Annotated in this window: 197 protein-coding genes, 5 tRNA genes and 1 pseudogene (2 of these 203 running past the window's edge); 76 read left to right on the top strand and 127 right to left on the bottom strand. The window is 57.2% G+C overall.

What is annotated here, in order from left to right; all coding sequences use genetic code 11:
* The 5 genes from V3C20_RS01150 to V3C20_RS01170 all read right to left on the bottom strand — a co-directional run.
* Positions 1–51: the beginning of an MFS transporter gene (locus tag V3C20_RS01150; protein ID WP_130082938.1), read on the bottom strand. The gene continues 1,110 nt to the left of window position 1, outside the view; only the first 51 of its 1,161 coding nucleotides appear in the window; its start codon is at positions 49–51; its stop codon lies off the left edge, out of view.
* 234 nt (positions 52–285) lie between these two features.
* A complete protein-coding gene (locus V3C20_RS01155; protein WP_067571508.1) occupies positions 286–666 on the bottom strand; it encodes an NADH-quinone oxidoreductase subunit A in 381 nt (126 codons plus the stop codon).
* Between the two features lie 176 nt (positions 667–842).
* Entirely contained in the window at positions 843–1,031 is a 189-nt protein-coding gene (locus V3C20_RS01160) for a hypothetical protein (RefSeq protein ID WP_149873324.1), read from the bottom strand.
* Positions 1,032–1,114: 83 nt separating this feature from the next.
* Positions 1,115–1,930: a Cof-type HAD-IIB family hydrolase gene (locus V3C20_RS01165; protein ID WP_204798849.1), complete on the bottom strand. Its 816-nt coding sequence runs from the start codon at positions 1,928–1,930 to the stop codon at positions 1,115–1,117.
* Positions 1,930–2,466: a hypothetical protein gene (locus V3C20_RS01170; protein ID WP_161981189.1), complete on the bottom strand. Its 537-nt coding sequence runs from the start codon at positions 2,464–2,466 to the stop codon at positions 1,930–1,932. Before V3C20_RS01170 ends, V3C20_RS01165 begins: the two co-directional genes overlap by 1 nt.
* A gap of 28 nt (positions 2,467–2,494) precedes the next feature.
* Between V3C20_RS01170 and V3C20_RS01175 the strand changes: the two genes are divergently transcribed.
* Positions 2,495–3,847 carry an ankyrin repeat domain-containing protein gene (locus tag V3C20_RS01175; protein WP_161981190.1) on the top strand — a complete coding sequence of 451 codons (1,353 nt, stop codon included), beginning with the start codon at positions 2,495–2,497 and terminating at the stop codon, positions 3,845–3,847.
* Positions 3,848–4,032: 185 nt separating this feature from the next.
* Here the strand turns inward: V3C20_RS01175 and V3C20_RS01180 are convergent, their stop codons facing one another.
* Positions 4,033–5,820, bottom strand: a complete 1,788-nt coding sequence (locus tag V3C20_RS01180; RefSeq protein ID WP_130082941.1) for a sialidase family protein — start codon at positions 5,818–5,820, stop codon at positions 4,033–4,035.
* Positions 5,821–5,924: 104 nt separating this feature from the next.
* A complete protein-coding gene (locus tag V3C20_RS01185) occupies positions 5,925–6,710 on the bottom strand; it encodes a GDSL-type esterase/lipase family protein (protein WP_130082942.1) in 786 nt (261 codons plus the stop codon).
* A gap of 404 nt (positions 6,711–7,114) precedes the next feature.
* Between V3C20_RS01185 and pflB the strand changes: the two genes are divergently transcribed.
* Both pflB and pflA read left to right on the top strand, forming a co-directional pair.
* Positions 7,115–9,382 carry a formate C-acetyltransferase gene (pflB, locus tag V3C20_RS01190; protein ID WP_130082943.1) on the top strand — a complete coding sequence of 756 codons (2,268 nt, stop codon included), beginning with the start codon at positions 7,115–7,117 and terminating at the stop codon, positions 9,380–9,382.
* 16 nt (positions 9,383–9,398) lie between these two features.
* A complete protein-coding gene (gene pflA, locus V3C20_RS01195; protein ID WP_130082944.1) occupies positions 9,399–10,178 on the top strand; it encodes a pyruvate formate-lyase-activating protein in 780 nt (259 codons plus the stop codon).
* A gap of 248 nt (positions 10,179–10,426) precedes the next feature.
* Here pflA and V3C20_RS01200 read toward each other — a convergent pair whose 3' ends face one another.
* From V3C20_RS01200 to V3C20_RS01215, 4 genes are all read right to left on the bottom strand, one after another.
* On the bottom strand, positions 10,427–11,095 hold the full coding sequence (locus V3C20_RS01200; protein WP_130082945.1) for a hypothetical protein: 669 nt from the start codon (positions 11,093–11,095) through the stop codon (positions 10,427–10,429).
* A gap of 41 nt (positions 11,096–11,136) precedes the next feature.
* Entirely contained in the window at positions 11,137–13,128 is a 1,992-nt protein-coding gene (locus tag V3C20_RS01205) for a prolipoprotein diacylglyceryl transferase family protein (RefSeq protein ID WP_161981448.1), read from the bottom strand.
* Positions 13,119–13,943: a hypothetical protein gene (locus V3C20_RS01210; protein WP_130082947.1), complete on the bottom strand. Its 825-nt coding sequence runs from the start codon at positions 13,941–13,943 to the stop codon at positions 13,119–13,121. Before V3C20_RS01210 ends, V3C20_RS01205 begins: the two co-directional genes overlap by 10 nt.
* Before the next feature lie 74 nt (positions 13,944–14,017).
* Positions 14,018–15,943 (bottom strand): glycosyltransferase family 9 protein, encoded by a 1,926-nt coding sequence (locus tag V3C20_RS01215; protein ID WP_130082948.1) that lies wholly within the window; start codon positions 15,941–15,943, stop codon positions 14,018–14,020.
* 317 nt (positions 15,944–16,260) lie between these two features.
* Here V3C20_RS01215 and ykgO point away from each other — a divergent pair, with 317 nt between their 5' ends.
* The 3 genes from ykgO (at position 16,261) to V3C20_RS01230 (ending at position 18,472) form a co-directional block, all read left to right on the top strand.
* Positions 16,261–16,425 carry a type B 50S ribosomal protein L36 gene (gene ykgO / locus V3C20_RS01220; RefSeq protein ID WP_065529996.1) on the top strand — a complete coding sequence of 55 codons (165 nt, stop codon included), beginning with the start codon at positions 16,261–16,263 and terminating at the stop codon, positions 16,423–16,425.
* Between the two features lie 86 nt (positions 16,426–16,511).
* On the top strand, positions 16,512–17,651 hold the full coding sequence (gene metX, locus V3C20_RS01225; protein ID WP_161981192.1) for a homoserine O-acetyltransferase: 1,140 nt from the start codon (positions 16,512–16,514) through the stop codon (positions 17,649–17,651).
* 407 nt (positions 17,652–18,058) lie between these two features.
* Positions 18,059–18,472 (top strand): OsmC family protein, encoded by a 414-nt coding sequence (locus V3C20_RS01230; protein WP_067571486.1) that lies wholly within the window; start codon positions 18,059–18,061, stop codon positions 18,470–18,472.
* Between the two features lie 129 nt (positions 18,473–18,601).
* Here the strand turns inward: V3C20_RS01230 and V3C20_RS01235 are convergent, their stop codons facing one another.
* From V3C20_RS01235 to V3C20_RS01315, 17 genes are all read right to left on the bottom strand, one after another.
* Positions 18,602–26,887 (bottom strand): autotransporter-associated beta strand repeat-containing protein, encoded by an 8,286-nt coding sequence (locus tag V3C20_RS01235; protein WP_295971395.1) that lies wholly within the window; start codon positions 26,885–26,887, stop codon positions 18,602–18,604.
* A 16-nt stretch (positions 26,888–26,903) separates the two neighbouring features.
* Complete coding sequence (locus tag V3C20_RS01240; protein WP_330019357.1) at positions 26,904–28,085, bottom strand: hypothetical protein; 1,182 nt, start codon at positions 28,083–28,085, stop codon at positions 26,904–26,906.
* A 324-nt stretch (positions 28,086–28,409) separates the two neighbouring features.
* Entirely contained in the window at positions 28,410–29,195 is a 786-nt protein-coding gene (gene trpA / locus V3C20_RS01245) for a tryptophan synthase subunit alpha (RefSeq protein ID WP_130082951.1), read from the bottom strand.
* A gap of 13 nt (positions 29,196–29,208) precedes the next feature.
* Positions 29,209–30,384, bottom strand: a complete 1,176-nt coding sequence (trpB, locus tag V3C20_RS01250; RefSeq protein WP_130082952.1) for a tryptophan synthase subunit beta — start codon at positions 30,382–30,384, stop codon at positions 29,209–29,211.
* Complete coding sequence (locus V3C20_RS01255) at positions 30,381–31,028, bottom strand: phosphoribosylanthranilate isomerase (protein WP_130082953.1); 648 nt, start codon at positions 31,026–31,028, stop codon at positions 30,381–30,383. The genes trpB and V3C20_RS01255 overlap by 4 nt, the downstream gene beginning before the upstream one ends.
* Positions 31,025–31,810 (bottom strand): indole-3-glycerol-phosphate synthase, encoded by a 786-nt coding sequence (locus V3C20_RS01260; protein ID WP_130082954.1) that lies wholly within the window; start codon positions 31,808–31,810, stop codon positions 31,025–31,027. Before V3C20_RS01260 ends, V3C20_RS01255 begins: the two co-directional genes overlap by 4 nt.
* Entirely contained in the window at positions 31,800–33,392 is a 1,593-nt protein-coding gene (gene trpD / locus V3C20_RS01265) for an anthranilate phosphoribosyltransferase (protein WP_130082955.1), read from the bottom strand. The genes V3C20_RS01260 and trpD overlap by 11 nt, the downstream gene beginning before the upstream one ends.
* Entirely contained in the window at positions 33,376–34,782 is a 1,407-nt protein-coding gene (locus V3C20_RS01270; protein WP_161981193.1) for an anthranilate synthase component I family protein, read from the bottom strand. The genes trpD and V3C20_RS01270 overlap by 17 nt, the downstream gene beginning before the upstream one ends.
* 406 nt (positions 34,783–35,188) lie before the next feature.
* Positions 35,189–35,593 (bottom strand): hypothetical protein, encoded by a 405-nt coding sequence (locus tag V3C20_RS01275; RefSeq protein ID WP_130082956.1) that lies wholly within the window; start codon positions 35,591–35,593, stop codon positions 35,189–35,191.
* Positions 35,594–35,738: 145 nt separating this feature from the next.
* Positions 35,739–37,967: a sodium-translocating pyrophosphatase gene (locus V3C20_RS01280; RefSeq protein WP_149876186.1), complete on the bottom strand. Its 2,229-nt coding sequence runs from the start codon at positions 37,965–37,967 to the stop codon at positions 35,739–35,741.
* A 50-nt stretch (positions 37,968–38,017) separates the two neighbouring features.
* Positions 38,018–38,287, bottom strand: coding sequence for a hypothetical protein (locus V3C20_RS01285; RefSeq protein ID WP_130082957.1), 270 nt, complete (start codon positions 38,285–38,287; stop codon positions 38,018–38,020).
* Between the two features lie 93 nt (positions 38,288–38,380).
* A complete protein-coding gene (locus V3C20_RS01290) occupies positions 38,381–39,367 on the bottom strand; it encodes an aldo/keto reductase (RefSeq protein WP_130082958.1) in 987 nt (328 codons plus the stop codon).
* A 25-nt stretch (positions 39,368–39,392) separates the two neighbouring features.
* Positions 39,393–40,130: a hypothetical protein gene (locus tag V3C20_RS01295; protein ID WP_130082959.1), complete on the bottom strand. Its 738-nt coding sequence runs from the start codon at positions 40,128–40,130 to the stop codon at positions 39,393–39,395.
* A gap of 98 nt (positions 40,131–40,228) precedes the next feature.
* A complete protein-coding gene (locus V3C20_RS01300; protein WP_130082960.1) occupies positions 40,229–41,299 on the bottom strand; it encodes a prepilin-type N-terminal cleavage/methylation domain-containing protein in 1,071 nt (356 codons plus the stop codon).
* A gap of 27 nt (positions 41,300–41,326) precedes the next feature.
* Positions 41,327–42,130, bottom strand: coding sequence for a prepilin-type N-terminal cleavage/methylation domain-containing protein (locus V3C20_RS01305; protein WP_130082961.1), 804 nt, complete (start codon positions 42,128–42,130; stop codon positions 41,327–41,329).
* A 20-nt stretch (positions 42,131–42,150) separates the two neighbouring features.
* Positions 42,151–42,858 (bottom strand): prepilin-type N-terminal cleavage/methylation domain-containing protein, encoded by a 708-nt coding sequence (locus V3C20_RS01310; RefSeq protein WP_161981771.1) that lies wholly within the window; start codon positions 42,856–42,858, stop codon positions 42,151–42,153.
* Positions 42,859–43,260: 402 nt separating this feature from the next.
* The gene (locus tag V3C20_RS01315; protein WP_130082963.1) at positions 43,261–44,274 is read right to left on the bottom strand and encodes an endonuclease/exonuclease/phosphatase family protein; all 1,014 of its coding nucleotides are present in this window, start codon (positions 44,272–44,274) and stop codon (positions 43,261–43,263) included.
* A gap of 120 nt (positions 44,275–44,394) precedes the next feature.
* Between V3C20_RS01315 and V3C20_RS01320 the strand changes: the two genes are divergently transcribed.
* Both V3C20_RS01320 and V3C20_RS01325 read left to right on the top strand, forming a co-directional pair.
* The gene (locus V3C20_RS01320; RefSeq protein ID WP_067571446.1) at positions 44,395–45,081 is read left to right on the top strand and encodes a sigma-70 family RNA polymerase sigma factor; all 687 of its coding nucleotides are present in this window, start codon (positions 44,395–44,397) and stop codon (positions 45,079–45,081) included.
* Positions 45,082–45,249: 168 nt separating this feature from the next.
* Entirely contained in the window at positions 45,250–46,887 is a 1,638-nt protein-coding gene (locus tag V3C20_RS01325; protein ID WP_130082964.1) for a SpoIIE family protein phosphatase, read from the top strand.
* On the opposite strand, the gene V3C20_RS01330 is transcribed toward V3C20_RS01325, so the two are convergent.
* The 6 genes from V3C20_RS01330 to V3C20_RS01355 all read right to left on the bottom strand — a co-directional run bounded on the left by V3C20_RS01330 (position 46,884) and on the right by V3C20_RS01355 (position 55,182).
* Positions 46,884–48,233 (bottom strand): WD40 repeat domain-containing protein, encoded by a 1,350-nt coding sequence (locus tag V3C20_RS01330; protein ID WP_130082965.1) that lies wholly within the window; start codon positions 48,231–48,233, stop codon positions 46,884–46,886. The genes V3C20_RS01325 and V3C20_RS01330 overlap by 4 nt on opposite strands.
* 86 nt (positions 48,234–48,319) lie before the next feature.
* On the bottom strand, positions 48,320–49,570 hold the full coding sequence (locus V3C20_RS01335) for an MFS transporter (protein WP_130082966.1): 1,251 nt from the start codon (positions 49,568–49,570) through the stop codon (positions 48,320–48,322).
* 92 nt (positions 49,571–49,662) lie between these two features.
* On the bottom strand, positions 49,663–51,603 hold the full coding sequence (locus V3C20_RS01340; RefSeq protein ID WP_130082967.1) for a M60 family metallopeptidase: 1,941 nt from the start codon (positions 51,601–51,603) through the stop codon (positions 49,663–49,665).
* 115 nt (positions 51,604–51,718) lie between these two features.
* Positions 51,719–52,627 (bottom strand): HAD hydrolase family protein, encoded by a 909-nt coding sequence (locus tag V3C20_RS01345; RefSeq protein ID WP_130082968.1) that lies wholly within the window; start codon positions 52,625–52,627, stop codon positions 51,719–51,721.
* A gap of 1 nt (position 52,628) precedes the next feature.
* A complete protein-coding gene (locus V3C20_RS01350; RefSeq protein ID WP_161981196.1) occupies positions 52,629–54,029 on the bottom strand; it encodes an OmpA family protein in 1,401 nt (466 codons plus the stop codon).
* Positions 54,030–54,075: 46 nt separating this feature from the next.
* Positions 54,076–55,182 (bottom strand): alpha/beta hydrolase, encoded by a 1,107-nt coding sequence (locus tag V3C20_RS01355; RefSeq protein WP_130082970.1) that lies wholly within the window; start codon positions 55,180–55,182, stop codon positions 54,076–54,078.
* 268 nt (positions 55,183–55,450) lie between these two features.
* On the opposite strand from V3C20_RS01355, the gene V3C20_RS01360 reads away from it, so the two are divergent.
* Both V3C20_RS01360 and V3C20_RS01365 read left to right on the top strand, forming a co-directional pair.
* Positions 55,451–56,842 carry an LptF/LptG family permease gene (locus V3C20_RS01360; protein ID WP_130082971.1) on the top strand — a complete coding sequence of 464 codons (1,392 nt, stop codon included), beginning with the start codon at positions 55,451–55,453 and terminating at the stop codon, positions 56,840–56,842.
* A complete protein-coding gene (locus V3C20_RS01365) occupies positions 56,829–57,524 on the top strand; it encodes an HAD-IA family hydrolase (RefSeq protein ID WP_130082972.1) in 696 nt (231 codons plus the stop codon). The genes V3C20_RS01360 and V3C20_RS01365 overlap by 14 nt, the downstream gene beginning before the upstream one ends.
* A gap of 78 nt (positions 57,525–57,602) precedes the next feature.
* Here the strand turns inward: V3C20_RS01365 and V3C20_RS01370 are convergent, their stop codons facing one another.
* The gene (locus V3C20_RS01370) at positions 57,603–58,094 is read right to left on the bottom strand and encodes a hypothetical protein (protein WP_130082973.1); all 492 of its coding nucleotides are present in this window, start codon (positions 58,092–58,094) and stop codon (positions 57,603–57,605) included.
* 246 nt (positions 58,095–58,340) lie between these two features.
* Complete coding sequence (locus V3C20_RS01375) at positions 58,341–58,931, bottom strand: hypothetical protein (RefSeq protein WP_130082974.1); 591 nt, start codon at positions 58,929–58,931, stop codon at positions 58,341–58,343.
* A gap of 137 nt (positions 58,932–59,068) precedes the next feature.
* On the opposite strand from V3C20_RS01375, the gene V3C20_RS01380 reads away from it, so the two are divergent.
* Entirely contained in the window at positions 59,069–59,500 is a 432-nt protein-coding gene (locus V3C20_RS01380) for a DUF4339 domain-containing protein (protein ID WP_161981197.1), read from the top strand.
* Between the two features lie 469 nt (positions 59,501–59,969).
* Here V3C20_RS01380 and fabD read toward each other — a convergent pair whose 3' ends face one another.
* The 3 genes from fabD to V3C20_RS01395 all read right to left on the bottom strand — a co-directional run bounded on the left by fabD (position 59,970) and on the right by V3C20_RS01395 (position 63,260).
* Positions 59,970–60,896 (bottom strand): ACP S-malonyltransferase, encoded by a 927-nt coding sequence (gene fabD, locus V3C20_RS01385; protein WP_130082976.1) that lies wholly within the window; start codon positions 60,894–60,896, stop codon positions 59,970–59,972.
* A 792-nt stretch (positions 60,897–61,688) separates the two neighbouring features.
* Positions 61,689–62,099 (bottom strand): 50S ribosomal protein L17, encoded by a 411-nt coding sequence (rplQ, locus tag V3C20_RS01390; protein WP_130082977.1) that lies wholly within the window; start codon positions 62,097–62,099, stop codon positions 61,689–61,691.
* Between the two features lie 36 nt (positions 62,100–62,135).
* Entirely contained in the window at positions 62,136–63,260 is a 1,125-nt protein-coding gene (locus V3C20_RS01395; protein ID WP_067571418.1) for a DNA-directed RNA polymerase subunit alpha, read from the bottom strand.
* Between the two features lie 212 nt (positions 63,261–63,472).
* On the opposite strand from V3C20_RS01395, the gene V3C20_RS01400 reads away from it, so the two are divergent.
* The 3 genes from V3C20_RS01400 (at position 63,473) to V3C20_RS01410 (ending at position 67,010) form a co-directional block, all read left to right on the top strand.
* Positions 63,473–64,597 carry a TIGR00730 family Rossman fold protein gene (locus tag V3C20_RS01400; protein WP_130082978.1) on the top strand — a complete coding sequence of 375 codons (1,125 nt, stop codon included), beginning with the start codon at positions 63,473–63,475 and terminating at the stop codon, positions 64,595–64,597.
* The gene (locus tag V3C20_RS01405) at positions 64,590–65,705 is read left to right on the top strand and encodes an A24 family peptidase (protein ID WP_130082979.1); all 1,116 of its coding nucleotides are present in this window, start codon (positions 64,590–64,592) and stop codon (positions 65,703–65,705) included. The genes V3C20_RS01400 and V3C20_RS01405 overlap by 8 nt, the downstream gene beginning before the upstream one ends.
* Positions 65,706–65,990: 285 nt before the next feature.
* The gene (locus V3C20_RS01410; protein ID WP_161981639.1) at positions 65,991–67,010 is read left to right on the top strand and encodes an EF-hand domain-containing protein; all 1,020 of its coding nucleotides are present in this window, start codon (positions 65,991–65,993) and stop codon (positions 67,008–67,010) included.
* 282 nt (positions 67,011–67,292) lie between these two features.
* Here V3C20_RS01410 and secD read toward each other — a convergent pair whose 3' ends face one another.
* The 3 genes from secD to V3C20_RS01425 all read right to left on the bottom strand — a co-directional run bounded on the left by secD (position 67,293) and on the right by V3C20_RS01425 (position 71,747).
* Entirely contained in the window at positions 67,293–69,725 is a 2,433-nt protein-coding gene (gene secD, locus V3C20_RS01415) for a protein translocase subunit SecD (protein ID WP_130082981.1), read from the bottom strand.
* Positions 69,726–69,918: 193 nt separating this feature from the next.
* Positions 69,919–70,902, bottom strand: coding sequence for a polysaccharide deacetylase family protein (locus tag V3C20_RS01420; protein WP_161981199.1), 984 nt, complete (start codon positions 70,900–70,902; stop codon positions 69,919–69,921).
* A gap of 116 nt (positions 70,903–71,018) precedes the next feature.
* Positions 71,019–71,747, bottom strand: a complete 729-nt coding sequence (locus V3C20_RS01425; protein ID WP_130082983.1) for an outer membrane lipoprotein-sorting protein — start codon at positions 71,745–71,747, stop codon at positions 71,019–71,021.
* A gap of 140 nt (positions 71,748–71,887) precedes the next feature.
* On the opposite strand from V3C20_RS01425, the gene V3C20_RS01430 reads away from it, so the two are divergent.
* The 7 genes from V3C20_RS01430 to V3C20_RS01460 all read left to right on the top strand — a co-directional run bounded on the left by V3C20_RS01430 (position 71,888) and on the right by V3C20_RS01460 (position 77,557).
* On the top strand, positions 71,888–72,580 hold the full coding sequence (locus V3C20_RS01430) for a polyphenol oxidase family protein (RefSeq protein ID WP_130082984.1): 693 nt from the start codon (positions 71,888–71,890) through the stop codon (positions 72,578–72,580).
* A 227-nt stretch (positions 72,581–72,807) separates the two neighbouring features.
* The gene (locus V3C20_RS01435) at positions 72,808–73,728 is read left to right on the top strand and encodes a phage capsid protein (RefSeq protein WP_130082985.1); all 921 of its coding nucleotides are present in this window, start codon (positions 72,808–72,810) and stop codon (positions 73,726–73,728) included.
* A 130-nt stretch (positions 73,729–73,858) separates the two neighbouring features.
* Positions 73,859–74,782, top strand: coding sequence for a ThuA domain-containing protein (locus tag V3C20_RS01440; protein WP_130082986.1), 924 nt, complete (start codon positions 73,859–73,861; stop codon positions 74,780–74,782).
* A gap of 185 nt (positions 74,783–74,967) precedes the next feature.
* On the top strand, positions 74,968–75,675 hold the full coding sequence (locus V3C20_RS01445) for a type I 3-dehydroquinate dehydratase (protein WP_130082987.1): 708 nt from the start codon (positions 74,968–74,970) through the stop codon (positions 75,673–75,675).
* A 27-nt stretch (positions 75,676–75,702) separates the two neighbouring features.
* Positions 75,703–76,629 (top strand): 1,4-dihydroxy-2-naphthoate octaprenyltransferase, encoded by a 927-nt coding sequence (gene menA / locus V3C20_RS01450; RefSeq protein WP_130082988.1) that lies wholly within the window; start codon positions 75,703–75,705, stop codon positions 76,627–76,629.
* Between the two features lie 38 nt (positions 76,630–76,667).
* The gene (locus tag V3C20_RS01455; protein WP_130082989.1) at positions 76,668–77,099 is read left to right on the top strand and encodes a hypothetical protein; all 432 of its coding nucleotides are present in this window, start codon (positions 76,668–76,670) and stop codon (positions 77,097–77,099) included.
* Between the two features lie 98 nt (positions 77,100–77,197).
* On the top strand, positions 77,198–77,557 hold the full coding sequence (locus tag V3C20_RS01460; protein ID WP_130082990.1) for a hypothetical protein: 360 nt from the start codon (positions 77,198–77,200) through the stop codon (positions 77,555–77,557).
* A gap of 7 nt (positions 77,558–77,564) precedes the next feature.
* On the opposite strand, the gene gluQRS is transcribed toward V3C20_RS01460, so the two are convergent.
* Positions 77,565–78,413, bottom strand: a complete 849-nt coding sequence (gene gluQRS / locus V3C20_RS01465; RefSeq protein ID WP_130082991.1) for a tRNA glutamyl-Q(34) synthetase GluQRS — start codon at positions 78,411–78,413, stop codon at positions 77,565–77,567.
* A gap of 131 nt (positions 78,414–78,544) precedes the next feature.
* Here gluQRS and V3C20_RS01470 point away from each other — a divergent pair, with 131 nt between their 5' ends.
* Together V3C20_RS01470 and V3C20_RS01475 are read left to right on the top strand one after the other, a co-directional pair.
* Positions 78,545–80,416, top strand: a complete 1,872-nt coding sequence (locus V3C20_RS01470; protein ID WP_130082992.1) for an SLC13 family permease — start codon at positions 78,545–78,547, stop codon at positions 80,414–80,416.
* A gap of 335 nt (positions 80,417–80,751) precedes the next feature.
* Complete coding sequence (locus tag V3C20_RS01475) at positions 80,752–82,326, top strand: SEL1-like repeat protein (RefSeq protein WP_130082993.1); 1,575 nt, start codon at positions 80,752–80,754, stop codon at positions 82,324–82,326.
* A 100-nt stretch (positions 82,327–82,426) separates the two neighbouring features.
* Here V3C20_RS01475 and gmk read toward each other — a convergent pair whose 3' ends face one another.
* From gmk to V3C20_RS01490, 3 genes are read right to left on the bottom strand one after another with little or no spacing between them, the layout of a single operon-like run.
* Positions 82,427–83,023 carry a guanylate kinase gene (gene gmk / locus V3C20_RS01480; protein ID WP_238623765.1) on the bottom strand — a complete coding sequence of 199 codons (597 nt, stop codon included), beginning with the start codon at positions 83,021–83,023 and terminating at the stop codon, positions 82,427–82,429.
* 5 nt (positions 83,024–83,028) lie between these two features.
* On the bottom strand, positions 83,029–83,904 hold the full coding sequence (locus tag V3C20_RS01485) for a YicC/YloC family endoribonuclease (RefSeq protein WP_130082994.1): 876 nt from the start codon (positions 83,902–83,904) through the stop codon (positions 83,029–83,031).
* Between the two features lie 21 nt (positions 83,905–83,925).
* Positions 83,926–85,200: a valine--pyruvate transaminase gene (locus V3C20_RS01490; RefSeq protein WP_161981200.1), complete on the bottom strand. Its 1,275-nt coding sequence runs from the start codon at positions 85,198–85,200 to the stop codon at positions 83,926–83,928.
* 107 nt (positions 85,201–85,307) lie between these two features.
* Between V3C20_RS01490 and V3C20_RS01495 the strand changes: the two genes are divergently transcribed.
* The 5 genes from V3C20_RS01495 (at position 85,308) to V3C20_RS01515 (ending at position 89,911) form a co-directional block, all read left to right on the top strand.
* Positions 85,308–85,769, top strand: coding sequence for a hypothetical protein (locus tag V3C20_RS01495; RefSeq protein ID WP_130082996.1), 462 nt, complete (start codon positions 85,308–85,310; stop codon positions 85,767–85,769).
* Positions 85,770–85,789: 20 nt separating this feature from the next.
* A complete protein-coding gene (locus tag V3C20_RS01500) occupies positions 85,790–86,797 on the top strand; it encodes a hypothetical protein (RefSeq protein ID WP_130082997.1) in 1,008 nt (335 codons plus the stop codon).
* Positions 86,798–86,812: 15 nt separating this feature from the next.
* Positions 86,813–87,832, top strand: coding sequence for a thioredoxin family protein (locus tag V3C20_RS01505; protein WP_130082998.1), 1,020 nt, complete (start codon positions 86,813–86,815; stop codon positions 87,830–87,832).
* A 52-nt stretch (positions 87,833–87,884) separates the two neighbouring features.
* Complete coding sequence (zupT, locus tag V3C20_RS01510) at positions 87,885–88,697, top strand: zinc transporter ZupT (protein WP_130082999.1); 813 nt, start codon at positions 87,885–87,887, stop codon at positions 88,695–88,697.
* A gap of 98 nt (positions 88,698–88,795) precedes the next feature.
* Entirely contained in the window at positions 88,796–89,911 is a 1,116-nt protein-coding gene (locus V3C20_RS01515; RefSeq protein WP_130083000.1) for a DUF805 domain-containing protein, read from the top strand.
* A gap of 49 nt (positions 89,912–89,960) precedes the next feature.
* Here V3C20_RS01515 and V3C20_RS01520 read toward each other — a convergent pair whose 3' ends face one another.
* Together V3C20_RS01520 and V3C20_RS01525 are read right to left on the bottom strand one after the other, a co-directional pair.
* Positions 89,961–91,040, bottom strand: a complete 1,080-nt coding sequence (locus V3C20_RS01520; RefSeq protein ID WP_130083001.1) for an ATP-dependent 6-phosphofructokinase — start codon at positions 91,038–91,040, stop codon at positions 89,961–89,963.
* 44 nt (positions 91,041–91,084) lie between these two features.
* The gene (locus V3C20_RS01525) at positions 91,085–92,056 is read right to left on the bottom strand and encodes a serine hydrolase (protein ID WP_161981201.1); all 972 of its coding nucleotides are present in this window, start codon (positions 92,054–92,056) and stop codon (positions 91,085–91,087) included.
* A 176-nt stretch (positions 92,057–92,232) separates the two neighbouring features.
* On the opposite strand from V3C20_RS01525, the gene V3C20_RS01530 reads away from it, so the two are divergent.
* The 3 genes from V3C20_RS01530 to pdxA all read left to right on the top strand — a co-directional run bounded on the left by V3C20_RS01530 (position 92,233) and on the right by pdxA (position 93,991).
* Positions 92,233–92,631: a hypothetical protein gene (locus tag V3C20_RS01530; protein WP_130083003.1), complete on the top strand. Its 399-nt coding sequence runs from the start codon at positions 92,233–92,235 to the stop codon at positions 92,629–92,631.
* Positions 92,632–92,846: 215 nt separating this feature from the next.
* On the top strand, positions 92,847–93,098 hold the full coding sequence (locus V3C20_RS01535) for a hypothetical protein (RefSeq protein WP_130083004.1): 252 nt from the start codon (positions 92,847–92,849) through the stop codon (positions 93,096–93,098).
* Positions 93,099–93,121: 23 nt separating this feature from the next.
* A complete protein-coding gene (gene pdxA, locus V3C20_RS01540; protein WP_130083005.1) occupies positions 93,122–93,991 on the top strand; it encodes a 4-hydroxythreonine-4-phosphate dehydrogenase PdxA in 870 nt (289 codons plus the stop codon).
* Here pdxA and V3C20_RS01545 read toward each other — a convergent pair.
* Positions 93,988–94,839: a hypothetical protein gene (locus V3C20_RS01545; protein WP_149873325.1), complete on the bottom strand. Its 852-nt coding sequence runs from the start codon at positions 94,837–94,839 to the stop codon at positions 93,988–93,990. The two genes, pdxA and V3C20_RS01545, sit on opposite strands and share 4 nt — an antisense overlap.
* A gap of 371 nt (positions 94,840–95,210) precedes the next feature.
* On the opposite strand from V3C20_RS01545, the gene rpsF reads away from it, so the two are divergent.
* Positions 95,211–95,495, top strand: coding sequence for a 30S ribosomal protein S6 (gene rpsF, locus V3C20_RS01550; protein ID WP_161981202.1), 285 nt, complete (start codon positions 95,211–95,213; stop codon positions 95,493–95,495).
* A 117-nt stretch (positions 95,496–95,612) separates the two neighbouring features.
* Here the strand turns inward: rpsF and V3C20_RS01555 are convergent, their stop codons facing one another.
* From V3C20_RS01555 to V3C20_RS01580, 6 genes are all read right to left on the bottom strand, one after another.
* Complete coding sequence (locus tag V3C20_RS01555) at positions 95,613–97,160, bottom strand: serine hydrolase (protein ID WP_130083008.1); 1,548 nt, start codon at positions 97,158–97,160, stop codon at positions 95,613–95,615.
* A 208-nt stretch (positions 97,161–97,368) separates the two neighbouring features.
* The gene (hisH, locus tag V3C20_RS01560; RefSeq protein ID WP_130083009.1) at positions 97,369–97,977 is read right to left on the bottom strand and encodes an imidazole glycerol phosphate synthase subunit HisH; all 609 of its coding nucleotides are present in this window, start codon (positions 97,975–97,977) and stop codon (positions 97,369–97,371) included.
* A gap of 3 nt (positions 97,978–97,980) precedes the next feature.
* Positions 97,981–98,571: an imidazoleglycerol-phosphate dehydratase HisB gene (gene hisB, locus V3C20_RS01565; protein ID WP_130083010.1), complete on the bottom strand. Its 591-nt coding sequence runs from the start codon at positions 98,569–98,571 to the stop codon at positions 97,981–97,983.
* A gap of 159 nt (positions 98,572–98,730) precedes the next feature.
* A complete protein-coding gene (locus V3C20_RS01570; protein ID WP_130083011.1) occupies positions 98,731–99,960 on the bottom strand; it encodes a hypothetical protein in 1,230 nt (409 codons plus the stop codon).
* Positions 99,961–100,094: 134 nt separating this feature from the next.
* Complete coding sequence (locus tag V3C20_RS01575) at positions 100,095–100,697, bottom strand: 50S ribosomal protein L25 (protein WP_130083012.1); 603 nt, start codon at positions 100,695–100,697, stop codon at positions 100,095–100,097.
* Between the two features lie 133 nt (positions 100,698–100,830).
* On the bottom strand, positions 100,831–101,760 hold the full coding sequence (locus V3C20_RS01580) for a ribose-phosphate pyrophosphokinase (RefSeq protein ID WP_067571348.1): 930 nt from the start codon (positions 101,758–101,760) through the stop codon (positions 100,831–100,833).
* Positions 101,761–101,842: 82 nt separating this feature from the next.
* Here V3C20_RS01580 and V3C20_RS01585 point away from each other — a divergent pair, with 82 nt between their 5' ends.
* Both V3C20_RS01585 and V3C20_RS01590 read left to right on the top strand, forming a co-directional pair.
* Complete coding sequence (locus V3C20_RS01585) at positions 101,843–102,793, top strand: exosortase/archaeosortase family protein (protein WP_130083013.1); 951 nt, start codon at positions 101,843–101,845, stop codon at positions 102,791–102,793.
* Between the two features lie 16 nt (positions 102,794–102,809).
* Positions 102,810–103,532, top strand: coding sequence for an exosortase-associated EpsI family protein (locus V3C20_RS01590; protein WP_130083014.1), 723 nt, complete (start codon positions 102,810–102,812; stop codon positions 103,530–103,532).
* 19 nt (positions 103,533–103,551) lie between these two features.
* Here V3C20_RS01590 and V3C20_RS01595 read toward each other — a convergent pair whose 3' ends face one another.
* Positions 103,552–104,187, bottom strand: coding sequence for a hypothetical protein (locus V3C20_RS01595; RefSeq protein WP_130083015.1), 636 nt, complete (start codon positions 104,185–104,187; stop codon positions 103,552–103,554).
* A gap of 110 nt (positions 104,188–104,297) precedes the next feature.
* Between V3C20_RS01595 and V3C20_RS01600 the strand changes: the two genes are divergently transcribed.
* From V3C20_RS01600 to V3C20_RS01615, 4 genes are read left to right on the top strand one after another with little or no spacing between them, the layout of a single operon-like run.
* Entirely contained in the window at positions 104,298–104,882 is a 585-nt protein-coding gene (locus V3C20_RS01600; RefSeq protein ID WP_130083016.1) for a DOMON-like domain-containing protein, read from the top strand.
* Positions 104,883–104,885: 3 nt separating this feature from the next.
* A complete protein-coding gene (locus V3C20_RS01605; RefSeq protein WP_130083017.1) occupies positions 104,886–106,262 on the top strand; it encodes an FAD-linked oxidase C-terminal domain-containing protein in 1,377 nt (458 codons plus the stop codon).
* 16 nt (positions 106,263–106,278) lie between these two features.
* Complete coding sequence (gene lepB / locus V3C20_RS01610) at positions 106,279–107,601, top strand: signal peptidase I (protein ID WP_130083018.1); 1,323 nt, start codon at positions 106,279–106,281, stop codon at positions 107,599–107,601.
* Positions 107,602–107,641: 40 nt separating this feature from the next.
* The gene (locus V3C20_RS01615) at positions 107,642–108,562 is read left to right on the top strand and encodes a phytoene/squalene synthase family protein (RefSeq protein WP_130083019.1); all 921 of its coding nucleotides are present in this window, start codon (positions 107,642–107,644) and stop codon (positions 108,560–108,562) included.
* A gap of 270 nt (positions 108,563–108,832) precedes the next feature.
* Here the strand turns inward: V3C20_RS01615 and V3C20_RS01620 are convergent, their stop codons facing one another.
* The 6 genes from V3C20_RS01620 to hisA form a co-directional block, all read right to left on the bottom strand.
* Complete coding sequence (locus V3C20_RS01620; protein WP_130083020.1) at positions 108,833–109,825, bottom strand: HAD hydrolase-like protein; 993 nt, start codon at positions 109,823–109,825, stop codon at positions 108,833–108,835.
* Between the two features lie 22 nt (positions 109,826–109,847).
* Positions 109,848–110,585, bottom strand: coding sequence for a 16S rRNA (uracil(1498)-N(3))-methyltransferase (locus V3C20_RS01625; protein ID WP_130083021.1), 738 nt, complete (start codon positions 110,583–110,585; stop codon positions 109,848–109,850).
* 24 nt (positions 110,586–110,609) lie between these two features.
* Complete coding sequence (gene dnaJ / locus V3C20_RS01630) at positions 110,610–111,767, bottom strand: molecular chaperone DnaJ (RefSeq protein WP_067571328.1); 1,158 nt, start codon at positions 111,765–111,767, stop codon at positions 110,610–110,612.
* Positions 111,768–111,790: 23 nt separating this feature from the next.
* The gene (locus V3C20_RS01635) at positions 111,791–112,345 is read right to left on the bottom strand and encodes a nucleotide exchange factor GrpE (RefSeq protein WP_067571326.1); all 555 of its coding nucleotides are present in this window, start codon (positions 112,343–112,345) and stop codon (positions 111,791–111,793) included.
* Between the two features lie 156 nt (positions 112,346–112,501).
* Complete coding sequence (locus V3C20_RS01640; RefSeq protein WP_130083022.1) at positions 112,502–112,771, bottom strand: DUF167 domain-containing protein; 270 nt, start codon at positions 112,769–112,771, stop codon at positions 112,502–112,504.
* Entirely contained in the window at positions 112,768–113,553 is a 786-nt protein-coding gene (gene hisA, locus V3C20_RS01645) for a phosphoribosylformimino-5-aminoimidazole carboxamide ribotide isomerase (protein WP_130083023.1), read from the bottom strand. Before hisA ends, V3C20_RS01640 begins: the two co-directional genes overlap by 4 nt.
* A 138-nt stretch (positions 113,554–113,691) precedes the next feature.
* Here hisA and V3C20_RS01650 point away from each other — a divergent pair, with 138 nt between their 5' ends.
* From V3C20_RS01650 to V3C20_RS01660, 3 genes are all read left to right on the top strand, one after another.
* Entirely contained in the window at positions 113,692–114,150 is a 459-nt protein-coding gene (locus tag V3C20_RS01650) for a hypothetical protein (RefSeq protein ID WP_130083024.1), read from the top strand.
* A 167-nt stretch (positions 114,151–114,317) separates the two neighbouring features.
* Positions 114,318–114,746, top strand: coding sequence for a hypothetical protein (locus V3C20_RS01655; protein WP_130083025.1), 429 nt, complete (start codon positions 114,318–114,320; stop codon positions 114,744–114,746).
* Between the two features lie 113 nt (positions 114,747–114,859).
* Positions 114,860–115,252: a hypothetical protein gene (locus V3C20_RS01660; RefSeq protein WP_130083026.1), complete on the top strand. Its 393-nt coding sequence runs from the start codon at positions 114,860–114,862 to the stop codon at positions 115,250–115,252.
* Between the two features lie 58 nt (positions 115,253–115,310).
* Here the strand turns inward: V3C20_RS01660 and V3C20_RS01665 are convergent, their stop codons facing one another.
* Complete coding sequence (locus tag V3C20_RS01665; protein ID WP_330935411.1) at positions 115,311–116,324, bottom strand: hypothetical protein; 1,014 nt, start codon at positions 116,322–116,324, stop codon at positions 115,311–115,313.
* A 205-nt stretch (positions 116,325–116,529) separates the two neighbouring features.
* On the opposite strand from V3C20_RS01665, the gene V3C20_RS01670 reads away from it, so the two are divergent.
* The 5 genes from V3C20_RS01670 to V3C20_RS01690 all read left to right on the top strand — a co-directional run bounded on the left by V3C20_RS01670 (position 116,530) and on the right by V3C20_RS01690 (position 122,684).
* Entirely contained in the window at positions 116,530–117,114 is a 585-nt protein-coding gene (locus V3C20_RS01670) for a polymer-forming cytoskeletal protein (protein WP_238623766.1), read from the top strand.
* A gap of 71 nt (positions 117,115–117,185) precedes the next feature.
* Positions 117,186–117,824 carry a polymer-forming cytoskeletal protein gene (locus V3C20_RS01675; protein WP_130083027.1) on the top strand — a complete coding sequence of 213 codons (639 nt, stop codon included), beginning with the start codon at positions 117,186–117,188 and terminating at the stop codon, positions 117,822–117,824.
* Position 117,825: 1 nt separating this feature from the next.
* Positions 117,826–120,327 (top strand): excinuclease ABC subunit UvrA, encoded by a 2,502-nt coding sequence (locus V3C20_RS01680; protein WP_130083028.1) that lies wholly within the window; start codon positions 117,826–117,828, stop codon positions 120,325–120,327.
* A 74-nt stretch (positions 120,328–120,401) separates the two neighbouring features.
* Positions 120,402–121,409: a hypothetical protein gene (locus tag V3C20_RS01685; protein WP_130083029.1), complete on the top strand. Its 1,008-nt coding sequence runs from the start codon at positions 120,402–120,404 to the stop codon at positions 121,407–121,409.
* A 132-nt stretch (positions 121,410–121,541) separates the two neighbouring features.
* Positions 121,542–122,684, top strand: a complete 1,143-nt coding sequence (locus V3C20_RS01690; protein ID WP_130083030.1) for a tetratricopeptide repeat protein — start codon at positions 121,542–121,544, stop codon at positions 122,682–122,684.
* 173 nt (positions 122,685–122,857) lie between these two features.
* Here the strand turns inward: V3C20_RS01690 and V3C20_RS01695 are convergent, their stop codons facing one another.
* The 3 genes from V3C20_RS01695 to argC are packed head-to-tail and all read right to left on the bottom strand — an operon-like array spanning position 122,858 to position 125,699.
* Positions 122,858–123,358 (bottom strand): YkgJ family cysteine cluster protein, encoded by a 501-nt coding sequence (locus V3C20_RS01695; protein WP_130083031.1) that lies wholly within the window; start codon positions 123,356–123,358, stop codon positions 122,858–122,860.
* Between the two features lie 12 nt (positions 123,359–123,370).
* Complete coding sequence (argJ, locus tag V3C20_RS01700) at positions 123,371–124,624, bottom strand: bifunctional glutamate N-acetyltransferase/amino-acid acetyltransferase ArgJ (RefSeq protein ID WP_130083032.1); 1,254 nt, start codon at positions 124,622–124,624, stop codon at positions 123,371–123,373.
* A 31-nt stretch (positions 124,625–124,655) separates the two neighbouring features.
* On the bottom strand, positions 124,656–125,699 hold the full coding sequence (gene argC, locus V3C20_RS01705; RefSeq protein WP_130083033.1) for an N-acetyl-gamma-glutamyl-phosphate reductase: 1,044 nt from the start codon (positions 125,697–125,699) through the stop codon (positions 124,656–124,658).
* 102 nt (positions 125,700–125,801) lie between these two features.
* On the opposite strand from argC, the gene V3C20_RS01710 reads away from it, so the two are divergent.
* The 6 genes and pseudogenes from V3C20_RS01710 (at position 125,802) to V3C20_RS01730 (ending at position 130,441) form a co-directional block, all read left to right on the top strand.
* Positions 125,802–125,878, top strand: a tRNA-Pro gene (locus tag V3C20_RS01710).
* Between the two features lie 315 nt (positions 125,879–126,193).
* Complete coding sequence (locus V3C20_RS01715) at positions 126,194–127,099, top strand: phage tail protein (protein WP_130083034.1); 906 nt, start codon at positions 126,194–126,196, stop codon at positions 127,097–127,099.
* Positions 127,100–127,618: 519 nt separating this feature from the next.
* Entirely contained in the window at positions 127,619–127,993 is a 375-nt protein-coding gene (gene crcB / locus V3C20_RS01720; protein WP_130083035.1) for a fluoride efflux transporter CrcB, read from the top strand.
* Positions 127,994–128,307: 314 nt separating this feature from the next.
* Positions 128,308–128,922 (top strand): annotated as a pseudogene (locus V3C20_RS13410) (transporter substrate-binding domain-containing protein); the annotation flags it as partial.
* Between the two features lie 87 nt (positions 128,923–129,009).
* Positions 129,010–129,693 (top strand): amino acid ABC transporter permease, encoded by a 684-nt coding sequence (locus V3C20_RS13415; RefSeq protein ID WP_342778974.1) that lies wholly within the window; start codon positions 129,010–129,012, stop codon positions 129,691–129,693.
* 25 nt (positions 129,694–129,718) lie between these two features.
* Positions 129,719–130,441, top strand: a complete 723-nt coding sequence (locus V3C20_RS01730; RefSeq protein WP_130083134.1) for an amino acid ABC transporter ATP-binding protein — start codon at positions 129,719–129,721, stop codon at positions 130,439–130,441.
* Between the two features lie 150 nt (positions 130,442–130,591).
* Here V3C20_RS01730 and V3C20_RS01735 read toward each other — a convergent pair whose 3' ends face one another.
* From V3C20_RS01735 to V3C20_RS01795, 13 genes are all read right to left on the bottom strand, one after another.
* Positions 130,592–131,452, bottom strand: coding sequence for a hypothetical protein (locus tag V3C20_RS01735; RefSeq protein ID WP_130083037.1), 861 nt, complete (start codon positions 131,450–131,452; stop codon positions 130,592–130,594).
* Positions 131,449–132,327, bottom strand: a complete 879-nt coding sequence (locus V3C20_RS01740) for a hypothetical protein (protein WP_130083038.1) — start codon at positions 132,325–132,327, stop codon at positions 131,449–131,451. Before V3C20_RS01740 ends, V3C20_RS01735 begins: the two co-directional genes overlap by 4 nt.
* A 107-nt stretch (positions 132,328–132,434) precedes the next feature.
* Positions 132,435–133,316 (bottom strand): hypothetical protein, encoded by an 882-nt coding sequence (locus V3C20_RS01745; protein ID WP_130083039.1) that lies wholly within the window; start codon positions 133,314–133,316, stop codon positions 132,435–132,437.
* A 1-nt stretch (position 133,317) separates the two neighbouring features.
* The gene (locus V3C20_RS01750; protein WP_130083040.1) at positions 133,318–134,157 is read right to left on the bottom strand and encodes a hypothetical protein; all 840 of its coding nucleotides are present in this window, start codon (positions 134,155–134,157) and stop codon (positions 133,318–133,320) included.
* 109 nt (positions 134,158–134,266) lie between these two features.
* On the bottom strand, positions 134,267–135,166 hold the full coding sequence (locus V3C20_RS01755) for a hypothetical protein (protein WP_130083041.1): 900 nt from the start codon (positions 135,164–135,166) through the stop codon (positions 134,267–134,269).
* Complete coding sequence (locus V3C20_RS01760; RefSeq protein WP_130083042.1) at positions 135,156–135,926, bottom strand: hypothetical protein; 771 nt, start codon at positions 135,924–135,926, stop codon at positions 135,156–135,158. The genes V3C20_RS01755 and V3C20_RS01760 overlap by 11 nt, the downstream gene beginning before the upstream one ends.
* Before the next feature lie 234 nt (positions 135,927–136,160).
* Entirely contained in the window at positions 136,161–137,123 is a 963-nt protein-coding gene (locus V3C20_RS01765; RefSeq protein WP_130083043.1) for a hypothetical protein, read from the bottom strand.
* Complete coding sequence (locus V3C20_RS01770; protein ID WP_130083044.1) at positions 137,120–137,836, bottom strand: hypothetical protein; 717 nt, start codon at positions 137,834–137,836, stop codon at positions 137,120–137,122. The genes V3C20_RS01765 and V3C20_RS01770 overlap by 4 nt, the downstream gene beginning before the upstream one ends.
* A 582-nt stretch (positions 137,837–138,418) precedes the next feature.
* Positions 138,419–139,339 (bottom strand): hypothetical protein, encoded by a 921-nt coding sequence (locus tag V3C20_RS01775; protein ID WP_130083045.1) that lies wholly within the window; start codon positions 139,337–139,339, stop codon positions 138,419–138,421.
* Positions 139,332–140,222: a hypothetical protein gene (locus V3C20_RS01780; protein WP_130083046.1), complete on the bottom strand. Its 891-nt coding sequence runs from the start codon at positions 140,220–140,222 to the stop codon at positions 139,332–139,334. Before V3C20_RS01780 ends, V3C20_RS01775 begins: the two co-directional genes overlap by 8 nt.
* A gap of 111 nt (positions 140,223–140,333) precedes the next feature.
* The gene (locus V3C20_RS01785; protein ID WP_149873327.1) at positions 140,334–141,251 is read right to left on the bottom strand and encodes a hypothetical protein; all 918 of its coding nucleotides are present in this window, start codon (positions 141,249–141,251) and stop codon (positions 140,334–140,336) included.
* Position 141,252: 1 nt separating this feature from the next.
* A complete protein-coding gene (locus tag V3C20_RS01790) occupies positions 141,253–142,110 on the bottom strand; it encodes a hypothetical protein (protein WP_130083048.1) in 858 nt (285 codons plus the stop codon).
* 184 nt (positions 142,111–142,294) lie between these two features.
* Positions 142,295–143,677: a tetratricopeptide repeat protein gene (locus V3C20_RS01795; protein WP_161981203.1), complete on the bottom strand. Its 1,383-nt coding sequence runs from the start codon at positions 143,675–143,677 to the stop codon at positions 142,295–142,297.
* Positions 143,678–143,814: 137 nt separating this feature from the next.
* On the opposite strand from V3C20_RS01795, the gene V3C20_RS01800 reads away from it, so the two are divergent.
* Positions 143,815–144,507, top strand: a complete 693-nt coding sequence (locus tag V3C20_RS01800) for a pseudouridine synthase (protein ID WP_130083050.1) — start codon at positions 143,815–143,817, stop codon at positions 144,505–144,507.
* An 11-nt stretch (positions 144,508–144,518) separates the two neighbouring features.
* On the top strand, positions 144,519–145,289 hold the full coding sequence (locus tag V3C20_RS01805; RefSeq protein ID WP_130083051.1) for an RluA family pseudouridine synthase: 771 nt from the start codon (positions 144,519–144,521) through the stop codon (positions 145,287–145,289).
* An 11-nt stretch (positions 145,290–145,300) separates the two neighbouring features.
* Here V3C20_RS01805 and V3C20_RS01810 read toward each other — a convergent pair whose 3' ends face one another.
* The 5 genes from V3C20_RS01810 to V3C20_RS01830 all read right to left on the bottom strand — a co-directional run bounded on the left by V3C20_RS01810 (position 145,301) and on the right by V3C20_RS01830 (position 153,914).
* Positions 145,301–145,942: an NAD(P)H-dependent oxidoreductase gene (locus V3C20_RS01810; RefSeq protein WP_130083052.1), complete on the bottom strand. Its 642-nt coding sequence runs from the start codon at positions 145,940–145,942 to the stop codon at positions 145,301–145,303.
* Between the two features lie 288 nt (positions 145,943–146,230).
* Positions 146,231–148,621 (bottom strand): LPS-assembly protein LptD, encoded by a 2,391-nt coding sequence (locus V3C20_RS01815; RefSeq protein ID WP_130083053.1) that lies wholly within the window; start codon positions 148,619–148,621, stop codon positions 146,231–146,233.
* Between the two features lie 87 nt (positions 148,622–148,708).
* Positions 148,709–150,610, bottom strand: a complete 1,902-nt coding sequence (locus V3C20_RS01820; protein WP_161981204.1) for an NPCBM/NEW2 domain-containing protein — start codon at positions 150,608–150,610, stop codon at positions 148,709–148,711.
* Positions 150,611–150,626: 16 nt separating this feature from the next.
* Positions 150,627–152,777 carry a hypothetical protein gene (locus tag V3C20_RS01825; RefSeq protein ID WP_130083055.1) on the bottom strand — a complete coding sequence of 717 codons (2,151 nt, stop codon included), beginning with the start codon at positions 152,775–152,777 and terminating at the stop codon, positions 150,627–150,629.
* A gap of 147 nt (positions 152,778–152,924) precedes the next feature.
* Entirely contained in the window at positions 152,925–153,914 is a 990-nt protein-coding gene (locus tag V3C20_RS01830; protein ID WP_130083056.1) for a malate dehydrogenase, read from the bottom strand.
* A 171-nt stretch (positions 153,915–154,085) separates the two neighbouring features.
* On the opposite strand from V3C20_RS01830, the gene V3C20_RS01835 reads away from it, so the two are divergent.
* On the top strand, positions 154,086–155,408 hold the full coding sequence (locus V3C20_RS01835; RefSeq protein ID WP_330935412.1) for a UDP-glucose/GDP-mannose dehydrogenase family protein: 1,323 nt from the start codon (positions 154,086–154,088) through the stop codon (positions 155,406–155,408).
* Between the two features lie 107 nt (positions 155,409–155,515).
* Here V3C20_RS01835 and V3C20_RS01840 read toward each other — a convergent pair whose 3' ends face one another.
* From V3C20_RS01840 to V3C20_RS01865, 6 genes are all read right to left on the bottom strand, one after another.
* Positions 155,516–156,499, bottom strand: coding sequence for an Amuc_1434 family mucin 2-degrading aspartic protease (locus V3C20_RS01840; protein WP_149874165.1), 984 nt, complete (start codon positions 156,497–156,499; stop codon positions 155,516–155,518).
* Positions 156,500–156,553: 54 nt separating this feature from the next.
* A complete protein-coding gene (locus tag V3C20_RS01845) occupies positions 156,554–156,841 on the bottom strand; it encodes a hypothetical protein (protein WP_130083059.1) in 288 nt (95 codons plus the stop codon).
* A 124-nt stretch (positions 156,842–156,965) separates the two neighbouring features.
* Positions 156,966–157,730, bottom strand: coding sequence for a hypothetical protein (locus tag V3C20_RS01850; protein ID WP_130083060.1), 765 nt, complete (start codon positions 157,728–157,730; stop codon positions 156,966–156,968).
* Positions 157,731–158,954: 1,224 nt separating this feature from the next.
* A tRNA-Pro gene (locus V3C20_RS01855) sits at positions 158,955–159,031 on the bottom strand.
* 37 nt (positions 159,032–159,068) lie between these two features.
* Positions 159,069–159,144 (bottom strand) — tRNA-Phe (locus tag V3C20_RS01860).
* Positions 159,145–159,309: 165 nt separating this feature from the next.
* Positions 159,310–160,176 (bottom strand): hypothetical protein, encoded by an 867-nt coding sequence (locus V3C20_RS01865; RefSeq protein WP_130083062.1) that lies wholly within the window; start codon positions 160,174–160,176, stop codon positions 159,310–159,312.
* A gap of 160 nt (positions 160,177–160,336) precedes the next feature.
* Between V3C20_RS01865 and V3C20_RS01870 the strand changes: the two genes are divergently transcribed.
* Both V3C20_RS01870 and tilS read left to right on the top strand, forming a co-directional pair.
* Positions 160,337–160,612 carry a type B 50S ribosomal protein L31 gene (locus V3C20_RS01870; RefSeq protein WP_130083063.1) on the top strand — a complete coding sequence of 92 codons (276 nt, stop codon included), beginning with the start codon at positions 160,337–160,339 and terminating at the stop codon, positions 160,610–160,612.
* Positions 160,613–160,717: 105 nt separating this feature from the next.
* Positions 160,718–161,725, top strand: coding sequence for a tRNA lysidine(34) synthetase TilS (tilS, locus tag V3C20_RS01875; protein ID WP_130083064.1), 1,008 nt, complete (start codon positions 160,718–160,720; stop codon positions 161,723–161,725).
* Here tilS and V3C20_RS01880 read toward each other — a convergent pair.
* On the bottom strand, positions 161,679–162,770 hold the full coding sequence (locus V3C20_RS01880) for a phosphate acyltransferase (RefSeq protein WP_130083065.1): 1,092 nt from the start codon (positions 162,768–162,770) through the stop codon (positions 161,679–161,681). The two genes, tilS and V3C20_RS01880, sit on opposite strands and share 47 nt — an antisense overlap.
* Before the next feature lie 121 nt (positions 162,771–162,891).
* On the opposite strand from V3C20_RS01880, the gene V3C20_RS01885 reads away from it, so the two are divergent.
* Positions 162,892–163,719, top strand: coding sequence for a histidinol-phosphatase (locus V3C20_RS01885; RefSeq protein WP_238623767.1), 828 nt, complete (start codon positions 162,892–162,894; stop codon positions 163,717–163,719).
* Between the two features lie 51 nt (positions 163,720–163,770).
* On the opposite strand, the gene V3C20_RS01890 is transcribed toward V3C20_RS01885, so the two are convergent.
* Entirely contained in the window at positions 163,771–164,553 is a 783-nt protein-coding gene (locus V3C20_RS01890) for a hypothetical protein (protein WP_130083066.1), read from the bottom strand.
* A 258-nt stretch (positions 164,554–164,811) separates the two neighbouring features.
* Between V3C20_RS01890 and V3C20_RS01895 the strand changes: the two genes are divergently transcribed.
* The 4 genes from V3C20_RS01895 (at position 164,812) to mfd (ending at position 172,821) form a co-directional block, all read left to right on the top strand.
* The gene (locus tag V3C20_RS01895) at positions 164,812–165,729 is read left to right on the top strand and encodes a hypothetical protein (protein WP_130083067.1); all 918 of its coding nucleotides are present in this window, start codon (positions 164,812–164,814) and stop codon (positions 165,727–165,729) included.
* A gap of 26 nt (positions 165,730–165,755) precedes the next feature.
* Positions 165,756–168,308: an MFS transporter gene (locus tag V3C20_RS01900; RefSeq protein ID WP_130083068.1), complete on the top strand. Its 2,553-nt coding sequence runs from the start codon at positions 165,756–165,758 to the stop codon at positions 168,306–168,308.
* Positions 168,309–168,338: 30 nt separating this feature from the next.
* Positions 168,339–169,520 carry an SHD1 domain-containing protein gene (locus V3C20_RS01905; RefSeq protein ID WP_130083069.1) on the top strand — a complete coding sequence of 394 codons (1,182 nt, stop codon included), beginning with the start codon at positions 168,339–168,341 and terminating at the stop codon, positions 169,518–169,520.
* Between the two features lie 124 nt (positions 169,521–169,644).
* On the top strand, positions 169,645–172,821 hold the full coding sequence (gene mfd, locus V3C20_RS01910; RefSeq protein WP_130083070.1) for a transcription-repair coupling factor: 3,177 nt from the start codon (positions 169,645–169,647) through the stop codon (positions 172,819–172,821).
* Here mfd and V3C20_RS01915 read toward each other — a convergent pair.
* The 10 genes from V3C20_RS01915 to V3C20_RS01960 all read right to left on the bottom strand — a co-directional run bounded on the left by V3C20_RS01915 (position 172,818) and on the right by V3C20_RS01960 (position 183,361).
* Positions 172,818–173,771: a TraB/GumN family protein gene (locus V3C20_RS01915; protein WP_161981641.1), complete on the bottom strand. Its 954-nt coding sequence runs from the start codon at positions 173,769–173,771 to the stop codon at positions 172,818–172,820. The genes mfd and V3C20_RS01915 overlap by 4 nt on opposite strands.
* Before the next feature lie 234 nt (positions 173,772–174,005).
* Positions 174,006–175,220, bottom strand: a complete 1,215-nt coding sequence (locus V3C20_RS01920) for a phosphoglycerate kinase (protein WP_130083072.1) — start codon at positions 175,218–175,220, stop codon at positions 174,006–174,008.
* 170 nt (positions 175,221–175,390) lie between these two features.
* Complete coding sequence (gap, locus tag V3C20_RS01925; protein ID WP_067571221.1) at positions 175,391–176,419, bottom strand: type I glyceraldehyde-3-phosphate dehydrogenase; 1,029 nt, start codon at positions 176,417–176,419, stop codon at positions 175,391–175,393.
* A 223-nt stretch (positions 176,420–176,642) separates the two neighbouring features.
* Positions 176,643–177,236 carry a Holliday junction branch migration protein RuvA gene (ruvA, locus tag V3C20_RS01930; RefSeq protein ID WP_130083073.1) on the bottom strand — a complete coding sequence of 198 codons (594 nt, stop codon included), beginning with the start codon at positions 177,234–177,236 and terminating at the stop codon, positions 176,643–176,645.
* A 66-nt stretch (positions 177,237–177,302) separates the two neighbouring features.
* Positions 177,303–177,836, bottom strand: a complete 534-nt coding sequence (locus tag V3C20_RS01935; RefSeq protein ID WP_130083074.1) for a helix-turn-helix domain-containing protein — start codon at positions 177,834–177,836, stop codon at positions 177,303–177,305.
* Positions 177,837–178,419: 583 nt separating this feature from the next.
* The gene (locus tag V3C20_RS01940; protein WP_130083075.1) at positions 178,420–179,025 is read right to left on the bottom strand and encodes an SLBB domain-containing protein; all 606 of its coding nucleotides are present in this window, start codon (positions 179,023–179,025) and stop codon (positions 178,420–178,422) included.
* 11 nt (positions 179,026–179,036) lie between these two features.
* A complete protein-coding gene (locus V3C20_RS01945) occupies positions 179,037–181,244 on the bottom strand; it encodes a polysaccharide biosynthesis tyrosine autokinase (RefSeq protein ID WP_330935413.1) in 2,208 nt (735 codons plus the stop codon).
* Positions 181,245–181,335: 91 nt separating this feature from the next.
* Positions 181,336–182,547: an outer membrane beta-barrel protein gene (locus V3C20_RS01950; RefSeq protein WP_130083077.1), complete on the bottom strand. Its 1,212-nt coding sequence runs from the start codon at positions 182,545–182,547 to the stop codon at positions 181,336–181,338.
* Between the two features lie 34 nt (positions 182,548–182,581).
* Positions 182,582–182,992, bottom strand: coding sequence for a hypothetical protein (locus tag V3C20_RS01955; RefSeq protein WP_130083078.1), 411 nt, complete (start codon positions 182,990–182,992; stop codon positions 182,582–182,584).
* 295 nt (positions 182,993–183,287) lie between these two features.
* A tRNA-Gly gene (locus tag V3C20_RS01960) sits at positions 183,288–183,361 on the bottom strand.
* Between the two features lie 144 nt (positions 183,362–183,505).
* Between V3C20_RS01960 and V3C20_RS01965 the strand changes: the two genes are divergently transcribed.
* Positions 183,506–183,579: transfer RNA gene (locus V3C20_RS01965), tRNA-Gly, on the top strand.
* Between the two features lie 155 nt (positions 183,580–183,734).
* Here V3C20_RS01965 and V3C20_RS01970 read toward each other — a convergent pair.
* The gene (locus V3C20_RS01970; RefSeq protein WP_130083079.1) at positions 183,735–185,966 is read right to left on the bottom strand and encodes an inorganic phosphate transporter; all 2,232 of its coding nucleotides are present in this window, start codon (positions 185,964–185,966) and stop codon (positions 183,735–183,737) included.
* A 107-nt stretch (positions 185,967–186,073) separates the two neighbouring features.
* Between V3C20_RS01970 and V3C20_RS01975 the strand changes: the two genes are divergently transcribed.
* Positions 186,074–186,310, top strand: coding sequence for a hypothetical protein (locus tag V3C20_RS01975; RefSeq protein ID WP_130083080.1), 237 nt, complete (start codon positions 186,074–186,076; stop codon positions 186,308–186,310).
* A gap of 184 nt (positions 186,311–186,494) precedes the next feature.
* Here the strand turns inward: V3C20_RS01975 and groL are convergent, their stop codons facing one another.
* The 4 genes from groL to V3C20_RS01995 form a co-directional block, all read right to left on the bottom strand.
* Positions 186,495–188,150 carry a chaperonin GroEL gene (groL, locus tag V3C20_RS01980; RefSeq protein ID WP_130083081.1) on the bottom strand — a complete coding sequence of 552 codons (1,656 nt, stop codon included), beginning with the start codon at positions 188,148–188,150 and terminating at the stop codon, positions 186,495–186,497.
* Positions 188,151–188,190: 40 nt separating this feature from the next.
* Positions 188,191–188,481: a co-chaperone GroES gene (gene groES, locus V3C20_RS01985; RefSeq protein ID WP_012420445.1), complete on the bottom strand. Its 291-nt coding sequence runs from the start codon at positions 188,479–188,481 to the stop codon at positions 188,191–188,193.
* A 93-nt stretch (positions 188,482–188,574) separates the two neighbouring features.
* Positions 188,575–190,503 (bottom strand): molecular chaperone DnaK, encoded by a 1,929-nt coding sequence (dnaK, locus tag V3C20_RS01990; protein ID WP_130083082.1) that lies wholly within the window; start codon positions 190,501–190,503, stop codon positions 188,575–188,577.
* 257 nt (positions 190,504–190,760) lie between these two features.
* Entirely contained in the window at positions 190,761–192,746 is a 1,986-nt protein-coding gene (locus V3C20_RS01995) for a glycosyltransferase (RefSeq protein ID WP_161981206.1), read from the bottom strand.
* An 845-nt stretch (positions 192,747–193,591) separates the two neighbouring features.
* Here V3C20_RS01995 and V3C20_RS02000 point away from each other — a divergent pair.
* Entirely contained in the window at positions 193,592–194,713 is a 1,122-nt protein-coding gene (locus tag V3C20_RS02000) for a tetratricopeptide repeat protein (RefSeq protein ID WP_130083084.1), read from the top strand.
* A gap of 181 nt (positions 194,714–194,894) precedes the next feature.
* On the opposite strand, the gene hypE is transcribed toward V3C20_RS02000, so the two are convergent.
* The 6 genes from hypE to V3C20_RS02030 all read right to left on the bottom strand — a co-directional run bounded on the left by hypE (position 194,895) and on the right by V3C20_RS02030 (position 201,537).
* Positions 194,895–195,929: a hydrogenase expression/formation protein HypE gene (gene hypE, locus V3C20_RS02005; protein WP_130083085.1), complete on the bottom strand. Its 1,035-nt coding sequence runs from the start codon at positions 195,927–195,929 to the stop codon at positions 194,895–194,897.
* 11 nt (positions 195,930–195,940) lie between these two features.
* A complete protein-coding gene (hypD, locus tag V3C20_RS02010; protein ID WP_238623768.1) occupies positions 195,941–197,023 on the bottom strand; it encodes a hydrogenase formation protein HypD in 1,083 nt (360 codons plus the stop codon).
* A gap of 29 nt (positions 197,024–197,052) precedes the next feature.
* Positions 197,053–197,295, bottom strand: a complete 243-nt coding sequence (locus V3C20_RS02015; protein WP_067571190.1) for a HypC/HybG/HupF family hydrogenase formation chaperone — start codon at positions 197,293–197,295, stop codon at positions 197,053–197,055.
* A 3-nt stretch (positions 197,296–197,298) separates the two neighbouring features.
* Positions 197,299–199,626 carry a carbamoyltransferase HypF gene (hypF, locus tag V3C20_RS02020; protein WP_130083086.1) on the bottom strand — a complete coding sequence of 776 codons (2,328 nt, stop codon included), beginning with the start codon at positions 199,624–199,626 and terminating at the stop codon, positions 197,299–197,301.
* Complete coding sequence (hypB, locus tag V3C20_RS02025) at positions 199,607–200,290, bottom strand: hydrogenase nickel incorporation protein HypB (protein WP_240042229.1); 684 nt, start codon at positions 200,288–200,290, stop codon at positions 199,607–199,609. The genes hypF and hypB overlap by 20 nt, the downstream gene beginning before the upstream one ends.
* Positions 200,291–200,457: 167 nt before the next feature.
* Positions 200,458–201,537: a hypothetical protein gene (locus tag V3C20_RS02030; RefSeq protein ID WP_130083088.1), complete on the bottom strand. Its 1,080-nt coding sequence runs from the start codon at positions 201,535–201,537 to the stop codon at positions 200,458–200,460.
* A 15-nt stretch (positions 201,538–201,552) separates the two neighbouring features.
* Here V3C20_RS02030 and hisS point away from each other — a divergent pair, with 15 nt between their 5' ends.
* Positions 201,553–202,827: a histidine--tRNA ligase gene (gene hisS, locus V3C20_RS02035; RefSeq protein WP_130083089.1), complete on the top strand. Its 1,275-nt coding sequence runs from the start codon at positions 201,553–201,555 to the stop codon at positions 202,825–202,827.
* A gap of 34 nt (positions 202,828–202,861) precedes the next feature.
* Positions 202,862–204,655, top strand: coding sequence for an aspartate--tRNA ligase (gene aspS / locus V3C20_RS02040; protein ID WP_130083090.1), 1,794 nt, complete (start codon positions 202,862–202,864; stop codon positions 204,653–204,655).
* Between the two features lie 245 nt (positions 204,656–204,900).
* Here aspS and V3C20_RS02045 read toward each other — a convergent pair whose 3' ends face one another.
* Positions 204,901–205,113, bottom strand: coding sequence for a hypothetical protein (locus tag V3C20_RS02045; RefSeq protein WP_130083091.1), 213 nt, complete (start codon positions 205,111–205,113; stop codon positions 204,901–204,903).
* Between the two features lie 913 nt (positions 205,114–206,026).
* Entirely contained in the window at positions 206,027–206,377 is a 351-nt protein-coding gene (locus V3C20_RS02050) for a hypothetical protein (protein ID WP_130083092.1), read from the bottom strand.
* A gap of 20 nt (positions 206,378–206,397) precedes the next feature.
* On the opposite strand from V3C20_RS02050, the gene V3C20_RS02055 reads away from it, so the two are divergent.
* Positions 206,398–206,706 (top strand): hypothetical protein, encoded by a 309-nt coding sequence (locus V3C20_RS02055; protein ID WP_130083093.1) that lies wholly within the window; start codon positions 206,398–206,400, stop codon positions 206,704–206,706.
* A gap of 917 nt (positions 206,707–207,623) precedes the next feature.
* On the opposite strand, the gene V3C20_RS02060 is transcribed toward V3C20_RS02055, so the two are convergent.
* From V3C20_RS02060 to V3C20_RS02115, 12 genes are all read right to left on the bottom strand, one after another.
* On the bottom strand, positions 207,624–209,027 hold the full coding sequence (locus tag V3C20_RS02060) for a sulfatase-like hydrolase/transferase (protein WP_161981207.1): 1,404 nt from the start codon (positions 209,025–209,027) through the stop codon (positions 207,624–207,626).
* A 45-nt stretch (positions 209,028–209,072) separates the two neighbouring features.
* A complete protein-coding gene (locus tag V3C20_RS02065) occupies positions 209,073–209,747 on the bottom strand; it encodes a hypothetical protein (RefSeq protein ID WP_130083095.1) in 675 nt (224 codons plus the stop codon).
* A gap of 56 nt (positions 209,748–209,803) precedes the next feature.
* Entirely contained in the window at positions 209,804–210,466 is a 663-nt protein-coding gene (locus tag V3C20_RS02070) for a hypothetical protein (RefSeq protein ID WP_130083096.1), read from the bottom strand.
* A gap of 157 nt (positions 210,467–210,623) precedes the next feature.
* Positions 210,624–211,316 (bottom strand): hypothetical protein, encoded by a 693-nt coding sequence (locus V3C20_RS02075; RefSeq protein ID WP_130083097.1) that lies wholly within the window; start codon positions 211,314–211,316, stop codon positions 210,624–210,626.
* Between the two features lie 18 nt (positions 211,317–211,334).
* Entirely contained in the window at positions 211,335–212,030 is a 696-nt protein-coding gene (locus tag V3C20_RS02080; protein ID WP_130083098.1) for a FadR/GntR family transcriptional regulator, read from the bottom strand.
* A 7-nt stretch (positions 212,031–212,037) separates the two neighbouring features.
* Positions 212,038–212,835, bottom strand: coding sequence for an ATP-binding cassette domain-containing protein (locus V3C20_RS02085; RefSeq protein WP_130083099.1), 798 nt, complete (start codon positions 212,833–212,835; stop codon positions 212,038–212,040).
* Positions 212,836–212,934: 99 nt separating this feature from the next.
* Positions 212,935–213,915, bottom strand: coding sequence for a ketol-acid reductoisomerase (gene ilvC / locus V3C20_RS02090; RefSeq protein WP_130083100.1), 981 nt, complete (start codon positions 213,913–213,915; stop codon positions 212,935–212,937).
* Between the two features lie 583 nt (positions 213,916–214,498).
* Positions 214,499–215,026, bottom strand: coding sequence for a lipocalin family protein (locus tag V3C20_RS02095; protein ID WP_130083101.1), 528 nt, complete (start codon positions 215,024–215,026; stop codon positions 214,499–214,501).
* A complete protein-coding gene (locus V3C20_RS02100; RefSeq protein ID WP_130083102.1) occupies positions 215,023–215,889 on the bottom strand; it encodes a TIGR01777 family oxidoreductase in 867 nt (288 codons plus the stop codon). The genes V3C20_RS02095 and V3C20_RS02100 overlap by 4 nt, the downstream gene beginning before the upstream one ends.
* A gap of 863 nt (positions 215,890–216,752) precedes the next feature.
* Complete coding sequence (locus V3C20_RS02105) at positions 216,753–217,049, bottom strand: DUF1330 domain-containing protein (RefSeq protein ID WP_130083103.1); 297 nt, start codon at positions 217,047–217,049, stop codon at positions 216,753–216,755.
* Between the two features lie 207 nt (positions 217,050–217,256).
* Positions 217,257–217,934, bottom strand: a complete 678-nt coding sequence (locus V3C20_RS02110) for a hypothetical protein (RefSeq protein WP_130083104.1) — start codon at positions 217,932–217,934, stop codon at positions 217,257–217,259.
* Between the two features lie 77 nt (positions 217,935–218,011).
* Positions 218,012–218,992, bottom strand: coding sequence for a hypothetical protein (locus tag V3C20_RS02115; RefSeq protein WP_130083105.1), 981 nt, complete (start codon positions 218,990–218,992; stop codon positions 218,012–218,014).
* Positions 218,993–220,081: 1,089 nt separating this feature from the next.
* On the opposite strand from V3C20_RS02115, the gene V3C20_RS02120 reads away from it, so the two are divergent.
* The 8 genes from V3C20_RS02120 to V3C20_RS02155 all read left to right on the top strand — a co-directional run.
* Positions 220,082–220,576 (top strand): YbhB/YbcL family Raf kinase inhibitor-like protein, encoded by a 495-nt coding sequence (locus V3C20_RS02120; protein WP_130083106.1) that lies wholly within the window; start codon positions 220,082–220,084, stop codon positions 220,574–220,576.
* 820 nt (positions 220,577–221,396) lie between these two features.
* Complete coding sequence (locus V3C20_RS02125) at positions 221,397–222,422, top strand: AAA family ATPase (protein ID WP_130083107.1); 1,026 nt, start codon at positions 221,397–221,399, stop codon at positions 222,420–222,422.
* Positions 222,423–222,441: 19 nt separating this feature from the next.
* A complete protein-coding gene (locus V3C20_RS02130; RefSeq protein WP_153812531.1) occupies positions 222,442–224,082 on the top strand; it encodes a hypothetical protein in 1,641 nt (546 codons plus the stop codon).
* A complete protein-coding gene (locus tag V3C20_RS02135; protein ID WP_130083108.1) occupies positions 224,079–225,077 on the top strand; it encodes an ABC transporter ATP-binding protein in 999 nt (332 codons plus the stop codon). Before V3C20_RS02130 ends, V3C20_RS02135 begins: the two co-directional genes overlap by 4 nt.
* A complete protein-coding gene (locus tag V3C20_RS02140) occupies positions 225,074–226,561 on the top strand; it encodes a hypothetical protein (protein WP_130083109.1) in 1,488 nt (495 codons plus the stop codon). The genes V3C20_RS02135 and V3C20_RS02140 overlap by 4 nt, the downstream gene beginning before the upstream one ends.
* Positions 226,562–226,605: 44 nt before the next feature.
* Positions 226,606–227,484, top strand: coding sequence for a DUF58 domain-containing protein (locus V3C20_RS02145; RefSeq protein ID WP_130083110.1), 879 nt, complete (start codon positions 226,606–226,608; stop codon positions 227,482–227,484).
* 27 nt (positions 227,485–227,511) lie between these two features.
* Positions 227,512–229,242, top strand: a complete 1,731-nt coding sequence (locus V3C20_RS02150) for a BatA domain-containing protein (RefSeq protein ID WP_130083111.1) — start codon at positions 227,512–227,514, stop codon at positions 229,240–229,242.
* A protein-coding gene (locus tag V3C20_RS02155; protein WP_130083112.1) for a VWA domain-containing protein crosses the window boundary here: on the top strand, positions 229,239–230,686 show its 5' portion. 1,102 nt of this gene lie beyond the right edge of the window; the window shows 1,448 of its 2,550 coding nt (coding positions 1–1,448); it begins with the start codon at positions 229,239–229,241; its stop codon lies beyond the right edge, outside the window. Before V3C20_RS02150 ends, V3C20_RS02155 begins: the two co-directional genes overlap by 4 nt.

Below are 230,686 nucleotides of genomic sequence, written 5' to 3' on the forward strand. Positions count from 1 at the left end.
GACCGACAACCGGTAAACGCCCTGAGGCGTTCTGGGAAGAGAGAGATTCATTCTGGATTTTCCGGATCGCGCAAAAAGCTATCTTCATTTGCCGCCCCTGGCAAGAGAAATCATATCTTATACAAGAAGATTTGACCATCCAGAACCGACAAAGGAGCAAGGATCTGCCATTTCCAGGAGGCCCTTCATGATTCTCACCCTTTATCGTAAAAACTCCTCTCTGCAAACAAAAAACGCCGTCCTCACAGACAGGACGGCGTTTCTTCAAACAAAACGGTAATTTTTTCAGCGCGGATCGCGGTGCCAGTTCAGGGCGCCCTTGCCCAAGGCATAGAGGTAGGCTACCAGCAGAATGCCGATGAAAATACACATGGCCGTGAACGATTCCGGATTCAGCATCACGTAATCCCGGAAGTTGACGGCCCAGGGATAGAGGAAAACCACTTCCAGGTCAAAAATCACGAAAAGCATGGCCACCATGTAGAACTTAACGGAAAACATGGGAGCCCCTTCACCCACGGGAATCATGCCGCATTCGTAAGGAATGTCCGCAGGCTTGCGAACGGAAGAACGCTTGCCCATCAAGATACTGAGCAACAAAATAATGCCGGCCAGCCCCAAGGCTGCCACCACCTGCACAAGCACTGAAAAGAATTCCTGATTCATGACGTCTGGCACGGGTGTACCACACCCATCCCGGAAAAGCAAAACTAAAAAGGGCCCGCGGTTCCCATGCTGACATGGACGCCCATTTCCCTGAAAAGGAGGAAAGAGCGCCATTTACGGAACCTCTCCCTCTACTTCCCTGCTTCATCCGGTCACGGTTCCGGCATACGGCGAATTCACGCTCCCAGCCAACCGGCCGCCCAGCTCCATAACCAGGAGCATAAATACCATCCTCCCATCAGCACGAAAACAAGAAGCCCCAGCAATTTCAGCAGCACAACGCCTCCGGCCAAGGCTAACCCGGCTGCACAGGCCACAACCAGGCCGGCGAGCATGGAAAAGAAATCGTACATAAACGCCAACATGACTCCTGCAGGCAGTACACCGACTGGCTGCCTCTACGGCAAGAATAAACCGTGGCCATTTCTACAAAAACGGCCCCACTCTCCTAATTCCGGCCAGCCAGCACCTTCCTGAGCACCTGAATCACTCCATTGTCCTCATTGGACGGAGCCGTAAACGCAGCTATTTTCCGGATTTCCGGAACGGCATTGGCTACCGCATAGCTGAATCCGGCCTGCCGCATCATCTCGGCGTCATTCATCTGATCGCCGAAGACCATGGTCTCCTCCGCAGAAATCCCCAATCTCCGCTGAATCAGCTCCAGGGCATTTCCCTTGTTGGCTCCCTTCCGGCTGATATCCATCCACCGTTCACCGGAAACGGCCACCTGGAAACGGTCCGCCAAATGCTTCAAATATGGATAGCTGTTATTTACGGCTCCCTTGAAATCGTAAATGGCTATCTTCAACAGCCTGTCGCCTTTGACGGAAAGCAGGTCATCCACCTGTTCGCAGCGCGTGTAGTACCTGCGGGCTTCCCGGACAAACTCGGGAAGAGAATCCTCTATATAGGCGGAATCCCGGCCCGCCAGCACGATGCAGGCCCCTTCAACATCCCGTATCTGCACAATCAGCCGCGCTGCGGTTTTCCTGTCCATGTCCTCCACCAGCCATTCATTCCGGCCGTCAGCCACATAAGCCCCGTTTTCCGCGATGAACAGCATCCTGTCCGCCACAGGAGAAAAAGTTTTCCTCAACCCGTCATATTGCCGTCCGCTGGCAGCCGCAAAACGGATTCCGTGCCTTTGCAGTTGTTCAAAGACAATGAAAAAGTCAGGGTCCAGTTCTCCCCGTCCGTTGAGCAGAGTACCATCCATGTCGGATGCAATGAGTCTGACGGAATCCATAGCTGCAACCATCATCAGGCGCCTCTTCCTTCAAGGCAAGCGTGTGCTGCGCCAGTCCAGAGGCAGAAAACCGGAAAAACCTCAAAGGTCTGCTCTAAAAACCATTCGCCAACCGCATGCTCTCCCTTAATGCGCCTTTCACATTGAAAAATCCGCTGCAAAGCCGGATGCGGGAACCCTGGATATTCTCTCTTGCCAGAAACGTTGAAAAACCGATTTTTTAATTTTTTATCCACATGCTCAATGGATAAGACGGCATGCCGGATTAGAAATCCGAAATAATCGAAAATATTTGAACTTGAAATAAATGTAAACAATGGACCTGATGAATGCGGCGGAATGAAAGCAAAAAACAGCATGACACAATCTTTCCATCTGCATCCGGGAAAGCTTGTATTTCCTTGCATTCGTCCTTTTCCTGCAAGGTTTCTCATTCTTTTCGGATTTCTAATCCGCAACCCATTCTTCGGGATTTTTTCTCTCTGCCCGGAGGCAGATGAAAACCGTTCTATTTTTTCATTGCTCCCGGTTCCAGATTGCTGCATCATCATGCCTTGCAGTTCCCTGCTTATGATACACATGACATTTGGAAAAAAGGCTCTCTGGTTTCTTGGTGCTCTGAGTGTTTTTGCGGCCCTCGTCGCCGGATCATCCATTTTTTGGTTCCTGCGGGATGAACCATCCCCCCGCGAATGGAAATTCAGTCCCCTGTGGTCGGAAACGGAAAAAGAACAAATCCTGATGGTGGCGGACTATATGGAGCGCCACGGTCCGGAACGTTTCCTGCTCCGGTCCCTGTCCCCCAATTCCCGTCATATTGACTGGCACCTGTTTTCCGAATTTTCCATGAGCCAGTACATGAAGGATGAAATCCGTGAACGGCTCCAGATGATACGGAAAACCGCGGAAAGCGGAGATGGCCGCTGCCGCTCTTCCCATCAAGAATCCCTGCTGCACCTGGCTGCCGGTCTGGGGCATGTCCAGCTTCTGAACCGCCTGCTTCAGATGAACGCAGACCCGAACCTCCAGATCATCATGTCTCCGCAGAAGGCACAGCTCCTGAACGGTTCGGAACTGGGAGACACACCCATGACATACGCCTGCTATCCGGGCCTGGGTGACGACTCTCCCCTTCCCGTAAGCAACAGGCTGACGTGCCTTTCCCTGCTGATCCGGAACGGAGCCAGCGTGGACAAAATCGGCCCCGCAGGATGGCCGCCCCTCGTCATGTCCTGCGTAGCAGGCATCGGGGGAGCCCCTTATGAGGAAACGGCGCTTCTCCTGCTCAAGCATGGAGCGGATATTTCCATTTGCCCGGAACTCAGGGGGAAAAAAACCAGCCTGCTTTCCTGGGCGGTCGCGGCCGGTTACCCAAATGTTGTCCGCAAGCTCTGTGAAGCGGGGTACGATCCCAATTTCCGCGGAGAAATGAGCCCTCCCCTTCTCTGCCTGAACCTGCATACTCCGGACACCGCTCTCCGGATAACCCAAATACTGATTCAATACGGAGCGGACGTCAATGCCGCCATGCCCGCGGGCACGGCGCCGCCAGATTCCGCAGGAGACACAGCCCTCCTGAACCTGTGCCGCCAGCTGAGTGTCATTGATGAAAAACTGCTCCCCCAAATGCGGGATCTGGTCAATCTGCTGATTAACGAAGGAGCAGACGTCAACCACCAGAACTCCGTCGGGGAAACTCCCCTGATGCTTTGTTGCCGCGACATGCTGCTGGGCGACGGAAGCCTGGACATCGTGAAACTGGGAATAGCAAGGCTCCTGCTGGACCGGAACGCCAAGGCGTCCCTGCGCGACAGATATGGCCGCACCGCCCTCCAGCAAATAGGCAGTCAGGAAAACGAACACATCCACACGGTGCTGAAAAGCCTGCCGGAGCTGAGCGCTTCCCCTTCTATCCGCCAGGTCCTCCATTGAAAACCTTTCCATTCAACTTGGAAAGGGCTCTTCCCCTGCCTTCGCCGTTCTACGGAAAATTTCTGGACGCAGCCGGATCATTTCCAAAGCGCCGCGGAAAAGCCATTCTCCCGCATCTTTGACAGTCTCCAAATTCTGTGGAACGGCCAGCCCCGGAGGAATCCCCTCAACGGCTTCCCGGCGGATCACTTCACACGGGTGCTTACCGTATCCAGGAGCACCCCGGAATCAGGCTTGGAACCCGTACTGATGAAATGGATGTAGCTGGCTCCGTTGGGAGACTGGTTGGCCATCTTCAGCGTTCCCGCCTTGGCGCCGTCCATAGAGACGGTGGCCTGGCTTCCCTGAAACAGGATGGAAACCTCATGCCATGCTCCCGGCGTGACGGGCACCTTTTTCATGCCCAGCAACAGATGGGGGGCGGGTTTCAGCTTGATAGGGAACGTAAACAGGGCATAATCCTTCGTCGTGGTGTCGCAGGCGTTGAACAAACGGTCCGTCAGGGACACCTGAAGGCCGGAATCCTGCGCCTGCTCCCCGTCCGCCACACGGAAGCGGAACTTGACCAGTCCCGTGGTTCCGTTCGGGAAATTCCAGGTAGCGCCCCCGTTCTGATAATCCACATTGGACTTTTCATTCACCAGTTCCGGATCATTCAAACGCTTGATTTGAAGAACCTTTTTGGAACCGTCCGCGGGGTCCGGCACCAATTCGGCGGATGGCTTGCGGTTGTAGCTGCAATGCCCCTTCTTCTGCGGGATATAAGTATGAATGGTCCATTGGGAATCCAGATCCCTGCCCGTCTGGGAGGAACGCGTTTTGGCGGCCACCCAGCGGCGGTCCACGATCATCAGGCGGCGATGATTCTTGTGCTGGCCCAGGGAAACCAGAATGCGGTTCTTATCCAGCTGCACCATTTCGCTCTGGTGCTTTCCTCGGTCTTCCGGACCGTCAAGAGTGGCGTATCCCGGATGATTGCGATGCTCGTCCAAAATAATTTCCCGGAACCCGTACCAGGTCTTTCCTTCATCGCCGGACATGGCGATGTGGTGGGAATCACGGTTGGTGAACACATCCTCCCATGTGCCGTTGCCTGCCGTGGCGTTTTCAGGCAGGGCCATCGTGTTGGTCCACAGGGAAACGATGGTGCCGTCATCCAGGCGTCCCAGCGTATTCATAGTCAGGGTGCCGAAAAAGCGGGACGGTTCGGGCTTGCTCCATGTTTCCCCATGGTCCTTTGAAAAAGCCTGCCACGCCTGGTCCTGGGAAGTGCGTGCAAGCGCCCACAGGGTGCCGTCCTTCATTTCCAGCACCGTGGCTTCTACGGCATTGTTGAACCATCTGACGCCCTGGTGGGGCGGCTTGGCCTCATGCCTGGGGGAGGTAACGCCATTCTTGGACACGCGCCAGGTCAGGCCGCCGTCGTCGGAAATATGGAACTTGGTGCCCCCGCCCATGTTATGGAACGGCACAATCACCCTCTTTCCCTTGTTGACAAAGGTGGGCGTGCGCATGATGCCGCCCAGTTTTTTCAGATTTTTCTGCTTCTCCGGGTTCTTCCAGTCCTCCTCCAGCTTGCCGTCGTTCGTGACGGCAAACCACTTGCCGTCCAGGCCTCCCTTGGAAAGGAAGATAAATCCTCCGATGGGCTGCACGCGGATGAATTCCTTGGTGAGGGGGTTGCGTGCAATCGCCGGGGATTCCTTGGGAATGCCTCCGTAGTTGGGCGGGTAGCCGGAGGGGGCCGTCTTCATTTCCCATGTTTTCCCGTTATCTTTGCTGACCAGGTAATCCGGCTCCTTGCGGGTGCCGGAATAATGGCGGATTTCACGGGAATTCACGCGGATGAGGCCGCGCCCGGCATCGGACGGCGGCGTAGCTACAACTTCAGGCTCCGGAGCCGGAGCGGCGGTCTGCTGGGCATAACAGCAGCAGACAGAGCCGGCAAGCAAGGCAAACAACAGGTTTTTCATAAATCGGATATTCAGACTAAAAATAGTATATTCTTATGGAACAAGCCTGTCCTTCAAGCCCAAATTGATCCTTATTAAAAAAGACCACTGGAAAAAGACCGCTGTCAGGCCTGCTTCCCGGCGGGTTTTCCGCCGCGGAACCTCGCATCCATTTTTTTCAGCAGGGCGGCCAGTTCCTTTTCCAGCACCTCGTACCCCCTGGAATTGGGATGCACCACATCTTTCATGAATTCATTCTTTGGAGAAACGCCGTCCGCGGAAAGGAGTGCCTTCCCCGGATCGGCAAAAAAGATGTTTTTTCCATTCTGCAGCTTCGCCAGCAGTTTGTTCGTCTCCTTCACCGGGCCGGCCAGGTTTTTCTCTTTCCTGGGCAGAACGCCCAGCAGCAGGATTTTGGAGGAGGGGCATTTCTGGCGCACCAGGCGCAGGAACGCCTTGATATTATCCGCACATGCCTGCGGCGTATCTTTCCGGTGGCCCAGGTTGTTGGTTCCCAGCAGCACGATGATGACCCGCGGGGAGATGCCATCCAGTTCCCCGTTCTGCACGCGGTAATAGGCATTGTCCACATAATCAAAACCAAAGCCCATGTTGGTCACCGCATGGGATCCGAACAGTTGCTCCCAGGACGCCTCGCCCGCCTTCCTGCTGTCCCCGGAGGGCTCCCCGCCCCAATGATGGGTGATGCTGTCCCCTATCATCACGTATTCCGGCTTGACGGACTGGTTCCGCTTCCTGACCGCTTCATGACGGGCATTCCAGTCATACGGATCCCGCTGGTGGGGTTCCGGCTTCAGGGTGGAAGGCAGTGCGCGCTCCGGAGCGGAAGATGCGGGGAATGCCAGAAAGGCGCCCAGCAGCACGGTAAACGTATACATCAGGAAATTCATGACGGAACGGGGGAATTGAAACCAGTGTAAGGAAATCCTCCCGCGCATCAAGACCACATGCGACGGTGCCCTTTCCCGGATGGAAAAGACCACTGCTTGGACGGATGGTCCTGCCGCGGGATACCGGGACCCTCACCGTTCCATTCCCATTTTACCGGACCACGGAACCTCCCTTGTACCTGCCGTCCATTTTTTCAGAAGCAAACTCAGTTCCTTTCCCAGCACATCTTTCCTTCCTGGGCAACATCCCAGCAGCCGGATGCCTGAAACAGGCCGGGCCCGGAAGAATTGGCCTTGTTGCCCCTGCAAATTCCGGGTATAATCAAGCGGCGCGGAGTTTCGCCGTTTCCGGCCTTTCGGAGGCCGGGGCCGTAATCTCCGTTTTTCCACACCATATCCTATTTATGATCAGCATGGCAAAAGACTTGAAGGCATCCCCCGCCCTCCCGCAGGAATGGCAGGGATTCAAGCCCGGAGCATGGACGGAGTCCATCGACGTACGGGATTTCATCCAGAACAATTACACGCCTTATTCCGGCAATGAAGATTTTCTTTCCGGACCATCCCGGCGCACGCTTCAGCTCTGGGAGGAACTGAAAGTCCTGCTGAAACGGGAAACGGACAACGGCGGCGTGCTGGACGCGGACGAGGAAGTGGTTTCCTCCATCGTCTCCCACAAGCCAGGCTACATTGACAAGGAGCTGGAGGTGGTCGTGGGCCTCCAGACGGACGCGCCCCTGAAACGCGCCCTGATGCCCTTCGGCGGCCTGCGCATGGCCCAGCAGGCCCTGGAAGCCTACGGGTTCAAGATGTGCGAAAAGACCGCGGACATTTTCAACAAGATACGCAAGACGCATAACGAGGGCGTCTTTGACGCCTACACGTCAGACATTCGCGCCGCCCGTTCCGCCGGCATCATCACCGGGCTTCCGGACGCCTACGGCCGCGGGCGCATCATCGGGGACTACCGCCGCGTGGCCCTGTACGGCACGGACAAACTGGCCGCCGAACGCCGCAAGGACCTGAAAAGTTATGAAAACAGGCCCCTCACGGACGAGGTTATCCGCCTGCGCGAGGAAATGAGCGAACAAATCCGCGCCCTGGAGGAACTCGCCCGAATGGGCGCCTCCTACGGCTGCGACCTTGCCCGCCCCGCCGCGAATGCCCGTGAAGCCGTCCAGTGGACCTACCTGGGTTACCTGGCCGCCGTGAAGGAACAGAACGGCGCGGCCATGTCCCTGGGCCGCGTCTCCACCTTCTTTGACATCTACTTCACCCGGGACCTGGAACAGGGCCTCCTTACGGAGGAGGAAGCGCAGGAAATCATGGACCAGTTCGTGATGAAGCTGCGCATCGTCCGCTTCATCCGCACGCCCGACTACAACAACCTTTTTTCCGGGGACCCCACCTGGGTGACGGAATCCATCGGCGGCATGGGGGAAGACGGCCGCACCCTGGTCACCCGCAGCTCCTTCCGCATGCTCCAGACGCTGTACAACCTGGGTCCGGCTCCGGAACCGAACCTGACCGTACTGTGGGCCGGGAACCTGCCGGAAGCCTTTAAGAGCTTCTGCGCCAGGGTCTCCATTGAGACGTCTTCCGTCCAATATGAAAACGACGACCTGATGCGCACGCACTGGGGTGACGACTACGGCATTGCATGCTGCGTATCCGCCATGCGCATCGGCAAGCAGATGCAGTTCTTCGGCGCGCGCGCCAACCTCGCCAAGTGCCTGCTCTATGCCCTGAACGGCGGCATGGATGAACTCAAGGGCAAGCAGGTAGCCCCGCCCTCCCCGCGCTATACGGAGGAAATTCTGAAGTATGATGAAGTGATGGCCCTGTACGACAAGATGCAGGACTGGCTTGCCAAGACCTACATTGACGCCCTGAACATCATTCACTACATGCACGACAAGTACTGCTATGAACGCATTGAAATGGCGCTGCATGATCCGGAAATCCTGCGTACGATGGCTACGGGCATCGCCGGGCTCTCCGTGGCCGCGGACTCCCTGTCCGCCATCAAGTACGCCACGGTGAAGGCCATCCGCAATGAAGACGGCCTCATTGTGGATTTCAGGACGGAAGGGGAATTCCCGTGCTACGGGAACAATGACCCGCGCGTGGACGAGATTGCCTGCGGCCTGGTCACCGGGTTCATGGAAAAGCTGCGCAAGCTCCACACCTACCGCGGCTCCCTCCCCACCCAGTCCATCCTGACCATTACTTCCAACGTGGTTTACGGCAAGAAGACGGGCAATACGCCGGACGGCCGCCGCGCCGGGGAACCCTTCGCGCCCGGGGCCAACCCGATGCACGGCAGGGACAGAAACGGAGCCGTGGCCTCCATGCTTTCCGTCGCCAAACTGTCCTATGACGACTCCCTGGACGGCATTTCCTACACCTTCTCCATCGTGCCGCAGGCCCTGGGCAAGGAAGAAGGGGAACGCCGCGCCAAACTCGTCTCCCTGCTGAACGCCTATTTTGCCGCCACCGGGCACCACATCAACGTGAACGTGCTGGAACGGGAAACCCTGCTGGACGCCATGGATCACCCGGAAAAATACCCGCAGCTGACCATCCGCGTTTCCGGCTATGCCGTGAACTTCATCAAGCTCACCCGCGAACAGCAGGAGGAGGTTCTCAACCGAACCTTCCACACCCGTTAACCCAGCCAGGAAGCGGATGCCCCAGCCCTTTCCCCAGAACCCGGTCCCGGGTGGTGAATCCGCCGCCGCTGGTCTGGTCCATTCCGTGGAATCCTGCGGCACGGTGGACGGCCCCGGCATCCGCTTCGTCCTCTTCCTGTCCGGGTGCAGCCTGCGCTGCCGCTATTGCCACAACCCGGACGCCTCCTGCGTGCGCCGGGGCCGGAACAGAAGCGCGGCGGACGTTCTGGAAGAAATAGCCCGTTACCGGGATTTCCTGCTGGCGGCGGGCGGAGGCGTCACCCTATCCGGAGGCGATCCCCTTTTTCAACCGGACTTTTCCAAAGCCGTGCTGAAGGGATGCAAAGGCCTGGGCCTGCACACCTGCCTGGACACCTCCGGCCACCTGGGACGGAATGCGGATGAAGACATGCTGGCGGACACGGACATGGTCCTGCTGGACATCAAGGCATGGAACCCGGAACAGTACAAGGCCCTGACAGGCGGGGAACTGCGCCCTACCCTGCAATTCGCGGAACGCCTGGCCGCCCTCCGCAAACCCGTCTGGCTCCGGTACGTGCTGGTTCCCGGCCTCACGGACAACATGGAAGACATCGCGGAGCTCTCCCGCCATGCGGCGCGCCTGGGCAACGTGGAACGCGTGGACGTGCTGCCCTTCCACCAGATGGGACGCTTCAAGTGGGATGAACTGAATCTGGAGTACACCTTGAAGGACGTTCCGGAACCGTCCGCGGAACTGACGGAACAGGCGCGCCATGTTTTCCGCCGGGAAGGGTTCCCGGACTGCGTGCATTAAAATCATTTCTGTGTAAAATCACGGCGGCACGGCATCAATCCGTGCGGAAAGACGATCTTCCCCGAACGTTTTACTTCCTCCAGATGCGTATCCGCATCATCTGCCGCAAACACATCGCAACGCAAGGCCGCCGTATAACGGGAACCATACGCTTTCATCTCCTCCAAAAGCGTTCTGTCCCCATCATTCCCCCACCCCGGACAGGAAAGGAGCGCCATGCACTGTTCACAAAAATCCACATAATGGAATCACAATCTTGCGTCAATTACTACAAACAGTTCAACCAGTGGATCTTCCGGAGAAAGGGAGGAAAACATTTCCTCGCACTTGCGCGCCACACACACCATTTCCTTTTCATGATTCCTGACCCATTCCCAATGCTTCTTCAAGCCTTCCACGGAAGCCCTTCCGCATATTCCAGCCATGCGACGCAAAAAAAACTCCATTCTTGAAATCCTGATGGAGACCTGTCCACTGAATGCCAGCCATTCCTCCTGCTCACGGTTTAACGGCAACCCGGAAAAATCATCCAGAAGGGAACTGTAAGGCTTCCTCATTGCCGTAAGTTCAAGAAGGAAGGCATCCTTAATGTCCGGACGCCCACCATCTTCATCATGGAGATAAACGCAATCCATCACCTCGTTCCTGGCCTGATCATCAAACAGCCCCTTTAATTCAGGGCGCCTTTTCAGAAAAAAATCCCGTTGTTCCCCCTCCAGCTCCAGTACATTGAATTCAAATAAAAGATCGTTGACCCGCTTCAACAGGAAATGATATTCCACAAGCATCCCGGGTGCGGCAGGATATCCGGCATCCAGAATATCCAGCATCAGCTTGTTCAGGCGGTTGGAAGACAGCATCAAATCACGGTAGCATGCCGCCGCTGTTTCCGCGTCAGGAATGGAAAAGAAAACCATCTTATTACTCAAGGAGGAAGTTTTTCTTCATCTCTCCCCCCTCACGAAGTAAGCCGGGCAAACCTCTTGTTGGAGTCGGGAAAATCCGTACTCATGCAGAACGCATAAAGCAATCCCAGCAATACTCCCGGAAGCAGGGAGGAAACGTGCCATTCCGGTGCCGGAACGGGAATCATGGAAGAGGGAATGTTCCAGAAAACAAAGGCCAGTACCGCGAATCCGACAGAGAGCCACTGATAGTCGGAAAGCCCCGCATGGCGAAGGGTCTGAGGCTCTCCGCGGTAAGCTTCTTCCACGAACCGGGAAAGCCCGGAGAGCATGAAATAAAGCCCAATCAGCAGCCCGGCAGGCATCCCGCCATACCACAGGCGCACCAGAATCCAGCCGGAAAGGAGATTAAAGCCTATGGAATACAGCGGTGTGGGATGAAGCGGAATTCCCCTCCATTCCGTCAATCTGCATACGCGTGAGGCCGGATTTTCATGGACAATACCCCATGAGGCGTGTTCAGGAGAGACGGGATGTCCGTGGCAGCATCCCTGGACAAGGCAGCGCAGCCGCCCGATGGCCTGGACCCACGGGGAGGACACGGCCATGGCTCCGAACAGGACCCAGCCGTTGAAGGGCTCCCCTGGAGACATGAGGGGCTGCAGAACGGCGGCGAGAGCCACTCCGGCCAATCCCCCGAGAACAGAGCCGTAATAACCAAAAGGCCTCAACAGCCTGGAAGACCCTTCGACGATTTGTGCCCACAGCCCGGCTCCGGCCAGAGAGCACAGCGCCACGACAGCAACGGCACCTCCGTAGGCTTCTCCGGCCAGGGCTGTAGAAAGAACATACCCGAAAAAGGCGGCAAGAAATACGTATACGGCATGATTGATGATGCGGTAGGGGCCAAACCTCCAGCTGGTCCAGGAATTGGCAAGGCGTTCAGCAAGCTTCAGCAAAAAAGCGGCCGTGCGGCGATATCCGGCAACCAGAAGAAAGACCCCCAGGGCGCCGAGAACATCCAGCCAGCCGTGCATCCCCGTGGCAACGCAACTCCAGGCCAGGGCGGCGGCCCAGAAAAAGGCGGCAATTCCGGCCGGTCGTGAAACGTCACGCCACAGGAAGAAGGCGGTAATCAAGGCCCACAGCACGTGAAAGGAAGGAAAAGCCACGCAACAGTCAGGCAATTCCCGGCGGTCCAGCAGCAGGGCATGCCCGGCCAGCGTCTCCGGCTGGAACTCCTTAAGGGGGCAGGAAAAAGGGATCATCAGGAACAAAAACAGCCCCAGGCCAAAACAGCCGTACACCATCACCTCCATGCGCCTCAGCCTCCGGCAGGTATTGGAAAAAAACAGAAGGACAAGAGGAACGATGATGTAAATGCTCTGGTAAACCCAGACGGCGCTTTCTGAAACCACGTTCCCGGATTCTCCGAACACGCGGCAATCCGGAGCGCCTTCCGTCACGCGCGTCAAGGCTCCGCCATAATACGCGGCAGCCCAGAACGCCCCTATCAAGACAAGGCCCGTACACCTTCTGTGCCATCCGGCCGGCTCATCCGTATTCGGCGGCAGTCCCGCCAGCGTAGGCGGAGCGGATGTTCCAAAGCGGCGGATCAAATCCAACCGCTCATAGCCCCAGACAATGGCGAGGCACCCCATGACGGCCAGCGGAGTCATCACATACAGCCCGGCGGCCGATCCCGTCCACAGAGAGATGCCCGCACAGGCCAGGCAGAATCCCACGTAAATCGGATGGGGAACTAATCCGTAAAATCCGGAGGAGACGAACCGGGGGGGAGGAAAGGCATTCATGGGAAGACCGCCTCCCTGTTTTTTCAGGGCCATCATGGAACCTCCCATCAGAATGGCCCCGGCCAAAACTGCGGTCATGCCCGCCGCCGTGGAATGGATGGGCTCCAGCTTCATGAACGGCTCCCACGCCCGTGCACCGCTCCAAAGCAGGCAGGGAATGAAAACGCAGAAGACGAATGCGTAGAAGCACCGCCCGGACAGCAGCTTTTTAAAAAATTGGATCATACGCATGGGGGATGAAAATGGACAACTTCGTGAATGGAAAATCCGGGGCAGGCAGCGCCCCCGTGGAGGAACAGGGCAACCCCCGCCCATTTGGTTTCTCGAAGGTGGAGAATGGACTGTGGCACCAGCCGTTTGGCCGCTCCGGGGAAATAGCGCAGGGCCGTGCGGGAAATATCTCCCGTTCGCAGCACTTTTCCCTGAGAAAACTCAAGGCTGTTTCCGGCAAACGAACCGCCGAACGCAATGCGGGAACCGTCGGCGGCAGCGCGAAGCTCCGGAGCCGGCAGGATCTGCCTGCCGCCCTCAAGCAGAAGAGACAGGGGATGTTCCCCTTCCCATGAAATCCAGGTAAGCGCTTCACCTCCATCGCCGTGAAAACGCCCCCAGTGCAGTACATCCACGGGCAGCTTCCACGGTTCCACGTTCATGGTCAGGCATTCCACATAGCCATTTCCCGTTTCACGCTTTCCATGCAGGGAAAAACAAACCTGCGCACGGGGCACCAGGCATTGCCAAACGACTTTTCTTCCACCCGCCTGCTCATAGAGGACAGCCTCCGGAACCGGAGAACCTCCGCCCGTCCATCTGCCGCGCGCGCCCAGAGCAGGGCAATGCCAGTTCCACCCTCCGTTCACGGACTCCGGCAATCTCCCGCGGAAAAAACTCTGCCTAGCATAAGTTCCCTCTGGTGCATTCACCAGAACGGACGACTGCCTCAACTGCATGTTCGCGAATGCCAGGTCAGAGGCATAACAAAGAATGACTTTCCCGGAGGAAGTCACGCAATCCATATAATACTTGGTGAGGGAAAACCGGCTCATGGTCGGCAGGAGTCAGGCAGAGGGGGGAAAGGCGGAAAACCCTTCACTTCCTTTAGCACGGACATGACTGACGGTCAAGACTTCCCGGAAATTTCGGCCAGAGCGTTCAGCACTTCCTGTACGGAAATGCTGCGGTTGCAGGGGGTGCCGCGGTCGCATTCCCTCAGGAAACACGGGGAACAGCACCGGTGGCTGTACAGGGAGCGGTGGAACTGCCCCAGCGGACGGCACACGTCCGGAAGCCTGGTGGAAAACAGAGTCACCGTCGGAAGGCCGCGGCAGGAGCAGAGAGAGGGAATAACACCGTCCACGGCAATGGCCGCCGCCGCCGCATCCATGACGGGGAACAGATCTTCCGGCGCCCCGGCCTTCATCTCCACCTGCAGCCGTTCCGCCAGGGCGGAAGCCCGCGCGCGGTCTTCCTCCAAGGCGACCAACACCGGCCTGTCCGGCAGGGAGCGCACCAGCTCCTCCCATTGCTCCTCCCCCCATTCACTGGCAGTCCCCAGCGTGGAAAACGGAGCGACCAGAATGGGAGCGCCCTCCCCGGCATCCGCCTTTTTCGCGGTAAACATGGAAGGGTTCCAGATGTCCAGGCCATGCAAATCCCCCAGCTGCAAATAGGGCCGGACACGGTGGACGGGAGGAGCCGCCTTCAGCACGGGAGCTTTTACCCGGAACTTGTACTTCCGGCATCCGGGATGGGTGTCCAGGCCGGAAAACATCATGGGGCCATACGGTGCCAGAGCCTTGAGGGTTTCCATATCCTGGTCCAGCATGACGCCCAGATCCAGGGGGCCTTCATTGTAAAACTCATCCGCGGCCAATGCTTCCCGGAGCTGCTTCAGGGAATCATGCGGCAGGACATGGGCCACTTCCTCAAATGTTTTCCAAACGCCCGCCTGGTCGGACGGGCAGATGACGCTCACCTGCATGTCCGGCCTGGCGCCCTTCAGCGCCCTGATCAATGGAACGGTCAGCAAGGCTTCATCCAGAGCCCTGGGAACGGCCACCAAAATGCGGTACGGCTTCAGTTCCATCTTCTCCAAAAGCCTGAACGTCTTTTCATCCCTGGGAGCAAAACGGTCGATGGACTTCCAGCGGTGGTGCATCCAGAACACGTCCAGAACGGACTTGCCGATCAACTTTTCCAAATGCCTGTTCACCTCCACAGTATCCCCGGCCAGGGAACCGTCGGAACCGGAAAAATCCATCACATTGCCCATATCCGCGATCCAGTGGCCCGGCTTGTCCGTACGCACGGCAATCGCCACCATGTCCGCCCCGGTCCGCTTGCGCAGCAGGGCGGGCAGCGGCGTCGTTCCGGTCACCTTGCCGAAGAAGGGCACATACACCCCTTCCCAGACGAACTGGTCGCTCAGAACGCCCAGCGCGCCCCCTTCCTTGAGCATCTTCATTGGCGCCTTGATGCCGCCCTCCTTGGAAAACATCTGCGTGCCCCGCTCCGTGCGGCGCCTGTACATGTATTCCTCCATCAGAGGATTGTCAAACTGGCGGTACATGGAGCCGTAACGCTCAATCTCCGGATAAAACACGCGTATTCTCGCCAGCACCTCCCAATTTCCGGAATGGGCAATGGCGCACACCTGCCCGCGCCCTTCCAGCACAGGCCGGGCAAAGGCCTCGTGCCCCGTGATTTCCACGCACTTTTTCAACTGGTCATCCGTCAGAATGGCCGTCTTGGCGGAACACAGGAAATTGGCGATCGTCCTCTTGAAATTCTCCTTGCCCAGCTTCTTCAGCTCCCTGCCGCGCAAGGCCGGATTCAGGGCGATGCGCAGATTCCTTTCCACAATCTTCCGGCGCTGTGGCAGCAAATGCCATGCCGCGCCGCCGGCCACGCGCCCCAGGCGGAACAGCGTCTTCATGCCCACAAGCTTCAGCAGCCCCTCCATCAGCAGGAATCCCTTCATCCCCGCATAATGGACAAACGCCTTCCGGGAGGAAGGGGGAGGATCGGATGAAAGAGAGCTCGCCATAAGAAAACCGGAGTGAATGTTATACAAATCCGCGCCGGTCCACAAACCCTTTATTCAATAGCTCCGGGCTTCATCACGACTTTCCGGCGCGCCGTTACGGAAAAACGGCTCTTTTTCCGCCATTTCCTGCTTCCTGACACCTGGTTCCCGGAGAGGAAAAGGCAGCCCATTCCTCCGCTGAAGAAGACTCCTTTTTCCCGGCGCTCCCGGGAGCGGCCCGCAACAATTTTCCTTTCGGTAAAGAAATGACTTTACAATTCTTAACCAAACGGTATATTCCGTCTCCCGAACCGAACACCAAACCGGAGTTATACACCATGAAAGTTCTTTCTTCCTTAGCCTCTATGAAGCGCCGCCACGCAGACTGCCAAATCGTGAAGCGCAAGGGCACGCTGTATGTGATTTGCAAGAGCAATCCCAAATTCAAGGCCCGCCAGGGCGCCACGGCAGGTACGCGTCTTTCCAAGAAGGGCGTCAAGTAAACCCTGGCCCAACACAGATTTAAAAAAGACCGCCGCCCGCCGGGTGCCGGTCTTTTTTTGGTGACCGAACTCCTTCCTACATGCCCATGCAGCTTCCCTACGTCCAAACCAGATTCCTGGACCTTCCCGGCTCCTTCCCCCTGAGGAACGGCGCCGTGGTGGAGAAAGTGCGCATCGCCTATGAGCAGTACGGAACCCCGTCGCCGGAAAAGGACAACGTCATCCTGCTGTTCCATGCCCTTTCCGGCAGCCAGCACGCCTACGGCTATAACCCGGACGTGCCGGGCATCGGCGCCCTCTGGAAACCGGAAAACCATGAAGGCTGGTGGAACAGCATCATCGGCCCCGGAAAACCTCTGGACACGGACCGCTTCTGCATCATCTGCGCCAACTACCTGGGGGGCTGCTACGGCACGACCGGCCCCGCCAGCACCAGCCCCGTGGACAACCTGCCCTACGGCTCCCGCTTCCCGCATGTGGAAGTGGCGGACCAGGCCCGCTTGCAGGCGCTGCTGCTGGACAGCCTGGGGATTGAACGTGTGCATCTGGTCGGTCCGTCCGTGGGCGGCCTGATTGCCCTGAGCCTTGCCTGCCAGTTCCCGGCACGCGTCAAAAGCTTTATTTCAATCGGTTCCGGCTACAGGGCCTCCATCGAACACCGCCTCTCCCTGTTTGAACAAATCCTGGCCATTGAACTGGACCCGGATTTCCGGGGCGGAGACTATTACCAGGGCCCTTTCCCCAAAAAAGGGCTGGCCTTCGCCCGCATCATCGGCCACAAATCCTTCGTTTACCAGGAAGGGCTGGAACAGCGCGCCAGAAAGGAAGTGGGCGGCCAGTCCGGCATGCTTGCGTGGCTGAAGCCCACCCGCAGCACGCAAAGCTACATGCTGCACCAGGGCACCAAATTTGCGGAACGCTTTGACGCCAACTCCTACCTACGCATTGCGGATATGTGGGCGGAATTCGATATCCGCGACCACACGCCGGAAGGTACGTTTTCCGCCGCGCTGGAAGGATTCCGCCGGGAAACAATTCCCGCCCTCATCTTTTCCATTGATACGGACTGCTGCTTCCGTCCGGCGGAACAACAGGACTTTGCGAACCAAATGGAAAAAGCCGGCATTCCCGCGGAATTCCATACCATCATTTCCACCAAGGGGCATGACTCCTTCCTACTGGAACCGGAACTTTACGCGAAACCGATCCGCCGCATTCTGGGATAATACCCGGTATGCCGCAGTCTGGAAATGCCGATTCTGCGGCCTTACGGATTTTCAGCGATATTGCGCTCCGGCCTCCGCTCCGCAACAATTCCGGGCCTCGAAAAGCGGGAACCTTCCGCTACCAAGTCCCCAGGCTCCGGAAACATAAACCGCGGTAACCCGGCGTTTTCCCTGTTTTTTTTACAACCTCGCCCGCCGGGAGCGGCAGGATTGCCGCCCTTCCCGTCCGCAATTCTTCCGGCACGGAGCTATGGTCGTCCGGAACATGAAGCATCCCCCAGAGAGATACCGTAATCACCGGAACAGGCCGCATTCTCTCCCCTTCCCTGTTTTCTTCCCTAATAATTCAGGGACAAAACTGACAAACTGCGGATGAGTCCGCACCCGGCATTTCCTGTCATACCATTATGACTGATGATAAATATACTTCCCGCACGGAAAACGTGGGGCAATTCCGCTGTGAAACCACGTACGCCCGCTCTGAGGAAAAAACATTTACAGACCTGTCCGCCAGTTACGGAGGCAGGGAAAAATACCCCACTCCCGGCATGCTGCTGGGGGCTACGCTCTCTTCCTGCATGATGAGCCTGCTTTCCGTAATTGCGGCCAGAAAAGAAGTTGACTTGAGGGGGATGCGCATCCTGGCCCATGCCGTGGAATCTGAAAAAGGCATTGAAAAAATTGAACTGAAAGCCGTCATGCCCCTGGACGGCAGCCATCCGCTGCGCTCCATGCTGGAAAAAGCCGCCATGACCTGCCCGGTCCGCCGGGCTCTGCATCCGGATCTGGAAACCCCCATCGAATGGGAATGGAGGAAATAGGGAGTTCCCTTGCTCCAGGCAGGCCTGCACAGGCTGCCCGCTGATCAAGTCAGGGCCGCCCCGGTTCCTCCGGGACGGCCCTGCCAGCCATGGGAGAATTCTTCCGATTCTCCTTTTCTGAATACCACCCTAGAAATTGTAGCGGTAGCCGATGCTTCCGTTCAGGGAGCTGGAACCGCTGCGGATGTCCGCGTTCCCCTCCATGAAGATCACTCCCTGGTACCCTACCGGAACGCTCAGGCCCACTCCGGCCTGGAACGCCGTGGAGCCCACCTTGGCCCCGTACACCGGGCGCGTGTAGCCCGGATCGGCCAGGAAGCCCACATTGGCCTGCCCGCGGCGGTCGCCCATGTCCTGAGAGACGTTGACACGCACCTCGCCCAGCGCCTCGCGGCCGAAGATGTTGGAACCCACCAGGCCGGAGAGCCTGGCGCCCACGGCCAGGGCGCCCGTGGTCAATTCCTGGTCTTCCACGCGCAGCCCGGCATTTCCGGCGGAACCGCTTTCACGGTAGCCGTCCATGCGCGTCGTGACGATGGAGGCGTTGAACAGGGGCTGGAGCACCACGCTCTTGTCCTCATTCAGCGGAATGTCGTACGCCAGTTCATACATGGCCCCGAAGCCCGCGCCCGTCGTACTGCCGTACCCCTGGTAGCTGCCCGTGCCATAGTCCACCGTGCGGGTGAGCTTGGCGTCGTTCCAGCCTCCCGTAAGCACCAGCAGGTGGGACCAGTTGCGGGACTGGTAGCGGGCAAAGAGGTTCACGTAGTAGCTGTCCAGGTCGCCGTCCGCGGTATCGGCCGCGCTGGCTGACAGGCTGCCGTAGTTGGCCGTGAACGCCGCTCCCAGCGTGAAGGAGTCGCTAAAATCCACGTCCATGCCCACGGTGCCTCCCCAGGTGGTGAGCTTGTAGCCGCTTTCATCCCCCTTGGTGTCCAGCTTGGCATAGGAACCCGTGCCCTGCATCCACATGTGGAAGTAGGGCATGTCTTCATTGACGTAGGCGGGGTTGACCCCCATCTGTGCCACGCGGTTGCGGACCCACAGCATCTGGTCCCGCAGGGAATCCCGCTGCGCGATGCCCAGGCTGGTGACGGTGGAGCCCGCGGCGGCGGCCAGCTTGCGGGCCGCTCCGGAATAATCCCCGCTGTTCTGGGAAACCAGTACGGACGTGTACAGGTCGCGCAGCGTGGAGCCTTCCGGCATGTTGTACCGGGAATTCCAGAGAATGTCGGATCCGGTTCCGGCATTCCTCGTCAGGGCGGAGTCGCGGAAGATGTTCTCCGTGCGCGCCTCGCCGGTGACGATGATGGCCGTCATGTTGTCATTGGTGGTCAGCTCCAGATTGTCGTACAGCGAGCTGAGGATCATGTCCTGCAGAGTGACGTTGTCCCCCAGGGAGACCAGGGCTCCGCCCGTCGTCTTGAACAATTCCAGGTTCAGCGTGGAAGTGTCTCCGGAAACCAGCGTATCCAGATTGCTCATGACCAGCGTGACTTCCCCCGTTCCGTCCCCCAGCACAATGCTGCCGCTGGAGGTCACGAAGGGAGCGCCCAAGCCGTCCACCGTCGTGGAGGACGTGGTGATGGTCACCGTGCTGTTCCCCGTTACGCGCAGGCCGTCCGTACCGAGCGTCAACTGGGTCTTGGGCACGTCCGTGCTGCCTATATTGAGCGTTCCGCCGTTCACGGTAATGCCCTTGTAGGAAGCCGTGGCCGGGTCTCCGCTTCCCGCGGAAGCCCCGGCCAGGGTCAGCGAACCGCCGTCGCTGACATTCAGGTTATAGCCGGCATTGCCCGCTCCCTGGATGGTCTGCACGCTTCCGTTGCCTGATTTGAAATTAAGCGTGCCGGAAGCGCCGTCCAGGGTTCCCGTGAAGGAATGGGACGCACTGGAATTGACCGTCATTTCCGCACCGCCCAGCTTCAGCGCGCCGCCGCCCGCCAGGCCGGAAACATTGTTCGTGGAGCCGGCGGCCGTTGAAAGGGCGGAACCCTCGCGAATGTCCAGCAGAACGCCGTCCAGGGAGGAACCGTTCCCCAGCGTCAGGGAGGAATCCGTACCCGTCCCGCCCAAGGTCAATGTGCCGTCTCCGGAAATAGTGACGTCCGTCACATGGCTTCCCGCCGCCTGTCCGGTGACAACCAGCAGCGCTCCGCGTCCCAGGTCCAGCGTACCGCCGCCCGTTCCGGAAGACAGGGTTTCCACCGTCGTCGTGCGGGAGGCGCCGTCATTCCGGCCGCCCAGCGTGATGTCTCCTCCGGCCAGGTTCAGCGTGGAAAGGCTGTTGGCCGCGCCGTTCAGCACGATTTCCCCTTCCGTGGAACTCAGCATGGAATCGTTCCCCGTGAAATTGCCCTCCACCGTCAGCGTTTCCGCTCCTTTCTTGATAAAGTCCACGTGGTCCCCGCTGATGGTGCCTCCGTAGCTGTTGCTTCCGGCGTCAATATTCTGGACCAGGTCCACCACGGCGTGGTTTGACGCGGCATCCGCCGCCGTATTCGTCACCACCAGGGAGGCGTTGCTGCCGATCAGGTTGCTGACCTTCAAGCCGTCCCCGTTCCGGGAAGCGTCCGGAGCGCCCTCTAGGCTCACATGGAGCGTGGCGCCGTTGATGCCGACGGCCTTGTAGGGGTCCAGCGTCGCGTAATTGTCGATGTAGGGATTGTCCGAAGTGGGCGTCGTATCCACCAGATAAGTCAGGTCCGTATTGCCGCTGACCATCAGCGTTCCGTCCGCTCCCAGCACCTCCGTGACGGCATAGCCCAGGGAGGCCAGCAGCGGGGAGAAGGATATCTGCCTGTAATTATCCACGGACAGGGTTCCCGTGGTCAGCACCAGCCCTACGCCGTCAATGGATTCCCGGTTGGCGGCAAGCAGGTCCAGCACTGCCTGGTTACTCAGGTTGATCGTCGTGGTAGCGGAGGAAAGCGTGAGGCTGTCCGCGTCAATGACGCCCGTTCCCGTGTTGCCGCCCGTCGTCAGGCTGCCGCTGTCCAGCTTCAGGGTGACTGTCTTCCCAGTCATGTCCAGGGGACCGCTGATCCCCGTCAGGCGCGTGAAATCCTCCATGACGATGGACTGCACCAAGCTGCCGGACAAGCCGCCCAGGCTGATGGTGTTCAGCGAACCCTGCGTTCCGGCGGAAGCGGCTATCTCCACATTCCCCGCGGTTTTGTTCCCGGCATTCAGCAGATTGCCCTTCGTGATCAGGATGACGTTGGCCGCATTCTGGGAAGCCAGGTCCAGAGCGCCGTTGTTGACGGTCACTCTGCCGGATCCCAGGGAATCGGCGTCCGTCAGGGTCACGGTGCCCGTGCCGGAAAGTGTCGTTGATCCGGAGAAGGAGGTATTGCCTCCAGTCAGCGTCACATTCCCCGTGGTGTCGATCACCAGGGAGCCCGCGCCGGATATGGCCCCGGCCCATGTACCGCCGTCCCCCAGGCGCGCCGTGGCTCCGCCGGCAATCGCCAGGGAGCCCAGGAAGGTATTCGCCCCGGTGAGTTCCAATGTTCCTCCATTGACGGCCAGCGTGCTGCCCGCCGTTCCGCTGATTACTCCCGCATAGGAAAAGTCGCGGGCGAAGGCCAGCGTGGAATTATTCTGAATGTCGATGCTGTCGCCCAGCTTCGCCACCGCGGAGCTGTTCACCGTCACCGTGCCGCGGTGTACCTTGAGCTGGCCGTCCAGATCGACGCCGCCCGTCAGCGTGATATTGCCCGCTCCCTGCGTGGAAAACGCCGTGCCGCTCAGATCGCCGCTCAGGGTGAAATCAGTGGTGGCGAATACCTGGTTGCCCGTAAACACAATATCGTTGGCAAAGGTTCCCCCCGCCGTGCCGTTCCATTCCGTGCGGACGTTGGAATCCGCCAGCTTCAGCACGGCATCCGCCCCCATGGTCACATTGTTGAGCTGGAAGTAGCCCGCCGTAACCGCCAGGGTGCCCTGGAATTCCGTACTCATATTCAGTACATTCAGGCCATAACTCGTGCCCAGCCCCACGGAAACGGTACCGGTTCCGGACGCATTCAGTGTCAGTGCCGCATTGTCATTCGTTCCGCTGACGGTCAATACGGAACCTGCCGCTAGCTCCACGGTTTTTTCATGGGCCAGTTCCTTGGCGATGGTCGCCGTCACATCATCACCCAGCATCAGGGCGCCTCCCGTCCACTCCATGGTGGAGCTGGTGAATGCCGTGGCAAAATCGCCGGAGGCCAGATTCAGGGCTCCGCTCTGGAGGGAAATCATCCCCATCCCCGCCTGGACATCCGCCGTCGCCAGCGTCAGCGTGCCTCCGGCGATAGTGATGCCGCCGGAACCCAGGGAATTGGCAACCTGCGCCACCAGTTCCCCCTGTTGGATGGAAATATCCCCCGTCCAGCCCGTATTGTCCAGGTTCAGGGTCAATTTTCCTTCGCCGCGCTTGGTCAAGGTGCCGTCCGCAATCTTCCCGGTGCCGTCGGACACGAATTCATAATCGCTCCCGGCGGCGTTGTTCACGGTGATGGAAGCCGGAGTCACCGGACCGGAAATCGTGACGGTTCCGGCCCCGGTATTATTGAAGACGAGGCTCTTTCCTGCGGCCGTTTCCGAAGAACCGGAAATCCCCCACTGTTCCCCGGTGGTGGAATCGCTCCAATCCAATCCGGGGGTCCCCTGCCAGATCCATACTTCTCCGGCGGAAGTCACCACCAGTTTCAGGGCGGTGCCCGTCTGCTGGAGCGCGTAAATCAGCGTTTCATCCCCGATATAACCGCTCCAGTTGAAAATGGCGTTCACGGCGTCAAGACCGCTTGCGGCGCTAATCAGCGTGTATTCCCCGGCCTCCGTAATTCCTTCCAGCCCGTTCAGGGTCAGGGTGAAGGTCCCGGGACCGAACGCTCCTCCCGCCGTGATGGCGGAGCTGATATCCAGAGTCAGGCTGGAACCGGTCGTCACATTCAGGGCGCCCGCGGTGCTCATTCTGGTACCCGCAGCCATGGTAATGTTGCCCAGGGCCACGGCGCTTGTCCCGGTGAAGGCCAGCGTGCCGCCCTGGACATCGGTAAGGCCCGTATATCCTACCGTCCCGCCCAGCGTGAGCGTTCCGTCACTGACCTTGGTCAGGGAAAGCACCCCGTTCTGGTCATAGGAAATGGCGGTAGCTCCGTAGGCAATGGCTACGCCCTTATCTACAATGGAGCCGTTGTACGTGCCGGAGCCCACCGTAAGCGTACGGGCGCCCCCCACCGCGCCCACCTGGGAGTTGGCGGTGCCGTCCAGGGAGGCAATTTCAATATCTCCCAGCACCCGCATGAAAGCGAACCCGGTGGTATTGTCCCCGGAAGTAAGCGCGACGGAACCCTGGGTCATGGAAGAATACAAATCCAGGCCCGCGCTATAGCCGTGCGTGGCGTCTGCAACGACCGTTCCGGTGAAGCCTGAAGCATCTCCGTTAATGATCATTTTCCCATTGGCGTTATACCTGCCGTCTCCTTCGCCGCGCTTGTACGTGAGTGTTCCGTCCCCCGTCAGCGTACCGGTAAAGCCCATTTCCTTGGCCCAGCCCGCTATGCCGGTAACGGTCACATTCCCGTTGACGGTAACGTTTCCGGTAAAATTGTATTGATAATTGGCGGCGTTTGCCTGGGAAGCGTCATTCCATCTCAGGGAGACGGCATCCGAGGCTGAAGTACCCAGCACCAGGTCGGAACCGATCACATGGTGGGAATTGCTTCTGCCGCTGATGTTCAGCATCGTGCCGCCCTGGAGCGTGACGGAGGAACCGGCTGATCCCCAGTTGATGGAGGCCGTATTGTCCCCCACCTGGAGATTACCTTCCTGCACCACAATATGTCCGGAATTGGCTCCCGACAGTCTCAGCAATCCTGCTCCGGTTTTCAAAACGGTGCCGGCCCCCGTAATATTGTTGGCAAAGGTGATTGCGGAAGGTGCCACCAAATTGATGAAGGAGCCCGCATCCGGAGAAAGAGAGAACGCCGGGTTGGTCACAGTACCCAGATTCACCGTAACCGTCGCTCCATTGGCCGCTCCCAGGAAGGAACCCGCTCCCCACGTAATGCCTGAAGCGGGCACGTCCGTATCATAACTGAACGCCAGAATGCCCTGTTCCACGGAAACCGTGGTTCCCGTTCCCAGGACGGAGGCGGAACCGATCACCAGGGTACCCGTTCCTTCCTTGACTACGGAAGTGTTGGTCAGGGCTCCGGTTCCTGCAAACTCATAGCGGGTCGTGGAATTCCGGACCAGTACGGAGAGGGGGGAAACTTCAGAATCCAGCTGCACGCTGGAGACGGGCACCCCCGCCTGGTCCGTGAAGGATACGGCATGTCCCGCCGTATAAGTGGCGGGAGTTCCCCCATCCGTCCAGATATTCTCCGCACCCCAGGCTCCGCTGGCTCCGCCGGCCCACAACAGCATGGGAATTTCAGTGTAAATCAGTTCCCGTCCATTCTGTGAAAGGGAGATGGTTCCTCCCACGCCATCCGCAAAGGATGCCTGGATGGAAGTAATATTGCTCAGCCCGGTGGTGCTCAGAACAGTCATGCCATTCGTCAGGACGCCGAATTCGGACAGATCCAGTTTCAATTCCCCTTCCGCGGACAGGGAGAAGTTCCCGTTCATCTGGACGGATGTCCCCGCGCCGCCGGCCAGCGCCAGCGTGCCTCCGTCCATGTTCAGGTTCCCCGTAAAGAAGGAATCCTGGAACATTTTGACGATGTCAAACCCGGCAACGACCGTATTGGAGAAGGAAATGGCGTGGTCCGAGGTGCTTCCGTAACCGCCCAGCAGCAGGGAAGACGTTCCCCTGACCGCCCCTTCCGTGACGTTCAGCGTGCTTCCTGCCCGGAACACGGCCTTCTTCACGACAAGGGAGGCATTTCCGCTGACGACGGACTTGGCGCCTCCGCCTCCGGCGTAAAGGGCTCCTTCATACGTGCCGCCGTCCAGGGTCAGCGTGGAATTGCCGCCTACCGTTGCGTTCCCCGCACCGCCGCCCCCGGCATAGGAGCCGCCATAAATATTACCCGTGAAAACGGCTCCCGGAGAGGCGATGATGCTCACATTCGTATCCTCGGCGATGGAAAAGGCCCGGGTCGTGCTGGTGCCGGTGCCCCCCGCATGGGAACCGCCCACAATACTCTTGACGAAATTGCCGGATGCATTTCCCAGGTCAATCGTCACGTTGGTGCTTCCGGAGATAGCTCCCCCGGAAGCGGCATTGGTTTCATACGCGCTGCCGCCGATGATGAAGCCCCTGGCCACGGAATTGAGGGTGATGGTTTCGTCCGTCTCGCTCTGCATGCTGCGCACGACGACGTAGGTGCTGCCGTCAATGGTGTTGATGGAATTGTGGGCCGCCGTGCCACCGCCCACCAGGGACCCCTTGATCACGGCATTGCCGTCCACGGACACGTAAACGTCCCCCGTGACGGTTGCGTTCAGTCCGTCCTTATAGTTGCCGCCCACCACCCAGTTCACGACCGAATCCCCCTGAATCTGGGTATGGATGTCCCCGGTCACGTTCCACGCGCCGGTACCGCCCCAGTTGTTGGCATAGCTGCCGCCGATGATGATGTTGTAATCACCGTTCCTTACATCCGTCCAGATACCTGTGGTGATGGCCGTTCCCTCGGCAGTGGCGCTGGTATTGTAATAGCCGCCGGCCAGAATCACGCCCGTCAGGCCGTCTCCCGTTCCCGTCACGACATTCACAGAACCGAAGCCGTCCTGCATGGAAGAACCGCGGATGCCGTACAGGGCCATGGTCTGCTGGTCCGCAAGAGTGCCGGCCGCGGAAGAGGGAGCGCTCCCCAGTCCCCAGGCGGGATCCCACACCGTATCGTAAGCGCCGGAGCCCGTAAACGTGATGATGGTTTTTCCGGAGGAATTGCTGATGGTGTACAGTGATTCATCAATGTCCGCCAGCGTGAACCCATTGCCCAGGTTGACACCCAGATCATAAGTTTGACCTATCAGAGCGTCCGAACCGTACAGGTCCTGGAATTCCTGGAAAAGGGAAAAGTCGATCAGGCCGGACGTAAACGTTATGCTCTGCAGAACGGAAGAAACATTGTTCATGGACGTGTAATACAGGCGGCCGCCGTCCACGGTAACGCTCCCCGTGATGCTCCCCGTGCCGTTGGCGAGAATGCCCATGCCCTCTCCCACAGTAAGGGCATTCTGGAAATTCATGGTTCCGGAGGAAGCTGAGATCATGCCGCTGCCGCTTATTCCCGTTACCGTCAGATTGCCATTGCCCGCGTCCAGCCTGCCTCCGGCAAGCACGGCGTTGACGGTTCCCGCCTTGGAAAGGACCGCCCCGGAATTGACCGTATAAGTTCCCGTGAGCGCCACATTCTCCGTGAGATGCACCCAGCCGGACTGTGCCACGAAGTTGCCCGCTCCGGTCATGGAATTGTCAATGACGTCAACCGCATCTCCCGCCGTACCGTAATACGTAATGTACTGGCTGCCGGAAGTAGTGGTGACGGCCGCGGTTCCCAGGGAACCGGAGGCGTTGATGCCCAGGGAGGTGGAATTCCGGGTGATGGAGATGGTCCCCCCCCAGTTGGTTCTCCGTGTTGGACAGGGTATAATACGTGTACTCACTGTCTGAGCCGCTGATCGTAAAGCCGTCGGCCGCCGTGAGCACCCCCGTGAACTTGATATTCTTGCCGTACTCGGTCGTCATGTTGACGCCGCTTCCGAACGTGGCTTCCCCGGAGAACGTAAAACCGTTGCCGTTGATGGAATTGGCATCGTAGCTATAGTACCCGCTGACGGGCGGTCCGTCCTCTACGGTCAGCACCGTATTGTCCCCCATGACGAGTTTCTGTGTCCAGTTGACGTTCCCGGAATACAGGGAAAGCGTGCCGCTGCTGATTTTAAGGGTGGCGTCCGGAGACGCGGCGGGCGTCAAAGCCGTATTCTTGTTGGAGTTGCCCAGCGTAAAAATCCCTCCCCCCACATAATCCACCGTGATGGAACCGCCGAAACTGCCGCCGTAGGAAGAGGAATCTCCGGTAATGGTCAGGGTAGTGCCTTCCCCGGTGATCAGGGCGGCCACATTGTCATGTTCCAGCTTGCTGATGCTGGTGTCCACATTCGCCTGCAGCACGGAAGCCCCCGCCGCATAGCTGTAGCCGCCCAGCCTGATGGTGGCGTTCTGCGCCGCCAGGGCATGGTTGAGTTCCAGAATATTATTCCGGGTACCGCCTGTCGTGTTGGAATACATGGAAATCACACCGTTGAACGTACCCGGACCATTCAAAATCAATGAAGAAAGACTGGCGGCGCCACTGGCTACGCGGTTCACCCTCAGAACGGCGTCCGCGGCGTCTCCATTCAAATTCGTGATGGTGGCCGTGCCCGCTCCGGAAAATTGGAGAGTTGTGGATGCAGTTACGTTTCCTGCGTCATAAGTCACTGAACCTCCGGAAGGAACCGTTATCTGGGTGCCGTCAAATGTGATATCCGCTCCAAGCGCCGGAGAAAGCGACACGGTAACGGCAATCCCGGCAAGAGCGGTTATAGTAACGGTTCCGACGGTAACTCCGGCAAAGGAAGTCACCAGTGCGGCCAGCAAACGCAGAGGCAGTTTCAATTTCATGTGATGTATGTTTTCTATATTTCATATACGGAAATCTCATTTTTCCGTCAAAAGAAAACTTCCCTGCCAAAAAAAGTTCTCCAAAAAAAATCAGGAAAACGTAAATACACCCTCTATCTAACAAATATTTCCAGCACTAAAATACCAATCAATTAGTTCACTTTTATCACGTTAATCATATATTGACTTTTGTCTAAGTATGACAAACTTTTTTACCGTTCATTTCCTCCCCTTCCGCTGTACCATAAAAACGGGGCCTTGTGCGGTTTTCTCCCGCCCAAGGCCCCGGAATGGAAACCAGTCAAAACCAGGCGTGTCAGCGGCTTACCTGGTCCACGGCAGCAGGAATTCTCCCGCATCCCCCCCTGCGGCAATGTGCTTGAGCAGGGCGCTTCCCAGCACGGCGGCATCCGGACGGGCGTCTTCCGGCAGGGCCTCAAGCTGGTCCGGCGTCTGGAGGCCGAAGCCCAGCGCCAGCGGAACGTCAAACACGGAACGGGCACGGCGCATGGTCTCCGCCACACTCTGCTCCAGATCCGTCTTCCCTCCCGTGGTGCCGAGGACGGACACCACGTAAACGAATCCTTCCGTACAGGGCTTGTACTCTTTCATGCGTTCCACGGAGGTGTTGGGAGCCACCAGTGTCACGAGTGTCAGGCCATAAGGGGCAAAGACCTTCCTGAACATGCCGGATTCCTCCAGCGGCATGTCCGGCACGATGAAACCGTAAACGCCCGCTTCCGCCGCGTCCCGTGCCAGATTTTCCAGGCCGTATTGATAAAAGGGATTCACGTAACCCATCAATGCCAGCTTGGCGGAGAACTGCCCCTTGCGGGCCTTCAGGCCGTCCAGAATCCATTTCAGGCTGACCCCGCGGGCCAGCGCGTCCCGGGAGGCGTCTTCAATAACGGGGCCGTCCGCCACCGGGTCGGAAAACGGAACGCCTATCTCGATGATGTCCGCCCCGGCCGCGTCAATGCGCTCCAGATGGGTCCAGAAGGAATCCATGTCCGGAAAGCCGGCGGTGATGAATGGAATGACGGCGCGGCGCCCCTTGGCATGGGCCTGTTCCACGGCTTCCTGCAACGGTGATTTCTGCGTATTGTTCATGAAAAGGCGGCAATTAAATGTTCAGATATTTTTTAACGATTCCCAGGTCCTTGTCTCCGCGGCCGGAGAGATTGACCAGCACGTCGCCCCCTTTGGGCAGTTCTTCCGCGTGGTCCAGCACCCACGCCACGGCATGGGAGGATTCCAGCGCCGGAATGATGCCTTCCCCCCTCGTAAGCGCCTGGAAGGCATTCAGGGCGGAAGCGTCGCAAACCATGCCGTAATGCACGCGGCCGATTTCCGCCAGATGGGAATGCTCCGGCCCCACGCCGGGATAATCCAGGCCGGCGGAAATGGAATGGGAAGGCTGTATCTGGCCGTCCCCGTCCTGCAAAAGCATGGTCACATGTCCATGCAGCACGCCGGGGCTCCCCAGGTTGATGGGGGCGGAATTGTAGCAGCCGGGCTCGCCCGTGCCGCCGGCCTCCACGCCTACGAGGCGCACATCCTCATCCTCCACAAAGGGGTGGAGCATTCCGATGGCGTTGGAGCCGCCTCCCACGCACGCCACTACCACGTCCGGCAGCCTTCCGGTGCGCTCCAGCATTTGCGCGCGCGCCTCCCGGCCGATGACGGACTGGAGCTGCCTGACCAGTGTGGGGAACGGATGGGGGCCTGCCGCCGTACCAAAACAGTACAGAGTATCCGCCTGATGGGAAATCCAGTAACGCAGGGCCGCGTTAATGGCGTCCTTCAGCGTGCGGGAACCGCTGTCCACGGGAACTACCTCCGCACCCAGCAGCTTCATGCGCATCACATTCATGGACTGGCGCTCCACATCCTCCGCCCCCATGAAGACGGTGCAATCCATCTTCAGGCGCGCCGCCGCCGTGGCCGTAGCCACGCCGTGCTGGCCCGCCCCGGTCTCCGCGATGAGGCGCGTCTTCCCCATCATCCGGGCAAGGAGGGCCTGGCCCAGGGCGTTGTTGATCTTGTGGGCGCCCGTATGCAGCAGGTCCTCACGCTTCAGCCACAGGCGGAAGCCAAGTTTCTCCGAGAGGTGGGGGCAGAACGTCAGGGGCGTTTCCCTGCCCGCGTAGTTGACCAGCAGATCCTGCAATGCATCCCGGTACGCCGGGGACTGCATGATGGTGTCCATGGCCTGTTCCAGTTCCATCAGGGGGGGGCGCAATGCCTCCGGAACGAAACGGCCGCCGAAATTGCCGAAGTATCCTTCTTTGTTATTCATGCGATGTGGTAAGGTGTGTAGGAAATGAGGGGCTTGAGCGCCGCCAGCAGCTTTTGCGGGCTTTTCTGGCCGGGAATGGCCTCCACGCCGGAATTCAGGTCAATGCCGTTCGGGGTGCACTGTTCCAGCGCCCTGTTCAGGGAAGCGGAGGAAAGGCCGCCGGCCAGGAACCAGGGGCGGGGGGCCTGCAGGGAAGCCAGCGCCTTCCAGTCCAGCGCGGTTCCGTGGCCGCCGCCCTGCCTGCCGGCATCCAGCAGGAACCAGGAACAGCTGTCCGCCCAGAGATCCATCTCCCTTTGCATGGCGTCCAGGGAATCGTAACTGTCCGGCCACAGAACCCGGATGACTTTTCCCGCGCCGATCCGGCGCGCGCAATCCAGGGACTGGTTGCCGTGGAGCTGGGCGAATTCCAGCCGGGCCGTCTTCATGATGTCCATGATCTGCTCCGCATCCTGGTTCACGAACACGCCCACGCGGCGGATCAGCGCGGAATCCAGCGCGGCGGCGCGTTCCGGCGCAATATAGCGCGGGCTTTTGGGATGGAACACGAACCCGCAGAAGTGGGCCCCCATTCCCATGGCGGTTGACAGGTCACTCTGGCGGGTAATCCCGCACACCTTGATTGCGAATGAATGTTTCTTCATCTTGTTTTTTCTAAAATTGCAGCCAGTTTTTCACCCGGCTTTCCGCCGTCCATCAGGGCTGTGCCCATCAATACGGCCTGGAAGCCCGCCTCCGCGGCTTCCCTGAGATGCTCCCCGGCGCTCATGGCGCTGGCGGCTATCCATACTTCCCCGCCGCGGCGGAGCTTCCCCAGGTCCAGGCAGGCCTGCCTGTCCGTTTCCAGCGTATCCAGGTCACGGGCGTTCACCTGGATGATGCGCGCGCCGGATTCCCGGGCAAGCGCCAGGTCCTCCTCGTCAAAAATCTCCACCACGGCCTGCATTCCGTAGGCTTCCGCCTGTTCCCGCAAAACACGGAGTTCCCGTGCATCCGGCGTCAGGCGCACGATAAGCAGCAGGGCGGAAGCCGGGGTGGAAGCCGTCTCCATCACCTGAAGCTGGTGGAAAATGAAATCCTTGCGGAGCATGGGAACCCCGGTGCGGTGCATGCGTTCCAGATACCCGATGCGGCCGCCAAAAAACCGTTCCTCCGTCAGCACGGAAATGCAGGAGGCCCCGGCGGCGGCATACTGTTCCGCCACATCTTCCGGCTTCAATCCCTGGGCAATGACGCCGCGCGACGGAGACGCCTGCTTGAATTCCGCAATCACGGCCACGGGCTGCCCGTCAGGCGTCTCCGCAATCGCCTTCAGGAAATCCGGCCTGCGCCCCTTCCAGGGGCGCGGCAGTTCCCGGCGGGACGCCAGGTCCGTGAGCAGGGCGATTTCCTCCGCCTTGGCTTCCCTGAACCGGTCAAGCAACATGGAGCGTTCTCCTTCCTACGCCGGCGCACACGGCCTCACGGGCCTTCGCCATGCAGACGGCCAGGTCCATGTGGTCCTCCAGCAGGAACATGGCCACGCCCACATTCAGAATCACCATGTCCATCATGGCGCGGGGCCCCCTGCCCGCCAGAATATCCTTCAGCACGGCCACCGCCTCCGCCTTGGAATGGACGGCCAGCTCCCCGGGATCACAGGGCTGGATGCCGTAATCGGCGGGGTCCAGCGTCATGGGCGTCAGCTTCCCGTTGTGCACGATCATCATCTTGGTGGGCCCCAGCGGCGTCACCTCGTCATACCCTCCGGCGCCGTACACCACGGCCGCCCTGCGGATATGGGACTGGCTGAGGGTTTCCGCCAGCAGTTCCACCAGTTCCGGACGGGCCACTCCCAGCAGAATGTGGGTGGGGCGCGCCGGATTGATCAGGGGTCCCAGCAGGTTGAACAGGGTGCGGATGCCCAGTTCCCTGCGGATGGACCCCACGTTGCGGAAGGCGGGATGAAAATTCGGCGCGAACAGGAAAGCGAAATTGCGTTCGTCCAGCAGGTGCTGCACGTCCTCCGGAGCCACGTCCAGCGGAAATCCCAGCCCTTCCAGAGCATCCGCGGACCCGCAGGAGGAGGACACCGCGCGGTTGCCGTGCTTCACCACCTTGTAGCCCATGCCCGCCAGCGTCAGGGACGTGGCGGTGGAGCAATTGAAGGAGCTGCGGCCGTCGCCGCCCGTGCCGACTACGTCAATGCAGTCGCCTTCCAGCCCTTCCACGCGGTTGGCGCGGCCCAGGGCAATGCCCACGGCGTGGGCCATTTCCAGCGGGGTTTCCCCCTTCATGCGCAGGCCCATCAGGAAGCAGCCCGCCTGGGCCGGCGTCATGCGTCCGTCCATGATATCCGCAAAACCGGCGGCGGCCATGTCCGCCGTCAGGTCCTGCCCGGCGGCCAGCGTATCCAGAATGCGGTTGATCCGCTTCTCCTTCTGACCGGCGGGAACGACATTGTCCGGAAAATTGCCCAGAAGCTGGAGACCGTCCGGCGTCAGGATGGATTCCGGATGGAACTGGATGCCCACCCACGGGCGGTCGTTGTAGCGCAGCGCCATAACCTCCCCTTCCGGACCGCGGGAAGTGACGGTGAACCGGGGATTCGGTTCATCCTCCTTGGACTGGACCACCAGGGAATGGTAGCGGCCCACGGTCATGGGATTGGGAAGTCCTGTGAACAGCCCGGCGCCGTCGTGGATAATGTCCGAACTCTTTCCGTGCATCACGTACGGAGCGCGGGAAACCTCCGCCCCGGCAAAATAACCCAGAAGCTGGTGGCCCAGGCATACGCCCAGCACGGGAACGGCGGCGGGAAGGCGCTTCAGGAACTCCAGGCACAGCCCGGCATTGCGCGGATGGCTGGGGCCGGGGGAAATGCACACGGCTTCCAGTTCCGGGCTGGCTGCCAGGTCCAGAATGCGCGGATCGTCGTTCGCATACACCACGGGCTTGCGGCCCAGGGAATAAAACGCCTGCACCAGATTCCACGAAAAGGAATCGTAATTATCAATGAACAGAAACATGGTCTTCTCCTTTCAAAATCACGTCAATAATCTTGCCTTTATTCATGCACTCCTGCCATTCGGCGGCCGGATCGGAATCATACACGATGCCGGCGCCCGCCTGCCAGTGGATGCGGCCATTCTTCACCCACATGCTGCGGATGGTGATGCCGGAATCCATATGCACGCCATTCTTGTCCAGCCCCAGCCAGCCGATGCACCCGGCATACGGGCCGCGCGGCAGGGGTTCCTCCTCCGCCAGGATTTCCATGGCGCGCACCTTGGGTGCGCCGCTCACCGTTCCGGCGGGGAAGGCCGCGCCGAGAATGTCGATGGCGTCCAGTCCGTCGTTCACCTGGGCGGTCACGCGGGAAGTCATGTGCATCACGTGGGAAAAACGTTCAATCTCCATCAGCCTTTCCAGCTTCACGGAGCCGGGTTTGGCGACGCGCCCCAGGTCGTTGCGGCCCAGGTCCACCAGCATCACGTGTTCGGAACACTCCTTGGGGTCCTTGAGCAGGTCGGCGGCCAGGGCGGCGTCTTCCTCGTCGTCCCTGCCGCGCTTGCGCGTTCCGGCAATGGGGGAAAGCTGGAGCTTACCGTCCGTGCAGCGCACCATCAGTTCCGGGGAGGAACCGAACAGGGTAACGCCCGGCAGGCTCATGAAAAACATGTACGGGGAAGGGTTGATGCTGCGCATGCGGCGGTACAGCGTGAAGGCGTCCCCGTGGAACTCCGCGGAGGCCTGGGAGGAAAGCACCACCTGAATGGCCTCCCCGTCGTGCAGCAGCTCCTTGATATGCTCTACGCCCTTCATGTAGCCCGCCTGGTCCGGCGTGCGCGCGACCTCCCCGATGGAGGGCTCTTCCGTTTCATGCAGGGGAGCGTGGGCAAGGTCGCGGTGTTCGCCCAGGCTGATCTGGGTAAGGCGGTTGTACAGGTGGTCAAACACGATCACGGTGCCGGCCAGCACCAGGCAGGACTCCGCGGAAGAGGGAGAAATGGTCTGCGCCAGCTTGGGCTGGAAAAGAGCGGCCGTTTCATACCCGAAGTAGCCGTACAGGGCCCGCGTGATGGGGGCCTGCCGCTTGTCGTCGCCCACCAGTTCCAGCCGCTGCATCAGGGCGCGCAGCCCGTCCAGATAAGGCATGCCGTCCAGCTCCTTCAAGGAGGCCAGCCGGTCGTCGCTGACGGTCAGGGAAAGCCGGGCGTCCGCACAGGAAACGGTCATCAGGTAATCGCAGGCGATGACGCTGTAGCGCCCCCACTTGCCGTCCACCTCCGCGCTTTCCAGCAGAAGGCCGGGGGTTTGGTCCCGGGTGAGGCTCAGGAACAGGCTGATGGGCGTCTCCAGGTCGGCGCTCAGGCGCCGGCTGTGTTGTTGGAGGGTGATGATGGATGGTGGTTGCATGGATGGATCATTGTGTAAGTTGAAAATAAAAAAACTGCTTTGACTCTCGGAGGAATCAAAGCAGTTCTAGAAAATCGTCATAGCTGAATGCCGCTACTGCACATCGGGATTCCCCCGTCCGGACATGGGTACACGCCACCAATAGCCGTTGCCGTAATAACGGGTGTTGCTAAAAAAGGGCTGTACTGTGCTGAATGGCATCTGCGCGTTTATTACTCCTCTCCCCCGCCCTTGTCAAAAAAACTTTTCATCGATGGCAGAAAAAAATCCAGCCCCCCCTTCTTGCCAGCCGATGAAAGAGAGCCCTTTCCACAGAGTGCGAAAAAGAGAACGTCAAAAAACGGAAGAACCGGCCGCCGGAATCTTCACAGGCTCCGAACGCCTGTTTCCGCCCCGGATGCACCGGCTACTGTTTCTCTCCCCCCGCACGGCTTTCCATTTCCAAAAGGCGGCATTTGGCGGCAAGCCCTGCCTCCTGTGAGCGGTATGCCTCCAGCCGGAGGGAAGGATCCGCCTCCAGTGACTTCTGAAACACACGGTATTCCTCTTCACGGAGAGCCACAATTTCCTTTTGGAAGGCTATTCCCTCCTTGAGGGAAGCGGCATGGTCGCGACGGAACTCCAGAAGCTGCAATCTGGAGAGAACAGTCTCCGTCCAATGGCACAATCCGGACTTGTAGCGATCCTTCATCAACTCATCTATCCTGACCAGGATTTGTTCCCGTTCCTGAAGAAGTGATTTCAGCGTTTCCTCTCCCGGAGAGGCGGAAGCAAGGCATGCCGTCAGCAATAAAAGCAGGGTAGTTCTCATGACTCCCCTTTTAAACCGCAGGAAAACCGAATCAAGAAAAAAAACAGCGTTCTTCCCTGAACTGCAGATACTTCCCCCATATAAAAAACGGGAGCGCCGGCGGTTACCCGGCACTCCCGTTATCATGATGCAGCAAGCACCCGGCTTAGAACAGGGTAACGGCGATGTTGACGCCGGCGGTGACAATGGCCACCATGCTCATCAGCTTGATCAGGATATTCAGAGAGGGGCCGGACGTATCCTTGAAGGGGTCGCCCACCGTGTCGCCGATGACGGCGGCCTTGTGGCTTTCCGAGCCCTTGCCGCCCACATGGCCCTGCTCAATGTACTTCTTGGCGTTGTCCCACGCGCCGCCGGAATTCGCCATGAACACGGCCAGAACGAAGCCGGAGGCCAGCCCGCCGGCCAGCAGGCCGAACACGCCGGGAACGCCGAACACCAGCCCCATGCAAATGGGAGTAATCACCGCCAGCACGGACGGCCAGATCATCTCATGCTGGGCGCCCGCCGTGGAAATCTCCACGCAGCGCACGTAATCCGGTTCCGCCTCCCCGGTCAGGATGCCCTTGATTTCCTTGAACTGGCGGCGCACTTCCTTCACCATCTTTTCAGCGGCGCGGCCCACGGCGTTCATGGTCAGGCCGCAGAACAGGAAGGACATCATGGCGCCCACGAACAGGCCCATGAGCACCTTCGGGTTCATCAGGGTCACCTGGAAATAGCCCATGAACTCGGACAGGGTGCAAGTGGTGATTTTGGACACCTCCACGCTCACGGCGTCATTAATCTTGTACATGGTATTTCCGGTGGCCTCGCTCCAGTGCAGGATGGAAATCTTCAGCTCTTCAATATAAGAAGCCAGCAGGGCCAGGGCGGTCAAGGCGGCGGAGCCGATGGCAAAGCCCTTGCCCGTGGCGGCCGTCGTGTTGCCCAAGGCGTCCAGGGCGTCCGTGCGGCGGCGTACTTCCGGGTCCAGCTTGCTCATTTCCGCATTGCCCCCGGCGTTATCGGAAATGGGACCGTAGGCGTCCGTCGCCAGCGTCAGGCCCAGCGTGGAAAGCATCCCCACGGCGGCGATGCCGATGCCGTACAGGCCCTTGCTCATCTCGGCCCCGGTAAAATGCCAGTCCCCGGAGGCCATGCCGTAGGCCAGGACGGTGCCCACCACGATCGTAATCACGGGAATGCAGGTGGAAATCATGCCGATGCCGATGCCGGAAATGATGACGGTGGCGGGGCCGGTCTTCGCGCTGTGGGCTATCTTGCGGCAGGGATAGGAATCATGGGAGGTGTAATGCTCCGTGCTCTTTCCGATGATGATGCCCACCGCCAGGCCGGTCACGATCGCGCCCCAGATGCCGGCCCAGTTGTCCAACCCGATGAGCTGGAGCAGGAAGGCGGAGGCAATGGCGATCAGGAAGGAGCTGAGGTTGATGCCGCGGTTCAGGGCGGCCATCAGTTCCGTCTGGGAAGCGCCGCGCTTCACACGCACCGCATACACGCCCAGGAGTGAAAGGATGGTGCCGAGGGCGGCAATCAGCATGGGGGTGAGAACGGCCTTGATCGCCATGTCCGGCACGGCTATGTAGGCCGCCGCGCCCAGGGCGGCGGAAGCCAGGATGGAACCGCAGTAGGACTCGTAAAGGTCCGCGCCCATGCCGGCCACATCGCCCACGTTGTCGCCCACGTTATCCGCGATGGTGGCGGGGTTGCGGGGATCGTCTTCAGGAATGCCCGCTTCCACCTTGCCCACCAGGTCCGCGCCTACGTCCGCAGCCTTCGTGAAAATACCGCCGCCCACGCGGGCGAACAGGGCCTGGAGGGAGGCGCCCATGCCGAAGGTCAGCATCGTCGTGGTGATCACCACCAGGCGGGTGGAAAGCTCCATGTCCTCATAAAACCAGTCCAGAATCCAGTACCAGGCGCCGATGTCCAGCATGGCGAGGCCCACCACGGTCAGGCCGAGAACGGCGCCGGAACGGAAGGCGATCTGGAGGCCGGCATCCAGGGAATGGCGGCAGGCGTTCGCCACGCGGCCGGAAGCGTACGTGGCCGTCTTCATGCCGATATACCCGGCAAGGCCGGAGAAAAAGCCGCCGGAAATAAATGCGAAAGGCACCCAGGGATTCTGAATGTGCAGGCAGTAGGCCAGAAAGGCGAAAACGACCGTGATCAGCACGAAAAAAATGGCAACAATCTTGTATTGCTGCCGTAGATAGGCCATCGCACCGCTGCGAACATGCTTGGCGATCATTCTCATGACCTCGTTCCCCTCATCCTGGGCCTTCATGCGGTAAAAAAACACGCCCGCGAAAACGAGGGCCAGCACGGAAGCCGATGGGATGAGCCAAAATAAATCCTGGATGGTTATCATTGTCAGTACACTTTAAATTAAAGTGGTAGGAAAATAGCACTCCCCCGGCTTTACTCCAAGAAAAAACCGCTGTCCGGGACGGAAAATTCGCCTTCCTGCAGAAAGACCAGGACAGATGCGAAACCGGGCGTGAACAAGGAAGAAGCAAGTTCTGCAAGGATTAATCCAAAGTGCGGTTTGCCTATGTGAAGGCTGCTTTTCCAATCTCCCGCCGCTTCTGCTTCCAGGACGCGCAACCGGACGTAGCGCATCCCCGCCGCTACCGCCCCTTGATGTGGCAAAAAGCCGTGCCGCATTGGGCATGAGGGTACTTCTGCCAAGCGTTTTCCGGGGAAATTCCGCCCCCCTGAAGCATTCTGTTGACCTCCCCCGGCAGGCAAAGCTAAAAGCCGCGGGCGGAGACATCCCATCCGTCAATCAGCCGTGCTGTCAATGACAGCCAGTTCCTCTGGAGAAAACTGCGTATTCTTCAACGAACCCAGGCAATCCCTGATCTGGGCGGAACGGCTGGCTCCAATGAGGGCGGTGGTCACGACCGAATTCCTCAACACCCAGGCCAGGGCCATCTGCGCCAGGCTCTGGCCGCGATCCCGCGCCAGGGCAGCCAGGCGGCGGATTCTGTCCCCATGCTGCTGCACGCGCTCTCCCGTCAGGAAGACGGAAGCCCCTGCTGCCCGGGAATCCGCGGGAATGCCATCCAGGTAACGGTCCGTCAGCATCCCCTGCGCCAGAGGGGAAAATGCCACGCAGCCGAGCCCTTCCTCGCGGATAGCGGCGAAAACTCCTGTCTCCGGCTCCCGGTTGAACATATTGTACCGGAGCTGGTGCACCAGGCATGGCACGCGGGCTTCCCGGAGCATGGCGCAGATCTGCCTGGTCTGTTCCGCCGGGAATTTGGAAATGCCGGCATACAGGGCCTTTCCGGACTGGACCGCCGTGACGAGAGCCCCCGCCGTCTCTTCCAGCGGAGTTTCCGGATCATGCCGGTGCGCATAAAAAATATCCACATAATCCAGCTTCATCCGGGAAAGGGACTGATTCAGGCTGGCAAGCATGTGCTTGCGGGAGCCCCAGTCCCCGTACGGCCCCTCCCACATCAAATGCCCCGCCTTGGTGGCAATCACCAATTCGTCGCGGTAACGGGACAAATCCTGCATGAAAATGCGCCCGAAGCACTCTTCCGCGTAACCGGGCGGTGGCCCGTAATTATTCGCCAAGTCAAAATAGGTAATGCCGGAATCAAAAGCGCTGTGAACAAGACGGCGCGCGTTCTCATAATCGGACTCTGCGCCGAAATTGTGCCACAGTCCCAGCGATACGGGGGGGAGCAGCAATCCGGACCGTCCGCAGCGGCGGTAGGCGGTACCGGCATAACGTTCCGGATCAGGTAAATAACTCATGGGGTTGCAATTCAATGGAATTTAATCAGGAATGCGCAGAACGGCCGTGACGGACGCCGTTTCTCCACTCTTCAGTGGAATACTTGGATGAGAGCAGTTCCGCTACGCGGGCGGCCATGCCGGGAAAAAGAAAGGAATCCGCACGCAGCACATGCGTATCCGCCAGGCGGGAGGCAAGCATCACATCCCAGCCGTCAGGCAAAATGCAATTCTGAATGCTGCCCTGGTGAAGAACGCCGTCACGCACCCGTCTCTGGCCCCCGCCCGCCAGTTTTTCTCCGGAAGGCAGTATCAGGTCGCTGGTGACAGGGCTGGAAAAACAGGCGCGGCCGCCATCGGGCGCATCCCCGGCCAGCATCACGCACTCCACGCCGCAATCCTTCAGCACGCGGGCCAGCGCCCCATGAATCCACCGGTACAAGGTGGCGCTTGAAGGGCGCCCCTTCCCGTCTCTGCGGTGCATGGCCAGGGTAAAGGGAATATCCTGCCGATGATCCACAATGCCCCCGCCTGTCCAGCGGCGGACAAAATGCAATTCCTCTCCGGGGAAAATCCGCCTGGCTGTGCTCTCCTCGTCAAAATAGCCGAACGTCACGGCAGGTTCTCCCCACCGGTATATCCGCAGAACGGGAAATTTCCCCCATTCCAGCAGGGCCTCATCCACGGCCATGGCTTCCGCGGCGCTTCTGGCCACGGGATCGCGCCAAAGAATCAGCTCCGGCAGCGGAGGCAAATTACCCACAACATCTGCAAATCCCGGCATAGATCGGAAACAGGGTTAACAACAAGGTAGGGAATGCCGCTCCGGAAAAGGCGGGACACCGTGAAAACAGGCGTCCGCCTGCTGTTCCGGACTTGGGCCTAATGGCTCAGCGGAAGGGAAACGCGCTGCGTGAAAGATCGAGTGTAACGTTCGAAAAACTCTTCCGGAGAGGGAGCGGGACGCCCCTTGCGTATCTGGTCCACCAGGGCCATGCCTTCATCCGTCACCACCGTCATGGAAATGGTCACTCCGGTAACGCGGCCCGACTTTAAATCGTCAATATCCATGCCGCTGCCGATCACGTCCAGCCGGTTGCCGTATACGTCCATCTGGGAACAGGACCCCAGGCGGTTGGCGCCTGTCGTCATAACGGGGACCAGAACGGATGCCCTCTGCGTCGCATCCTTGTCGGACTTGTTGCTGCCGGAACTCCCGATCTTCTTCTGGTAATCTACCTCAAAAATGAGGGTCATTTCCACCACATTCTCCACCAGGAAATTGGCGGGAATGGTTTCATCCTGCTGGAAGCGGGAATAGGCGGCCCAGAGGTCCTCCTTGCCCAGAAGCTCCCGCACGGTATCCTCCGCATTGACCAGATTGCGGTACAGGGCATAGACGGGGAACCCGTCCGACTCGGACGTGGCGTCCCGGTCCAGAATCTGGTCGCGGTAAAGCAGCTTGTAACCTACGCAATTCACGTCGCCGATGATGCGGTCGTTCCTCATGTCCATGCTGGACTTGGCCGGATTGCGGTCCGTGGGCGTGGTAAAGAAAATCAACTGGGAGGCATTCGTAATCTTGGCGCCTTCCGGCCCCATGGTCATCATATTGACGCGGGACTCCCCGGTGGAAGGCCTGCGCCCCCTGGCCTGGGAGGAAGAGGCGGTCCGGGCGCCGCGGCCGGCTAGATCGCTGTCCCTCTGCACGAGCATCCATTCAAAGGGGTTTCCAGGGCGGAACTGCATGCTCTCAAAATCCTTGGTCATGGTATCCATCGCCGTACGGGCGAGGGTCGTCGTCCGCACGTCCTGAAGCACCCATCTCCAGATATCCACCCCGCGGGACGTCAGCGCCACGATCACAAGCACAAGAATCGTCGTGATCGTCATGGCCGCCAGCAGCTCAATCAGAGTAAACGCGCCGGATTTGATTTTGGCAAATGTCTTCATGATTCTTTCAGTATCTCGATGATGCGGTTAACGGCGGAAGGCAAGATTGCGCGTGAACACGGGCGTCTTCAGATTCTCCCATGTCGTGTTCTGCAGACGTTCCGGGTCCGTATTCAGCAATTGGAAAAATTCCGCCTGGTACAGCACTTCCGCCCCCCAGGGCAGATTCAGGCCGCCGCCCCCTTTCTCCGCCGTGTACACGTACTGGGACGGGTCCGTAATGATCCGTCCGCGGTTGTAGGGGTTGGAAATCACGGCGTACTTGGGAGCCAGCTTGTAGCCGTAGGCGTTGGAATCCATGCGCTCCACCACAAGCTGGGTCATGCGCACCGCGAACACGGGGCCTACCAGGGCCTTGAAATCATTCCAGCGGTCCTTGTTGTTCGCCAGGCATACGCCCGTAACCACGGCGGAATTCTTGCCGGGAATGCTGCCGCCGTCCTCCAGCCAGGGCTGGGGCGTGCCGTCCTTGCGCACGGGCTTGGACAAATCCGCCCGGTAATTGTACACCAGAATAGTGGTGGCGGGCTTTGCCGTAAACTGCATCCAGTAAAAAGCCTTGTCAAAGGCGGAAACATACCTGCCGGGGGAAGACTTCTTTGCATTGCCCGCCGCCCGTTCCGAATTGCGGAGCTCTCCAAGCTCCGCCGTCAGGGCATGGACGATGCGGTCCGCCTCACGAATGGTCAGGGCGGCCTGGACCGTTCTCCTGGCCGGGATGAACATAGCCATAAACACCACGATCAGCACCCCGACCACGCCGATGGCAAGCACCACCTCTGTCAGGGTAAACCCTTTGGAACGAACCTGTTTCATACGATTGGTCAACATGGTAGTAAAATCCTGTAAAATTATTGGGGAATCACCTGCTCATCCGTCCTCAGGCGGCTTATATTGCCTTTGGGATAAATCACGATGCCGCCGGCCAACCCCGGCTTGCCGTCCGTCATGGGAGAGGGGCGTTCCTCCTTGCCGTCCCCGGCAGAGCCGGAAACCACTACCAGGCGGGTGGGAGCATTCGGCTGGGACATGCGGCCCTCCTCGTCAAACTCAATGAAATAAATATCAGTCAGGCCGTTGCCGGGCAGATTGACGGTATCCTGCCCGTCCCGGCTGGAAAAGCTCTTGTACGTGCTTTTGGCCCTGGACTTGCCCGAACCTTCCAGCAGGGTGCTGTAGGTGGGGCTGATATAAAATCCGGCGGGAAGCGTCTGCAGGCGGTTGACAAGGTGCCACTTGCCTGTGCGCGTATTCTTGGACATCACGCCCAGGGTGCGCATGTTCCGGCTCGCGTCGTCGGGGGTGCTGACAATAATCAGGCGGCTCCAGGTTCCCTTGCCCATGGCATCCAGCCGGGCCTCCTGCACCATGCCGTCCACCATTTCAACGGCGGACTGGAGTCCCTGCGCCCGGCCGCCGCCTCTCAGCATGCTGGCGGCAAGAGCCATCATGGCAACCATGATGGTAATGACGACGATCAATTCCACCAGGGTAAACCCTTTGACCCCTGCGGAAAAACGAAAATGTGCAGCTCTGGAATGTGCGGAAAAATTTCTCATACAGGTCATGCAGGATTGAACAACGATTTTTGGCATGCTACCCATTTCAAACGATCACGGCAATCATTTTTTGAGCATCGGGAACCTCGAATACATATCTGTTCAAATAAAACTCCGGCGGTATCCGTAACCATTCCCGCGGAGGCAAACATCGGGCATCTGAAGCAACAAACCGCCCGACTCTCTCCATCAAGGCATTCTGGAGAAAAACAGATACCAAAGCAACGGATACGCGCCCCCCCGCCCATCCCTGCCACCATGTAAAAAGGATGTGAAAAGGAAATTCGGAATATTTTATCTCCGCAACGCCTGTTCAACAAGGCTTCATTGATGTTCAATCCCGCTGCCGGGGAGCAAAAAGGAAATCCCGGAGCCATCCGGGACCATCCCGGTTTAACACCATCACCGCAGCTCCACCCATATGCCGCGGTGGTCGCTGGCCTGGCGGGAGGGGAGAGTGTCGAGGACGCCCATGGGGGGCTTGCGGCCAAGTCGTTTTTTCAGGGTATTGTTGATGAAGATATGGTCAAAGGAATGGTAAGTGTCGCCGTCTTCGTAATAGATGGTCCACGTTTCTCCGCGGGAATCCTTTGGTTTCAGACGATTCAGGCGGGAGTCCGTTTTCGCCGGTCCCTGGATAACCTGCACGGAACTGTCCGCGGGGCCGTCATTGAAGTCCCCGTATAACAGCAGGGGCATGCCGTCCTGGGAGGCCATAACGCCGTTCAGGTAGTCGCGCAGGGCATAGGCTTCCCTTCTGCGGGTTTCCTCCGCGGAGCCGTCACGGCTCAGCCGGGATTTCAAATGAACGCCTATCAGGCGGAACTGGCGGGAATCCGGCATTTTTACGGTGGCGTCCAGAATGCCGCGGAGCATCGTTTTACGCCGTTTGGGTTCTCCCGGTACGGGCACATCCGTCACGGAACGGTTGCTGACAATGGGGTACTTCGACAACAGGGCCAGTCCACGGTCTTCACCGTCCCGCATGACCAGTACCTTGTGCGGCAGCTGCACGCCCTTTCTTTTCAATCGCATTTGCAGGTCGCGCACGGCGGCTTCCCCGCCCATTTCGGACAGGCCCACGATTTCAGCGCCGGATTGCCTGACGAGCTCCACTATGGCCTCCCGTGCTTCCACGGGCTTGTACTTCACTTGAAAATTGCTTCTTCGCGGGTCTTCCGGCACAAAATAGTTGCCCGTATTCATGGTCAGCATCCTGACGGGCTCCCCCTTCTCCGGAAGGGTGATCTTTTCCGGCGCCATTCCCTCCTCCGCCGCCTGCCGGGACGCGGGTACGGCCTCCATCGTGTCCGGAAGCAGTTTCCATTCCGACAGGCCGTAGCCTATCAGGGCGCACAGCACAATCAGGGCCGCGATTACCGAAGATCCCCTGCTTTTGGACGTTTTCCTGACCATATCCGTTTCCTTGAAAGAATGTTTCCCGCAAAAGCGTAGTGAATGAATAACACCGCCGTGAAAATTCCGCTCCCATTACTCGGCTTTCACTTCACTTTCATCCGTAATTCATGATAAAACATGAATGTGCCCCCATTGCAACCCAAGAACGAGTCCCAGCCTGACGAGAATACGCTTTCCCAGTATGCGGAACATACCAGGAAAAGCCTGATTGCCCGTCTGGAAAATTGGGAAGACCAGCGCACCTGGGATGAATTTTACCGTACATACTGGCGGCTTATTTACTCCGTGGCGCTGAAGGCCGGATTAAGGGAGGACGAAGCCTGGGACGTGGTGCAGGAGACCATTCTTTCCATCGCCAAGCAGAGCAAGAAGAACATCTACAACCCGGAACAGGGCTCTTTCAAGCTATGGCTCTGGAACATGACCCGCTGGCGCATCAACGACCAGTTCCGCAAACGGAAAAAGGACACGGCCATGCTGATGAATCCTGACGCCGGCGAATCCCAGGAACACCCCATCGACAAGATTCCGGACGAAGGCAAGAACAACTTTGACCAGGTATGGGAGCGGGAATGGCAGAACAACCTTCTGCAGGCCGCGCTGGAACGCGTCAAGGCCAAGGTGTCCCCCAAGCAGTTCCAGATTTTCGACTACTACGTGCTGAGGGAATGGGATGCGGCCAAGGTCCGCAGGCAGCTTGGCGTCACCATCGCCCAGGTGTACCTTGCCAAGCACCGCGTGGGCAGTGTTCTGAAAAAGGAACTGCAATTCCTCCAGTCCCAGGAGGAAGAACACCGGAAATAGCATTTTCCGCAACGTTCAACGTTTTACGATCCCGGAAAATTTCAGGAAAGCCGTCCGGAAACCTCCCGGCATGCCTTTTCCGGGCCGTCCTTCCGGCCGGGATAAGATTCCCTTATTTTGTCTCTTGCCAAGGGAGCTGTTTTGTCGTTAGATTAGCGGCAACTGCATATGCCGCCCTCACGCAACAGACATTCCGCCCAGAAGGTGTTCACCTGGGACAAGATCAAGATGGCCCTGTCAGCGGCGGAAGAGGGATTCTACATCTGGAATATCAAGACGGGCGTCATCCACTACACGGACCGCTGCCTGACCATGATGGGGGCCAGCCGCAAGGAAAAGGCCCCCAATATTTTCACCCAGCCGGAACTCACCATCCATGAGGAGGACCAGGCCTTTTTCTCCCAGGAAGTGCGCCGGTACCTAGACGGGCATTCACACATGCCCATGCGCATCGAAATCCGGATGAAGAAGCTCAACTCCAAAAGCTGGAGCTGGGTCCGGGTCAACGGCATCGCGCGCCGGGACAAGCAGCGCCGTCCCGTCATGCTCATAGGCGTCTGGGTCAACATCACCAGGCGCAAGACGGCGGAACTGCGCGCCGCGGAGGACCGGGACCTGTTCCATACTCTGATTGAACACATTCCGGACAGCATTTATTTCAAGAACCGGGAATCGCGCTTCGTTCTGGCCAACTCGGCCACGGCCAACAAGCTGGGCGTCCCCACTCCGGCGGACCTGACCGGACGGACGGACGCCTATTTCTTTGACAAGACCATGTCCGACATTTCCCGGAACGAGGAACTGGACATCATGAAGACCGGCCGCCCCATCCGCGCCCGGCTCCATCATGAGACATGGCTGCACAGGGACGATACCTGGAGCCAGATCAGCAAATTCCCGTGGTATGGCCGCAACGGGGACCTCAAGGGAATCGTGGGCATTTCCAGCGACGTCACTAAACTGGTCAAGACGGAGATCAAGGCGAGGGAAACGGCCCGCATCCTGGAAGAACGGAACAAGTCCCTGGAAAAGGAAATCGACCTGGCCCGTGAAATCCAGTTCGCCCTGCTCCCCTACGAGCTCCCCTCCCGTTCCCGCACGGAACGCGGAGTGACCCGGAAGGCGGATTTCCACCACATCTTCACCCCTTCCGAAGGGGTGGCGGGCGACTGGTTCGACGCCTTCCCCGTAGGCGACTCCGGCGTAGGGGCCATTGTCTGCGATGTGATGGGGCACGGCATCCGCGCCGCCCTGATCGCCTCCATGCTCCGGGGCCTGATGGAACAGCTTTCCCACTTGGCGGACAATCCCGCCGCATTCCTCACTTCCCTCAACCACCAGCTTTCCAAAATACTGCAAAGGGCCAACACCACCATGTTCGCCTCCGCCGTTTATATTTACCTGGACCTGGAAACGGGCGTCATGACCGCCTCCACGGCGGGCCACCCGCATCCCATCGTGCTGGGACCGGACGGAATCGCACGCAAGATGCCCCTGCCCCGCGGCATCGCCATGGGCCTGCTGGATGACGCCGCCTACCAAAACGCCCAGTTTCCCCTCCTTCCGGGTTCACGCATCCTGATGTACACGGACGGCCTGACGGAAGCCGCCAATGCTGAAGGCGAAGAAATGGGAGTGGAACGCCTGATTGATTACTTCAACAATTCCACGGCCAAGACCACCAAGGACTTCGTGCATCAGGCCCTTACCTGCGTAGCTAAATTCACGGGCTGCACCAACCAGGCGGACGATATCTGCATGCTGGGCATCAGCTATTCCGAGCAGGAGGAAGAAACCGGACATTAATTGCCGGACTCTCCATTTCCGGATATTTTCCAAACCCTGACATTCTCGCCGTCCAGCCATGCGATCATGGAATCGTCCGCGGAAAAAGCTAGGATTTTTCCCGGAGCTTTCATGGGCGTCCCCGAGGCGAAAGAGACAACTCCTTCAGGCGCCCTGTTTCCACCATGGAAATGCAAATATTTTTCCCCCGGAGAAATCTCCATGTATAAAATGAAGGGAAACCAGTACACGACCTCCCCGGAGGCCCTCTTTTTCCCAATATCCCAGATCAGCACTGCCGGTTCGTAATTATACAGGGAGCATCCGGAAAACTGCGCCATCACGGCATAACGCCCGTCCCGGGTCACATAAAAAATATCCGGCGGATTATTTGATTCAAAGTCCGCACTCCTCTTCGCCTTAAAAGGATTTTCAAATTTTCCTGAAGCTTCTTTCAATTGGCTGCGCATGGTGGAAACGGGCAAATCCACCTTCCGCATTACCTTGTTTTCGGGATCAAAGCACATTCTGGAAAATGGTTTGACGATGCCGAACAGGGGGCTCGAGAGAGAAGTCGTCTGCCGGTCTGCCACGCCGGTTTTCTCCAAAATCCGATGATGCTCCAGATCATATATTTCCGCACATTCTCCCGCCCTGTCTGCTACAAATACTGCCGAACCGTCTTTACTGAACCGGACGACGTCCACGGAAGCGCCTTTTCTTCCTCCCGGTTTCTTCCAGAGTTCTTTTCCCTGCAACAAATCCCACACGGCTACATACCCGTCCTGATTAAAAAACGCTGCCCTGCCTCCATCCGGGGAATAGGTAAAAAACTTCCCTTTCTCCGATACGGCACGAAATGGCGAACTGATGCCTTCCTCCGTCACTTCATGTACCGTCCAGCCCTTTACACTTCCCCTCCCTAAAAGCAGAGAGCCATCCGGACTCAGCAACCCCTGGAAAACCGCTTGCCTTTTATAAGGCCCCTGTGTCTTTCCAAGAAGAGTACCCGCCACGGCATCCCACACGGTATAAAAATAACCATTCTGCCCCCTGCCCGCTTCCGCCAGAATGCGTGATCCATCGCCAGAAAAAGAAAAACTGTTCCATAAGGAAGGCTCGTCCCATAAAGGAGGGCGCACCAAATCCGCGACTTTCTTTCCCGAAGGAATGGCCCACAAGGAAGGCACGCCCTTTCCGCAAACCAGGAGGCGGCTCCCATCAGGGGAAAAAATGGCACTTCCCGCTCCCTGTTTTCCCGCAGGAATGGAACACACCTGCCGCCCCTGCAGCGGCACAGGTTCCCGAAGGGGCAGCTGTGCGCCGGACAGCCCGCAGCAGGCGATGCCGGCAGCGAGGAACTTCATGAAAAAAACTTTCATTATCAACATCTAACAAAACGAAAAAATGTTGGCAATTCATTTTTCAATAACAAGGGATAACCCATAATCCTTCATGCTCCTTCCAGGCAGTCATCCGGGGTAAACCTGAAATTGCGCCAGAAAGGCACGCTGAGCATCCAGATGGAGAACAGGGCTTCCAGCCCTCCGGCCATGATAATCGTCGCTTGGACTCCCAAGGAATCCACCACGGCCCCCCAGCCCATGGCGGCCAACGGCTGCACTCCGATCGTGACGATGCTGAAAAGCCCCAGAATGGCGGATTTCCTTTCCGGAGGCGCCAGAAGCTGAACGGCGGAAGAGGAGGTAACGAACAGCGTGGAGGTAGCCAGGCCCGCAAAAAAGAAACACAGGGCCTGCACCTCCACCACGTTGACGATGCCCGCCACGCAAAGGGCGCTCCCCATCCACAGGGTTCCGGAAGAAAGCTTGGCCCCCACCCTGTCGCTTTTGCGCGCAAAGGGCATTACCAGCAGGATGCTGACCATGGCTCCAGCTCCCACCGCTCCCAGTATCAGTCCGGTATTGCGGGGATTTCCGTGCATCAGGGCCGGAACGATCTGGTAGAGAGACTGCCCGCAAATATTCTGGATCAGGGCGCTGAGCATGATGAACAGCAGGCTGCGGGTGGACAATACCGCCTTGAGACCGGAAACCTTTCTGCCGGAACCGCGCTGCTTTTTCGGCGCGGCGGCTTCGGAAATATGGCCTTTCAGGGAAACCAGGCAGCCGATCAGCGGAAGACTGGCCAGGACATTGCCACCGAAAGCGGTGGCCGCCCCCCATTCCGCAATGATATAGCCTGCCAAAGCCGGGCCCACCGCCCTGCATGTGTTGAATACCAGGGAATACATCCCCACCGCCTCCTGGAGCTGCTTCCGGGGGATCAGGTCCCCCACAAACGCCTGCTGCGTGGGAAAGCCCACCGTCTGGTTGATGCCCATGACCAGCCCCGCCGCATACAAATGCCACAATTGCAGGGCATCCAGAAACGTCAGAAGAAACAGGACCGCCGCCACCAGCCATTGCACGGATTGCACGGCAATCAGCAGCTTGCGGCGGTCAAAGCGGTCGCCCAGTCCGGCCAGCAGCATGCCCCCTAAAAAGAAGGGCAGCGCATTTAGGGCGGCCAGCAAACCCACCGCCGTGGCGGAACCGCCGGAAATGCTGTAAACCAGGATGCCCATGGCTGTAACCTGCAGCCACATTCCGATCAGGGCACATGCCTGCCCGGACCAGAAAATTTGCAGGTTCTTCACCTGAAGGGGCTTGAAAAAGCCCAGCCAGTCATTCAGCAATTTCATTCAACCCCGGCATCCTAATCCGCGCCGCCGGAACCGTCCAGACGCGAGTATGACACCGGGGAGAAGCCCGTTTCCAGGCAATTTCCCCTCTTCTATTCATCCCGCGTATAACAGGCGGGATAATCGCTGGAAGGCAGCCAGACAGGCAGATTTTTCATTTTGGCCCTGGCGTGTTCGGAAACGGGTATGCGCCAGATTTCAAAGAAGGGTCCCATGTTCTTACCCGTCACCTTGGAAAAGGCGGACATCACCCATTCCCATTTCTTTTCATCGCTTAACTTGCCATTGTCGTAAGGCTTGTCATGGTATTGCAGGGCCACTTGCCGGAAGGCGTCAAACCCCAGATGGTACATCAGCTCCACCCAGAAGAAGAGCTGCACCTTGTTGGGCGCGTCCTTGTAAGTCTGGCTTCCGGTAAAATATTTCTTCAGTTCGGAGCTCATGCCGTACGGCCCCATGCCCCCGCCCCAGCAGGACTCGTAATTCTTGCCCGTCCCCATCACTTCACAGAGCATGGAAAAAATGTTGACGGAAACTTCCGTCTGCCCCTCCATCGTGAACGGAGGCGCCTGATGGTTGTGCCCCAGTTCATGCCAAAGCCCCCAGCTTCCGGAATTGATGATGGCGCCGCTGGCGATCGAATTCGTCCAGTCGGTCGTCGCCATGGCGGGATAGCCGGAGTGCCCGGCTCCTGCGGAAATCTGTCTGTCCACGACAAAGCGCATGGGATGATGAAGGCGGTCCGGCTTGGTATCCCACCCCATGATCCAATCCTGGAGCGCCATGTTTTTTTGCAGGAATTCCGCCACCTTCTGAACGTCGGGGCAGCGTTTCAACTGCTCCACCGGCATGGTCATCACCAGGCGCGGCATGCGGATTTCCCCCCACGGGGCCTTGCAATTTTCCAACTGCGCCGCCCATTGTTCCGGAGTAGTCACCCCCAGAATAAAGAGAGGCGCCGGAGTAGCTCCGGAAATCTGCACCTTGAAGGTCCGGCCTCTCTTGGAACGCTTGCCCACATTCACATACACCAGGCCGCCCATCGGATTCACCAGCTTCACGCGCCCCCGGTCCGCCGGGACCTGCACCGTTATTTCCGGAACCCTTCTCCAGGCATCCAGCTTGTGCAGGCTGTCCGTATGGCACCCGATGCGGATTCCGAGAGAACTCTCCTTGGGCGCCCCGGACAGGGAACATGAAATTTCCGCTCCCGGTGGGGCATACAGACCCGTGCTGTGCCATCCTGTGATGTTGGAATCTATCTCCACCGTGCGCCTCACGAGCGGAGCGCCGTCCTGCGGAGCTCCGGGAAAATCCTTTGCCGCCGGGCAGGCCTTCAGGGTGGAAGGCTTGTCGTCCTTCCAGGAGCGGCACCTTTCCAGCAAGTCATCCATGCGCTTGTCATCCGTCCCTCTTTTCCACGGTGTACTTCCGGAAGGGAATTCCTCCATGCCTGTCAATTTTTCAGCCTTGTCCCATGACCATGTTTCCAGGGGCTTGTCGGCATCCATCGGTATTTCATCCTTGCAGACGGTGGCGTACACGGAAAGATCCGGCATGGGATTCTTGACAGGCTGCGGAAAGCGCCCTTCGGGTTCCGGCTCTTCCTCCTCGGCGGGTTCTTCCTGCTGGCGCTCCTGTTCCTCCCGCTCACGGCGTTCCAGCTCTTCCCTCCTCCTCTTTTCCGCTTCCTCCCTCTTGGCCTGCTCCTGAAGTTTTTGCACCGCCTCCTGTTCCAGGGCCTCCTTCTTCTTCCTCGCTTCCTCCCTGGCCAGTTCGGCGGCTTCCCGCTCCTTCTCCCGGCGTTCCCTTATTTCCTTTTCCCGCTGCTTTCTCTGTTTTTCAGCGGCGGCCTTCATGGCTTTTTCCTTTGCCTGGCGTTCAGCAGTCAACTCCTGCGCCACCCTTTTCTTTTCCTGATTGTCCTGATACAGATAATACCCGGCTCCGACGCCGCAAATCAACAGCAGCATCAGGAACCATCCTACGGCAGAGCCCCTGCCTGCCTTGCGGGCCAACGAAGAAACATGCATGGAATTAGAAATAAAGATTTATATTATTCCTGCATGGGAAAAGGACGTTGTCAACAGGATTCTTTCCGTCCCTTGCACAATATAATGCGCCGCTTCCCAATCCCGGCAAAGAAGCTCATTCGGCAAGCGGTTCATCCGCACCCCGTTTCCATTCCGCCGCCTTCAAGACATCCGTCCGCATGCCGAAATGCGGAAGGACCCCGTTCACCAAGCCGTCCAGAACTCCCATGGTTCGCGCTTTTGGACTGATGTAGCCGTGGCCGGAAACGACCATGGCCTTCACTTCATCCGCCGCATTAGACGGACAGCAACGGAACGCTTCCGGCAAATTCCTCATGGCGTCCAGGTCATTGTGCCCGTCGCCGAAAACGGCCGCACGAGCATAGGGGATGCCGAACCGGGATGCTATAAAAGCCAGAGCCGTTCCCTTGTTGTAATCCCGGTGGCTGAAACGCAGGTAAGGCCCCGCCCTCTGCGTGACGATTTCCTCATAAGGGGCCACCGTTCCATGAATCACGCCGGACACTGCATCCAGCCCCCGCGCATCGTTCACCACCAGGGAAAAGGCGTCATGCTGCTGCCTCTGGAGCTCCAGCCCGGAAAACTGCTTTTCCAGATGCTCCATCAACTCCTCCAGCATACGGCCATACCGGCTGAACAGGGAATCATGGGCAACCGCACATGCATCGTTCCAGCACACACCCGGCATCAGGCGGCCTTCCGCATCCGCCAGATGGACGTTGCGTTCCATGGTCACGGTAAAATCCGGGGCAAACGCTTCCGGATCATCCTGAAACATGTCCATCAGTCCCTCCCTCAGGTAAACCGGGTCACGCCCCGTATTGATGCCCCAAAGCACGCCATAGCGCGCCCGGAGCGCACGCATGAGGCGGAAAAAACTGCGGCGCTCCCCGGCAGGACCGCCCAGGGTGAACAGGGTATCGTCAAAATCGAACGAAAAAAGGTACCGGGACTCTTCGGGCAGCGGAAGTGCCCGGACCGGAAGAAAACGCATCAATTCCATGTCAGGCCAGTCCTCCCTTCATCCCCACAGAGCCATACGCTTTCACCACGGGTTCCGCCAGTGGAATGTCATCTTCCAGCGGTTCGGCATTGGGAATATCTTCCTCCACCGGTTCCGCGGACGGGATGGTTTCAGGCACGGGCTCCGCCACGGGAATCCGTTCCTTCTGCGGTGGGGAACTTACCGGAGGCTTCACGGCAGGAGCAGCAGGACGGACGGACGGAGCGGAAACGGCGGGACGGCCTTCCGCCGGGGCGGAAATCTTCGCCTTGGCCCCCATCCTTGCACGCACCTGGCGGGCGATGGGTGTATTCATGTCCACGGCATGGGTGACGGGAAGGCTGCCGGCGGGGATCTCCTCGCCCGGCTTGCGCATGTGGATTTCCACGCGCCGGTTGGCAGCCTGTGCATTCTGGTCCCCCTTGGTGGACACCACCGGGCGGGAAGCCCCGCAAGCCCGGATGTACAATCTGCATTCCCCGTTGGGCCGCGTCAGTGAAATGCCGTTATCCAGCAGCCACTGGCGCACCGCGTTCGCCCGCATGAGGGAAAGCACGGCGTTATATTCCTCGGAGCCGAAACTGTCCGTATGCCCCTCCACAATGAAAATCGTGTCCGGATTCTTCATCATCAGCCCCGCAAGCTGGAGCATGCTGAGACGGGCGGAATTCTTCATCACCGCCTTGTTGTACTCAAACAGGAGATCCGCCCCCAGCCTGCTGTACCCGCTGTCCTTCCCCAGATTGGACTGGGCCATCAGCTGGGCCAGGGACTTGCTGCCGTCCGGCAAATGGGAATCGTCCTGGCCGCCTGAGCCCTTCAGCTTGTTATTGTACCATTCATCCGGATTGACCATCTCCGGCTCCGCCGTCTTGACGGTCGCCGGACTGGCGGAAGGCTTCAGCGCTTCCGGAGGGGAAAGCTCCGGAAGCCCCTGGGCAATGGATTTCATGTCCACCAGGGGCATTTGGGGGGAGAGAGATTCCGGAGGGGAGGGAGAAACGGGATCAGCGGAAAAACTGGTTTCTCCCGGTGCAATCACCACCTGTTCCGGAAGCATGTCCTCCAGATCGGGCAGTTCCGGAGGGGGCAGTTCCTTGATCTGCTCAACCACCGGCATTTCAGGAATTTCCGTCACGTCCGGAGCCGGACGGTCGTCCGCCTTCAGAACGATTTTCTCAGGAAGCGGCTTTGAAGCCGGCTCCTCCGCGACAGTCTTGTGGACATGAATACCCAGGTCGAACCAGCTCAGGACGACAAACCCCAGATAATGCACCAGCAGCGCCGCCAGAACGCCTCCCACGGCCACAGCCGCCAAATGGCGCGGCGCAGGCAGAATGAAACGGCTGCGCCTGCGGCGGTTCTCGCGGAGTTCTCCGCTGTTGTCCTGATACTCACTCACGGGATATTCACTATGCTGCACCATGAAACAAAACGGGGAGCACGGCTCATCTGCCGGACGGCGCCGCAGCCGTCACGGGAAAACGGTAGGATTCATTCATCAGCACCCTGGGCATGGGCATGCGGGTATTGTCATGAATCCACTCCGCAATGCCAGCCTGCAGCTCGTCATCCCCATCATACACGTTGACTTTATACGTTTTCTCAAATTTTTCCCCCTTCTTTCCTTCAATAACATGGAGAAAGGTCCGTTCCTTCGTTCCGTAGGGCTCCCCTTCCCGGATGGATTCATAAAGTTGCTTCTTGTCGTTCTTCAGGGAATCGTAAATGTTCAGGGAATCTTCCAGAGTGGAAAAAAAGTACTGGTTGGTACAGACGACCATAGCCGGATAATCCAACTTCAGGGCATAATCCACCGGAGCCACGTCAAACGTGCTGAAATCAGCACGCCACGCCACCCCGGCATCCATGAGCCAGAAAGCAGGATAGCACAGGGTTTTTCCCCAGTCCTGCTCCATCTCCCGCATCGCCACCGTCTTCAGGGAGGGGAAGCAGTCCATGGACACCATGCAGCGGATGCGGGGATCTTCGGAAGCGGCCTTCAACAGCACAGCCGCCCCGAACCCCTGCCCCACGGCGGCCACAGGCGGCAAACCTCCCGTTTTCTCCGCCACGGCGTCAAGCAAGGCGGTAACATCCGCATATTCCTTCAATCCGTACGTGCAATATTGCCGTGCGTTGTCCCTGCCGCGGGGATTCCAGACCAGGCAGGAATATCCGGCTCCGGTCAGGCCTTCCGCCAGAGGAAGGGACCCCTGCACGCCATTATCCCAGGAAGTGCAGATCACCACCAGTTCCGGCTTTTCATCCAGATGCGTCATGTTGCCCCGCAGTTTCAGGGCGTCCCTCACGCGGTTCTGGCGCGGCGTCAGAGTGCCGGACAGGCGGGGACGCACCAGATAGCCGGCAATCGCCGTCCCATCGGCGGAAACGGTCTCCACAGGCTCCATGATCATGGACTCTCCGGAAGCGGAACTTTCCGCCGCCCCCACCGGAACCAGCAGCGGGGTGGAGGCATACCAGGAAAACCACACCAGCCCGGCCACCGCAACAAGCACGAGCAGGAAAAATAGTTGGACAAGACGCTTGAACATGGAAAAGGAAGCACCCGGAAAATTGTTGACGGGAAAAATTTTATCCCATCCAGACTACGTTGACAACCACCAACTTCTATCGGGAGATTCCCGGGAACCCGCAAAATGCGGCATTTCCGGAGGCGTGTTCTCGCACCATGAACGCACCAGCAGGCGCCGGTTCCTCTGCCGCCGCAGGGAATTGAGCCGCTTTCCACAATTTCCGGAAGGGAAATAACGCTTTATTTCCCTTCCGTGATCTGGCATTCTTGGCGCATACTTCTTTTTCATGGCAAACCCGGCACAACATCTCCGCCAATGGTTCACATTCCTTGTCCTGCTTGTGCTGGGAGGCGTGGCGGCCTGGTTCCTGATGCCGCGGGAGTGGTCCCAGATGCAGTGGGAAATACCCGGCACGCCCTCCGAATATCCGCTTGCACAGCTTCTGCGTCCGTGGCTGATCCTTCTCGGCTGCTTTCTCCCCGCCGCGGGCATGTTCCTCTACAACTGCTCGGACATCATGGACAGGTATGTGGCGCGCACCTGGTTCACCGCGTTCATGATGTGCACGGCCATTCTGACCCTGATCTACATCATCGGAGACTTCGCGGACAACGTGGGAGACCTGATGAATCTGGAATCCCCCCTGGAAGGCACTTTCCGCTTTTACCTGAGCCAGCTCCCCATGATCCTGAACCTTATTCTGCCCTACACGCTGCTGCTGGGCACGCTGTGGGCACTCACCAAGCTTTCCTCCTCCTCGGAAATCACTGGAATGCTGCAATCCGGCCGATCCCTCCTCCGGATCAACTCCCCGGTCATCATCGGCGCCGTCTTTGCCGCCGTTTACTTCGGTATCTTCGGGTTCCACTGGGCGCCGAACTCCACGCTGTACCGGAAACTCATGTTCTCCTCCCTGAGCCAGAACAAAAATGACAGCTCCCGAAGCATTATTTACAAGAATGACGACGAATCCCGAATCTGGTACATCGGCGATCCTCCCGGCATAGACTCCCCGGGCGAACCGTTCAGACAGGTGCGCGTAGAACAGTTCGGAGCTCCAGGAAAAATGGAATACGAGCTATTCGCGGACGAAGCCTCCTGGGACCCGCATTCCAGAACGTGGACCTTCCTCCATGCCATTGAGAAAGCCTATCCCCAGCAGCAGCCCAGGGAACTGAACGGGGTTCCCCTATTCTCCGGAGACGGGTATCAAACGCGGAAAAAACCTTATTCCGAAACTCCTTGGCAGCTCATCTCCCCCAATGTCCGGGTAGATACCCAGGGAACACCGGCCCTGCAGGAAATCATCAAGGCGGGCTCCACCAACGCCAAGCAGCTCAGAAGCCTGGAAACGGAGTGGCACGTGAGAATTGCGCGCATGTTTTCCTGCATCATTCTGACGTTCATCGCCATTCCCTCCGCCATCACGTTCCAGAGGCGCTCCACGATGTCCGGCATAGGCATTGCATTGTTCCTGGCGGCAGCCATGCTGTTCCTGTATGAATTCTTCCCCACCCTGGCATCGGCCGGGTACCTGCCCACCTGGCTGGGCGCCTGGATGCCCAACATCATTTACACCGTCATCGCCATCCGTTTGTTCCAGACCAGGCTGGCACACAGGGGCTTCCTGGAAATGCTGAAAGGCCTGGAAAAAACGCCTGCCCATGACCATTCCTGACCAAATTCCGGAAGATCCTGCAAATGCAGAAAAGGCGCGGAACCTGCTGCGCCGGGCAAGCGCCGTGATTTTCGACTTCGACGGTCTGCTGGTAGACACGGAATACGCCATTTACGCTTCATGGCTGCGGGTATTTGACTCCTGCGGCCATCCCCTGCCTCTGGACCTGTTCAACCAGTGCCTGGGAAGCGGTTACACGCACTGGAACCCCGGCGACCATCTGGAAAAACTGACGGGAAGAACATTCGACTGGGACGAAATCAATGCGCTCCGCCAGAAGGAAATCGTACGCGATCTGGAACATGCCGGGCTGCTGCCCGGAGCCGGCGAACTCATCCGCAGCCTGGCGGAAAAAGGAATTCCCATGGCCGTAGCCTCCAGCTCCTCCCATCGCTGGGTGGACGGCTGGCTGAACAAGCTGGACATCATGCCTTATTTCAAAACCGTCGTCTGCCGGGACGACAATCTGCCCGTCAAGCCCGATCCCGCCCTGTTCCTCAGAGCGGCGGAAAACCTCGAAATTCCTCCTTCGGCGTGCCTGGTGCTGGAAGATTCCCAGAACGGCACCACGGCGGCCTTCCGTGCGGGCATGCCCGTCATTTCCATCCCGAACCGGGTGACGGCCCAGGCGGATTTTTCCCATGCAAGCGTCAAAATAGGTTCCCTGAAGGAACTCCTTTAACAGCGGGCCGGGGTACGGCACACCTTGACGTTTGGAAATGTGGTCGGGGCCGCTCGCCCCACTGCGCCAAACGGGACATCACTCCACCTTTTCCGACGGAAAAACATGAAGATAATTGGGCAATAACAAACAGAATTCGCTTTTCGCCTTCCAGACTGCAATATCCCCGCCATTTTCCGAGCCGACTCCCTCCGCGCTTATATGCAGGATTCCATCAACACAGGAGGCTTCGTAACACAACTCCTCCTGGGGGCAAATCAGGGAAAAAGTGGCCATCCTGCTCCACCGGCCATCCAACAGCCCCCACATGACACAGCAGACATTCATCTTTTTCCCCGGAACGAAAGGCTTCATATCCGGCAGACCCACCGCATCACACTTCAGGAAGAACATGCGCATGGGAATACCCGCACCCATTACCTGGCTGATTTCCGCCAAAACATGTTCCTGCGTACGCATCTTCACCCATTCGGGCGGAACAGCCTTCCGGTCCCCGCCATCAACCGCCTCAGAAAGGCTACAGACAAGCACTCCCAGAAGCAGGCCGCACAAACAGAAAAACAATTTCATAACAGGATAGTTTTCCGTATCATGCAGAAAGTAGCCGCCTAGTCAACATTGGCTCTTGGAAATAGAAAACCTTTTCCGTAATTTGCATAATTTCAGAAAGTTTATAGTGATTTTTGCAAAAAGAAAAACATTAGATTTATTTGAGGAAGGCATCCAGAAATCCGGCGCAGCGGCTGGAGCAAAATGAAAAAAATGCACCCAAAAAAATCAAGAAAGGTATCAAGCGGATTTCTCCGTTACCCACCATCAGTTCTTTGAAAACACCTCTCCCGTATTCCTATGAACACGGTTCCCAAGCTGCAGCTTTTCTTCAGGAATCAGACGATCCTCTTCCTTTGATGCGGGATTGTCCCCTTTTTCTTCCAAACGCATGCGAATAATGTCATCCAAGGCAAGAAGAGCTTCCTCGCTTTCTATCCACGCTGCAATATCTGCTCCCTTTTTTGAAAGGAAACCTTCCGCTTTCAAACAAAGCATCCCGTCGGCATAGGAAGCCTTGTAATCCAGATCTCCCTGTGGACTTTTGAAACAAACTCCGAGCATACAGCGCCATACCCCTTTCATTTGAACCCAAATACTGCACCGCAGCAACATTTCATTTCCTGGCTCCATCAGGTTCATGTCAGGACGCCCCATTTCGGTACACTTCAGAAAGAAAATATGCACAGGCATATTGAAGCCTTCCACCTGGTTAATTTCCGCCAAAACATGTTCCTGGGTCCGCATCTGCACCCACTCAGGCGGAACAGCCTGGCGATCCTCACTATCAGCCGCCGCAGAAATGCTACAGACAGACGCCCCCACAAGCAAACCGCACAAACAGAAAAACAATTTCATAACAGGATAGTTTTCTGTATCATGCAGAAAATATCCGTTCGGTCAACAGGGACGTTCAAAAATGAAAACTCTTTCCCGCAGGATTTCTCCCGCTCTTGTTTCTTGACGGAATTCCTTTCATGCCTTATGTAGGGAGAATGCCCTCCCAACATTGCCCATTATATCACTATCGCGTCAAGGACAAGGTCGTCGGCCCCGTCAGCCTGGCCGACCTTCATGTTCTGCTCACTTCCAAAAAAATTCCTCCGGACACCATGATCCGTGAAGAACATTGCCAGACATGGATGCCCCTCACGGCGGAATTCCGCCGCCAGGAGCGCCTGGCCCGCCCCCGGACGTCGGCCGCCCTGCTGGCCTGCCGTCCTCCGAAAAGCAGTTTCCTGTTCTACGCCATTGCCCTGTTCAGCATGGCCTGCGGTATTGTTCACTCCGTGATGGAAAACTACTTCCAGTACATGGAAGTGGTGTTTCTGCCTTCCATAGCGTTTTTCATGGGCAAAATGCTGGCATACATGCACCTGCTCACCGGAGGAATCAGAAAAATTCCCATAGACACCCCGGACCGCTGAAAACACCCCGGTATTTTCATACCCCAAACGTTCTTTTTCTACTGAAACAGAATGTATTGCATATCCTACCCCGTAGAGCATCACTGAACTGTTACCGGGCCATGGAGAAATAGCGCAACCCGTCCGCATGGATATGTTCCTGGACACGGAAGGAGCTGCGGCATTCCGTTTTTCACGGCCATAACCGCAAGGAGGGCTCCCCACGGAGAATACCTCCATCGCCATCCAGCAAAGCCGGATAAAAATCAAGTCCTTTCAGGGGAAGAACGTCCCGTCCTCCATCCGTCTTCTAGTTGATGCGGGCGTCCGGATGTTCCATGCAAACAGTAATAACAGGCCCGGCCTCTCGTCAAAAACCCATTCTCCGGCAGCGGCTCCCCCGTTGCAGGAAATATGGAGGAAAACCTGAAACAGAAAAACCGCCGGAACCTCCAACGGCTCCGGCGGTTTAAAAACAACAATCCGGTCATTACTTGCCCAGTTCCGCAACGGCGGCTTCCAGACTGGGCACGTCTTCAATGGAAATAACAGTGGCATCCTTGCAGATGCGGCCCATCATGCCGGCCAGGGTCTTGCCCGGCCCCAGCTCAATGAAGAGGCGGTGGCCCTGGTCCACAAGCTTCTGCATGGAGGCCGTCCAACGTACGGAACCGCACACCTGATGTTCCAGCATGCTGCGGATATCGTCGGGACCTTCCACCACGCGCGCTTCATAATTGCAGTACACGGGCATTGACGGAGTACCGAAGGAAACATTTTTGAGCTCTTCCGCCAGCTTCACCATGGCGCTGTGCATCAGGCGGGAGTGATAGGCGCCCGCCACGTTGAGCTTTTTGGCGATCTTGCATCCGGCGCCCTTGGCTCCGGCAATGGCCTTGTCCACGCCTTCTTCCGTACCGGAAATGACGGTCTGGCCGGGACAGTTGAAGTTGGCTACGTCCACATCGCATTCCTGCGCCAGTTTGATGACGTTCTCATCGGAACCGCCGATCATCGCGGCCATGGTGCCCTTGGTGGCGTTGCAGGCTTCCTCCATGAAAGCTCCGCGTTTCTGAACCAGGCGCAACCCTTCTTCAAAGGAATAGGTACCGGCGGCGGCATGAGCCGTGAATTCCCCCAGGGAGAGGCCGGCGGCGGCTACGGGATTCAGGGACGGCGCCAGTTCCTTGAGAACGGCCAGACAGGCCAGGCCATGCACATACAGGGCCGGCTGGCAATTGCAGGTGCGGGTGAGTTCTTCGCCGGGGCCTTCAAACATGACGGTGGAGAGAGATTCCCCCAAGGCTTTGTCGGCCTGCTCAATCAGGGCTTTGGCGGTAGGATACTTGTCATACAAATCTTTGCCCATGCCCACCTTCTGGGCACCCTGTCCGGAAAACAATAATACTGCGTCCATAGTTGAGATACTAGTATACCGCCCGCAACGGAAAGAAGCAAGAGCGATCAAAAAACCTTATCCGTTAAAAATCCCGGCCATGCGCCATTCACGCATCAGGAACGGTTTTCAACTTCCAAACCATATGCCTCTCCGTCTCTTCCACCAAAACAGCCTGTACATCAACAGCATATTTTTTACTCATGCATTACAGCATATGCGGTATGGGAAATAATTCGAGTGCACGCTTTTCCACAAAATGAATAAATTGGCGCCTTATCCTCTGTAGGCAATTAAGCGAATTTGGAATTCGATGGCACATGCCCATTTTTCCGACCACGGCGCCCATGGAGTTTCCCTGTAAAATGGGAATAATCACTTAATGGGAAGATTCCCTGAACTCTTCCGGATAATGCTTGCAGAAGCTAAAACGGGATAAAGTACTTCATCATTTTAACCCCCGTCCTATTGCCCGGTATTCCTCCCCTCAAGACGGGAAAATAAGCGGCCATGTTCCCTCTTTTCCCTTCAGGCAATTCCCTCCACCCTGGAAACATTGACAAGTTTATCAAACGAGCCCAAAAGCCAGGAAAAGAGCAGAAGCGGTGAGATAACAAGCCATGAACAAGATCAGCTCCAAAGCCAGCATCTACCTAGAATTCCTCTATTCCAGAATGGATGGATGAAAAGGAAAACACTCCTTCCCAAGAAAGCGCTTCCCCCCGCAAATGGAAGTTTGCGGGGGGAAGAATCACCAGGATGTCAAATCCCGGATATGACGCTTTTTTAAAACGCGGAACAAAAGAACTACCTTCAGGCAGTGGCTTCCGTCGTCGCGGGAGCTTCTTCCGTTTCAGCCGCTTCACGGGGCAGATCGATGATTTCGATCATGGCCACGAGAGCGGAGTCGGTCATGCGCTGACCAAGCTTGATGATGCGGGTATAACCGCCCTTGCGTTCCGCGCAAAGGGGGGCGATTTCATCAAACAGGCGCTTGACGGCCGTCGTGTTGTGAATAGTGGCGATGGCCTGGCGGCGGGAATGCACGTCACCGCGCTTGGCAAGCGTGATGAGCTTTTCCACATAGGGGCGCAGAGCCTTGGCCTTGGCCAGGGTGGTGGTGATCCGCCCATTGAGGATGAGGCTGCATGCCTGGTTGGCGAGCAAAGCCCTGCGATGGGAGGCATTGCGCTGAAGCTTGGAGGTTTTTACACCGTGTCTCATGATGATATTTTTCTATGTGTGTTGGTTTTGTGAGATTTAGTCGTCGTCGTCTTCGATGTTGGCGGCAATCAGGTCCGCCAGGCCCACGGGGCTTTCCTCTTCCAGGCCCAGGCGCGGCTTGGCCTGCGGCACGGGGCCGGTCAGCAGGGAGGGGTCCACCTGGACGCCCAGGGAAAGGCCCAGTTCCAGCAGCTTGTCCTTGATCTCGTTGAGGGACTTCTTGCCAAAGTTGCGGTACTTGAGCATTTCGCTTTCGCTCTTCATGGCAAGCTGTCCGACGGTGGTGATGTTGGCGTTGTTGAGGCAGTTGGCGGCGCGTACGGAAAGCTCGATTTCGTTGACGCTCATGTTGAGCAGCTTGCGCAGGCGGGCCGTTTCCTCGTCCTGGACGGCGGAGGGGGCTTCCTCGAAGTTGACCTGGTTGTCGTCGTAGTTGACGAACACGTCCAGATGGTGGCGCAGAATGGCGGAGGCCTGGAGCATGGCGTCAGCCGGGCTGATGCGGCCGTCCGTCCAGACTTCAAGGGTCAGCTTGTCATAGTCGGTCATCTGGCCCACGCGGGTATTCTGCACGGAATACTTCACACGGGTAACTGGGGAGAAAATGGAGTCAATCGGAATCACGCCGATGGGCATGTCCGGCACCTTGTTTTCGTCGCCGGTGGCAAAGCCGCGGCCGACGCGCACCTGGAATTCGCATTCAAACATGGTGTCCTGGTCCAGGGTGCAGATGATCTGGTCGGGGTTGACGACCTGGTAAGTGGTATCGTCGGCAATATCGGCGGCGGTCACAACGCCCTGCTTGTGTACGCGCAGGGAAAGCAGGCGCGGTTCCTTGCCATGGTGCTTGAACTTGACCTTTTTCAGGTTCAGCACGATTTCCGTGACATCTTCCACCACCCCGGGAAGGGAGGAGAATTCATGCTGGGCGCCGGCGATGCGGACGGAGGTGATGGCAGCCCCTTCAAGGGAGCCCAGAAGAACGCGGCGCAGGGAGTTGCCAAGCGTGTGTCCGTAACCGTTTTCAAACGGTTCCGCCACAAAGGTCAGATGGTTCGGATCGTTCGGATCCTCAATCTTTTCCAGGCGGCTGGGGACTTCAAAGCGGGCCAGCGTGGTAACGGCCGTTTCTTCTGCAGTAGTGGTTTCGTTTTCCGACATAATATAATGTAATGTACCGGGTTTCCCCTCAACACGAACACGGCGGGGCGACCCGCCTGAAGGACCAACGGCATGTTTTGGGAACGCTCGTGCGGGGAGCAATTTAACGATCTGCTTCCAACAATCAACTCTTTTCACGCATGCCGGCAATTTTTCTGTGACTTACCGTGTGTCATCTGGCATAGTGACAGGGCAAACGCACACACAAGCCAATGAAGCATCCTGATTTTCTGGACAACAGGGATTTTACGGGGGAAGACAAGAAGCGCCCCTCCACCCTGCACATGGACACCAGCTACAAGGCCCTGGAAGGGGACGTAAAAAAACTTTCGGAAACCGCCTCTACCCGGCATGACCCCCGCTATTTGCAGGAATATATCAAAACGGGCATCAACATGGCGCAGTCGGACGCTTCCGACCACGATTTCACCGTCCTGATCCGCGCCGGGCGGGAGATGTACCGCGCCAACTGCGTGTTCGCGCCGTACCGCCACATCCGCAAGGTATCCATCTTCGGTTCCGCGCGCATCCGGCACGATGAGCCGGCCTATGAAACGGCGCGGGAATTCGCCCGGGAAGCCAACGAACACGGCTACATGGTCATCACGGGGGGAGGTCCCGGCATCATGCAGGCGGCCAATGAAGGGGCCGGGGAGGAACGCTCCTTCGGCCTGAACATCACGCTGCCCTATGAACAGACCTCCAACCATGTGGTGGCCAACAGCAACAAGTTGATCAACTTTTACTACTTCTTCGTCAGAAAGCTGAACTTCGTGGCGGAAAGCGACGCCATGGTGGCGTTCCCCGGCGGCTTCGGCACCATGGACGAAGTGTTTGAGACCCTCACGCTGATCCAGACCGGGAAAGCCACCATTTACCCCATCGTCCTGCTGGACTCCCCCGGCAAGACCTTCTGGCTGAACTGGCTGGCCTTCATCCGCGTGGAGCTGGTAGACGCCGGCCTCATTTCGGAAGACGACCTGCATCTGATCCACGTCACCAAGAATCCGGCGGAAGCCATCGACCACATCGACCGGTTCTACCGCATTTTCCATTCCTACCGCTTCATCGGGGACACGATCGCCATCCGCCTGAACGCCCCCATTCCAGCCCAGTGGGTGGAACACCTGGAACGGGATTTTGCAGACCTGATCCTGCCCGGAGGCCGCATGGTCCAGACCGGCCCCCTGCCGGACGAAGCGGACGAACCCCATCTGGACAAACTGCCGCGCATCGCCTTCCCCATCCGGCGCGGCAATTACGGCAGGCTGCGCCTGCTGATCGACCGCATCAACGAGGCCCCCAGCAGGACCTACACCCCCGCCCCCCATGCCTGAACTGTTTCCGGCATGGCTCATCCCCCTGGTCTTCGGGATGGCCGGGGCGTGCATAGGCTCTTTCCTGAACGTGGTCATTTACCGCGTTCCGCTGGGCATTTCCATCAATGATCCGGCGCGCTCCTTCTGCCCGGAATGCGATGAACCCATTCCCTGGTACCTGAACATTCCGGTCTTCAGCTGGCTGTTCCTGAGGGGGAAATCCGCATGCTGCCGGACACCCATTAGCTTCCGCTACTGGCTGGTGGAACTGCTGACGGCGCTCATCTTCGCGGCCATGGCCTGGAAATACGCGGATATGTCCCTGGCCGCCGCCGTTCTGCTCTGCGTGTGGAGCGCCCTGGCCATTGTCATCATCTTCATTGACGCGGAACATCTCATCGTTTACCGCTCCCAGGCGCTGGCCGCCGCCGCTGCGGGCGTGGGCGCCAGCTGCTTCTTCCCCTTCCTGCTGCCGGACAAGGATATCATGACCTGGACAGACGCTTTTCAAGGAGCCGTCCTGGGCGGAGCCGCAGGCTATGCCATCATCAGACTGGTCATTGAACTGGGCAAGCTGCTCTTCGGTTCATGGAAGGAGCATTTCGACACTCCCGCCGCATGGAGCTTGAAAGAGCCGGAATCCGACCATGAGGAATTGCAGCTTGTGGTCAACGGCCAGCGCCATGACTGGTCCATGCTTTTTCACCGCACTGCGGACAGGGCCGTGCTTTCCGGCGGTTCCGTCGTCATCGACGGAGAGGAGCAGTCCCCCGGCGACGTTATCTTGTACCGGGACAGAATAGAGCTGGAAAACGGAGACGTTTTTCCCCTGGAAAACGTGGAAAGTGTAGAAGGAGCCCTGACGGACATTCACGCAAGGCGGGAGGCCATGGGCTCCGGGGACGCCTGGATATTGATGATGGCCGGCTGCGTGGGAGGCTGGCAGGGAGCCGTTTTCTGCCTTTTTATCGGCTCTTTGCTGGGAATTGCCCAGGCTGTCGTCTCCCGCCTGGGTTTCGGTAAAAACCTCCCCTTCGGCCCTGCCCTGCTCAGCGCCGCCTTTATCTGGCTTCTGGGAGGCGACCGATGGTGGTTTCTGTACATCAGGTTCATTTCCGGAGAATAATTTCCTTTCCATGACACATTCAAGACCGCACCTGCAACAGGCTCGGTCTTATTTTTGTCGTTTTTCATTCACAGCCAGTGATTTTATCTATCCGCCGCCTTGTGGGCACATGGGGTCCGTCCCACCGGGTTTCCACCGTGATCTACGGAACATCCATATTTTTATTTTGAAACCAAACCCGGACTCGGGTGTTCATCATAACAAAGGGAGGTAATTCCGAACCGCCGCAAGATGTGCGGAAAGGATTCCCTCTCCAAACGCATTAACCTCACCACTCAAAAAATTATGACCAAACAAATGATATTAGCCGCAGCCTTCGCCGCGTGTTCGGCATTCGCCCAGGATGCGCCCGCTCCGGATATGCCCGGAGCTCCGGACGGCCAGCCGGCACCGGAAATGAGGGGGGCCCCGCGCCACAGGGGCGACGGTCCCCGCCGCCAGGGCCCCCGTCCTGGCCAGAGGGAACTCCAGATCAGGCAGATCAATCCCGGCATGATGATCATCGGGGAAGAACTTGTCATGGCCCGGTATGACACCGACAAGGACGGAAAGCTTTCCGATGAGGAAGTAGCCGTTCTGAAAGCCGATGTGCAAAAGGACCAGGAAGCCAAGAAGGCCGCCATCCTGAAGAAATTCGACAAGGACGGCGACGGCAAGCTCTCCGCTGAGGAAAGAAAAGCCATGCGGGAGGAATGGGCCAAGGATAATCCGGAAGCCGCCAAGCGCATGGAGGAAATGAAAGCCCGTCAGGAAGCCCGCAAGGCGGAAATGCTGAAAAAGTTCGACAAGGACGGAGATGGCAAACTCTCCGACGAGGAAAAGAAAGCCATGCAGGAGGAATGGGCCAAGGAACACCCGGGAGCCGCCAAGCGAATGGGAAAGATGAACAACCGCGGCCCCAGAGGGCCTGAAGCCGGAGACCGTGGCCGCGGTCCCCGCGGCCCAATGGCGGACGGCCCGCGCCACCAGGGAGGTCCGCGCTCGGAAGCTCCCCGTCCACCCAGAGCTCCGGAAGGACGCCGCGGTGACGGCGACCGCGGCCCCCGCGGCAACCGCCCTGACGGTCCCCGTCCCCAGCTTGATCCCAACCGAGCCCCCATCATGATGGCCGGCTGGATGCTGATCGAAGAAAAATACGATGCCGACAAGGACGGCAAGCTGAATGAAGCTGAAATGACGCAGCTCAAGGCTGATGCCGACAAGGCTCTGGAAGCACGCCGCGCCGCACGCAGGGAAGCCAGAAAGGCAGCCCGCGGCAATGACACGCCTCCGCCCGCTCCGGCTCCGGCTGAAGAAGGCGAATAATCTACCCGCACAGCAAAAGAGAGAAAACAGAGATACGGCCCCGTCTGCCTCACGGCAGGCGGGGTTTCTTTTTAGCCGGAAAAACACGGGGAAATACCCCGCTGCCTGTTGTTGAAAAGAAGGAATGGCAGAACCGGGGAAGGTACCGGGAGAGTCCTCCTTCCATGCCAGTTCTTTCCCATGTCCTACGGAATCCGGCTTCTTCCTTTCCGGACATTAAAAAGCCGGGGAAGGCACAGCCTTTCCCCGGCGTCATAAACTCAACTGATCCAGGATACCGGATCAGGCTCCGGCCTTCATGGCCTGCTTGACTTCCGCATGCAGCCCATGCTTTCTGGAGAAGAGGAGCGCCGCCGGAGAAGCGATGAAGATGGAGGAATACGTACCAATCAGGATACCGGCGGAAATCGTCCAGGCGAAGTCTTCCATGGAAGGACCGCCGAAAAAGTACAGGCAGACCAGCACGGCCAGCGTGGAAAGGGACGTCAGCAAGGTACGGGAAAGCGTTTGATTGATGGCGTCATTCATGATTTGCTCTGCACTTTCGTTCGGGTCAGCATAGCGTATGTATTCGCGAATGCGGTCGAACACGATGATCTTGTCGTTGATGGAATAGCCCGCCACCGTCAGCAGGGCGCCGATGTGAATCACGTTCAATTCCGTGCCGCTGATGATCACCAGGCCCAGCACCAGCAGGACGTCGTGCGTCAGGGCGATCACGGCCCCGATGGCAAAGGTCCATTCAAACCGCACCGTCAGGTAGATCATGATGCCCAGAATACCGAAGAACAGGGCCCATGCGGAGGTAATCAGCGTGTCGTACCCCATGGACTGGCCGATGGTTTCCTCGCTGAACGGCGCGTTGTCCAGCACCGGGAAGGATTTCTTCAGGGCGGAGGTGATTTCCGCCTTGTCCTGGGCATTGTCGGAAAAGTTGACCAGGATGTTCACCTTGCTGCTGTCCGTGGATTCCGCCACTTCCTGCACGGTAGCCTTCTGGGTCAGGGCCAGCTTGTTGACGGCATCTTCCGCCTCCTTGACGGAAATGTCCCCCTTGTTGACCAGATAGGAAATGGAGGAACCGCCGGTGAAGTCCATGCCCAGGCAGTCCTTGCCCTTCATGGCCCCTACCACGATGCAGATGACCAGCAGAATGGCGGAAATGGAGCAGGACCAGCCGCGCTGGCCCATGAAGTTGATGTTGCTCTTGCTCTTGAAGAGGTTCAGGAATTTGACATCTTTCATGATGCCGATCGTGTCCGCCCAGTAGAACAGGACGCGGGTGACGAGAATGGCCCCGATCATGGAAGTAATGACGCCCACCGTCAGGGTAACGGCAAAGCCTTTGATGGTGCCCGTAGCCATCCAGTACAGGATGACGGCCGTAATCAGGGAGGTAATGTTGGAGTCGAAAATGGCGGAAAAGGCCTTGTCGAAGGAATTGCGGATAGCCACGCGGAAGGGGCGTCCCGCTTCCTTTTCTTCCCGGAGGCGTTCGTAAATAAGCACGTTGGCGTCCACCGCCACGCCCAGGGTAAGCACGATACCCGCAATGCCCGGAAGAGTCAGTTCAAAGCCGAAGATGGACATGGCGCCCAGCAGAAGCAGGGCGTTGATCGTCAGGCCCACGATGGCCACCAGACCGGCAAAGCGGTAGTAGATGATCATCATGATAAAGCACAGGATCAGGCCCGTGATGCCGGCATATTCCCCCTGAAGCAGGGCCGTATGGCCCAGCGACGCGGAGATTTCACTGGCGGATTCAAAGTTGAGCTTGTTGGTCAGCGGGTTGGAGAGGACCTTCGTCAGGGCTTCCGCCTCACCGGGGCCGTCCAGGCCGGTAATCACGAAGCTCTTGGAAAGAACGGAGTTTACAGTGGGCGCACTCTTGACCACGTCATCCAGAACGACGGCCATGCGGTCACGTTTGAGCTCCATGCGGGAAGTCAGGTTGTACATCTTGTCCGCGCCGTCGTTGCTCAGCGTAACAGCTACTTCCGTAGGGCGGGAAAGGTCCACGCCCGCATGGACAATGTCCTTGCCCGTCAGTGATTCACGTTTCTCCAGGAAAAGCTTTTCCGTAACTTCCTCTCCCTTTCCGTTCTTGAACGTGTATTCATACAGCCTGTAGCCGGGAACGCGCACGCGCCCTTCCGCCACCAGTTCATAGTTGCGGGGGTGGACAGGCAGAATCTGGAGCTTGGCCACCTTGGTCAGGATGGACTTGGTTTCCTCGCGCTTGGCGGGGTCCGCCGCGGGAATTTGGACTTCAATCAGGTTCAGATCATCCTTCTTCTTGGGGCGGATGATGACGTCGTTGGCTCCGGTGCTGTTCAGGCGGTCCGTCAGGATGGTGCACGCCTGCTCCATGGCCTCGTTAGTCAGCGGAATCGGCTTGCCGTCGTCCCCAATGTTCGGTTCCACGCTCAGCGTGAAGGAAACACCTCCGGCAATGTCAATGCCGTATTTCAATCCCTGCTGGAAAAGGGAAAAGAGGGAAAAGGACGCAATGCCGATGATAAAGAAGGTCCCGGCATTGCGCTTGACCTTGTCCTGGTCAGAACCCAGGTACCAGAAAAACACGCCCAGCAGAACCAGACCGCCTACGAAAATAAACAGAGGGTTGTTGAAGAGATCGTAAATAAACGCGAGAGACGCGGACATGCCGCCGGCCGCGGGGAGAGTATCGGCAGATGCCAGGAGATTCATAGACATTTCAATCCGGATTGGGTGTGAGTAATACGGCAAGGGATTTTGGAGAATTTCATCAGCAGGTCAAGCCTTCTGTGCGTGTACCGCCGGATGATCCGGTTCCGCCCGCCAAATGCCGGAAAGCGCGGCGCCGCCGCAATAAAAAACCCGGTCTCCCTCAGGGGACCGGGTTGAAAAGGGAAGCGGCAGGCAAGCCTTACATGCCAGCCATTGTCTCCACCGGAACGGAAGCCGGAGCGGCAGGGACGGGATTGGGAATGGTCTCCATCCCCGGTGTGACAGGAGAAATGGGAGCAGCAGGAGACAGAGGCTGCACCGGGGAAGCCTGGCGGGAAGCGGCGCGGCCGCGGCGCAGCAGTTCGGAAACGGTCACAAGCTCATACCCCCGGTTTTTCAGCCCCTTCACGATGGCGTCCACGGCCGCTACGGTGGAAGCATGGATATCATGCACCAGGATAATGGAGCCGGGCTTGGCCCCGTTCACGGCGCGGGCGGCCACCACGGCGGAACCGGGCTTGCGCCAGTCGTTCGTATCCACGTCCCACATGATGGTGGTAAACCCGAAGCGCTGCCGCGCCCAGGAGGCTACTCCCGCATTCGTATAACCGCCCGGAGGGCGCATGACCACGGGGATCATGCCGCAGGCGTTGCGGATGGCTTCATTGGTCCGCTGAAGCTGGTCTTCCGCCTTCTCGCGGGATACCTTGCTCAGATAAGCATGGTTCCAGGTATGATTCCCCACTTCATGGCCTTCATTGACCATGCGGCGCACTACCTGGGGATGGGCCGTCACGTTGCAGCCCTGCACGAAGAAAGTACCTTTTACGTTATTGTTGCGCAGGATATCCAATACCCTGGGGGTGAGCGTTCCGTGGGGGCCGTCGTCAAAAGTCAGGGCCACCACCTTGTCCGGAACGGCCACGCGGTTCACCGTGACGCCCGGAATGCACGGAGCCAGGGGGACATCATTGTAAGATGGGCTCACGGACGGCACGGGAACGGACTTTTCAGGCAGCTTCACCACGGGACGGTCCGGCTTTTTTCCCGGAGCGGTGACGGGAGCCAGCGCCGTTCCGGCGGAAACGGAATTTCCGGTCGTCCGGCCAGCCTGGTCCTGATGGGAGGAACAGGCGGAAAGACCGATGATCACGGCGCATGTAAGGAATAAACGTTTCTTCATGACAGGTTTTTGCACGGTGTACGCCGATCGGGTCTTCTTGTCACGTCCTAAATCATCCATGAATGCGGCATGAACTCCAATAAAGAACGGTTGTGAAAAGAGGGCGCAGGGCCCTGTTACGGATTTTCCATGTCAATGTAGCTGACGGAGATCGTCTTCCTGGGATTGGACGGGTCTCTCACCTCCACCTTCATCCGCTTGAAGAACCAGGAACCGTCCTTGAGCTTCATCAGGGAATCAATCATGAATCTTTTGGCCAGCTCTCCACGGCCGTCGATGCCGTCTATCTGCCACATGGCCCCGTTTTCCTTGTCAATCCAGACGCGTACCCAGGCGTACTGCCCCACCTTGGGATTGGGATTCGGAATCTGGACGATCCAGCAATCCCTGCCCTTTACCGTGCTGGCCGCGTCGTCCTTCACTACCTTGGCGGCGGGCCAGTACAGGTAGCGCATCGAAAGGTCTTCATACGTCACGTCCGTTCCCGCAATGGGCACGGAATACCGGGTCACAGGCAGAACTCCTGCCCTGCCGTCCTTCCAGGACAGGATTTCCTGGCCGCGGTCCTTGAACTTCAGGTCGAACCTGTTCCAGACTCCGCCCTGCTGGTACTGGAAGACAATCAGGTTGCCGCGCAGGCTCATGGAGAAAGGCACTTTCACGCTGCGCTTGCGTATCTGGCCCTTGACATCCTTGTTTTCCTGTAAGGTGGCCGCCTGGCGGACCCTTTTCAAAAGCTGCCCGGCATCCGGAACCGCTCCCTGCCCCCACATGGGCGCCAGGGAAAGCACCATGACGGCCATGCCCGTAAAAAAAGCTGAAAGTGAAGGGTGTTTTCTCAACATGAATTGCTCATACCATCCCGGAAACGCAGAAAAAAACCTTTTCTCAGTCACCGGAAGGCCTCCGTGACATTTTGCTCCGATTTTGCTCGACTAGGTTATACAAAAAGACAAGATGTGCCCAACGACATTTACCAACCACTATGATGGAAACGCCCGCATTCCTGAAACCCATCCAGTCCTACCCCGGAGAAATCGTCCAGTTTATTGAAAGAATCCCGGGAGTGGACGTAACCGGAGACCGCCAGACCGTCCTGGAACGGCTGGAACCGTACCACAGGGCAGAGGTGGAAACTCTCGGCTGGCGGTGGAAGGACCTGCGCCGCGCAGAGCAGGTGCATGGAACCAGGGTGGCGCTGGTGGGTGACATCGGCTCCAACTATCCCGTGGAAGGCGTGGACGGCCTCCTGTGCTCCGGAGTTTCCGACTGCGTGCTCGCCATCTACGTGGCAGACTGCGCCGCCGTCTGGCTGTACGACAAGGAAAACTGCCACCGCGCCCTGATCCACTCCGGCAAGGCAGGAACGGCAGGCAACATCGTCGCCAACACGATCAGGTCCATGAAAAAATTCCTGGGTGTCGATCCCGCGAACTTGATCGCCGTCATTTCCCCCTGCGTACGTCCTCCGCATTATGAGGAGGACATTCCCACAGCCATCAAGAACCAGCTCCTCAATGAAGGAGTGCTGGAAGAACAGATCCATGACTCCGGGCTGGATACCGCCGCAGACACCAGGCGCTTCTACTCCTACCGCATGGAAAAGGGGCAGACGGGCCGCATGCTGGCCCTGTTCGGGCCGGACCACGCCACGCGCCCCCACCAGATCATCATCTAACCTCAGGGAATCAGAAGATTCCCGCCTCCCTTTTCAGTGCATCACGATTCCGCCGTGGTGCGCTGTTTTTTTGCATGGGCCATATCCGTTTTGCAGGATGGGACCGGCCGCGCAATCCCCGCACGGGGACCAGGCTGCGCCCCTCTGCGGCAGGACCGCTCCGTCCGCACCGGACACGCCAATCCAAAATGCCGCTCCCGCACTTAAACATCATTTCATTTACGATTATGGCAGTAACAATCACAGACAATTATCAGGTCAAGTACACCAAAAAATGGGGCACCCTGCTTCAGCAGCACGCCTCCCGGCTGGACAAATACGTCAGCGTCATGCGCGACTTGAGCGGCAAGGTGGTCTTTCTGGACCAGTTTGGCGTTCTGGACTTCACGGAAAAGACGACCCGCGTAGGGCAGACCGTCCTGAACGAGGCACCCACCACACGCCGTTCCATGCGTCCACGCACCTTCACCAAAGCCATCGGCTACGATGAATTCGACGCCACGCGCCTGGGCGACATGGACCTCCCGGTCAGCAAGACCATTGAGGGCCTCCAGGCCGCCGCAGGCCGCCGCATGGACGACGTGATGATCTCCGGCTTCCTGGATACGAACTATGTGGGCGAGGACGGCATGACCGCCGTTCCCTTCAAGGAAAGCCAGCAGATTCCTGTGGACCATGTGGACAGCGGCACCAAGGCCAACAGCAACCTCACCGTAGCCAAGCTGCGTGCCGCGCTCCAGCTCTTTGAGGAAAACGAGGCCTGGAACCAGGACGCTCCGCAATTCGGCGACCAGCTGGTCATCGCGGTAACCAGCTCCCAAATCATGAGTCTGTTGCGGGAAACGGAGGTCAGCAGTTATGACTTCAACAACGTCAAGGCTCTGGTGGAAGGCAAGATAGACTCCTTCATGGGATTCAAGTTCATCCGCACACAGCGCCTGCCGAAGGCGGAGAACGGCACCCGTTCCTGTCTTGCCTGGGTCAAGAGCAAGGCCCAGTTCGGCATCTGGAACGACTTCAAGGTGAAGCTTTCCGTGCGCGACGACATGGAAGAGGCGCTCCAAATCCGCGCCAAATTTGCCTGCGGCGCCACGCGCCTTCAGGAGGAAGGCTTCGTCAAGATCCTCTGCGACGAAGGGACAAACTAATCCCTCCCTGCAAGCCGCCTCCGCGGCATTTGAGAACCACGCCCCGGACCTTCCCGAAAGGTCCGGGGCATTTCTATTTCTTGCAGGAAAGCGAGTTTGACTTTTGCCGCACGCTGGATAGATTGCCCGGATGAAATGGAAGTTTCTTCCCCTGGTTATCCTCATGACGGCCCTGACGGCTTTTGCCCCGGCAAAAGGGGAGCAGACACGCGTGCTGATCGTGGACGGCTTTTCCAACCACGACTGGAAACGCACGACGGCCTGCCTGACCGACCTGCTGGAAAAACACGGAGGCTATTCAGTGGACGTCAGCACTTTCCCCGCAGACGCTCCGCAGGAGAAACGCGAAGCATGGAATCCGGAATTCAGGAATTACGACGTAGTGATCCAAAACACGAATGGAGGAACACAGGGCCCCGAATGGGGATCAAAAGCCAAAAAATCTCTGGAGCAGTATCTGAAGGAAGGAGGGGGAATGCTGGCCTTCCACTCCGCCAATAACGCCTTTCCCCAATGGCCGGAATACAACCGCATGATCGGGCTGGGATGGCGGCCCCGGGATTACGGCAGCTCCCTGATCGTCACCGATGACGGCGCCGTGCTCCGCCTGCCGCCGGGGGAAGGGGGCCCTACCTCCCACGGAGCGCGGATTGACGCGCTGGTGACGCGCCTGGGGGACCACACCATGCACGCGGGGCTGCCGCGCCAATGGAGGGCGGCGGACATAGAAGTGTACCGGTACACGCGCGGCCCCGCCGAACAGGTGCAGGTGCTCTCCTACGCGCGGGAACCCGCCACGGGGCTCAATTTTCCGATCGAATGGACGGTACGGTACGGCAAGGGAAGGGTGTACACCTCCACGCTGGGGCATGTCTGGCCCGGAGATCCGGATCTGAAGGGCGTGCAATGCTCCGGATTCCAGACCCTGCTTTTCCGCGCCCTGGACTGGCTGGCCGGAAAACCGGTGGACGGGAGTGTCCCGGCGGACTTCCCGCCTCCGGACAAGACATCCCTGAGAACATATCCCGCAGCGTCAGCTTCCGCCGCTCCATGAATGCGGACGTCATCCGGAACGCCTCTGGAGGAAATTGTTCATTCCGTCTATAAGAACAGCCGCTTCCCTTTCCTTCAGAACGGGATTCCGCTCATTCCCGGCAACGCTTCCGGCAAGCCCTTCAAATGGATGAATGTCACTAATAGAAGATTGACCTTCCTTTCTTTGTTGGGATAGTAGGAAGCATGCAGCAGATTTTACGTGAACATCAAACCTATCCGCCCAAAATAGTGGCGTCCATCACCTCCTGGGAGGTCTGGAAAACGCTTAAAGGCAAGGATTTGAAAGACCAGTGCGACTGGGTGGAACTGCGCGTGGACGCGCTGCCCCCGGAGCTTGCGCCGGAACAGGTCATGGAATTCAGGCCGGAAATGCCTTTGCTGGTCACCGTCCGCTGCCATGAAGAAGGCGGCCTGCGCCGCATTCCGGAAGAAGAGCGCTTCTCCCTGCTCCGCGCCTACATGCCTTGCGCCACGGCCATCGACATTGAAATCAAGTCCATGCGCCACGGCAGGGAACTGGTCATGGAAGCCGCCGACCGCGGCATCCTCGTCATCGGCTCCACCCATGACTTTCAAATCACGCCGGGCGTGGACTACCTGCGTGAACAGGAAAAGAAGGCCCGCGCCTACAGGGCCGACATCGTCAAATTCGCCTTCACCCCCTGCGTCGCGGGCGACATTCAGACTGGAGTGCAACTTTTCAAAAAGCCGAAAGGCCCCATCGCCGTGATGGGCATGGGACCGATGGGCCCCGTCTCCCGCCTGCTTTACTCCCAATTGGGCTCCTGCCTGGTATACGGCTACCTGGGGGACCAGGAGGCGGCTCCCGGCCAGTGGCATGTCTCCCTCCTCAAGGAAACCCTCCGCAACCTCGGCCCCATTCTCAGATAACACCGGAGATTCCTTTCCCGCTCTTTCATGAACATCATTACTTCCGCTTTTCTGGCGGCACGCCCAAAAACGCTCACCGCATCCCTGATTCCGGTATGGGCGGGCTGCATGGTCGTGCAGAAACTGACGGGCCACTGGGACGTGCGTCTGGCGCTGCTGACCTTCGCTTCCTGCCTGTGCATCCAGATAGCCTGCAATTTCTTCAACGACGCCATTGACCACGCGAAACACGCGGACACGGAACGCCGCACCGGCCCCGTCCGCATGACGGCCAGCGGAGCGTTGTCCCACAGGGCGGTCATGCTCTTCGGCGGCTTGTTCCTGGCGGCGGCATGCCTTCTGGCCCTTCCCCTCATTGAACTGCGGGGGTGGCCCATCGTCGCCATCGGCATTCCCTCCCTCTACTTCTCCTACGGCTATACGGGCGGCCCGTGGCCTCTGGCATACAAGGGACTGGGAGAAGCATTCGTTATCCTCTTCTTCGGGCTGGTGGCCGTCCTGGGCACCATTCTGGTGCAGATAGGCACGGCCCCGGTAGTCCCCGGCACGCTGGTGGACTCGCTGGCGGTGTACAACGCCGGAATCGTTCTGGGAATCCAGTGCGGCCTGCTCTGCGCCGTCATGATCTCCGTCAACAACATCCGGGACAGGAAAGAAGACCAGACCACCGGAAAGCGCACCCTGGCGGTACGACTGGGGGAAGGAAAGGCGCGCGCCATGGCCCAGGCGTTCATCGTGGCAGCCTACATCACGCTGCCCACTTCCTGCCGGGCCCTGCATCTGGACCTGTCCCGCCTGTGGTGGATGTGGATTCCCTCCATCCTGCTGGGGGGCTACCTGATGCTGCTCATCCGCAAAACGCCGGCGGACAAGAGCATGAACAGGCTCCTGGCCCTTTCCTCCGTCCATTTGATCCTGTACCTGGCCACCTACACAATTTTACCCGGAAACTGAAAAACGCCGCTCCGCCCCACCGTAGTAAAAGACGTATCATGAATCCTCTCAAACTCGTTCCCGTTTTTCTCATTCTTCCTGTACTGTTCTCCTGCACGCAAAAAAGCACTCTGGAAATCGCCACCGGAAAGGTGACGACGATCAAGCTGGGCAATGTCGTCCGCATCAAGGAAATCAACGTGCTTACCTCTACGGATGACGGAACCTTCGCCAACATGGCGGGAACCGCCGCAGAAGCCATGACCCCCGGCATCATCGGCATGGGCACCTCCAAGCTGGCCTCCGCTACAGGCTCCATCGTGGACGGCCGGGTGGAAGCCACCAAAATGATCCGTGTGCGCGTGAAGCTGAAGGACACGAACGAACTGGTGGAAGTCCAGCAGGAGGTCACGCCCAATTTCACATTGAAAATCGGCCAGGAAGTAGTCATTACTCAAGGCAGCACCCCCGGCAATGTCTGGCCGGATTGACAGATATGCGCCGCCCTCTTTCATCCCCCGCTGCTCTTCCCGCTCTTTTCACGAAAAGTGCGGGCATCCTCATCTCCGTGTCACCCCTCGCGGTGTGGATGAAATGGAAAATTCTTCCTTCCGCCGCCCTGCTGGCTCCCCTGGCCGTCATCGGCCTAGTGGCATGCTCCGCACCGTTTTGCAAACGCTCCGTACGCGACATGCTGGAGTCTCTCCTTCCGTCCATCCGCTTCACCTTGGGCGCGGCCCTGGTCTTCACGGCCATTTGCCTGGCCTCCCAGAATTTTTTCATCTTTCTTCCCGAGGCGCTGGCGGCCATGGGAAAACTTCCGCACTCCTTCCTCGTCCCTCTGATTCAGGGAAATCTGCTGGTCCATTTGGCCTCCCTGGCGCTGCTGACTCTGGCGGCGGCGTATTCCTGCATGCGCTGCATGGGAAAACACGGAAAAAACTCCTGAAACGCCCCTACCTTTCCCGCATCATGCGGAAAATATCTTCCGGGCGCATGCCTGCGGCGCGCATCTCCCGCAGGCTCATGCTCCGGTCCCTCTTGGCCAGCCTCCTGCCGGAAGCGTCCCTCACCAGCCGGTGGTGGTACCACTGCGGCACGGGCAGCCCCAGCAGCGCCTGGAGCGTGCGGTGAATTCCGGTTACAGGGAGCAAATCCTCTCCACGGCTCACATGAGTCACCCCCTGGGCCGCGTCATCCACCACCACGGCAATATGATAACTTGCCGGACAATCCTTGCGCCCCAGAATCACGTCGCCGAGTTCCTCCGGACGGCAGACCTGCTCTCCGAAACGCATGTCCCGCCAGACAAGCGGACCGGTAATCCTGGCGGCGGCACGGCAGTCCAGCCGCCATGAAAACGGCTTGCCGGACTTCATCAGCTCCTTCCTCCGCGCCTTATCCAGCTTGAGGCAGGTGCCGGGATAAACATCCACGGCCCCGCTGCCCTGCGGAGCGGCGCCCATGACGGCCACTTCCTCAGCAATTTCCCTGCGGGTGCAGAAGCAGGGGTACAGCACTCCGCGGTCCTTCAACACCTGCAGTGCATGGTCGTAGGAACTAAAGCGCGAGGACTGGACCATCATCGGGCCGTCAAAACGGATTCTCAGCCAGTCCAGGTCCTCCAGAATGGCCTGCACAAACTCAGGACGGCTGCGAGTCTGGTCAATATCCTCCATCCTCAAAACGCACCTGCCGGAAAAGCGGTCCGCCAGGGAGCGGGCCTCCCATGCGGCCAGCGCATGCCCCAAATGCAAGAATCCAGTAGGACTGGGAGCAAACCTTGTTACTATGGGAGAATCCATGCGGCGCACTCACCATAAGGAAGGACAAGGCCCATTTCAAACCCTTTCCGGAAAATTATTGCGGCTTGACAGAACGGCCCCGTAAAAGTAGGAGAGTTGCGCTCCTTATCCGTCAAACCACCCGCCACGACATGCCATTTCCCAACATCGACTTCGCCTCCATCATGGGCTGGCTGGATTCCGCCGCTACCCAGCAATGGATTGTAGGCATTCTTCTCGTCTTCCTGTTCATCAGCTTTATCAGGGAATGGCTCCCGGTGGAAATCACCGCCCTGGCCGGAACCGCCGTCCTGATGCTCACGGGAATCCTGACGACGGGAGACGTGTTGTCCAGCTTTGCCAACAGCGGCCCCCTGACGGTCGTGTGCATGTTCATCCTGAGCGCCTCCCTGGAACGCACGGGCCTCATCGGAGACCTCTCCAAGCTATTCAACAAGGTGGCCAAAGGCAGGGAATTCGCCGCCCTTCTGGTCATCACGCTGGGCGCGTTCGCGGTATCCCCCTTCGTCAACAACACACCGGTGGTCGTCATCCTGATGCCCATCGTCCTGGCCTTCTGCCGCGACCACAACATCGCCGCTTCCAAGCTGCTCATCCCCCTCTCCTACGCCACCATCCTGGGCGGCACCTGCTCCGTTGTGGGCACGTCCACGAACGTGGTCGTGCTGGGGCAGGTTCAAAAGCTGGGCTTTGAAGGCATCCAGATGTTCACCGTGGCTCCCATGGGCCTCATCTATGCGGCGGCGGGACTGCTCTACCTGTGGACGGCAGGCCGCAAATGGCTGCCTTCCCGCCCCACCCTGTCCACCATGCTTCCCGGCGGCATCCAGCGCGACTTCCTGCTCCAGGTCCGGATTCCCGCCGGCTCCTCCCATATCGGAACCACCGCCGTGGACCTGATGCAATCCGAACTGCTGGGGACGAAAATCGTGGAAGTACGCCGCAGAGGCTTCTCCATGCAGGAGGAACTGCAGCACATCACGCTGGAGGAAGGAGACCGCGTGCTGTTCCTGTGCAACGCCAGAAAGGTCAACCAGGTCCGGGAGGCCAAAGGCGTGGACCTTGGCTGGGATGACAGCCGCGGGCTGGAAACCATGGAACAGCGCGACGTGCAAATCGTGGAAGGCATGATCGCCAACAACTCCGAATTCGCCGGGCAGTCCCTCGCGGAACTCAAACTGCGCCAGCGGTTCAACATCTTCGTACTCGCCATTCACAGGCAGGGCAGGAACATCACGGACATGGGATCGGACACCAAGCTAATTGCCGGGGACACCCTGCTGCTGGAAGGTCCGCAGGAAGGCATGAACCGCATCCTCACCAAACAGCGCATCATTCCCCTCAGCCAGCGTCCGGCGGACGCCCACAACCGCAGCAAGCAGGGCTGGGCCATTCTGGCCATGGGCATCTTCATCTTCATCGGCCTGCTCGGCTCCTTTGAACAGTATGGGGAATTCTTCAAATTCTTCGCGCGCTTCAATCCCTTCTACCTGGCCTTCATCGGCGCCCTGATCGTCGTCATCTCCGGCTGCATCAAGCCCAAGGAAGCCTACCAGTCCGTGGACTGGGGCATCATTTTCCTGATTCTGGGCATGCTCTGCGTGGGGGAAGCCATGAGCAAGACGGGGCTTGCCAAGGCCATCGCCTTCGGCGTAGTGGATACCATGGGGCCTCTGGGCTGCCTGTTCGCCATCTCCGGCCTGTACCTGCTGTGCTCCATCCTGACGGAAATGATCTCCAACAACGCCGTGGCCGCCGTCATGGGCCCCCTGTCCTATGAAATGGCCCTGCAATTCGACGCCAATCCCCTCCCCTTCATCCTGGCCGTCATGTTCGGCGCCAGCGCCAGTTTCTCCACCCCCATCGGCTACCAGACCAACACGTACGTGTACAACGCAGGCGGCTATAAATTCAAAGACTTCGTGAAAGTCGGCCTCCCCCTCAACCTCCTGCTCTGGGTCATCTTCACCTGCTCTATCGGCTGGCTGTACCCGCTCAAATAGGAAAAAGGCCATTCCGGCAAAAACATTCAAGCCTTCATCCCCTTGAAGGCTTTTATTTTTCCAACGTTCCTCCGCAGATTCAGCACCGGAAACGGATATGGCAAACACGAAATTTTGCCGGCATCCATTACAGGAATGTGCAATATACGGCACATTTTTATTCCGAAATATACGGAAATCAAACTGCTGAAATTCTCCGCTACTCCCGTTATCCTTACTCCACGGTCAGCCGCGAGAAAACACCCGGAGCCGTTCATCATCCAAAATATATTTACTTTTCCTTTCTTGATATTAACATATTTTTACTGTTCCAAGCTTTTCATATTCATAAAATAATGTCTCCCAATCCTTCTGTTCTCTCAACTTCTCCTCCTTGCGGGGAAAAAACGCTCCATGCAGGCAAGGGTTCACTTCTGCCGGTCCTGGTTCTTCTGGCAGGCTGCGGCCTGTCCGTACCTGCAGTACTCGCCACAGAGGGGACGTCTCCCCCCGCAAATTCCTCAACAAACGCAAAGGGGACCTCTCCGGCTTTCCAGAAGACTCTCAAGGCCGCGCGGCAGGGAGATATCCAGGCACAGAGAAACCTTGCCGTTTTCTATGCCACAGGAATAGGCGTCAACCAGGACGACAAGGAGGCTCTCCAATGGTTAATCCGGGCTGCGGAACAAGGAAACGCCGAGGACCAATATAATGTTGGCACTTATTATGAGCACGGGAAAGGCACGGCCCAAAATTCCGGGGAAGCCGTCAAATGGTTTACTATGGCTGCCCGGCAGGGAAATGCTGACGCACAATACAGCCTCGGCATAGCCTATTACCAGGGAAAAGGCGTGAACCAGGACTTCCAGGAAGCCGCAAAATGGTTCGCACTGGGAGCCGCACAGGGAAACGCTGACGCGCAACACAACCTCGGTGTGCTTTACCAGGATGGGCAAGGCGTCCCTCAGGACTTCAAAACAGCCGTCAAATGGTTCTCCATGTCTGCCGAACAGGGGAATGCCAAAGCCCAGACTGTCCTCGGCGGCTGTTACATGCGGGGAACAGGCGTAAATCAGGACCTGCAGAAAGCCATTAAATTGTTCCTTCTGGCGGCGGAACAGGGAAACGCCCAGGCACAAAACAATCTGGCCTTCTGCTATGAAAGCGGAACCGGCGTGGACCGGGACCCCAAAGAAGCCGTCAAATGGTTCACCGCTGCCGCCAAGCAGGGATACACGCAAGCCCAGAACAATCTGGGCCTTTGTTATCTTGAAGGGAACGGCGTGGACCAAAATCCCGGGGAAGCCGTCAAATGGTTCACCACTGCCGCCAGACTGGGTGACTCCCAGGCTCAAAACCAGCTCGGCACCTGCTGCATGGCGGGAATAGGCGTGGACCAGAACCCCGGGGAAGCCGTCAAATGGTTTACCGCTGCCGCCAAACAGGGGAATGCCCTGGCTCAGGAGAATCTTGCCCAGTGCTATCTTCAGGGGCTGGGCGTTCCTGCGGACTTCAAGGAGGCGGCCAAATGGTTTATTCCGGCCGCCAAGCAGGGACAGGCCTCAGCCCAATATACCCTAGGACTTTTTTATCAGGATGGCATAGGAGTGCCACAGGATATTGAAGAAGCCGTGAGATGGTATACCGCCGCCGCCAAACAGGGGAACCCCCAGGCGCAGAACAACCTCGGCGTCTGTTATTTAAAAGGAACAGGAGTAAATCAAAATCTCAAGGAAGCCGCCAAATGGATTACTCTGTCAGCGCAGCAGGGTGCTCCCGAGGCCCAGCATACCCTCGGGGTTTTCTACGAAAAAGGAATAGGAGTGGAAACGGACCTTTCCAAGGCAAAGGAATGGTGGAAAAAAGCGGCGGACCAGGGCTTTGAGCTTTCCGTTCAGAAATTAAAGGAATACCCGTCCCTGTTTCAATAAAAGGCATTGCTGCTGTAAAATATATTCGGAAAAACTTTCCTTCTCCCTTCTCTATGGTAAAGAATAAAGGGAGAAGGAAAGAAGGCCGAATTCCGGATTCCTATTCCCGCATCAGTCCCACGCGCATGGACTGGCACTTGATCAGGGCGGAAAAAGCGGCGTAATCCGCCTCCCGGTCGGAGGAAACCAGGCAGTACTGGTACTGCGGCAGGCAGGCGTCTTCCTGCGCGGCGTTCCGCAGACGCAGGGAAATGGTTTCATCACCATCCGTCTGCCGTCCGCAAAGGCGCTTTTTCAACTCCTGCTGCGGCACATGAATGTAAACGTCCGCATAACACCGGGGAAGAATGCCGTCCCGGCACGCGCGGACCTGGGCAGCCCCCTGCACGTCAATATCCATCACCACGGTTTTCCCCTGTTCCAGAAGGTCCAGAATGTCCGCCTTCAGCGTGCCGTAGCGGTTGCCGTGTACCTCCGCGTATTCCAGAAAATCCCCCTTCTCCACCCTGGCGGCGAATTCGGAGGGAGTCAGGAAGTGGTAGTCCACGCCGTTCACCTCTCCCGGCCTGGGCTGGCGGGTCGTGCAGGAAATGCTGTACACGCACAGTCCGTTTTCCGTCGCCCGGCGGCATAAAGTCGTCTTTCCGGAACCGGAGGGACCAGAAACCACCAGCAAAGTTCCCAAATGCTGTTTCATGGCTGTTATTCGATATTCTGAACCTGTTCCCTGATTTTTTCCAGTTCCGTCTTGGCGGCCACCACCAGATGGGACAGCGTGGAGTCGTTCGCCTTGGAACCGATGGTGTTGAATTCCCGGAAAATCTCCTGGCAAAGGAAGTCCAATGGCCTTCCGGCGGGGGCGGAAGAATCGCACAGGGTGCGGAATTGGTCAAAGTGGGAGGAAAGGCGCGTGGTCTCCTCGGAAATGTCGCATTTGTCCGCAAACAGGGCCACTTCCCGGATGATGCGCTCGTCATCCGCAGAGACGGAAAGGTCCGCTTCCGCCAGGCGCTTGAGCATGGCTTCCCTCAGCCTGACGGGAACGGAAGGGGCGTGTTCCGCGATCTTGTTCCGGTACTTTTCCAGGGTTTCCAGCTTGCCGAGCACATCCGCCTTCAGGTTGGCGCCCTCCGCCGCGCGCATGGCGAGGAAATCTTTCAGGGCCGCCCTGAGGGCCTCTTCCACCGCAGGCCATGCTTCCTCCGGGGAAAGCGCGGTTTCCGCCTCGGAGGCGATGATGTCCAGCCTCAGCAGGTCGGACGCCTGCAACGTCATGGGCCGGGCCGCCAGATCGGAGGCGCGGTTCAGCAGCCCCACTAGGGAGGCCAGCTTCCTTTCGTCCAATTGGAGGGAGCCGTCCGCTTCCTCCGTCCGTTCCAGGGAGATGGAAACACCTACGCGGCCACGGGAAACGCTTCCCTGCACGATGGAGCGCACGGGGGCATCCCACTCCGCGCAGTTGCGCGGCACGTTGACGGCTATTTCCGTCTGCTTGCGGTTTACTCCGGATATTTCAACTGGAATGTTGTAACGGTCTGTCTGGGCAACGGCTCTACCAAAGCCGGTCATGCTGTTCATGGATTGCGATTTCGGATTGGGTTAGGAATGGGTATAGGCGCGCTTCACTTCGTCAGCCACGATGGAAAGCCCCTTGCGCAGCAGTTCTTCAGTCTGAGTGAAGCTGATGCGTATGCACTCATGCCTGTGGGGCCACGGCTCCCGGCCCTCCGGCAGGGCAAAGAAGAAATGATGGCCCGGATTCACGAAACAGCCGCGAGCCTTGCAGCGTTCATACAATTCCTGGCAGGTGATGGGGAGACCCTCAAACCACAGCCACAGGAACATGGCCCCTTCGCTTTTGTGCACGCGCCAGGGAATCTCTTCCCCGAAAAGTTCCGGCAACAGGGACAGAGCGAAGTCAGCCCTGCTCCGGTAAAACGGCGTCAGTGTTTCACGGCACACGTGCTCCAGCGTGCCATCCTCCAGATAGGGAGTCACCAGCGCCTGCCCCAGATTGTTGGGGCACAGGGAGGAAGTCGTAACCATGCTGACCACGGCGCGGATGATGTCCGGCCGGGCGATCACGATTCCGGTGCGCGTGCCTGGCAGTCCGATCTTGGACAGGCTCATGGTCAGGATCATGTTCTCGTCCCAAACGGGCTTGACCGGGACAAAGCAGATATTGGGCAGTGGCGCGCCGTACGCGTTGTCGATCATCAGCGGCACTCCGGCGCGGGAAGTCAACGCCCGCAGGCGGTCCAGCTCCTCGTCCGTCACCACGTTGCCCGTCGGATTCGTGGGGCGGGACATGCAGACGGCAGCCGTTTCCGGGCGGACGTCCAGACGGTCAAAGTCGATCACGTACTTGAACAAATGCTCGTCCAGCATGCGGATTCCAGGGCGGATGCCGCGGAACATCACGCCGCCGCACAGGGACTGGGACTGGTAGCCCACATAATCGGGACAAAGGGGAAAGAGAATTTCACGGATGCCGCCTTCCGCACAGGGGCCGGCAAGCATATTGAAAAGCGTGAAGCAGGCCATCTGGCCGCCCTGGGTGATGGCGATGTTCTCCGGCTTCAGGTTCCAGCCGCAGCGGTCATTGAGAAAGCGGGCCAGGGCACGAATAAAGGCAGGGTCGCCCCCCGGATGGGCGTAATGGCCCACGAGCACGTCAAACCGCCCGTCCCGGACCAGTTCCATCATGCTGCGCCGCCACAGTTCCGTCACTTCCGGAATCACGGCGGGGCTCCCCCCGTTCAACTGGCACAGGCCGGGATCTCCGGAATGGAGGGCCTTGAACAAATCCTCCATCAAATCATCAATCCCGGTCCTGGCCGTCAGATGGCCTCCTATCTCCGATAATTGCATCATGCCGGGGGCATTGTAGCCGCACGCGCGTTTTATGCGAGCAAAATCATTGTTTTGCAGGCGCATGAACAGTTTGACTTTCCCCCCCGATCAAGGGCATAATCCCCGGCATGTTCAATATCGTGCGATTCACCAGGCCAGCCTTTCCGGCACTGGCGCTTGTACTGACCCTCTCCGCGTGCGACAACGGCACGAACACGGCCCTGACCTCCCTGATTACGGGCGGGTCCACAACGGAACACCAGCAGCTCCACGCACAGCTCCAGCAGACGAAGGAAGCCCTGGCCCAAATGGACCAGGAAATCAGGCAGGCAGAATCCCACGACGCACGCGTGAATTACGATCTGCAGAAGCGGCTTTCCAATCCCGGAAAAATCCGAACGCCATTCACGGTAAAGGATATGGACATCCTGCCCTCCAAGCGCCGGGACTTCGAACACCTGTGCTTTGACATTGAAGACATGCGCAAGACCCTGGCGCACCGCAAGCAGGAGTTCCACGCCCTGCAATACCAATATAACGCCTACGCCGCCAAACTGGCCGACTTCAAGCAATCCCACCCGGTGGACTAACCCCAACCCCTGCCCTCTCCATGACTGATTCCTCCTCTCACGAACCTTCCTCCCCCGATCCCTCCGTTTCCCAGGAAGACGAAGTCCGCTTCGCCCCCAAACCGGAACGGGATGAAGCAAAGAGGGAAAAGGATGCGCCCCGCACCCCGAAAAAACGCCTGAAAACCTCTCTGGACGTCGTTGCGGAACACGCCGCGGAAGAAAATACGGCCCAGCAGGAAGAAGAGATCAAAAAGGCCAAGGGCGACGCTCTGTTCTGGAACCTGTGCCTGGGCCTATTCGCCCTGATCGTCATCGGTGCGGGCTATATTGTTTATGAAAAATTCTCCCATCTTCCGAACCCGGTGAAAGATACGCGGGAAGCGCTGGAGGCCAGCCATGCCCTGCTTCTGAAAAAGCAGGAACAGCTCAGGGATATACGGAACAGGACCGCCCCCAAGGAACAGCTTCTCAGCCTGCTGGATATTTCCGAAAAGACCGCGACCGATCTGGAAGACACCCTGAAATCCATCGAAAAGGAGAAAATGCGCGTTGCCGGCATCCGCGGGGAAATCCGCTCCTATTACGACCGTTACCGCCAGGCGGCCAGGGCCAAGGCCCGCGGCCGCAAGTTCGACATTCTGAAAACCATCCATTCTGGGAAAACCTACCTGAACGTGGAAATCACGCGAGTGGAAAACGAATTCGTACGCATCCTGCATGAACAGGGCACCACGTCCATCGCTGCCGGGGACCTTCCCGACGACATCCGGGAACTGCTGGCTTATGGGGACCCGCTGAACATCACAGCCATGAACCAGTCGGACGCAGCCCTGGAGAACCCCATCATCCGCAGGGATGCCTCTCCTTCTCCCGCGCCCCCCACCCCCGCACCCGCTCCGGAGAAAAAGAAAGTGGTGGTGAAGGACCTGGATCCGCCCGCAGGGCCGCCCCGGATTGAAACGCCCACCAACACGGGAAATTCCGACGCCCCTTCTTCCGGCGCCATCTGGGTGCCCCCGGCTCATTCCCCGCTGCCCCCCATGTAACGTTCTTTCAACATCATGAATACATTCGCATTGCCTATCGTGGCCGCGCTCATTGCCGGTGCGGCCGTAGCTTCCGAAACGTGGAGCACCAACCCTGCGGAAGCCATGCAGCAGGCCGCCGCCCAAAAGAAGGGAGTCATGCTGGAATTCACCGGATCGGACTGGTGCGGCGCCTGCATCTCGCAGAAGACGCAGGCTTTTTCCCTTCCGCAAGTCCAGGAGGCCATCGGGCGTGCCTTTATCCCCGTAGAATTGGATTTTCCACGTAAAAAACAACAGGACGAACAGACCAGGGCATCTTTTGATTCCTACAAGAAATCCTATGGCATCACCGGCTTCCCGTCCCTGGTCTTCACGGACGCGCAGGGCAGGCCCGTCCACTCCGTCGTGGGATACGGCAGTCCGGAACAGGTCATGAAAGACACGGCCCAGGCGGAAAAGGCCCTTAAAGCCCAGCAGGAGTTGACGGACAAACTGGAAGGGAAGCTCTCCAGCCAGGAGCGCAGGGACACGCTTGTCCAGCTTTTAAAGACAGTGCCGCAGTCCAGCATCCGGACTTTCTACAAGCCGGCCCTGGAAGAACTGGGCACGCTGGACCCGCAGGATACTACCGGCATCCGTGCCGCCCTGGAACGGAAAGACCTGCTTAAAACCCAGTCCACGGAAATGGTGCAAAACCTCAGGGAAAACAATTTTTACGCATTGGCTGCCAAAGAGCCCGGCAAAGCCATCGCCATCCTGGACAATTCCCTGAAAAAGGACGGTCTTCTCCCGGAGATCAGGCAGTCCCTTCTGCTGACAAAGGCGCGTCTTCTCATCCAGCAGAACAGGGTGAATGAAGTGGAAGAGCCCCTGAAAAGCGCCATCTCCCTTCTTCCGGACAGCGACGACGGCCGCGCTTGCAGCAGGCTCCTGGCCAACCTGCCTACCATCAAAAAGGAACGGGAAAACTTGAAGCCGGGAGAACAGCCGCCTCTGCCGCCCGGAGCCATTCCGGCCGTCAAATGCATCGTTCCGCCCGCCGCCAAGAAGTAATATTTCCGCTGCGGGAGCGCCGGACCGTTTCGCCGTTCCCGCAGCTCCTTCCATGGACCTTTCCACCAACCACATTCTCACCGTCTTTCTGCTGACAACGCTGGCGGGACTTGCCACCGGCATAGGAGGCTTTATCGCCTTCTTCATGAAAAAGACGGACACGAAGGCGCTCACCTTCTCCCTGGGCTTCTCCGGCGGCGTGATGGTGTACATTTCCCTGGTGGAACTGCTGGGGGAGGCCCAGCACCGCCTGATCGAATTTAAAGGCCACACGGCAGGGTCCTGGATCGCGATTGCCTCCTTCTTCGGAGGAATCGCCGTGGCGGCGCTGATTGACTACCTGGTGCCGGAAGACGAAAATCCGCACGAAGCGCGCGGACCGGAAGACATCCACGGCAACGGTAGCGGAGAATTCTCCTCCGCCAAAATCAAAAGGTCCGGCGTCCTGTTCGCTCTGGCCATAGGCATCCACAACTTTCCGGAAGGCATCGCCACCTTTGCCGCGGGGCTGGACTCGCTGACTCTGGGGACGTCCATCGCCTTGGCCGTGGCCGTGCACAACATTCCAGAAGGAATCGCCGTGGCCGTTCCTCTTTACTACGGCACGGGAAGCCGGAAGAAAGCCGTGTTCTACTCCTTCCTGTCAGGCCTGGCTGAACCTGTCGGCGCGGCGATTGCCATGATCTTCCTGTTCCACTTCCTGACGCCCACGGTACTCTCCGTCCTGTTTGCCTCCGTGGCCGGAATCATGGTCTTCATTTCCTTTGACGAACTGCTGCCCATGGCGGAACGCTGGGGCCACCACCACATGTCCATCATAGGCATCATCGCCGGCATGCTGCTGATGGCCGTCGTCCTGGTCTGACCCAGCGCGTTTTCCTCCCCTTTCCGTGTCTTTGCAAGTCCGGCATTGAGCGTTCGGGAGCTTCCGGCGGTCAAAAACGGCAGTATCCCCTCTCATCCATGCCGGACGTCTCCATTTCCACCCCCACCCCCGCATCCCTCCCTGCGCAAGCTTCAGCTTCCCCCCTTGAATACTGGAAAAAAGGATTTCTTCATTACGCAGAATTCAGGGGATGCGCCTCTCGCCCGGAATTCTGGTGGTTCATGGCACTCCCTCTTCTGGCCCTGGTTCCGGCCCTAGCGGGCTATATCATTACGGACTGGCTGCATATTCCCAACAGGAGGGTGAGCGTTTACGGAGATGCCCTGACCATTCTCCTGTGGGTTGCGCTGGTGCTTCCCTGCGTGGCCGTCACGTTCAGGCGCCTGCACGATACGGGCAGAAGCGGGTTCTGGGCACTCGTCCTTCTGCTTCCCTTCGGCTTCGGACGCCTGCTCTTTTTCTATCTGACTTTGAGCGAAAGCAAAACGGAAAACAATAAATACTGCGGAAACGCCTCCGTACGGGCATCCGCCGCTCCGGCCGCTGCGGAACAGGGGCCGGCTCAGGAACAAGCCGCGCAACCGTTGACGCCCTTTTATCTTTACTGGCTCATCAGCCTGCGGAAGCTGACTACGGCGGCGGGACGGGCTTCCAGAGCGGAATTCTGGTCCTTTTTCCTTCTCTCCCTCTTCCTGTTCCTGCCACTGGGGTATAACATGGTGGACTACGACAGCACGGTCCTGCATCCGTATTTTTCCCCTTCCCGTGAAATCCTGCTTTACATCGCCCAGCCTCAGGACGCCCTGATCCTGCTGGCCCATGCCTGCGTCAATCCCACTTTTTATTTCTTCTACCAGTCCGGAGACCTGAGCACACTTTCCCTGGAACTGCTGATCGGTGTGGCGGGATTCAATATAATGTTCAACGCCGCAGCGGCCATGCGCCGCCTGCACGACGGCAACCTGAGCGGCAAATTCATCCTCATACCCGTCTGCATTTTCATCATCTCCGTCCTGCTCATCATCCTGCTGCGCGTGATTCCGGGTGACATCACCCCATACCTGCCCTACCTGACGCTGTGCTCCAACCTGATGGACCAGCTTTCCATCCTGTTCCTGGCCATGATGCTGATCAAAGGAACAACCGGGCCGAACAAGTACGGCACCCTTCCGCAAAAAATAACCGTATCCTGAAACCCAGGATACGGTTGAAGAATGACAAGAAGACAAGGGAAATGCGGCGTCAATCGCCGAAGCAAACGCCCAGGTCGCGAGCCGTACGCACCATCTGGCAGTCCGGGTCAACCAGCTTGAGGGTCTTCACGGCCTCTTCAATGGGAACGGCAACCATCTGCGTTCCCTTGAGGGCAACCATGTAGCTGAACTTTTTGCGTTCCACCAGCTCCACGGCATAACTGCCGAAGCGCACGCCCAGAATGCGGTCGTAAGCGCAGGGAGAACCGCCGCGCTGGATGTGTCCCAGGACGCAGGAGCGGGTTTCAATGCCCGTCGCCTCCTCCAGTTTTTTGGAGATCACCTTGCCGATGCCCCCCAGACGCACTTCCCCCTGGGTTTTCTCGTTCAGAAGCACCAGTTCGTCCGCCAGGCGCGCGCCTTCGGAAACTACCACAAGAATTTCACGCTGTCCCGCGGCCTTGCGGGCCTTGATGCATTCTACCACATTCTCCAGGGAGAACGGGATTTCCGGCAAAAGGATCACATCCGCACTGCCCGCGATGCCCCCTTCCAAGGCAATCCATCCGGCATGGCGGCCCATCACTTCCACCACCATCATGCGCTGGTGCGCGTTGGCGGTGGTTTCCAAACGGTCCAGGGATTCGGACACGATGGCCACGGCACTGTTGAAGCCGAAGGTCACGTCCGTAGCGCCCAGGTCATTGTCAATGGTCTTCGGCACGCCGACGACAGGCAGGCCGATTTCAGCGAGAAGAAGAGCCGTGGACTGTGAGCCGTCGCCGCCCACCACGATCAGGGCGTCCAGCCCCAGGCGCTTGACGGTAGCTTTCGTCTTTTCCAGGACGGACGGTTCGATTTCCCCCTTCTGCCCCACGCCCACCTTGATGGCGAAGTTCCCCTTGTTCACGGTCCCCAGAATGGTGCCTCCCTTGGCACGCAGACCGCGGCACCCGGCAGGGGTCAGCCATTCAAAACGGTCATCGCCCTCTTCGGAGAGAAGGCCTTCAAACCCATCGTAAAAACCCACGACATTCCATCCACGGCGGGATGCCGCACCGACAACGCCCTCAATAACTGCGTTCAGGCCGGGACAATCCCCGCCGCTATTCAAAACACCAATATTCATATGCGGTGCCCCTTATAGCAGAAAATTCCGGGGGCGTCTACTTCCTATCGCTTTTCTGTACCAGATTTCACAGGGAGCTGCACGAACTCCTTGGGATCTTTCATGTCCATCCCGGAGGCCTGCCAGTTTTCCCACACGCGCCAGCCGGTATTCAGCATCTGGCGTGCCAGGGAATAGCGTTCTCCGGTCCCAAGCACCGCAATGATCATGCGCTGGGGATAAATCACTTCCGTCCCGGTCTGGGGGCTGCGGCGGGCGATGGCGTTCCGCGTGGCGCTGAGCAGCAGGCATTGTCCGGCGGCGCGGGAGGAGCCCGCCTTGATGCCGTCCACGCCGGAAGTGCTCATCATCTTGTTGTTGTTGGAAATATCATACATCGTCGTTCCCTTGGTCTGGGACTGGACGCCGATGCGGCGGCTCGCCTGGGAGACGATATAGCAGAAGGCGGGATTCTGCATGCTGTACATGCCCAGCAGGGCCATGTCCAGGGCGCAGGAGGTGGAAACGGCATTGCCGGCATCCAGGCCGTGGGGGGCGGTGAAGCGCGTCTTGGTCATTCTGAGGGAACGGGCCAGATTGTTCATTTCCGACACAAAGGCGGCAATGGGAGTGCCGCTGCCCCGGCGGGACACCAGGTCACGGCCCACAAAGGAGGCTATCGTCAGGGCGGAGACATTGTCCGCCCCCAGCAGGGTGGAATACAGGGCATCCCGCAACGTCAGGCGGTCGCCAGGCTGAAGGTCCATGGGATTCCCGGCGCGGAGGCCAAACGCTTCCTGGGGAACGGTAATGAACGTATCCAGGGGCAGGCGCGTGCGGGCCACCCAGTCCAGGGTCACCATGGCGGTAGCCACCTGGGATAGGCTGGCCACGGGCCTTCTGGCTTCCGCGTTGGAACTGAAAAGAAGCTTGCCGGAATTGGCTTCAATGGCGATGTAGCTGGGCTTCTCCTGCGCCTGGGCGGAAAACTGGAACGCGCAGGCCAGCGTCAGAAGGAATGCAAATAACTTTTTCATGGCAGGACCGGCGGGATAGTGCCCGTTCCCCCACTGTTTGAAAAGTCTAAAATATTTTCCGTCCATCACTTATATGTCATGACACGGAAAAACGCATTGACCTTTCAACGGCTATCCTATTTGTTGGAGGAAGCCGTTTCCCTAAAAACGGCTTCCTCCACGCCGCCCCAGAGACCATGGCCTGCATTCAATTATTCCACAGCCGGGACTGTCCGGGAAACATCCTGCACGCCAATGCCCTCCGGGCGCTGGAGAATCTGGACCGGGACATTCCGGTGGAACAGGTGGAGGCCGGACCGGAACATGACGGCAGCCCGCTACCCGTTCTTGCCGTCAACGGCCGCATCGTGGTCTCCGGCGTGGAACCTACCGTCCGTGAACTGGAACTGCTCCTTGCCGACCATGTGGACGAAGACGGAAAATCATCCTGCGGTTCTTGCGGCCCCTGCGGCATGGAATGCGGCGGATGCCACGGGTGCGAAAATGGAAAAACGCCCGCTAGCCTGGCCGGGAAAATCATCGGCTTCATCATTCTGCTCATCATCCTGTTTACGGCGGTAAAAATCCTTTCCTGATCCCGCGCTCATACAAACGCCGCCCGGGACTTCTTCCCTGCGGCCCATGCTCCGGGCCAGGAGCTTGCATACACTGCGACGGCAAGCCTCCCCCTGCATGAAAATGCGCGCCTTGTGGCGAAAGCGGACGCAGCGGCCTGCGGCTTTTATCCAGCCCGCGCGCACGGTCTCGATAATTTCTTGAATTTCCACAGCACGCATCACACAGTAATGCCATGCGTTCCTTCTTCGGTTCCATTCTTCTGATTCTGGTCCTGGCCGCCCTGGGCGCCACGATCTACTATCACTGGTCAACCAACTCCCATCTGGAATTCGAACTCCGCCATCCGGACGAACCGGAAAAGACCACCAAGGTGATCAAGATGGGAAAACGCTCCGCCCCCCCACAGCCGGCTGCCGTTCCGGCCCCGTCCGCTTTCCCGGCGGAGGAAGAGTCCATTCCGGAGGCTGTTCCCGTTCCCGAATAATCTCCATCCCGTCCCATTTTCCCATGAAACCGGTCATTGGATACACGCTGGGCGACCAGGCGGGCATAGGCCCGGAAGTGGTCGCCGCCGCCTTGTCCTCCGGAGAACTTCCGGCGGGAGCGGAATACCGGCTCATCGGACGCCGGGAAAACGTTCCCGTGGGCAGGCCGAATCCGGAATCCGCCAATTATGCCTTTGAACATCTGGAACAGGCGGCCCAAGCTCTCCGGGAAGGAGTAATCGACGCCGTCGTGACCGCCCCCGTATGCAAGGAAACGCTGCACGTGGCGGGCTTCCGCTGGCCGGGACAGACGGAATTTTTTGCAGAACGCCTGGAAACGGAGAATTACGCCATGTGCCTGACCGGGAAAAAATTGACGGTAGGCCTGGCGACCATCCACACCTCCCTGCAAAGCGTGCCCTCCTTGCTGAATACGGGGGAGCTGGTCCGCATCGGAATGCTGCTGAAAGATTTCTGCCGCCGCAAGGGCATTTCAAGGCCGCGCATCGCCCTGGCGGCCCTGAATCCCCACGCGGGAGAACACGGCGCCTTCGGCAATGAGGATGAATCCATCATTTCTCCGGCCGTGGAACGGCTGAAGGAATTATGCCCGGAAGCCCTGTTTGAAGGCCCTTCCGTTCCCGATTGCGTGTACCGGGAGGCGGCGGAAGGACTTTATGACGCCGTGCTGGCTCCCTACCACGACCAGGGTCTGATTCCCCTGAAGCTGGTGGACTTCCACACCGCCGTCAACGTCACGCTGGGCCTTCCTAGCCCCCGCCTGAGCCCGGACCACGGCACCGCCTTCAATCTGGCGGGCACGGGAAAAGCCAACCCGTCCAGCACCATCCATGCCTTCCAACTGGCTGTCCGGATGGCTTCGGCGCGTTAACGTCCGCTTTCCCGGAGCGCCTTTTCCTTCCACAACCGGACGATTTTTTCAGGAGTCTCTATCCAGTAATACCGGCTTGTTTCATCAATAACGGGAGTCCCGTCCTCTCCCTCCTTCCTTTCACCCATCATGAAGATGGCTGCGACGATCATATCCGCCAGCGAACGTTCCAGAAACTCCTGTCCGTGCCCCTGTTTCACGATCCAGCACCATTGCTCCGGCGTCAGGGGAGGCAGCCTGGAGAATCGTTCCGCTTCCTCCAATCTCCTGTCCGCATGCTCCCGGATTAATTGAGCACGCCTCTCCCGGCAGGCACGGACCAATGTTCCGTACAGAAATTCCATGACCCGGTCATTCAGGCAATATTCCAGCGTCTTTTCCACGCAACCGCCGCAGATGGGATCATGATTCATTTGATAAGAGAGGGAATTATCAGGGTCCAATTTCCAGGCTACCAGCTTTTCATAGGAATCTCCATCCGGAGAAGCCGGCAGGGGCAATGAAGCCCCGGCAATGAAGTCATCCAGGGAATCCACAGCCGTTTTGGACACGAACAACAGCCTGCGCAGCGCAGCCATTGCCTTTTCCGCTTCTTGATGGGAAATAACGCCTTCCTCTTCCAGCCTTGCCAGGGAGACAAGCTTATCCTGGTCCTTCTTCCCCTTGTCCGTCAAAGATTTTTTAAAATTCTCCGCTTCAAATTCAGCTATTTGGCACCACTCCTGCGGTGTCGGCGCGCCGGACATGAATGCCTCCCTCCACCGTTTTTCCTGCTTGTCAGCCTCCCTGCTCAGTTCTTCCGTTACTTCCCTGCATGACGTGGAATCCTTGATTCGGGTTCCAATCATCTCCAAAGCTTGGGAAAACACGTCATTTTTGGTCATCACATCCACTATCCGGACACCTGCCACCGCATGAATTCCGCATACTGCCCAGCATAGGAAAATAATTCGTAAAAAAATCATGACTGCCCAGAATAATAAAATCGTCGGCGGCATCAATTCTTTTTTCCTGCCCCAGCTTCCTTCCATATCCAAAAGTCAATTTTCTCTTTCTGCGCACCGCCCCGGCATTTCATCCGCAGGGGCGGCATGCAGGAAACGGCCTGTTCAGAAGACAAGGTAAAAAATAGGCTTGCTTTCTGATGGCAATCATTGCACCTTATTTGCCCGCAAGGTGCGTACCGTTCGCACGACACATTTCTAATTATAACAAGACCATGAGAAATTACGAAGCTCTTATCGTATTCAACATGAAAGGTACGGAAACCACAGTTGAAGAACTGATCAATTCCGTAGCCGCCACGATGAAGGAAGAAGGTGCCGACATCACCGCCACCGAAAACGTAGGCCGCCGTGAATTCGCCTATGAATCCCACCATCTCGCCGCCGGCCAGTACGTGACCTACACCTTCACGGCGGACCCCTCCGCCATCAAGACCATCCGCGAACGTCTTCGCCTGAATCCCCAGATTCACCTTCAGTACTACAAGCTGATCGGCTAAATCCAGTCCATGCGGACGAAGCATCCGCTCCTTGCTTTTTTTCAAAAGGAACCGCCTCCGTGAAAGGAGGCGGTTCCTTTCTTATAACTACTGTATTCACAACGGGAAGACGGATTCTCAATAAACATTGGCTGCCCGGGAGGCAATGTCCCGGAGCAGCTGGCGAATGGCGGCAATGGCGGGCATGTCTTCCACACCGTATGCTTTAGCGATTTTCTCCATATGGGGAAAGCTGATCCAGGTGCTTCCCCTGCCGTCTTCCCACACGGCGATGTGCAGGGGCAATTCCGTGGCAATGCCTGGATTTTTCAGCATCAGGTTCGTTCCTACCTTGGGGGAGCCAAAGATGACAACCCGGGAGGGCGGCATTTCCAACCCCGCTTCCCGTGCATTTTTTCCATGGTCAATCCTGGCAAAAACGGGAATGGAGCGGGCAGACAATATCTTTTCAATACGGTCCATCGTTTCATCCACCCCGAATACGCTTTCGTAAAGGTACAGAGAGTCGTCATTCAGATGGCTGGAACCGAGCCCGGAGTCCAGGGCGCCGGCAATGCGGCGAGCCAGATTGGTCAGGTCTACCCCTTCCCTGTTGGCGGTCAGCGTCACGCACACCAGCTCCGCAGGGTCTGTGAACCGGCAGATGTAAGAGGAAAATCCCGGAATTCCGCCTTTGATGTCCATCAGCCCCTTGTGGTGCGGGAACTGCCAGCCGGCCATGGCCGGAACTATTTTCCCGTTGTCCAGGCGGACGGGCTTGTAAATCATGTCCCGGTGCTTTTCATCCTTCACCAGGATGGAGCCTGCCAGACAGACATCCCAGAAGCTGATTTCCTCCGGCGTGGACCAGATGTCCGCAAAACCGCGCAGGGAAGAACGGGAGGGCGCAGGAACCGGAATAATCTTCCCGTCCTTCACGGCATATCCGGAGGCCGTTTCAGCAGGGTTTACATAAGCTTCGCGCGATTTGAACAGAGTATGCCTGTTGCCGTGTTCGCGTACGTTATCCTGCTCCACGGCTCCCAGGTCCTTGCCGAACATGGTATGGTTCAATCCCAGCGGCAGGAACTGGCGCTGCCTGACGAATTCCTCATAGGGCATTCCGGCCACAGCGTCAACAACCATGGAAAGAAGAAGAAAATTGGTGGCGCTCTGCCGTACGTCCGTTCCGGAGGGAAATTCCAGATCCGCCAGCCTGACCAGGGACAGAAGCTCCGCCGGGTCATAATCACGCGCCGCATCATACTGGGAGGACTTCCTGTAATCCGGAATTCCGGAGGAATGCTGCAAAAGCTGTAGAATCGTAACGTTTTTCCACGCTTCCGGCATGTCCTTGACAAAACGGGATACCTTGTCCGTGATTTCCATGCCGCCCTGTTCCACCAGCTGGAAGGCGGCGATGGCGGCATACCCCTGGGATATTTCCGCCGCGGGCCACAGGGTATTTGTGGAGGCAAGGAGTCCGGTTTCCGCATTGGACACGCCATAGCCCACAATACGGGGGATGTAGGGAGCCTGGACAATGGCGAGCGTCATGCCGGGAATTTTCTCCTCCTCCATGAAATCGTAGATCAACTGGTCAATAGACCGATCCAGATAGGCCACACGGGAATTTCCGCGCCCCCGCGAGGGGAGCTGCACGGCAATGGAATCATCTTGGGACATATTCGCAGGATTGTTATTCGCAAGGGCCGGGTATCCCATTGCCATGCACACGCAGGCAAGGAGCCCCCATCCAAAAGAGGAAGTATTATTCATGGCGCCTCCATATAAGACCAGATTCCCTCCATTGTGTTCATTCGGGAACGGCACCCCTGCGGGAATATTCTCCCCCGGCGGACGGATTTTCACCCGTCAAGGCAGGAAAAACGGCCTACAGGGAAACAAAGTTTTTCAGCAGCTGCACTCCCAGCTTCTGGCTTTTTTCCGGGTGGAATTGCGTGGCTACCAGGTTTCCGCGCCTGATGGCGGCTGCAAAACGCACTCCGTAGGTACAGGAGGCCGCAACCAGGGAACCGTCTTCCGGAACGGGATGGTAGGAATGCACAAAATAGAAATAGGGATCTTCCCCCATGCCCTGCCAGACGGAATCCGACGGATGGGACAGGGAAAGGCGGTTCCAGCCCATGTGGGGCACCTTGAGCTCAGATTCAGGGAAACGCACCACACGGCCCTTGAAGAGGGCCAGTCCGGGCACTCCTTCATTTTCCTCCCCGCTCTCAAAGAGAACCTGATAACCTACGCAAATGCCCAGAAAAGGCCTGTCCGCCTCAATCCACTCCCGGATCAAGGGGGCCAGCCCCTGGCGGCGGAGCTTTTCAGCGCAGTCTCCGAACGCGCCTACGCCCGGCAGCACCAGATGTGTAATGCCCTCCGCCTCCTCCGGCGTGCGGACCAGATGGCCGTGCACTCCGGCGGCTTCAAACGTATTCAGCACACTGCGGAGATTGCCCGCCCCGTAATCAATCACACCGAGTTTCATGGCTTACAGCATGCCCTTGGTTGACGGGAGGGTTCCGGCAGCCCTGGGATCAATGGCGGCGGCCTGCCGCAGTGCATGAGCAATTCCCTTGAAGACAGATTCCGCAATGTGGTGGCCGTCCCTGCCGTAAAGCACTTCCACATGCAGATTGCAGCGCAGGTTGTTCGCCAGGGCGCGGCAGAATTCCTCGCAAAGGGTCAGCGGGAAGTTGGGTGCGTCCGGAAGGCCGCCTTCCGGAAGGCGGAATACCACGTACGGGCGGTTGCTCAGGTCCATGACCACGCGCGTAAGGGTCTCGTCCATGGGGAGATGGGAACAGCCATAGCGCACGATGCCCTTCTTGTCCCCCAGGGCATTCTTGATGCATTCTCCCAGCACAATGCCTACATCCTCCACCGTGTGATGGGCGTCCACCTCCAGGTCTCCCCTGGCCTGCAGGGTCATGTCCATCAAGGAATGACGTGCCAGCAAATCCAGCATATGGTCAAAAAACGCGTGGCCCGTGGCAACGGCGGCGCATCCCGTGCCATCCAGATTCAGTTCCAGGCTGATGTCCGTTTCACCCGTGACTCGTTTGCAAGAAGCATTCCTCATGTGCCTCTTCTATACTGAAGAGGCGGCGGAAGAAAGCAGGAAATACCGCATGCGGAAAGTTTGTACTCCGTCCGTGCGGCAAAAAGCCGCACGGCCCAGGCAGAGGGACCATGCGGCGTCAAATTCACAGGACTGCGGGCATTTTCCGCAAGCGGCGCATTATTTTTTCTTTTTAGCCTTGGCGGCTTCCCGCTCCTCCTGGCGCTTCTTGTCCCGTTCTTCACGGATCTTTCTTGCGGCTTCCGCGCGTTCCGCGCGCTCACGGGCACGCTGTTCCTGGAGCCCCACGCGCACCGTTTCCCGCAGTTCCTCATAATATTCCCTGGGAACCTGGGCGGAACGGATGTCCGCCAGAACCTCTTCAGCCTCGTCAAATTTTTTCTCGTCGCACAACTCCCAGGCCTTTTTCAGGGCGGCAGAACCCGCTCCGGTTTCCTTTTCCTGATTCTTCAGGCGTTCCGCATCCGTAGAGGCCACCAGCTTGATGTCGCGCATGGCTTCCAGGGAACCGGCGGTGGGTTCAAACCATCTGTCCCCGCGCTCCCTGACCTTTTTGCGGTGGGCGCGGTGCACTTCCGTCAACTGGTTTTCGCGTTCCCTGAGAGCAACCTGCTTTTTCTGGAAGGCATCCAGCAAGGCGGAGCGCTGCTCCTGTGTGAGCTTGGCATTCGCGCGGCGCTTTTCCTCCTCCCGGCTCAGCATCTGGCGTTCCTTTTCCAAGGATTTTTCCTTGGCGGCAATCATGACATCCAGCGTCCGGTTGACCTGCGCGGAAATTCTCACAGCGTCCGGATAAGCCTCCGCCAGGGCGGCGGAACCGGGGTAATTCTGCCGCAAGCGGTCATAAACGGCCATTGCCTGGTAGGGCTTGCGTGCAGTATTCAGCGCCTTGAACCGTTTCAGGAGCTTGCCGGCCTCATGATCGTATTTGGTACGGACCGTCACTTCCGCCGCCTCCTTGGCTTCCTGCACCGCCTTGGCTTCTTCCACCAGTTTCTTCTCTTCCAGCAGGACCACGATCGTAGCCCGGGCCTTCACGGCGGCATCGTGGACCTCTCCCTGGGGATTTTTCTTGATCACGGCGTCCAGCTCTTTCTGGGCTGCTTCCAGCTCCTTGGCGCTCATGATTTCCGGCTTGGCATAGTTTTTGTCAATCTTGGCCGCGGCCAATTCAGCCGGGGAAGCCTTCGTGATGGTCTCAATCAGCTCTCTCTTGATGGTCTTGGATTCCTTGATTCCCCCGGATACCACGACCATGACGCTGATGGATTCCGGAGTTTCCACCTCTACTGTGCAATCCTTGTAAACGGTTCCATCCTTAAGCTTTACTTCATCCGCCATGGAGAACGGAACCAGTGCCGACAATGCCAGTAAAAGAGACTTGTTCATAAATCTGAGGATTTTTTCAAATTGATTTAACGGATACTTATCCTGCACTTTACCAGAAGACGCCGTGTTTGCGACAAAAAAAAGCCCGGAGCCGTAAAAACGGCTCCGAGCCCGGAAGTGGGATTGATGCCCGTTTATTCAGCAGCAGCTTCCGCGGCGGCGGGAGCGGCTTCGTCAGAAGAAATGCGCGGGGCTTCCACGATGGCCACGATCACGTCGCCTGCCAGTTCCGTGTTCACGCCGGCAGGGAGCTTGAGATCAGCGATGCTCAGGCTTTCTCCGACTTTCAGGCCGGAAACGTCAGCCTTGATGGATTCAGGCAGATCCTTGACCTGGCAGGTGACAGACAGTTCATGAATGGTCTGGTCAAGCACGCCGCCCAGGGCTACGCCGGCAGGGTCGCCTTCCAGAATCACGGGAACGATGGAGTGGATGACGGTGGAGTCCTTCACAGCCTGGAAGTCAACATGCAGGCAGGCATTCGTGATGGGGTTGTGCTGGATTTCCTTGAGGAGGACCTTCACAACCTTGCCGTCGATGTCCAGAGCGACCAGAATATGTTCGGAAACGGCGGAAGCCAGCATGCGGGAAAATTCGCGGGCGTCAACCTGGATATTGACATTGTCAAAACCGGGACCGTACACCACGCCGGGAACGAGTCCCTGACTGCGAAGTTGCTTCAGATTACCGGAGCCGCAGGCTCTCGCTTCGGCCTTGAGGGAATGGGATGTAGCCATGTCTTATAGAGGCAATATTGAGTGTTGATTGATAATGTTTCCTAATCGGGTTCAGGCAGAGGCCCCGCCGGGATTTCTGAACCCGTGTAAACCGATACTCAGGTCAGGGCGCAGGACTCTGCACTAAAATTTGCTAAATGTCAAACAATGATGATACGGATTCTCCGTCATGAATGCGCTGCACGGCGTGGCCCAGCAGATCGCCCACGCTCACGCAGTCCACCTTGGGGCCGTGGGCCATGGGAACGGTGTCGGAGGTGAGCACGCGTTCGATGGAGGAGCCGGAAATGCGGTCGCGGGCCATATCCCCCAGAACGCCGTGGGATACGCAGGCAAACACGCGCTGGGCTCCGCGCTCCTTCAGGATGTTGGCCGCGGCGCACAGGGTGCCGGCCGTTTCCGTCATGTCGTCAATCAGGACGACGTCCCGCCCTTCCACCTCGCCGATCACGTTCATGGCTTCCACATGCGTGGCGTTGAAGCGGTGCTTGGCGACGATGGCCAGTTCCGCGCCCAGGGCGTCGGAATACGCGCGGGCCATTTTCACGCCGCCAACGTCCGGGGAAACGACGACGAGGTTGTTGAGGTCCTTTACATAGTGTTCGCGCAAGTGGCGGATCAGCACGGGGGCGGCATACAGATGGTCCACGGGAATGTCGAAGAAGCCCTGGATCTGGGCGGCGTGCAGGTCCATGGTCAGCACGCGGTCCACTCCGGCGGCGGTCAGCAGGTTGGCCACCAGCTTGGCGGTGATGGGAACGCGGGGCTGGTCCTTGCGGTCCTGGCGGGCATACCCGAAGAAGGGGATCACGGCCGTGATGCGCCCGGCGCTGGCGCGGCGGGCGGCATCCACCATCACGCACAATTCCATGATATTATGGTTGGTAGGCGGGCAGGTGGGCTGAATGAGGAAAACATCCCTGCCGCGGATGTTTTCATTTATCTTTACAAAACTTTCTCCATCGGGGAAAGTGTTCACCGTGACGTCCGTCAACTGAATGCCTACGCTTTGCGCAATGCGCTCCGCAAGTTCTCTGTGTGCTGTACCGCTGATAATCTTCATACCGGAAACTGAAAAGCGGACGCATTCTGAACACAGGACCGGATAATCGCAATACTTAATTCTCACAATTTGATTTTTCTGCATGATGGATTCCTCCAACCCCGCCGCGCATGAGAAATTTCTGACCGTCCCCATGCTCGCCGCCCTTGTTTCGAGCGGCCTGCTCCTCGCGTGGCCCTACCTGGCCATTGCCGAATTCGGCCCCGGCGGCAGCCAGAACGGCTTCCAGTGGCTTTTTTCCGCATGGAACCCGGAGACGGATTATGAACACGGCTGGCTGGTGATCCCCATCATCGCCTTCATGCTGTACCATGCCAGGCACCGCATCATCCGCGCGCCCAAACGCATCGACTGGCGCGGGCTCCTGCTGTTTGTCCCGGCCTGCATCCTGCTGATGCTTTCCTTCCGCGTAGGCCAGCCCCGCGTGGCCATGGGCGCCCTGCCCCTGATCCTGCTGGGAGGCGCATGGTACCTAGCCGGCCCCCAGACGGCCAGGATATGCGCCTTCCCGCTGCTCTTTTTCTGGCTGTGCATTCCGCTGCCTTCCTTCCAGCAGGCCACGGTAGAGCTGCAAATCATCGCCACGCAGTTCGGCCACCTGGGCGGCAGCCTTTTCGGGGTGGACACCTACCTCCAGGGCACCAATATCCGCTCCACGGAAGGACACTGGGACGCGTTCAACATAGCCGGCGGATGCAGCGGCATGCGCTCCCTGATGGCCCTGATCATGCTTTCCGCCGCATGGGCCTATCTCTCAGACCTGAAGTTCTGGAAAAAGTGCGTGCTTTTTCTCAGCGCCATTCCGCTGGCGGTGATCGGCAACGGCGTGCGCATCGCCAGCATCGTGGTGATGGCGGAATACGGAGACGCCCGGTTTGCGGCCAAAACCTGGCACGACTGGTCGGGCCTGCTTTTCTTTTTCCCCATCTGCCTGCTGGGGCTGGCCTGCGTCCATTCCCTGCTGGCCGGGGAAATGATCTGGAACCCATTCCGCCGCAAAAAGGTAGTCGTCAAAATGAACAAGGCCCAATAAGCGTTTTCCCCGCGCCATGAAATACCAAACGCTCAACATCCTGCTTCTTCCCTTTCTGCTGGCCGCCATGCTCGCCGGCATTTACCTGATGCCCCGCAAGGGGGAGGTTTTCGACTCCTCCATCAGCATGGAACTGCCCACGGGACTGAATCCGGACGGCTGGCACGGCACGCGCCGCCAGGAGTCGGAAGACGAGCGCAGCATTCTTGCCGCGGATACGGAGTTTTCCAAAGCGGACTACCTCCAGCAGTTGCCCATCAGCGTCGCGGCCCCGGAAAAGGCTCCGGCCCTGTGCCGGGTTTCCATCGTCAAGTCCGGACATGACCTGAACAATTCCATCCACCGCCCGGAACGCTGCCTTCCGGCGCAGGGACATTTCAACCTGACGGGAAGCACGGTGCAAGTTCCCGTGGAAGGCCGCGGCATGATCGCCATGACCAAGCTCAAGTCCCAGCAGAACGTGACTCCGGGCCAGGCGAAGCCCACCATCCTGGACAGCATGCATTACTACGTTTTCATCGGCCACGGGCACATGACGGAAGACCACCTGAAACGCACCATGACGGACATGAAAGACAGGGTGCTTTATGGCATGGACCAGCGCTGGTCCTATTTCCAGGTGTCCACCGCCTACGGCGACCTGGTCAACCTGCCGGAAGAGGATGCCCGGAAGCAGACGGAACGCCTGATCAGCCAGCTTCTTTCCAAACTGGTGCAGTGGGACGAACTGGACCGGTAGGAACCCGAGTTCCGGAAGGTCAGCGCCCCAGCGCGCCCCTCAGCCAGAAGGCGGCTTCTTCATACAGGCTGCGCTCCTCTTCGGACGGGGATTCGTACAGCATGGGACCCGGCCTGCGGTGGCAGTAGGGATGGCCTGCACGATCCGCGCGGAAGCCTGAAAAGGAAAGGTTCACGTCCGCCCCGCTGCAATGGCCCCAACGTCCTCCCATCCTGGGAACGGCATCCATGAAGCCTCCGCCTTCACCCAGATAGGAGTTGCCCCACCAGTCCACGGATTCCGGACGGCTGTTTTTCTGCCGCCGCGCTACAGCGTCAATGGTCAGCAGGCAGAGAGGGGCGGGACACGGCGCCTGCCGCCTTGCGACTTCCACGGCGCAGGAGCCGCCGTAACTGTGGCCTATCAGCACCATGGGCACGTCCGGCAGTTCCCGGCGCATCCGTTCCAGGTCTTTCGCAATCCGTCCGCACCTGTCCCTGAATACACCCCATCCGCCGCCGTCCCAGTGGTAATAGGCGGTGGCATGCGCCGTAGCAGGCAGAAAACCGGGGAAGGCCGCCTCCAGCCGGCTCAGACAGCCCAGCATCACGTCCCCAAATCCTCCGATGAATACGGCCAGGTAATCCGGCGTCCGGCCGCCGGAACCCAAGTTCAAGGTCCTTTGGAAATGCATGACAGCCCCCATCATGAAGAATTCGCGTCAATATCCAAGCCCATAAGACGATCTGGCTTGATAAAATCGCCAAACTGTCCAAAGGTGATGATATGCAAGCAATCATTCATCAATGGGCTTTCAACGGGAGCTTTGACCAGCTCGTCTCCCTGCCCCGGCAGGAACTCGTCAATGACTGGTTCGGCTACGATGTGGAGCCAAGCGCGGAATTCACCTTTGCCACGGACGGCCAGTACCTCTGGTTCCTGGCCGCCCGCAACAGGGAAGCCACCGTGCATCCGGACGCCCGGCCCGGCCAGTTTCAGCCGGAATTGTGGCGGTATGACCTGGCCGAATGGTTCCTTGCCTCCGGTGAGGGGACCAATTACTGGGAATTCAACCTCGCCCCCAACGGAGCCTGGTGGGCCTGCGCCTTTACGGATGTGCGCCGCGCGAATGAAGACATTCCCGCTCCACTGGCCGTGGATACCGAATGCATCCTGACGGACGAAGGCTGGTGTGCCATGGCGAGAATTCCGCTGAATGAATTGCGGGGCGTGGACATCCGCGACTGCAAGCTGGCGGCTACGTTCATTCTGGAGACCCCGGACCAGATTTTCCTGACCACCGCGGACGATCTTTCCGGAGAACCTGATTTCCACCGCCCGGACTGCTTCTCCACGCCCATTCTGAAATAGTTCATGTCTTTGGAAGAGGACATTTCCCGCATTCTGGGCCGCGGAAAAACCTCCGCGGACCCGGAAGTCCTGGCTCTTCACGCCGGGGATAAATGGTACGCGTTCGTGCTGCCGGAACTGGTCGTTTTCCCGGAAAGCACGGAAGACGTCTCCCTGCTGATGCGCTATGCCTCCTCCATGAACATTCCGGTCACGGCGCGCGGCGGGGGCGTGGGCTACGTGGGCGGGTGCGTGCCCGTGCGCGGCGGCATCAGCCTGTCGCTGGAACGGATGAACCGCATTCTGGAAATAGCTCCGGAAGACGGCGTGGCCGTGGTGGAGCCCGGCGTGATCACGGCGGACCTCCAGCGCAAAGTCCGCGCCCTGGGCTGGTTTTACCCACCGGACCCGGCTTCCAGGAAGGAATGCAGCATAGGCGGCAACATAGCCACCAATGCGGGAGGCCCCCGGTGCCTGAAATATGGAGTCACCAAAGCCTACGTGCTGGGGCTCACCGTGGTGCTTGCCAGCGGGGAAGTGGTGGAATGCGGGGGACGCACCCATAAGAACAAGACGGGCTTCGACCTCGGCGACCTTTTCATCGGCTCGGAAGGGATGCTGGGCATCATCACGCGTGCCGTCCTGAGAATCATTCCCCATCCGGAAACCTTCGGCGCACTGAGCGTCAGCTTTCCCCAATTTCCGCTGGCCGCCGCCGCTGTACAGCGGATACTGGCCGGCGGACATCTTCCCTCCGCGCTGGAGATCACGGACAGCTTCACTCTCCAGGCCGCCCGGGCCTATCTGGGGGAGAGTTCCCTCCCTTCCGGCAGCCGCGGGCACCTGATCGTGGAAGTGGACGGCAGGCGGGCCGCCGTGAAGGAAGAACTGGATTCCCTGTGCGCCCTGCTGGAAAAATGCAACGCCACGGATATTCTGAGAGCCGATACGGAAGAGGAGGCGGAAGCCGTCTGGCAGCTCCGCAGGGAGTTTTCCTACAGCCTGAAAGCCACCGGCATGACCAAGCTCAACGAGGATATCGTCATCCCCAGGTCCCGCCTGGTGGAGCTGGTGGAGTTCTGCGAGTCCATGCACCGGGAAACGGGGCTGGACATCGCCTGTTTCGGCCATTCCGGGGACGGCAACATCCATACCAATATCATGGTGGACGATTACGCGGACCCGGAAAAAAAGGCCCTGGCGGACGCCTGCGTGGACAGGCTGTTCCACTGGGTTCTGGCCTGCGGAGGTTCCATCACCGGAGAACACGGCATCGGCCTGGCGAAAGCCAAATGGTTCCGGGAAGCCGTGGGGGAAGGCGCCTTCCACCTGCACGAGCTCGTAAAATCCGCCCTGGACCCGGGAAATTTGCTCAATCCGGGAAAAATGGGACTTCCGTAGCGTAAATTATTCTTCCATGACGGCCCCGGACGGGGCATCATGGCACCAGCACTTCATGAACAGTCCGCACAAGTCCATACTAGCCTACCTTTTCGATCACTTTCCGGTAGCGGATGCCATCCTGGTGTTTATACTGGACCATCCCCTGGCCTGGTTCACGCCCAAATGGCGCAGGAAGGGCTGCATGGCCCTGAAAGCGGTGCGCCGCTACATCAATTACAACCGCGACATCCTGCCGCCCGAACGGCTGGTGGAATTCCAGGAAAACCGGGATTTGCTGAAAACCGCCCTGTTGCGCGGTGACAGGCAGCAGACGGAGTCCGTCACCGCCAAACTGGAATCCACGCTGGAAGCCATTCCCGGCGCGCTGCCCTCCGGCCTGGCGGAGAATGTGGAGGTCCTGTTCGTGATTCTGGCCATTTTCCTGGGACTGCGCTGCTATGTGGTCCAGCCCTTCCGCATCCCGACCGGCTCCATGCAGCCTTCTCTGAACGGCATCCGCGCCATTCCTCAGGAGGGAGCCCCCTCCATGATGAAGAAAATAGGGGACATGGTCCTTTACGGCGGCTCCTATGTCCATGAAACGGCCCAGAAGGAGAAGAAGATCGTCCGCTTCGTGCCCGGCACCAAATATCTTCTGCTGACCGTTACCAACGTGCAGTTCGACGACGGCTCCACGCTTGAAATCCCGGCGGCGGAGGCGGAAACGCGCCGTTACTTCCTCAATCAGGAGCCCCGGTTCGAGGCTGAGCGCAACACGCCTTTCAGAACCTACCTGCCCGGAGATACCATCGTCAACGCCCGTTTTGACGCCGGAGACCTGATTCTGGTGAACAAGATGGCCTACCACTTCCGCAAGCCGGAGCGCGGAGAAGTCTTCGTGTTCGACACGCGCGGCATTGAAGGCATCGCCAACAAGGGCAGCAGCACCGGACAGGAAGGAGGCACCCACTACGTGAAGCGCCTCTGCGGCGTACCGGGGGATTCCCTGAGCATCAAGGACTCCCAATTAATCGTAAACGGAGAACCCGCCACGGAATGGACCATTCAGCGGGTGGCCTCCGGCAAGCCCCCCTACCAGCCCTGCGGCTACGTGGCGCTTCCCGCCCCGCTGAGCCTGCTGGACGGCAGGGCTTATATTACGGAAGGGACCACCGTGCACCTGTCCAAGGACAAAAAGCGCCCCTACCTGCGGGAATACGTGGCGCTGGGGGACAATTCCACCCGTGAAAATTCCTTCGACTCCCGCTACTGGGGCCCCGTGCACCAATACAACATCGTAGGCCCCGCCAGTTTCTGCCTGTGGCCCTTTACTTCCCACTGGGGACTCATTCCCTGATCCCCGCCATGCGCCGCCAGGCAGTTTTTTCCGTCAAGACATGACCCAAGCCCAGACCATTACCAGCAAGGCCAAATCCAACCTGGCCTTCGCTCTCATTGACCTTCCGGAAGAGGAACGCCGCCACATGGCGGAATTCTACGCCTTCTGCCGCACCGTGGACGACATTGTGGACGAGCCCGGAATGACGCCCCAGGAACGCCACAATGCCCTCAACCGCTGGATCAAAGTCATCAACGGTGAACAGGGGCTGGAACTGTCGGAACTTGAAGAAGACATCGTAGCCCTGATCCAGGACCTGGACTTGGACACCACCCCCATGCTCCACCTGATTGAAGGCTGCCGTTCCGATATTCACCAGCAGCAGCCCCTCACCCGTGACGAACTTCTGGACTATACCTACTGCGTAGCGTGCTGCGTAGGAATGACGTCCGCCCGCATCATGGGCGCGAGCGAGGAATCCTACCCGTATGCCATCGCCTTGGGGCACGCCCTCCAGATGGTGAATATCATCCGGGACGTGGCGGAAGACTGCAACAAATCCAACCGCATTTACCTTCCCAGGGAGGACATGGACCGCTTCGGTTATACTCTGGAGAATTTGCGCAACGGCGTATATTCTTCTCAATTAAAGGATTTGCTGCAATATGAGGCGGACCTGGCGGAACAGTTCTTCCGGGATGCGGAAGAGGAATACAGCCGGCTCAGCCCGGAGGACAAGGCGGCCCTCGTCCCCGCTCAGGCCATGTCGCTCATCTACCACACCATTCTGGACAAGATGAAGGCGGGCGGCTTCCGTATCTTCGACATCCGCTACCGCGTCAACACCTTCCACAAGCTCTGGCTCCTGTTCCGCACCAAGCTGGACATCGACCCGCAGTCATACTACGACAAGTCCAAGGCTTATTACGACAAGCTGGTGGGCTTTCTGTCCCGGCCGATGAAAAAGGATGAAAAGTAAGCGCGCCCTGTCGCTCGCACCCGTTTTTCACGGACTTTTTTCCGGACATATTCCTGTTCAGAAAAGAGACCGCATTTTCCAGCGCTTGCGTCCGGCATCCGCCGCTGGGAAATGCCTGTACGGGGCTGTGCAAGACGGCAAGCCGCAGCCGGAAGAAGAGGGGAGTCTCTGTACGCGACGCGGAAAAGGATGCCGTTTTATCCAGCCATGATGCAGGTCAGGCTCAACAATTTTGCACGTTTTTTATGCCCCAAAGAGGGGAACACTCCGTTAACGGTGCCGGGAAGCATGCACCGTCACGGAAACGCTGTCCGTGCGCGGCAGGATGAATTTGTGCAGTGTGACAACCACATGACGCGCGCCGAATTGTTCCAGGCAGACGTTGCCGAGATCCTCTGCCAGCGTCTCCACCAGCTTGCGGGGATGCGCCAAAGCTTCCGTCCTCAGGGCCTGGGCGATGGAATCGTAGCAGACGGTCTTTGAAAAATCATCGTTCAATCCGGACAGGGCTTCATCCGGATAAAAGGTAATGTCCGCCTTCAGCGTCTGCATGGAGGCGCGTTCCTCATCCGGCACGCCGATGAAGGAGTCCAGTTCCAGGCCGTGGATGTTGATGGAGTCCTGCGTGTCCGACGGCAGGGCGTAGCGGCGCATCAGGGTGCGCAGGACGAGCAGATCCGGAACGATGATGTCCGGCTTTACGCGGGAAAGCTGGGCGGCGTCATTGTAGCCGGTCAGAACGGCAATGGACGTGATTCCGGCATGGTGGGCAGTCTCCACGTCGTGCTGCATATCCCCGATGAAGGCGGTTTCATGAGCATGGAGGCCATGCTGGCCCAGAAGGGTATGGATGTGGGTGTCCTTGTGGCGAATGCCCGCATGAATGGCCTCAAAGTATTCCATCATTCCCAGTTCCCGGCACTGGATGTCAAATTCCTTGGCGTCCACACTCGTCAGGATGAAGCAGCGCACGCCACGCGCGCGGCAGAATTCCAGGAATTCCCGCGCGTGGGGGAGTACCTCCACCGTGGCGGTGGAAACGCGGAAGGCGTAACGGAAATGGTCTTCCAGTTCGTTCAGGTCCGCCTGGGGCAGGACACGCGCGTAATAGTCCGGATAGGGGAGCTGGAATTCCGCCCGGAATTCGTCCCTGTTCATGCAGGGCTTGCCGTACTGGGAAAAGACGTAGTTGGAGGCGTCCAGCGTCAGCGCCAGATCGTCCACCAGCGTACCGGACCAATCGAAAATCAGATTCTTGAACATGGGAGTATGTGTAGGGGAAGACTCAATCCAGCGCGTACCGCATGGCGGCCACACCGAAAAAGGCGGCCGTTTCCACCCGCAGGACGATGGGGCCGAGCGTCACGGGAACGAATCCCGCCTCCAGGGCCGCCGCGGTTTCCTGCTCCGTGAAATCCCCTTCCGGCCCTACCAGCAGGGAGACTTTTTTTACGGAACGGCCGCGCGCTTCTTCCAAAACGTCCCGCACGGGACGCACGCCGGGTACCAGGGAGGCAATCACATTCAGACCGTCCGGCGCACCGCGGCCAAGCCATTCCGCAAATGGCACGGGAAGCTCCACGGCTGGGAGCGTGTTCTGCCCGCACTGCTTGCAGGCCTCCAAGGCGATGCGCTGCCATTTCTGCCTTTTGGCCTCCGCCTCGCGGGCGTTCAGGCGTACGATGGTCCGGTCCGTGATGAGGGGGACGATGGCGGAAACGCCAAGTTCCACCGCCTTCTGGATGATGAGGTCCATGTTGGCGCCCTTGGGGATTGCCTGGCAAAGCGTCACGGAAGCCAGGGCCGGAGCGGGGGGACACTCCGCTCCAGGCGTCAGAAGTACGCCGGAACTGCGCGGGGTTTCCGCCACCACGGCATGGGCGGCGCGCCCCCGGCCGTCAAAGACCACACAGGCGTCTCCCTGTCTCAGGCGGAGCACCTTGGCGGCATGGTGCGCTTCATCCCCGCGGAGCTCCCAGACAGGAGCGGACCATTCCGATGGGGGGAGAAAGAAGCGCGCCATGTGCGAGGAAAGTTGTTCCGGCCTTTATTTGTTCTTGAGGTAACGGGCGGCCTTGTCGGCAAACGCCACGCAGGCGGGCTGGTTGCGCTTTTCATCCAGAGTGGACGCAAAAGCGTTCAGCTTGTCCGTCTGGTCCTTGCTGAGCTGGGTGGGGATTTCCACTTCCACCTCCACCAGCATGTCCCCGACTTCAGAACTGCGCAGGGCCTTGACGCCCTTGCCGCGCAGGCGGAAGATCATGCCGTTTTGCGTGCCTTCCGGCAGCTTGATGGTAGCGGCTCCGTCCAGAGTGGGGACTTTCAGCTTGCCGCCGGTGACGGCAAGAGCCAGAGGCACCGGAACGGTGCAACTCAGGTCGTTGCCTTCACGCTGGAAAATGTCGTGCGGCTTCACGTCGATGAACACGTGCAGGTCCCCCGTGGGGCCTCCGTGGACACCGGCGTCCCCTTCCCCGGCAATGCGGAGCTGGCTGCCCGTAGTGACGCCCGCTGGAATGCGGATGGTGATATGGGAGTCCTCCCTCACGCGGCCTTCTCCGTGGCAGACGGGACACGGGTCGGAAATGATTTCCCCGGTGCCGTGGCACGTCGGGCAGGTAGACTGCTGAACAAAAAATCCACTCTGCTGGGTGATGATGCCGCGCCCCTGGCAGGTCGGGCAGGTTTTGAACGCTTCCTTTCCTTCCCTGGCTCCGGAGCCATGGCAGGTTTTGCAGGTTACCAAGCGTTCGATTTCCAGCTGCTTGGTGCAGCCGCGGGCCGCTTCCTCCAGCGTGATATCCAGGTCATAACGCAGGTCGGAGCCGGGCCTTTTGCTGGAACGCTTCTGGCCGCCGCGGGCGCCGCCCCCGAACATGTCCGCAAAGCCTCCCATTCCGGAGAACATCTGGGCGAAGATATCCATCGGGTCCTGGAACCCGCCGCCTCCGGCATAGCCGCCGCCCCCGGTTCCGCCCTGTTCAAAGGCGGCGTGGCCGAAGCGGTCGTAGGCAGCTCTCTTGTCCGCATCGGAAAGCACTTCATAAGCCTCCCCCAGCTCCTTGAACTTTTCCTCCGCGGAGGGGTCGTCCGGGTTGCGGTCGGGGTGGTATTTCAGGGCCAGCTTGCGGTAGGCCTTTTTAATCTCGTCATCTGTGGCGCTTTTGGAAACGCCCAGGATTTCGTAATAATCTTTTTTAGCCATGTGGCGTGAATGTTGGAAAACGGTCAAACTTCGGGCTCGGGTTCCGGCGCATGGGCCACCACGACGTTTGCCGGGCGCAGAAGTCTGTCTTTCAACGTGTAACCTTTGCGGATAACGCGCAGGACGGTTCCCTCCGGCTGGTCGGAAGGCTCGCGCTGGATGGCTTCTTCCGTGGCGTGGTCAAACATGCTGCCCACAACCGGGTCCAAAGCCTGCACACCGTTGGAGGCGAGGAATTCGTCCAACTGCTTCTTCACCATGCTCATGCCCACGTAGATCATGGAGGAGGCATCCGCGCTGGCGGCGGCCATGCCCATTTCAAAATTGTCGATGACGGGCAGGAGTTCCTCCAGCAGGCGCTGGTTGGCAAACTTGGCGCACTCTTCTTTTTCCTTCACCATGCGCTTGCGGTAGTTGTCGTATTCCGCTGCGGTGCGCATGGCGGAATCCCGCCATTTCAACAGTTCCTCTTCCAGTGAAGACACAGCTTCCTGTTCCTCTGCGGCCGCTCCTTCCGCCTGTTCCAGGATTTCCTTTTCCCCGGCATCCGCGTTCTGATTCTGTTCTTCGTCGCTCATGCGGGCACTCTAAATATTTTTACGGTTTGCGTCAACGGCCTGCTAAGACATGTCTGACGTTTGACACGTGATGATGCGCATGCAATGCAACTCCTCTATGCAGAAACGGGAACACATTCCCTCCGAACGGGCTGCCCGCATGGCCGGAAGGCGCGTTCAGAGTACCAGCCGGGAAAGCTTTTCCGCGCATTCCTCCGGCAGTTCCACCACCTTCAGCCGCCCCGTTTCTCCGCGCAGCAGGATGACGGAGGTTTTGGGAATGCCCAGCCAGGAGGCCAGAAAAAGAATGACGGCCTTGTTTGCCCTCCCTTCCACGGGGGGAGCGGCAATGCGCAATTTCAGGGTGCGACCCGTCCGCGGGTCTTCCTCCCAGCCTGCGGCCTCGCTCTTTTTGGCGTTGGGGATGACTTTCAGGGCCAGTTTCATGCCTTTTCCGCTTCCGTTTCCCCCCGCTGCCTTTCCACCAGGTCCGCATACCTGATCAAACGGCCTCCGAACAAATCCAGGGCGCTCCCCACGGTGGCGTCCAGAGCGCCTCCGCTCAAGGCGTCTATTTCTTCAAAGTCCTGTATCCGGCTGATTCCGCCCGCATAAGTCATGGGAATGCGCCGCCATGCGCCGAGCAATTCCACCAATTCCAGGTCGATTCCGGAACACAGTCCCTCCACGTCCGCGGCATGCACGAGAAATTCCGCGCAATGTTCCGCCAGCATGTCCAGCGTGGCTTCCGTCACCCGGAGTTCCGTCAGGGTCTGCCATTTGTTCATGGCTACGGCCCAGCCGCCGGAAACCCTGCGGCAGCTCAAATCCAGCACCAGCCGTTCCGCGCCGACGGCAGAAACAAGGTCCTTCAGCCTTTCCTGCAAAAATTTTCCTTCCGCGTTAAACAGGCAGGACGTGACGATGACGTGGCTGGCTCCCGCTTCAATCCATTGTTCCGCATTTTCCGGAACAATGCCACCCCCCACCTGGAGCCCCCCCGGCCACGCGGCCAGGGCGGAGAGGGCGGCTTCCTCATTGCCGGGGCCCAGTTTGATCACATGACCTCCCGTCAGGCCGTCCCGACGGTAGAGATCCGCATACCACGCCGCATCCCGGTCGGAAACAAAATTGGTACGCAAACCCGCTTCATCCCGTGTCAGGGAACCGCCTACAATCTGCTTCACCCTGCCGTCGTGAAGGTCAATGCATGGTCTGAATCTGGTCACGCGGCCACTTTGCCCCGGCACACCCCGGCAGGTCAAGAAGGGATTCCCGCCGCTTGTGAAAACCCTTCTCCAACATATTTTAAACAAAAACGGCGGATTCATCCGCTTTCCATTAAAAGCTCCTACCCTGTACGTCTTATGAAAAACAAATCAGCCAAAAGCCATATCCTCTCCTATTGTGCCGGAAGCGCCCTGGCGACCCTGGCCTCTTTTTCCGCCGGACAAGCCGCCGCAGACATCCATGCCGGAGAGGCATGGCACACTCCCTGCGGAAACAGAATATTCATCCGGTACGATTCTGCAGGCTTCCCCATCTGGGGCTACAGCCCATGCGGCCGCCCCATTTACGCCTATTCTCCCGGAGGAAAGCCCATTTTCCTCATCAGCGGCATTTACAGCGGATGCCTCGTTCCGGCATGGGCTCCCCGGCCGCACTACCACGGCCTTTCCTGGCCCATGGACGTGCGCCGCGCGTATTTTCTCCCGACGGGCCGCAGACATGCAAGGCCGCTTCCTCCTTCCGGGCTCCGCTGCCGTTCCCGCAGCCCCAGGCCCCGCCCCATCATGCTTCCATCCCGTTTTCACAGGCACCGGTAATATTCTTCCTAAAAATCTTCAACGGTATTTCTCCGCTTCCCGATATCCGCACAGCCTCTTCCATGAGCGCATGATCCATCATCCATTTTCCTGCCTATCCATTCCATCAAGAAATAAGAACAGGCCAATTTAAAAATAGAGAGAAGAAAAACAAAAATAATAAGCCAATGAAAACATCAAACATAAAAACGCTTATCACGGCAGGCGCTTCCTGCATCTTCATCCATTCATCCTATTCGGAACAGACTGCAACCTCCGACACTCCTCAAGTGAAAGAAGAATTGAAGGAGTCTGTCAAGAATATGGAAAATCCGATCTCGCTGGATTACAGGAACGTTAAAACCTGCGAGGAAATGAAAAGTTTGATTGATGATTATATCAAGAAAAATCATGAAGGCCAAATACACCGGGGGACCGGCCTGATCAGAGAGAAGGAGAACGGTAAATACGTACTCGTTTGCGCCACATTCAACAAAGACGACAAGATGTTGATTTTATCATTTGACGTTACAAGCATATTCCATGAACTTCTTCATTCAAGCGACAAAAAAACAAGAGAAGAAATTAAAGAATACATCGCATCTTTGACTTCATAAAATAGGGATTAATAACAGTTTTCCCGCTACAAAATCCGGGATTCCTAGAAATAGGAATCAAGAAAAAACAGTTGACAATCAATTCCTTTAGAAAATAATAAATTTGTTAGTCTATGAAACCGTTCTCTATTTTAATCCTCCTGTTCTCCCTCTGCAGCGCGAATGTCTTTGCCTGGTCCGTCACACTCAGCGGCCCGTCGTATCCCGTGAAGGGTGAAACATATGATTACAGGGCCAGCTACACTCTGGATGAAACCAACAGGCACAAGAATCTGGAAAGAGTCGAGTACCACTGGACGATCGTCGGCGAAGCCGTAACCGCCAAAAAGACGGACAAAAGCAGTTCCGTGGCCAGCGTCACCATGCATGACCTGAACGGCGCCAAGATGCCGGACGACCCTGAAACCTGGCCCGGAGGATATGTTATTTGCATGGTGACGCTATACTTCAAGGACGGGACGAAAGAAAGCAACTCCGACAGAATCAAATTCACCCTGATACCCTGAAGGAGGGATCATTTACAAGCGCCACCATTTGTCAGACACCCGGATCTTCCATTTCCGCCTATTTTGCCGCGGAAAGTCCATACCACCCTTCCCCCAACAGTTTTACCAGCGTGAAGGAATATTTCCCCTTGCGGTTGGGCTCCTTGCTGCGGGAAAGCAGGACGCGGACACGGAGGGCGCCACGGTCATCATTTGCGTCCAGCACCTTGTATGGTGAATTAAGCATTTCCTCGTCAATTTTAAACAGCATGAACAGGCGCTTGCCCATGTCCGACTTCTTGGGTACGTACACCATGGGACGGGCAATGCTGCGGTCATTCGTGCCGTTCATGCCGGGAGCGATCAGCCTGTACGCGTAATCATCCCTGGATTCCGACATGCGGTCCCGGATCATCCAGACCCGGAATTCCCCCATCTCTTCCCCCTTGCCGCGGACAAAGTCCTCCCAGTTCTGCGGCTGGTAGCGGGCGAACTGCTGCCAGTCCAGCTTCCAGAGCCCGTCCTTTTCATCCTGGAAAAAGCAGAATTCCATGTCGGGGGAATCGGTAAAGGCAACCAGAAGCTGGGCGCAGGGGTAGCCCTCCACTTCAAGCAGCACAAATTTTTTAGGGCCTGCGGGACGGCTCAGCATGACTTCCGGCTTGGTCACGGCATAATGTTTGACCATGAGGGGCAGCGCTTCCAGGGAATTCCACACGAAAGAGGATTTCTGCACCATGTCGCCGGAGCTCAAGTATTGCTGGGCCGTCTGGAGGCACTGGCGCAGCAAGTCCTGCCGCTCCATGGGAGGAACGTAATGAGGAGGCCAGAAACTGTAATCCACTTTATCCTTCAAGGCGATATTCACCTTTCCGGAAAGCATTTCCGGCGTGGCGCAAATCCGCGCCGCCTCAGAAGAATCCTTCGCCGCCTGATGCTTGCGGAGCCAGAAAAAGGCTCCTCCTAAAAACACGCCCAGCGCCGCCAGGAAAAAGATCACGGAAAGAATGCGGCTCACGGACGTTCCGCCTGGACGCCCGCGCCCCTCCTTCATCCTGGAAGTAACCGGGGTATTTTCAGATAAATCACTCATTGCAAACCGGGAATATCCGCAAGAAACCCCTGCGGAAGAATGCCCAAACACTACCGGAACGGCGGGGGCAACGCAACGATAAAAAACAGACACATTTTTTTATCCCTTCCGGTGAAAATTGTTTCACTTCTCCGGGGCGGTGATGTACATTGGATGCGACGAGTTTCAAGAGCTCCTACCTAATCTTACCCCCCTCTTAAACACCATGTTTGGATCATTCACTACCGTCCCCGCCCCCAAGGGCAATAAGAACGCGGAACCTTCCCCCAGCTGGATGGACATCGCCAAAGGGCAGGACGCTCCGGAACCGGCCGCGCCCCCCGTTTCCGCTCCCGAATCATACGCTCCCACCACCCGCGTCCAGCAATTGACACGCAACGTGCTGAATTCCGACGTGGAAGTCGTCGGCTCCCTGCGCTTCTCCGACGACCTGCTGATTGACGGTACGGTGGAAGGCGACATTTCTTCCGAAGGCGTCCTTTCCGTCGGCCAGAACGCCGTCATCCGCGCGGAAATCAATACCAAGTCCGTCATCATCCACGGCAAGGTCATCGGCAACGTCACCGTTACGGACCGCGTGGAACTGAAAAGCACGGCGGAACTTGTGGGCGACATTCAGGCCGCCTCCCTGGCGATTGAAGCGGGAGCCATCTTCATCGGCCATTCCACCGTAGGCGCCCCCACCGTAGGCGCTACCGCGCAGAAGCCGCTGCCCGTTTCCTCTTTCTCTCCGGAACCGGAAGCCGCCGCTCCGGCCAGCCAGAGTACGCTGGACATTGATGCGGAATAAACATTCCACCCATCAGCCATTTTCAGGGGCGGCAAAGGAACGCAGGTTCTTTTGCCGCCCCTCCTTGTCCCATGAACACTCCTTTCCATCCCGTGCCCCGGATCTGCCCCCGGCCCTCCGGAAAAATCCGCCAGCCAAGCCCCGCCCCGCCCTGGACGCTCCCGGCGGCAACGGGCGGCAGCCACGCTCCTTCCCGGAACGTGGAATGTTTTGCCTGCCGACGGCGTACCGCCGTTCCCGTTACCGCCGTCTCCGCCAGGTGCAGCCACTGCTCCGCCTATATCAAGCTGGACGACATTACCCTGCACAGCAGGACGCACCGGACCAAGGTACAGACCTGCGGCTGCGTGACCGTGCAGGCGAACGCCGACCTGAAAGGGCTGCATATTGAATGCCGGGATTTGATCCTGAATGGAAAAGCCTCCGGGGACCTGCTGTGCAGCGGCGTCTGCAAAATCAAGGCGGATCAGCATATTTCCGGGACCTTGCGCGCCCGCAGGCTGACCGTGGAAAAAAAGACGGCCGTACTGGTCACGGGAGGCGTACATGTGGAAAACGCCTGGGTACAGGGAACCCTGGAAGGCGCCCTCACGGCGGAAGGTACTGTCACCATCCACCGGCATGCCAAATTTCTTGGTGACATTACGGCGCGCCGCCTTGTCATTGAAGAAGGGGGAATCCACCAGGGTTCCCTCACCAGACTGTCCTGACATGAATCTTCCCATTTCCATCCGCGGCGCCCGCCAGCACAACCTGCAGAATCTGAATCTGGACCTGCCTTCCGGCAAGCTGATCGCCTTCAGCGGTCCTTCCGGCTCCGGCAAGTCCTCCCTGGCGTTCGACACGCTTTTTGCCGAATCCCGCAGACGCTTTCTGGACTGCCTGTCCGCCAGGGCCAGGCAAGGAATCGAACAGCCGGACAAGCCGGACGTGGACAGTATCACGGGACTTCCCCCCGCTCTTTCCCTGGAGCAGTCCGCCCGGCACCAGCATCCCCGGACCCTGCTGGGAAGCATCACGGAAATCCTGGATTACCTGCGCATCCTGTATGCGGCGGCCGGGCGCCCCCACGACCCGGAGACGGGAAAGGAACTGGTCCGGCAAACCCCGGACCAGATTGCGAACGCCCTGGCTACCCTGCCCGAACAAACGCGCCTGGTGCTGACGGCCCCCGCGGAAGCCCTGCTGGCCCAGGACCCCGCCGCCACGCTGGGCGACTTCCAGAGACAGGGCTTTCTGCGCATCTACTGGAACGGGGAAGTGCGGGATATTGAGGAATTAGGGGTTCCGGACGTTCCGGCGGCGGACGCGGCGCTGGTCATTGACCGCATCATTATCCGGGGGGAAAGCTCCTCTTCCCGGCTGGCGGACTCCCTGCAAACCGCACTTCGCATCAATCCGGACGAAGTAAGGGCCGTCATCACCAGGCCGGAAGAGGAACCCGCCGTCCAGGCCTTCCACACCCGCTACCGCAATCCGGAAACGGGATACCTGCTTCCCCAGCTCACGCCGCGCCATTTTTCCTTCAACTCCCCTCTGGGCGCCTGCCCCTCCTGCCACGGCACCGGGCTCAACAAACAGGAAAACGGTCCATGCCCGGAATGCCGCGGGCAAAGGCTCTCCCCGCTGGCACTGGCCGTTACCATGCACACGCCGGACCACGCCTACAATCTGGCGGAACTCACGGCGCTCCCGCTGGAGGACATGGCCGGAGAGACCAAACGGCTGGAAATTCCCGCAACCTTGGCCCCCGCCTTGAATTCCGTGATGGAAGAAGTCAACAAGCGCACCCACTTCCTGAATGAATTGGGGCTGTCCTACCTTTCCCTGGACCGCCAGGCAAACACGCTCTCCGGAGGAGAATTGCAGCGCGCACGGCTGGCTTCCCAATTGGGGGGCGGCCTCTCCGGCGTCCTGTACATCCTGGACGAACCCACGACGGGGCTGCACCCTTCAGACACGGACCGCCTGCTGCGGGCGCTCCAAACGCTGCGCAACCTGGGCAATACGGTGCTTGCCGTGGAACACGACGAACAAATTCTACGCGCTGCGGACCACCTGGTGGACATGGGTCCGGGCTCCGGAGCCAACGGCGGCCATATCCTGGCGCAGGGTTCCCTTCAGGACATCATGGCAAACGCCGAGAGTCCCACTGGGGCATGGCTTTCCGGAACGCGGCAAATGCCAGCACCGCCACGCAGGGCCGCCCCCAGCGGCCAGCTCGTTCTGACACATGCGAACAGGCACAACCTGAACAATATCACGCTACGTCTTCCGCTGGGTACCCTCACCTGCATTTCCGGGCCGTCCGGGTCCGGCAAATCCACCCTGGTGCGGGACTGCCTCATTCCCGCACTTAAAAAGGATTTAAGCGGAAAAAAGGGACTCCCCCCCCTCGTACAGGGTTCGGAACGTCTCAGTCGCCTGGTCATCATCGATCAGGCGCCCATCGGCAAATCCCCGCGCTCCACGCCGGCCACCGCCACGGGACTGCTCAATATATTGCGGCCCCTTTACGCCCAACTGCCCCTCTCCAAGCAACGGGGCTACACGGCGGCGCGCTTCTCCACCAATGTCCGCGGCGGCCGCTGCGAACGGTGCCTGGGAACCGGCATGACAGAAGTGGACATGAATTTTCTGGGCAACGTAACGATGCCCTGCGACGCCTGCCAGGGCCAATGCTACAACCGCGAAACACTGGAAGTAACATGGAAGGGAAAATCCATCGCCCAGGCGCTGGCCCTTACCGTGGATGAAGCGGCGGAATTTTTCGCCACGCTGCCCAAGGCTGCGGCCATTCTGAAAAGCATGAAAGACGTGGGACTGGGCTACCTCAACCTCGACCGCCGGGCGGACACCCTTTCCGGCGGGGAGTCACAGCGCATCAAAATAGCCTCGGAACTCGCCAAGGCGCCGGCCTGGAAACTGGCGGAAGACGACAAGCGCGCCCTGTTCATTCTGGACGAGCCCACAGGGGGGCTGCACTTTAATGAAGTGGAACTTCTCCTGAAGGCCCTTTTCCGGCTGAGGGATGCCGGACACACCGTCCTGTGCGTGGAACACCACCGGGACCTGTTGAATGCGGCGGACCATCTCATCGACATGGGACCGGGCGCCGGAAGGCACGGCGGAAACATCGTCGCGGAAGGAACGCCCGCCGCCGTGGCGGCCATTCCGGAGGCACCCACATCCCGCTGGCTGAATCCCGCTTGAAAACAGGTTTCATCATTATCTTGACGCTGAACAGGATTTTCTCTAGAAGCTAGGAGAATTTCATTCTCATACCTATGTTTTCTTTATCCACTCGTCTCCTGCCAGCGGCACTTCTTGCATGGTGCCTTCTGCCTGAACCGTCATGCGCCACGCCCGTATTCCTGGAAAATGTCTCGGAATCCGGAGGATGGTACGATTGCAACAAGAAAACCAAGTGGACGTGGGGCGACGGTTCCATCCTTGCCCGTCCCTCCGGATATTATAGTTCCGACAATCCCTTTGATAACCAACTCTGCTGGGCAGCAGCAGCTTCCAACGTCCTCCAGTGGTGGCAGGATACCAGAAGCGACCTGCCCCCAACAACGCCCAACGGTAAATCCTCCACTTACGACAACATGCCGGAAGCCTGCCAGTTACGCATTTACCAAGCCATCACGACAAGCTGGAGCAACAAAGGCGGTTCCGTGGAACAGGCTTGGAACTGGTGGTTTAATGGCGACACTCTCCCGGATGTCTTTTTCCCCACCGAGTCCGTAATTCAAGGCGCCTCCGCCCATGAAGGAGGGTACTGGAAAGAACTGAAACTGAACTACGTAGATCCCAATCCGGGAGATGGGATTCCCGGCGACTCTCCTTTATTCGGTTTCTATTCCTTCTGGAACGGCGATGACAAAAACGGCGTTTACAGCATCTTAAGGCAAAGCATCAACAACAATTGGGGGACTACTCTGACGATTGGGAAAGATGGAAGAGGACACGCCATCACCATGTGGGGCTATGATATGGATCCCGATGGAAATTTGATTGTCTATCTGACGGATTCAGACGATTACTCTGTGGGCATGTTCCGGCAGAAAGTCCTTCTGGACAAAGAGAACAACATCTACCTGACCAGCGTGGACGGTGAAGATGACGTATACGACAATACCTATGCCGATGTAGGGCTGACTGGCTGCCAGCTGGGAGAAATACAGAGTTTCAAGGCACCGCTGGGAGACCTCGTTATTCCCGAACCATCCGCTGCGGTACTGTCCTTCTGCGGGCTCTTCCTTTCTCTGTGCCACCGCAGGCGTACGGTGTGATGAGCCGGTCCCAAACCCTTGCCTCTCTTAAAAACGGGCCTTGATTCTTACCGGGCAAATGTGCAGAATAGGCAAACGCACAACTCAGGAGAGCACCAATTGTTCCAATGTTCTCCAGTGCGCATTTGTGAAATGAACGACGCTTCCGACAATCACGGCGACCAGGAAAAATCAGTCTCTACCTATTCCGTCGATATAGAAACCCTCCAGCAGGCGGCCCTGGCGGGAGATCCCCAGGCATTGTTCCAACTGGCTATCAATTATGAACAGGGGCGAGGCGTAGCGGAAAACCAGCAGGAAGCCTTTTACTGCTACCATCAGGCGGCGGAACTGGGCCACGTTACCGCCCAGCTCAACCTGGGATGGGCCTATTCCAATGGCATCGGCGTCCCGCAGGATAACGACAAGGCATTCTACTGGTATCAAAAGGCGGCCCGGCAGGGCCACCCCACAGCCCAGTTCGACCTGGGGTTCTGCTACATCAACGGCCTGGGAGTGGAAAAAGACGAACAGCAGGCCATCAGCTGGTACACGAAAGCGGCGGAACAGGGCCATGCCGTCGCACAGCTCAATCTGGGCTGGATTTATGCAAACAGCAACAGCCAGCGGAACTGGGAACAGGCCGTGTACTGGTACGGTCAGGCGGCGGAACAGGGAGATCCCCGCGCCCAATACAACCTGGCCTGGTGCTACGGCAACGGGAGCGGTACGCCTAAAAACCCGGAAAAAGCCGCCTACTGGTATGAGGAAGCGGCACAGCAGAACCATGCCACGGCCCAGTACAACCTGGGATGGTGCTATGAAAACGGATTCGGCGTTCAGCCCAACCTGGACAAGGCGCTGGTCTGGTACCACAAATCAGCCCTGCAAGGGCAAATCACGGCCCAATATACCCTGGGCTGGTGCTACGGCAACGGACACGGCGTGGAGATGAACATGAGCAAAGCCGTCTACTGGTACACCAAGGCAGCCGAACAGGGGCACAATACGGCCCAGCTCAACCTGGGATGGTGCCACCTGAACGGCAAAGGAACCCCTGTCAATCACGCGGAGGCCCTGAAATGGTACCTGAAAGCAGCCGACCAAGGCAACGCTACCGCCATGTTCAACGTAGGCAACTGCTATGCGCACGGCTACGGCATTGAAGAAAATGACGAAGAAGCAGAAGCCTGGTACCAGAAGGCCATTGCCCACGGCAATAAAAAGGCGGCAAGCGCCCTGCGCCATCTCCATTCAAAACAGGAGAAAAACAAGGAATCCGGCTCCCAAGCCTGAGGTCCCAACCAACCTGCACGAATTCAGTCCTTCTTCAGGAAACCAGGTGGTACTGTTCCTGCACATGTGCCTGTTCTGTAGCAACCCCTCATTCCGGAACACAGCGGTGGTCTCCGTTTTATGGAAACGCATTCCTTAAAAGTGCCATCTGAGGGCGCCCCATTCAAATCCCGCTAACGGCCGGCTCTTTTCCCTCTCCCGGCGCCTTTTCTGGACAGCCGTTCCACAGCTTCAGGCAGGCGGCAGGCGCCGCCGCCGCCCAGTGCCGCGTCTATGTCTTCCAGGTCATGAATCAAGTCAATCACATCCCGGCGCGGGAGGGTTCCGCCTGCGGAAATGCAAAAATGGGTGCGGCAGGCCAGCGGCCTTCCTTCATAAATCATGCATCTCCCCTGTTCGTTCAGAAAAGGGCAGCTTCCGTCCTCCGGCAGTTCCACGCGGGTACGCCCGGCCGCGCGCCATGCCTTCCAGGCCAGCCATGCCTCGCCCAAGGTAACGTGGGGTGTTTCCCCCGTCAGGCGGAAGCGGCAGCAGTCCGCCGTGCCCGTGCAGAAACGCTGCGCACGGGAAGCGCGCCGGGCGCCTTCCTCCAGCAGCAGCCGCACAGCCGCCAACACCTCGGCGGAGGGGGCATTCCCCTCCGCTCTTCCATGACGGCACCTGCCTGACGCCATGTTCAGCAAACGCTACCGGGTCAGGCCGTCGGCCTTCGCCTGGTTCCAGTACGCATATTCGGAACGGTTGAAATCCACGTATTCCGGAGACAAATCCGTCGTGTACACCGTGTGGGAAAACTCACCGCGGTTCAGATGAATATCCACCTGGAACGCAGGGACCTGCACGGCCTGCCGCAAATCGTCGGACGGAGTATCCGCCTGCACGCCGCCCCGGCAGGCGGGCAGCCCGGCAATATCAATGTCGATCTTCTCTTCATCCACCTTCGCGCCGCAATAGCCAACGGCATGAATGATGCGCCCCCAGTTGGGGTCATTCCCGTTCCAGGAACTCTTCACCAGGGAGGATTTGGCAACGGCTTCCGCCGCCTTCCTCGCCTCATCTTCCGTACGGCCTCCGGTCACACGGACAGTCACAAATTTCGTCACGCGCTCCCCGTCCTGCACGATGTGCTTGGCCAGTTCCAGCATCACGTAGGCCAGGGCCTGCTGGAATGTGTAAATGTCTTCCGGGGATTCCAGCTTCACGCCGGATGCTCCGTTCGCCATCACCAGCACCGTATCGTTCGTGCTCATGTCACCGTCAATCGTGATGCAGTTGAAAGAATTTTTCACTCCGGACTGAACGCACAGTTCCAGCACATCGCGGGAAATGCCCGCATCCGTCGTGATGAAGCACAGCATGGTAGCCATGCAGGGATTGATCATGCCGGCCCCCTTGCAGCAGGCGCCGATGCGCACGGGCCTGCCTTGCACCATGAATTCAATGGCGATAATCTTTTCCTTTGTGTCGCTCGTCATCACGGCCTGCGCCACTTCATGCCCCTTCTCGCGGGAAAGGCCTTCCGCCAATTCCGGAAACTTCGGGTAAATGCGCATCATGGGCATCGGCAGGCCAATTACGCCGGTGGAACAGACAGCTACTTCGCAGGGCTTCAATCCCAGAATCTCCGCAATGCGCGTGCATTCCCCTCTGGCGTCTTCCACCCCCCGGGCTCCGGTGCAGGCGTTCGCGTTGCCGCTGTTCGCCACAATGGCGCGGATATCTCCCTTGCGGAGATGCTCCCGGCTCACTTTCACGCAGGCCGCCTGAACGCGGTTCGTCGTAAACGCGCCCGCGGACACGCAGGGTTCCGTGGAATAAATCAGGGCCAGGTCCAGGCGCGTGGCCTCAGGCTTCTTGATGCCGCAGCTCACCGCGCTGCCCAGAAAGCCCTGGGGCGCGCAAACGCCCCCGTCAACCGGAATATAGGATGAATCATTCATCGTCTTGAAGTGTTTTCAGCGTAACAAAAAACTATAATACCCACAAGCCTTCCGTTTCATCAAACCCGCACATGAGGTTGAAGGACTGGACGGCCTGGCCGCCCGCTCCCTTCACCACATTATCCTCAGCACTCATCAGGATCACGCGTTTTGTGCGGGGATCATAGGCCCAGCCAATGTCCACGCAATTCGTGCGGGTCACGTTCTTGGTATCCGCAGGCTGGTTGCGGCCCAGCAGACGTACGAACGGAGCCCCGGCATACGCTTCTTCCAGCAGGCGGCCCACGGAATCGGGATCCGCTCCTTCCTTCACCCGGGCCGTAATGGTGGAGCAAATGCCGGTATTCACGGGGATCAAATGCGGGGTGAAGGACATGACCACCGTTTCCCCGGCAGCCCAGGAGAGTTCCTGTTCAATCTCGCTCAAATGGCGGTGCTTCGGCACGCCGTAGGCATGGAAGCTTTCGTTGCATTCGCAAAACAGCAGGGGGATGCTCGCCTTGCGCCCCGCGCCGCTTACGCCGCTGCCGGAACACACCACCACGTCTTCCGGTTCCAGAATCCCGGCCTTGAACAGAGGGATGAGAGGAAGCAGGATGCTGGTGGGATAACAGCCGGGAGACGCCACAATGCGCGCCCGGGCAATCTCCGCCGCACGCCATTCCGGGAGTCCGTACACGGCCTCCTTCATCAGAGCGGTATCCGGATGGGCGTTCCCGTAATACTCCTCATACACATCCGGGCAATTCAGGCGGAAATCCGCACTCAAATCAATCACGCGCACGCCACGGTCCACCAGCCCGCGGGCATAGGAGGCGGCCACGCCATGCGGCAGAGCAAGAAACGCCACTTCTGCCCCGGTGGCGGCAATGGCCTCCACATCGGAATCCGTAAACCTCAAATCGGAGCCCGGCACCTGCCGGAAACGGGGAAACACCTCCCACAGCGGCTGTCCGGCATATTGGCGGGACGTAGCGCATACCAGCCTGACCCCGCGGTGATTCAGCAGAATGCGCAACAACTCCTGCCCGGTATAGCCACTGGCCCCGACAACTGCTACTTGAACTTGCTTCATGACAAAAAAGGTATGCATTGAAAAAAGACTCTTGCCAACACTAAAGTTTTCCTATATACACCTCGCCGTCGCAAGACACGGCCCCGGTCGGTCCGATTTTATCGGGTTGTAGCGCAGTCTGGTAGCGCACCTGCATGGGGTGCAGGGGGTCGCAGGTTCGAATCCTGTCAACCCGACCACTTTTAACCGCTTTAAGATCAAATACTTAAAGCGGTTTTTTGTTTCCTGTTTCTCAAGACATGTCGTTCGCCGCAGGAAATATGCCAACGTTAGACCGTGTCCTTCTGTTTCCTGCCGAAAAACAGGTTGCAGGCAAACATGCTCTCCGGACCGGCTCAATACACATTTCAACAACCGTGGCACTCAACTGTCCAACGAATGTCCTGGTATTATTTTACAGAAAAATATCAACCGCCATCATTACAGGTTTCACTATATAGCAGTAAATCTTCTCCAGTCCTCTGACGTTCCACACGGGATGATGTTTTTCCGGAATGGGGGCAAATTCCCATCGAAGTGTTATCGGTCGCTGCCGCTTGCCAGGCAAAATAAAAAATACCTTTGGCAAATGGATATATCCCTATTCTACACAGGCGGCAGCGGAGATTTCCCATACTCCATTACAAAAAATAATAATCATGAAAGAAACCACAACCATTAATGGAATTCCGATGGTAATGCAGGATGAATTTTTCATGCATGCCGAAGACACGACCATCCACGTCACAGCGGAGGAAAAAGAAAAATGGAACGCCGGAGGCCAAGGCCCCAAGGGGGACAAAGGTGATAAAGGCGATCCCGGAGCCACAGGCCCACAAGGGCCGCAAGGCCCCAAAGGAGAACCGGGAACGCCGGGACCTGCCGGGGCACAAGGCCCGAAGGGCGACAAGGGCGATCCCGGCCCCGCCGGTCCGGAAGGTCCGGGCGGATCTGGAATTGCTCCGGGCTGCTTCATGTGGTTTTGCGGCTCCACACCGCCGGAGGGCTGGCTGAAATGCAATGGGGCACTGTTGCAGATAAGCCAGTACCCCGCCCTGCACGCAGCCATCGGCACCACTTATGGGGGAGACGGAGCAACTACTTTTGCCATTCCTGACTTAATAAGGGATAACGGCCTGTTCATCCGCGCAGCAACTGGAGACAGGACAATAGGAAGCGTTCAGGGTGATGCAATCCGCAATATCACGGGAAAGGCGGGAGTACATGCATTTGGATATACTAGCGAAGTTCCAGGATATACAGGAGTATTTAAAGGGGGAACAGAAATCGGCAATGCATGGGCACCTAGTAAGACTCCAGGCAACGGTATACCTTTTAATTTTGATGCTTCCCGATCCGTACCTACAGCAGACGAAAATCGTCCTGTAAATATTTCCTTACTGCCTCTTATTAAATATTAATAATCATTAATTGTAAAAACATTAAAAAATAGATGTCTTCTATAGACATATCCTTATACTCTGAAAATGCATGAAACTTTTAAATTTTTTTCATGTAATAAAAATCCTAAAATACTCACTTAAAAAATGAGAAAAAATTCTTCAGGGAAAGAAAGAATCGTTACCTTTGTCAGTTGAAGGAGTTCACTCATCATAGAAATAAATTAATTTTCGGAACTATTTACTTTAGTCTTGTATCAGTCGTTTTGGCTGCCTCTCCCGCCAATTTATTACCGAATATCAGCGTTAGCAACAATGCAATATTCTAACAAGGTTATTCTACATAATTCCGTTAATTTTTAACCGCTGCAAACCTATCGGCTTGCAGCGGTTTTTACTTTACCTACAAAGGAAAAAGCTTTTTGTTAAAAATATTAAAGACAGATTTTTGGGGAGCCACAATGGCTGGCTTTTCATTTTCCATTCCGGAAACGCATCAAAGGTCTGTACACGCTGACGAGCATTACTTATATTTCCGCCGTGAAAAGCATCCTCCTAATCGGCTTGGGCAGCTTTATCGGCGGAGTACTCCGGCACCTTCTTTCCTGCTGCCTGAATGATTCCGTCGTGAAGGGATTTCCCCTCGGGACTCTGGCCGTCAATCTGGCCGGATGTTTTCTGATCGGCATTTTGTACGGCTTTTTTGACCGGGGCACATTGATCAATCAGGAACTGCGCATTTTTCTCACCATCGGGCTGTGCGGAGGCTTTACCACCTTTTCCACCTTCATGAATGAAAATTTCCTGATGGCGCAGGGCGCTCAATTCTTCACGCTGCTTCTCTATGCCGTCCTGAGTCTGGCAGGCGGCTTCCTGGCCGTCTGGCTGGGCTATACGCTGCTTAAGGCGGTATGATTCTGTTCATCCCGTGCCAACCCGGGAACAGGATAAAAGGATGCGCTTCATCAAGCAATCCGCCGGACGGCTGAATCAACTACGGCACGGGATGGGCATCTCACGTTTTCCATACAGCCGGAATAGAGGCTTGCGTCAATTTTATATTGCCTTCCTGGCTGGTAAGTCATATATCCCAGCGGTTCAACCGCCATCATGTACTCATTCACCCTGCCATGCCGCTGATCCATCTTCTGAAATGCCTCGGAGCCCTGTTGACAAGCTGGTGCCTGTTGTGTTCCGGAGCCTCCGCGGCGGATAACGGCAGAATCCTGATGGTGACGGAGGCCACGTTCCCGCCCTATGAGTTCCGGGAGGAAAACGCCATCATGGGCATTGATCCGGAGATCATGCGGGAAGTAGCCAGACGCGCCGGGAAGGAACTGGTGATTGAAGACATGAGCTTCGATTCCGTGATTACGGCCGTGGTTTCCGGCAAGGCGGATGTGGCGGCCTCCGGAATCACGGTGACTCCGGAACGCCGGAAACAAGTGGATTTTTCCATTCCCTACGTGGAGGCGGCCCAGGTGATCATCGTTCCCAAAGGTTCTTCCATCCGGAGCAGGGACGATATCCGGGGCCGGAGAATCGGCGTTCAGCACGGAGCTACGGGGGACATTTACGTCACCCGCAACATCCAGCAGCCGGAACGCTTTCCCAACGGGGCGCTGGCCGTGGCCGCACTGGCGGCAGGCAAGGTGGACCTGGTGGTTATTGACCGGGACCCGGCAAGGATGTACCTGGCCAACCATGATGAGCTGGAAATACTGCCGGAGCCCCTGACCTCGGAAACGTACGCCATTGCCATACGCAAGGGAAACACGGAACTCCTCCAGCACGTCAACAAGGTCATTGCCGACATGCAGGCGTCCGGGAAGCTGGAAGAGATACGGGCCAAATACGCCGCCATGCAGGTCAGGCCTCCCGGTTCATCCGGCGCCCATGCCGCAGGAACCGGTTGGCTGGAAGGCAAGTGGCTGGACCTGAAAGAGTCGTTTGAGGTCAATTTTATTCAGGAAGGACGCTGGAAGTACTTGGCCAACGGTTTTCTGGTTACGGTGGAGATTTCCTTCTTTTCCGTACTTCTGGGCGTTCTGATGGGTTTCGTGGTGGCCGTCATCCGCGCCACCCACGACAAGACGGGAAAGCTCCGTTTCCTGAATGCTCTCTGCAAGCTGTACCTCACGGTCATCCGGGGCACCCCCGTTGTCGTGCAGCTGCTGATCATCTACTTCATCATCTTCGGTTCCGTGGATATCAGCAAGGTGCTGGTGGCTGTGGTCGCCTTCGGCTTCAACTCCGGCGCCTACGTGGCGGAAATCATCCGCGGCGGCATCATGGCCATCGACAAGGGGCAGTTCGAAGCAGGCCGCAGCCTGGGCCTGGGATATGCGCAGACCATGATTTACATCATTCTTCCGCAAGCATTTAAAAACGTGCTGCCCTCCCTGGGGAACGAATTCATCGTGCTCCTGAAGGAAACCAGCGTCTCCGGCTACATCGCCCTTCAGGACCTGACCAAGGGCGGCGACATCATCCGCAGCCAGACCTACACCGCCTTCATGCCCCTGATGGCCGTGGCCCTGATTTACCTGGCCATGGTCATGCTGTTCAGCTGGCTGCTGGGCAAGCTGGAAAGGAGACTGAAAAACAATGAATGAGCCGCCCCAACATACGCCCATGCCCATGTTCCAAATCAGCAATCTGGTGAAGGAGTTTAATGCCGTCCATGCGGTGCACGATGTCACCACGCAGATCAATCAGGGGGAGGTGGTGTTCATCGTAGGCCCCTCCGGTTCCGGAAAGAGCACTTTCCTGCGCTGCCTGAACCTGCTTGAAGAACCCACCTCCGGGGAAATCCGGTTCAAGGGGGAACTTATCAACGCGCCCCATGCGGATGTAAACAAATTCCGGCAGCACGTAGGCATGGTCTTCCAGCATTTCAACCTTTTCCCTCATCTGACCATTCTGGAAAACATCACGATCGCCCCCGTGAAGACGGGCCGCGCCACCAGAAAGGAAGCCACGGCCCAGGCGGAAGCCCTGCTCCAGCGCATCGGCCTGTATGACAAGCGGCATGCCTATCCCCTCCAGCTCTCCGGCGGCCAGAAGCAGCGCATTGCCATCGTGCGTTCCCTGGTCATGAATCCGGACGTCATCCTGTTTGACGAACCGACTTCCGCCCTGGACCCGGAAATGGTGGGGGAAGTCCTTTCCCTGATGAAGGAGCTGGCTAAAGGCGGCCTGACGATGGCGGTCGTCACCCATGAAATAGGATTCGCCCGGGAAGTGGCCACCCGCATTATATTCATGGACAGGGGAAAAATTGTGGAGGAAGGCTCCCCTTCCCAGGTCATCGACCACCCGTCACATCCCAGGCTGAAGGAATTCTTCTCCAAGGTACTTTAAACGGAAGGACAGTCCGGAATCAGGAAAGACCGCGTCCCTGCCCGTCCGGAGCATGGATTCACACAAAAAATGCTTCCGGAACCATTCCTCCGCCCCAGCCGGAGAAACCGCCACAAGAGGCCATGGAGTTTCTGCTCCCGGAGGCCTCCATTACTTTCTTTGGCCTCCCCATCCTATTCTGACATCCACAGGCACGGTGACGATATCAACGTGCTGTTTGTACAGCAGCTTGACTTTCAATACCGGCAACTCTCCCTGATAAGGGAATTGCAGGACATAGCCATCCTCCAGAAAATTCTCCGAAACACTCCCGAAAAAGGATAACACCGAAGAATCAATTTTCCTTCCTTTTCCATCAAACAACTGCCATTCATCAATCATGAAACGGTGCTCGCTGCCCAGTGACACACGTACGGTGAACTGCTCTCCCTTCCTTTCCGCCAGACTTACCGTCCATTCACAGGCGGGTTCCTCCTCTGCAACGATGATGTCGCCTTTCTGCTCTCTTTCAGCATACGGCGACAAAGGCACATCCTTTTTGACCTCCTTTTCCTCCAGCGGAAATTCATAAAGGGGCGTCTCCCGGTCACGCGCCACAGGAACACGAAGCGTTCCCCGCAAACGCACCCATGATGCGTCCGCAGCCGGCAGGCGTGGACACTCGCCGTAAACCAGCGTCTTGTTCACGCTCTCCCTGGACGCTCCACCAAGAAAGGCAAGATTAAACGTCACATCGCCCAGCTTTTTCCCCGTGGAATCCTCCGCCGTCAGAACTTGTTCCTGAACCTTGTCGTCAGCTTCAAAATTCAGGGGGGCAGGGACACTCAGCATGGCTCCAAATATCAATTTCGGAATCGGGAGGCTCTCTCCCTTTCTATCCATCAACCCTATTTGGACTACCGGAAATTCCACTTTTACATCGGAACTTTTTAAGCCGCCCGCATCCTGCGCTCCGGCAAACATCGCCAAGCCTGTCATCCAGAATATTCCGCAACTTTTCTTCATCATCATTCTCCGTTCCCGTTTATTTCACAGTTTTCCCCGGCCGCCCCCGCCGGGAGAACCATTCCCGCCATGCCAATCCTGAATGAAACGGGAACTTCCGCTTCCTTCAATCCCGACGCATACCGGATCCTGAAATTCAGCCGATTGTCTTCCGGTCTTTGCAGAACAAAGAATGCCGCCCATGTGGACTTCCCGTTCCTGAAATTTCCCGGCAGCAGAGATTGATTGTTCTTCTCTTCCGGATTGTCCCGATCCACTAATTCCAATTCGCGGGCTCCGCTTCCATCCGGAAGAACCAAACTCAACTCCACCCATACATTATCTTTCTGGCCGGGAATGGAGAAACCCCAGTTTGTCACGGTCAGCTCCGTGTGTACATCCTCTTCCTTCCCGTGGTTCAGTACGGCTTTTTCCAGCACCACGGGAACCCCCGTCCCCTTTTCCAATGGGACCGACACCACTTCCGAATCCCTGTCCATGCTTGAAACCATAACGGCGGCAGTTCCCCGAACTTCCACCCAGCGGGCATCCCGCCCAGGCGTCCAATCCCTTCCCTCCACGGAAAGCCACGGCCGGAGAGGGCTTACCATCCACCGTTCTGTCACGGAAGCTTGATGGAACAACTGCACACCGGGAGGGCGGCTTCCCAGAGAATCACATAAATCCAGCCGCGTTTTCTCCAAATGCACAGAGGCGATTTTCCAAGGAGCCGTACACTGGAACAGCATGTGCATGGTCAGATGCGGGACAGTGTCTTTTCCATGGAACCAGCCTTCGCCGCTCCATATATTCACGGAGTGGATAACCGCCTTCACGGCAGGTTCGGAAACCGGCTGCGCATGAAGCAACACCGGCACGCATGCCAGTACGGATGAAAACAAGGCACGGAACATTACGTCAAAGAAAAATTCTCCATTCAGTGTAACTTACATATGAATAAATACAAGCGGCTTCCGCATCGTTTTTCCTGTTCGGCCCCCGGGCAGGTTCACTTTCCTTTCCTGATTTTCCCCCTCATGCCCAGTTTGACATCCACGGGGACAGCTACCGTTTCATGGGGAATTTGGTAAAGGATGCGGAACCTGAGTTTTTCCAGCTTTTCCGGTTCTTTAAAGACAAAACGTTTTGCCCAGTAGGCGGAAGAATCGTCTCCATCAGAAGAATAGTTGGTACCAAGAGGGGATGCCTTCAATGATTCATCCTTTTCATTCAGTATCTCGAAGGAATCCAGACGGAAAGCGGAGTCAGCCTTCAGACCGATCATCACTGTGACCATTTTCCCATCCTGATTTTCATACGTGCTGTAATCCTCCAGCACAAGCTTTCCCGCTGAAGGCCCTTGAACAGATACAACGTCGGCGCCTTCCTCCCCTTCTTCACTGTTTCCGGGCAACGGCACATCTATCTTCGTCCCTTTTGACAGAGGCAGCTCATAAACGCGGCTTTTCAATGTCCGGGCCAGGGAAATGCGCCATACCCCTTGCAGCCGTATCCAGGAAACTCCCGGGAGCGGAATCTCCCCCGCCGTGCCCCTCATCCCGGTTTGGCGCCATCCTTTCCGGGAGGATTGAAACGGGCTTATGTCAAACTCCACGGGAGCCAGCTTCCTCCCCGCGGAATCTACGGCCTCCAGATACTGGACTCCGGAATGCTCCCACACCGCAAAGGACAAAGGCTCTTTAACACTTAATATTGCTTCTACATTCAACTCCAACGGGATTTTTTCCTTGCGCTCCCTCTTGGATAATCCTACGGAAACAAATTCAATTCTTACCGGCTGCTTTTCTTCCTTCCCATCCTTTTCCGGAGCGGCGTCCCCCAGGGAAGCTCCCAGAATCAGGCAGATGCCCGGAATGGCGTATCTCTTCATATCAATTTTTTTTCGTTGAACCTTCCTGTTTTTCCCCCATGCCGAACAAGCCGAAGCGGATATTCACCGGAACCACGATCTTTTTCATCCCGGTTGCGTACCTGACGGAAATATCCAGTCCCTCCTCCTTCCTGTCGCCCAGCTCCAGATAGCGGCACCAGTCATGCTTTCCGCCGGGATCAATGCCGCTTCCACCGTACTCCGCCACCGGCAGCGGAGTACCGTCCTCCGTGTGCGTCTCCATGTCCAGCAGGCCCAGCCTGACGGGGGAAACCAGGGAGAACATGACCTGAGAACTCTCTTCCTGTCCGCACCAGGCACCCAACCTGCTCACCGACAGTTGCACCTTCACATCTTCGCCGTTCGAGCCGGCACCCTTGAGCGTCAGCGGCACGGAAAATCCGTTGACCAGCTTGACCTTCACTTTCTCCGACAGTACGGCAGTCCGGTACATGAAAAAAGGAATTTCCCCCTTCAGTTCCACCCATTCCGTATCTTCCGCGGGCAGCCAGTCCTCCCAGGACAGGGAAATCTCACCGGTTTTTTCATTAAAAGCAAAGTCATTGCGGGAAATATACCGGCACTCGCCTTTGGAACTGGCATCTCCCCTGGAATCCACCAATTTCAGACTGGCGTTGCTTTCATCAAAATAGGCTGCCTTCCAGCCAGTTTCCTCCAGGAATGACAGTTCCAAGTCAATCCTTTCCGGATCCGTACTGATTTCCCATCTGTCCAAGGAGAGGGATATGGCTGGTTCCCCGGGAGCTTCCTTCGCAAGTGCGGAACAACAAACGGCCATGCAGCAAAACACGGACAGCCAGGGTATGATTCGGTAGAGCATGGGTAGGGGAACAAACAGGATTTCCTGTAATGATAATCACATTACCAACGATGATCTCAAAACGGAAGAGCTTTTTCCGATGACCGGAGAACCGTTTCCGGTGCGGATATTATTTCCTGTTTCCCGGCTCATCCCGTATTTCTCCCCTCATGCCAAATTTGATATCTACCGGAATTTTTACTAATTTCCGGAAGGCCCTGTAAATCGGCCGGATCCTGAGTTTTTTCCCGTCTCCAAGGTCCTCAAAAAAATACGTGGCATCCGCTCTACAGAAAGATTCCACTGGAGAATAGGACATTCCCCCAGTCATGGTTTCCAGGACTTCATTCTTGTCATTCAAGATTTGAAATGCAGAAAGCTCAATGGGAGCGTCTGCCTCCAGGCCAATCTCCGCTTTGACCATTTTTTTGCCCTCATACTCAATTTTTTTATATTCTTTCAGAACAATTCTTGAGGAAGAAGCCGTCCGGGCTGTCACCACATCTTCACTTGCCTCCCCTTCCCCGCCGTTGCTGCCGGGCACGTCAATGTAAACTTCCGTTCCTTTCTCCGCAGGCAGTTCATAAACGTCTCCCTTCACCAGCCGGGCAAGAGGCACCCGCAGCGTTCCTTTCAAACGCAGCCAGGCGGCATCCGGGCCGGGCGCTTCTCCGGCAGTCCCGGCAATGCGTAAATACACCATGCCATCCGCCGTGTTCTGAATCGTTGCTGACAAACGGATTTCCGCCGGTGCCAGTTTTCGTCCGGAAGAGTCCGTTACATCCAGATATTGCAACCCGGTGTCGGCATATTCCCCAAAACATCGTGGTTCACTGACACTCAAAATCATGCAGAATTTCAACTTGAGAGCGCTTTCTTCCCAAACGCCGTTCCGGCACCTCCGATCACTATCCCACCCAACATTATCCATTCCAATGCCCACTTCATTTTCCACCGCCGCTCCGCGTCCTGTCTGAACCGCCACCCATGAGAGGGCCACCGCCGCCGGAACCAGCCAGTTACTTATCATGCCGTGCATTCTCATCTCCATTCCCTTCTTGTTGAATATTCCGGTTTTCCATGACTCCGAACAGGCCGAACCGTGCCTGTACCGGAACCATGATTTTTTTCAATTCGTCAGCATAGTTGACGGAAACCTTCCATTCCTCCCCCTTGATGTCCTCCTCCCGGAAGTTCACGATCCAGCAGTATTTCCCGCCGGGATGATCCGCTTCCCCGGAAATGCATTCCGACGAACCATCCACGGGCAGCACGGCTCCAGCTTCGGATTCCATTTTAACTCCCAGAAAACCTATTTTTGACGGTGCCAGCAGATGAAGAGATACCCACCCCTCGCTCCCGATAACCTTGTAGGGAACCACCTTCAGTACGGCATTCACGTCCTTTCCATCCGGTCCGGCATTCCGGAGGACCAGGGGAACGGAGTTTCCCTCCCCCATCTTCAGGGAAACGCTTTCCGACATGAAAGAAGCCCGGCAGATGAAAAAGGGTATCTTTCCGCTCACCTCCATCCATTTCGCGTCTGCCGACGGCAGCCAGGACTCCGTGGACAAAGTAATCCTCTTTCCCTTCTTCAGCCCCTCCAGCAACGAGGGGGAGTCATCATAACAACACTCCATGCCGGGGCACGAGGAACCTTCCGAGTCCGCCAGCTTCAATCCACTTTCACTGACCCCGCAGCAGGCAATTTTCCAACCGGACTCTTCTGCGGCCTTCATCGTGACTTTCAATTCAAGATCAAGCTGCCTCTTCCGTGAAGGGTCTCCCATCCGTACAGATTGTGTGGACCAGTTGTAAGGGGAAACGGTTATGACAGGTTCTTCAGGTATTTCCCCGGAAAAAGAGGAAGAGCAAAGGGCCATTCCCCAAACCGCCGGGCAGAATAAAAAACGGCAAAATATAAAATAGTTAAACGTTAGTCCCATTCCAATAAATATATTATTATTCACAATCATCAACATGGATAATTTCCAGAAAATCAGTGCCGGGTTGCGGTGCAACAATCAACGGAGGAGGGCGCCCTTCCCTTTTTCCGGTTCCTCCCGGATTTCCCCCCTCATGCCAAATTTAATATCCACCGGAACGGTGACCGCCTTCTGCCGCACCCTGTAAAGCAGCCTGATCCTGAGCTTCCGGAGATCTTCCGGCGCTTCCAATTCAAGCAGACTCTTCACGTAGCAAAAGGGAGAGAAAGAAAAGCCTTCTCCCGACGCTATCCTGCTCAGGCATGTGGATTCCAGAACTCCATTCCTGTCATTCAATATCTGAAAATCGGTCAGATCAAAATGAGACTCTATTTCCAACACAATTTCCACCCGGGCCATCTTTTTCCCCTCCTTTTCAAAAATCCCGCACTCACCGAGGGAAAGTTTTCCCACAGAACCATCTTCACCCACGACAATGTCGCCATTTCCCGCCTCTTCCTCCGCACTGTCGTTGTGCAGAAGAATATCCATCTGCGCGCCGGACTGGAAGGCCAGTTCATAAACCGGACTTTGCTGGAACCGCGCAAGAGGCATGGTTAATTCCCCTCTCAGGCGCAGCCAGGAGATATCCGGCCCCGGAGCCTCTTTCAGAGTTCCGGCAACGTTCGCATAAGTAACGCCTTGTTCCTGTCTTTGAAATAATTGTTCCAAATCAAACGTGACCGGAGCAAGTTTCCTGCCGGAGGAATCAATAAGTTCCAAAACCTGTTTCCCGCCATGGGCATATTTCGGAAAGCACAACGGTTCCCTGGCGCTCAGCATGAGCGATATTCCCAACTCCGGTTCCGTTTCCTTAAAATCCCCCAGATCTTCTTCACCACTGCAGTGCCACATCAGATGGGGTTCCCAGCCGACATGACCCACTCCAACTTTCACGGGATTTTCCTCCGCGGCATGTCCGCCATTCATCACGGCAGCCCATGCCATGAACACGGTACACAGAAAAATCCGGCCCTTCATCATCATGCCATGCTTCTTCATCTCACTTTCTTCCCGGTTGAACCTCTTTTTTCAGCTACCGTGCCGAACAGGCCGCTGCGCCCATGAACGGGAACCACGGCTTCTTTCAAGCGGACCAAATATTTGACGGCCACAATCACTTCTTCATCGTGCGTGCCGTCCAGTACCAGAAACTGGCGCCACCCATGTTTCCGTGCGGAATTTCTATCTTTTTCCCCGCCGCATTTTCCCAGAATAGCTGTCCCGTCCGTTCTTTGCACTTCAAAATCCAGGAATCCCACCGGAGCTTCGGAACTCATGCTGATAGTGACGCTGAGGGTTCCCTTTCTCAAGGGATTCGGTCTAAGGGAATCCACTTTCAGCATCACATTTACGTCTCCCCCATCCAGGGCGGCGCCCTTGAGTACCAGCGGCGCTGAAAAATCCTCGACCAGCTTCAGCACGACATTTTCCGACACGGAAGAATCACGGGAAACGACAAAAGGCAAGTTTCCCTTTACCTCAATCCACTTCGCTTCCGCCGACGGCAGCCACGACTCCGTTGACAGAAGGATTCTTTCATTCCTGATGCGGCATCCGGAAGAGAAAAAAACGGAATAATCGCTCTTCATGCCGGAGCAGGAGGAACCCCTTGAATCCACCACAGTCACACCGGTCCCGCCTTCCCGGAAATAGGCGATTTTCCAATCGGATTCCTCCTTGATCTTCAGGCCTATTTGAAGTTCCCGCTTCAAGGGAAAATCCCCGGATTCGGCAGGCCTTGTCGACCATTTGTACAGCGAAGCGGAAAAAGCCGGATTTTCGGTTCCTTTCTCCCCATAGGAAGGGAAAGCAAGCAAAAAACAGCAAACGGCTGCCACCCGGGGCAGATGGAAATACTGTATCATCTCATTCACAGGTAGTTTGTTATTTCACACAAGTAACATTTTTATTTTCTGAATCAACTTTTAAAATACACCTTTGCCGGGAAAACGTAAACATCCCGCCAAAGACGAGAATCATGCCCGGCGGCAACGGGAAAATGCTTCCACGACATTCCCGGAAAGAAGACGGATTCCGCACTTTCGCGAATTCCCGGCAGTTTCACGCTGCATACAACCGTGCCTCGAAACGGATACGGCAGACTTTCCGGAAGCCGGTTTTTCAACGATGGAACAACAAAGGCCATCCTGCAACACACATCCGGACGGAAATGGGAAACGTCAGGTCATGAAAAGACTGCGGAAGGACATAACCACCCGCGAATCCATGTCCCTATACCAATGCCCATCCCAGCAACTTCCCAAAATTGCCGTATCTTCACTCCCAAACACGCATTACCGGCGCCCCCCGCCCTTTCCTTTTTCCGGCTCCTCCGGTATCTCACCCCTCATGCCTATTTTGGCATCCACGGGAACGGCCACGGATTCCACAGGAACCCTGTACACCATTCTTATTCTCATTTTCGAGAAGTCTTTCGGAGCCTCAAACCGGAAAGATCTTGTCCACCTTCTTGATTCTCCCGACCTTCCGGAAGAACTGCCCCTCAAGTCGGTTTTCAAAACGGCATCTTTGGCATCCAGAACCTGGAATCCTTCCAGCTCAAAAGGAGAATCCGTCTTCAGCCCGATCTCTGCCGTAACCGTTTTCTTGCCGTCCTTTTCAACGACCTCATATTCATCAAGAAAAAGCCTTCCCGTAGAGGGATCTCCTGCCACTACGATATCTTCGGGAGCGGCAGTTTTATCATCCGTCTCCCTGGGCAGCGGAACATGCATTTCCGTTCCCTTTTTTGGAACGAGTTCATAAACAGGCCCCGTCACCAGCCGAGCAACGGGAACCTTCAGCATTCCCTTCAGCCGGAGCCATGCCACATCCGGAAGAGGCAATTCCCCAACTTTCCCGAACACGCATGCATATGCTTCTCCATCATAACCCTGCTGATACAGATAGCCCAGATTGAATTCCACAGGGGACAGCTTTCTTCCGGAGGAATCCGTCATTTCCAGATATTGAATGGAATCGAAATTCCTTTGGAAAGACAAATGGGGCTTGATATCCAGCCTTATCTCAAAAACCAGTTGCAAGGGACCTTCCTCCAACTGCCCGTTCATCCATAATTCCTCGCTTGCCACCTTCACGGAGGTAAATCTGGCCTTTACAGGTTTTTCCACTTCCTCTTCCCCCCATGCTACCGGGCAGACGGCCGCAGCTACGCCCAGAACAAGCAGCATGTTTACCACACTTTTCCTATTCATGGCCATTTCCCTCTTTCTTCATTTCCATCTTCTCCATCTGCCCGAACAGGCCGCTTCTGATATCAACCGAAGCCATGATCCTCTTCAAATTCACCGCATGCCTGACAGTTACGGACAGTTCATTGCCTTCTATTCCCTCCACAGACAAATATCGATTCCATTCATACTTGTTTTCAGCCGTTCCAAATCCTCTCCCGGAGGTTCTAACCGATAACACAGTATCATCAGCCGCCTTCAATTCAAAATCCAGAAAACCTATCTTTTCAGATGAAGTCAGCTGGAGTACCAGCCAACTGCCGGAGTTTTCCTCTTTCCCGGCCTGATAATTTTCCACCTCCAGCACAGCTTCCACATCATGGCCGCCTTTCCCTCCTTCCTGTTCCATTCCGGCGTTCTTTAGCACCACAGGAATGGAAAATCCCTTCTCCAGCTTGATTTTCACGCTTTCCGAATCAGCCGTGGCACAAGACACCACGCAAGGAATGTCGCCTTTCACTTCCGTCCACACAGCATCCGGGGAAGGAAGCCAGGAATCCGCAGTTACGTAAACAATGCCATCTCTCCTGTCCCTTTCCGGCTTATGGGAAGCGTAATACCTGCATTCCATCCCGGAACAGGAGGATCCGGTAGAATCCTTCAGGCTCAATTCATGTTCTTTATCTTCACAATAGATTACCTTCCAGGGAGAATTTCCGGCGACCTTCATTTCCAGCTGGAATTCCCTGCTCTCCACAGGAGGCGTCTGCCGAAAAGACGTGTTCGTGGACCATTGATAAAGGGAGACGTCAACGGACGGTTCCGGAACGGATTCTTTTCCAGAAGAAAAACACGGTGTTGTCAGGCCGCAGGCGAAGGCGGCAAGGAATAAAAAACGGTACAACATAACAGGGAGGGTACGAGGGAATTTTCACCATACCAGCCCCCCTCCCGGAAACAAGGTCAAAACGCAGTTCCGGCTTCCAAAAATCCAGATCATTCCCCTCATGCGGAGTTCCTATCCATTCCGCCTTTCCTCCCGCTTCTCCGGTTCCTTCCGGATTTCCCCGCCCATGCCCAGCTTGACGTCCACAGGGACGGATACATGTTCCGGCTCTCCTCTGTAACGCAACCGTATCCCAATGTTCCCCATCTCTTTGGCAACAGAAAACTCCAACGCGGTTTCCCATATTATTGAATTATCATTTCCGGATGAAGAATAACTGTCCATGCCGGCGGACAGCAATTTGCCTTTTTCGTCAAGCAACTGGAATTCATCCAGATAAAAGGGAGTATCCACGTCCAGGCAAACCGTTACGGAAAAGGTCTTTTTTCCATCCTTCCTCGTCCACGTAAAATCCTTGAAATAAAGCATCCCCATCGGCATGTCGTCGGACGCCACCACATCCTCCAACTTCCCCGTATTCCCTTTTTCATTCCCCGGCAAGGGAATAAGGACGGACGCTCCCTTCCGCAGCGGGAGTACATAAACAGGGCTATCCATGATGAGCGCCACGGGGACCCTCAGCAATCCCTTCAACCGCACCCACTCCGCCCCGGGAGAAGGAAGAGATGGAGCAAAGCCTTCAATCTCCATATAAGAGATTCCCCTGTCACGGCTTTGATCCATCCTTCCCAAGTCAAACCTCACCGGAGACAATTCCCGGCCTGTGGAATCCACGGCCTCCATGAATTGCCGCTCCGTATTCGAAGGATTCCAGAATCCCCAGCGGTCAGGGATAAAAAGAACGGCACGGCACCTCCATTCCAATGGGCTCTTCTCTCCGTCAAACCACATGTCACGTTCCAGTCCTACTTGCGTAAATGACACCCCCACTTCTGAGGGAACATCCTTTCCACCCTCGCTGGAGAATGCCGCTCCGGAAAACAGAAGAAAGATTCCCGCGCCGTGTCCTATGGACTGCATCATCTTCATATCATTCGCCCTTTTGAGAATCCTGCACCAGTCCGGACATGCCGAATTTAATTTCCACAGGCATATCCACCCATTCCAGCCCGGTCATGTAATTCACGGCAACATGAACTTTCCCTTTCTCATCCGGATTCAATAAATAAGACCAGAACCATGAATATTCCCCGGATGAGCTGCTACGGCTGAATAAATCTTCTCTCGCCGGAAAAGGAGCGCCTTCCGGCGTCGTCAGCTCCAGGCGCAGAATCCCCATATACCGGGAAGATTTCAACTTCATCTCCATCCTGAGCCCCCCTGAATCCCTGTCCCGGACAAATGACATCTCCAGGGAGCCCCGTCCATCCTTTTCGCTTCCGGCCTCCTCAAGAACGGCTCCTTTCAGAAGCAAAGGCTTCTTCTGGTCTTTCTGCCCCACGGTGAAGGAAAGGCCTTCGGACAAGGCCTCCTCCTTTCCGATAATGCACGGAATTTTCCCTTTCAGTTCCACCCATGCCGCCCCGGCCGCAGGAAGCCAGTCCCTGCATTCCATTTCCAGTACCGGATGTTCCAGGTCCTCCATGAACAGGGATTCTTCGCAACAAAGGACGCCGAAACGGCCGCCCGTGGAATCATGAACAGCCAGACGGGCATCTTTCTCATTGCAGTACACCATCCTCCACAAGGCGGGCTTCATGATTTTCAAATCCACATGAAACGTCTTTTCCGGATTTTTGACACCGGGCTGCCACCATGTTCTGGCATAGGCTGAACACAGGGATGCGGAAAGAGTTTCCTTCTCCGGGACATCCCCGCTCCGGGAAAGGTGGACGGCCAACGGACACAAGGCGCATACAGTCAGGAACTTCACAAAACCATTTTTCATGAATGATTAACGCTAACATTTCCCGTTCAAGGGGCAAGAGAAAAAATCAGCATTCCGGAGGCATTGAAAACTGCCGGACCTTTTTTCCGCCGTTTCCAGCGGCATCCACCCCCTGCCTCCATAAAAAACGGGATACCCCGTCAAAGGGATATCCCGTTTCCATCTGAACTGCGGCAGGCAGCCGTTAACTGCCATAAGAGGATTCTACGCGCCGGGCTACATCCCGGTAACCGTATTCGGCATCGTAAATCTGCTGGAATGCCGCCAGGGATTCCTCCTTCTTGCCGAGCTTTTCATAAAGCAGGCCGATCATGTAGAGGATTTCCTTCTTGGTGTCATTCATTTCAATCAATTCCTTGTTGGCCTCTTCCAATTGGCGAAGGGCCATGTCGTGCATGTTCTTGGCGTCATAACATTTGCCGAGCAGCAGCATAGCGCGGATGCGGATATGGGGGTTGTTGCGGGCGCGCTGGAGTTCCGGGATGGCCTCCGTATAGTTGCCGCAGTCAAAGAGGGCCTGCCCGAGTTCAAAACGCGTCTGCGGATCCGTGGGATTGTTTTCCACGCGCTGGCGGCACAGGGCCACCTGCTGTTCGGCGGCTTCCCGGCTGAACTGGGCCAGCTGCTCCTGAAGCTCCTTGTTGTCCGGGTCCGCGGCGGCGCGCTTGCGGATTTCCTCCACCTGGGCCTTGCGCAGGCGCTCGTTCATTTCCCCGGCCTTGTTTTCCAGGGAGATGTCGTTGTTGCTGAGACTGAAGGCGTAGCTATAGAAGGAGTAGGCGTTGGCCCAGTCCTCCATCTGTTCGTAAACGTTGGCGATGTCCCGCACCACGGCCTGATCCTGCTGGTTCTGGGCATAGCGGGCGGAAAGAAGGCCCAGGCGTTCTTCCAGTTCCGCACGGGTAAGGCCTTTCTTGTCGCTCTTGTCCAGAGCATTCGTTTCGGAGGAATCCTTCATCACGTCCTTGAAACTCTTGGCCTCTTCCCACTTCTGTTGCTGCATCGTGGCGCGGGCCATGCAGTCCTTCTCGCTTTTCACCGCCACGCTGTCCGTGGGGTCCAGCTTCACGATGTCGTGGAACACTTCCGCGGCCTTGGCCGGAAGATCTCTGGAGACATAGTGGGAAGCCAGCATATGGAGCATTTTCTTGTTGGTGGGATGCCCCTGGCGGATGGTTTCCAGCGCAAAGGCGGCCAGGTCCGGAAAGTCCACCTCCATGGCGGCTGCGTACAGCGCCTCATTCACCGGAATGCTGTAAGGATCGTTTTCCAGTTCGTCCTCCAGGGAGGAGAGCTGGGTGGCCGCATCCTTTTTGGATGAGGTGAGCTTGCTGGTGCTGATTTTCATGCCGCTGAACAGGCCGCCTTTCTTGGGCTCCGGATTCAGCTTGATTTCACAGGCGCGCAGGGCCTGCCGCCCTTCCAGAAAGCCCGGCAGCTGCTTTACCAGCGCCTTGAGAAGGCTGACAGCATAGGGAAAGTTGTTCATATCCACCGCCTGGCGGGCGCGCACCCAAAATTCGGCCTGCTGGGGGGTCAGCTGGTCTTCTGTAATCGTATCAATCATGGAACTATATGAGTGTAAATGATAAGCATCGGAAAAACTCCAAACAGGGAGTTCCCGCATGTAATAGTTTAATACTATCAATCAGGGGGGCGTATTTCAATCTTGTTTTTTGTTCCCGTTAGGAAAAAATACGCCGCATGAGACTGGACGCTCTTTTATCCCGCTACGGGTACTGTTCCAGGCGGGAAGCGCCGGGATGGATCAAACGCCACTCCGTTACGTCCGGGGGGAGCGCATGCGCCAACCCCGCGGACAAAGTTCAGGCGGAAGACGTCCTGATAGACGGAGAACCGGTGGAATTCCCGGAAGGGCTGTATGCGGCCCTCCACAAGCCAGCCGGCTACACATGCAGCCACGACGAAGAGGAAGGGGACGTGATTTACGACCTCCTGCCCTTCCAGTGGAGACACCGGAATCCCGCCGTTTCCTCCGTCGGACGGCTGGACAAGGAAACGTCCGGATTGCTCCTGATCACGGACGACGGCAAGTTCATCCACCGCATGACTTCCCCCAGGCACCACGTTGCCAAAGTGTATGAGGCTGCCACGGAACAGGACATCCCGGCGGAGGCCGTGGAACTGTTCGCCGCCGGCACGCTGACGCTGGAGGGAGAAAGGCACACCTGCGCCCCCGCCCGCCTGGAAATCCTGGAACCGCGCCGCGCACTGCTGACGCTGACGGAAGGAAAGTACCACCAGGTGCGCCGCATGCTGGCCGCCGTGGGCGCTCCCGTGGCCTCCCTGCGCCGCGTTTCCATCGGCAGGCTGAAGCTTGAAGACCTGAACCTGGAACCCGGAGACTGGACGCCCATCCGCCCGGACATGATCTAATCCCTCCTTCCATGTGGATTCCCATCTCCGACGAGCCTATTTCCTGTTTCCCTCATTTTGATGTGGCGGCGGAGTCGGAAGACTGGATTGTGGTGAGCAAGGGAGCCCCGCTGATCGTCCATCCGTCCAACGGGAAGCGGGAACCCAACCTGCTGGAAGGCGTGGAGGAGCTGCTGCGTTACGAACTGGTCAACGGAGCCGCCCTTTCCCTGGTCAACCGGCTGGACAGGGAAACCAGCGGCCTGACCCTGATTGCGAAAAACAGAAGCGCCGCCCGCCAGCTGGGGCGCGCCATGCAACGGCGGCTGATGCACAAGGAATACCTGGCCATCGTCAGGGGATGGCCAGAATGGAAGGAAACGGTCTGCACGGCCCCCATCCTGCGGCAGGGGGAAGTAGGGGAAAGCCGCATCTGGGTAAAACAAACAGTACATCCCGCCGGAAAGGAATGCATCACGGCATTCCGTGTAGAGCGCACCCTGGAATCGGCCAGCGGCCCTCTGGCCCTGGTCCGGTGCATTCCGGAAACAGGCCGCATGCACCAGATACGCGTGCATCTGGAGCATCTGGGCCATTCCATCGCGGGAGACAAGATTTACGGCCCCTCCGAGGATTGCTACCTGGAATACATCCAGCACGGCTGGAACCGGGAACTGGAGAAGCAGCTGATCCTGCACCGCCATGCCCTGCACGCCTGCCGGCTGGAGTTTCCCTTTGATGAAGAAACCTTCACCGCGGAATCGCCCCTGCCGGAAGACATGGCAAGGCTGCTGGCACTTTAGGAAAACAGCCCTCAGATGACCTGGATGACGTCGCCGCGGTCAAACCGGACCTTGGCCAGACGGGCGTACTTGTCCGCTTCCTCATCCCGGTAGCCCAAGGCCAGGGCGCAGAGCGTATAATATGGGGAATCTTCCAGTTTCAGGATACGGTCATATGCAGCCGGGTCCATGCCTTCCAGCGCGCACGTATCTATCCGCAAGTTTGCGGCACAGCTCATCATGAATCCCAGCGCGATGTACACCTGGCGTTCCAGCCATGCCTTGAGCACGTCCGGGGATTTGGAACCCGCCAGCTCAACAATCCGGTCCCGGTAAAGGTTCAGGGATTCCATCGTCACGCCGCGCACTTCCACAATGCGTTCCAGATAACGCTGCACGTCTTCCGTGGAAAAGTCCCTGCGCGCGCAGAACACCACCAGATGGGAGGAGTCCGTCACCTGCGGCTGGTCCCAGGAAACGGAGCGAAGCTCCGCTCGTACGGACGGCTCCCGCACGTCAATGAACTTCCACATTTGCAATCCCAGGGAGGAAGGGCTCAAATGCAGGGATTCCAGCAGGGCGTTCCAGTCCGCCTCCGGAATGCGGCGGTTCGGGTTGAATATCTTGGTGGCATAGCGCCATTCCAGCGTTTTAATCAATTCCTGAGCATTCATATTCGTTATAAGACCAATGATTCAGAGCTTCCCGCGGATGCATGGCGTCAGAAACGCACTTTTCATGCCATCCGCTTCCGCCCTTTGTTCTTCATCATCCTTCTTCTTTGCCGGAATGCAAGCCAAGGTTCCGGCACGCAGGCATCATGGCGGCAGGGGTTCCGGCCGGAATACGGAAGAAATGGCCGCAGGCAGGACAGGAGGGTCGTGATATGACCGGAATGGCGGAATGCGCGGACTATCTCCACGTTCCTCCGGCATTTCCATTTGCCGTATCCGGGCGCAAGACTACAGGAATTTAACCGGCATATGGTCGCCTGTCTCCTGAATTGTGAAGCTGATTCCCAGGCCGAATTCGTTCCTGCCGCCGTTTTTGCGTACGAACACTCCCACGCCCAGGTACCATGACCCCATATTATGGTACATGTTGTATTCCTGAATATCCAGCTTGCCGTCCAATAGGGAGAAGCGCCATTTGCCGCTGAAAGCCCAGGCTTCCGAAAACCGCTGGAGAATGCGCAGGTCCAGCTGGCTGTTGTCCTCCAACAAGGCGTGCTGGTTCAAATAACGGTGCCCCACAGAGATTTCCGTGGACCGCCAGGGCATGAAGCGCAGGGAGTTGTTGTATTCACGGCAGCCGGACACCCTGTCCCTCCCCAAAAGGGGCGCCTGCATTTCCGAACGGTACTCCATCCACGGAACGGGATTCCAGCGCATGAAGGAGAACAGGTTGGAGAAGTCCCTCCGGTCAACGGGATCATATAAGTAGGCGTCCATGAACACATCCCAGGAAAACCAGCGGTGGGAATTAGCATCCCGGCTGGTCATCAGCATGTTGCGGAGCCCGTAGCGAAAAACCAGGCCGGAAGACAGGGAATCGATCTCCGTATATCTTCCCATGCTCAGCGAAGGAGGATTGGTAGTAGGCGTATCTCCGTCAATCTGGGGATAAAGTTCATGCAGCGTATTGGTCTTCACGTACGCCAGCGTGAAGTGCGGCTGGACAATGTGGTTCATGCCGTTGAGCCCCATGGAATCGCTGTACACGGAAGAATAGCGGCGGGAGAATTTGAAGTCCGCGTCCGTCCCCGCGTAAAAAATGCCCTGGTTGAGCGGCTTGTTGTCTCCCGTATCGTAATAACCCGTGTAGCCGCCGCCCACCTTGGGGGTAAGGTTCAGGAATCCCATGATTTTATGGGAAGCGGAAAATTCATGGAACGTATGGAACCTGCTGTATCCGTCCGTCATGAGCATGCGGGCCCAGTAGTCATAGGCAGGGCTTCCCGGCTCCAGGCGGTCCACCAGGTCCCGGATATCCGTCCGCATGAAAGGCGGCACATACTGCTTCAGGAAGGCAAAACTGGTGCGGCTTTCATACATGACGGGGGAGCGGAAGATGGGAGATTTGATGCGTTCGTAGCTCAATTCCGTCCGCTGGTCCGCCATGTAGAAATTGTTGGGCACGAAACGGTGCAGAAGGGAAAAATCATTGGTATCGTCCGTGCGGGAAAGAAGCACCGTGTTGTCCGGAGAGGAGTTGCGCTGGTAGATATCCGGGTAGAAGTCACGCAGCATGTACTCGTCGCTCAACATGTTGACATTGGCTTTCAGACGCCATTCCGTCAGGGCGTTTTCCCGGAGGGACCACATCTGCTGGAGCGCCAGGCGCCACCTGTCGGGGTCCAGGTGTTCACGGTACTCGTCGTCGCCCGCGGAAATCTTCGCCCCCCGGTCATGGGTCATGTACACGGACAGGCCCGTCATGTCCGGGCATTTCTCCTCCAGCGGCACGTCCCGGATGTCCAGGCCGTACGCAAAACCGCGCCGGGTGCGGTAATCCAGATGCAGGGTGCCCAGGTAATCGGCGGAAGGCATGTGGTTTTCCACCCTCCTGTTTCCCAGAAGAAAGCCGTACTCGTTCAGCAGATAAGGCCCCCATATGGACCTGACTCCGGGCATGGGCAGGTATCCCACTTCCGGATTCAGGGAATGGCTGAGATAGGGAAAATAAAAGAAGGGAACGCCGCCGTAATGGAGGGTCAGATTCTTGAAGGAAAACCTGTCTTCCGGGTATACGCGTATCCTGTCCGCGGAAATCCAGGTGAGGGGGTCGCTCACATCTTCTGCGGTAATGGAAGCATCAAACGCTTCCAGATAGGACTGCCCCTTTTCGTCCGTCCTGTACTCAAAGTTGCCGCTGCGCAGAATCATTCCGTCCACCTTCGTCTTCAGGGCGTCGGAAGTGAAGGAATCGCTTTTCCGGTCGTATTCCGCGCTGCCGGCACGCGTCAGGCTGCTGGTATTCGTCCGGCTGTCATGCTGGTAAATGGACAGGTTGCCCTTGAAAAAAACCTTGTCGGCGGCAGCATCCACCTCTGCCCGGTCGGCAAACACTTCCAGCCCGGTGTCCGTAATGATGTGAACCTGCGGAGCGCCTTCAAAAATGAACGTCTTGCGGTCGTGGATATAGCTGAGGGGCCCCTCGTTGGAGATTGTCAGATAGGAAGGCATCTCCGGCATCATGGAACCGGAAAACAGATTTCCGACGCGTTCCGTCCGGTCATCCTTCCCTTCGTCTCCGGCAGGCGGTCCGCCCGGAGCGTTTTCCGCCGCCGTTTCCGCAGCCAAGGGCACACTCAAGGCGATCAGCGCCGCCGCGCCCCATAGCTTTGCGTTCATCCCAATCATGGCTAGTCCACAGAACACTATGAGAAAGGACAAAAGACAAGCCTAATGTCATATTTCTCCGCCAGTGGCCGCCAAATTTTACCGGGTAAGAACGCCGTTGGCAATGATGCCCCAGTCCGCCGTATTCCCGTCTCCGGCGTCATCCACGCGGATTTCCAGCTTTTTCCCGCCTTCCACCGCTACCCGGACCGGCACGGAAGAGCCGTCTTTCAGCACGGGGGATTCAAAAAGCTTTTTCCCGTCCAGATAAACGCCAAACCTGACGCTGCCATCGGAGCCGAACGGCAGTCCCACATCCGCGTGGAATTCCTTCCAGGCGCCATTCAGATCATAGGCGAAAACCGCCGGGGCATGCGCCAGGATGAAATGTTCCGGACGGCCGATTGTCTTGAAGAATGGAACAGGTCCCAGATCCGACGGGAAGAGGACATCCCACAGAGGAACGGCCCACCCCACCTGCGCTACGGAGGGCTTGCAGTCATTCAGGCTGACGCGGGCAAGGTCCGCCGGGATTCCGGCAGGCGTGAATTCCTGGGAGACGTCCCTGCGTTCCAGGGCGCGCTTCCAGACAGAAAGCCATTCCTTCACCTCCGGCCTGGAGCCATGCCTGCGTTCCACTTCCGCCAAGGCCTTCCCCGCTTCATCCGTGCGGCCGCGCATCCACAGGTTTTGCACATCGCCGAAGTAAACGGACTGTGCCAGTGAAGGCACTTTGGCCCCCTGCTCGTCCAGCCACACGGGCAGCGTGGTCATGCAGCGCGTGCTGTCGCAGTTCAGAACGGCCACGCGCATCTCGATAAAGCCGCCCTTGAACCCGGGCCTGCAAATGGTCAGGTCAAACTCTCCGCTGCCGTTCAAGGCGCCGCCCACGGCATTGGAGTCATAGTCGGAACCGCCGGGCGGGTCCAGATGGACCACAATCCCGTAAGCCGGGCGGTCAAGCCTGACTTTTCCTTTCAAGCGCAAGCCGTCCTTGACGGGAATGGCCTCCAGCCGTTCAAAGGAACCCGGAACGTACTTGCCGATCATGCGGCCGAAGGAGGCATCCGCGGGAAGGGAGGTTTCCACACCGTTGAAGAGGGGAACGCTGGCCAGCTTCAAGGCATCTGTCGGCGCCAGGAACGAGCCCTTGCCCTCCTTGCGCAATTCGTTGCCGTACGTATAGTTGCCGGAACCCATCAGTGATTCCCCGGCATCGGGATAATCCCATCCCGTCCCCGTATGGGGAAGGCCGAAGGAGTGCCCCAGTTCATGAGCCGTTCCTCCTATGTAAATGGAGGCATTCTTGCCTTTGGTAACTTTGAAGCGGCCGCCCGTCATCATGGAAGTGTCCAGGAAATTGGCGGGGTCCAGCCCTTCCTGGTCACAGGTCCAGCCAGTGCCCTGGTGGCTGAAGCCGCCGCCGTAATAGGGGCCCACACCATCCGGAAGCTGGCAGATGATCAGCACATGCTCTTTTTCAATGTCAATGCCCTTGGAAGCCAGCACCTTCCTGGCGGCTTCACGGGAAACGGGGCCGGAATTCTGCACATTCATCCCGCTCATGGGCTTGTCCACATAAGCGTCATGCACAATCAGGCGCCCCTGGGCGTCCAGGTCCAGCTTGAACGTCAGGGGAGGAAAACCGTTGGCCTGCATCTGGTCCGCATAATAGGCCTGGATATTTTTCAGCAAATGATCATACCGTTCCCGGTACTTGTCCAGGGCCGGCCTGTCCTTGAACGTTACGTAAACCACATGCAGCTTTCTGCCGGACGCGGGTTTTCCCTGATGGTAGACGCTCAGTGTCTTCCAGGCCGCTTTTGCGTTGGCGACATCCCGGGGATTCGCCCTCCAACTCACGGGCAGGCGGGTAAACTCCGCCCCTGCGGGGGCGTCAGACTGAACGGGAGCAGCAGGGGAGACATCTCCGTCCATGCCGCGGGCATTCCATATCCCCGTTCCCAGGGCCAGCAGGAGTACAAAAAAACGTTTAGACATAAAATCCATGAAGTCGTCAGGATATACGCGTGAAACGGAGATGTTTTATCACTGCATCATTCACCAGGCGGTTCATATTCACGGAAAATGAATCATACGCCAGCTCCACGCGGCATGGCCCCGGCTTCAGCACGACCTCCACGGCAGTGGAATAAATGAAGCAGTCCCAGTTGCCAGACCGGGACGTATGGGGAAAGGCCAGCGTGCCCGCCCGCCGCCCGTTCAGATACAGGCTGCGCATGGCGCAGGTATTCCCGTCGGACACGTCATAGGTGCCGTTGGCAAAAAACGCATCCACCCGGTACACGCCCGGACGGTCAATGTTCACGTTGTAAAACAGCGCGTCCGGAGACTTGGTGACGCGGGAGGACCAGACCTCGTCTCCGGCCAGGCCGCAGGGGCGTGTCTCCAGGCGCGAATCCGCGGAAGGATACTCATTGGGTTCATTCAGAAAGGATTCCCTCCCATCCAGAGCAACGGCCATCACCTGGTAATGCGCCTCCCCTTCCGCCGGGGCGGCAATGTAGTAGCAATATTCCGTCTGGGACACGGGAATTCCGTTCCGAAATACACGGTAATAATCCGCGCCGGGAACGGCGGTCCAGGAGATCCCGTGGCGGCTGGCTTTCCATTCGGGGGACGCCAGGCTCCGTTTTACATGCGACAAATTCACTTGCCCGGGATGTTCACCATCCGAGGCCAGTTCCAGTTCCACAGCCTTTCTTCCCTTCCCCCCGGCGGGCAGCACCGGGTCAGCTTCCTGCCCGTTGATCCGGCAGCAGACAATCCGCCTGCCCTGCCCGCTCACCCTGACATCCACCGTCATGCCGCGGTATTCCAGCCCGGACAGCTCGTGCACGCCCGCAAAGGAATCCGGAATGCACGGGCGGAACTCCAGGGAGTCTGGGGAAACGCGAAGTCCGAACAATCCCTTGTAAAAACCTCCCAGCATGCCGGCAATGCTCCAGAGCTGGCTGTCGGAACTGAGCAGGAGTCCCTCGTCCAGCCCAGTTTCCAGAAGAAGGTTCTCCTTGTTGGTGCCGCACAGAAGTGCCGCGCGCACCATGCAGGCCAGCGCCAGGGCCAGCCCGCACTCATTCCCTGTGGCCGCGGCGGCCTGCGCATAATACCCCTCCAGGAACGGCCAGGTGGCCCGGTTGTGGTATGGAGGCACATCTTCCGGCATCTGGGGATGGAAACAGGGAATGCCGTAAACGCAATGGGGCAGTGCTGCCACCATGCGCGCCGCATGGGCGCCATGCGCGTGGCCCAGGAGCACGCAAAGCATATTTCCCAGGCTGTCCACCTTTTCCGACAGAACGGGGTACCCCCGGCCATACAGATACTGTCCGTACAAATCGTTGCCCGGAATGCGGAAAAATTTTTCAACCACTACGGAAAGAGCCGCTCCCTTTCCGTCCCATTCCCGTGCCTTTCCTTCCATCCCCAGCTCCCGGAACATCCGGGCCAGCATTTTCCGGGCCGCGGCGTGCAGAACCATGGTGGAAAGGCAGGAAGAATCCCCGATGTCCGCCGAAGTCATCCAGGCCGGATAACTCTGTTCCCTCCAATCCAAAAAGGAAGACTCTCCTTTCATCAGGCCGCCTGTCATCGTCAGCACCTTTTCATCCTTCAGACAGGTTTTTTCCAGCACGCGGGACGCCCGGAGCAGCCAGTCCCCGTCCCCCGTCAGGCAATACGCCTCCCACGCGGCGATGCACCACACCACCCGGTCTGAAGAAATGGGCCAGGAACCGCCCGTTCCGGTATCCTGCTCCACCTCCCCGTTCCGCACGCGGGCCTGCAGGCTTTTCATGCAGGCCCGGACATTCCACATTCCCAGCCCCAGATGCGTGGCATAGGCGATGTCCCTGGTCCATACCGAGGGCCAGTTGGCTCCGGTACGGAAGGTGCCTTCTTCATTGAGCAGGGCTCCTGCCTCGTTCAAGGCGAGGCAGTAGGCCTTGTTCAGAACCTCAAATCCGCTGCGGTAGCGCGGGCCGTATTCCGTCTCCGGCACAATGCGCCATTCGGAATACCGGCCATTCTTCATCGTCCTCACCCGGCCATCCTTTTCCACTTGCGCCCAATGGAAGTCATCCTGGTTCAAGCGGCTTCCGGTCAGCGTAAACGCTTCTCCCCTGTATAATATGCGGTCCTGGTCCATAAATGAAACGGCATTCGGGTCTATCACCCTGTCTATAACATGAAAATCAATTCCTGTCCCGCTGAAAATGAGGCTTATGGAGTTCTGCACGCAATAAAAAACCGGGCTCCCGCCAGGGAACCCGGTTTACAAAACACAAATCAACGTTTAGTGCTGCAACAGAGAAGTAACGGCGTCGCGTTCCTCCTTCAGTTCATTGACAGTGACGTCAATCTTTTCCTGGGAGAACGCATCGATCGGAAGGCCCTGCACGATTTCCCAGCCGCCGTCCTTGGTGGTGCGGATCGGGAAGGAGCAGATGATGCCCTTTTCAATGCCATAGGAACCGTCGGAACAGACGGCCACGGAATACCAGTCGCCTTCGGGCGTCTGGGTAGCCAGGCTGCGCACGGTATCTACGGCGGCGGAAGCGGCGGAAGCGGCGGAGGAAGCTCCGCGAGCCTTGATGATGGCGGCGCCGCGCTGCTGGACGGTGGTGATGAAGTCGCCCTTGAGCCATTCCGTATCCTTGATGACTTCCGTCACCGGCTTGCCGCCGATCTTGGCATTCGTGAAATCCGGATACTGGGTGGAGGAGTGGTTGCCCCAAATGGCCACGTTGGTCACTTCCGTCACATGAACCCCAGCCTTTTCAGCAAGCTGGCTTTTGGCGCGGTTTTCATCCAGGCGGGTCATGGCGAAGAAACGGTCGGACGGAACGCCGCTGGCGTTATGCATGGCGATCAGGGCGTTCGTATTGCACGGGTTGCCGACGACCAGCACGCGCACATCCTTGGCGGCGCTGCGGGCGATGGCCTGTCCCTGGCCGATGAACACCTTGCCGTTGATATCCAGCAGGTCCTTGCGTTCCATACCGGCCTTGCGGGGTACGGAACCTACCAGAAGGCACCAGTTGGCGCCGGCGAACGCTTCATCCGGATCACTGGTGGGGACGATCTCGTTGAGAAGCGGGAACGCGGCATCACGCAATTCCATCACAACGCCTTCCAGGGCATTCATGGCCGGCGGAATTTCCAGCAGGCGCAGATTGATGGGCTGATCCGGTCCCAGCATGCTGCCGGAGGCAATGCGGAACAGCAGGGAATAGGCAATTTGTCCGGCGGCTCCTGTAACGGTAACGGTGATAGGTGTTTTCATAACTTAAACTAAAAATGGACAGATTTGCTCTGTCTGGCCGCAGGTATAACACAACCGGAGAGGGTGCTCAATCAGTAACTTTTTATGTTGGCAAAAAAAAGCATTCCTCATTATGCTTGAATATGCCCTTGCACGCATTTATTCTTTTTTTACTAATTTTTTACTTTCATCATGAATTTAACCATTATCGGAAGCGGATATGTTGGACTGACTACGGGGACCTGCTTCGCGGAAATGGGCCACCATGTCATCTGCGTAGACAATAACAGGGAAAAAATAAGGACGCTGCAATCCGGGTCCATTCCCATTTACGAGCCCAAACTGGAAGACCTCATCAGGAAAAACGTGGCCGTGGGGCGGCTGGAATTCTCCCCGGACATCGCTTCATCCATCCCGCAAAGCGACGTCATCTTCATCGCCGTACCCACGCCGCCCAATACGGACGGCTCCGTGGACCTGACCTACATTGAAAAAGTGGCGCGGGAAATCGCCGAAGTCCTGAAGCCGGAAATGGGCTACAAGGTCATCGTGGACAAATCAACCGTACCCGTCAAAACAGGGGAAAAAGTCAGGCAGACCATTCAGCGCTACGCGGGGACGGACGTTCAATTCGACATCGTCTCCAATCCGGAATTCCTGCGGGAAGGCTGCGCCGTGAACGACCTTCTCCATCCGGACCGCATCGTCATCGGGGCCAATTCCGAACGAGCCATGAATGTCATCAAACGCGTTTACCAGCCCATCCATGCCCCCATTCTGGAAACGGACGTCAATTCCGCGGAACTCATCAAGCATGCGGCCAACTCTTTCCTGGCCCTGAAAATTTCCTACATCAACGCCGTGGCCAAGGTATGTGAAAAAACCGGGGCGGACGTGGAGCTCGTCGCGGAAGGCATCGGGATGGACAAGCGCATCTCCCGCCACTTCCTCAATGCGGGACTGGGCTACGGCGGATCCTGTTTCCCGAAGGATGTGAAAGCCTTCATCAACATCAGCCGTACGCTGGGCATTCCCTTCACCCTGCTGGAGGAAGTGGAACGCATCAACGACTCCCAGCACACGCTCTTCCTGGATCAAATCAGGGACCGCCTCTGGGTGCTCAAAGACAAGAAAATAGCCGTATGGGGCCTGGCCTTTAAACAGAACACGGACGATATACGCGAATCCATCTCCCTCAAGCTGTGTGAAAAACTCCGCAAAGAAGGGGCCATCGTCACCGCTACGGACCCCAAAGCCATCGGCACGGCACGTTCCAGACTGGAGGAACTGGGCATCACTCCGGTGGAGGATATGTACGAATGCGCACGAGACGCGGAAGTGCTGATCATCGCCACGGAATGGAGCGACTACGCCAATGCGGACCTGCAAAAACTGGCGGAAGTCATGCGCAACCGCATCATCTTTGACGGAAGGAACATCCTGTCCCCAGCCAATATAACAGCCGTGGGATTTGAATACCACTCCGTGGGCCGTCCTTTCATAGAAGAAGCCTGATTCCGCCGCAACCGGCGCAGGCGCCTGGACAAGCAATTTAAAAAAGACCCCAGAGCGTTGATCCGCTCCGGGGTCTTCCATCATTAATGCGCTATCCTGCCAATTCTTTAAAACTCAAACTGAAGACCCGCGCGCAGATAAAACCCGGGATCATAATGGCGTTTCTCCAGTTCATGATTCCCGTTGCTGGTCTTGAGCGTGCCGGAATTCCCGAAAGAAAAGCCTACGTCCGTCATCAGCCTGGGACGCACGCTTCCCCAGCGGCCCAAACCGATATTGGCCCCCACTCCGGCAATGCCGGAAATCCACTCGAACTGCCGCACGCGGCGGTCATGATGGATTGTCCAGGTACCGGACACGATGGAAACGAAAGGCCCCCACGTCAGCCCTTCTCCCACCTTCTTGGTGTAGGAAAGGCGCGCGCCTTCAAGCTGAAGGCTCCAGTTGTTGCCCGCCTTCCACTTGAACTGAAACACGGGGAGGAGGGGAGCTTCCCCAAGCTGGGGGTAGTAACCGATGCCGATGCCGTAGCTGAACCGATCATTCAAAGGCCCGGCAATCATGGCATGGCCGCCGAAAAAGATATTGTTATGCGTCCAGGTATCAAAATCCGTGGAAATCTCCGGCGTCAAGCCAAACACCAGGCGCGTCTTCCCTGAAATAACGCAGGAGGCATTCATGTTCAGCCAGATCGTGTACAAGCGGTCCACATCCATTTCATCCGCCCCCTGCCCGTTGAACCAGGTCATCCGCAGGGCCGCTATTGCGGAAAAATCCCAGGAACCGCTGGACATGCGGCACAGGTTCACGTCCGTCAACCAGTTCTGGATATTTACATGGCCATGCCCGTTTCGGGAATCCATCGGCCCCAGCAGCTCGAAAAAAGACTGGGTGGGAAAAATGGATCTGGTGGAAGAAGATTCCGACACTGGAGCCGGAGCGCTGTGGTAGCTTCCGGAATAAGACTCGGCGTAATAGGCGGAATCATAGCCATCGGAAGAATCGGAATCCGGGTAGGGGAGAGTTTCAGCCTGGGCTGCAAGGGACATGCCGGCCACAAGAGAGAGACTCGACAAAAATCGAATGGACATGACGGGAAAATATATGCGCGCGTGCAAGCGGTCAATCAAAAGATATACAAATGACTAATTAATTGATCCCCCCTGTCTGAACAGCAACGCAACCATCATCATTACGGCGACGAGAAACAGGTACCAGCGGGCAACTTTACTGTTCCGGATACACGCCCCCGCACACACAAGAGACACGACAAAACAAACCACCGCCACCAGGAGCATTCCCCGCCCCAGCATGGGAAAATCCAGCGCCCCTGCCCCCGCCGCGAGAAGCGTCCCCGCCACATACCCGGCAAACGACCACCTTAACCCCGCCAGCCAGGAAAAGAAGGCTGTTTTCCGTTGGCTCCGCTTCATATAGCTACTGTGCGAGCCTCCTTGCGAATCTCAAGCAAAAAATTCGGAATCCTGATGGCATCAACGGAGAAATACCAGCTGAAAACCACAAAACAAGAATACTAAAGAGTGGAACAAGTTGTCTTCATTCTTTTTGCCGTTTCCTTTCCTCGTGCCAACGGATGTTGGATACTTCCCTGGCTCTGCGGTCGCGTTGCGTAATAGAATAGTTAAATTCCTCTAATTTCCTTTGAGCCAGATCAAGATCATAAACCGCCGGCGCTTTTCCATGCAGGATAAGACATAGTGTTTTCAGAACAGGCAGCATTTCACCAACTGAAGCATATCTTGTTTTTACCGTTTCAGGGGTAACAAAAGTAGCAGGATCTGTAAATCCCTTGAATGCCAATCCCGCATTTTTATAAGTAAAACAAAGAACATCGTCACCTTTGGTCATAACCCAACAATCGTTACTCAATACTATTTCCTTATAAAGGGAAGGCATAGTCCAATAATTAAACGAAACCCACTCAAAAATGACCATATCAGTTCGTACACCGAAAATGCTTTTGGAATATCGGATATCCAGTGAACTATTTATACGACCCTTTTGATCGCAATAGAGGACAGTATTTCCCTCATCAGCAGTAAGAAAGAAAATTCCATTCTCCACTTTTAATCCATTGAGGATTTTTTTGAGATCAGGAGCCTTCTCCATGAGCTTCTTGCTTCCAAAATGAAATTCCGTATTTTTTAATCTACTCAATCCCTGCAATCTGATACTCTGAATAGCAGAACGTGTTGATGCATTTTCCTCCGGGACTACTACCATAGGCTCCAGAGCGAAAGACAAAGCAGAAGCATATGACAGCACAATTAATTTTGCGAATATTTTTTTTATTTTAATCATGGGATAATTGGTGCAATTGCCGTTGGGACAATTATATCGTTCCTATTACGACATAAAGATTATATTTGTCAACAATAATTATTAGATCAATAATAAAAAATTCATAGACATATTTAATATTAAAAAATGTGAGAAAATAAATTAATATTAAATCCAACGTACGCATAATTGATAAATTCAGATTAACTCCGTATAAAGCTTTATTATCCTTACCCCCTGCTATTAAAAATAGATCTTCCACTTTTTTCTCAAAACTACAATCTGCATCAACGCTTACGGAAGCCGGGGGTTTCCAAAGTATTTTGCTGCTTCCTGTTTTATATCATCTTCCCATCCTATCTTGTCAAAAGTGAAAGAAGCAATATTCCTGTTGCTAACATAGAGGAATTTTGATCGAACCCTATCCAGCAGCATTTCCTATTGCTGCTCCAAAGCCTTAATCCGTGTTTTTTCTTGCCGTTGTTCATATCTCTAGCGACTCAAGCAATCGTTCATAACGAGAGTCCAGTCCATGCCTTTCGAGTATCTTTTGAATGGTTGGTTTAGAACAACTTTTAGCTTCCAGTTGAAGAAGATGCCCAATATATCCGCATCCTTTGGTGAGATATTGGACACTAAGTTCCAAGATTCGTCGTTCAACTTACTTGGGGAGTTGTTTGACGGTGGCTTTTATGGATGGGAGGCAGGCCTCGAAACCCTTCAAATCCGAGGGTTTGGAATCTACGCTTATACTCGTAGAAGCGTGTTCTTGAGATGCCCCGCTCCTGGCAGACTTTGGTGACATTGCCCAGCATTTGAACCAGTTGGAGCGCTTCAAGGCGCTCCCGCATGATTTTCGGTTCTACTTTAAAATCGGTGAATGAGTACTATCAAGACTAAAACAACAGAAAGAAGAACCCCGAAAGACAACGCCTGCTGCCCAAAAAACGTTCCAGTGAGCAATACAGACTAGCCATTGCTCGTAAGTTTAGCCTCTCTTCAAGCACGGTGGAGCGCATCATCCATGAACGCTTCCCTATCAAAATCAAGCAAGCCTTAAATTATCGTAATTTCGAGAACTACCTCCGCGTGCGGGGCCGTTATGAGCAGTCTCTCCAAAATCACGCTTCCCTCCAATTTTGGGTTGACCCATCAACCGCAAGAATAATCTATTTTACGGACAACCAATGAGAAATAACTCTAAAAACAAAAACCCGTAAATCATTTGATTTACAGGTTTTGAAATGGTCGGGAAGACAGGATTCGAACCTGCGACATCCTGCTCCCAAAGCAGGCGCTCCACCAGGCTGAGCTACTTCCCGAATAAAAAGGTGGGATTAAAAAGAATTGGGATAAAAATGGTGGCTCGGGACGGGATCGAACCGCCGACACGGGGATTTTCAATCCCCTGCTCTACCGACTGAGCTACCGAGCCACTTGCTTGCACGAGGAACGTGCTTGCGGGGCGCAATCTATCACTGCCCTTTCAGGATTGCAACAACAAAATACCATTTTTTCATTTTCTAGGCTTCATGTCCGGCACGAGACGGGAAAAACATTTTCCAATCCCCCTGTCCCCTTTTGCATCTCCGCCGACCCGTCAGGAGGAAGCCTGTGCCAGCAGCCCGCTCAGCACCATCGGAAAGATCAGCGCAACCCAGGACAAGGTGTGCAGCATCAGAGGAGGCATGTTTTTTTTCAATCTGTCCAGTACAAACATGAAGGCGCCCGCCATGGCCAGGCCGTAATAAATCCAGGCATCAGCTGTGTATTCCTGCGCTGCGGCGGCCAGACAGAAAACCACGTAGATCACGATAACGCCCATCCAGACGAGAGCTACCATGTCGCGGGCAACGGAATCCTCCCCCTCTTTTTCCCGCTCTTCCTCGTTCCATCTTTCCCGGCTGAACATGCCCAGCACCACCAGAGCCGCGAGATACCAGGTGGACGTAGAAAGCTGGGAGCCCCAGCCGCCGCCCAGGCTACCGTAAAAATAGGCGGGAATGCCGGCGCCGGTAGCAAAGGCTACGGAGGCAAAGAAAGCCCCCAGGCCGAATCCCGGGGATATCCCTCCCCTCCGGTAAGGATTGGTGGAAAAGAACAGGAAAAGGATGCTGAATACGCCTGGAAGCAGGGCAAATTCAAAGATCACGACACCCAGCTGGAAAAACATGATCCACAATCCCGTCACGGCGGCCACCGCGATCAGCAGGCAGATGACGAAGCAGTGCCTTCTGGCGAACATCAGGCATTCATCCGTATGAACGGCGGGATCACCGCGGAAGACTTTAAGCACCCTGTCCAGCATGTTGACGCACCAGACGGCCACGAATAGGAACTGGTACAGCCAGGGAGAAGAAACAACCACCAGATGGGACTGGCTGACGGCAAAAGCCCAGGCCATGGCGGCACAAGGGATTTCCAGCCCCATCAGGGAAAACCACGCCCACCAGGGAGGCCTCTTCAAGAATTGTTCCATTTTTTGCAACATCATCCCGATAACAAGGCTCGTATCAAGCTCCGGCACCGTCATCGCCAAAGTTCCATTTTTTTCAAAGGCACGCTTGACATGGAGGTTAAGGTCCCTATACTTGTGCTCCCTTGCGTTGGAAACGCAATACATGATCATGAAGAAAGATATCCATCCCCAGTACAATCCGGTTGTCTTTGTCGACATCTCCACCGGCCGCCGTTTCGTGACCCGTTCCACCACCCGTTCCCCGAAGACGGAAGTTATCGACGGGGTTGAGCATTTCGTGATTTCCTGCGGTATCACCTCCGATTCCCACCCGTTCTTCACCGGCAAGAACCAGTTTGTGGACACCGAAGGCCGCATCGACAAGTTCCAAAAGCGTTTCGGCTCCGTCCGCCGCAGCGGCGGCAAGCCCAAGCTCAACAAGTAAGAGCCGCTTCATTTCCATTTTCCCGCCCCGTTTTCTTCCCGGAAAACGGGGTTTTTCATTTGCAGGCTTCTCATTGCCCCGCTTTTCTGCTTCATTGGACTTATCATGTCGCTGACCCCGGACCATTTTGACAGCCAGTCTGCGGAACTCCTCCGTTCCGGCCGTCCCGTGCTGGCTGGCATCAGCGGCGGCCGGGATTCCATGGCCCTGCTTTCCCTGCTTTCCGGAATGGAAGGGTGCCGCGTCATTGCCTGCCATGTGCATCACGGCCTGCGCCTGGAGGCGGATGAAGAAGCGCAGTTCGTCCGGGAGTATGCCGCATCCACGGGCGTTCCATGCGTTTGGAGGCGGGCGGACGTGGCCGGCATGGCCCGCGTCCAGGGCATTTCCACGGAGGAAGCGGCCCGGAAAACACGGCAGAACCTGTTTCTGGAATGGGCCGCGGAATATCCCGGGGCGCTCGTAGCTCTGGCGCATCACCGCAACGACCAGCAGGAAACGGCCCTGCTCCATTTGTGCCGCGGGGCATCCGGCATTCACGGCATGTCCCCCGTATCCATCTGGGAAAACGGGCTGACTGTCGTACGCCCTCTGCTGAATTTTTCCAGAAAGGAAATCACCGCCTATCTGGAGGAGAAAAACATTCCGTGGAGGGAAGACGCCAGCAACCAGTCCACCGAATACACGAGAAACGCCCTGCGCCACCACATCATCCCCCATTTGGACAAAATATTCCGCAGGGACACCAGCCTTTCCTTTTCACGCGCCTGCCGGATTGAGAACCAAATCCGCACCGCCCTGGCCCAGGCTCTGGAAGCCATGGACCTGACCGACCCCCAGGGGCGGCTGTACCTTCCCGGCGTCAACAGCCTTCCGCAGGAGTTGAAGCAATGCGCCGTGCATCATTACCTCCGGCAACAGTCCATACCGGACCTGACAGAAGCCGCCGTGCTCCGGGTCATGAAGATTCTGGATGCCGGAGGCCCTTCCCGTACATCCCTGCCCGGCGGAAAGATAGCCGTGCGCAAGGAAAAGCGGCTGTTTGTCAAAGACGCACCGCCGCAGATCAATAAAGGGGAGCCACGCCCTGCGGATACAACAGGTGGAATTTGATGGCTTCATTGCCCACCACCAGCGCGGTGCCGAACATTCTGTCTTCATCCGTCAAACGCGGAAGCTGGGCGATCGGAAAAAGCAGCCCCCCCAGAATCAGGCCGTAGTTGCACACGGAGGGCATCATGCAAATCAGTTTTTTGGAGATATCCGCCGCATCCAGTGTGGGAAACACCCACACGTCGCTGGGCTGGAGCAGGGAGGTGCGGTGCACGCGCACACTGTAGGAGTCCGGAGACAGGGCAGCATCAATCTGAATTTCACCTTCCACGGTGATCTCATTGTCCAGACATTCCTTTTCCACAACGCTCCGGGCCAATGCCGTGGCGGCACGGGTACGGTCCGCAGCCAGTTCCGGAACGGAACCGTCCGTTGAAGCGCTCAACATGGCCACGCGGACACTTTTGCCCAGCATGTGCCGGGCCATTTTGGCCGTTTCCACGGCAAAGTAGGCCATGTTCTCCACCGTGGGATCAGCGGTCACGCCCGTATCCGCCAGGAAGTAAATGCCCCGGCCTCCAAATTTTTCAGCAAATTCCGGAACCATAACGATGGAGATGGCAAACAGGGGCTTCGTGGGCACGGGGTCCTGCCGGTATTTGTTCACGGCGCGGAATACGGAAGCCACTCTTTTCATGTTCCCGGCCACAATGGCGTCCGCCTGGCCGTAAAGCACCATCATGGCGGCAAAGTGCACCGGTTCGGAGACAATTTCCCGGGTATTCATGGGCAGGCCGTTCCCGAACATCTGTTCCGCCCGTTCATAACGGTCACAGAACATTTGAAGATCAGAGCTTTTTTCCGGTTCAATGATGCGTACGAATTTCAGGGAAATTCCATTCATTTCCGCCATGCGCCGGATAATTTCCTTCCGGCCCAGCAAAATGGGAACACCAGCCTGTTCGTTCACGAAACGTTCGGAAACACGCAACACACGCACATCCTCCCCTTCCGGGAAAACGATGCGCTTGGGGTGCCGCTTCAGGTTGTCCAGCAGCGGCCCAGTGAAGTCATTCAACGGAGAAAAACCTTGCCAATCACTCATAATGTCACGTGTCCTATTCAATGGGACTCTAAAAAAACCTGTCCATAAAAGCAACTCATAAAGTCAAAGACCGCAAATAATCGGAAAAAACCGTTCTTCGGATTGAATCAGGCATGCCGCCATGCTAGCATGTGCCTTCCTCTTCATGTATTGCGATTACCATACACATACGCCCCTGTGCCTGCACGCCTCCGGTACGCCGCAGGAATATGTGCAGTCAGCCGTTCGCGCCGGACTGCGGGAATACGGCATTTCTGACCACGCCCCTATGCAGGAGGAGCCGTTTGACGACTGGCGCATGAAGCAGGCGGACATGGGAGCCTATCTGGACTGGATCAGGGAGGCTACGGAACTCGCCGCCCCGCACGGGCTGGCGGTGAAGGCCGGACTGGAATGCGAATGGTTCCCGGGCATTGAGCCCTGGACGGATCACCTGCAAAGCCTGTATGCCTGGGATTACCTGATCGGTTCCGTCCATTATCTTGGAGAAAAGGAGGAATTCGACAACCCCTACAAGATGGATTTCTGGAACACGACGGATGTGGAGGATGCCTGGGAACAATACTGGAAACGCTTCCGGGACATGGCAGCCTCAGGCTTGTTCCAAATCATGGGCCATGCGGACCTGATCAAGAAGTTCGGCTTCCGGCCCGGCGGAGACCTGCGCCGCTATTATGAACCAGCCCTGGAAGCCATAAGCCGGTCCGGCGCCTGTCTGGAGATCAATACAGCCGGATGGCACAACAAGTGCGCCGAACAGTATCCGGACGAACTTTTCCTGCGGCTGGCGGCAGAAATGGATATTCCCCTGACCATCAGTTCGGACGCCCATGCTCCGGAAAACATCGGCCGGGATTTTGACCGCGCCGCGGAACTGGCGCGCCGGGCCGGGTTCAGGCAACTCGCCTCTTTCGATTCAGGGAGTATGCTGCTGCATCCTCTGAATTGATGCAGCATAAATCAAGGCCGCCCTTTCCCGCCTGGGCGGCAACCTGTCGTGTCACCTTCCAATCGTGGTCCCGTAAGGCGACTGTATCGGGCGCACGGGAGGAGGAACGGGCTGGGGCCTGGGCGGTGGGGGAGGAGGATTGGGCCGGATAATGACAGGCGGCGGATAGTTCCAGGGCCTGACGATGGGTGTGACCACGACGCGCTCCGTTTTTGGCTGACTGGCTACCTCACGGATTTCACCCTGCAACTGGTTGACCTGCTTGTTCAAGTCCGTGATTTTTTTCTGGGTGCCGTCTTTCAGGGCCAGGTATTTCTTTTCCAGATCCTTCCAATACAGCTCGGCATCTTCCCTTTTTTTACGAATGGAACTGATCTGGTCCTGGTAGGTTCTAGCCCTGGCGCGGAAGACTTTGGCATCCTGCGGCAGCCCTACCCGGTCCGCTTCCTGCGCATTCCACTGGAGGGCGATGACTTCGGCCTCTACACGGGAAAGATCCCCCATCAGAAGGAACATGCGGACAACGTCCTCCCCCTCCAGGTAGCGTGGATGGCGTTCCGCTTCCGAGAGGGATTCACGGAATTTCCTGGCCTCTTCCTCAGCCGCTTTTTTGACCGCTTCCGCCTTTTGCCTGCGGATGGCTTCCTCGCTCCGTCGCTTTTCCAGCCGTGCGGCCACCTCATCCGGCGTCATCCCGTAAGCCTTCTGCTGTTCGTCCGTCAGCTCCTGGTAGGGGACTTTCGCCACGCCATCCGTATATTGGACGCTGACGAAGTCATCCCCGGAAGATACCACGCTGGCATCTTTCAGAACCCTGCCGGACCGCAAGGCCATATTATCTGCCAGGGAGGCGGGCAGCAGGACACACAGAACTAGTAGACAGACTCCAGGTTTCATACAATTCAACGGTTCTACCTAGATAAGAGGCGCCAGAAAAGAAATTTATTCAAAAAAAGATGACCAGATGTTATTGCTGGCACGTCGCCCCCCCTTTTCGTTAGAGTTTTGTGAAGCATTTACACGTTTATGAATTCACATTCGTCATCCTGGAGTCCTTTACCCCCACTTCCCGATCCGGAAGGGTTTGCCGGCATGTATGCGGGAACCCACAGAAATATTCTTATTTGTGCAGGCGGAACGAATTTCCCCGGCAAGCCCATGCTGGAGGGAGGCGTCAAAACCTGGACGGACCGTGTTTTCACCCTGGAGCCGGGAAGCCCTGCGTGGCGGGAAGCTGGCGTACTGCCTTCGCCGTATGCCTACGGAGCGTCCGCCAGCCTGGAAGACGGCCTGTTGTGCATCGGCGGATGCGACCAGAAAGGCCACCGCAGGGATGTTTACCTGCTGGGAGTTTCCGACGGGACCTTGATCGTCTCCGCTTTTCCCTCCCTCCCAGTCGCGCTGGCCTACACGGCGGCAGCCGTGCTGGACGGCAAAGTGTACCTTACGGGCGGCTGTGAATACTCCGGAGAGCAGGACTGCACCAACCGGATGTTCATGCTGGATTCCGCGAATCCCGGCCAAGGCTGGCAGGAACTTCCCGCACTGCCCGGGAGAGGCCGCTTCCTGCACCAAATGGCTTCGGTTAACGGTGTTCTGTACGTCCTGGGCGGCATCGGCCTGAAAGAAGAGAACGGCCGCCAGGTCCGGGAACTACTGACGGAGGCATGGAGCTTCACCCCTTCCGGCGGATGGACGCGGCAACCGGACATGCCTTATGCCATTGCAGCCGCGCCCACTCCGGCCCCAGTCTCCCGGAGCGGGGTCATCTACCTGCTGGCCGGGGACGACGGCTCTGGCAGGAAATACACGCCGCAGACCAATCCCGGCTTCAACAACCAGTCCCTGTGCCTGGACACGGCAACGGCGGAATGGCACGACGGAGGCCCTATCGGAGCACCGCGGGCGGTGCTTCCCTGCTGCGCCTGGGAAGGCCGCTTCATCGCGGTCAACGGCGAACTTAAGCCCGGCAGACGCTCCCCCGAAGTCTGGAGCATTTCCCTTTCCTGATTTTTCCAGCACCAACAACAAATCATATGACGCACTCCTCACATTACCTGGATCGGTTCACCAAGACATGGTGCGCGGTCCTCGCCTGCCTGATGCTGACGGCTGTCCCGACCGCCCACGCATCCTTTTCCGTGGATGTCCATTCCGCCGGCAGCATTCCTGACCTGCCCGATCCCGTGGGGCGCGCTGGCATGATTGCCGGGACCGTGACGGAAAAAGACGGCTCCCAGTCCATCATTGCCGCAGGAGGGGCCAATTTCCCGAATGCCGCTCCCGGAGCCGCCACGCCGGAGGAACGCGGCCCGAAGGCGTACCACCGGGATATTTTCAAACTCACCAACGGACAATGGAACAAAGTCGGCAGCCTGCCCGTTCCGCTGGGTTACGCGGCATGCGCCAGCGTCGGCAAGGGCGTGGTGCTGGCCGGCGGCCACAATGAAGAGGGCATTTGGCAAGGCACCCTGCTGATCAAGGCGGACGGGTCCGTGGAAAAGCTTCCTTCCCTTCCCCGCCCCGTGACGGAAGCCGCTTTCGTCGGTTCGGGAGACAAGTTCTATGTCATCGGCGGACGGGACCGGGACGAACCGGAAGCGGCCCTGAATACCGTGTACGTGCTGGACACATCCCCTGAAACGGCCAGCATGGAGTGGAAGACTCTGCCTCCGTTCCAAGGTCCGGGGCGCATTCTTGCCACCGCCGCCTTTTCCGACAGCACTCTCTTCCTGGTGGGGGGATGTTCCCTTTCCAAAAATGCCGCAGGAGAAACGGAGAGGACCTACCTTTCCGACCTGATCGACTACGATCTAGGCTCCACGAACCCCGCCGAGTGGGGGCGCATGAAGAAGGAGCGCACCGGTCCCGGAACGCCTGTAGCGGCAGCGGCCGGCCCCGCCCCCGTCAAGGAGAACACCATCATCCTGATTGGCGGGGACAAGCGCGGTAACTCCCCGGACCCGTCCAGGCCCGTGATGCAGTCCAGGGACATCCTGGCCTATGACATTGTAAAGGATGAATGGAGCCGCCTGGGGGAATGGCCCGCAGGCATCGCCACGGCCCCTGCTGTCACACGAGGCAATGAGATCATCACCATCAGCGGAGAAACCGCTCCCGGCGTACGTACTCCCGTGAACGCGTCCGCAACCGCGGGATACCATTTTGAGATGAGCACGGTGGACTATGCCGTTCTCATCCTCACGGTCATCGTCCTGGCCATCATCATCATTTCCGCCGTGCGCAACGGCGTCAGGAACGTCTCCGCCGTCACGGATCCGAACACCAGGCCCGGTCTGTGGGCCTGGGTGGCCGTCATCGTGCTGTGGTTCGTCGTGATGCTGAACTACTTTGACCGCCAGCTTCTTTCCGCCCTGCATGAACCCATTGTACGGGACATTCCCCAGACGGAGGCCCAGTTCGGCATGGTTACCTCCGTCTTCCTGCTGATTTACGCGCTGCTCAGCCCGGTAGGCGGATTTCTGGCGGACCGCTACAGCCGCCGCCTGATGATTCTCTGTTCCCTGGTTGTCTGGTCCGTAGTCACCTGGTGGACCGGGCACGCGGAGGATTATACCTCCCTGCTCATCGCCCGCGGGGCCATGGGCATCAGTGAGGCCTTCTACATTCCCGCCGCGCTGGCCCTGATCACGGACTACCACCGCGGCAGCACACGCTCCATCGCCACGGGCCTGCACATGAGCGGGATTTACGTGGGCATGGCCATCGCCGGATTCGGCGCTACCATGGCTTCCTGGACGGGCTGGCGCATGACCTTTGCCCTGTTCGGTCTGATCGGCGTGGCTTACGCCATCGTCCTGATCCTGTTCCTGAAAGACCCCGGCAAGGCGCCCGCGGACACGGCCCTTGCCCGGAAGAAGGACAAGCCCGGGGAAGAAACCGTATTGATCAATGTGGACAACGACGAACAGACAGTAAAGCTTCCCGCGTCCAAGCTTTCCACAGGTGCCGTCCTTTCCAGCCTGCTGAGCGGACGCCCCATGTGGATGCTGCTTTGCGTGGTAGCCTTTGCGGGAGCGGGCAACTGGTTCCTGCTGACGTGGTACCCCACCCTGCTGCATGACCAGTACCACCTTTCCTCCGCGGAGGCTGGCCCCGCCGCCACGCTCTGGAGTTCCATTGCCAAATACATCGCGGTGCTGGGAGGCGCCATTCTTGCGGATATGTGGTACAGGCGCAATACCCGCGCACGCGCGCTGGTACCGGGCATTGCCTTCAGCATATCCGGCCCGCTGGTCGTCCTGGCGCTGCTGCCCGGTATCTTCGGCTGGGACATTGCGGTCCCTCTGGTGCTCATGCTCGGTTTGGTGGCCACGCAGGGGCTGGCGCAAGGATCGCTGGACGCCACCCTCATGCCTGTGTTACGCTCCCATATTGACGAGCGTTACTCTGCCACCGGCTATGGTCTCCTGAACCTTACCTCCGCCGGGGTGGGCGCGCTCATCTCCTTCTTCGGCGGCTGGTTCAAGGACCAGGGTATCCCCCTGACCACGACCCTGGCCGCTGCCGGATGCCTCATGCTGTTCTGCGGACTTCTGCTCCTGATGCTGCCGAGGCCCAGGCACTGACACACCAAACTCACCACCCAGACTATCCCAATGAAGACACCTGCACGCAACTGCCTGACTGCGGGGGCCCTGTGTTTCCTGTCCCTGCTTTCCCCGGCGGAAGGCCGCACCTGGACCAACACCCAGGGAAAAACCCTGGAGGCCGAATTCGTCAAACTGGACGGCCAGAAGGCAGTGCTGACCCGCGCCGGAGGCCAGACGGTAACCATTCCCCTGAACCAGCTTTCCGAGGCGGACCGGAACTTCATCGCGGAACAGGGAACGGGAGCTCCCCCCTCCAACCCAGCAGACAATTACAAGCAGCCCTGGCCCAGAACCGTCAAATGCCCGGACAATTTCAAGGTGGAAACCATCAAGGAGGAAAAAGGGGAATATATTTACGAGACGCCCCATTTCCGCTTTATTTGCGACGCCAAGCTGGGCGCAGGCATGATCAAGCGGCTGGGCCTCCTGTTTGAAGCCACCCACCTGGCCAACAAAACGCTGCCCATCGGCAACATTCCGCCCCATGACGATTCCGCCAAATTCCCGGCCTACCTGTACGAAAAGTTCAGCACCTATCTGGAAAACGGGGGGCTCGAAGGAACGGCGGGCATTTTCCTGGGAACCACGCGGCCGGGGGACCGGGGCAGAATTCTGGTGCCTTTCCAGTCACTGGGCGTCAAGTCCATGGGGAGCACGTACATCATTGACCGGGACAAGGATTCCACCACCCTCATTCACGAACTGACGCACCAGCTCATGTCTCCGCAGGCCAAGCAGGCCAGCTGGTTCTGCGAGGGGTCCGCGGAATATGTGGCCATGACGCCCTATGCCGGGGGCCGCTTCAACTTCGGCGCCAACCGCTCCCACATCGTTTCCCGCGTTACGGAGTACGGCAAGAAAAACACGGGGGGCCGCGCCCTGGGGGACGATTTTGAGGCTCCCGGCCTGGAGGCCTTCATGAACATGCCCTACACCCAGTTCACGAGTGAAAACGCCAATCTTCACTACGGCCTGGCCGCACTGATGGCCTATTACTTCTACCACATGGATGGAAAAGGGGACGCCCAGCGCATCAAGAATTATATGAAGGCCATTCAGTCCGGCACCAGTGAAAAGGAGGCGCAGAAACTCCTTCTGGACGGCAGGACCTACGAGGAACTGGCCAAGGAGATCGAGCAAAAATGGCGCAAGGCGGGCGTCAAGATCCGCTTCCGCGCCTCTTCCTGATCACTTTCTTTCCATACAATCTGCCTGTTCCCTGTCGGGAACGGGGGACACACGTGCCCTGAAAAACCGTTGACATGGCGGGGAAAGGCGGCAAACTCCCCTCAACAGGGGCTTTCAGACACGCATGGCAGAAAACGCTTCCATATCTTCCCTGCTGGACAGGGTGGCCCGCACCGCCCCCTTCCACAGGGAACTCGCGAAGCTGGGCACGGAGGAACAGGCCGTTTTCGACCACACCGCGTTGCCCGGCGTGCCGTTTGTTGCGGCCCTGTGCATCAACAGCGTTCCGGACACGTGCCGCACCTGGGTGGTGACTCCCCATCTGCGGGCCCAGGAATCCGTAGCCTCACAACTGGAGACATGGGGCGTGCACAATATCCTGTTCGTCCCGGAAAAGGAGGTGGCACTGGGCGAAGAAATAGGAGACCCGGAACTCACCGCCGAGCGGCTGAACGTGCTGCACCGTATTGCCTCCGGGCAGATAGGCAGGCAGACCGTTGTTCTGACGGAAAATTCCCTGAATGACGAGGTTCCCTCCACCAGGGGCATGCAGAATCAGGGCATGGTGTTGAAAGCGGGGGAAACACGGCCGCCGGACGAGCTGGAAAAGCTGTTCACGGGAGCCGGATTCGAAGGCGTTCCGCAGGTCATTTCCCGCGGGCAGTGGTCCCGCCGCGGCGGCATTCTGGACGTTTTCCCCCTCCAATCCGCCAATCCCGTGCGCCTGGAATTCTTTGACGATGAAATCGAGTCCATCCGGGAATTCGACGTGGATACCCAGGTCTCCTTCCGGAAGGTGGAGCACGTCAACCTCGTTCTGCAGGAGGCGGACGCCGCGGAAACCCTGCGCGACTGGATCAGGCCGGGAGACTTGGTCATCACCACCCCCTTCTGCAAGGAGCGCGGACACGCGTGCATCCTGACCGCTCCCCCGGAAAGTGCGGAGGGAGAGGAGGATTTCTCTCTCGCCATCCATGACAATCCCCTGGGCAGCTTTGACGCCGGGGACTTCGTGATGCAGGAAATGCGCCGCGAATTGGCCGAACGCCAGATAAGGGAATGGCTGGACCGGAAATGGAACGTCAGCATGTTCTTCCCGAACCAGGCGGAAGAGGAGCGGTTCAAGGATATCTGCGCCGGGACCCCTGCCCTGCTTTCCATCACCTGCCTGCGGGGAGACCTGCCCGGCGGATTCAGCATCCCCGGTGCGAAGACGGCGGTTCTCTCCTCCTCCGAGCTGTTCGGCAGGTACCAGTCCGCCACGGCGCGGCGGCGCGCCAGCCGGGAAGACAAGGCGCGCAAGGCACGCGCCCAGGCCTCCCTGAAAGACATCAATCCGGGGGACCTGGTGGTCCATACCAGCTACGGCATCGGGAAGTTCATCAACATCTCCACCTCTCCGGATTCCGGAGACGAGGAAATGAACATCCTCTACCGGGACAACACCATCCTGCATGTCCCCCTCAGCCAAGCACACCTGGTTTCCCGCTACATCGGCCTGGGCAGCAGGACGCCGGAACTCAACAAACTGGGGGATTCCAAATGGCAGCGCGCCAAAAAATCCGCGGAACGCTCCGTGGCGGACTACGCCGCCCAGCTCCTGAACGTGCAAGCGGAACGCCAGACGGGCAAAGGCTACAGCCACCCGCCGGACAGCAAATGGATGTGGGAGTTTGAAAGCTCCTTCCCGTTCCGTGAAACGCCCGACCAGCTCCGCGCCATCGCCCAGACGAAGGCGGACATGGAATCCACCCGGCCCATGGACCGCCTGATCTGCGGAGACGTGGGCTTCGGCAAGACGGAGGTAGCCATCCGCGCCGCATTCAAATGCGTAACCGGCGGCCGCCAGGCGGCCGTGCTGGTGCCCACCACCGTACTGGCGGAGCAGCACTTCCGCACCTTCAAGTCACGCATGAGCGAATATCCCGTGCGGATTGAAATGCTGAGCCGCCTCAACAGCGCGGCGGAAGTCAAATCCACGCTGGAAGGGTTGAAAAACGGCTCCGTGGACATCGTCATCGGCACCCACCGGCTCATTTCCGAAGACGTATCCATCAAGAACCTGGGACTGGTAGTCATTGACGAGGAACAGCGCTTCGGCGTCAAGCACAAGGAAAAATTCAAGGAGCGCTTCAAGGGAATAGACGTGCTCACCCTGTCGGCCACCCCTATTCCCCGCACGCTGTACATTGCCCTGATGGGCGCCAGGGACATGAGTTCCATCGACACGCCGCCCGTCAACAGGCAGCCGGTGCAGACCAGCGTCTGCCCATATGACGAACGCATCATGAAAAAGGCCATGGAGCGCGAATTGGAGCGCGGCGGCCAGATATTCCTGCTGCACAACCGCGTCAAAACCATCGAACTGTTCCGGGACAGAATACAGGCCCTGGTCCCCAAGGCGCGCATCGTCATCGGCCACGGACAAATGCCCAAGGATGAACTGGAAAAGGTCATGAGCTCCTTCGTGCGGGGAGAGGCGGACATTCTGCTGGCTACCACTATCATTGAATCGGGCATAGACATTCCCAACGCCAATACCATCATTATTGACAGGGCGGACCGCTTCGGCCTGGCGGATCTGTACCAGCTCCGCGGCCGTGTGGGCCGCTCAGGACACCGCGCGTACGCCTACCTCATGCTGCCCAGGTCCTCATCCACTACGGAAGACGCCCGCAAGCGCGTCTCCGCCATCAAACAGTACACGGAACTGGGTTCCGGATTCAAAATAGCCATGCGCGACCTGGAAATCCGCGGAGCGGGCAACCTGCTCGGCACCCAGCAAAGCGGCCACATCGCCGCCATCGGCTTCGACCTGTACTGCCAGCTTCTCCAGCAGTCCATCTCCCACATGCAGGGCAAACATTCCGCACCCAGGGCGGACGCCGCCCTCCGGGCGGATTTCATCGTGAACAGTGAAACGCAGTTTGCGACCAAATCCCGCAAGGAGTACCTGGGCGCCTTCATTCCGCGGAACTACATCAGCGACGCCCCGCTGCGCATCGCCGCCTATAAGGATTTGGCGGGAGCCCGCACCATCAAGGAGACGGACGCCCTGCTCCGCACCTGGGAAGACCGATTCGGACCTGCACCGGAAACGGTGCATCATCTGCTTGCCACGCACAAAATCAAGATACTGGCCACCATGGCCAATATATCCATGGTGGAAGTCAGCGGCCAGCGCCTGATGCTTACCCGGAACGGGGATTTCATCCTCCTGTCCAACAAATTTCCGCGCCTGGTGGGAATCACCCCGGCGGAAAAGCTTCAGGAAACTCTGGAAATGCTTAAAAAGATCTAATCCTGGTCCGCATCCCTGCCGTCAGCCTGCTCCCGGGTATTCCAGGCAGTCAGCCACTGGACTTCCCTGAGTCGGTAGCCGCGCTTCAGCAGCTCCGCATGCAGACCGGGCAGATGTGCCGCCCCGTAGAAGATGCCAATCTTGCGCGCACCCTTGCCTTTCCACTGGTCGAATATCTCCATGCATTTGGCATTCCTGCCTTTCAGAATCACCGTATCCTCCAGAGAATCAGAGCTGGTATAGGCCAGCAGGCGCATCAATTCATTCTTCAGCCCGGAAACATTTCCCGTAATCAGATCCATCGCCATCTTGATTTGATTCGGCTGATAGCCGCAGTACTCTTCCTGCAGGGAAGACACGATCTCCTTCGCCATCAATCCCATAAAACTCTCCTTCTTTTCTTCCTGCGCCTTCCTGAATTCCCCCATGGTCATGTCCGCATGGACGAAGTGGGACGGAGAGTAATCAATTCCATCCATCTGGGCCTGCAAATTCAGGGCCTTACTGAATCTTTTATAGGCTTTCCCCAGCCAGTTCAGCAGAAAGGAAGACTCCTTTTCCCTCTGTTCCTTTTCCCATGCCTCCAGCTGGTTCCATTCACGGGCTTCTTCCTGCGTCAGGCCGTCCAGCGGCTTACTCCGGTCAATCCTGCTCCGCAATTCCTCCTGCCGCTGGAGCCCCTCCCCGCCGATCATTTCAAACAGCAGCAAATCACATTGCCCAAACAGTTTGTTCAAACGGTCGTAATACTCCGGTTCAGCCACATGCATCGCCCCGATCAGCCTCACCTCCTGTCCGCCGTCATTCACATAGGAAGCCACGGGCGTTGCCAAATCCTGCTGTTCAGGGGAATCCGCCTCCAGCCTCAGGAATGTAGCCGGGTATCCGCCGTATTCTTCCGCATTCCTGCCGGAGCCAGCTACGGCAACAAGTGCGGAAGAGAACAGCATGAAGATAAACAAAATACCGCGCAATATGTTCATACACCACCAGCCTAGCGGCCATCATCCGCAGAGCAAGCCAAAAAAACTTCCGCAGAGTCCCTTCTATTCCTTACCCTGCCAGGAAGGTAATGCGGAATACCGGGAGACCATAAAAAATCCCCCGTTCCCTCAGGGGAACGGGGGATGAAGAATCAGGCCGCGCAGAGCTGACGTCCCGGAAGCAAACCGTCACATGACGGTTTACTTCTGTTTACAGCAGCATTTGTCAGACAGGGCGCCCACGCCGGGCAGCACCTTGCCTTCCAAAAGTTCCAGGGAAGCGCCGCCACCCGTGGAGCAGAAGGAAAGCTTGTCCTGAACCTTGAATTTCTTGGCGGCCGTTACGGAATCGCCGCCGCCCACGATGGAGATGGCTGAAGAATCGGCCAGGGCTTCCGCAATTTCCTTGGTGCCCTTGGCAAAACAGTCCATTTCAAAGACGCCCATCGGGCCGTTCCACAGAACAGTTTTGGCATTCTTGATGATAGCGGAGAATTCTTCGATGGCCTTGTCGCCAATGTCAATGGCCATGCCGCCTTCCGGCACCTTGCCGCCCTCCGCGAAGGGAGCCGTGCAGAACGTTTCCGCACCGTCTTCGAACTTCATGGTCACGCGAACGTCGGCCGGAAGCACGAACTTGACACCCTTGGCCTTGGCGTTCGCCAGAATTTCACGAGCCAGATCCAGTTTGTCGCCTTCAATCTTGGAAGCGCCCAGGTCATAACCTTCTGCAGCCAGGAACGTGTTGGCCATGGCGCCGCCGATCAGGAACGTATCAGCCTTTTCCATCAGCTTGGAAAGCACTTCGATCTTGTCGGACACCTTGGCCCCCCCCATGATCACCACAAAGGGCTTTTCCGGGTTTTCCAGCTTGCCTTCCAGATATTCCAGCTCGCGTTCAATCAGGAAGCCCATAGCGCTCTTTTCCGCAAAGTGGGTAACGCCTTCCGTGGAAGCGTGGGCGCGGTGGGCGGTGCCGAATGCGTCGTTCACGAACAGAGTGGCGTTGCCCAGCAGAGCCTTGGCGAATTCCGGATCGTTTTTCTTTTCACCGGGATAGAAGCGGACGTTTTCCAGCAGGGCCACGTCGCCGTCCTTCATGGCGGCGCGGGCCGCTTCAGCTTCCGGGCCAATGGCGGAGGGAACGAATTTCACTTCCTTGCCGAGCAGTTCGGAAAGGCGGCCAGCCACGGGCTTCAGGGAAAAAGCGGGATCGGGTTCATTCTTGGGACGGCCCAGGTGGGAACAGAGGACGAGACGGGCGCCGCCGTCAAGCAGGAACTTGATGGTGGGAAGGGCGGCCACAATGCGGGCGTCATTGGTAATTTCCCCATCCTTGAGGGGTACGTTGAAGTCAACGCGCATCAGGACTTCCTTGCCCTTGACGTCAAGATCACGAACAGTGAGTTTAGCCATATCAGTTTATGTTGTTTGGTTCAATGGAATGAAAAAGGGAGGGCATTTCTGCCCTCCCGGAAAATCCCGGCCGCCCGCACCAACCCGGTTCATGAACCGGAAATCTGTTTCAGGCGGCTGGAAAGAATGTCTTGTGACTACTGAAGAGCAAGCGTTGTTCAGGAATGAACTTACTTGCCGCAGCTGCAGCCGCAGGAGCTCACGCTGTCGCCCAGCTTCTTCATGGCTTCGGCGGCGCGGTTGGAGTAGCCCCATTCGTTGTCGTACCAGCCGCAGACCTTCACCAGGTTGCCGCCGACCACGTAGGTGAAGCCGGAGTCAAAGATGCAGGAGTGGGGGTCGGAAACGATGTCCTGAAGCACCAGGTCTTCTTCGGAGTAGGCCAGAATGCCCTTCAGAGGACCTTCAGCGGCTTCCTTCATGGCGGCGTTCACTTCTTCCACGGTCACATTCTTCTTGAGGATGGCCACGAAGTCGGTCAGGGAACCGGTCGGGGTGGGAACGCGGAAGGAAGCGCCGTTCAGGGCTCCCTTGAGTTCGGGAATCACTTCTCCGATGGCCTTGGCAGCGCCGGTGGTCGTCGGGATGATGTTGATCGCGGCGGCGCGGGCACGGCGGGGATCCTTGTGCGGCAGGTCCAGAATGCGCTGGTCATTCGTGTAGGAATGAATGGTGCTCATCATGCCCTTTTCAATGCCGAACTTGTCGTTCAGCACCTTCACCATCGGGGAAAGGCAGTTGGTGGTGCAGGAAGCGTTGGAAACGATGTTGTGCTTGGCGGGATCGTATTCGCTGTCGTTGATGCCCAGGCAGAAAGTCAGGTCCGGATCCGTGGCGGGAGCGGAAATGAGCACCTTCTTGGCGCCAGCGTCAATGTGCTTCTGGGCGGCGTCACGCTTGGTAAACAGGCCGGTAGATTCCAGAACGACGTCCACGCCCAGGTCCTTCCAGGGAAGATTGGCGGGGTCGCGTTCCACCGTGATGAGGATCTTGTGACCGTCGATGACCAGATACTCGCCGTCGATGGAAACTTCGCCGTCAAACTTGCCCTGCGTGGAGTCATACTTGAGCAGGTGGGCGATCATTTCGATGGGGGTCAGGTCGTTGATGGCAACAACCTTGTTGCGTTCTTCCTTGGACATGGCGCGCAACACGTTGCGACCAATACGTCCAAAACCGTTAATAGCATATTTGGCCATAAGATTGAGGGCTTCAGATTTGATTAATTACAAGTCCCGGACCTATTCAAGTACCATGGACGGGGCAAGTTTAGAAACGATTCCGCCGGGCGTCAACACTATTGTTCCCCCATCATGGCAGTATGTGCCGGCCCTCCCGTCCCCAGAAAGGCGCAAAGGCGACAGCCGTGCTCCTGCATGGATGTCAAAAACTTGCACGGTCTTCCGGTTCACCGCGGAACGGTCAGTTCATGGAACGCAGGGCGGCGCGGATCAGCTCGTCCGCGTCCGCGTTCGGGTTCTCTTTCAAGTGGGCGGCAATGGCCTTGCGGGATTCCACTTGCTTGAAGCCCAAAGCAATCAGCGCCAGTTCCGCATCCCCCGCCGCCTGGGAGGTGGAGCCCTGGGCCTGGGCCTCCCAGGTGGCGGCCAGACCTACTTTGTCCTTCAGTTCAAGCACAATGCGTTCCGCCGTTTTTTTGCCCACTCCCTTGGCCCTGGCGATGCCGGATACGTCTCCGCTCACCACTGCCTGCTTAAACTGCTCCACGGACAAGGACCCCAGAATGGCGATGGCCGTAGCGGGGCCGATTCCAGAAACCCGGTCAATCAGCAGCAGAAAGATGTCCCGCTCCGCATCAGTCGCAAATCCGTACAACACCTGCATGTTTTCCCGCACATGCAGATAGGTTTTCAGTGTCAGCTCCCTGCCCGGCAGAGGATTCAGCCTGTCAAATGTGGACAGGGGCACGATCACCTCGTACCCCACGCCGTGAACATCCAGAATCAGCCGCTGGGGGTATGACTCCGCTACCGTACCGCGCAAAAAAGCTATCATGTCCATAACGTGACACAATCCCGGCGGCGGACAAGTCTAAAACGCATCCTCCCGGGGGGCGGTCCGCTATCTCTTGTGGAGAACGTGCAGCTTGATATGCTCCAGGTCTTCCCGGTGATAAAAACACCGTACGCGGAATCCGCGGACCGTCTTGATGCGACACCTGTATTCGCGCAGCAGGCCTTTTTTGACCAGCCTGTAAACGTAGCTTCTGACCACGCCCAAGTAGCGGACGGCCTCTTCCATATTCACGTAGCACAATGGGGCGCGGCGGCAGACCGGTTCCCGCGCCGCCAGGAGACGCTCCACGTCCAGACGGCGCCAGCAGAGCGTGAGAGAGCCAGTACTCTTGCGGACTACGCGGAAACGTACTCCATGACGGTGCAGATATTGCCGGGCGGCGGAAGGACTGCAGCGCAACCGCGCCGCTATGGAGGATGTTTCCATGAACGCCCCGGACGCACTGGCATAAGGCTGCCCGGACTTGGGTTCCGTTCCCTTGCGGCGGATTTTTACGTGTTCAGGGAAACTCAGTTTGGGATTATTGATATATTCCCGCCCTCCTACTCCAATGAATGTCTTTTTGAAACGATAAATCATGGCAATGTGAATTCACTTTGATAAAACAGGGCTTCATACAGGCATTTTGTATGAAGCTCTAACATTTTTGAAAATACCAAAAATGCACTGAGCCCAAAAACAATCAACAATTTTCTTTGTTTTTCTGCTGGCCGTCTTTATACTGAACTCATTTCATCGCAATATATGCCTGTTCCTACATTATACAATTACTTCAAAAGGGCCTAATATCAACAATTAGATCATCAACAATTTTGTTGGATGAGCGAATTTCTCCCGGCTTCTTTCCTTTTATTTACAAATAATTCATGATCAACTACATGAATAAGAAAAAATATTCCATTCAACTGCCCAAAGAGGGAAAGCCTGCATCAATGCTTCAGGCCTCCGTATTTTCCGGGTTCAACACCCCCTTCCATCAAGGCGGGAAAACTGGAAAGAGACGGCGGACGGCTCCAACATTGCAGTCATAGAGTTATTTTCCGGAAAGGAGCTCAGGCAAAAAAGCTGGACAATAACTAACATTTCATTTGTTTCCGGAATGAACAATAAGAAACCCGGCTTCCTCGCGGAAAGCCGGGTATGAAAAACCATTTTCCAATCTTCAGGGAAGAAGCTTGGAAGGCCGTGTTTCAAACATGCCGCGCTGCGGAACGAAAACACGGTCATTGGGCTGAATGGGTATAGCCCTGTCCTTGGTGGAAAAATAATCATACGTGACGGTCTTGCCGCCGCGCGTCACCTGGACATAGCGGGATCCCCATTCCGTAACATCCCCGGCGCCGACAATCGCTTCCAGCAGCGTCATGCCGCGCCGCCATGGAACATTCTTTTTCATGGCTACGTTTCCGCTCACCAAAACGATATGCTGGGTCAGCTGCACGTCGGAACTCTGCACTTTCACCAAAAAGGTGGGAGAAGTGTACAGTTCCGCCTTCTTGTAGGCAGCGGCAAGCATGTCCTCAATCTGCCGCGCCGTCCGGCCCACTACCCGCAACACATCCTGCCCGGGGGGAAGCTGGGGCATGCGGATGGTTCCATTGCCATCCAGCAGATATTGACCGGAAATGGCGGCAGCGTCGTCGGCAGGGATGCCGCGCACCTGAATTTCAATGGTTCCATGCGCGGGCACGGCATCCGGGGACTGCGAGAACGCAAATCCTCCTGCAGCCAGGATGAAACACACAATGGAATACAGATACTTTTTCATGGCACTATCACTTAATACAGATCCTCATTATCACTGGACTGCGTAGCCGCCAGTTCCTTGGCTTTGCCGGAACGCTCGGCCTTCTTCAGGGAAGAAGCGTCAGCATTGCCGTCGGAAGCTCCGCTTTCCGCAGAATAATAGGAGTAGTAGGTTGTGTAATATTGATACTGGTGATCGGAAGTAATGTCCACATTATTCATCACCACGCCCGCCAGATTGCCGCCGACGGATTCAATGACCTGTTTCTGCCTCAGCAAGGCTTTCAACGGAAGCTTGCGCGGCTGGACAACCATCAGGGTCATATCCACCTCGCTCACAATCACGGCTGAATCACTGACGCCGAGAATGGGCGGAGAATCCACCAGCACAATATCGAAACGCTGCTTCACCTCCTGGAGCAGTTCGCTGAACTTGCGTGAGTTCAAGGCTCCCGACGGGTCAAAGGGAATCGGCCCCGCAGGCATGACGTACAGGTTTTCCACAGGCGTCTGAAAGATCACGTCCTCCAAAGGATAGTCTTCCAGCAGGTAGGACGTAAGCCCCACTTCATTGTCCAGCTCATAGTATCTGTGCAACTTGGAACGGCGAAGGTCCCCATCAATCATCAAGGTGGCCATAGCCCCCTGGGCGCAGATATAGGCCAGGTTGCACAACGTCGTGGTTTTGCCTTCCCCGGCACTGCCGGAAACAAAGGTCAGGGATATTTCCTCAAGCCCCTTCTTGTTGAATTCTATGTTCGTCCTCAAAATGCGGTAGGCCTCAGCATCCGGCCCCAGAGAACCGGCGGAATGCAGAATGGGGACGTTTTTGGGAATGATCCCTAGAACAGGCACTTGTAGAGCCCGTTCCACATCCTCCATGGTCTTGACGGAAGTATCCATGAATTCCAGCAGAAGGGCCAGGCCCACACCCAACAGCAAACCAGCAACGGCGCCCACCGCCAGATTCAACGTTACATCCGGCTTGTATGGAGCTGAGGGCAACAGAGGATTATCATACATTTCAATCGATTCACGGGGAACGCGCAAGCGCGCGATTTCATCCTTGTAGCGGGCATCCAGCGTTTTGAGCTGATCCAGGGCCGTATCATACTCGCGGCTGGTCTGTTCATAAACAGGCATCTTCATCACATGGTGCCGGAGATCCTCTTCCTTTTGAGCTACAATCTTCTCCCACTTCATACGGCTTGCAGCAACCATTTCCAGCTTGCTTTTCAAGGATGAGCGGAGTCCCACAAGTTCCTTGCTCAGCTTTTCCTTCAAGATGTTCGCCGTTTCCTGGAGAGCCACCATCTTGGGATGCTTGGGCCCCAGGTTCTGGGATTTGAGAGTTTCCCTCTCCTTATCCTTCTCCATATATTCCTGATAGGTTTTGCGCAAAGAGTCCGCCGCCAGAATTTCCGCATTCAAAAGATCGGAATTGGTTACATAATCCATCAGTTTGTCATCCGGAAGACGCTGAATTTCTGCAACATACGCAGCCAACTCCTGCTCATCCTTCTCAAATTTCATGAGTTGTGCCTTGGAATTCCGGAAATCCTCGTCTTCCATGGCACCGGTCATCACACGATTGTCCCCGCTCCTGTACATGGTGGAGGGCAAATAGTCGTTTTCCGCAATCAACTTCTTGAGAGCCATCATCTTGTCATTGACAATGTCCTCCTGTTCCCGGAGAACGTCTTGAAGGCTCTTGATAGCCGTTTCCACCAACCGGTTTTCACGCATTTCACGGTCCTGCTTGTAAGCTTCCGGGACTGCCTTGGCAATGTTCTGAACCAGTTTGGGGTCAGGCCCGGAGACAATGACATCCACCAAGTCCGTTGCACGGCGGGGGGATACCTTGATCATTCCAGCCAGGTTGGTAGCAGCCAACTCATCCGTCATGCCCCATTCCGCAGCCAGATTCAGTTTTTTGGATACCACTTTCAGCACTTCGGACGAAGTCAGAACCGAATACTGCATGGGGATGTAGTTGTCCGTCATATTGGACGATGCCACGACATCCTCCCCCGTACCGATCCCCATCACCGGCCTGGGACGCTTGATCTGAAACTTACTCGTCGCACGGAACGAAGGGGGCATCAGAAGCGTCACCACCAGGGAAATAACCAGAACCAGCATGAAAACAAGAAAGACTTCTTTCCAGCGGTTTTTCAGAACTTGTATATAATCAATATTGCGTACGATAGGATCGCCATTCTGCAGATCTGGGGCATTCATGAAGAGACGGTGCGGTAGTAAGATAAAACTCCTCTAATTGTGAATGAACATTCGCAATTAGAGGAGTAGAAACATTAATTGTCAATCAAGCTTAGAAGATATAATTTATTCCGAAGGAGAATACATTCCGGTTATAGCTCGGCATGGGGAAGTTATATCCGCTGTAGGAACCATTGGTGTAGGAATACTGGGCCGTAAGAGCCAGCGCGTTTGTCAGCATCATCTTGACACCGGCCGTCGCGTTGAAAGTCAGCGTGTTCGTATCAGTACTGGAAGAACTCGCGCGGGAATAATCGCTGGAAATCAGGTTCACACCGGCATTCAGGCTGACCCGGTGCGTCACCTTCATCGTGCTGTTCAGACCGACGCGCCACGTCTCATTAGAGTAGTAGCTGGCGCCCGTTTGGGGAATGTAGGTATTTGTTGCTTCGTTAGAGTAGCGGACAAACATACCCAAGGAAAAACGGTCGCTCATGCGGTGGTTAAGACCAAATTCCGCCGACGGGTAGGTTTTGGTGCCGTAATTGTCCACATGCTTAAACTGGGGACCGACACGCAACGTGGCAGAAGTGTTCTGGGCCACGGCGTATTCGGCGCCGGCCAGGACGAAGTTGGAGAATTCATCATTGCCATATTCGCGGTCGCAGTAGGAACCGTTCCAGTTAATGGACAAAGCCAAGCGTTCCGTCCACTTGTAACGATTGTTGAAATTCAGGTTGACGTATTGACGGTTATCAGTCTTGGCAGAATCTTCCTGATAGTCGATCATGGAGTAGCTGGCGCCCACCGTCGTGGACCAACGGGTAGTCCATGCCTTGCTCAAGGAACTGGAAACGTATACATAAATGTAGTCGCCATCACGGCGGGAGTTGGCAATGCCGTTTGAGTAGTTGGGTTCCGGCTGCCAGGCAAAGGAAAAATTGCCGTTGTAGCGCAAAGTCTGGTCAAAACTATGAGAAAGACTGGCCGTCAGCGTGGAATTGGAAAGAGATTCATTCGTATCGCCTTCCAGGTCTTTCAGGTAAAAAATACCACCCAGTTTCGCAGAAAAGGCATACTGGGTAACAGCATCGTAATTGGCAAGAGAAGCGCCAATGTCCGTACTGATAAACGCACTTTCCTGCTGATTGAAGTTGCTTGCATTTACGTTGTCATCATAACCGCCAGCTACGTTGAACGTCCATTTCAGGGGGAGGGATTCTTCCAGACCCACAGGTCCGGCAAGCGTGTACAGGGACTGCCCGTAAGCGTGAGCTCCAACCAGGCCGGAAGCGAGCAAAGAGAGATAAAAAAGACTCTTCATAAATTTTAATCCGTTTTAGGTATAGGAGTTAGCTTTAGTTGCCAGAAGGATTGGAGACAGGAGCAGGACTTGTAGGCGTGCCCCCCACAGGAACACCGCCGGGCATGACGAGGGCGCCGCCTGCGGCGTCTTCACCAGGCTGTACAATTCCACGCGTCTGCGTAGTGACACCCTGCAAGGGATTGTCGGGAGTCCCGGCGGCCACTTCCACAGCTATGGAAGGCATTGTCATCGCCACGGGGGAATGACCCAGAGCCTTGGTCACCGCTGCGCAAATCGGAGAAACAGAAGCGTAAGGCTTGGGCTGAACGGAAACGGCGGCAGATACGATATTGCGCACCTGGGCTTCCGTAACCCTGGAGCCGTAGCTCTTGACGGCAGCGGAAGCCACTTGGGGAGCATTGACCGGGAAAGCTTCGGCAGCCATGGAAACCATCTGTGCCATGACAGCATCAGACACACCTGCCTTGACTGCGCTGCCTAATATGGCGGATACAGCCTTCATATCCAGGGATCCGGATTTGCGACCCGCTTCAACGGCAGCAGCCATCCTCTGGATAAAAACCTTTTCAGCCGCAGAGGCCTTAACATGATCAACAGCCGGAGCGGCTGACGGAGAAGCAACTTGCTGAGCCACACCGGAAAGTGTGCCCGCAAACGCAAATACCAGCACAGAAAGTGCCGTCTTCGTAATGGACCTGGCCTTCATTGGAAGAATATTATAGCAGGTGATTAAAAAATGGAGCGGGTAACGGGAATCGAACCCGTATGATCAGCTTGGAAGGCTGGAGCTTTACCATTAAGCTATACCCGCACAACGCCCGCATTATGTTCAGGAGCCACAGATAAGACAAGTTTTTTTTCATTATAAAATCAAATTTAAAAAAATAAGACGCAGTTTATTCTGTTGCCTTGACATTCCCCGCTCCTCCCGGTAAATAAATGCCGCACATATTGTGCGGGCGTCGTTCAATGGTAGGACGCGAGCTTCCCAAGCTTGAGACGTGGGTTCGATTCCCATCGCCCGTACCAGCCTTTTCATGCCGCAAGTTACTGTTCATCAGTGTTTGCGGTTTTTTCTTTCTTGAAAGTGCAAGAGAGGGGAAATTTACAAGCGGAATGGCAGAAAAATCTGCCTGCTATTCCAGGACGGAAAACCACCGCCGGAATAGCAGGCGGAGAGGCCGTCAGCACCCCAATACAAACTTCTTCTGAATCTTCGCCAGAAGGAGTACCTTGCGGATCATCGTGCGGGTTTCATTAAGAAGGTTGAGATACAGCAGGGTTCTTCTCATGTCGGAAACATTCTCCGTACGCAGTATGATCTGCCGTTTGACCGCTTCCGCGAATTCTTCGTCCAGGGCATCAATGCCGTCCAGGCATTCGTCCAAACCGCTGTAATCATTGGTCTCCATCATGTCCCGGAAGCGGGGATACAGGGAGGAAACCCGGTTGTTCATTTTCCGCAAGTCTTCTATGTATTCCATGTCCAGCCCCTCATGGTTATTGTCAATGTAGGCATGGCTGGCCGTAGTGATGTTGGAGAGGGATTCAAAGACGGAGGTGGCGTATTCCACCATCTGCACATGGCGCTTGCCGCGGTCCGCCTCCCCGTCCCGCAATTCCCGGACCACGGGCATGACTTCCATCGCCATCTTGTCGCCCAGGGAACGGCGGATCCCGCGAGATTCCTTGCGGAGTTTTTTCAACCGTTTCCGGTCTTCCACGTTCAGGGCTTCCAGATTCATCTCATAGATTTCCGCCATGCGCTTCATCAACTCAATGATTTCCTCGTTATAACGGCTCAGGGAGGAAGCATCTGCATAATTCCTGCCTTTCACCAATTCTGCGGCCTGCGTGCGCTTTCTGTGCAGGCGGGCGCTTTTCAGCAGCAGGTATGCCGCCAGAGCGCACATGGCGATGATTCCGAAGACGCCGCCATACACAATGCACGCCGCTACCATGCAACACATGGCAAATGCGGCAAACGCCGTAAAGAACCAACCGGAAATGACCGTGATCACCCCGGTGATGCGGTACACGGCACTGTCCCGCCCCCAGGCCTTGTCCGCCAGAGAGGAACCCATGGCCACCATGAACGTGACATACGTGGTGGAGAGAGGTAGCTTGAGCGAGGTGGCCAGGGAAATCAGAAGGGCGGCCACGGTCAGGTTTACGGACGCACGGATCAGGTCAAAGGAGGCTCCGTTGTCCGGCCCTTCCGGAACGGGCTGAAACCGCTTTTCAATGAATTTTCCTACGCTTGCGGGCATGATTTTTTCCACCACGCGGGAAGCGTTCAACGCATAGCGTACCATCATCCGCGCCGGGGGAACGGAACCGAATCTTTCCACTCCCCCGCCCTGCCGGGCCAGATTGACTTCCGTATCCGTCACGGTCTGCGCTTTTTTGGAGAACATCAGGGCCAGCACCATGATGAATCCCGCACCCAGCAAATAACGCCAGTCCGCCGTCACGGGAGCCATCAGGCCGCCCATGGTCAGGGTGGAAAGGTCCATGCCTTGTGCAACGGCGGCGGAAGCGATTTCCATGGAGGACTGCCCCGCCATAAAAACGCCGATGAAGTTGACCAGGTCATTCCCGGCAAAGGAGAGAGCCAGGGCCATCGTACCGGCAAGCACCGCTATTTTCAAGATATTGACTTTGCAGAGGTTCTGGAGCACGGCCATCAGAACGGTCCAGAAAACAAAGCTGTAGCATACGTACAGCCAGATGTGTGCGTCCAGGTGGCGGATCATGTCCTTCGTGACCAGCGTGCTGCCTTTCAGCCCCTTGAATACGGCAAAATAGGTGATGGCCGTCAGGGCCACACCGCACCAGACGGCACCCAGGTATTTGAAGGATTTCCTGTAATTAAAGGAGAAGATGAGGCGGGAAATCCACATGACCGATATACCGCAGATGAACGCCACAAAGACGGAGGAGAAAATGCCGGAAATGATGGCCAGAGCCTTGGAGGAGTTGATATAGCTGGCCAGATCGCTGGCCATTCCAGGTTCTCCGGACCATATTTTGAACAGCGCCACAGCCACCGCACCCCCAAGCAATTCAAACACGATGGAAACCGTCGTGGATGTAGGAAGGCCGAAGGTGTTGAACACATCCAAAAGGATCACGTCCGTCAGCATCACCGCCAAAAAGATCAGCATGATGTCATGGAAGGTGAATTGGGCCGGCATAAATACCCCGCTCCTGGCAATTTCCATCATGCCGCTGGAAAACAGGGAGCCAATGATAATCCCCAGAGCGGCCACCAGGATAATAGTCCGGCGAGGGGCGGCCTTGGAACCGACAGCGGAGTTCAGGAAGTTGGCGGCGTCATTCGAGACGCCAACCACGAGGTCAAAGCAGGAGAGTACCAGCAGCAAGCCTATGATGAAGTAATAGATAGGGTCCATATGTGTAATAAACGGCCTTCTATTACCTGAACCCTTTCCGGCACTCCCGTTTTAAAGCGTGAACAATTCGTCACATTTGCAGTATATCCGCTTCATGATCGGGCATCGTGAACAGGTTCGTTCCCTTCCGTGATGAAATCTTACCATCCCCCGATGCTGTCCTGGGGGCTTCCCCCTTCTGCCGGGGAAAAGATGCCGACATGCGGGAACTTGTCCCCACAAAGGCACCGCCTCCCGCACGGATCCTGTTGGACCTGACGTTCATCGGCAGTTTCATCCTGAACATCGTCAGCCTGCTGTGGGGCGTCATGGAGATATTTTCCATAGAAAGCCTATCCTCCTGATCTTCATCCGGCATGAGACGGCACATGTGGAAGATCCGGAAAACCGCGGTTTCCTCCGGTCAAATGGAAAGAGGCTGATGCCGTTCAAATCCGGAAGACCATTTCTTTTCCATACAAAAAGGCTCTCCGGAAAACCGGAGAGCCTGAATGATTCGTCGCATTGTCCCGAAGAAACGGGGAGGGCTTACATCATGCCCATGCCGCCCATTCCTCCCATGCCGCCCATGTCGGGAGCGCCGCTGCCGCATCCGCAGCCCTTCTTCTCGGGCTTGTCGGCAATGACGCATTCCGTGGTAAGCAGGAGGCCGGCGATGGAAGCCGCGTTCTGCAGAGCGGAACGGGTCACCTTCGTCGGGTCCACCACACCGGCGGAAAGCAGGTCTTCGTACTTGTCCGTGGCCACGTTGTAGCCTTCGGCAGCCTTCTTCATGCCTTTCACCTTGGCGACGATGAGGGCGCCTTCGCGGCCGGCATTGCAGGCAAGCTGGCGGAGCGGAGCCTCCACCGCACGGTACACGATTTCCGCGCCGGTGTGTTCGTCCCCTTCCAGCTTCAGGCCATCAATGGCCTTCTGGGCACGGATCAGGGCTACGCCGCCGCCGGGCACGATGCCTTCTTCCACGGCCGCACGGGTCGCATGCAGGGCGTCGTCCACACGGGCCTTCTTTTCCTTCATTTCCGTCTCCGTAGCGGCACCCACATGGATGACGGCCACGCCGCCGGCCAGCTTGGCCAGGCGTTCCTGGAGTTTTTCACGGTCGTAGTCGGACGTGGTGTCCTTGATCTGATGGCGGATCTGGGAAATGCGGGCTTCAATGTCCGCGGACTTTCCTGCGCCTTCCACGATGACGGTTTCATCCTTGGAGACGGTGACGCGCTTGGCCTGACCGAGGTCTTCAATACCCACGTTTTCCAGCTTGATGCCGAGGTCTTCCGTGATGCATTTGCCGCCCGTCAGGATGGCGATGTCTTCCATCATGGCCTTGCGGCGGTCGCCGAAGCCGGGGGCCTTCACGGCACAGATGTTCAGCACACCGCGCAGACGGTTGACCACGAGGGTGGCGAGGGCTTCGCCTTCGATGTCTTCGGCAATGACCAGGAAGGGACGGCCGCTCTTGGCCACTTTTTCAAGCAACGGAAGGAAATCCTTCAAGTTGTTGATCTTCTTCTCGTGAATCAGGATGTAGGGGTTTTCCAGAACCGCTTCCATCGTTTCCGCGTTGGTCACGAAGTAGGGAGACAGGTAGCCCTTGTCAAACTGCATGCCTTCCACCACGTCCAGCGTGGTTTCAATGCCCTTGGCTTCTTCCACGGTGATGGTGCCGTCCTTGCCCACCTTGTCCATGGCTTCGGCAATGATATTGCCGATTTCATCGTCCCAGTTGGCGGAAACGGTAGCGACCTGGGCCACCTCCTTGCTGGAGTCAACGGGCTTGCTGATTTTCTTGAGTTCTTCCACCACGGCGTCGGAGGCCTTCATGATGCCCCTCTGAAGGGAAATCGGGTTGGCGCCGGCGGTGACGTTGCGCAGGCCTTCGCGGTAAATGCTTTCAGCCAGTACGGTGGCGGTGGTGGTGCCGTCACCGGCCACGTCGTTGGTCTTGGAAGAGACTTCGCGGACAAGCTGGGCGCCCATGTTTTCAAACGGGTCTTCCAGTTCGATTTCCTTGGCCACTGTCACACCGTCCTTGGTGATGAGGGGAGAGCCGAATTTCTTGTCGATCACCACGTTGCGACCGGCAGGGCCCAGCGTGCTCTTGACAGCCTTGGCGATCTGTTCCACGCCGCGGAGCAGCGCCTGGCGAGCGGTTTCATCAAATTGGATTTGTTTAGCCATAATATCAGGTTTTTAAAGATGTGTGTGAATAAATAAGGTTGGTTTAGCCGATGATGGCCAGAATGTCGTTTTCAGACAGAATCAGATAATCTTCTCCGTCCAGCTTGATTTCCGTACCGCCGTACTTGGAAATGAGAACCCGGTCGCCGGGCTTGACGGTGAATTCGATCAGGGCGCCTTTCTCGTCGCGGCCTCCGGTACCTACGGAGATCACTTCAGCTTCCTGCGGTTTTTCCTTGGCGGTGTCCGGCAGGAACAGACCGCCGGCGGTTTTGGTTTCAGCTTCAATGCGCTTGACCAGCACACGTTGTCCGAGGGGTTTGATGTTAGCCATAGTATGTTGTGTTTGTTTTATTGTAGATGAATATATGGATGTAATGTTCCGGAGGAGGGGGGAGGAGGATTTTCCCCACCCTCCGGAAAAGGTTTATTTGTCGTCGTCGACGATTTCGGCGTCCACCACGCGGCCTTTAGCCTTGCGGGGGCCGTCGGAAGCTTCTTCCTCAGGAGCGGCTCCCGGCATGGGGCCGGACGCACCGGCGGACTGCTGGGCGGCTTCCGCTGCCTTGTAAAGGGCTTCCAGTTTGGCTTCCAGGTCGCTCTTGCCGGACTTGATAGCCTCATAGTCCTTCCTGGAAATGGCTTCCTTCAACTTGGTCACCTTGCCTTCAATGTCGCTCTTGAGATCCGCGGGCAGCTTGTCGCCCATGTCTTTAAGCTGGCGTTCCACGGAGAAGCAAAGGGAGTCGGCCTGGTTGACGGTGTCAATTTCTTCGGCGCGCCTCTTGTCTTCTTCCGCATGGGCTTCCGCATCGCGCTTGGCGCGCTCGATTTCATCCTTGGAAAGGCCGCTGGAACCTTGAATGGAAATCTTCTGTTCCTTGCCGGTCCCCTTGTCCTTGGCGGAAACGTGCAGAATGCCGTTGGCGTCAATGTCGAAGGTAACTTCAATCTGAGGCACGCCGCGGGGAGCCGGAGAAATGCCGTCCAGTTTGAAGTTGCCGAGAAGCTTGTTGTCCTCAAACATTTTGCGTTCGCCCTGGCACACGCGGATATCCACGGCGGGCTGGTTGTCCGCAGCGGTGGAGAATACCTGGCTCTTACGCACGGGGATGGTCGTGTTGCGGTCGATCATCGGAGTGGCGATGCCGCCCATTGTTTCAATGGACAATGTCAGGGGAGTCACGTCCAGCAGCAGAACGTCATTCACGTCGCCCTGGAGGACGCCACCCTGAATAGCGGCGCCTACAGCCACCACTTCGTCCGGGTTCACGCCCTTGTGGGGTTCCTTGCCGGCCAGCGTATGGGCCATTTCCTGAACGGCGGGCATGCGGGTCATGCCGCCCACCAGCACCAGTTCATCAATGTCGCCGGTCTTCAGTCCGGAGGCGGAAATGCAGTCCAGCACGGGCTTGCGGGTGCGGTCCAGCAGGTCTTCCGTAAGCTGTTCCAGTTTGGGACGGCTCAGCGTCAGCTGAATATGCTTGGGGCCGGAAGCGTCCGCCGTGATGAACGGCAGGCTGATATCGTAGCTCTGGGTGGAGGAAAGGGCAATCTTGGCCTTTTCAGCCTCTTCCTTGATACGCTGGATGGCGTCCGGCTGATTGGAAAGATCCATGCCGGAATCCTTCTTGAACTCATCCATGATCCAGGAAATGATCGCGTTGTCCCAGTCGTCGCCGCCCAGGTGGGTATCGCCGTCGGAAGCTTTTACTTCGAAGACGCCGTCGCCGATTTCCAGCACGGAAATATCGAAGGTGCCGCCGCCAAGGTCATAAACGGCGATGTTTTCATTGGACTTCTTGTCCAGGCCGTAGGCCAGGGCCGCAGCGGTCGGTTCGTTAATGATGCGGCGCACCTTCAGCCCGGCGATTTCACCGGCGGCCTTGGTCGCGTTGCGCTGGGCGTCGTTGAAATAGGCGGGGACGGTGATCACGGCTTCCGTGATAGTTTCGCCCAGTTTGGATTCCGCATCGGCCTTCAGCTTGGCCAGCACCATGGAAGCGATTTCCTGGGGTGAGAAAGTTTTCTTTTCACCGCCCACTTCCACGCGGATGTAAGCATCCCCGTTGGGAGCTTCCACAATTTCATAAGGAACCTTTTTATCCTCGTCCGTCAACTCGCTGTACTTGCGGCCGATCAGACGCTTGGAGGAAAACACGGTGTTCTTCGGATTGGTTACCGCCTGGCGTTTGGCGGCCTGCCCCACGAGACGTTCACCGCTTTTGGTGAAGGCCACAATGGAGGGAGTGGTGCGCGCACCTTCGCTGTTTTCAAGAACGGTCGCCTGACCGCCTTCCATCACAGCCATGCACGAGTTGGTCGTGCCCAAGTCAATTCCTAATATTTTAGCCATATCGTTATGTTAGATTGTTTTAAATGGATTCCGTTGAGATTTGATCTCCCTATGACCTGAAGTGTCATACAGGTAAACTCATGTTCTTGTCTTCCTTGATGCAAATGCCATGCCAGCCCCGTCCAAATGGAAAGAAAATAAAATAATCTACTGTAAATCAAATATGTATATATTTTACAACTTCTTCATACATTCCGCTGGCATGCCCAAAAGCGACATTTTGTCACACCAAAACAGTGACAAAATGTCCCACCCGGTCACTTTGTCCCATGTGTGGCGGATGCCCACTCCGCATTTCCTCCGGCGGAATTGACGGAACCACAGCATTCCCCATACGCCAGGCGCTTCATGAAATCCTTGTAAAGCAGCGTTTCCATCCGGCCGTCGGTATATTCCACCACCGCACTCATGGTTTCCACCCAGTCTCCGCAATTCAGATAGCGTATATCCCCCACCATGGCGTCCGCCGGATGGTGCACATGCCCGGCGATGATCCCTTCGCACTGTCTTTTGACCGCCAGATTCTGAAGCTGTTCCTCATACTTGCCGATGAAATTGACGGCGGATTTCACCTTTCCCTTGATGGCGCGGGAAACGGAATAATACTCCTTGCCGCGCCAGGCACGGTACCTGTTGTACAGACGGTTGACCATCAGCAGCACGTCATAGCCCAGAGAGCCGAGCACCGCCAGCCACCGGTGATTGGTGGAAATGGCGTCAAACCCGTCGCCGTGCACGCACAGGTAACGGCGGCCGTCCGCCGCCCCGTGAACATATTCCTTGGCGATGTGCAGCCGCCCCAGGGCGAAGGGAAGAAACCGCTCCAGAACGTCATCGTGATTCCCGCGCAGGTACAGTACTTCCATGTCCTCCTGTTCCATCTTCTTCAACAGAGTGCGGATAAAACGCGTATGCCGCCTGCGCCAGCGGCTGCCGCGGGAAAGAGCCCAGGCATCCACAATGTCCCCCACCAGCACGATCTTTTCCGCCCGGATATGCTTCAGGAACCTGCGGCATTCGTCCGCCCTGGAATCCTTGGTCCCCAAGTGAATATCGGAAAGAAACACCGTACGGCACTCCAGCACCGCACCGCATGGGGGACGCGCGCATCCCGCGCCGTTCTCCTCACAGGCTACGGAAGCAAGAATTTCCTCAAACCGGTCGCAGACGGCGTCCCAGGTTCTGAAACGGACGGCCTGCCGCCCCTGTTCTCCCAGCCTGCGGACCAGCTCCGCCTCCTGAAGCAGGCGGCGCATGGCCGCATAAAAGCCCTCCACATCCCCCTTCTCCGCCTGCAGGCCGTTCACACCGTTGAGTACTACATCTGCGGACGCGGCATAACGGTAGCTCACTGTTGCCAGCCCGCTGGCCATTCCTTCCAGCAACACGTTGCCGAATGTTTCCGTCTCACTGGCAAACAGAAGCACGTCCATTGCCGCGTAATGCCGTGCCAGGTCCTCCCCGCTGCGGACGCCACAAAACACGGCGTCCGGAAATTCGCTGCGCAAGCCGTTCATCATGGGGCCGTCCCCCACCACAACCATTTTCATTCCGCGGTCCGGGAACTCCCGCTGAAGGCGGGTATAAAGGCTCAAAACCGTAACCAGGTTCTTTTCCCGGGCCAGGCGCCCCACCACTCCGAACACAATTTCATCCCGCCAGACGCCCCAGGACTGGCGCAGGGAAATATCCCTCTTTTCGGGGTCAAACAGAACCGTATCTACACCGCGTCCCATGACGGCCAGACGTTCAAAACCAAGTCCGCTCAGGGAAATGAGCATTTCTTCCGTCGGTACCACGGTCAATCTGGCCCGATTATGCAATTTGCGCAGGTAATTCAGAGCGGCATTTTCCAACCCTGAAAAATTGTAATTCTTCATGTACTGGTGAAAATTGGTGTGGAACCCCATCACCACGGGAATTTCCAGCGCCCTCGCCGCCTTGGACGCAGACGCGCCCATGGGGCTTTCCGTGGCAACATACACCACATCCGGTCTCTTCCTCAACCACCGGGAACGAAACCTGTCGACGGAAGGCAGCCCTATCTTCACTTCATGGTAAATGGGAAGGGACAGGGACGGCATGACCGTCTCGCCCGTCATGGATGCGCTCCCTCGTTCGGATGCCCTCAGAACATGCACCAGATGGCCCCGGGCCTTCAGATCCTTCACCAGGCGCCCGAGAGTCATGGCCACGCCATTTACGTCCGGCTCATAGGTATCCGTCACCAAATCAATTCTCATGCCCCGGTACCATGAACCGGAGCACCTGGTCAAACAAGCCGGACAGCGAAACAAAATCGTCACCAGCCATCGTTGTCCGGCCTGTACACCGAACTGAAAAACGACTTGATGGCGACCGCCTTTTTTCCCGTTTCCCACAACATTCAGTTGCCTTAAACCGTGTTGATATCTGACAACAAACCACATAAACGATTGTCTGACGGAAACGCGCATTATAAATCCGCAGTCAATCAAAAATTTTAAGAAAAAACGATTTCCTGCGCAAAAAAGAACACGAATCTTCATAAATAACGGCCAGCGTCCTCACAGGCGATTCAACTATTATCCGTTGACAGTATGTCGTATGGGACAACCATTCCACCATTGCGAACGGGCGGCGGATTTATAATCCGCCAAGCTTCCGCTACATGCCAACCCGTTAAAAACCGAATATATGAATAATGGGCAATATTTTTCTGAAAAAAAACAATCACCGTTAATCGCAGGCTAGAGCGTTTTCATACAAGGATGCAAAACTTCCATTCTCTGGAAAAGACCTGACAGATTTTCTAACAAAATAAATAACTGACTGTATACAATAACATTCCAATCACACATAACAAAAACATTCCACAGACTCCGGATTAGTAATCCGGCGTCAATATTAGTTTTTCATATCAAGTATATTTCTCCAATTCAATCCATTATTATCCCGAATGAAGACCAAATGGAACATATCTGTTAGATGATAACATAATTTCTTGAAAATAATCATAGTCCGTCTTATTTTACTTCTGTTGTGTATTTCAGCCGGATTACTAATTCGCTATTGAAATGAACAACAATCCCAATCCCATCACACCCCAATGAAACCTATAGCCTATTACAGCTATGCAGCTGCATTGTGCACACCCTTCTGCTGCCATGCCTCGCCGCTTTACGGCCCTTTGGAAGCAGGAATGCAGGAATCCCAATTGCTGAGTTCCCTGAAATCCTGCAAATCCCTTGAAGGCCCCGGTACGGACGCCTACTTGAGCCGGACCGGACTCAACGGGGCCTTCAAAACGAAAAAGCCCATCGGCGGACTCTACTTTTCCCTTCACTTTGACTACGACAAAGAGGGGGCGCTGAGATCCGTTTCCTTCTATTCCAACTCAAAAGTGAGCAAGGATAAATACGATACGCGCCTAAAATCCCTGTATAAGCGCATGCTGAACGGACTGACGGGGCTTTACGGACCGCCCATGAACATGCCGGACTGGATTGAAAAGGATTCCCTCCCGGCTGAGCGGGTCATGTACATGCACATGTGGCGCATCCAGCCGGGCTGTTTTCTGATGTCCGGCCTGGCAAACGCGGGAGCCTCCGGCTACATGCCCATCTTCCGCTTTTCCCCGCCCTCCGGCATGCCGCCCAAATCCAAAAAGGACCGGGACAAGCTGAAATCCGAATGGGCAGCCATTCCGGAATTCTACGAATTCGCGAAAGCCGAGAGATTCCTCTCCAATGCCGTATTCGCCATGTCCCACAAAAAGCATCCGGAAGCCCTCCAGCATTTCCAGAAAGCCGCCGACCTCGGCAGCCCCAACGGTTACTGGGGACTGGCCCATCTTTACCGAGTAGGAACGGACGGAGTGGAAAAAAATATGCAACTTGCCGAGGAATACACGAGAAAAGCCGCCCTGGCAGGGTTTGCCCGTGCAGCCATGAAATATGGAGACACATGGGAAAAAGCCTGCAAGGCCCTCGACTTCAATAAAGCGGAAGCCACGGAATGGATCAACCGGAACAAGCGCGCCGCCAGAGCCGGCTATGCATCCGAACAGTACAACGTGGGAATCATGTACCAGCATGGATTTGGCGTGGAACGCAACCTGGACACGGCAAGGGAATGGCTGCAGAAAGCGGCGGACCAGGGCCATGTTCAGGCACAGGCGGCATTGAAAAAACTTCCGGAAGCTCCGGCAGGAGAACCATTGTTAATCTAATCATTTCCCAACAAACACACCCATAAAAAGCCGGCTGCCGCATCATTGACGGCTCACGCAGCCGCTCCGGCAATTCCCTATGAAAACCATGGAACCGGCAGGGAAGCGGGTCATCCGCTTCCCTGCTGAAATCCGGAACGGAAAATTGCCGCCAGGAATGGCGCTTTCAACCGTCCCGTCCTCAGCAAATCCTCGGAAGCTGCATGCCGGATGGCATGCCAAGTACCCGCTCCACGCCCAGTCTGCCCTTCATCAGCAGGGGAGCCGCCCCGAACTCCTCCGCCTGGCCAACCAGACAGGCCCCGGAGGAAACGCTGCAACTGCGCATCAGGCGCAACGCCTCATCTTCATATTCTCCGGGCAAAATCGCGAGATAACGCCCTTCGCACGCCACTTGCAGCGGGTCCAATCCCAGCAGGCCGCACGCAGCCCTCACGTCATCCCGGACCGGAATGGACATTTCATCCAGCTTCACTGTGAGCCCGGAAGCCTCTGCAATCTCTGAAAGAGTGGCCGTCAAACCGCCGCGGGTCACGTCCCTCAGGCAATGCACGGGAATCCCGGCACGGATCAGCGCGGCTACGGACTCATGAAGAGGCGCCGAATCACTGCACAAATCTTCGCCAAAGGACAACCCCGACCGCAGGCCCATGATCGTCATGCCGTGCCTGCCCAAATCCCCGCTCAGCAGAACGACATCCCCCGGACGCACGGAGGCAGGGCTGATCTCCAAATCATGCGGCACCGCTCCCACCCCGGCGGTATTGATATAAATACCATCGCCCTTTCCCCGTTCCACCACCTTCGTATCCCCTGTGACGATACGAACGCCCGCCAGACGGGCAGCCTCAGCCATGGAGCGTACCACTCTGTTCAGGACATCCAGGGAAAGCCCCTCCTCCAGAATGAACCCCGCCGTCAGGTACAGCGGTTCCGCGCCGCTCATGGCCAAATCATTCACCGTCCCGTGAACGGCCAGGGAGCCGATATTGCCGCCGGGAAACTCCAGGGGCTGCACCACGAAGCTATCCGTTGTCACCGCCAGACGCCCTGCAGGAAAAGGCAACACGGAGGAATCATTCTGCACGCTGCCGGACGGAGAACCGAAAGCCTCCAGAAACACGGAGCGGATCAGGTCATTCATCAGGCGGCCACCGCCGCCGTGAGCCATCTGGATGCGGTCGGAAACGGATTCTGGAACAGGACACTCAAACATAAGAAATAAAATCAGCTCCTTTTATAGCGGTAATAGGCCGCACAGGCCCCTTCCCCGGACACCATGGGAGCCCCCAGCGGATTCAGCGGCGTACAAGAAGAAGCGAAATGGGGGCATTCCACCGGCTTCAGCAAACCGCGCAGCACCTGCCCGGCCATGCAGCCGGAAGCCTCATCCGCCGTGCCGTCACAGGCGCGGCAGTCAAAACGGACGGAAGCATCCATATGCCGCCATTCCGATCGCACCTTCATGCCGCCGTCCGGTATCAGCCCCAGCCCGCGCCAATGACGATCCTCCGTTTCAAAAACATCTTCCATCCGCCTTTTGGCGGCTGGATTCCCTTCCGGCCTTGCGTAACGCCGGTAGGCATTCCGGACTCCATGCTCCCCGGCCTCAAGCTGACGGACGCACATTAGAATGCCGTGGAGCAGGTCCGTTCCTTCAAACCCGGTAACCGTCATCGGCACCCGGTAGCGCTCGGCAAGACGCCCGTAATCCTTCTCCCCCGTCACGGCGCAAACATGTCCAGGAGCCAGGAAGCCATCCGGCCTTCCTTCCTGCTGGTCCATCAGCCATTCCAGGGCGGGAGGCACCAGAACATGGGCGCAAAGCACGGAAAAATTGGCATACCCCAGGGCACGCGCCTGCTGCATGGCCAGCGCCGTAGCCGGAGCGGTAGTCTCAAAACCCACGGCAAAAAACACCACGTCCAGACCGGGATTGGCCCCCGCCAGCGCAACAGCCTCCAGCGGAGAATACATCAGCCGGACATCCCCGCCGCACGCCTTGGCGGACAGCAAATCCCCGTGGGAACCAGGAACCCTCATCATATCGCCGTAACTGCACACAGCCACACCAGGCTTGAGACTCAGCTCCACGGCCCGGTCAATCAAATCCACGGAGGTGACGCAGACCGGGCAGCCGGGGCCGTGAATCAGGCGCAGCTCCGGCGGAAGCAATTCTTCCAGTCCCAGGGAAGCGATCGCATGCGTCTGGCCGCCGCACACTTCCATCACCGCCCACGGGCGCGTAACGGCATGATTCAGGTCATCAAGCAGTTGATAAACTTCCTCCTGCATAAATTCGACGAGCAAATCTTCCTGTTATCCGGATGAAACGGCCCTCACACGGGTTCGGAATTCTCCACGATCTCGCGCATCTCCCTCCTTGTCTCAAGGGCGGTTTCCTCATCCAGCACGCTCAGGGCCATTCCCACATGCACAATAACGTAACTCCCCACCTCCGCTTCCGGCACGCAGGCCAGATTCACTTCCCGCGTCACTCCGCCGAAATCCACCACGCCCAGGCGGAACAGAGGATCTTTTTCATGAACGCTTACGATTTTTCCGGGAACGGCCAAACACATACTTTATCCTTTCCATTGACGCACGGCGGCGGCCGCCTGCCCCAGGGAAATCCCTCCGTCATTGCAGGGGACGCGCTGCGGCAGCGACAAAACGCACGCCCTAGACTGCGCCATGCCCATCAGGCCTTCAAGCAAAAACGCATTTTGAAAGCAGCCGCCTCCCAGCACCAGCCTGTCCTGGGAAAAACGCTCCGCCACATCAAACACCAGGTTCACGAGGCTTTCATGAAACTTCCGGGCCATCCGGCAACGGGAAACACCGGCCAGCAAATCATCATTCAACGCTTTCAGAACGGGTCTCCAGTCCAGCTCCAGCAGGCTGCCTTCTTCATGCATCACCCATTCGTACGAATCGCCCTCCGGGCCGTCTTCGGGAAGGGAGGCTGCCCAAGACTCCAGCACCATGGCGGCATGGCCTTCGCACCCCGCCGCACCGTCAAAACCGCACCAGAACGCCACCGCATCAAACAGCCTCCCCATGGAAGACGTTGCCGGGCAATGAACATGCCGCTCCATCATCGTTTCCAGAGCCTGCCGCTTCCGGGGAGGAATTCCGTGCTCCAGGCGCCGGAACAGTCCATCCGTCCCCCACTCAGCCATTTGCCGGGCCAGGGCGCAGGCGCAGCGGGCTGGCTCCTTCACCGCTTCATCCCCGCCGGGCAGCAGGAACGGCCTGATCCGCGCCACCCGTTTGGGAGCACCCTGCTCCTCCATGATAAAAAACTCACCACCCCACACCGTTCCATCCGTGCCGAACCCCGTTCCGTCCCAGGCTACGCCCAGGGCGGGGAAAGGAGTTCCATTCTCTGCGGCGCAGGCAAGCACATGCGCCTGATGATGCTGTACGGGAAAAACGGAAACGCCCCATTCCCTGGCCAAACGCCGGGCGAGCGCTGCCGTCGGATTGTCCGGATGGGCGTCCACGGCAATCACATCCGGCACGGCCTTCAAGGTACTCCCCAGAACTTCCACCGTCCGCTCAAAAGCGCGCAGGGCGGCGGCGCTGTCCAAATCCCCCAGATGCTGGCTCATCACGGCCACGCCATCCTTCAGCCAGCAAACGGTATTCTTCAACCCGGAGCCGAGAGCCAGCACCTTAGGCGCCTCCGGCGCGGTGCGCCATACAGGCCGGGGCGCATAACCGCGGGCCCGGCGCACCATCATGGTTCTGCCGCCCGCCACGCGCACCACGGAATCATCCACCGGACGCACGATCGGCCGGTCGTGCACGAAAAACACGTCCGCCGCATTCTCCAGCTTCTGCAACGCCTCTTCCACGGAAATACACAAAGGCTCCCCGCTCAAATTGCCGCTGGTCACCACGAGAGGCTTTCTCCACATATCCATCAGCAGCGCATGCACCGGGGAAGACGGCAGCATAATCCCGGCAAAACGGCTGAACATGCATACGGAAGGCGCCAAATCCACATTCTTCCTCTTGACCGCCAGTACGATGGGAGCCTCGGGAGACGCCAGCAGCCGCTTCTCATCCTCCGTCAAATGGCACAGAGCCTCTGCCGCAGCCATATCCGGCACCATCACGGCAAACGGCTTGGCATCCCTCCCCTTCAGCTTCCTCAGCCGTCTGACGGCTCCTTCGGACGCGGCATCTGCCAGCAACTGGAAACCGCCCACCCCCATGAGGGCCACAATCAGGCCGTCCGCCAGCACCCATGCCACCTGAGCCGCAGGGGTATCAAAACCGTGGCCGAAGCCCAGCTCGGAACCATCTGAAAACAACACCTTCATGGAAGGCCCGCATTCCGGGCAGGCGATGGGCTGGGCATGGAAACGCCGATCCCCCACGTCCTGGTACTCCTTCATGCATTCCGGACACATCCGGAACCCCTTCATGCTGGTTCCGGAGCGGTCGTACGGCATGGACTCGATAATGGAATAACGGGGACCGCAATGGGTACAGTTGGTAAAAGGATAATGATAGCGCCGGGAAGACGGATCGCGCATCTCCCGGAGGCACTCCGGGCACGGAGCCAGGTCCGGCAGCATGATCGGCACGCCGCCGGAAGCGGGATCGCTCTCCAAAATCAGGAACTCTTCATACCCGGCAGGCTCGCAAACGGTCTGTTCCGTTCCGTAAACGCGGGCATGTTCCGGCAGGCTTTCCATCAATTCCGCAAAAAAACGTTCGGCATCCCCCGCATCTCCCTCCACGCGGATCTCCACGCCGGACTCCGTATTGCGCACGAAGCCTTTCAGGCCGAAACGCGAGGCCAGCCGATACACGTGGGGCCGGAAGCCGACCCCCTGAACCATGCCGGTAATGTCGATCTTCAAGGCTGAAACAGCCTGTTCAATGGTGATGGTGGACATGCTCCTGAACTCTTCCTGAACGAATGCGGCGCACCCGTTCCTCAATCTCCCCGCACCAAATATCCATTCCTTCCCCTGTCTTGGAAGACAACTCAACCACGCGCGCGTGATGAGCCACCTTGTTCAGAGCCGCCAGCGCGGCATCCCGGTCAAAATCTACGGCATCCGCCAGATCCGACTTGGTCACCAGGGCCACGTCTGCGGAATGGAACATGGGGGGATACTTCAAAGGCTTGTCTTCCCCTTCCGTGACGGAAAGCAGGACCACGCGCATTCCTTCCCCCAAATCATAGGAAGCGGGACACACCAGGTTCCCCACATTCTCAATCACCAGCACATCCAGGTCATCCAGCGGCATCCGCTTCATCGCCTCCGCAATCATGCGGGCATCCAAATGGCACATCGTGCCGGTGGTAATCTGCACTACGGGAATATCCGCACGGCTCAGGCGTTCGGCGTCATGATCCGTAGCCAGGTCTCCAACAATCACCCCCATTCTGACACGGTTCCTCAACATCTCCGCCGTCTTTTGCAGCAAGGATGTCTTGCCGGAGCCGGGAGAGGAAAATACATTGATGACCAGCAGCTTCTTTGCTTCAAAAAAACCTCTGTTGCGTTCCGCCAAACGGTCATTGGCATCCAGCACGGGAACATGGACGTCCATGCCGTGGGCGTGTCCTTCATGGGTGTGTTCACCTCCGCATCCGCAATCTTTACACATAATCAATACTGATATTTGATTCAGAAAAAGTGAATCTTTCTCACTTATCCTATGTCATACCGTCTCCCGGTCAAATAAAAACGCCGCGTTTTCCAATAAACAAAAGGGCCTTATTGGGAATTTCCCACTCCGGAATATCTCTGCCGGGGAAGGGCCAGCCGCATGTACACCAGATCGACGGCCTGGGCAAGGCGCTCCGTCATATACCCGCCTTCCTCCAGCTCCTTCACGGCGGCGTCAAGCCTTCCGGCCGCCATTCTTATCTCATGTGCCCACGGTATCCCTATATCTTCCTGCATAACCATATCTTTTGCCAATACAGCCAAATTCTGAATATCCCATAAGGAAAAATCCTTTTTCCACAATTCTTTCACAGCCTCCTGGTCTCCTTCCCCTGCCCCGGCCTTCTTTAGAATAGACCTAACCTCCTCCACATGCCTGGAAACGCTCACGGCCAAATACTCATACAGACAGGGGGGCAGGAGGGAAAAGGCACCCTTCCGGCCATTCTCATGAAAAACGGTCTTTCCCCAAAAACATCTTTCCATGGCCTGATATATATCCATGATTCCGTTGCAAATCACATCATCCATCAATCCGTCGCGGAAAAAGCTGTCCACAGCTTCATCCAGAATTCCTCTCTGGACACATGCAAGCTCCTTTGCTTCCAACGCTTCCCGGGAACGCAATAATTCGGGAGAATAACTCGTCCTGCCTGTAATGATCATGACATTCCAGGCATCCACTGTAAGGGCTCTTACAGTATCTTCGTCAGACTTCTTCTGTACATCGGGACCCAGACGCTGCCTTTCTCTCACACTTTTCAATAAACGAATTATCTTCTCGGCAATCTTGTTGCCCTCCTTCAAATCATACTGTAAATCCTTCAAAGGATCGGGCCCCATCTCCCTGCCCAAAGCAGTCTCAGGCATGCAGGCGGCAACCAGAATACAGGCAATGGGAAAAACACGCACCATCATTGGAATAAGGCAATTATTTCCAAAGAATAATCTTATTGCCTTGAAACACAATTCAAATTCTCGCTGTTCCCCTTCTGCATCAGCATCTTTCTTCATCACCCGCTCCGGCCATGGCCGCTCATGTCTTTTCCTTTGAAATTCCTTCATCGTAAGTATGTGGGCTTGCCAAGGCATTAAAATCCTGTAAACTATTTCGTCCTCAGTTAACATTCCTTTACTCAGGTTATGCCAGACGCTCGCTTTCAACCACTTCCCGGATTCCGCGACTTCTCCCCGGCGGACTGCGCCGTGCGCAACTACCTCTTTGACGTGTGGAAAAGAGTGGCGCACCGCTACGGATTCCTGGAATGGGAAGGCCCCACGGTGGAAGCCACGGAACTGTACCTGAAAAAAAGCGGAGGCGAACTGCCCACCCAGCTCTTCCGCTTCATGGACCAGGGGGAACGGGACATCACCATCCGCCCGGAACTGACGGCTTCCCTGGGACGCATCGCCGCCGCGTACCAGCGGGAATACACCAAGCCGCTCAAGTGGTTTGAAATTGGCTCCTGCTTCCGTTACGAAAAACCGCAAAAAGGACGCCTGCGCGAATTCTACCAGTTCAACGCGGACATTCTGGGGGAAAGCTCCGCCTGGGCGGACTCCGAACTCATTGCCCTGGCTATCGACTGCATGAGGGAACTGGGCTTCACGCAGAATGACTTCATCGTCCGCGTCTCCGACCGTGAAGCTTGGATCAGGTTCGCTGCGGAACACGGTGTACAGGAACAGGACATCCCCCTTTTCCTTGGTATCGTAGACAAATTCGAACGCGACCGTCCGGAAGAATGCCAGCGCAAGCTGGATGCCTTCGGCATCAGCCGCAACAACCTCGTGGACTTCATTGAAAACCCGCCTGCCGGAGCTTCCGAACGCTACGAAACCCTGCTGAAGGACCTGACGGCTCGCGGCCTGGAAACCTATGTCAAGCTGGACCTCTCCGTAGTCCGCGGCCTGGCGTACTACACCGGCCTGGTCTTTGAAATCTTTGACACGCAAAGAAGCCTGCGCGCCGTAGCCGGCGGAGGTCGGTACGACACCCTCGTGGCCGCCCTCTCCGGCAATGCGGTGGACATGCCCGCAACAGGCTTCGCCATGGGAGACGCCGTCATCGGCCATCTCATCGACCAGACGCCTCGTGCCAGGGCATTGAAAGAAGCGGCGCTGGCGGCCGCGGGATGTGACGTCTTCATCATACAAGCGTCCGAAAACCGCCGTGCAGAAGTACTCTCCATCGCCTCGGCCCTCCGTGACCAGGGCTACAGCGTGGACATCCCCCTGACCTTCACCAAATTCAACGGACAGATGCAGAAAGCCGTCAAATCCGGGGCACGTCTTGCCCTGGTGGTCGGCGATGAATTCCCCACCCTGGAACTGCGCGACCTGACGGCACGCACCTCCGCCCAAATAGCCATGGAAGACCTGTTCGACTCCATTGCAACCGTGGCGAACCGTGCCTGATCCAGCATTTCACCACCATCCATTTCAAACAAAGATGAACTCATACCGCACTCATACCTGCAGCGAATTGCGCGCTGCGGACATTGGCAAGCCGACCACCCTCATCGGCTGGGTAGACTCCGTCCGCGACCACGGCGGCGTCATATTTATCGACTTGCGCGACCGCACCGGCATCACCCAGGCAGTCTTCCATCCGGAAGTCAGCCAGGACGTGGCCAGGGCATCCCAGCAGCTCCGCTCCGAGGACATGATCCAAATCTCCGGCACGGTGGAAGCCCGCTTGAAAACGGACACAGTGGACACCACCAATGCAGACCTTCCCACCGGGGAAATCGAAGTCTCCGCCAATGCCCTCAACGTCATCAACAAGGCGGATGTGCTCCCCTTCCAGCTGGACCGGGCCCTCTCCAACGAAGACTTGCGCCTCAAATACCGCTTTCTGGACCTGCGCCGTCCCTCCATGGCCCGCAACATGCAGATCCGCCACCGCGTCACCAAAACCACGCGGGACTATCTGGATGAACACGGCTTCCTGGAAATTGAAACCCCCATCCTCTCCAAATCCACGCCGGAAGGCGCGCGCGACTTCCTGGTCCCCTCCCGTTTGGCCCCCGGCAAATTCTATGCCCTGCCCCAGGCGCCCCAGCAGTACAAACAGCTTCTCATGGTAGCGGGCATGGAACGCTACTTTCAGATTGCCCGCTGCTTCCGCGACGAAGACCTGCGCGCGGACCGGCAGCCGGAATTCACGCAGGTGGACATTGAAGCCTCCTTCATCACGCCGGAAGACATCTACAACCTGGTGGAAGGACTACTCAAGCGCGTGTACAAGGAAGCCCTGGACGTGGACATTCCCACTCCCTTCCCGCGCATGACCTGGAAGGAAGCCATGGACCAATACGGCTCCGACAAGCCGGAACGCCGCTTCAGCATGAAACTCACGGACGTCTCCTCCATCTTTGAAAACAGCGGCTTCAAGGTATTCGCCTCCGCCGTGCAAAATGGCGGCGTGGTCAAGGCCATCAACGCCAAGGGCTTCGGAACCGCCTCCGTCGGTCAGATAGACACCCTCACGAAAACCGCCGTGGAAGCCGGAGCCAAGGGGCTGGCCTACATCAAAGTGCGTGAAGACGACTGGAGAAGCCCCATCTCCAAATTCCTTTCTGAAGAAGAAAAGCAGAAACTCACGGAAGCCCTGGACATTGAAACCGGAGACCTCATTCTCTTTGCCGCCGGTCCGTGGGAACCCTCCTGCGACATCCTGGGCCGCGTGCGCCTGCAATGCGCCGAATTCATGGAACTTCTCAAGGACAACAAGGAGCGCGACTTCCTGTGGGTCATCGAATTCCCCCTGCTCGGCTGGGATGAGGAAGAACAGCGCTGGGCGGCCATCCACCATCCGTTCACCCGTCCCGTCAAGGAAGACGAGGAAAAACTGCTCAAGGGAGAACTCTCTGCCGACCTCCGCGCCCAGGCTTACGATGTGGTGCTCAACGGTACGGAACTCGGTGGCGGTTCCATCCGAATTCACGAACGCGACCTGCAATCCGCCATGTTCAAGGCGCTCGGCATCACGGAAGAACAGGCCCGCGAACAATTCGGGCATATCCTGGACGCTTTCAGCTTCGGGGCTCCTCCCCACGGCGGTCTGGCGCTGGGCCTGGACCGCCTGGTCATGATGATCTGTGATGCGGAATCCATTCGCGAAGTCATTGCTTTCCCGAAAAACAACCGCGGCGTGGACCTCATGAGCGACTCTCCGGCCCCGGCGGAAGAACGCCAGCTGCGTGACATTCACATCCAGGTGAAACTGCCCGCTAAAAAATAACATACTTTATTCTTCCCTTTTCAGGCCCCGGACGGATTTTTTCCTCCGGGGCCTTTTTTACACGCATAAAACAAAAGAGAAAACGGTCAGACCCGCCATCCATCCCCTATCTCCCCTATCTCCCCTATCTCCCTTTAAAATTCACTGCCATTTCCGTTATAGCTGAACTCATACCCGGGTCTTGGGACAAAATCCCCTTCCCAAATACTACTTTGTTCTACATCCCTTATTCCTCAGTAAACCGGTCAATGCTCCTCCTGCCCTGCTGCATCTGGATCCGGAGCAATCTGAATACTCAAAATCCGGCAGGGATTCTGACGCTGTTCCGTCGCACAATGCTGCAATCCATGCGTCAGCACCTTCAAATCGCCTTCCCGGTCGTTCGTCTTCCAGCCGGAAATGCGCAGCCGATGACATCGGACAACCTCATCGCCGTTAACCTGATACCAAATCATCATGGTCCCGCCCTCCTTCAGGTGTCCTCCTCTTCTCCCTATCTTTAGAATCTCATCATATTGGGAATGCTCTACACCCGACCAGAAAATCCTCTTGCCATCCTTTCCCGGCTGTCTCTTTACGGCAATCTTTCCTCCGGGAAACCACCCCATATGAAACAGCAAACACCGTATCAGATAAGCGCGCCTTAACGCACACTCTTCCTGGTGAGTACCCAGTCCGAGAGACTTTCTGGCTCCGCAATATTTGTTTCCACGGTCAATGGTCAATCTGACCTTGTAACTTCCTGATGTATTCTTCCTTAATTCTATTGATCTAGAGAGGGACATGTAAATATTCATACAATATCCAAAAACTATATATATAAAATCAACTGGGCCTAGCAAAAAATGTTAGAAAATAATCACAACACAAATAAAACGAACATATATTAAAAATTACACTCATCAAAAAAAATCAAAAAAAATATGAGCGAAAAAAAAATATGCAGCCCTTGTTACCAATCAAGCGAAACTATGCTTCACTGCAAAAAAATCACGTTTCAAACTCAACATTTCCGGCAGGTAAAACCGTTCCTTTCATCCGTCCGGAAGAATCTTTGCCCGCAGGAGCCCTGCATTATTGAAATTCCTGTCTTGGAAAGAACAAATATATTACACACAAGTCCTGTAAATTCATAGTCGGGCATCTTACCAACTAGATTCAACTCCAGTACCAAAAAGGAAACAAAAGCCGAAACCCAATCAAGCCCCAGCGCCTTGAGACCCCAAACTCGCCGAAGAACTCGACAATGCCAGCCGGGTATGTCGGGAAAGAGACATCTCACCTGCCCAATTCTACGAATACCGCAAACGTTTTCAAGGAACAAGGCTTTGAAGATTTACTAGATCTGCCTCCAATCCATAAGACGCACCCTCAAACCACATCAGACGAAGTTGAAAACGCATCCTGGAACTGGTCGATCAAAATCCGCAAAAGGAAGGCAGCCATATAAAACAGCTCTTGAAGCTGGAAGAAGAGCACCTTATCCAGGGCAAACAGCTCAGCGCAGAGCAGATTAAATTCATCGGAAAAGCCATCCCCTACTCCAAGGAACGGTATGTGGAAAGCAAACCTCCCAAGTACCAGCTCTGTCAGGACATCCTCTATGCGGGAAAACTCAAGGAAGTTAGAAGAGTCTGCCTGTACATGGGCAAATTTCCCGACCATGCAGCTCTCATCTGCATAACGACGCGTTACCATCCATGAGAAGCACGGCTTGAACATAGAAACCATCCTGACGGTTCATGGGAGAAAATACTGCGGCAAGCTTTACCCCTCACCATGATGAAATCTACCCGGAGCTAAACGGTATTGAACGTCGTAAAGCATGTACCGCAACGCCTAAAACAAACGGCTTTACGAGACATTTCAACAGGGCGTCCGAGGAAGAGTTTTTTGACATAGCCCTGGACAGAAATTTTATACCAGCGCGGGAAAACTCCAGAAGATTTTTAACGAATGACTCAAACACTACAACCAGGAGCAGCCTCATCATGGGTACCGCAACATGGAAAGGCGGCCGACAGCAACAATCTTTACTTATTATTTATTGATAACTATCAGGATAATTTTTGCCTTCGAAAGGTGAAAATATTTTCACCGCAATTTATTTACCTTTGAAAATCATCGAAATATTATAATCAGAGACTTGCGAAAAAGACTACATTCCTTCATAATGGTCTGTTTCAGTATTTTTATTATATCATTTCATTGCCTGCTGAGAAACCGTTCATAATCTCGTATGTTCTTTCTTCGCCGCATCCTCAGCACATCATTATTCTTTTCAGTTCCATGCACTCGCTTTTATAATCGTAAAATGAGTTATTCTCTATCAGCTCTGATATTTCCGATATCAACTTCTTCTCACTTGCATTCAATGCATCGTAATTATTAATGATACTGTCAATGGAATGTTGTACAAAAGAGTCGATATTCCCGATGTCGTCTTCATGATAATCACCCAAAAAATATTCGACAGTCAATTTTAAGCATGACGGGAAATAATATCTAAGAAACGTTGTTGAAAAAATATAAGACGGTAAAATTGTCGTATCATACTTAAGAGGAAGCAGATCCCGTTTCCATGAACATGCAATCCAGTTTATTTTTCTGGCATGCGCATAATGGCAAAATTCAATTACAGGGAGCGCAAAAGATTCACCATCCAGGAAATTGATACATATTTTAAATTGTTCATCACTCGGCAGGGGCGATGCAGGATATATTCCCTCCATGAGGTTCGCGAAATATTGATGGGATCGAGTATTTTTATCCATAATTGTCAGTAACCTGAAATCCGGGTTTCAATAAATCAACAGCATCATTTCCATGAATATCATTTTGAACACTGCAGAATCCCTCTCATTTCATATTTCCCCGCAATCTTTTGAGGGGAAGTCCCCATGCCTTCCGTAACCCTGGTCCCGGAAGGCATGGACGAAAAAAACTTGCGTACCTGGTACAGTCCGGCTTACTTGCCCGGCTGCACTTCCGGCCTGGCCGCCCTGGAATATTCCTTCAACAGCTTGGAGGACCACTGAATGCTGTCGGGATAACGGCAGGCTGGAGTCTCCGTCAGATAGGAACCCAGCTTCTGTGCCAGAGGTACGGCAAGCGCGGGATTCTGGAAATAAAGATCCTTCTGTTCCTGATAGTCGTTGCTGACGCGGTAGCACTGCGGGGCACGGTCCGGCACCAGCAGGTACTTCAGGTCTCCATCCATCACGGCGGAAGTGTAATCCGTGCACCAGAACATCGTTCGCGGCACCTCGCCCGTTCGGTTCCCCACCAGGGACAGGATATCCATCCCGTCCAGATTTTTGGGGATCTCTGCTCCGTTGGCTTTCAGCAGGGCCGGAAGCAGGTCCACCGTGGACACAGGCTGCTTGCACACGCTTCCGGGCACAAGCCTCTTGTCCGCCGGGTATTTGATGATGAACGGCACACGCACGCCGCCCTCAAAATGCAGCCTCTTGTGACCACGGAAGGGAGCGTTGCAGGACGGGGCCTCCGGCGCTCCGCCGTTGTCGGAAAGGAAAACCACCATGGTGTTTCCGTCCAGGCCGTCTTTTTTCAGGGTGTCCAGAATGCGCCCTATGCCCTTGTCCATGGCGTACACCATGGCGCAATACAATCTGCGCTCCCGGTTCTGGATATTCTTGAACAGGGCTATGTCTTCCGGCTTGGCCTGCATGGGCCAGTGCGGCGCATTGTAGGAGACGAACATGAAAAACGGCTTCTTGTCCTGCTTCGCTTCATTCAGAAACTCCACGGCCCTGCCCGTAATGTCGTCCGTCAGGTAGGTAATGCCCGTCTTGTCCGTGAAGTTAGACTCAATGGCGGACGGATTCAAGCCCTCTATCTCCTTTTTCCGGGGGAAATAATCGCGGGAGCCGCCCAGGAATCCCCACCAATGGGTAAATCCCCGTTCCGGAGGGGTAAACCCCTTCGTATGGCCCAGATGCCATTTGCCGAATACGGCGCTCCGGTAGCCGAAAGGCTTCAAATATTCGGGAATCAGCTTTTCCGTCAGGGGCAGCCCGTAATGGGATTCCAGCAAATAGTCTACTTTGGAATTGGGGTTGGTGGTGATGCCGTAGCGCTTCGGGAACCGTCCGGTCAACAGTCCCATGCGGGAGGGGGCGCACATGGGAGCCGTCACATACGCGCGGGAACAGAACACGCCCTCTTTTGCCAGCCTGTCTATGGAAGGAGTCGGAATCTGCTTGGAGCCCGTGCATCCCAAATCCCCGTATCCCAAATCATCCGCCAGAATGACAATCATATTCGGCCGGGCGGCCGTGTGAGTTTCCGCTACAGCCACGGAACAAAAAAGTCCCGCAAAGGCCAGTACCGTGTATAATTTCCTGATCATTTGGCTAAATCTACGTATCTCCATGAATGGATCTATCAAAAAAGCCTATTCCCTCCACTGTCTGAGCACCGCCGCAAGGTACTTCCCCATTTCCGTATCCATGGCCGTCATAGCGAATAGGAACGGTCTACCGGACGGCTGTTCCACAGAAACAAGCACCCTTCCACCGCCCTCATCCTCCAAGGCAATCCGGGCGCCCTTCGCCAAAAGGAACCGCTGCCTCCTGCCCACGCCCCACAATCCCCGGAACAATTCCCCCCGGCCCGGCCTCAATGCCAGTTTTGCGGCACCGAACAGAAGGAACATGGCCCCAAACAAGGTAGCAGCGCCTATCAGCACAAATGGAATGATGAACAGCAGCGCAGTTTCGTCCATGCCGGTCTTCTTGACGCCGTTCAAGGTATAAGGCTTTCCGGAAGCCATGACGTACAGGAAAAAGGAGATCATCGCATTCCAGACCAGGGAAAACAGCAGCAGGAAAAAGCCCTCCTTCTTCATCTTCCCGAAGTGCAGTACGATGCCGTGCATGTCCTTGGCAACCGAAACTCCGTGCGGCATGACTTCCGGAATCCCCTTTTCTTCCTCCGTCTGCATCAGTTCCGAAAATTTTCCCATGCGGGAACAGGCGCGGCACAGGAACACGTTCCTGGCTACATTCACATTCTCCGGCAGCAGAGGTGCTCCGCACTTCGGACAGTTCACTTGAAAAAAAGCAGCCATGAAAGTCGTTTCATGATATTCCGGATAATCAGGCACTGCACCGGAAATGCCGTGAGCTAGTCCCTCATCTGCCGCAACAGGGCCGCTACATACTGCTGCGCCTCCTCTTCCGCAATTCCCGTGCCAAACTGGAACGGCTTGCCGCCCGGCTGCTCCACCACGATCTTGTGCAGCACCCTGTCATTCTGCCGCATGCTGCTGTCTTCAATGGTAATGCGGGCATCCTTGGCCAGAAGAAACTTCTGGCGGCGGCCCATATCCCCCACCCCGCGGAACAGTTCGCCCCGGCCGGGATTCAACGTCAGCGTCATGCGGCCGAACAACGCATAAACGGCGCCGGCCAGTACCCCAATCCCCACCAGGATAAAAGGAATGAAAAACAACTGTTCAATCAAACTTCCGGTTCTTTCCTTTCCGGAAGAACTGAACAGGAAAACACACAAAAAGCCGTTCCAGAACAGGGCAAAAAACAAAAAGAAAAATCCGATGGCCTTTGATTTCCTGTACGTCACTTCCAGGCCGCGCGGCGTTTTCATCACCTTCATGCGGCATGGAAGAGTCTCCAGAATTTCCTCATCATTCTTCTCCTGAACCAGATCGGAAAATTTGCCTGTGCAATTGCAGGAGCGGCACAGGATGACATCCGCAGCCACATTCACATCTTCCATCGCCAACGGAGCGCCGCACTGCGGGCATCTCAATTCAACCGGGGCAGTCATTGACGGTTAATCTAACATATTCCCCGGTTCTGGAAAGTACAAATACGCCTTAACCCTCAAACAATCCGATTTCCATATCCCGCACAACCTCTCCGCTTCACATCAACAGTGCGCGACCGGAAACAACCGGAACTGCCCGCCCGCCATGACGGCATTCCTAAACGGATTTCCGGTTCAGCCACGCACAAATGTATTCGGCCACTTGAACATCCTGGTTCCCCCAGCCGAAACGGAAATCCTTCCCGCCCGGCTGAGGAACGGCAACAAGCTGGAGAACGGCCCCCTTGGGTGATTTCACTTCCACAACCCGCGCCGTCTCCTTCCCGGAAAAGGAAAACCGCCAGCTCCACCCCACCGGTCCTATCCCCCGGAATACGGTACCTTGTCCACGGCCCACCTCCACCACCATCCTGCCGAACAACAGCAGGAGCCCCATGACGGGAACAACTATGCCGGCCAGCACGAACGGAAGCAGAAACAACAGCAGAACCGCTGCATGCATATTGCTGATGGAGGAAGAAAAAATATTGGACAGGAAAGAGACCAGTGCCGAATCCCATACGGCGGCAAAGACCATCAGGGCAAGCCCCTCCCAGCCGAAGCGGCGGTAAACCAGCCTTCTCCCGTTCATGCTGCACTTGTCCAGCGTGATGCACGACGGCTTTTCCACGCGGAAACCGGCCCTCTTCACATCATCCGCCTTTCCCGTATAACCGCAGGAACGGCACAGGGCAAGCCCGGTTCGCAAATTGACGTCCTCCCCCGGCAGCACGGAACCGCACCAGGGACAATAATATTCATTGATGGAACCATTCATCGGCAGGAACGCGGCACACTTGATCGAAAACACGGTCTGAAACGGAACGGCCTATTCCGGCGGCTCTCCGCTGATGCTGACCGTATCAAACTCCACGATTTTCACAATAATGTTCTCCGCGGCGTCCGCTTTCCGGCCGCGGATGGCGTCCAGAAGGTCGTCATGGAGCTTCATCGCTCCGGGATCGTACTGCTTCTCTTCAAGCAGGCTTTCCAGATTCTCCTGCACGTTGCGGATGATCACATTGTACAGCTCCGCAAGCACCGGGTTGTGCGTGGCCCGGGCCACGGCTGCATGGAACAGCATGTCGTCTTCAATGCCTGGTCTGACCCTGGCATGGCAGTCCTTCAATGCGGCCTCCAAAATCTCCAGATCCTCTTCCGTCCTCTTCACGGCGGCCAGGCGCGCAATTTCCTTTTCCAGCGCCAGACGCGCTTCCAGAATCTGGGGCAGCTCCGACTCCCGGAGCCGGTTGCTGACCGCCACGGCAAAACGGTCGGAGGCCATCACGTATGTGCCGTCCCCGGGCCGGGCTTCCAGCATTCCCATGTGGATCAGGGATTGAAGGGCTTCCCGGATGGTATTGTGGCTCACGGAAAAGGCGCGGGCCAGCTCCGGTTCCGCCGGAATGCGGTCGCCCACCTGCCATTGGCCGGACCGTATCATGGCCTCCATGGCATTGAGCACCTGGCGGGAAAGAGACAGCCTTACGGGCTTCTTCAAATCCATCTGTTTTCCTTTTTTCATGGAAATCTCAGCGAATCACCGTCCAGAGACGCCCCTTGTCCGTCCTGATCAACTGAATGTCCAGATCAAAGGCGTTCTTCAAATTCTCCTCCGTCAGCACCTCGTCCCGGGTGCCCCGCGCCACGATCTCGCCGGACTTCAGAATCATCCCGCAATCAAATACCGGCAAAATGTCCTCAATGCGCTGGGTGATAAAAATCATGGTCAGGTCCGGCCGAGTGGCCGCCAGCTCTTCAATGGTCTTCAATAAAAACTCGCGGCCAGCCAGGTCCAGGTAAACGCTCGGCTCGTCCAGAATCATCAACTCCGGATTCGTCATCAGCGCACGGGCAATGAGCACCTTCACCTGTTCTCCGGAAGACATGGCCACCACGGGCCTGTCCATCAAATGCTCCGCCTTCAGAGACTTCATGATCCCGGCCGCCTTCTCCTCCTCTTCCAAGGTCGGCTCGCGCAGAAGGCCGATCGTTCCGTCCGGCCCGGAAAGCACCATGTCGCGCCCGTTCCAGGCCCCGTCCTCCAGCCACTTGTGCATGAACGGGCTCACCCACGCAATGGATTTGCGCAACTCCAGCAGGTTCACGTGCCCGAACGTTTTGCCCAACACCTGCACTCTGGCGCCGAACAGGGGCCACGCAAAACCCATCAGCAGTTTGACCAGGGTGGTCTTTCCGGCCCCGTTCGCACCCAGAATAAAACAGCGCTCTCCGCGCCGCACCTGCCAGGAAATATTGTGCAGGATTTCCTGGCCGCCCAGGTACACCCTGGCGTTCTCCACATTGACGGCCGGCAGAAAATTGTCCATATCCAGAAAAAGAAGGGCTTCCGCGGGGAAGCCCGATGATTGTCCGGGCCGCTCCGTCTCGTCCGGAGGAGCGGCCCGTGAAAAAAATCAAAAGAAACGTCAGTTCCTTTCAAACAGGCTGCGGATCTTGGCGCCCACGATTTCCACCGGGTGCTGGCCCAGGGCTTCGCGCTTCGCCTTGAGGTTGGGAGCGCCCTTCGCAGCTTCTTCCAGCCAGTCCTTGGCGAACTTGCCGGATTCGATGCGCTTCAGGGATTCCTTCATGCGTTCCTTCACGTCGGCGGGCAGAATCTGCGGGCCGTTGTAGTACTCGCCGAACTCGGCGGTGTTGGAAATCACGGAATTCATCTTCTGGATGCCGCCGTTGTAGATCAGATCCACGATCAGCTTGGCTTCATGCACGCATTCAAAATAGGCCATTTCCGGGGGATAACCGGCTTCCGTCAACGTTTCAAAGCCGTACTTCATCAGGTCCACCAGACCGCCGCAAAGCACGTTTTGTTCGCCGAACAGGTCTTCATAAGTTTCCTGGGCCATCGTGCATTCCAGCACGCCGCCGCGGGTCAGGCCTTCTGCCTTCGCCATCGCAAGGGCCACGTCGCGGGCCTTGCCGGAGGGATTCTGGTGCACGGCAATGAGGCCGGGGCAGCCGAAGCCTTCTTCAAACACGCGGCGCACTTCCGTGCCCGGTCCCTTGGGGGCCACCATGATTACGTCCACGTCCGCGGGGGGAACGATGGTGTTGAACACATAGGCGAAGCCGTGGGAGCAGCAAAGCGTCTTGCCGGCTTTCAGGTGGGGCTTGATTTCAGCTTCGTACACGGAACCGTGGCTTTCATCCGGAAGAAGAATGTGGATGATGTCCGCCTTTTCGGCGGCTTCAGCCACGCTCATCACCTGGAAACCTTCCTGGGTGGCGGCGTCAAAAGACTTGCCGGGGCGAACGCCGATAATCACGTTCACACCGGAGTCACGCATGCAAAGTGCCTGGGCGCGGCCCTGCGCGCCATATCCGATAACGGCAACGGTCTTGCCGTTCAATGCGCTGAGATCAGCGGCGTTGTCATGAATAATATCCATTGTTACTCCTTCTTTAGGTCATTCATCCAAACATCCAATGTTTGGATGAATGACAACATAAACTTCTCCGCCCCGATTGCAAGCGCATTCGATTCATTCCTCCGTTTTTATTTTACAGGCTCTTTCCCTTCAAGGCGCTGTCCGCCTGCAACTCCGGCCCCTGCCGTTACGAACAATAAATTACATAAAGAAAAGCTCGTAAACCTGAAAACCGCTTCTCTCACGGCCACGTTCAACCTGTGCGGCTGGCGTCCCCCGTCTGGAAAACCCTCTCGAAAGACGAAGAAAGAAACTCTTTTCCCTACCGTCAAATAAAGCATTTCTATTCCGAAAACACAGCTTTCAGGGACCAAAATTTCCAGCGCCCAGTCGTATTACGGTGATGAGGGAATACGGCTGAAATACCGCCTTGCCGTAAATTAACGGGGCCGTTTTCCGGCAATTAAAATTCCGGACCTTCATACCCCAGGACCATCGGCCAATGGGGGCAAAGGGAAAATTCCACAGCTCCCGGGCACCCCGGAAAGATGGGAAAACAGGAAAAAGTCTGCCAAGGAAAAACGCCCCGGCCCCGGAAAGCCCGTTAACGGCACTGCCCCACTCCAGCCTCCGCCGGACAAAAGGAATGGGAATAAATCAACCGGGACGTATCATACCCCAGATCCCGCGCACAGCGCAGCATCTGTTCCAAATGATCTTCTTCCACGTCGGGATTCCGGGACAGCAGCCACAAATAATTCAGGGAACCGCCGGATACCACAGCACGGGTGTAATACTCATCCACAAAAGCCACCTCATACCGTCCGTACAGAACTGGCACGAAGTACACTTTCAAATGGTTCGGGGCATCTGCCACCCTGGCGCGGGCATGCACCTCGCGCCGCTCTCCGGTACGGGCGTCATAACCGCCGTTAGTCACGGAAACGGTACCGTCTTCTCCACGGTCATAACGGGCGTACACCTTGCGCAAGCCGCGCTCAAACCAATTCTCCAGGCGGGCGATCTCATGCCATTCTCCCAAATAACGTTCCAGATTGAAATCCGGCATGGCAGGGGTTTTCACGGAATGCCCGTGAAACAGGGACGTAACGATGGTTTGCAACATACTCATGACTTGACGGGAAATGCTTTATTGAAAAACGTACTGATACCGGGATACTGGAATTCAAAGCCTTCGCGCAGGAGAGTCTCCGGCTCGGCGCACTGGCCGCTGGTAACCACCTGGGAGGCCTCACCCATCACCAGCCGTACGGCGGCATCCGGAACACGGACGGATACCCTGGTATGGAAATGTTCCGCCACGGCTTTATAAAACTCCTCATTGGTGGTGCGTTCGGGGGCCGTCACATTGACCGGTCCGGAAACATCTCCGTGCTCCAGGATAAACGCCAGCGCATTCACCAGATCGTCCAGGGCCACCCAGGAAAAGGCATGATCCGGCTTTCCTATGGAAACCGTCACCCCGAAGCGGGTCGGCATGATCATTTTGGGAAGCGCGCCGCCATCCGGGGAAAGCACCACGCCAAACCGAACACGGACCAGGCGAACGTGATCGTTCACGCGTTCCGCCTCCGCTTCCCAGGCCTCGCACAATTCAGCCAGAAAAGAACCCTCCGCCGGATCGTCGTGCTCGCCATGGCAGCCTTCCGAACTGTAATATCCCACGGCGGACGTGGAAATCATCACTCCCGGAGGTTCGTGCAGAAGATTGACCGCCTCCACCAGCTTGCGCGTGGTCATGATCCGGCTCTCCATCAATTCCAGCTTGTAGGCATCCGTCCAGCGGCGGTCAAGAGGGGCCCCCGCCAGATTGACCACGGCGGCGCATCCCGCCAGCGACTGCACCAGACAATCCAGGCTGTCCTGTGTGAACAAATAGCGCCACAAGGGCACCGCCTCATGTCCCAGCACCGCCAGGCGCTTGGACAAATGGCTGCCTATGAATCCGCTGGACCCCGTGATGGCTACTTTCATGACCTTTTACCGGAAAAAGACGCCACGCCGGCATATTTCCCCTCCGGCAACTCTGCCGGCGGAAACGCTGCCGGAAACGAACGTCCGCTGGCTGATGAGACATATCCCTTCCCGTTCACCGTTCAGCAGAGAACGCAACTAATGACGCTGCCGCAGGGCGAATGCCCGCATTTTCTTTAACAAAAACCTCATGCGGCCCGGGATATTGAATATCGTGCCCCGTGTGGGGCCGGACCTATCCCATTCATTAAACGGAATGCCATCATTCGCTCTTCTGCCGCCTGGAAAGGCGGCAAAATGCACGGAAAATCATAAAAATATTTTTCTCCAACGCAGATACAACAAACATGAGAGCCGGACTCTTCAAAAATTCACTGGAACAAACATGGCAGCCCCTTCTGTTTCAATGCTACCCGGGACAGCCTGCCACGGTGGAGCGATACATACGGAAGACAGGATACGAAGAAAAAGAAACGGAACTATTTATGCAGGTCTTGCCTCAGCCTGCCTGTTTCTTCTGCGGATTGATGACTGAATTTCAGCATCAGCAACCATGTAGTATCCCAACAAGATTATTCCGCATAATTCCGAAAAGAAATTCCCGTCCTGCTCCAGAGAACCGCCGGAAAAGTAAAAAACACGGAATTCCCCTATAGCACACTAAAAAATTCACGCATCCCCGCCACATTCCCGACTGCCCCGCAGAAAGAAAGACAGCCGGATACCTTCTTTCCCGGTCCTGTTGAACGGGCATTCCACCGGATATCTTCTCCTCTCCCGGATCAGGGAAACATGTATGAATCCGCAGATTTTCCCCGTCACCCGGCAACCGCGCCTCAAGCAGCGAACCTGAGGGAAGCCTTTCACAAGCCTTCGGCAATAAACGCCTTTGCCCTTACCGTTTCCGTGCGCAGCGCCATGATCCGGCGATACTCCTCACTGGCAAAGCATTCATCCAGTTTTTCCCGGTTGGGAAAACGGATGATAATCATCCTGTCCGGCCTATCTCCGGGAAAAGGCGAGTCAATCACTTCCGTGCGTACGAGATATTCCCCGCCGAAGCTTTCCACAATCGGCTTCACCCGGTCGATGTAAGAATCGTACGGCGCACGGTCCACAGTTTCGTCCATGGAAACCATGACTATAAAATAAGCACTCATGAATGTTGCACATTGTACTCCGTTTTAACCCTAAATCCATGTTAAAAGGGGGCTGTGCCGCCACGCCCCCTTTCCCAGCCTGCATGTCCGGCAACCCAGCCCGAAAGGACTCATGCGGAATTTCCTCCCAGAAACGGAAAAACAAAAAAGAAAAGCTCTTACGCTCCCATCCATTCCAGAATTTCTCTACCGTCCGGAGCCCCGGCATCAATCCGCACTGGAAACGGAAAAGCCGTCATCATCTTCATCCTCAGCAAATTCATGCTTCAGCAGAAACAGGCCGAAGACGTTCATCAGCACGCAGATCATGTAAAGGATCACGGACAGCGTAAGGAAAGTCATCCATACTCCGGAAGGAAGGTACAGCACAATCACCACCCCCGCCAAAACACTGAAAACCAGTCCCAGATAAGTCATGGGCGCCTTCTTGACGAGATCCCACCAGCCGGAGGGGGAAAGGCCGTCAAAACTGTCCAGGAGAGCCGTTCTCATAAATATCCCGGGGAAATAGATAACCCCCACTATCATGAAAAACCATGCCGGAAGAGCGTCCGGCTCCCAGTCAACCATATTCAGGTAAATGGAAAAGGGGAGAAAGGAAATGACGGCGCACACAAGAGTCCTCACATAAGGCAGAAAAAGAGACTCAAACCAGCCCTCCAACTCGGGGAAATGGCAGATTCCCTCATCGCCCATAGCGGACTGCCTCACCATTTTCATACAGAAGGCGCACATAAAGGGGCCGAGGAAGCAGAAATTGGCAATCCAGCCGAGCACGGGAGCCCACAAGGCCAGGTACATCGCCCAGACGATCAGTACACTGAAAACAAAAACCATGGGACGTTCCCGGAAAGGATAACCCAGAGAGGAAAGGTAGTTGGACATATACAAATATCTTAGGACATTCTCTTTACATCGTCAATGCATTATTATCCATTTTCCAACAAATTTACAATACTCTGTCAGGAATAAAAATTCTCCACCGCACAGGCAATTCTTTCCATCTCCTCCCTGCCGCAGCGCTGGTCTACAGGCAGGGGCAGCAGGTTCAACGCCAGCTTCCGTTCCGCTCCGTCAAACGGAGCCCATTCCAGAACTTCCGGCCACAACAGGGGAATCAGAATATGCGCGTCTATCAGCGCATCCCGCAATTCCGGCAATCCCGTCCGGAACGGATAGCAATATGGAGCAGACATGGTGCCTACATCCGGAGACAGCCTGTTCAAATGTCCCAGACGTTCATGCAGGAACAAGAAATTTTCCAACCTCCGGCGCCGTGCGCTTTCATAATCAATGCCGTTGATCAGGCATTCCGTCAAACGGGACATGCGGCGCAGGGGGGCCGACTTCAGGCGCCGTTCGCTCCGTTCACATGCGCAAGAGGCCGCCTCCGGTCCGCAGGCCGCGCATTCCAGCAAAAAAGCGGCATGAGGAAGGGACTCGTCCTGCTCTTCCAGTTCCAGGCACGGACGGTCCATCACGACCACGCCGCCGTCCGGCAGGCCGGAAAATTTGCGCGGGCTGTACAGGGCCGCTGTTCGGGGGCGCGGCGAAGAATACAATGCCAGCGCATTGTCCACAATCAGCCTTTCCCCGTACCGGGCCGCCAGCATATTCACGCATGCCTCCTTAATGCCGAAGTAATTGGCGTACAGGAAATACTCTCCTTCCTCCAGAACAGGCAGGCTTTCCGGTTCCAGCCCTTCGTTAATGCGGTAAAAGGAATACGGGATACGGAGCAGCTCCATTGGTTCCAGAATCGTGGCGCATGTGTACCAGGGGACATAAATGCGGCGCACGTCGCCCAGACAGCGCAGAATGTATTCCAGAGCCCGCCTCCCGGAATTCACGGCCACGCTCCGCCCCGCATGCCATTGCGGGAAATTGCCGTACTCCGGCAATTCCAGCCCGAAAAACCCGCCTATGTCCATGCTCTTTTCCATGCACACCGAACAATACCGCATTTGATCCCAAAAAGGAAGCGCCGCAGTTTCAGGGATCGCCGGCCGATGAACCACGAAGGCCGGACCTCATTCAATTTTCTGCCGTTTCAGCTTCTGCAAGGCTTCCAAGAGATTCGGCTCTTCATGGGGCGCTGCCTTGCTGGCCGTAGCACCATTTTTCAAATGTCCAAGCTACTATTATAACATATCTACTGGAAAGAATTGAAAATACAGGAAGAATTGGAGCAGAGATCTATTTCTTGTGTTGGATTCGAGATTGATGAAGCAATTCAATACATGGAGAAATTTTCTCTTGCTTCGGCAATATCTCTTTGGACTAAAGTATATGGAATATACTAAACAGCTACCGGATAAGGAAAACGACCGTCCCTACTGCGCCGGACAGAAAGTCCTAAATGAGGTGACCCGCCAGATTATCGCCCTAGCGAAGGCCAATGGATGGAGCAAAGACCGATCAAGTCACGGAACCCGGTACGATGGAGCCGCCTTGCTTCCTGCCTCCTGTCAGCGAAGGGGAAACCCGTAGCATGGCCGTTGCGAAGGAAGCAACCTGTCCGGATTCCGGATGAAATCAACGACAAGACGGCGGATTTCTTCTTTACTACGGAGTTGAGAACGGAACGTGGAGATATCCGTATTCTGAATGAGGAAATTGGTAAAATGACCTTCCAGCGGCCCTTGAACTATCGGGAACTTGTCCCCGGCCAGGAATATCATGCGACAATTTCGGTGTGCCTGGATGAAGTCGATCTGGAAGACAGGGAACAATGTTCTTGTGTACTCGAAACGCCATAAATCACGTAAATTATTCGTTAACAACAGAAAATAAATTAAGCATTCTCGGAAAAACATTCTGACCCTGCTGGCGGATTTCGAAAAGGAGAGGGACATTTCCTGGATTCCCGGCTTGACCGAACATGACTGGGAAGGCAGGATCAAGAAGGAGTGAATACAGTCCATGCGCGACAGGACCGAATCCACGCTGCGGGAGCAGTTCCCCGGAAAAGGTGCCCCTGAGACGGCCTCCGCATTTTGAACGAATCATCCACAGACAAAATCATCACCCCCATGCCATCAACATTCACTCTTCACAGCAACGACCTCGGCGGAGTAGTCCAGCAGCCCCAGCGGCACTTCAGTGTGGGCGGCGGAAACCGTTCCCCCCAGCTTTCCTGGATCAATCCTCCGGAAGGGACAAAAAGCTTTGCCATTACCATCCATGATCCGGACGCGCCCACGGGCAGCGGCTTCTGGCACTGGCTGGCCGTCAATCTGCCTTCCTCCGTCCGGGAATTGCCCTCCGGCGCGGGAGACCCTGCCCTGGGCCTGATGCCGGAACAGACTGTCCAGATACGCAACGACGCCGGTTTTGCAGGATACAGCGGCAGCTTCCCGCCCGCAGGCCACGGATGGCACCTGTACCTGGTTACTGTGTACGCGCTGGACACGGATTCCCTGCCCGTGGCGGAAGATACCCCGGCCGCCCAGGTGGGGTTCCAGCTCTGGCAGCACACGCTGCAAAAAGCCTCCATCGTCTTTTACGACCGGGTGGAGACGAAATGAGCTCCATATTCTTCCTTCCTCCCGTCTTGCAGGATAGCGTCATCATTTTCTTCCGGACCGCTTCTGCCGTTTTCTTCCTCCCGTGCGTATGAAGCCCCCTGCACACTCCTGAGGAAAATCCATATCCAGCATGAAAAAACGCTATTCCTTCTCGTCGCAGCCTTTTCATACCTCCTGTCCTTCGCCGTCTTCTTCCTGCTGAAATGCACCTGTACCGGCGATACGAGATATGGCGTCAACAACGGGTTCAATGACCGGGGTAACCTGCTGTGCCGGGCCGCGGCGGCTTCCAACGTCATCAAGTACCGGCGGAGCTCCCATGCCTGGTCATGGCATCCTCCCCGGCATCCCGCCGAAAACTCCCACAGATACAGCCATTCAGACATTTTCCAGTCCTCCGTGGACAACTGACCCAACAATGGAGGATACCATAAAAACGCCCTGTCAGAGTGGCTCGGCCTCACGGTTGAAATCAAGGGCTCCCAGGGAGCCGCACTGAATCCCAAGTCCACGGCGAGCGGACTGGCAGAATTTCCCGGTCATGCAGCAATCCCGGGGATTTCCCATCCGGCAGGTCCCGGAACCACCGGACAATCCGCCCCAAGCCTCTCTGGAAAAACCCGCGTACCATCAACTTACTCTCACAACAGAGCGCTTCCTCGGTCAGCTCTCTCTTGCGGCAATGCGGAAAAAGAAGAGGCTGCACAAGGATTTCCCTTTCTGCTTGCGGACTACAGGAATCTATGTCATAAAACCGAATCAGAATCCAACCACCCCCGGTGCTGTCGCCCAAGGTTCCACGGCCGCCGGGTTGACCCCTATGAACGCTCCTCCCTCTCTCTCTCAGGAAGAACTCGGCACTGCCGTGCAAAAGCTTGACGCCCTGGCCTCCGCCATGAACCAGGTTCTGTTCGGCAAGGAAAATCTCATTGAACTCATCCTCACCGGCGTTCTGGCCCGCGGCCACATCCTGCTGGAGGGCTTGCCCGGACTGGGCAAAACGGAACTGGTCAAGGGGCTTTCCAAGGCGCTGGACATCACGGCAAGGCGTGTGCAGTTCACCCCGGACCTGCTGCCCGGAGACATCACGGGCACCCCCGTCCTGCAGGAGGCGGACGGGAGAAAATCCTTCGTCTTCCAGGAAGGCCCCGTATTCGCCAACATCATGCTGGCGGACGAAATCAACCGGGCCTCCCCCAAAACCCAGTCCGCCCTGCTGGAAGCCATGCAGGAAAGGAAGGTCACCGTCATGGGCCAGTCCCATTCTCTTCCGGAGCCTTTCTTCGTGCTGGCTACCCAGAACCCCATTGAACTGGAAGGCACCTACCCGCTGCCGGAAGCCCAGCTTGACCGCTTCCTGTTCAAGATCAACGTAGGCAGAAATCCCGCGGAGGTGCTGACCCGCATCGTCCTCAACCGTGAAATGGGCATGGAACCAGCCGTTCCCCGCGTGCTGGACGCGGAGGAACTTCTCCGCCTGATGGAACTTGCCCGGCGGATCGCCATCCCGGATGCCGTGGCCGGATACATCGGGAGGCTCGTCAACGCCACCCATCCCGGCGAATCGGAAGCGGCCCGCGGTGTCAAATACGGGGCCAGCCCCCGCGCCGCCCTGGGCCTGGCCGCCGCCGCCAAGGCACGCGCCCTGCGCCAGGGACGCCCCTTCTGCTCCTTTGAAGACGTGCAGGCCGTCATCCGTCCCGTGCTGGAACACCGCATCCTGCTGGACCACATGGCGAAGCTGGAAGGAGCGACTCCCGGAGACGTCGTGGAACGGCTCCTGAAAGAAATTCCGGCCCAGGACAAGCCCCTGCCACATTCTCTCGCCGCAGCTAAAATCCATTAATCCCACCCCCTGTTCAACCATGTTCCGCCAGTTGCTGAAACGCCGTGGACTGCTCTTCGCCTTTCTTCTGCTTCCGCCGTCCGCCCTTGCGGCCCCTGCGGGAAGCGCGGAAAAATCCCCTCGAATTGAAGTAAGCTCCCCCTGCGACAAATTCCCGCGCAATTCCATCTCCCCAGCCCGTGTCCTGATAGAAAACGTCCCGAACGGGAAAGACACCCATACCTTTGAATTCCAGACTTTGTGGAACGACAACAGCAGGCAGAGGTATTCCTTCTCCGTTCCTCCGGGACAAACGCGGCAGGCCGTCATCTATCCGTCCATGACGGACATCCAGCTCTTATACCGATACCGGAATTCCGTGGATGAATCCATCAGCCTGTTCGCCGTCAGTGAAGACGCGCCCTTCTTCGCCGTTCTTCAGGAAAAAACGCCGTCCGAATGGAATATGTTGTCCCACAGTCCCTTCAACGCGCAGGTGAATACCTTTGACCTGATGGACTGGCCGGCGGACTACCGCATGTATGCAGCCCAGAACTGCATCATCATTCCTGAAAAGCTATATGCGTCTTATCTGGACGAGCCCCACAGGAAAGCTCTCCGCCAGTGGGTGCTGGGGGGAGGGAGCCTCTGGCTCATTGGGGACCGGGGGAGGAAAATCACCGCCGCCCCTCTGGGCCGCGGTCTTATTCTTCACGTACCTTCCCTGGAAGGAATGACGGACAAGGAAAAGGAAGCGGCACTCCTCAAGCTGAAAACTGAAACCAAGGATATTTTTCCCGTAAAGGTTGACGGATATTACGACACGCCTTTTCATCCGAAGACGCCGGATGCCTTTCCCTACTTTTTCACCACCCCGTCTTTCCTGCTCGGCCTTATTCTGGCGGCCTTTGCCGTACTGGTGGGACCGGTCTGCCTGCTGCGGTGGGCTCCCGTCGGCAAACGGCAGCGCCTGTTCATCCTGATTCCCTCTATTTCCCTGGGTATTTCCATTCTTTTGGCGGCCGTCATCCTGATCGGGGACGGAACGGGAGGACGCGGGAGCCGTGCCGTGCACATCCTGGTCAACCCGCAGGACCATACGGGACTGATCACCCAGAGCCAGGTCTGCCAAACTCTTATTCTGACGAATAATGAATTCACGCTCCCGGAAGACGTCCACCTCCAGGGCTGCCGTCTGGAGAAGGAAAAATTCCAAACCTTCCATGCAAACGGATATGCCCGGGAAAAACTGGAAAACTACTTGCGGGAGGGGAATTTGTGCAGCGGCGGCTGGTTCACCAGCCGATCCACCCTTGAGCACAGGCTGACGCGTCCCATCACCACCAGGGCGGCCGTTACCGTTATTCCCATGCCGCAGCCGGACGGAGCGCCGGTCTTGCAGAGCACCTTCCCGGGCGCCCTGTCCAACCTCATTTACCGCGACGCCTCCGGAACGTACTGGCGCATTCCAAACCTGCCGCCAGGAGAAAGGAAGACAGCCGTCCGGAGTGAAAAAATACCTTCTGAAACACCGCCTCCGGGCCATTTCCACGCGGAAATGATATCCACGGAAGGAGAATTGGGCCCCATTCCCACCCTGGACTCCATCAAGTGGGAAAACACCCGCATCACCGTCTCCGGCCCCGCCGCCGGAAACCAGCCCCTCCCCCAACAGCCATGACAGAGCCCATTTTGCTTGAAGTTTCCGGACTGTCCAAATCCTTTGACCAGGTTAAAGCCGTCAGCGGCGTCTCCTTCCAAATCAGGAAGGGGCAGGTCGTAGGCCTGATCGGCGCCAACGGTGCCGGAAAGACGACCACCATGCGCATGCTCGCCACTCTGGAACTCGCCGACTCCGGAAGCATCCTGATCAACGGCATTAACGCCGTGGACCATCCCAACGAGGTGCGTCCTCTGATCGGCTGGATGCCGGACTACTTCCATCCCTACAAAAACACCAGCGTCCGGGAATACCTGGACTTCTTCGCCAGGGCATACGACATTCCGGGCAGCCGCCTGCTTTTCGCCGTGGATGAAGTGCTGGACTTTACGGAACTGGGAGAACTGCAAACGCGGCTCATCAACAAGCTCTCCAAGGGGCAGACCCAGCGCCTGTGCCTGGCGCGCACCCTGGTCAGCGATCCCGAACTCCTCATTCTGGACGAACCCGCCGCCGGGCTGGACCCAAAGGCGCGCATGGAATTCAAAAACCTGGTGCATCTGCTCAAGGCCAGGGGAAAAACCCTGCTCATCAGCTCCCACATCCTCTCCGAACTGGGGGAAATGTGCGACTCCCTGATTTTCATGGATGGAGGTTCCATCGTCCATGACGGCGACAAAAGCTCCCTGTTGCACCATCAGGAGGAAACCGGCTGGCCCTTTGAAGTGAAAATCGCCGGAGAAAACACCGCTCCTCTGGAAGAATGGATGGCCATTCATCCCGGCTGGAAAGTGCGTTCCGTGCAGGAAAACGGCGTTACGGCCACTTTCTCCTCCTGTGAGCCGGAGCTGGTCGCCAGGGAACTCAGGCAGCTCTGCGCAGACCTGCCCGTCATCGAGTTCCACCGCAGCGAACGCCGGCTGGAAGAAGCCTTCGTCGATATCCTGCTTAACAAGAATAAAAAACCGGACTCCGCGTCCGGACAAACCGTCTCTCCCTCCTCATCCGCCTCATGAGCACGCCCACTACCCCCTCCCCGGACTTTCCGTCATGGTTTCCCTCCGCCCTGGTCAAGGAGTTGCGGCAAGGACTGCGCACGCTTTCCTTCATTCTGCTCCTCAGCCTGTTCCCGGCGGCGCTGGCCCTGTTCTTCCTGTTCAGCTTCATTCCGGACCCCACCGGCGACGGAACTCTTATCAGTTCGGGCGTCTGCAACAGCATTTTCTGGACCTTCCTGATATTCGTCGTAGCGGGAGCCATTCCCTTCCGGGCACTCTTCTCCATCAGGGAGGAGCTGGAATCCCGCAACAGCGAACTCCTGCTCCTTACTAGGCAGACCTCGGGACGCATCATCATGGGCAAGTGGGCTTCCTTCATGGCGCAGGCCCTGCTCATCATTTTCATCTGCCTGCCCTTCGCCTTCATCAGGTACTATTACGGACAAATCAACCTGGTGCAGGACCTGACGGCCATCTCCTTCATCTATCTGGCCTGCGGCATTCTGACGGCATTCTGCCTGTGGGCGTCCGCACTGCCGCTGCTCCTGCGCCTGGCTACCATGGGCCTCCTCTTCCTCATTTGCAGCACGGGCCTCTCCCTGTTCAGCTCCGGTCTGGAAATCAATCTGTTCAAGGACGGATTCGGGATGGGGCTGCTGCGGACAGCCGTCATTCTGACGGACGTATTCCTGGTCATCCGCACCCTGCTCATCCTGGCCCAGCGCTGGTTCGCTCCCATTGCGGAAAACACCTTCGCCCCCCTGCGCAAGACGCTCCTGCCTGTCTATGCCTCCACCATCGTATTCATGCTCTTGATTCTGGACTCTCCTTCCCTGGTGAAATCCATCGCCACCGTCCACCTCATTTTCCTGTGGCTCTACAGCATCTTCCTGATCGTCATCGAACTGACGACGCCCTCCTCCCTGCTCCCCATTCATGTGCAGCAGATGGATGAAAAGCCGGCGAGATGGTTCCAGCGCCTGTTCTTCCTGCCGGGGATGCCCGGAGTCTTCTTCTTCTCCATCCTGACAGCCTTTCTCATTGGCATTTCCGGCTATCTCTTCCATCTCATGGAACATCCCACAAGCTCTGGAAACGGAATCCAGTCGATTCTGTTCATGATCTGCCTGACCATCTTCGGGTGGTATGCCGTCGTCATGCCGGCCCTTGTGCTGAAACCGGCCTGGAAAAGGCTGAAAAACAATACGCTGCTCGTCTATATCCTTTTCTGGAGCATTTCCTCCTTCTTCCTGGTTCTTCTGATATCCATGGAAGGTTATCTGCCCCTCCTGCCCGGCAGCACCTTCTTTGCCCTCCTCAGCAAACAGGAAATAGCTACATTCGACACGTCCGGCTTCTTCATCTTCTTTGCCCTGCTGGAACTGATGGCGGCTTTCCTGATGATGGGACTGAGCAACGGAGAATGGTTTGCCACCCTGAAAAAATCCTTGAATTCCCGCCAGGGCGGAGAAAAACAGGAAGACGGAGCGGAACAGCCCTGACAAAAGCCGCCTGAGCCGCGACCACGCCGAAATTTTTCCCCGCCATGTTCATGGAAAACGCATCCCCTTCCTCCACAGGCATCCGGCAGGAAGCCGAGCAGGCGGCCCGGCGCTTCCGCCTGCCTTTTTCCCGCCAGGCGTGGAAAGGGGTGCAGGGCGGCTGGGCGGGACGGGAAACCGGCAACTCCATAGACTTTCAGGACCACCGCGCCTACCAGTGGGGGGACGATCCGCGCGGCATCCACTGGGCGGCCTACGCCCGGACCGGCCAGCTCACCATGAAGGTTTATCAGGCGGAATTGTCGCCCCTGGTGGACATTGCCGTGGATGTTTCCGAATCCATGTTTCTTTGCGAAGAACGGGCCGCGGCAACGGAGGCCCTGCTGCAATTCTGCATGCTTTCCTCCCTGCAGGCGGGCGCGCAGGTGCGGATGCACGCCGTCAAGGGGCGGCACGGCATTCCGCTGGAAATGGAAGACGTCCACTCGGGCCGCTGGCGCGCCGGACTGCCGGAGCTGCCCGCGGATGAAACCATGCCCGTCCCCGCCTTCTGGCGCGCCAACGGCCTGAAAATATTCATCTCCGACCTTCTCTATCCGGGGGAACCCTCCGCCCTGCTGGCTCCGATGACCTCCCGGGGCGGCCTGTCCCTGATCCTGGCCCCCACTCTGCCGGAAGAAGCCGTACTCCCTGAAACCGGCAATGTCCACCTGAAGAATTGTGAATCCGGCGCCATCCGCAACCAGTACATATCCTCCGGCCTGTCCAGGCGTTATGCCCGTGCCTATGCCGTCCACTTTGAACTATGGGCCGCGGCCTGCCGGCGGCACCAAGTCCTCTTCTCCCGCATTCCCTGCAACCTGCCTCTGACGAAAGCCCTGGCGGCGGAAGCCTTCAGTGGCGGGGCCGTGGAGCTCGCCTGATTCCCAACGTCCGCCTTCTTTCTCCCCATGCTCCCTCATCTCACCAACACGGCCGGCCTGTGGGCGCTCCTGGGAATACCCCTCATCCTTGCCATCCACTTTCTTCAGCACAGAACTCGGGTACGCCTTACGGCCACCATGTTTCTGCTGGAATCCCTGGCCCCGGAGGCAGCCACGGGAAAGAACTGGGACAGGCTGCGCTCCTCCCGCGCCCTGTGGCTCCAATTGCTCGCGGTCCTGTTGCTGGCATGGGTGCTTGCCGCGCCGTGCTGGGTCCGGCAGGATGCGGAGCAGACGGTCGTCTTCATCATGGATGACTCCGCAAACATGTACCCTTTCCGTGAAGAAGCCGTTCAGGCCGTGGCCGAAGACATGGAAAACATCGGAAAACAGGGCATCCCCACCACCTGGGTTCTGATGGGAAGCCGCCCGGCGCGCCTGCCCTTCTACCGCGGGAACAACAGGAACGCCGCCCTCCAGGCCCTTTCCCGGTGGATGCCGGACGCCGCCACCCACGACCTCTCCGAATCCCTGCGTACGGCAGCCTTCATGGCCGGAGCCGGCGGGCTCACACGCCTGGTTACCTGTACCCCGGAACGGGTTCCTGCCGGCCAGCCGGCCCGCGGCGTGGGCAGGCCGCTTGACAACGCCGGATTTGCGGGCATCACGCACATGGAAGGGCCGGGAGAGCCGCGTTGGAGAATCGCCGTAAAAAACAACTCTGCCGCCCCTGTCCAGAAAACCGTCTCCGTCCGCGCGGGAGATGTGGCTCAGGAACAGTCACTGACGCTCCATCCCGGCGCCGTCGCGGAATTTGAATATACTCTGCCGCCCGGCTGCGGCACGGCCGTGCTCCGTCTTGCGCCCGATGCCTTCCCGCTGGACAACGTTCTGCCGCTGGTACGCCCCGCCCCCAAACCGGTCGCCGTGGAAATGCAGGTTCCGGAAAAAACGGCCGATGTTTTCCGGAAAATCTATTCCGGCCTGCCCGGCTTCTCCTCCGGCTCTTCCACGGATTCCACGGCTACGCTCCGCATCTTTGTTGAAGACAAGGCAGACGCCCACCGGCCTCACGGCGCGGCCATCATTCTGGGGCGCCCGGCGGAAAAATCCTCAGGAATACGTACCGTGACGGCGGAACGGCATCCCCTGACGGACGGCCTGAACTGGAGCGGGCTGCTTGTGCCCGGCACCGGAAGCATGGCTCCGGGGGAAAACGCTACGATGCTGCTCTGGCGGGAAAACACCCCCCTGGCGTGGCTGGAAGAAGGCGCTCTCTTCCTCAACTGGTCATGGGAAGACTCCAACGCGGACCGTCTGCCGGCCACCGTGCTGATGGTGCGCCGTTTCATGGAAGCCGTTCAGGCCCGCGCACCCGGCGTCACCACGGGCAACCTTCCCGGAGGAACGCGCCTCCGTCTCCCCGGAGGCTCCCGGATCATCCACACGGCGCCGGACGGGGAGCGGAAAGAAGAGCCCTTCTCCGGGCGCCTGCCGGAAGAACCCGGCTTCATCGACATTACCGGGACGCCTGCGGAAACGGCTCCTCACTTCCACGGGGCCGTCTGGTTCTCCGACGCCCGCATGGGCGACTTCTCCCACTGCTCCACTTTTGACAGCGGACTACAGGACCTGAAACAGGAAACGCGGCGGCATCTCGCGCCCGACCCTCTTGCCCCCCTGTGGCTGACCCTGGCCGGACTGGCCCTGATGGCCTCCTGGATACCGTCAACCCCCAACACCCTCCGGCGCCCATGATTCAATTTCTCTCTCCGGAATGGTTCTTCCTGGTTCCCCTGCTGGTTCTGGCAGGCTGGAAATACAAGCGGCTGCGCCTGGCTTCCCCGGTGCGCCTGCTGATCCAGGCCGTGCTGGTTCTGGCGCTGGCCCAGCCCGTGATAACCAGGGGCGGAAGCGACATGGACCTTTGGGTGCTGATCGACCAGTCCGGCTCCACGGACGGGGCCGCTGCCGCGGACGCTCCGGAAATCCAGTCCATTCTAGAACGCAGCAAGCGGCCGGGCGACCGCATCCGGCTGGTGGACTTCGCCCGTGAAGCCGTACTCCGGGGACAGGGGGACCCTGTTTTCAATGGGGGCCCCTCCAATACATGCATGGCGGAAGCCCTGGCCTATACCCTGGCACAAATGGAGCCGGACCGCGTCAACCGCATCCTGATGGTCACGGACGGCTGGCCCACCAGTCCTCTGGACACCACGCCGGAACAGCTCCTCCGCGCCAGGGTTCCCGTGGACTACCGCATGATCTCCGTCAACCGGGAGGCGGACATCCGCATCGATCATATCAAGGCCCCCGCGCGCATCCGTCCGGGGGAAGCCTTTTTGCTGGAGGTCGCCATCGCCGGGCCGCCCGGTTCCGGGGCCGTGGTCCCCTGGAGGATAAGCAGAAACGGCGGAACACCCCTGACGGGACAGGCGGTTCTGGTTGACGGAAAAGCCGTCGTACGGCTGACAGACCGCCTTTCCACTCCCGGATGCGCAGCTTATGAAGCATTCATCTCCCCTCCCGGCGATCCCGTGACGGGCAACAACCGGGCGGAACAGCTTGTGGAAGTAACGGGAGGCAGCAAGGTACTGCTCCTTTCCGGCTATGACCGGGACCCGCTTGTCCCCTTCCTTGCCGCACAGGGATTCGACGTTCAGCGCCCGGCGGATCCCCTGCAGCTGGACTCCGGCCACCTGTCGGGAGCCGGCCTGGTAATCATCAACAACCTCAGGGCCTCCGCCGTCTCCCGGAAATTCCTCCATGCCCTGAACTACTATGTGCGGGAACAGGGCGGCGGCCTGCTCATGGCCGGAGGCAGGCAAAGCTTCGGTTCCGGCGGCTACTTCTCCTCCCCCGTGGACGAACTGCTCCCCGTCTCCATGGAACTGAAAAAGGACCGGGCCGGCCTCCTCACTTCCATGAGCATCGTCCTGGACCGTTCGGGGTCCATGTCCATGTCAGCTTCCGGAGGCAAAACCAAGATGGACCTGGCGAATGCCGGCGCCTGCCAGACCATTCTGAACCTCGCGGATGAAGACTTCATCTCCGTCCACGCCGTCGACAGCTCTCCGCACGCCATTGTGGATATGAGCCGGATAGGCCCCAACCGGGACCAAATGCTCCGCAGCGTCTCCCGCATCCAGTCCATGGGCGGCGGCATCTTCGTGGGGGAAGGGCTCAGGGCCGGATGGGCGGA

The organism is Akkermansia sp. RCC_12PD (assembly GCF_036417355.1).
GTDB lineage: Bacteria > Verrucomicrobiota > Verrucomicrobiia > Verrucomicrobiales > Akkermansiaceae > Akkermansia.

Excerpts from the sequence above, each read along its gene's own strand:
- V3C20_RS01950 (WP_130083077.1), bottom strand. The coding sequence starts at position 182,547 with ATGAAGAGTCTTTTTTATCTCTCTTTGCTCGCTTCCGGCCTGGTTGGA.
- V3C20_RS01735 (WP_130083037.1), bottom strand. The coding sequence starts at position 131,452 with ATGATGATGAAGAAAAGTTGCGGAATATTCTGGATGACAGGCTTGGCG.
- V3C20_RS02105 (WP_130083103.1), bottom strand. The coding sequence starts at position 217,049 with ATGAGTGCTTATTTTATAGTCATGGTTTCCATGGACGAAACTGTGGAC.
- argC (WP_130083033.1), bottom strand. The coding sequence starts at position 125,699 with ATGAAGCAAGTTCAAGTAGCAGTTGTCGGGGCCAGTGGCTATACCGGG.
- V3C20_RS02030 (WP_130083088.1), bottom strand. The coding sequence starts at position 201,537 with ATGTTAACTGAGGACGAAATAGTTTACAGGATTTTAATGCCTTGGCAA.
- V3C20_RS02115 (WP_130083105.1), bottom strand. The coding sequence starts at position 218,992 with ATGGAAAAGAGCATGGACATAGGCGGGTTTTTCGGGCTGGAATTGCCG.
- V3C20_RS01845 (WP_130083059.1), bottom strand. The coding sequence starts at position 156,841 with ATGAAGCGGAGCCAACGGAAAACAGCCTTCTTTTCCTGGCTGGCGGGG.
- V3C20_RS02000 (WP_130083084.1), top strand. The coding sequence starts at position 193,592 with ATGAAACCTATAGCCTATTACAGCTATGCAGCTGCATTGTGCACACCC.
- V3C20_RS01485 (WP_130082994.1), bottom strand. The coding sequence starts at position 83,904 with ATGAACAGCATGACCGGCTTTGGTAGAGCCGTTGCCCAGACAGACCGT.
- dnaK (WP_130083082.1), bottom strand. The coding sequence starts at position 190,503 with ATGGCTAAAATATTAGGAATTGACTTGGGCACGACCAACTCGTGCATG.
- V3C20_RS01625 (WP_130083021.1), bottom strand. The coding sequence starts at position 110,585 with ATGGCGCGCTTCTTTCTCCCCCCATCGGAATGGTCCGCTCCTGTCTGG.
- menA (WP_130082988.1), top strand. The coding sequence starts at position 75,703 with ATGAACATCATTACTTCCGCTTTTCTGGCGGCACGCCCAAAAACGCTC.
- V3C20_RS01410 (WP_161981639.1), top strand. The coding sequence starts at position 65,991 with ATGACCAAACAAATGATATTAGCCGCAGCCTTCGCCGCGTGTTCGGCA.
- pflA (WP_130082944.1), top strand. The coding sequence starts at position 9,399 with ATGCCCCAGCCCTTTCCCCAGAACCCGGTCCCGGGTGGTGAATCCGCC.
- hisS (WP_130083089.1), top strand. The coding sequence starts at position 201,553 with ATGCCAGACGCTCGCTTTCAACCACTTCCCGGATTCCGCGACTTCTCC.
- V3C20_RS01840 (WP_149874165.1), bottom strand. The coding sequence starts at position 156,499 with ATGTCCATTCGATTTTTGTCGAGTCTCTCTCTTGTGGCCGGCATGTCC.
- V3C20_RS02070 (WP_130083096.1), bottom strand. The coding sequence starts at position 210,466 with ATGACTGCCCCGGTTGAATTGAGATGCCCGCAGTGCGGCGCTCCGTTG.
- gap (WP_067571221.1), bottom strand. The coding sequence starts at position 176,419 with ATGGCCAAATATGCTATTAACGGTTTTGGACGTATTGGTCGCAACGTG.
- V3C20_RS01180 (WP_130082941.1), bottom strand. The coding sequence starts at position 5,820 with ATGAAAAACCTGTTGTTTGCCTTGCTTGCCGGCTCTGTCTGCTGCTGT.
- V3C20_RS01475 (WP_130082993.1), top strand. The coding sequence starts at position 80,752 with ATGTCTCCCAATCCTTCTGTTCTCTCAACTTCTCCTCCTTGCGGGGAA.
- V3C20_RS01300 (WP_130082960.1), bottom strand. The coding sequence starts at position 41,299 with ATGAAGACATTTGCCAAAATCAAATCCGGCGCGTTTACTCTGATTGAG.
- V3C20_RS02145 (WP_130083110.1), top strand. The coding sequence starts at position 226,606 with ATGTTCATGGAAAACGCATCCCCTTCCTCCACAGGCATCCGGCAGGAA.
- ykgO (WP_065529996.1), top strand. The coding sequence starts at position 16,261 with ATGAAAGTTCTTTCTTCCTTAGCCTCTATGAAGCGCCGCCACGCAGAC.
- V3C20_RS01370 (WP_130082973.1), bottom strand. The coding sequence starts at position 58,094 with ATGAAATTGTTTTTCTGTTTGTGCGGCCTGCTTCTGGGAGTGCTTGTC.
- V3C20_RS01920 (WP_130083072.1), bottom strand. The coding sequence starts at position 175,220 with ATGGCTAAACTCACTGTTCGTGATCTTGACGTCAAGGGCAAGGAAGTC.
- hisB (WP_130083010.1), bottom strand. The coding sequence starts at position 98,571 with ATGAGGAATGCTTCTTGCAAACGAGTCACGGGTGAAACGGACATCAGC.
- V3C20_RS01330 (WP_130082965.1), bottom strand. The coding sequence starts at position 48,233 with ATGAAGTTCCTCGCTGCCGGCATCGCCTGCTGCGGGCTGTCCGGCGCA.
- V3C20_RS01745 (WP_130083039.1), bottom strand. The coding sequence starts at position 133,316 with ATGAAGAGATACGCCATTCCGGGCATCTGCCTGATTCTGGGAGCTTCC.
- V3C20_RS01325 (WP_130082964.1), top strand. The coding sequence starts at position 45,250 with ATGCCGCCCTCACGCAACAGACATTCCGCCCAGAAGGTGTTCACCTGG.
- V3C20_RS01665 (WP_330935411.1), bottom strand. The coding sequence starts at position 116,324 with ATGAGTGATTTATCTGAAAATACCCCGGTTACTTCCAGGATGAAGGAG.
- V3C20_RS01515 (WP_130083000.1), top strand. The coding sequence starts at position 88,796 with ATGCCGGACGTCTCCATTTCCACCCCCACCCCCGCATCCCTCCCTGCG.
- V3C20_RS01795 (WP_161981203.1), bottom strand. The coding sequence starts at position 143,677 with ATGATTGATACGATTACAGAAGACCAGCTGACCCCCCAGCAGGCCGAA.
- V3C20_RS01305 (WP_130082961.1), bottom strand. The coding sequence starts at position 42,130 with ATGTTGACCAATCGTATGAAACAGGTTCGTTCCAAAGGGTTTACCCTG.
- V3C20_RS01815 (WP_130083053.1), bottom strand. The coding sequence starts at position 148,621 with ATGAACGCAAAGCTATGGGGCGCGGCGGCGCTGATCGCCTTGAGTGTG.
- V3C20_RS01365 (WP_130082972.1), top strand. The coding sequence starts at position 56,829 with ATGACCATTCCTGACCAAATTCCGGAAGATCCTGCAAATGCAGAAAAG.
- V3C20_RS02085 (WP_130083099.1), bottom strand. The coding sequence starts at position 212,835 with ATGGACAATTTTCTGCCGGCCGTCAATGTGGAGAACGCCAGGGTGTAC.
- V3C20_RS01380 (WP_161981197.1), top strand. The coding sequence starts at position 59,069 with ATGCCCTCCCAACATTGCCCATTATATCACTATCGCGTCAAGGACAAG.
- V3C20_RS02125 (WP_130083107.1), top strand. The coding sequence starts at position 221,397 with ATGAACGCTCCTCCCTCTCTCTCTCAGGAAGAACTCGGCACTGCCGTG.
- trpA (WP_130082951.1), bottom strand. The coding sequence starts at position 29,195 with ATGAACAATACGCAGAAATCACCGTTGCAGGAAGCCGTGGAACAGGCC.
- V3C20_RS01600 (WP_130083016.1), top strand. The coding sequence starts at position 104,298 with ATGCAAGCAATCATTCATCAATGGGCTTTCAACGGGAGCTTTGACCAG.
- V3C20_RS01660 (WP_130083026.1), top strand. The coding sequence starts at position 114,860 with ATGAAACCGTTCTCTATTTTAATCCTCCTGTTCTCCCTCTGCAGCGCG.
- lepB (WP_130083018.1), top strand. The coding sequence starts at position 106,279 with ATGACGGCCCCGGACGGGGCATCATGGCACCAGCACTTCATGAACAGT.
- V3C20_RS01455 (WP_130082989.1), top strand. The coding sequence starts at position 76,668 with ATGAATCCTCTCAAACTCGTTCCCGTTTTTCTCATTCTTCCTGTACTG.
- V3C20_RS01335 (WP_130082966.1), bottom strand. The coding sequence starts at position 49,570 with ATGAAATTGCTGAATGACTGGCTGGGCTTTTTCAAGCCCCTTCAGGTG.
- V3C20_RS01615 (WP_130083019.1), top strand. The coding sequence starts at position 107,642 with ATGACCCAAGCCCAGACCATTACCAGCAAGGCCAAATCCAACCTGGCC.
- zupT (WP_130082999.1), top strand. The coding sequence starts at position 87,885 with ATGGACCTTTCCACCAACCACATTCTCACCGTCTTTCTGCTGACAACG.
- V3C20_RS02050 (WP_130083092.1), bottom strand. The coding sequence starts at position 206,377 with ATGTTCAAGCCGTGCTTCTCATGGATGGTAACGCGTCGTTATGCAGAT.
- V3C20_RS01905 (WP_130083069.1), top strand. The coding sequence starts at position 168,339 with ATGAAGACACCTGCACGCAACTGCCTGACTGCGGGGGCCCTGTGTTTC.
- V3C20_RS01730 (WP_130083134.1), top strand. The coding sequence starts at position 129,719 with ATGTTCCAAATCAGCAATCTGGTGAAGGAGTTTAATGCCGTCCATGCG.
- V3C20_RS01995 (WP_161981206.1), bottom strand. The coding sequence starts at position 192,746 with ATGAGAATTGATTTGGTGACGGATACCTATGAGCCGGACGTAAATGGC.
- V3C20_RS01555 (WP_130083008.1), bottom strand. The coding sequence starts at position 97,160 with ATGTCCCAAGATGATTCCATTGCCGTGCAGCTCCCCTCGCGGGGGCGC.
- V3C20_RS01200 (WP_130082945.1), bottom strand. The coding sequence starts at position 11,095 with ATGGTTTTCTTTTCCATTCCTGACGCGGAAACAGCGGCGGCATGCTAC.
- V3C20_RS01775 (WP_130083045.1), bottom strand. The coding sequence starts at position 139,339 with ATGAATAGGAAAAGTGTGGTAAACATGCTGCTTGTTCTGGGCGTAGCT.
- V3C20_RS01355 (WP_130082970.1), bottom strand. The coding sequence starts at position 55,182 with ATGTTCAAGCGTCTTGTCCAACTATTTTTCCTGCTCGTGCTTGTTGCG.
- V3C20_RS01500 (WP_130082997.1), top strand. The coding sequence starts at position 85,790 with ATGACTGATTCCTCCTCTCACGAACCTTCCTCCCCCGATCCCTCCGTT.
- V3C20_RS02065 (WP_130083095.1), bottom strand. The coding sequence starts at position 209,747 with ATGGCTGCTTTTTTTCAAGTGAACTGTCCGAAGTGCGGAGCACCTCTG.
- V3C20_RS01235 (WP_295971395.1), bottom strand. The coding sequence starts at position 26,887 with ATGACCGGAGCGGGCAACTTCGTGGCACAGTCCGGCTGGGTGCATCTC.
- V3C20_RS01895 (WP_130083067.1), top strand. The coding sequence starts at position 164,812 with ATGTATGCGGGAACCCACAGAAATATTCTTATTTGTGCAGGCGGAACG.
- V3C20_RS01340 (WP_130082967.1), bottom strand. The coding sequence starts at position 51,603 with ATGCATGTTTCTTCGTTGGCCCGCAAGGCAGGCAGGGGCTCTGCCGTA.
- V3C20_RS02140 (WP_130083109.1), top strand. The coding sequence starts at position 225,074 with ATGAGCACGCCCACTACCCCCTCCCCGGACTTTCCGTCATGGTTTCCC.
- V3C20_RS01970 (WP_130083079.1), bottom strand. The coding sequence starts at position 185,966 with ATGGACCCTATCTATTACTTCATCATAGGCTTGCTGCTGGTACTCTCC.
- V3C20_RS01155 (WP_067571508.1), bottom strand. The coding sequence starts at position 666 with ATGAATCAGGAATTCTTTTCAGTGCTTGTGCAGGTGGTGGCAGCCTTG.
- V3C20_RS01375 (WP_130082974.1), bottom strand. The coding sequence starts at position 58,931 with ATGAAATTGTTTTTCTGTTTGTGCGGTTTGCTTGTGGGGGCGTCTGTC.
- pflB (WP_130082943.1), top strand. The coding sequence starts at position 7,115 with ATGATCAGCATGGCAAAAGACTTGAAGGCATCCCCCGCCCTCCCGCAG.
- V3C20_RS01345 (WP_130082968.1), bottom strand. The coding sequence starts at position 52,627 with ATGGAATTGATGCGTTTTCTTCCGGTCCGGGCACTTCCGCTGCCCGAA.
- V3C20_RS01880 (WP_130083065.1), bottom strand. The coding sequence starts at position 162,770 with ATGAGTGATTGGCAAGGTTTTTCTCCGTTGAATGACTTCACTGGGCCG.
- V3C20_RS01270 (WP_161981193.1), bottom strand. The coding sequence starts at position 34,782 with ATGCAACCACCATCCATCATCACCCTCCAACAACACAGCCGGCGCCTG.
- V3C20_RS01240 (WP_330019357.1), bottom strand. The coding sequence starts at position 28,085 with ATGAAATTGAAACTGCCTCTGCGTTTGCTGGCCGCACTGGTGACTTCC.
- V3C20_RS01805 (WP_130083051.1), top strand. The coding sequence starts at position 144,519 with ATGTGGATTCCCATCTCCGACGAGCCTATTTCCTGTTTCCCTCATTTT.
- V3C20_RS01400 (WP_130082978.1), top strand. The coding sequence starts at position 63,473 with ATGAAGCATCCTGATTTTCTGGACAACAGGGATTTTACGGGGGAAGAC.
- V3C20_RS01800 (WP_130083050.1), top strand. The coding sequence starts at position 143,815 with ATGAGACTGGACGCTCTTTTATCCCGCTACGGGTACTGTTCCAGGCGG.
- V3C20_RS01320 (WP_067571446.1), top strand. The coding sequence starts at position 44,395 with ATGAATGTGCCCCCATTGCAACCCAAGAACGAGTCCCAGCCTGACGAG.
- trpB (WP_130082952.1), bottom strand. The coding sequence starts at position 30,384 with ATGAATAACAAAGAAGGATACTTCGGCAATTTCGGCGGCCGTTTCGTT.
- mfd (WP_130083070.1), top strand. The coding sequence starts at position 169,645 with ATGGCAGAAAACGCTTCCATATCTTCCCTGCTGGACAGGGTGGCCCGC.
- V3C20_RS01210 (WP_130082947.1), bottom strand. The coding sequence starts at position 13,943 with ATGAGCCGGTTTTCCCTCACCAAGTATTATATGGATTGCGTGACTTCC.
- rpsF (WP_161981202.1), top strand. The coding sequence starts at position 95,211 with ATGAGAAATTACGAAGCTCTTATCGTATTCAACATGAAAGGTACGGAA.
- aspS (WP_130083090.1), top strand. The coding sequence starts at position 202,862 with ATGAACTCATACCGCACTCATACCTGCAGCGAATTGCGCGCTGCGGAC.
- V3C20_RS01670 (WP_238623766.1), top strand. The coding sequence starts at position 116,530 with ATGTTTGGATCATTCACTACCGTCCCCGCCCCCAAGGGCAATAAGAAC.
- V3C20_RS01640 (WP_130083022.1), bottom strand. The coding sequence starts at position 112,771 with ATGAAACTGGCCCTGAAAGTCATCCCCAACGCCAAAAAGAGCGAGGCC.
- V3C20_RS01620 (WP_130083020.1), bottom strand. The coding sequence starts at position 109,825 with ATGTTCAAGAATCTGATTTTCGATTGGTCCGGTACGCTGGTGGACGAT.
- V3C20_RS01810 (WP_130083052.1), bottom strand. The coding sequence starts at position 145,942 with ATGAATGCTCAGGAATTGATTAAAACGCTGGAATGGCGCTATGCCACC.
- V3C20_RS01580 (WP_067571348.1), bottom strand. The coding sequence starts at position 101,760 with ATGAAGATTATCAGCGGTACAGCACACAGAGAACTTGCGGAGCGCATT.
- V3C20_RS01590 (WP_130083014.1), top strand. The coding sequence starts at position 102,810 with ATGAAATACCAAACGCTCAACATCCTGCTTCTTCCCTTTCTGCTGGCC.
- V3C20_RS01445 (WP_130082987.1), top strand. The coding sequence starts at position 74,968 with ATGCAGCAGATTTTACGTGAACATCAAACCTATCCGCCCAAAATAGTG.
- V3C20_RS02015 (WP_067571190.1), bottom strand. The coding sequence starts at position 197,295 with ATGTGTTTGGCCGTTCCCGGAAAAATCGTAAGCGTTCATGAAAAAGAT.
- argJ (WP_130083032.1), bottom strand. The coding sequence starts at position 124,624 with ATGAATGATTCATCCTATATTCCGGTTGACGGGGGCGTTTGCGCGCCC.
- V3C20_RS01760 (WP_130083042.1), bottom strand. The coding sequence starts at position 135,926 with ATGGGAGACCCTTCACGGAAGAGGCAGCTTGATCTTGAATTGAAAGTC.
- V3C20_RS01605 (WP_130083017.1), top strand. The coding sequence starts at position 104,886 with ATGTCTTTGGAAGAGGACATTTCCCGCATTCTGGGCCGCGGAAAAACC.
- V3C20_RS02110 (WP_130083104.1), bottom strand. The coding sequence starts at position 217,934 with ATGTCCAACTACCTTTCCTCTCTGGGTTATCCTTTCCGGGAACGTCCC.
- hypF (WP_130083086.1), bottom strand. The coding sequence starts at position 199,626 with ATGTCCACCATCACCATTGAACAGGCTGTTTCAGCCTTGAAGATCGAC.
- V3C20_RS02100 (WP_130083102.1), bottom strand. The coding sequence starts at position 215,889 with ATGAAAGTAGCCATCACGGGGTCCAGCGGATTCATAGGCAGCCATTTG.
- V3C20_RS02120 (WP_130083106.1), top strand. The coding sequence starts at position 220,082 with ATGCCATCAACATTCACTCTTCACAGCAACGACCTCGGCGGAGTAGTC.
- V3C20_RS01440 (WP_130082986.1), top strand. The coding sequence starts at position 73,859 with ATGAAATGGAAGTTTCTTCCCCTGGTTATCCTCATGACGGCCCTGACG.
- V3C20_RS01205 (WP_161981448.1), bottom strand. The coding sequence starts at position 13,128 with ATGCGTATGATCCAATTTTTTAAAAAGCTGCTGTCCGGGCGGTGCTTC.
- V3C20_RS01675 (WP_130083027.1), top strand. The coding sequence starts at position 117,186 with ATGAACACTCCTTTCCATCCCGTGCCCCGGATCTGCCCCCGGCCCTCC.
- V3C20_RS01255 (WP_130082953.1), bottom strand. The coding sequence starts at position 31,028 with ATGAAGAAACATTCATTCGCAATCAAGGTGTGCGGGATTACCCGCCAG.
- hypB (WP_240042229.1), bottom strand. The coding sequence starts at position 200,290 with ATGGACGTCCATGTTCCCGTGCTGGATGCCAATGACCGTTTGGCGGAA.
- V3C20_RS01435 (WP_130082985.1), top strand. The coding sequence starts at position 72,808 with ATGGCAGTAACAATCACAGACAATTATCAGGTCAAGTACACCAAAAAA.
- V3C20_RS01780 (WP_130083046.1), bottom strand. The coding sequence starts at position 140,222 with ATGTTGTACCGTTTTTTATTCCTTGCCGCCTTCGCCTGCGGCCTGACA.
- V3C20_RS01525 (WP_161981201.1), bottom strand. The coding sequence starts at position 92,056 with ATGAAAAAGTTATTTGCATTCCTTCTGACGCTGGCCTGCGCGTTCCAG.
- V3C20_RS01685 (WP_130083029.1), top strand. The coding sequence starts at position 120,402 with ATGTTTTCTTTATCCACTCGTCTCCTGCCAGCGGCACTTCTTGCATGG.
- V3C20_RS02055 (WP_130083093.1), top strand. The coding sequence starts at position 206,398 with ATGGGAGAAAATACTGCGGCAAGCTTTACCCCTCACCATGATGAAATC.
- V3C20_RS01230 (WP_067571486.1), top strand. The coding sequence starts at position 18,059 with ATGACTGATGATAAATATACTTCCCGCACGGAAAACGTGGGGCAATTC.
- V3C20_RS01755 (WP_130083041.1), bottom strand. The coding sequence starts at position 135,166 with ATGATAAGTAACTGGCTGGTTCCGGCGGCGGTGGCCCTCTCATGGGTG.
- ruvA (WP_130083073.1), bottom strand. The coding sequence starts at position 177,236 with ATGATAGCTTTTTTGCGCGGTACGGTAGCGGAGTCATACCCCCAGCGG.
- V3C20_RS01655 (WP_130083025.1), top strand. The coding sequence starts at position 114,318 with ATGAAAACATCAAACATAAAAACGCTTATCACGGCAGGCGCTTCCTGC.
- V3C20_RS01790 (WP_130083048.1), bottom strand. The coding sequence starts at position 142,110 with ATGAAAAATGGTTTTGTGAAGTTCCTGACTGTATGCGCCTTGTGTCCG.
- V3C20_RS01830 (WP_130083056.1), bottom strand. The coding sequence starts at position 153,914 with ATGAAAACACCTATCACCGTTACCGTTACAGGAGCCGCCGGACAAATT.
- V3C20_RS01505 (WP_130082998.1), top strand. The coding sequence starts at position 86,813 with ATGAATACATTCGCATTGCCTATCGTGGCCGCGCTCATTGCCGGTGCG.
- V3C20_RS01175 (WP_161981190.1), top strand. The coding sequence starts at position 2,495 with ATGACATTTGGAAAAAAGGCTCTCTGGTTTCTTGGTGCTCTGAGTGTT.
- V3C20_RS01290 (WP_130082958.1), bottom strand. The coding sequence starts at position 39,367 with ATGAGTTATTTACCTGATCCGGAACGTTATGCCGGTACCGCCTACCGC.
- fabD (WP_130082976.1), bottom strand. The coding sequence starts at position 60,896 with ATGGACGCAGTATTATTGTTTTCCGGACAGGGTGCCCAGAAGGTGGGC.
- groES (WP_012420445.1), bottom strand. The coding sequence starts at position 188,481 with ATGGCTAACATCAAACCCCTCGGACAACGTGTGCTGGTCAAGCGCATT.
- V3C20_RS01765 (WP_130083043.1), bottom strand. The coding sequence starts at position 137,123 with ATGAAGAAGCATGGCATGATGATGAAGGGCCGGATTTTTCTGTGTACC.
- V3C20_RS01360 (WP_130082971.1), top strand. The coding sequence starts at position 55,451 with ATGGCAAACCCGGCACAACATCTCCGCCAATGGTTCACATTCCTTGTC.
- V3C20_RS01395 (WP_067571418.1), bottom strand. The coding sequence starts at position 63,260 with ATGTCGGAAAACGAAACCACTACTGCAGAAGAAACGGCCGTTACCACG.
- V3C20_RS01680 (WP_130083028.1), top strand. The coding sequence starts at position 117,826 with ATGAATCTTCCCATTTCCATCCGCGGCGCCCGCCAGCACAACCTGCAG.
- secD (WP_130082981.1), bottom strand. The coding sequence starts at position 69,725 with ATGTCTATGAATCTCCTGGCATCTGCCGATACTCTCCCCGCGGCCGGC.
- hisH (WP_130083009.1), bottom strand. The coding sequence starts at position 97,977 with ATGAAACTCGGTGTGATTGATTACGGGGCGGGCAATCTCCGCAGTGTG.
- V3C20_RS01170 (WP_161981189.1), bottom strand. The coding sequence starts at position 2,466 with ATGATGATGCAGCAATCTGGAACCGGGAGCAATGAAAAAATAGAACGG.
- gmk (WP_238623765.1), bottom strand. The coding sequence starts at position 83,023 with ATGAAACAGCATTTGGGAACTTTGCTGGTGGTTTCTGGTCCCTCCGGT.
- V3C20_RS02080 (WP_130083098.1), bottom strand. The coding sequence starts at position 212,030 with ATGAAAAAAGGAAAACAGATGGATTTGAAGAAGCCCGTAAGGCTGTCT.
- V3C20_RS01935 (WP_130083074.1), bottom strand. The coding sequence starts at position 177,836 with ATGATTTATCGTTTCAAAAAGACATTCATTGGAGTAGGAGGGCGGGAA.
- V3C20_RS02095 (WP_130083101.1), bottom strand. The coding sequence starts at position 215,026 with ATGAGTATGTTGCAAACCATCGTTACGTCCCTGTTTCACGGGCATTCC.
- metX (WP_161981192.1), top strand. The coding sequence starts at position 16,512 with ATGCAGCTTCCCTACGTCCAAACCAGATTCCTGGACCTTCCCGGCTCC.
- V3C20_RS02130 (WP_153812531.1), top strand. The coding sequence starts at position 222,442 with ATGTTCCGCCAGTTGCTGAAACGCCGTGGACTGCTCTTCGCCTTTCTT.
- V3C20_RS01215 (WP_130082948.1), bottom strand. The coding sequence starts at position 15,943 with ATGGCGAGCTCTCTTTCATCCGATCCTCCCCCTTCCTCCCGGAAGGCG.
- V3C20_RS01530 (WP_130083003.1), top strand. The coding sequence starts at position 92,233 with ATGGCCTGCATTCAATTATTCCACAGCCGGGACTGTCCGGGAAACATC.
- V3C20_RS01405 (WP_130082979.1), top strand. The coding sequence starts at position 64,590 with ATGCCTGAACTGTTTCCGGCATGGCTCATCCCCCTGGTCTTCGGGATG.
- V3C20_RS01915 (WP_161981641.1), bottom strand. The coding sequence starts at position 173,771 with ATGCTGTTCTCTTCCGCACTTGTTGCCGTAGCTGGCTCCGGCAGGAAT.
- V3C20_RS01160 (WP_149873324.1), bottom strand. The coding sequence starts at position 1,031 with ATGTTGGCGTTTATGTACGATTTCTTTTCCATGCTCGCCGGCCTGGTT.
- V3C20_RS01650 (WP_130083024.1), top strand. The coding sequence starts at position 113,692 with ATGAAAAACAAATCAGCCAAAAGCCATATCCTCTCCTATTGTGCCGGA.
- V3C20_RS01520 (WP_130083001.1), bottom strand. The coding sequence starts at position 91,040 with ATGAATATTGGTGTTTTGAATAGCGGCGGGGATTGTCCCGGCCTGAAC.
- V3C20_RS01890 (WP_130083066.1), bottom strand. The coding sequence starts at position 164,553 with ATGGCCTTGCGGTCCGGCAGGGTTCTGAAAGATGCCAGCGTGGTATCT.
- V3C20_RS01635 (WP_067571326.1), bottom strand. The coding sequence starts at position 112,345 with ATGAGCGACGAAGAACAGAATCAGAACGCGGATGCCGGGGAAAAGGAA.
- V3C20_RS01535 (WP_130083004.1), top strand. The coding sequence starts at position 92,847 with ATGCGTTCCTTCTTCGGTTCCATTCTTCTGATTCTGGTCCTGGCCGCC.
- hypE (WP_130083085.1), bottom strand. The coding sequence starts at position 195,929 with ATGTTTGAGTGTCCTGTTCCAGAATCCGTTTCCGACCGCATCCAGATG.
- V3C20_RS01275 (WP_130082956.1), bottom strand. The coding sequence starts at position 35,593 with ATGAGAACTACCCTGCTTTTATTGCTGACGGCATGCCTTGCTTCCGCC.
- pdxA (WP_130083005.1), top strand. The coding sequence starts at position 93,122 with ATGAAACCGGTCATTGGATACACGCTGGGCGACCAGGCGGGCATAGGC.
- V3C20_RS01940 (WP_130083075.1), bottom strand. The coding sequence starts at position 179,025 with ATGAAAAAGTATCTGTATTCCATTGTGTGTTTCATCCTGGCTGCAGGA.
- V3C20_RS01425 (WP_130082983.1), bottom strand. The coding sequence starts at position 71,747 with ATGTTGAGAAAACACCCTTCACTTTCAGCTTTTTTTACGGGCATGGCC.
- V3C20_RS01955 (WP_130083078.1), bottom strand. The coding sequence starts at position 182,992 with ATGGCACAGATGGTTTCCATGGCTGCCGAAGCTTTCCCGGTCAATGCT.
- V3C20_RS02045 (WP_130083091.1), bottom strand. The coding sequence starts at position 205,113 with ATGATGATTTGGTATCAGGTTAACGGCGATGAGGTTGTCCGATGTCAT.
- V3C20_RS01280 (WP_149876186.1), bottom strand. The coding sequence starts at position 37,967 with ATGATAACCATCCAGGATTTATTTTGGCTCATCCCATCGGCTTCCGTG.
- rplQ (WP_130082977.1), bottom strand. The coding sequence starts at position 62,099 with ATGAGACACGGTGTAAAAACCTCCAAGCTTCAGCGCAATGCCTCCCAT.
- V3C20_RS01695 (WP_130083031.1), bottom strand. The coding sequence starts at position 123,358 with ATGGCGTCAGGCAGGTGCCGTCATGGAAGAGCGGAGGGGAATGCCCCC.
- V3C20_RS01420 (WP_161981199.1), bottom strand. The coding sequence starts at position 70,902 with ATGAAGAAACGTTTATTCCTTACATGCGCCGTGATCATCGGTCTTTCC.
- V3C20_RS01945 (WP_330935413.1), bottom strand. The coding sequence starts at position 181,244 with ATGAATGCCCCAGATCTGCAGAATGGCGATCCTATCGTACGCAATATT.
- V3C20_RS01690 (WP_130083030.1), top strand. The coding sequence starts at position 121,542 with ATGAACGACGCTTCCGACAATCACGGCGACCAGGAAAAATCAGTCTCT.
- V3C20_RS01785 (WP_149873327.1), bottom strand. The coding sequence starts at position 141,251 with ATGAAGATGATGCAGTCCATAGGACACGGCGCGGGAATCTTTCTTCTG.
- V3C20_RS01750 (WP_130083040.1), bottom strand. The coding sequence starts at position 134,157 with ATGCTCTACCGAATCATACCCTGGCTGTCCGTGTTTTGCTGCATGGCC.
- V3C20_RS01900 (WP_130083068.1), top strand. The coding sequence starts at position 165,756 with ATGACGCACTCCTCACATTACCTGGATCGGTTCACCAAGACATGGTGC.
- V3C20_RS01185 (WP_130082942.1), bottom strand. The coding sequence starts at position 6,710 with ATGAATTTCCTGATGTATACGTTTACCGTGCTGCTGGGCGCCTTTCTG.
- V3C20_RS01870 (WP_130083063.1), top strand. The coding sequence starts at position 160,337 with ATGAAGAAAGATATCCATCCCCAGTACAATCCGGTTGTCTTTGTCGAC.
- V3C20_RS01310 (WP_161981771.1), bottom strand. The coding sequence starts at position 42,858 with ATGAGAAATTTTTCCGCACATTCCAGAGCTGCACATTTTCGTTTTTCC.
- V3C20_RS01715 (WP_130083034.1), top strand. The coding sequence starts at position 126,194 with ATGGGGGCAAATTCCCATCGAAGTGTTATCGGTCGCTGCCGCTTGCCA.
- dnaJ (WP_067571328.1), bottom strand. The coding sequence starts at position 111,767 with ATGGCTAAAAAAGATTATTACGAAATCCTGGGCGTTTCCAAAAGCGCC.
- V3C20_RS01295 (WP_130082959.1), bottom strand. The coding sequence starts at position 40,130 with ATGCCGGGATTTGCAGATGTTGTGGGTAATTTGCCTCCGCTGCCGGAG.
- ilvC (WP_130083100.1), bottom strand. The coding sequence starts at position 213,915 with ATGGATATTATTCATGACAACGCCGCTGATCTCAGCGCATTGAACGGC.
- V3C20_RS01495 (WP_130082996.1), top strand. The coding sequence starts at position 85,308 with ATGTTCAATATCGTGCGATTCACCAGGCCAGCCTTTCCGGCACTGGCG.
- V3C20_RS01820 (WP_161981204.1), bottom strand. The coding sequence starts at position 150,610 with ATGTCTAAACGTTTTTTTGTACTCCTGCTGGCCCTGGGAACGGGGATA.
- V3C20_RS01575 (WP_130083012.1), bottom strand. The coding sequence starts at position 100,697 with ATGGCTACATCCCATTCCCTCAAGGCCGAAGCGAGAGCCTGCGGCTCC.
- trpD (WP_130082955.1), bottom strand. The coding sequence starts at position 33,392 with ATGTTTCTGTTCATTGATAATTACGATTCCTTTTCGTGGAATCTGGTG.
- V3C20_RS01460 (WP_130082990.1), top strand. The coding sequence starts at position 77,198 with ATGAAATGGAAAATTCTTCCTTCCGCCGCCCTGCTGGCTCCCCTGGCC.
- V3C20_RS01165 (WP_204798849.1), bottom strand. The coding sequence starts at position 1,930 with ATGATGGTTGCAGCTATGGATTCCGTCAGACTCATTGCATCCGACATG.
- tilS (WP_130083064.1), top strand. The coding sequence starts at position 160,718 with ATGTCGCTGACCCCGGACCATTTTGACAGCCAGTCTGCGGAACTCCTC.
- V3C20_RS02060 (WP_161981207.1), bottom strand. The coding sequence starts at position 209,027 with ATGATCAGGAAATTATACACGGTACTGGCCTTTGCGGGACTTTTTTGT.
- V3C20_RS02135 (WP_130083108.1), top strand. The coding sequence starts at position 224,079 with ATGACAGAGCCCATTTTGCTTGAAGTTTCCGGACTGTCCAAATCCTTT.
- V3C20_RS01260 (WP_130082954.1), bottom strand. The coding sequence starts at position 31,810 with ATGTTGCTTGACCGGTTCAGGGAAGCCAAGGCGGAGGAAATCGCCCTG.
- V3C20_RS01585 (WP_130083013.1), top strand. The coding sequence starts at position 101,843 with ATGATGGATTCCTCCAACCCCGCCGCGCATGAGAAATTTCTGACCGTC.
- V3C20_RS01430 (WP_130082984.1), top strand. The coding sequence starts at position 71,888 with ATGATGGAAACGCCCGCATTCCTGAAACCCATCCAGTCCTACCCCGGA.
- V3C20_RS02150 (WP_130083111.1), top strand. The coding sequence starts at position 227,512 with ATGCTCCCTCATCTCACCAACACGGCCGGCCTGTGGGCGCTCCTGGGA.
- V3C20_RS01545 (WP_149873325.1), bottom strand. The coding sequence starts at position 94,839 with ATGATTGGAACCCGAATCAAGGATTCCACGTCATGCAGGGAAGTAACG.
- V3C20_RS01470 (WP_130082992.1), top strand. The coding sequence starts at position 78,545 with ATGCCATTTCCCAACATCGACTTCGCCTCCATCATGGGCTGGCTGGAT.
- V3C20_RS01315 (WP_130082963.1), bottom strand. The coding sequence starts at position 44,274 with ATGGTCAGGAAAACGTCCAAAAGCAGGGGATCTTCGGTAATCGCGGCC.
- V3C20_RS01850 (WP_130083060.1), bottom strand. The coding sequence starts at position 157,730 with ATGATTAAAATAAAAAAAATATTCGCAAAATTAATTGTGCTGTCATAT.
- V3C20_RS01490 (WP_161981200.1), bottom strand. The coding sequence starts at position 85,200 with ATGATGCAATTATCGGAGATAGGAGGCCATCTGACGGCCAGGACCGGG.
- V3C20_RS01570 (WP_130083011.1), bottom strand. The coding sequence starts at position 99,960 with ATGAACAAGTCTCTTTTACTGGCATTGTCGGCACTGGTTCCGTTCTCC.
- gluQRS (WP_130082991.1), bottom strand. The coding sequence starts at position 78,413 with ATGGATTCTCCCATAGTAACAAGGTTTGCTCCCAGTCCTACTGGATTC.
- V3C20_RS01885 (WP_238623767.1), top strand. The coding sequence starts at position 162,892 with ATGCTAGCATGTGCCTTCCTCTTCATGTATTGCGATTACCATACACAT.
- V3C20_RS01835 (WP_330935412.1), top strand. The coding sequence starts at position 154,086 with ATGAATTTAACCATTATCGGAAGCGGATATGTTGGACTGACTACGGGG.
- V3C20_RS01825 (WP_130083055.1), bottom strand. The coding sequence starts at position 152,777 with ATGGACCAGGACCGCATATTATACAGGGGAGAAGCGTTTACGCTGACC.